Annotated in this window: 184 protein-coding genes and 1 tRNA gene (1 of these 185 running past the window's edge); 68 read left to right on the top strand and 117 right to left on the bottom strand. The window is 36.4% G+C overall.

Annotated elements, in window-relative coordinates; genetic code table 11:
- Window positions 1-258: 258 nt before the first annotated feature.
- Entirely contained in the window at window positions 259-1,188 is a 930-nt protein-coding gene (locus ACXAGJ_RS04875; protein ID WP_474837642.1) for a nicotinic acid mononucleotide adenyltransferase, read from the bottom strand.
- A 124-nt stretch (window positions 1,189-1,312) separates the two neighbouring features.
- Here ACXAGJ_RS04875 and ACXAGJ_RS04870 point away from each other — a divergent pair, with 124 nt between their 5' ends.
- The 5 genes from ACXAGJ_RS04870 to ACXAGJ_RS04850 are packed head-to-tail and all read left to right on the top strand — an operon-like array spanning window position 1,313 to window position 5,206.
- Window positions 1,313-2,308, top strand: coding sequence for an NAD(P)H-dependent glycerol-3-phosphate dehydrogenase (locus ACXAGJ_RS04870; RefSeq protein WP_474837640.1), 996 nt, complete (start codon window positions 1,313-1,315; stop codon window positions 2,306-2,308).
- A gap of 42 nt (window positions 2,309-2,350) precedes the next feature.
- Window positions 2,351-2,806, top strand: a complete 456-nt coding sequence (locus ACXAGJ_RS04865; protein WP_473284250.1) for a nuclear transport factor 2 family protein — start codon at window positions 2,351-2,353, stop codon at window positions 2,804-2,806.
- Window positions 2,807-2,824: 18 nt separating this feature from the next.
- Entirely contained in the window at window positions 2,825-3,676 is an 852-nt protein-coding gene (locus tag ACXAGJ_RS04860; RefSeq protein WP_474837638.1) for a sulfurtransferase, read from the top strand.
- A gap of 30 nt (window positions 3,677-3,706) precedes the next feature.
- Window positions 3,707-4,807 carry a glycoside hydrolase family 3 N-terminal domain-containing protein gene (locus ACXAGJ_RS04855; protein WP_474837636.1) on the top strand — a complete coding sequence of 367 codons (1,101 nt, stop codon included), beginning with the start codon at window positions 3,707-3,709 and terminating at the stop codon, window positions 4,805-4,807.
- 12 nt (window positions 4,808-4,819) lie between these two features.
- Entirely contained in the window at window positions 4,820-5,206 is a 387-nt protein-coding gene (locus ACXAGJ_RS04850; RefSeq protein WP_474837634.1) for a nuclear transport factor 2 family protein, read from the top strand.
- 25 nt (window positions 5,207-5,231) lie between these two features.
- Here ACXAGJ_RS04850 and ACXAGJ_RS04845 read toward each other — a convergent pair whose 3' ends face one another.
- Both ACXAGJ_RS04845 and dprA read right to left on the bottom strand, forming a co-directional pair.
- Window positions 5,232-6,068 carry a tetratricopeptide repeat protein gene (locus tag ACXAGJ_RS04845; protein WP_474837632.1) on the bottom strand — a complete coding sequence of 279 codons (837 nt, stop codon included), beginning with the start codon at window positions 6,066-6,068 and terminating at the stop codon, window positions 5,232-5,234.
- 83 nt (window positions 6,069-6,151) lie between these two features.
- Window positions 6,152-7,255: a DNA-processing protein DprA gene (gene dprA / locus ACXAGJ_RS04840; RefSeq protein WP_474837630.1), complete on the bottom strand. Its 1,104-nt coding sequence runs from the start codon at window positions 7,253-7,255 to the stop codon at window positions 6,152-6,154.
- Between the two features lie 147 nt (window positions 7,256-7,402).
- Between dprA and ACXAGJ_RS04835 the strand changes: the two genes are divergently transcribed.
- From ACXAGJ_RS04835 to ACXAGJ_RS04825, 3 genes are all read left to right on the top strand, one after another.
- The gene (locus ACXAGJ_RS04835) at window positions 7,403-8,416 is read left to right on the top strand and encodes an HU domain-containing protein (RefSeq protein ID WP_474837628.1); all 1,014 of its coding nucleotides are present in this window, start codon (window positions 7,403-7,405) and stop codon (window positions 8,414-8,416) included.
- Between the two features lie 208 nt (window positions 8,417-8,624).
- Window positions 8,625-9,134, top strand: coding sequence for an acyl-CoA thioesterase (locus ACXAGJ_RS04830; RefSeq protein WP_073315956.1), 510 nt, complete (start codon window positions 8,625-8,627; stop codon window positions 9,132-9,134).
- 102 nt (window positions 9,135-9,236) lie between these two features.
- Complete coding sequence (locus ACXAGJ_RS04825) at window positions 9,237-9,404, top strand: hypothetical protein (protein WP_170864585.1); 168 nt, start codon at window positions 9,237-9,239, stop codon at window positions 9,402-9,404.
- A 12-nt stretch (window positions 9,405-9,416) separates the two neighbouring features.
- Here the strand turns inward: ACXAGJ_RS04825 and ACXAGJ_RS04820 are convergent, their stop codons facing one another.
- The 8 genes from ACXAGJ_RS04820 to ACXAGJ_RS04785 form a co-directional block, all read right to left on the bottom strand.
- On the bottom strand, window positions 9,417-10,646 hold the full coding sequence (locus tag ACXAGJ_RS04820; protein ID WP_474837625.1) for a murein hydrolase activator EnvC family protein: 1,230 nt from the start codon (window positions 10,644-10,646) through the stop codon (window positions 9,417-9,419).
- Window positions 10,646-11,416: a lipoprotein insertase outer membrane protein LolB1 gene (gene lolB1, locus ACXAGJ_RS04815; protein ID WP_474837623.1), complete on the bottom strand. Its 771-nt coding sequence runs from the start codon at window positions 11,414-11,416 to the stop codon at window positions 10,646-10,648. The genes ACXAGJ_RS04820 and lolB1 overlap by 1 nt, the downstream gene beginning before the upstream one ends.
- Window positions 11,417-11,422: 6 nt before the next feature.
- Entirely contained in the window at window positions 11,423-12,793 is a 1,371-nt protein-coding gene (locus ACXAGJ_RS04810; RefSeq protein WP_474837621.1) for a tetratricopeptide repeat protein, read from the bottom strand.
- 35 nt (window positions 12,794-12,828) lie between these two features.
- Window positions 12,829-13,845 carry a sugar phosphate nucleotidyltransferase gene (locus ACXAGJ_RS04805; RefSeq protein ID WP_474837619.1) on the bottom strand — a complete coding sequence of 339 codons (1,017 nt, stop codon included), beginning with the start codon at window positions 13,843-13,845 and terminating at the stop codon, window positions 12,829-12,831.
- Between the two features lie 44 nt (window positions 13,846-13,889).
- Window positions 13,890-14,324 carry a dUTP diphosphatase gene (gene dut / locus ACXAGJ_RS04800; protein WP_474837617.1) on the bottom strand — a complete coding sequence of 145 codons (435 nt, stop codon included), beginning with the start codon at window positions 14,322-14,324 and terminating at the stop codon, window positions 13,890-13,892.
- A gap of 37 nt (window positions 14,325-14,361) precedes the next feature.
- On the bottom strand, window positions 14,362-15,816 hold the full coding sequence (locus tag ACXAGJ_RS04795; protein ID WP_474837615.1) for an oligosaccharide flippase family protein: 1,455 nt from the start codon (window positions 15,814-15,816) through the stop codon (window positions 14,362-14,364).
- A 9-nt stretch (window positions 15,817-15,825) separates the two neighbouring features.
- Window positions 15,826-16,206 (bottom strand): hypothetical protein, encoded by a 381-nt coding sequence (locus tag ACXAGJ_RS04790; protein ID WP_474837613.1) that lies wholly within the window; start codon window positions 16,204-16,206, stop codon window positions 15,826-15,828.
- Window positions 16,207-16,413: 207 nt separating this feature from the next.
- Window positions 16,414-18,267 (bottom strand): serine hydrolase, encoded by a 1,854-nt coding sequence (locus ACXAGJ_RS04785; RefSeq protein WP_474837611.1) that lies wholly within the window; start codon window positions 18,265-18,267, stop codon window positions 16,414-16,416.
- A 161-nt stretch (window positions 18,268-18,428) separates the two neighbouring features.
- Here ACXAGJ_RS04785 and ACXAGJ_RS04780 point away from each other — a divergent pair, with 161 nt between their 5' ends.
- On the top strand, window positions 18,429-20,105 hold the full coding sequence (locus tag ACXAGJ_RS04780; protein ID WP_474837609.1) for a histidine kinase: 1,677 nt from the start codon (window positions 18,429-18,431) through the stop codon (window positions 20,103-20,105).
- Between the two features lie 4 nt (window positions 20,106-20,109).
- A complete protein-coding gene (locus ACXAGJ_RS04775; RefSeq protein WP_474837607.1) occupies window positions 20,110-20,808 on the top strand; it encodes a LytR/AlgR family response regulator transcription factor in 699 nt (232 codons plus the stop codon).
- A gap of 84 nt (window positions 20,809-20,892) precedes the next feature.
- Here ACXAGJ_RS04775 and atpG read toward each other — a convergent pair whose 3' ends face one another.
- From atpG to ACXAGJ_RS04710, 13 genes are all read right to left on the bottom strand, one after another.
- Window positions 20,893-21,753, bottom strand: a complete 861-nt coding sequence (atpG, locus tag ACXAGJ_RS04770) for an ATP synthase F1 subunit gamma (RefSeq protein ID WP_474837605.1) — start codon at window positions 21,751-21,753, stop codon at window positions 20,893-20,895.
- Window positions 21,754-21,796: 43 nt separating this feature from the next.
- Window positions 21,797-23,377 (bottom strand): F0F1 ATP synthase subunit alpha, encoded by a 1,581-nt coding sequence (atpA, locus tag ACXAGJ_RS04765; protein ID WP_474837603.1) that lies wholly within the window; start codon window positions 23,375-23,377, stop codon window positions 21,797-21,799.
- A 21-nt stretch (window positions 23,378-23,398) separates the two neighbouring features.
- Complete coding sequence (locus tag ACXAGJ_RS04760) at window positions 23,399-24,871, bottom strand: hypothetical protein (protein WP_474837601.1); 1,473 nt, start codon at window positions 24,869-24,871, stop codon at window positions 23,399-23,401.
- Window positions 24,872-24,882: 11 nt separating this feature from the next.
- Window positions 24,883-25,410 carry an ATP synthase F1 subunit delta gene (gene atpH, locus ACXAGJ_RS04755; RefSeq protein ID WP_474837599.1) on the bottom strand — a complete coding sequence of 176 codons (528 nt, stop codon included), beginning with the start codon at window positions 25,408-25,410 and terminating at the stop codon, window positions 24,883-24,885.
- A gap of 8 nt (window positions 25,411-25,418) precedes the next feature.
- Entirely contained in the window at window positions 25,419-25,919 is a 501-nt protein-coding gene (locus ACXAGJ_RS04750; protein WP_073315971.1) for a F0F1 ATP synthase subunit B, read from the bottom strand.
- 86 nt (window positions 25,920-26,005) lie between these two features.
- On the bottom strand, window positions 26,006-26,197 hold the full coding sequence (gene atpE, locus ACXAGJ_RS04745) for an ATP synthase F0 subunit C (protein ID WP_027394417.1): 192 nt from the start codon (window positions 26,195-26,197) through the stop codon (window positions 26,006-26,008).
- A gap of 33 nt (window positions 26,198-26,230) precedes the next feature.
- Window positions 26,231-27,298 carry a F0F1 ATP synthase subunit A gene (gene atpB, locus ACXAGJ_RS04740; RefSeq protein ID WP_474837594.1) on the bottom strand — a complete coding sequence of 356 codons (1,068 nt, stop codon included), beginning with the start codon at window positions 27,296-27,298 and terminating at the stop codon, window positions 26,231-26,233.
- Window positions 27,299-27,420: 122 nt separating this feature from the next.
- Complete coding sequence (locus tag ACXAGJ_RS04735) at window positions 27,421-27,798, bottom strand: DUF6168 family protein (protein WP_474837592.1); 378 nt, start codon at window positions 27,796-27,798, stop codon at window positions 27,421-27,423.
- A 35-nt stretch (window positions 27,799-27,833) separates the two neighbouring features.
- Window positions 27,834-28,079, bottom strand: coding sequence for an AtpZ/AtpI family protein (locus ACXAGJ_RS04730; RefSeq protein ID WP_073315973.1), 246 nt, complete (start codon window positions 28,077-28,079; stop codon window positions 27,834-27,836).
- Complete coding sequence (locus tag ACXAGJ_RS04725; RefSeq protein ID WP_073315974.1) at window positions 28,033-28,479, bottom strand: bactofilin family protein; 447 nt, start codon at window positions 28,477-28,479, stop codon at window positions 28,033-28,035. Before ACXAGJ_RS04725 ends, ACXAGJ_RS04730 begins: the two co-directional genes overlap by 47 nt.
- Window positions 28,480-28,503: 24 nt before the next feature.
- Window positions 28,504-31,143 (bottom strand): type IX secretion system periplasmic lipoprotein PorW/SprE, encoded by a 2,640-nt coding sequence (porW, locus tag ACXAGJ_RS04720; RefSeq protein ID WP_474837589.1) that lies wholly within the window; start codon window positions 31,141-31,143, stop codon window positions 28,504-28,506.
- A gap of 263 nt (window positions 31,144-31,406) precedes the next feature.
- Window positions 31,407-34,649, bottom strand: a complete 3,243-nt coding sequence (locus ACXAGJ_RS04715; RefSeq protein WP_474837587.1) for a TonB-dependent receptor domain-containing protein — start codon at window positions 34,647-34,649, stop codon at window positions 31,407-31,409.
- An 86-nt stretch (window positions 34,650-34,735) separates the two neighbouring features.
- Complete coding sequence (locus tag ACXAGJ_RS04710) at window positions 34,736-35,902, bottom strand: FecR family protein (protein WP_474837585.1); 1,167 nt, start codon at window positions 35,900-35,902, stop codon at window positions 34,736-34,738.
- Between the two features lie 88 nt (window positions 35,903-35,990).
- Here ACXAGJ_RS04710 and ACXAGJ_RS04705 point away from each other — a divergent pair, with 88 nt between their 5' ends.
- A complete protein-coding gene (locus tag ACXAGJ_RS04705; protein WP_474837583.1) occupies window positions 35,991-36,545 on the top strand; it encodes an RNA polymerase sigma factor in 555 nt (184 codons plus the stop codon).
- A 212-nt stretch (window positions 36,546-36,757) separates the two neighbouring features.
- Complete coding sequence (locus tag ACXAGJ_RS04700) at window positions 36,758-37,216, top strand: hypothetical protein (protein WP_474837581.1); 459 nt, start codon at window positions 36,758-36,760, stop codon at window positions 37,214-37,216.
- 42 nt (window positions 37,217-37,258) lie between these two features.
- Here ACXAGJ_RS04700 and ACXAGJ_RS04695 read toward each other — a convergent pair whose 3' ends face one another.
- Together ACXAGJ_RS04695 and ACXAGJ_RS04690 are read right to left on the bottom strand one after the other, a co-directional pair.
- Entirely contained in the window at window positions 37,259-37,990 is a 732-nt protein-coding gene (locus ACXAGJ_RS04695) for an ABC transporter ATP-binding protein (RefSeq protein ID WP_474837579.1), read from the bottom strand.
- Between the two features lie 4 nt (window positions 37,991-37,994).
- Window positions 37,995-39,467 (bottom strand): DUF5687 family protein, encoded by a 1,473-nt coding sequence (locus ACXAGJ_RS04690; RefSeq protein WP_474837577.1) that lies wholly within the window; start codon window positions 39,465-39,467, stop codon window positions 37,995-37,997.
- Window positions 39,468-39,616: 149 nt separating this feature from the next.
- Between ACXAGJ_RS04690 and ACXAGJ_RS04685 the strand changes: the two genes are divergently transcribed.
- A complete protein-coding gene (locus ACXAGJ_RS04685) occupies window positions 39,617-40,669 on the top strand; it encodes a 2Fe-2S iron-sulfur cluster-binding protein (protein ID WP_474837575.1) in 1,053 nt (350 codons plus the stop codon).
- A gap of 11 nt (window positions 40,670-40,680) precedes the next feature.
- Here ACXAGJ_RS04685 and ACXAGJ_RS04680 read toward each other — a convergent pair whose 3' ends face one another.
- The 3 genes from ACXAGJ_RS04680 to ACXAGJ_RS04670 all read right to left on the bottom strand — a co-directional run bounded on the left by ACXAGJ_RS04680 (window position 40,681) and on the right by ACXAGJ_RS04670 (window position 43,320).
- Window positions 40,681-41,742, bottom strand: coding sequence for a glycosyltransferase family 9 protein (locus tag ACXAGJ_RS04680; protein ID WP_474837573.1), 1,062 nt, complete (start codon window positions 41,740-41,742; stop codon window positions 40,681-40,683).
- Window positions 41,729-42,337: a DUF4254 domain-containing protein gene (locus ACXAGJ_RS04675; protein WP_474837571.1), complete on the bottom strand. Its 609-nt coding sequence runs from the start codon at window positions 42,335-42,337 to the stop codon at window positions 41,729-41,731. Before ACXAGJ_RS04675 ends, ACXAGJ_RS04680 begins: the two co-directional genes overlap by 14 nt.
- A 62-nt stretch (window positions 42,338-42,399) precedes the next feature.
- A complete protein-coding gene (locus tag ACXAGJ_RS04670; protein WP_474837570.1) occupies window positions 42,400-43,320 on the bottom strand; it encodes a DUF6427 family protein in 921 nt (306 codons plus the stop codon).
- Between the two features lie 123 nt (window positions 43,321-43,443).
- Between ACXAGJ_RS04670 and ACXAGJ_RS04665 the strand changes: the two genes are divergently transcribed.
- Window positions 43,444-43,674 (top strand): DUF6341 family protein, encoded by a 231-nt coding sequence (locus ACXAGJ_RS04665; RefSeq protein ID WP_473284183.1) that lies wholly within the window; start codon window positions 43,444-43,446, stop codon window positions 43,672-43,674.
- 81 nt (window positions 43,675-43,755) lie between these two features.
- On the opposite strand, the gene purD is transcribed toward ACXAGJ_RS04665, so the two are convergent.
- From purD to ACXAGJ_RS04530, 27 genes are all read right to left on the bottom strand, one after another.
- Complete coding sequence (gene purD, locus ACXAGJ_RS04660) at window positions 43,756-45,027, bottom strand: phosphoribosylamine--glycine ligase (protein WP_474837569.1); 1,272 nt, start codon at window positions 45,025-45,027, stop codon at window positions 43,756-43,758.
- Window positions 45,028-45,142: 115 nt separating this feature from the next.
- Window positions 45,143-46,492 carry an O-antigen ligase family protein gene (locus tag ACXAGJ_RS04655; RefSeq protein ID WP_474837568.1) on the bottom strand — a complete coding sequence of 450 codons (1,350 nt, stop codon included), beginning with the start codon at window positions 46,490-46,492 and terminating at the stop codon, window positions 45,143-45,145.
- Between the two features lie 50 nt (window positions 46,493-46,542).
- Entirely contained in the window at window positions 46,543-47,889 is a 1,347-nt protein-coding gene (locus tag ACXAGJ_RS04650; RefSeq protein WP_474837567.1) for an undecaprenyl-phosphate glucose phosphotransferase, read from the bottom strand.
- 11 nt (window positions 47,890-47,900) lie between these two features.
- Complete coding sequence (locus tag ACXAGJ_RS04645) at window positions 47,901-48,878, bottom strand: UDP-glucuronic acid decarboxylase family protein (RefSeq protein WP_073315988.1); 978 nt, start codon at window positions 48,876-48,878, stop codon at window positions 47,901-47,903.
- Complete coding sequence (locus tag ACXAGJ_RS04640; RefSeq protein ID WP_474837565.1) at window positions 48,875-50,185, bottom strand: UDP-glucose dehydrogenase family protein; 1,311 nt, start codon at window positions 50,183-50,185, stop codon at window positions 48,875-48,877. The genes ACXAGJ_RS04645 and ACXAGJ_RS04640 overlap by 4 nt, the downstream gene beginning before the upstream one ends.
- Window positions 50,182-50,925: a WecB/TagA/CpsF family glycosyltransferase gene (locus ACXAGJ_RS04635; protein WP_474837563.1), complete on the bottom strand. Its 744-nt coding sequence runs from the start codon at window positions 50,923-50,925 to the stop codon at window positions 50,182-50,184. The genes ACXAGJ_RS04640 and ACXAGJ_RS04635 overlap by 4 nt, the downstream gene beginning before the upstream one ends.
- 1 nt (window position 50,926) lies before the next feature.
- Complete coding sequence (locus ACXAGJ_RS04630) at window positions 50,927-52,081, bottom strand: delta-aminolevulinic acid dehydratase (protein WP_474837561.1); 1,155 nt, start codon at window positions 52,079-52,081, stop codon at window positions 50,927-50,929.
- 50 nt (window positions 52,082-52,131) lie between these two features.
- On the bottom strand, window positions 52,132-54,273 hold the full coding sequence (locus ACXAGJ_RS04625; RefSeq protein ID WP_474837559.1) for a bi-domain-containing oxidoreductase: 2,142 nt from the start codon (window positions 54,271-54,273) through the stop codon (window positions 52,132-52,134).
- Window positions 54,248-55,270: a glycosyltransferase gene (locus ACXAGJ_RS04620; protein ID WP_474837557.1), complete on the bottom strand. Its 1,023-nt coding sequence runs from the start codon at window positions 55,268-55,270 to the stop codon at window positions 54,248-54,250. The genes ACXAGJ_RS04625 and ACXAGJ_RS04620 overlap by 26 nt, the downstream gene beginning before the upstream one ends.
- Window positions 55,263-56,504: an O-antigen ligase family protein gene (locus tag ACXAGJ_RS04615; protein ID WP_474837555.1), complete on the bottom strand. Its 1,242-nt coding sequence runs from the start codon at window positions 56,502-56,504 to the stop codon at window positions 55,263-55,265. The genes ACXAGJ_RS04620 and ACXAGJ_RS04615 overlap by 8 nt, the downstream gene beginning before the upstream one ends.
- Window positions 56,488-57,069 carry an acyltransferase gene (locus ACXAGJ_RS04610; protein ID WP_474837553.1) on the bottom strand — a complete coding sequence of 194 codons (582 nt, stop codon included), beginning with the start codon at window positions 57,067-57,069 and terminating at the stop codon, window positions 56,488-56,490. Before ACXAGJ_RS04610 ends, ACXAGJ_RS04615 begins: the two co-directional genes overlap by 17 nt.
- The gene (locus tag ACXAGJ_RS04605; RefSeq protein ID WP_474837551.1) at window positions 57,047-58,270 is read right to left on the bottom strand and encodes a hypothetical protein; all 1,224 of its coding nucleotides are present in this window, start codon (window positions 58,268-58,270) and stop codon (window positions 57,047-57,049) included. Before ACXAGJ_RS04605 ends, ACXAGJ_RS04610 begins: the two co-directional genes overlap by 23 nt.
- Before the next feature lie 23 nt (window positions 58,271-58,293).
- Window positions 58,294-59,244 (bottom strand): glycosyltransferase, encoded by a 951-nt coding sequence (locus tag ACXAGJ_RS04600; RefSeq protein ID WP_474837549.1) that lies wholly within the window; start codon window positions 59,242-59,244, stop codon window positions 58,294-58,296.
- A 10-nt stretch (window positions 59,245-59,254) separates the two neighbouring features.
- The gene (locus ACXAGJ_RS04595; protein ID WP_474837547.1) at window positions 59,255-60,259 is read right to left on the bottom strand and encodes a polysaccharide pyruvyl transferase family protein; all 1,005 of its coding nucleotides are present in this window, start codon (window positions 60,257-60,259) and stop codon (window positions 59,255-59,257) included.
- A gap of 13 nt (window positions 60,260-60,272) precedes the next feature.
- Window positions 60,273-61,451, bottom strand: coding sequence for a hypothetical protein (locus ACXAGJ_RS04590; RefSeq protein ID WP_474837545.1), 1,179 nt, complete (start codon window positions 61,449-61,451; stop codon window positions 60,273-60,275).
- Window positions 61,439-62,872 (bottom strand): lipopolysaccharide biosynthesis protein, encoded by a 1,434-nt coding sequence (locus ACXAGJ_RS04585; RefSeq protein ID WP_474837543.1) that lies wholly within the window; start codon window positions 62,870-62,872, stop codon window positions 61,439-61,441. Before ACXAGJ_RS04585 ends, ACXAGJ_RS04590 begins: the two co-directional genes overlap by 13 nt.
- Before the next feature lie 199 nt (window positions 62,873-63,071).
- A complete protein-coding gene (gene wecC, locus ACXAGJ_RS04580) occupies window positions 63,072-64,286 on the bottom strand; it encodes a UDP-N-acetyl-D-mannosamine dehydrogenase (RefSeq protein WP_474837541.1) in 1,215 nt (404 codons plus the stop codon).
- Window positions 64,276-65,412: a non-hydrolyzing UDP-N-acetylglucosamine 2-epimerase gene (wecB, locus tag ACXAGJ_RS04575; RefSeq protein ID WP_474837539.1), complete on the bottom strand. Its 1,137-nt coding sequence runs from the start codon at window positions 65,410-65,412 to the stop codon at window positions 64,276-64,278. The genes wecC and wecB overlap by 11 nt, the downstream gene beginning before the upstream one ends.
- Window positions 65,412-66,281: a dTDP-4-dehydrorhamnose reductase gene (rfbD, locus tag ACXAGJ_RS04570; RefSeq protein WP_474837537.1), complete on the bottom strand. Its 870-nt coding sequence runs from the start codon at window positions 66,279-66,281 to the stop codon at window positions 65,412-65,414. Before rfbD ends, wecB begins: the two co-directional genes overlap by 1 nt.
- On the bottom strand, window positions 66,271-66,822 hold the full coding sequence (rfbC, locus tag ACXAGJ_RS04565; RefSeq protein ID WP_474837535.1) for a dTDP-4-dehydrorhamnose 3,5-epimerase: 552 nt from the start codon (window positions 66,820-66,822) through the stop codon (window positions 66,271-66,273). Before rfbC ends, rfbD begins: the two co-directional genes overlap by 11 nt.
- Window positions 66,819-67,682 (bottom strand): glucose-1-phosphate thymidylyltransferase RfbA, encoded by an 864-nt coding sequence (gene rfbA, locus ACXAGJ_RS04560; protein WP_474837533.1) that lies wholly within the window; start codon window positions 67,680-67,682, stop codon window positions 66,819-66,821. Before rfbA ends, rfbC begins: the two co-directional genes overlap by 4 nt.
- Window positions 67,679-68,695 carry a dTDP-glucose 4,6-dehydratase gene (gene rfbB / locus ACXAGJ_RS04555; protein WP_474837531.1) on the bottom strand — a complete coding sequence of 339 codons (1,017 nt, stop codon included), beginning with the start codon at window positions 68,693-68,695 and terminating at the stop codon, window positions 67,679-67,681. The genes rfbA and rfbB overlap by 4 nt, the downstream gene beginning before the upstream one ends.
- Window positions 68,696-68,698: 3 nt before the next feature.
- The gene (locus ACXAGJ_RS04550) at window positions 68,699-69,673 is read right to left on the bottom strand and encodes a type I phosphomannose isomerase catalytic subunit (RefSeq protein ID WP_474837530.1); all 975 of its coding nucleotides are present in this window, start codon (window positions 69,671-69,673) and stop codon (window positions 68,699-68,701) included.
- Between the two features lie 57 nt (window positions 69,674-69,730).
- Window positions 69,731-70,699 (bottom strand): hypothetical protein, encoded by a 969-nt coding sequence (locus ACXAGJ_RS04545; RefSeq protein WP_474837528.1) that lies wholly within the window; start codon window positions 70,697-70,699, stop codon window positions 69,731-69,733.
- A 3-nt stretch (window positions 70,700-70,702) separates the two neighbouring features.
- A complete protein-coding gene (locus ACXAGJ_RS04540; protein ID WP_474837526.1) occupies window positions 70,703-72,397 on the bottom strand; it encodes a DUF6909 family protein in 1,695 nt (564 codons plus the stop codon).
- A 23-nt stretch (window positions 72,398-72,420) separates the two neighbouring features.
- Entirely contained in the window at window positions 72,421-73,920 is a 1,500-nt protein-coding gene (locus ACXAGJ_RS04535) for a GH3 auxin-responsive promoter family protein (RefSeq protein ID WP_474837524.1), read from the bottom strand.
- Between the two features lie 5 nt (window positions 73,921-73,925).
- Entirely contained in the window at window positions 73,926-74,795 is an 870-nt protein-coding gene (locus ACXAGJ_RS04530; protein ID WP_474837522.1) for a M23 family metallopeptidase, read from the bottom strand.
- A 235-nt stretch (window positions 74,796-75,030) separates the two neighbouring features.
- On the opposite strand from ACXAGJ_RS04530, the gene ACXAGJ_RS04525 reads away from it, so the two are divergent.
- A complete protein-coding gene (locus tag ACXAGJ_RS04525; protein ID WP_073316012.1) occupies window positions 75,031-75,219 on the top strand; it encodes a twin-arginine translocase TatA/TatE family subunit in 189 nt (62 codons plus the stop codon).
- Between the two features lie 67 nt (window positions 75,220-75,286).
- Here ACXAGJ_RS04525 and ACXAGJ_RS04520 read toward each other — a convergent pair whose 3' ends face one another.
- The 8 genes from ACXAGJ_RS04520 to ACXAGJ_RS04485 all read right to left on the bottom strand — a co-directional run bounded on the left by ACXAGJ_RS04520 (window position 75,287) and on the right by ACXAGJ_RS04485 (window position 91,523).
- Window positions 75,287-77,413, bottom strand: coding sequence for a Tex family protein (locus tag ACXAGJ_RS04520; protein WP_474837520.1), 2,127 nt, complete (start codon window positions 77,411-77,413; stop codon window positions 75,287-75,289).
- A 41-nt stretch (window positions 77,414-77,454) separates the two neighbouring features.
- Window positions 77,455-79,845: a hypothetical protein gene (locus tag ACXAGJ_RS04515; protein ID WP_474837518.1), complete on the bottom strand. Its 2,391-nt coding sequence runs from the start codon at window positions 79,843-79,845 to the stop codon at window positions 77,455-77,457.
- An 85-nt stretch (window positions 79,846-79,930) separates the two neighbouring features.
- A complete protein-coding gene (locus tag ACXAGJ_RS04510) occupies window positions 79,931-82,381 on the bottom strand; it encodes a hypothetical protein (protein ID WP_474837516.1) in 2,451 nt (816 codons plus the stop codon).
- Between the two features lie 58 nt (window positions 82,382-82,439).
- Window positions 82,440-84,845, bottom strand: a complete 2,406-nt coding sequence (locus tag ACXAGJ_RS04505) for a hypothetical protein (RefSeq protein ID WP_474837514.1) — start codon at window positions 84,843-84,845, stop codon at window positions 82,440-82,442.
- A gap of 59 nt (window positions 84,846-84,904) precedes the next feature.
- Complete coding sequence (locus ACXAGJ_RS04500; protein ID WP_474837512.1) at window positions 84,905-87,331, bottom strand: hypothetical protein; 2,427 nt, start codon at window positions 87,329-87,331, stop codon at window positions 84,905-84,907.
- Window positions 87,332-87,482: 151 nt separating this feature from the next.
- A complete protein-coding gene (locus ACXAGJ_RS04495) occupies window positions 87,483-88,469 on the bottom strand; it encodes a DUF4837 family protein (RefSeq protein ID WP_474837510.1) in 987 nt (328 codons plus the stop codon).
- A gap of 16 nt (window positions 88,470-88,485) precedes the next feature.
- A complete protein-coding gene (locus ACXAGJ_RS04490; protein ID WP_474837508.1) occupies window positions 88,486-90,105 on the bottom strand; it encodes a LysM peptidoglycan-binding domain-containing protein in 1,620 nt (539 codons plus the stop codon).
- Window positions 90,106-90,335: 230 nt separating this feature from the next.
- Window positions 90,336-91,523, bottom strand: a complete 1,188-nt coding sequence (locus ACXAGJ_RS04485; protein ID WP_474837506.1) for a phosphoglycerate kinase — start codon at window positions 91,521-91,523, stop codon at window positions 90,336-90,338.
- A 224-nt stretch (window positions 91,524-91,747) separates the two neighbouring features.
- Between ACXAGJ_RS04485 and ACXAGJ_RS04480 the strand changes: the two genes are divergently transcribed.
- Together ACXAGJ_RS04480 and ACXAGJ_RS04475 are read left to right on the top strand one after the other, a co-directional pair.
- Window positions 91,748-92,902: a DNA polymerase III subunit gene (locus ACXAGJ_RS04480; protein WP_474837504.1), complete on the top strand. Its 1,155-nt coding sequence runs from the start codon at window positions 91,748-91,750 to the stop codon at window positions 92,900-92,902.
- Window positions 92,903-92,964: 62 nt separating this feature from the next.
- Window positions 92,965-93,363: a DoxX family protein gene (locus ACXAGJ_RS04475; protein WP_474837502.1), complete on the top strand. Its 399-nt coding sequence runs from the start codon at window positions 92,965-92,967 to the stop codon at window positions 93,361-93,363.
- A gap of 54 nt (window positions 93,364-93,417) precedes the next feature.
- Here the strand turns inward: ACXAGJ_RS04475 and ACXAGJ_RS04470 are convergent, their stop codons facing one another.
- The 11 genes from ACXAGJ_RS04470 to ACXAGJ_RS04420 form a co-directional block, all read right to left on the bottom strand.
- Window positions 93,418-100,404, bottom strand: a complete 6,987-nt coding sequence (locus ACXAGJ_RS04470; RefSeq protein WP_474837500.1) for a PA domain-containing protein — start codon at window positions 100,402-100,404, stop codon at window positions 93,418-93,420.
- A gap of 169 nt (window positions 100,405-100,573) precedes the next feature.
- Entirely contained in the window at window positions 100,574-101,530 is a 957-nt protein-coding gene (locus tag ACXAGJ_RS04465; RefSeq protein WP_073316023.1) for a PorP/SprF family type IX secretion system membrane protein, read from the bottom strand.
- Window positions 101,531-101,614: 84 nt separating this feature from the next.
- Window positions 101,615-116,722 (bottom strand): T9SS type B sorting domain-containing protein, encoded by a 15,108-nt coding sequence (locus ACXAGJ_RS04460; protein WP_474837498.1) that lies wholly within the window; start codon window positions 116,720-116,722, stop codon window positions 101,615-101,617.
- Window positions 116,723-116,780: 58 nt separating this feature from the next.
- Window positions 116,781-120,668, bottom strand: coding sequence for a PorP/SprF family type IX secretion system membrane protein (locus ACXAGJ_RS04455; protein ID WP_474837496.1), 3,888 nt, complete (start codon window positions 120,666-120,668; stop codon window positions 116,781-116,783).
- 4 nt (window positions 120,669-120,672) lie between these two features.
- Window positions 120,673-122,721, bottom strand: a complete 2,049-nt coding sequence (locus ACXAGJ_RS04450; RefSeq protein WP_474837494.1) for a T9SS type B sorting domain-containing protein — start codon at window positions 122,719-122,721, stop codon at window positions 120,673-120,675.
- 569 nt (window positions 122,722-123,290) lie between these two features.
- Window positions 123,291-123,815, bottom strand: a complete 525-nt coding sequence (locus ACXAGJ_RS04445; RefSeq protein WP_073316027.1) for an OmpH/Skp family outer membrane protein — start codon at window positions 123,813-123,815, stop codon at window positions 123,291-123,293.
- A 229-nt stretch (window positions 123,816-124,044) separates the two neighbouring features.
- Window positions 124,045-124,914 carry a class I SAM-dependent methyltransferase gene (locus ACXAGJ_RS04440; protein ID WP_474837492.1) on the bottom strand — a complete coding sequence of 290 codons (870 nt, stop codon included), beginning with the start codon at window positions 124,912-124,914 and terminating at the stop codon, window positions 124,045-124,047.
- A 104-nt stretch (window positions 124,915-125,018) separates the two neighbouring features.
- On the bottom strand, window positions 125,019-125,498 hold the full coding sequence (locus ACXAGJ_RS04435) for a hypothetical protein (RefSeq protein ID WP_474837490.1): 480 nt from the start codon (window positions 125,496-125,498) through the stop codon (window positions 125,019-125,021).
- Window positions 125,498-127,369 (bottom strand): tRNA uridine-5-carboxymethylaminomethyl(34) synthesis enzyme MnmG, encoded by a 1,872-nt coding sequence (gene mnmG / locus ACXAGJ_RS04430; RefSeq protein ID WP_474837488.1) that lies wholly within the window; start codon window positions 127,367-127,369, stop codon window positions 125,498-125,500. Before mnmG ends, ACXAGJ_RS04435 begins: the two co-directional genes overlap by 1 nt.
- An 81-nt stretch (window positions 127,370-127,450) precedes the next feature.
- Window positions 127,451-127,873 (bottom strand): rRNA maturation RNase YbeY, encoded by a 423-nt coding sequence (gene ybeY / locus ACXAGJ_RS04425; protein WP_474837486.1) that lies wholly within the window; start codon window positions 127,871-127,873, stop codon window positions 127,451-127,453.
- The gene (locus tag ACXAGJ_RS04420) at window positions 127,866-131,237 is read right to left on the bottom strand and encodes a hypothetical protein (protein WP_474837484.1); all 3,372 of its coding nucleotides are present in this window, start codon (window positions 131,235-131,237) and stop codon (window positions 127,866-127,868) included. The genes ybeY and ACXAGJ_RS04420 overlap by 8 nt, the downstream gene beginning before the upstream one ends.
- 101 nt (window positions 131,238-131,338) lie before the next feature.
- Between ACXAGJ_RS04420 and ACXAGJ_RS04415 the strand changes: the two genes are divergently transcribed.
- From ACXAGJ_RS04415 to ACXAGJ_RS04395, 5 genes are all read left to right on the top strand, one after another.
- Window positions 131,339-132,379 (top strand): alkane 1-monooxygenase, encoded by a 1,041-nt coding sequence (locus tag ACXAGJ_RS04415; protein ID WP_474837482.1) that lies wholly within the window; start codon window positions 131,339-131,341, stop codon window positions 132,377-132,379.
- A 126-nt stretch (window positions 132,380-132,505) separates the two neighbouring features.
- Window positions 132,506-134,017 carry a glutamate--tRNA ligase gene (gene gltX, locus ACXAGJ_RS04410; RefSeq protein ID WP_474837480.1) on the top strand — a complete coding sequence of 504 codons (1,512 nt, stop codon included), beginning with the start codon at window positions 132,506-132,508 and terminating at the stop codon, window positions 134,015-134,017.
- Between the two features lie 106 nt (window positions 134,018-134,123).
- Entirely contained in the window at window positions 134,124-134,300 is a 177-nt protein-coding gene (locus tag ACXAGJ_RS04405) for a hypothetical protein (RefSeq protein ID WP_170864591.1), read from the top strand.
- A gap of 65 nt (window positions 134,301-134,365) precedes the next feature.
- Window positions 134,366-135,319: an SPFH domain-containing protein gene (locus tag ACXAGJ_RS04400; RefSeq protein ID WP_073316034.1), complete on the top strand. Its 954-nt coding sequence runs from the start codon at window positions 134,366-134,368 to the stop codon at window positions 135,317-135,319.
- Between the two features lie 284 nt (window positions 135,320-135,603).
- A complete protein-coding gene (locus ACXAGJ_RS04395; RefSeq protein ID WP_474837478.1) occupies window positions 135,604-136,113 on the top strand; it encodes a hypothetical protein in 510 nt (169 codons plus the stop codon).
- A 33-nt stretch (window positions 136,114-136,146) separates the two neighbouring features.
- On the opposite strand, the gene ACXAGJ_RS04390 is transcribed toward ACXAGJ_RS04395, so the two are convergent.
- Complete coding sequence (locus ACXAGJ_RS04390; RefSeq protein ID WP_474837476.1) at window positions 136,147-138,192, bottom strand: glutamine--tRNA ligase/YqeY domain fusion protein; 2,046 nt, start codon at window positions 138,190-138,192, stop codon at window positions 136,147-136,149.
- A gap of 160 nt (window positions 138,193-138,352) precedes the next feature.
- On the opposite strand from ACXAGJ_RS04390, the gene folB reads away from it, so the two are divergent.
- Window positions 138,353-138,709, top strand: coding sequence for a dihydroneopterin aldolase (gene folB, locus ACXAGJ_RS04385; RefSeq protein WP_474838047.1), 357 nt, complete (start codon window positions 138,353-138,355; stop codon window positions 138,707-138,709).
- A 93-nt stretch (window positions 138,710-138,802) separates the two neighbouring features.
- Window positions 138,803-138,873: transfer RNA gene (locus tag ACXAGJ_RS04380), tRNA-Cys, on the top strand.
- 31 nt (window positions 138,874-138,904) lie between these two features.
- Here the strand turns inward: ACXAGJ_RS04380 and ACXAGJ_RS04375 are convergent.
- From ACXAGJ_RS04375 to rnr, 3 genes are read right to left on the bottom strand one after another with little or no spacing between them, the layout of a single operon-like run.
- The gene (locus ACXAGJ_RS04375; protein WP_474837474.1) at window positions 138,905-139,603 is read right to left on the bottom strand and encodes a LysE family translocator; all 699 of its coding nucleotides are present in this window, start codon (window positions 139,601-139,603) and stop codon (window positions 138,905-138,907) included.
- 39 nt (window positions 139,604-139,642) lie between these two features.
- Window positions 139,643-140,317, bottom strand: a complete 675-nt coding sequence (locus tag ACXAGJ_RS04370) for a head GIN domain-containing protein (protein WP_474837472.1) — start codon at window positions 140,315-140,317, stop codon at window positions 139,643-139,645.
- A 43-nt stretch (window positions 140,318-140,360) separates the two neighbouring features.
- Complete coding sequence (rnr, locus tag ACXAGJ_RS04365; protein WP_474837470.1) at window positions 140,361-142,559, bottom strand: ribonuclease R; 2,199 nt, start codon at window positions 142,557-142,559, stop codon at window positions 140,361-140,363.
- Window positions 142,560-142,799: 240 nt separating this feature from the next.
- Between rnr and ACXAGJ_RS04360 the strand changes: the two genes are divergently transcribed.
- From ACXAGJ_RS04360 to ACXAGJ_RS04345, 4 genes are all read left to right on the top strand, one after another.
- On the top strand, window positions 142,800-142,979 hold the full coding sequence (locus ACXAGJ_RS04360) for a hypothetical protein (protein WP_073316041.1): 180 nt from the start codon (window positions 142,800-142,802) through the stop codon (window positions 142,977-142,979).
- Between the two features lie 83 nt (window positions 142,980-143,062).
- Complete coding sequence (locus tag ACXAGJ_RS04355) at window positions 143,063-143,302, top strand: hypothetical protein (RefSeq protein ID WP_073316042.1); 240 nt, start codon at window positions 143,063-143,065, stop codon at window positions 143,300-143,302.
- 570 nt (window positions 143,303-143,872) lie between these two features.
- Window positions 143,873-144,304: a ribose 5-phosphate isomerase B gene (gene rpiB, locus ACXAGJ_RS04350; RefSeq protein ID WP_474837467.1), complete on the top strand. Its 432-nt coding sequence runs from the start codon at window positions 143,873-143,875 to the stop codon at window positions 144,302-144,304.
- A 12-nt stretch (window positions 144,305-144,316) separates the two neighbouring features.
- Window positions 144,317-144,763, top strand: coding sequence for a GNAT family N-acetyltransferase (locus tag ACXAGJ_RS04345; protein ID WP_474837465.1), 447 nt, complete (start codon window positions 144,317-144,319; stop codon window positions 144,761-144,763).
- 3 nt (window positions 144,764-144,766) lie between these two features.
- On the opposite strand, the gene ACXAGJ_RS04340 is transcribed toward ACXAGJ_RS04345, so the two are convergent.
- Both ACXAGJ_RS04340 and ACXAGJ_RS04335 read right to left on the bottom strand, forming a co-directional pair.
- Window positions 144,767-146,173, bottom strand: coding sequence for a DUF5689 domain-containing protein (locus ACXAGJ_RS04340; protein WP_474837463.1), 1,407 nt, complete (start codon window positions 146,171-146,173; stop codon window positions 144,767-144,769).
- A gap of 11 nt (window positions 146,174-146,184) precedes the next feature.
- Window positions 146,185-149,067 (bottom strand): carboxypeptidase-like regulatory domain-containing protein, encoded by a 2,883-nt coding sequence (locus ACXAGJ_RS04335; protein ID WP_474837461.1) that lies wholly within the window; start codon window positions 149,065-149,067, stop codon window positions 146,185-146,187.
- A 138-nt stretch (window positions 149,068-149,205) separates the two neighbouring features.
- Between ACXAGJ_RS04335 and ACXAGJ_RS04330 the strand changes: the two genes are divergently transcribed.
- Window positions 149,206-150,258 carry an endonuclease/exonuclease/phosphatase family protein gene (locus tag ACXAGJ_RS04330; RefSeq protein ID WP_474837459.1) on the top strand — a complete coding sequence of 351 codons (1,053 nt, stop codon included), beginning with the start codon at window positions 149,206-149,208 and terminating at the stop codon, window positions 150,256-150,258.
- A 44-nt stretch (window positions 150,259-150,302) separates the two neighbouring features.
- Here the strand turns inward: ACXAGJ_RS04330 and ACXAGJ_RS04325 are convergent, their stop codons facing one another.
- Both ACXAGJ_RS04325 and ACXAGJ_RS04320 read right to left on the bottom strand, forming a co-directional pair.
- Window positions 150,303-150,557 (bottom strand): hypothetical protein, encoded by a 255-nt coding sequence (locus ACXAGJ_RS04325; RefSeq protein WP_474837457.1) that lies wholly within the window; start codon window positions 150,555-150,557, stop codon window positions 150,303-150,305.
- A 120-nt stretch (window positions 150,558-150,677) separates the two neighbouring features.
- On the bottom strand, window positions 150,678-152,510 hold the full coding sequence (locus ACXAGJ_RS04320; RefSeq protein WP_474837456.1) for a cation:proton antiporter: 1,833 nt from the start codon (window positions 152,508-152,510) through the stop codon (window positions 150,678-150,680).
- A 278-nt stretch (window positions 152,511-152,788) separates the two neighbouring features.
- Here ACXAGJ_RS04320 and ACXAGJ_RS04315 point away from each other — a divergent pair, with 278 nt between their 5' ends.
- From ACXAGJ_RS04315 to ACXAGJ_RS04295, 5 genes are all read left to right on the top strand, one after another.
- The gene (locus ACXAGJ_RS04315; RefSeq protein ID WP_474837454.1) at window positions 152,789-153,649 is read left to right on the top strand and encodes an MBL fold metallo-hydrolase; all 861 of its coding nucleotides are present in this window, start codon (window positions 152,789-152,791) and stop codon (window positions 153,647-153,649) included.
- A 16-nt stretch (window positions 153,650-153,665) separates the two neighbouring features.
- The gene (locus ACXAGJ_RS04310; RefSeq protein WP_474837452.1) at window positions 153,666-155,345 is read left to right on the top strand and encodes a S8 family peptidase; all 1,680 of its coding nucleotides are present in this window, start codon (window positions 153,666-153,668) and stop codon (window positions 155,343-155,345) included.
- Window positions 155,346-155,352: 7 nt separating this feature from the next.
- Window positions 155,353-157,188, top strand: a complete 1,836-nt coding sequence (locus tag ACXAGJ_RS04305) for a M1 family metallopeptidase (RefSeq protein WP_474837450.1) — start codon at window positions 155,353-155,355, stop codon at window positions 157,186-157,188.
- A gap of 100 nt (window positions 157,189-157,288) precedes the next feature.
- Window positions 157,289-157,672: a ribonuclease P protein component gene (rnpA, locus tag ACXAGJ_RS04300; RefSeq protein WP_474837448.1), complete on the top strand. Its 384-nt coding sequence runs from the start codon at window positions 157,289-157,291 to the stop codon at window positions 157,670-157,672.
- 32 nt (window positions 157,673-157,704) lie between these two features.
- Entirely contained in the window at window positions 157,705-159,327 is a 1,623-nt protein-coding gene (locus tag ACXAGJ_RS04295; RefSeq protein WP_474837446.1) for a S41 family peptidase, read from the top strand.
- A gap of 78 nt (window positions 159,328-159,405) precedes the next feature.
- Here ACXAGJ_RS04295 and ACXAGJ_RS04290 read toward each other — a convergent pair whose 3' ends face one another.
- A complete protein-coding gene (locus ACXAGJ_RS04290; RefSeq protein WP_474837444.1) occupies window positions 159,406-164,019 on the bottom strand; it encodes a T9SS type A sorting domain-containing protein in 4,614 nt (1,537 codons plus the stop codon).
- Window positions 164,020-164,308: 289 nt separating this feature from the next.
- On the opposite strand from ACXAGJ_RS04290, the gene ACXAGJ_RS04285 reads away from it, so the two are divergent.
- Window positions 164,309-164,491: a hypothetical protein gene (locus ACXAGJ_RS04285; RefSeq protein ID WP_474837442.1), complete on the top strand. Its 183-nt coding sequence runs from the start codon at window positions 164,309-164,311 to the stop codon at window positions 164,489-164,491.
- A 9-nt stretch (window positions 164,492-164,500) separates the two neighbouring features.
- Here ACXAGJ_RS04285 and ACXAGJ_RS04280 read toward each other — a convergent pair whose 3' ends face one another.
- Window positions 164,501-165,472 carry an endonuclease/exonuclease/phosphatase family protein gene (locus ACXAGJ_RS04280; RefSeq protein WP_474837440.1) on the bottom strand — a complete coding sequence of 324 codons (972 nt, stop codon included), beginning with the start codon at window positions 165,470-165,472 and terminating at the stop codon, window positions 164,501-164,503.
- 121 nt (window positions 165,473-165,593) lie between these two features.
- On the opposite strand from ACXAGJ_RS04280, the gene hflX reads away from it, so the two are divergent.
- Together hflX and ACXAGJ_RS04270 are read left to right on the top strand one after the other, a co-directional pair.
- Window positions 165,594-166,802: a GTPase HflX gene (gene hflX / locus ACXAGJ_RS04275; protein ID WP_474837438.1), complete on the top strand. Its 1,209-nt coding sequence runs from the start codon at window positions 165,594-165,596 to the stop codon at window positions 166,800-166,802.
- 220 nt (window positions 166,803-167,022) lie between these two features.
- Complete coding sequence (locus ACXAGJ_RS04270) at window positions 167,023-168,372, top strand: TlpA family protein disulfide reductase (protein ID WP_474837436.1); 1,350 nt, start codon at window positions 167,023-167,025, stop codon at window positions 168,370-168,372.
- On the opposite strand, the gene ACXAGJ_RS04265 is transcribed toward ACXAGJ_RS04270, so the two are convergent.
- Window positions 168,341-169,372, bottom strand: a complete 1,032-nt coding sequence (locus ACXAGJ_RS04265; protein WP_474837434.1) for a DUF3078 domain-containing protein — start codon at window positions 169,370-169,372, stop codon at window positions 168,341-168,343. The genes ACXAGJ_RS04270 and ACXAGJ_RS04265 overlap by 32 nt on opposite strands.
- A gap of 137 nt (window positions 169,373-169,509) precedes the next feature.
- Here ACXAGJ_RS04265 and ACXAGJ_RS04260 point away from each other — a divergent pair, with 137 nt between their 5' ends.
- Complete coding sequence (locus ACXAGJ_RS04260; protein WP_474837432.1) at window positions 169,510-169,944, top strand: GNAT family N-acetyltransferase; 435 nt, start codon at window positions 169,510-169,512, stop codon at window positions 169,942-169,944.
- A gap of 45 nt (window positions 169,945-169,989) precedes the next feature.
- Here ACXAGJ_RS04260 and ACXAGJ_RS04255 read toward each other — a convergent pair whose 3' ends face one another.
- From ACXAGJ_RS04255 to ACXAGJ_RS04215, 9 genes are all read right to left on the bottom strand, one after another.
- Window positions 169,990-170,937: a DUF3078 domain-containing protein gene (locus ACXAGJ_RS04255; protein ID WP_474837430.1), complete on the bottom strand. Its 948-nt coding sequence runs from the start codon at window positions 170,935-170,937 to the stop codon at window positions 169,990-169,992.
- Between the two features lie 177 nt (window positions 170,938-171,114).
- Entirely contained in the window at window positions 171,115-171,624 is a 510-nt protein-coding gene (locus ACXAGJ_RS04250; RefSeq protein WP_474837428.1) for a DUF2480 family protein, read from the bottom strand.
- The gene (locus ACXAGJ_RS04245) at window positions 171,624-172,061 is read right to left on the bottom strand and encodes a PaaI family thioesterase (RefSeq protein WP_474837426.1); all 438 of its coding nucleotides are present in this window, start codon (window positions 172,059-172,061) and stop codon (window positions 171,624-171,626) included. Before ACXAGJ_RS04245 ends, ACXAGJ_RS04250 begins: the two co-directional genes overlap by 1 nt.
- 34 nt (window positions 172,062-172,095) lie before the next feature.
- Window positions 172,096-172,422 (bottom strand): SUF system Fe-S cluster assembly protein, encoded by a 327-nt coding sequence (locus ACXAGJ_RS04240; RefSeq protein ID WP_073316059.1) that lies wholly within the window; start codon window positions 172,420-172,422, stop codon window positions 172,096-172,098.
- A 45-nt stretch (window positions 172,423-172,467) separates the two neighbouring features.
- Window positions 172,468-172,890, bottom strand: coding sequence for a SufE family protein (locus tag ACXAGJ_RS04235; RefSeq protein ID WP_073316060.1), 423 nt, complete (start codon window positions 172,888-172,890; stop codon window positions 172,468-172,470).
- A gap of 40 nt (window positions 172,891-172,930) precedes the next feature.
- A complete protein-coding gene (locus tag ACXAGJ_RS04230) occupies window positions 172,931-173,641 on the bottom strand; it encodes a DUF4377 domain-containing protein (RefSeq protein ID WP_474837423.1) in 711 nt (236 codons plus the stop codon).
- A gap of 4 nt (window positions 173,642-173,645) precedes the next feature.
- The gene (locus ACXAGJ_RS04225) at window positions 173,646-174,653 is read right to left on the bottom strand and encodes a zinc metalloprotease (RefSeq protein ID WP_474837421.1); all 1,008 of its coding nucleotides are present in this window, start codon (window positions 174,651-174,653) and stop codon (window positions 173,646-173,648) included.
- A gap of 209 nt (window positions 174,654-174,862) precedes the next feature.
- Window positions 174,863-176,008 carry a poly(ethylene terephthalate) hydrolase family protein gene (locus ACXAGJ_RS04220; RefSeq protein WP_474837419.1) on the bottom strand — a complete coding sequence of 382 codons (1,146 nt, stop codon included), beginning with the start codon at window positions 176,006-176,008 and terminating at the stop codon, window positions 174,863-174,865.
- A gap of 292 nt (window positions 176,009-176,300) precedes the next feature.
- Window positions 176,301-177,515, bottom strand: coding sequence for an aminotransferase class V-fold PLP-dependent enzyme (locus tag ACXAGJ_RS04215; protein WP_474838045.1), 1,215 nt, complete (start codon window positions 177,513-177,515; stop codon window positions 176,301-176,303).
- A gap of 78 nt (window positions 177,516-177,593) precedes the next feature.
- Between ACXAGJ_RS04215 and ACXAGJ_RS04210 the strand changes: the two genes are divergently transcribed.
- Entirely contained in the window at window positions 177,594-178,946 is a 1,353-nt protein-coding gene (locus tag ACXAGJ_RS04210) for a serine hydrolase domain-containing protein (protein ID WP_474837417.1), read from the top strand.
- A gap of 56 nt (window positions 178,947-179,002) precedes the next feature.
- Here the strand turns inward: ACXAGJ_RS04210 and sufD are convergent, their stop codons facing one another.
- The 7 genes from sufD to ACXAGJ_RS04175 all read right to left on the bottom strand — a co-directional run bounded on the left by sufD (window position 179,003) and on the right by ACXAGJ_RS04175 (window position 186,108).
- Window positions 179,003-180,316 (bottom strand): Fe-S cluster assembly protein SufD, encoded by a 1,314-nt coding sequence (sufD, locus tag ACXAGJ_RS04205; RefSeq protein WP_473284031.1) that lies wholly within the window; start codon window positions 180,314-180,316, stop codon window positions 179,003-179,005.
- Between the two features lie 4 nt (window positions 180,317-180,320).
- Complete coding sequence (gene sufC / locus ACXAGJ_RS04200; RefSeq protein WP_073316065.1) at window positions 180,321-181,073, bottom strand: Fe-S cluster assembly ATPase SufC; 753 nt, start codon at window positions 181,071-181,073, stop codon at window positions 180,321-180,323.
- A gap of 53 nt (window positions 181,074-181,126) precedes the next feature.
- Entirely contained in the window at window positions 181,127-181,516 is a 390-nt protein-coding gene (locus tag ACXAGJ_RS04195) for a hypothetical protein (RefSeq protein ID WP_474837414.1), read from the bottom strand.
- A 25-nt stretch (window positions 181,517-181,541) separates the two neighbouring features.
- On the bottom strand, window positions 181,542-182,987 hold the full coding sequence (sufB, locus tag ACXAGJ_RS04190) for a Fe-S cluster assembly protein SufB (protein WP_073316067.1): 1,446 nt from the start codon (window positions 182,985-182,987) through the stop codon (window positions 181,542-181,544).
- A gap of 44 nt (window positions 182,988-183,031) precedes the next feature.
- The gene (locus ACXAGJ_RS04185; RefSeq protein WP_474837411.1) at window positions 183,032-183,361 is read right to left on the bottom strand and encodes a HesB/IscA family protein; all 330 of its coding nucleotides are present in this window, start codon (window positions 183,359-183,361) and stop codon (window positions 183,032-183,034) included.
- Between the two features lie 157 nt (window positions 183,362-183,518).
- On the bottom strand, window positions 183,519-184,850 hold the full coding sequence (locus tag ACXAGJ_RS04180; protein WP_474837410.1) for a hypothetical protein: 1,332 nt from the start codon (window positions 184,848-184,850) through the stop codon (window positions 183,519-183,521).
- A 7-nt stretch (window positions 184,851-184,857) separates the two neighbouring features.
- Window positions 184,858-186,108 carry a choice-of-anchor B family protein gene (locus tag ACXAGJ_RS04175; RefSeq protein ID WP_474837408.1) on the bottom strand — a complete coding sequence of 417 codons (1,251 nt, stop codon included), beginning with the start codon at window positions 186,106-186,108 and terminating at the stop codon, window positions 184,858-184,860.
- Between the two features lie 178 nt (window positions 186,109-186,286).
- On the opposite strand from ACXAGJ_RS04175, the gene ACXAGJ_RS04170 reads away from it, so the two are divergent.
- The 3 genes from ACXAGJ_RS04170 (at window position 186,287) to thiL (ending at window position 189,223) form a co-directional block, all read left to right on the top strand.
- The gene (locus ACXAGJ_RS04170) at window positions 186,287-187,531 is read left to right on the top strand and encodes a serine hydrolase domain-containing protein (protein ID WP_474837406.1); all 1,245 of its coding nucleotides are present in this window, start codon (window positions 186,287-186,289) and stop codon (window positions 187,529-187,531) included.
- Between the two features lie 38 nt (window positions 187,532-187,569).
- On the top strand, window positions 187,570-188,088 hold the full coding sequence (locus ACXAGJ_RS04165) for a pre-peptidase C-terminal domain-containing protein (RefSeq protein WP_474837405.1): 519 nt from the start codon (window positions 187,570-187,572) through the stop codon (window positions 188,086-188,088).
- An 82-nt stretch (window positions 188,089-188,170) separates the two neighbouring features.
- A complete protein-coding gene (thiL, locus tag ACXAGJ_RS04160) occupies window positions 188,171-189,223 on the top strand; it encodes a thiamine-phosphate kinase (protein ID WP_474837403.1) in 1,053 nt (350 codons plus the stop codon).
- A gap of 7 nt (window positions 189,224-189,230) precedes the next feature.
- Here the strand turns inward: thiL and ACXAGJ_RS04155 are convergent, their stop codons facing one another.
- On the bottom strand, window positions 189,231-189,503 hold the full coding sequence (locus tag ACXAGJ_RS04155; RefSeq protein ID WP_473284017.1) for a hypothetical protein: 273 nt from the start codon (window positions 189,501-189,503) through the stop codon (window positions 189,231-189,233).
- A gap of 189 nt (window positions 189,504-189,692) precedes the next feature.
- Window positions 189,693-190,487 carry an alpha/beta fold hydrolase gene (locus tag ACXAGJ_RS04150; protein WP_474837401.1) on the bottom strand — a complete coding sequence of 265 codons (795 nt, stop codon included), beginning with the start codon at window positions 190,485-190,487 and terminating at the stop codon, window positions 189,693-189,695.
- A 37-nt stretch (window positions 190,488-190,524) separates the two neighbouring features.
- Between ACXAGJ_RS04150 and brnQ the strand changes: the two genes are divergently transcribed.
- Entirely contained in the window at window positions 190,525-191,805 is a 1,281-nt protein-coding gene (brnQ, locus tag ACXAGJ_RS04145; RefSeq protein WP_474837399.1) for a branched-chain amino acid transport system II carrier protein, read from the top strand.
- A gap of 117 nt (window positions 191,806-191,922) precedes the next feature.
- Window positions 191,923-193,266, top strand: a complete 1,344-nt coding sequence (locus ACXAGJ_RS04140; RefSeq protein WP_474837397.1) for a cytochrome-c peroxidase — start codon at window positions 191,923-191,925, stop codon at window positions 193,264-193,266.
- On the opposite strand, the gene ACXAGJ_RS04135 is transcribed toward ACXAGJ_RS04140, so the two are convergent.
- The 5 genes from ACXAGJ_RS04135 to ACXAGJ_RS04115 form a co-directional block, all read right to left on the bottom strand.
- Window positions 193,263-193,646, bottom strand: a complete 384-nt coding sequence (locus ACXAGJ_RS04135) for a VOC family protein (RefSeq protein WP_073316077.1) — start codon at window positions 193,644-193,646, stop codon at window positions 193,263-193,265. The genes ACXAGJ_RS04140 and ACXAGJ_RS04135 overlap by 4 nt on opposite strands.
- A gap of 72 nt (window positions 193,647-193,718) precedes the next feature.
- Window positions 193,719-195,215, bottom strand: coding sequence for a serine hydrolase domain-containing protein (locus tag ACXAGJ_RS04130; protein ID WP_474837395.1), 1,497 nt, complete (start codon window positions 195,213-195,215; stop codon window positions 193,719-193,721).
- Between the two features lie 197 nt (window positions 195,216-195,412).
- Entirely contained in the window at window positions 195,413-196,708 is a 1,296-nt protein-coding gene (locus ACXAGJ_RS04125) for an aminopeptidase P N-terminal domain-containing protein (protein WP_474837393.1), read from the bottom strand.
- Between the two features lie 114 nt (window positions 196,709-196,822).
- Entirely contained in the window at window positions 196,823-197,521 is a 699-nt protein-coding gene (locus ACXAGJ_RS04120) for a LytR/AlgR family response regulator transcription factor (protein WP_474837391.1), read from the bottom strand.
- A 2-nt stretch (window positions 197,522-197,523) separates the two neighbouring features.
- Window positions 197,524-198,501 carry a sensor histidine kinase gene (locus ACXAGJ_RS04115; RefSeq protein WP_474837389.1) on the bottom strand — a complete coding sequence of 326 codons (978 nt, stop codon included), beginning with the start codon at window positions 198,499-198,501 and terminating at the stop codon, window positions 197,524-197,526.
- Between the two features lie 222 nt (window positions 198,502-198,723).
- Here ACXAGJ_RS04115 and ACXAGJ_RS04110 point away from each other — a divergent pair, with 222 nt between their 5' ends.
- The 4 genes from ACXAGJ_RS04110 (at window position 198,724) to ACXAGJ_RS04095 (ending at window position 204,574) form a co-directional block, all read left to right on the top strand.
- Window positions 198,724-199,584, top strand: a complete 861-nt coding sequence (locus tag ACXAGJ_RS04110) for an ABC transporter ATP-binding protein (protein WP_474837387.1) — start codon at window positions 198,724-198,726, stop codon at window positions 199,582-199,584.
- Window positions 199,585-199,596: 12 nt separating this feature from the next.
- Entirely contained in the window at window positions 199,597-201,144 is a 1,548-nt protein-coding gene (locus ACXAGJ_RS04105) for a hypothetical protein (RefSeq protein ID WP_474837385.1), read from the top strand.
- A gap of 90 nt (window positions 201,145-201,234) precedes the next feature.
- Window positions 201,235-204,087 carry a VPS10 domain-containing protein gene (locus tag ACXAGJ_RS04100; protein ID WP_474837383.1) on the top strand — a complete coding sequence of 951 codons (2,853 nt, stop codon included), beginning with the start codon at window positions 201,235-201,237 and terminating at the stop codon, window positions 204,085-204,087.
- A 136-nt stretch (window positions 204,088-204,223) separates the two neighbouring features.
- Window positions 204,224-204,574 carry a helix-turn-helix domain-containing protein gene (locus ACXAGJ_RS04095; RefSeq protein ID WP_474837381.1) on the top strand — a complete coding sequence of 117 codons (351 nt, stop codon included), beginning with the start codon at window positions 204,224-204,226 and terminating at the stop codon, window positions 204,572-204,574.
- 59 nt (window positions 204,575-204,633) lie between these two features.
- Here ACXAGJ_RS04095 and ACXAGJ_RS04090 read toward each other — a convergent pair whose 3' ends face one another.
- Entirely contained in the window at window positions 204,634-204,840 is a 207-nt protein-coding gene (locus tag ACXAGJ_RS04090) for a class I lanthipeptide (protein WP_073316087.1), read from the bottom strand.
- Between the two features lie 102 nt (window positions 204,841-204,942).
- Window positions 204,943-206,679: a helix-turn-helix domain-containing protein gene (locus ACXAGJ_RS04085; protein ID WP_474837379.1), complete on the bottom strand. Its 1,737-nt coding sequence runs from the start codon at window positions 206,677-206,679 to the stop codon at window positions 204,943-204,945.
- A gap of 206 nt (window positions 206,680-206,885) precedes the next feature.
- On the opposite strand from ACXAGJ_RS04085, the gene ACXAGJ_RS04080 reads away from it, so the two are divergent.
- From ACXAGJ_RS04080 to ACXAGJ_RS04015, 14 genes are all read left to right on the top strand, one after another.
- Complete coding sequence (locus tag ACXAGJ_RS04080; protein ID WP_474837377.1) at window positions 206,886-207,908, top strand: helix-turn-helix domain-containing protein; 1,023 nt, start codon at window positions 206,886-206,888, stop codon at window positions 207,906-207,908.
- 81 nt (window positions 207,909-207,989) lie between these two features.
- Window positions 207,990-209,543 (top strand): fibronectin type III domain-containing protein, encoded by a 1,554-nt coding sequence (locus ACXAGJ_RS04075; RefSeq protein ID WP_474837375.1) that lies wholly within the window; start codon window positions 207,990-207,992, stop codon window positions 209,541-209,543.
- A 141-nt stretch (window positions 209,544-209,684) separates the two neighbouring features.
- Window positions 209,685-211,007 (top strand): tetratricopeptide repeat protein, encoded by a 1,323-nt coding sequence (locus tag ACXAGJ_RS04070; protein WP_474837373.1) that lies wholly within the window; start codon window positions 209,685-209,687, stop codon window positions 211,005-211,007.
- A gap of 122 nt (window positions 211,008-211,129) precedes the next feature.
- Complete coding sequence (locus tag ACXAGJ_RS04065) at window positions 211,130-212,155, top strand: Kelch repeat-containing protein (protein WP_474837371.1); 1,026 nt, start codon at window positions 211,130-211,132, stop codon at window positions 212,153-212,155.
- 16 nt (window positions 212,156-212,171) lie between these two features.
- Entirely contained in the window at window positions 212,172-212,702 is a 531-nt protein-coding gene (locus tag ACXAGJ_RS04060; protein WP_474837369.1) for a M23 family metallopeptidase, read from the top strand.
- A gap of 36 nt (window positions 212,703-212,738) precedes the next feature.
- The gene (locus ACXAGJ_RS04055) at window positions 212,739-213,350 is read left to right on the top strand and encodes an SIMPL domain-containing protein (RefSeq protein ID WP_474837367.1); all 612 of its coding nucleotides are present in this window, start codon (window positions 212,739-212,741) and stop codon (window positions 213,348-213,350) included.
- 12 nt (window positions 213,351-213,362) lie between these two features.
- Window positions 213,363-213,998, top strand: coding sequence for a hypothetical protein (locus ACXAGJ_RS04050; RefSeq protein ID WP_474837365.1), 636 nt, complete (start codon window positions 213,363-213,365; stop codon window positions 213,996-213,998).
- A gap of 111 nt (window positions 213,999-214,109) precedes the next feature.
- Window positions 214,110-214,706, top strand: coding sequence for a hypothetical protein (locus ACXAGJ_RS04045; RefSeq protein WP_474837363.1), 597 nt, complete (start codon window positions 214,110-214,112; stop codon window positions 214,704-214,706).
- A gap of 195 nt (window positions 214,707-214,901) precedes the next feature.
- Window positions 214,902-215,486, top strand: a complete 585-nt coding sequence (locus ACXAGJ_RS04040) for a hypothetical protein (RefSeq protein ID WP_474837361.1) — start codon at window positions 214,902-214,904, stop codon at window positions 215,484-215,486.
- 43 nt (window positions 215,487-215,529) lie between these two features.
- Window positions 215,530-215,922, top strand: coding sequence for a zinc-ribbon domain-containing protein (locus tag ACXAGJ_RS04035; RefSeq protein ID WP_474837359.1), 393 nt, complete (start codon window positions 215,530-215,532; stop codon window positions 215,920-215,922).
- A gap of 12 nt (window positions 215,923-215,934) precedes the next feature.
- Window positions 215,935-216,636, top strand: coding sequence for a hypothetical protein (locus ACXAGJ_RS04030; RefSeq protein ID WP_474837357.1), 702 nt, complete (start codon window positions 215,935-215,937; stop codon window positions 216,634-216,636).
- 60 nt (window positions 216,637-216,696) lie between these two features.
- Window positions 216,697-217,092, top strand: a complete 396-nt coding sequence (locus tag ACXAGJ_RS04025) for a DUF2721 domain-containing protein (protein ID WP_073316099.1) — start codon at window positions 216,697-216,699, stop codon at window positions 217,090-217,092.
- Between the two features lie 45 nt (window positions 217,093-217,137).
- Window positions 217,138-218,589 carry a sensor histidine kinase gene (locus ACXAGJ_RS04020; protein WP_474837355.1) on the top strand — a complete coding sequence of 484 codons (1,452 nt, stop codon included), beginning with the start codon at window positions 217,138-217,140 and terminating at the stop codon, window positions 218,587-218,589.
- Between the two features lie 18 nt (window positions 218,590-218,607).
- Complete coding sequence (locus ACXAGJ_RS04015; protein ID WP_474837353.1) at window positions 218,608-219,018, top strand: response regulator; 411 nt, start codon at window positions 218,608-218,610, stop codon at window positions 219,016-219,018.
- A 49-nt stretch (window positions 219,019-219,067) separates the two neighbouring features.
- Here the strand turns inward: ACXAGJ_RS04015 and pyk are convergent, their stop codons facing one another.
- From pyk to ACXAGJ_RS03990, 5 genes are all read right to left on the bottom strand, one after another.
- On the bottom strand, window positions 219,068-220,495 hold the full coding sequence (gene pyk, locus ACXAGJ_RS04010) for a pyruvate kinase (RefSeq protein ID WP_474837351.1): 1,428 nt from the start codon (window positions 220,493-220,495) through the stop codon (window positions 219,068-219,070).
- Window positions 220,495-220,986 carry an IPExxxVDY family protein gene (locus tag ACXAGJ_RS04005; protein WP_474837349.1) on the bottom strand — a complete coding sequence of 164 codons (492 nt, stop codon included), beginning with the start codon at window positions 220,984-220,986 and terminating at the stop codon, window positions 220,495-220,497. Before ACXAGJ_RS04005 ends, pyk begins: the two co-directional genes overlap by 1 nt.
- A gap of 179 nt (window positions 220,987-221,165) precedes the next feature.
- Window positions 221,166-221,903 (bottom strand): ribonuclease III, encoded by a 738-nt coding sequence (gene rnc / locus ACXAGJ_RS04000; protein WP_073316104.1) that lies wholly within the window; start codon window positions 221,901-221,903, stop codon window positions 221,166-221,168.
- A 4-nt stretch (window positions 221,904-221,907) separates the two neighbouring features.
- Window positions 221,908-223,161 (bottom strand): beta-ketoacyl-ACP synthase II, encoded by a 1,254-nt coding sequence (gene fabF / locus ACXAGJ_RS03995; RefSeq protein WP_073316105.1) that lies wholly within the window; start codon window positions 223,159-223,161, stop codon window positions 221,908-221,910.
- A gap of 17 nt (window positions 223,162-223,178) precedes the next feature.
- The gene (locus ACXAGJ_RS03990) at window positions 223,179-223,412 is read right to left on the bottom strand and encodes an acyl carrier protein (protein ID WP_024768509.1); all 234 of its coding nucleotides are present in this window, start codon (window positions 223,410-223,412) and stop codon (window positions 223,179-223,181) included.
- Window positions 223,413-223,595: 183 nt separating this feature from the next.
- Here ACXAGJ_RS03990 and purN point away from each other — a divergent pair, with 183 nt between their 5' ends.
- From purN to ACXAGJ_RS03965, 5 genes are all read left to right on the top strand, one after another.
- On the top strand, window positions 223,596-224,171 hold the full coding sequence (gene purN, locus ACXAGJ_RS03985) for a phosphoribosylglycinamide formyltransferase (protein ID WP_474837346.1): 576 nt from the start codon (window positions 223,596-223,598) through the stop codon (window positions 224,169-224,171).
- A 62-nt stretch (window positions 224,172-224,233) separates the two neighbouring features.
- Window positions 224,234-224,869, top strand: coding sequence for a ribonuclease H1 domain-containing protein (locus ACXAGJ_RS03980; RefSeq protein WP_474837344.1), 636 nt, complete (start codon window positions 224,234-224,236; stop codon window positions 224,867-224,869).
- Between the two features lie 114 nt (window positions 224,870-224,983).
- Complete coding sequence (locus tag ACXAGJ_RS03975; protein ID WP_474837342.1) at window positions 224,984-225,583, top strand: START domain-containing protein; 600 nt, start codon at window positions 224,984-224,986, stop codon at window positions 225,581-225,583.
- A 79-nt stretch (window positions 225,584-225,662) separates the two neighbouring features.
- Window positions 225,663-226,592, top strand: coding sequence for a PfkB family carbohydrate kinase (locus tag ACXAGJ_RS03970; RefSeq protein WP_473283954.1), 930 nt, complete (start codon window positions 225,663-225,665; stop codon window positions 226,590-226,592).
- A gap of 82 nt (window positions 226,593-226,674) precedes the next feature.
- Window positions 226,675-228,573, top strand: a complete 1,899-nt coding sequence (locus ACXAGJ_RS03965; RefSeq protein WP_073316111.1) for an amidophosphoribosyltransferase — start codon at window positions 226,675-226,677, stop codon at window positions 228,571-228,573.
- 262 nt (window positions 228,574-228,835) lie between these two features.
- On the opposite strand, the gene ACXAGJ_RS03960 is transcribed toward ACXAGJ_RS03965, so the two are convergent.
- Complete coding sequence (locus tag ACXAGJ_RS03960) at window positions 228,836-229,444, bottom strand: superoxide dismutase (RefSeq protein WP_474837339.1); 609 nt, start codon at window positions 229,442-229,444, stop codon at window positions 228,836-228,838.
- A 185-nt stretch (window positions 229,445-229,629) separates the two neighbouring features.
- Between ACXAGJ_RS03960 and ACXAGJ_RS03955 the strand changes: the two genes are divergently transcribed.
- A protein-coding gene (locus tag ACXAGJ_RS03955; protein WP_474837337.1) for a UvrD-helicase domain-containing protein crosses the window boundary here: on the top strand, window positions 229,630-230,686 show its 5' end (the start). It continues 2,096 nt past the right edge of the window; the window shows 1,057 of its 3,153 coding nt (coding positions 1-1,057); the start codon lies at window positions 229,630-229,632; its stop codon lies beyond the right edge, outside the window.

Here is a 230,686-nt window from a genome sequence, read left to right as displayed (position 1 = left end):
ATAAAATTAATTTGTGAATACATTAAAGGTAAAGAACACCTTACCTATTTAATCTCATTTTTACTGAAAATCAGACAAATACTTCCTCATTTTAATAAAAATGAGCCTTGGTCATTCGTGCGCTACATGCATCTTTTTCATGTATTTACGGAGAGTCTTTGGCAAAAAGAAATCGCCCAAACAAGATTTCTCCTGTAGAGCGATTTCCAACTAAATAACCAACCAAAAAGTTTATATTGTTTAGCGCGATCCTTACTTTTATTTTACAAGCTTTCTAAGTTTAAAATCGGCCTTTTTTAATCTCTTCGTTTCGTTTTGTATCTTCTTACCTGTGGTCGAATTTTTGAAAAGTAAATGACCTCTACCTTTAAAATGATATACAGTTCCAGAATTTGGATGATACAATTCTATTTTACTATCATTGATAACGGATAATTCGAAGTATTCATTGCCCAGATAGTCGTAATCAAGTGTTAAAATTTTCCTATAAAAATTATTAGCGATATCATTCACCTCGTAATACCCGGTATAATCGTAATAAATATCATCGATCGGAATCCCTACAGCATCCTGTGAGCTGTTAAAATTATCTCCTGCACCGTAGTACAAAAACTGAAGGTAATTTTCTTCATCAAATTCGTTTAACACCCCATACTCACTGGTGTATACTTTTTCCCAAACCTCATACTCTTGTAAGAAATAGTGAATGTTGTCATAAAACACTCGATCATAATCAAAAGTGCTTCTTTGATGACCTATCAGGTAGTATCGTGTGTTTGACACTCTATCATACAATTCGATCTCATTGTTAGATAATTGGCTCACCACCAACTCGTATCTTCCATCGATATCATGAGTAATATCCACTTCCATACGGAAGGTATCATAATACCCAACATCCAATCCAAATCCACCTCCATTATCTCCTATTCCTACCAAATTGTTATTTGCATAAAACGTACCTCCACGAAAAGAAACTGTAAATGCTTTCTGCAGGAAAGGAATTTCACCATTTCCCTGGGTACGTTCGATATCAACATACCAAATTTCATAATCCCCTAAAAGGTCATACAAACTAATTGTAGGTTCCTCGATAAAAACATCTTCTTCAATCACCACCTCTGCCACACATGATGTAAATAACATTGAACCTAAAATAAGAACCGAAAGTAATTTTAACGTCTTCATAAGCTGTGAATTTTGAATTTCACTAATTCGGAAACCAAAACGTGTGCCAAACTTATATCTATTTGATTATCAATCTTTTATTTTGAATTCTATTTTACTTATTTTTGACCCAACAATCTTATTTATGGAAAGCAGTCCGAAATTTGCAGTTATTGGTGGTGGTAGTTGGGCCACTGCTATTGTAAAAATGTTAACCGAAAATCTAGACGAAATCGGTTGGTATATGCGTAGTGCATATGCTTTGGAGCATTTAAAAAGACAACAACACAACCCGAATTATCTGAGCTCAGTTGAGTTTAAACTAGAACAATTAAAGTTGACCAATGATATTAACGAAGCAGTAGCTTATGCGGATTACGTCATCTTTGCTATTCCTTCTGCTTTTTTGCATAGTGAGCTAGAAAAACTTACTGCCTCGCTAGAAAACAAGGTGATCTTTTCGGCTATCAAAGGTATTGTCCCCGAGACTGGATTGATTGTAGGAGAGCATTTTCATGACATTTATAATATCCCTTTTAATAATATTGGTGTGATTACAGGACCATGTCATGCCGAAGAGGTAGCGCTCGAGCGTCTTTCTTATCTAACTATAGCCAGCAACGACGAAGAAAAAGCTACCATCATGGCCAATCACCTGAGTAGTTATTACATCAAATGTAAAACGAGCGACGATATCATAGGTACCGAGTATGCCGCTGTATTAAAAAACATTTATTCGGTAGCTGCAGGAATTGCACATGGACTAGGTTATGGGGACAATTTTCAGAGTGTTTTGATGAGTAATGCCATTCGTGAGATGAAACGTTTCATTAAAAAAGTCCATAAGATGAAGCGTAATATTAACAATTCGGCTTATCTGGGAGACTTATTGGTGACCGGATATTCTATTTTTTCGCGTAATCGAATGTTTGGGAACATGATTGGTAAAGGATATACCGTAAAAAGCGCACAAATGGAGATGAATATGGTCGCCGAAGGATATTATGCCGCAAAAACCGCCTACGAATTGGATGCCACCAAAAAAACGAGAACCCCTATCATTGATGCAGTTCACGATGTTTTGTATGAAAACAAAAATCCAAAAAAAGTATTTAAGAAATTAGCTGAAAAGCTAGATTAATTATGCTTATCTTCATTGCTCAGCTATTTTAGTCTTTGACCTATGAAGCATCTTATCGAAACTTTTTACACGGCGCTTAATAATCGTGATGCAGATACTATGATTTCCTGTTATCATGATGATGTTGAATTTGAAGATCCCGGATTTGGAAAATTGTATGGGGATCGTGCCAAAGGAATGTGGCAAATGCTCTGCAAGAATGGAACCGATCTGAAGGTAGAATTCTCAAAAGTTGAAGCCGATGAAGAGAAGGGATCCGCACATTGGGAAGCCTGGTATACCTTTAGCAAAACAGGAAGATCAGTTCATAACAGTATTGATGCCCAATTTGAGTTTAAAGATGGGAAAATTATAAAACATACTGATCATTTTAACCTGCACCGATGGGCTTCGCAAGCCATTGGATGGAAAGGGAAACTATTGGGCGGAACAGGGTTTTTTCAGAAAAAACTCATCCAGCAAACCAATCGATTACTGGATAAATTTATGAATTCCTGATACTTTATTAAACACACAATGAATACGTTACAACTCCCCTCCCCACTAGTATCTGTTGATTGGCTAGCAGAACATTTGGATCATAAAGACCTCATCATTCTGGATGCTACCATCAAAAAAGTAGCCAGCGACACTACAGAACTCTACCCGGAAGTTAAAATCAAAAACAGTCGTTTTTTTGATATCAAAAAGACGTTTTCGGATACCACTTCGTATATCCCAAATATGCTCCTATCTCCAGAAAAATTTGCAGATGCTTGCCAACAATTGGGCATCAGTTCTCATCATAAGATTGTAGTATACGATAAAATTGGGATGTATTCCAGCCCAAGAGTGTGGTGGATGTTCAAAATTATGGGGCACTCACAAATAGCGGTTCTTAACGGAGGTCTGCCTGCCTGGCAAGAAAAGGATTTGCCTTGTGATCCCGAAGATATATTACAAAAGGAATTCGCAAGGGGAAATTTTGAAGCCCATTTTAATTCTAAACTCGTGACAGCTTCAAGTGAAGTTTTGGAAGAGATGAATAATGAGCAAACGCTTATTCTTGATGCTCGATCTTCTGGACGATTTAATGCTACCGAACCCGAACCCAGAGCAAGCTTGAAGGGAGGACATATTCCTAATTCGAAGAGCTTACCTTATAAACAGCTTTTGGAAAAAGGCATAATGAAATCCACCCCAGAATTAGAAAAGACTTTTTCAGATTTTAATATTGACAATAAAAAACTGATCTTTACCTGTGGATCCGGGATTACGGCTTGCATCCTTATGATGGCAGCAGAAATGGCTGGATATTCTAATCTATCTGTTTATGATGGATCCTGGAGCGAATGGGGACAACTAGACGGCGTGCCTATTTCAGTTTAATTATCGAATACAATACCTACTTAATTACCTATGAAACATTTTTTTGCGTTTTTCATTTTTTTACTACTAGGATCTTTTGTTAGCACATCCCAAGAAACACAATTTACCTTAGCCGATTTTTATACCGAAAATCCAGATTTAGATAAAGAAGTAGATTCTATTTTCAATTCGCTTTCTGAAAAACAAAAAGTGGCGCAAATGATCATTAGCTGTACCGGAGAATTAGGAAAGTCTGAAACTACTGTAAAAAAATTAGCTCAGGATGATATTATCGGAGGAGTCGTATTCCTAAAAGGAAGTAAAAAAGAACATACTACTACCATAGATGAACTGAACACCATTTCAGAAAAAAACAAAACATTACCTCTTATCTTTAGTATGGATGCAGAACCTAGTCTGTTTGCCAGCAGGATAAAAGGTGCCAAAAAAGTAGGAAAAACTATTGAAATCAAGACCGACACCCAATCGGATTCAGTAGTGGCTATCATTAATAACGAACTGAAAGCAATTGGGGTACATCATAATTTTGCTCCGGTATTGGATATTAGCCCAAACAACGAGGCCATCAAATCCCGTAGTTATGGTAGCAACAAAGATTCTGTAATTAATTTGGCAAATCGCTTTATCAAATGTACTCAAGAGGGTGGTATCATCGCTACAGCCAAACATTTTCCTGGTCATGGATTAGTCAAAGGAGATACGCACAAACAAAGTGTATATATTGATGGCCCATTACAAGAAATCGATAACTACAAGCCTATTATTGCCGATGGAGTATTGTCGATAATGATTGCACATATCACCGTAGTGAATAATGACCTTTTTGGCACCGATGGGCTTCCGTCGAGTTGTTCTCGAAGAATTGTAACCGATCTTCTTAAAGACGGGATGTGCTTTGAGGGCATTGTCGTTTCTGATGCTCTTAATATTATGAAAGCAGTAACCATTCTGGACAATGCCCCGCTTCAAGCTTCAAAAGCTGGATGCGATATGATCCTCATGCCTCAGGATGAAAGAAAGACCATGGATTCAATTCTTGCTGAAATCAAAAAGGATGCTACATACCAACAACAGGTTATGGAATCGGTAAGAAAAATTCTGCGATTAAAAATCTGCGCAGGTATCATTTAAAAACTCACCATCATGTCGACATCACAAGGACTGGCTTTATGGCATCAATTTGTAGAAGAAAGAAATACCGCTGGGCTTGATCAGCTTATAGCTGATGATGCCGTTTTACATTCTCCAGTAGTTTGGACACCTCAAAAAGGTAAGATGATCGTAAGCCTCTACCTTACTGCAGCAGCTACGATTATTGCTACTCCTCATTTTAAGTATGTAAGAGAAGTGATCAATAATGATCATGCTATTTTGGAGTTTGTCACCGAAATCGATGGCATTACTGTAGAAGGAGTAGACATGTTAACTTTTGATGATGAGGGTAAATTAAAAGATATCAAAGTGATGATCCGCCCTCTAAAAGCAATTCAAATCGTGCATCAAAAAATGGGTGAATTTTTGGGAGCTTAAAAAAAACACTGGAATACCTGTCTTTTTAATCCATTGGCTCCAACCCTAAATCTTCAAAGAGAATATCCACATCAAAATTGTTTTCTAATGCTAATTCGTAGAAGTTTTTAGCCTTTTCCTCATTTTGTTCTATCTCATCTCCGGTGGTATACATAACCGCCAATTGTCCGGCTGCTTTACCATGTCCTAGATTTGCTGCTTTTGTATAATGTTGTACTGCCATATTCATGTCTTGAGGTATACTTTCGTATCCTGTGGCATAATATGCACCTAAATTATACAACGCTCGTGTGTTATCATTTTCTGCAGCTTTGGCACACCATTGCAATGCTTTTTCTATATCCGTTTCTATCCCTATTCCATGGGTGTAATAAATACAGAGCTCGAACATCGCATCAGCATTCCCTTTGTTAGCAGATTTTTGATGAGCCAAAAAAGAGTCTTCCAAATTTTCATCAAAGGCATACCCTCTGTATAGCATATACCCTTTTAAGAGGTATACTTCTCCGCTGGAATCTTTCTCCTGAAGCTCTTCTACCAGATCAATAATTTTATCAGGCGCTACCGAAGTAAGATCTGCAAAATAGGCAATTCTAATATACTTGATCCAAGCATCTATTCCGTATCCATTCTGAGCAGCATTCTTGAAGTAAGTCACTGCTTTCTGAGCATCCTGATCAACTCCAATTCCCAAATAATAAATCATTCCTAATTCATACCAACTATCAGCATTACCCGAATCTCCGGATTTGATGAATAGGTCAATCATTACCTCTATCTGGTTAGCATCTAAGATTCCAATCATTAGATCTCCTCGATCAATCTTTTCTTTTATGTCATATGCTTTTTGATGATCCGTCATAGTCTTCACTTTGGAGGTATTACAACTTAACGAAATATCCAATATTAGTATTCTTAATAGTTTATTTATGATGCTCCGAAATTTCATATTACTTCAAATAGTTTGCCTGGTAATGGTTTTACTACTCCTTTTAGTTCCATATTCAACAACATTGAAGCCAATTGAGAGGTAGGAATCTGGCATTCTAGAGCAATAACATCCAGCAGCTCTTTTCCATGTTGATGCAAGTAATTATAAATCTTTTGCTCCTCTCCTTCCAGCTCTACAAACAATTGTTTCTGAACAATAGGTTGTGTCTTTTCTTCGAGTTCCCAATTGAGCATATAAATTAAATCTGCAGCGCTAGTGAGCATATGCGCTTGTTGTGTTTTGATCAACATATTGCAGCCAGTGCTTTGAATATCATTTGTACGACCAGGAACAGCAAACACTTCTCTATTGTAAGAGTTGGCAATATCTGCAGTTACCAAAGAGCCTCCTTTGCCAGCACTTTCTATGACCACAGTGGCTTCGCTTAGCCCAGCAATAATTCGATTGCGGCCTAAAAAATTCTTACGATCAAAAGTATCTGTACTCCAAAAATCGGTAAAAAAGCCTCCATTTTCTTCAATTTGAGCCATGTATTTTTTGTGTGCTTTGGGATAAATTTGATTGAGACCATGCGCCAAACAACCGATGGTCTGTAACCCGTGCTTTACAGCAGCTCGTTGTGCAGTAATATCTACACCATAGGCAAATCCAGAGACAATTACCGGATCTATTGGCGCTAAGCTTTCTATCAATTCTTCGCAAAACTGTACTCCATATCTTGTTACTTTGCGGGTGCCAACGATACTCAACATCTTCTTTTGTTTGATATCGATATTGCCTCGACTAAACAAAACCACTGGACCATCTATACAATGTTTTAATCGATCCGGATATCCTTCCTGATCATACATCACATAATTAATACGTTGATCTTGAATAAACTTCAATTCATTTTCGGCATCCCGTTGATGTTTGGGGTCCTGTAAATTTTTTATTTTCGCTTTTCCGATACCGTCAATTTTTAACAAGTTATCCACTTTTTCTGTGAATATCTCTTCTGGGGTTCCGATTTCTCTAATCAATTTTTTGATAGAACTATCCCCCAGATTGGGTACTTTTTTAAGCGTTAGTAGTGCTAAGAGTTTTTCGTTGGACATCTAATGATTTGTATATCAATGCAAGAAACAAAAAAAATTAAAACTGTTGATAAATTCATTCGTTACAGCGCTCACGATTTTCATTTTTTTATACCTTTGAGTTAACTAACCAATAGCTGTACATGCAGCATTTTTAGAAGGGGGCAAATGAACAACACGGCAAAATACATCAGTGAATTATTATATCGTTACGAATGTGTAATCCTACCTGGTTTTGGAGCATTTTTGACCAGACGAGAGTCTGCTTCAATTCAGGAAACTACTCATTCATTTTACCCTCCTAAAAAGAGCATTTCTTTTAATCGCCAATTGCAGAATAATGATGGGTTATTAGCGAATTATATCGCTGCTGCAGAAGATATATCATATACAGATGCGGTTGCCAAGTTGCAACGCTATGCGTTATCACTTAGAGATAAAATGGCGTTAGGAAAACGTGTTGAACTAGAAGGTATTGGTGCTTTCTTTACTTCTGTAGAAAACACTATACAGTTTGAGCCTACGCAAGATGTAAATTACCTTACTGAAGCTTTTGGTATGCAAAGCTTTGTTTCTCCAAATATAGAAAGAGAAATCCCGATTCAAAGAGAAGTGTATAAAGAAGAGGTAGAAGCTATAGAAGAAACGACTCCTATTGCATTTACCCCCGAGAAAAGACAAGAACGTCCTTATTTACAGTATGCAGCAGTTGCAGCAATTGTTATCGGTCTTGGTGGTTTTTTTGGATTAAAACAAATTAGCAATAATACCATTAGCCATAACAATCAGGAATGGGTAAAAGCGAATCAGGAAATTGAGAATACCATTCAGGAAGCAACGTTCGAGATTTCAAATCCGCTACCTGCCATCAGCTTGAATCTAACTAAAGAAGAGAATAGTACTGAAGAAAGTGCTTCCGATATACCTGCACCCGTTTCTGATGATGTAACTACAGGAAAATTTCATATTGTTGCAGGAGCGTTTAGAATTGCTTCAAATGCAGATAAGAAGGTACAACGACTAAAAGAACAAGGTTTTGATGCCCGTCTTATTGGGGTTAACAAATATGGACTTCACCAGGTAGTATACGCCAGCTACGCGAATAGATTAGATGCCTTAAAAGCGCTTCGAAAAATCAAGAATGAACAAAGTCCTAAGGCTTGGTTATTGGTTCAGAATTAAAATTTCGAAAAACATTCTTTTCAACATAAACTTTGCATCATCATTATTCTGCTAATGACTGTTGCTGTTTGTTTACGAATCTTCTTTTCTAAACCCTAAAAATTTTTCAAAATCTCAAACCTTGTTTAAGTGGTGTAAATCACTTTTGGCCAGCGAAATAGTGTAAGTTCTTTTTACGTCATTATCTTTGCCAAAAATTTTATTGTTTATGGAAGCTCGATATCCTTCAGAATCTTTAACCACACTTACGGACTTAGTTTTACCAGGAGAGACCAATCCTTTGAATAATTTGTTTGGAGGAGAATTACTTGCCCGTATGGACCGCGCAGCTGGAATTGCAGCCGGGAGACACTCTAGAAGAATTGTAGTAACCGCTTCTGTAAACCATGTAGCATTTAATCAAGCCATCCCATTAGGTAGTGTAGTTACTGTAGAAGCAAAAGTATCCAGAGCTTTCACCTCCTCTATGGAAGTGATTATCGATGTATGGGTAGAAGACCGACAAAGTGGTGATCGTACCAAGGTGAACGAAGCTATTTATACCTTTGTAGCAGTAAACGAAACAGGGAGCCCGGTTCCTGTACCTCCCATACAACCACAAACTGATCTGGAAAAGCAACGTTATGAAGCCGCGTTACGTCGCAAGCAATTGAGCTTGGTATTGGCCGGAAAGATGAAACCAGACGATGCTACAGAACTTAAGGCACTATTCATATAGCACCTCATTATTAGATTACTTAAATCTATCTTAAAGTCGAGAAAATAGCATTTCCTTTTGACCATTTTTATCTATCTTGATAAAGACAATAGGAACTTCTACATGAAGAAACAACACAAAATAACCATATCGGTATACATCACTTTGGTTGGGTTTATCCTAATGCTTGCGCTATTTATACGATATCGATATTTTGGAGCCGAAGATGTATACAGTTATCTTTCTCTGGTGTTTACTTCTCTTACTGAAACACTTTCGCCCTCTTGCTAGTTGAGGAAAAGATTACATTCTATAAATCCACTGCTGAGGATTTAATCGCTTAGCATTTTGATAAATCAGAAACTTCATAGTTGTCCTCCCCGTAGTTGGATTCGTTCTAACTTCGCCTATAGACTGTTTTGTGGTAATCTTCTGGCCTTCCTTAACAGAAATATTATGTAGATTATAATAGGCAGTGATATAGTTACCATGTCGAATTTGTACCAATCGACTAGCTCCCTTCAATTTTTGAATGGCTATTACTTCTCCCTCAAAAATTGCTCTGGCGCGTTCACCTGACCTTGTTTCAATCTCCACACCACTACTATTGATTTGAATATTGGGTAAGGTAGGGTGCGGTTGTCGACCATATTTTTTGGTCAATCTCCCTGTGCCTACCGGCCAGGGTAGTTTTCCTTTGTTGGATGTAAAATTATCGGCCAGTACTTTGGCCTCGGCAGTCATGGCAAAAGTGGTAGCTGTACCTTTTTTGGCTACCTTATTCCCAGCTTTTTTGTTGGCGCGAGCAATGGCCTCGCGAATTAATTTTTCAATTTGTTTATCAATCGCACTGGCACGCTCCTGTTTCTTTTTAATTTGCTTTGTGTAAACCCCTTGCTTCTTCTTAATAGAAGCCATGAGCACCTGTTGCTCTTTCTTCTCTTCCTTTAATTTTTGTTGTGCTTCGCGATTCTCACTAATCAAGGTTTCTTTATCCTCTTTTTGCTTAGACAGATTTCGATTTAATTGCTGAAGCTCCATAGTGTTTTTTTCGATACGATCTGCCTGCTCTTTTCGATGTTCATTGTACTGCTTCATGTACTGCAATCGCTTATAGGCTTGCGTAAAATTGGAGGACGACAACAAAAACATAATCCTGCTTTGATGCGACTTACTTTTGTAAGATTTCTTGACCATATTGGCGTAGTCTTCTTTCAGCACCTTTAATTCATTGCGATAGGTATCAATTTTATTCAGATTACTATTGATTTCTCTGGTCAGTAAGTTGGTTTGTTGATTGGTGATCTTAATCAGGTTTTGGCGCGTGCTTATCTGTGCAGAAATCGATTCTACCTCATCCAGAACGGATAATTCTTTTACTTTGTTTTCTTCTCGTAACTGCCTCATTTGTTCAATTTCCTGACGCAAACGTTGCCGTTCTTCTTCAAGTTTCTGTTGTTTGGTGCTTTGGGCATGCATAGGTGCCACGCACAATAGCAATACAACAACACTTATAAATCGCAATACTTTCATTAAATACTGATTTCCTTGGACCCTGATGGTATTTTAAACGGAAAACTTACGCGAGCATTGTAATCCACTGCTCTATATTCTACATCGATGATCGTAGTATTGTCGCCTTCTACTGCTTCGATGATGATTCTTTTGGGGAAATCCTGATTTCCTATCTTTTGATATCCCTGATATTTGATGGATAAATCTCGGTTTTCGGCTGGTTGTTTCAACTTTTGCTCTGCTATCTTAAAATTACCTGGGTCGACAAGAAATAGCCGCTCAAAAAGTACGAAATCCGTTTTAGGTTTTAGTAGATAAGATCCTTCATCTATACTGGTTTTATATTTGTCTTCTCTGAGATTAAATAATGCTTGACCCAATAAGAGTTGTTGTACCTTATCAAAATCTAGATCGGTGCCCAACCATTCGCTTAGCAATTGGAAATCTCCTTCGAAATGAGAGTTTTCGATTTTTTCGTAGTAACTTACTTTATCTGGAGTTATTAGTGCCTTTGCCAAGGTAATTCCCAACATTTTGACACTTACCCATATCACCTTATCTTTTTCGATTCTTAAGGTCGCTGTTGGGCTCACACCACGTTTACCATCGTCGTATTTTACTTTGATTCTGGCATTAAGAGTCTCGAAGTTGAAAGAACGGTTATAATGATTGGCAATCACCTTTTCTGCACTCAATTTTTTTACCTTGGTAGTATTTGCAGTTTTTGTTCCTTTACACGAATACAGAAAGAATAACGAGAAACATAAAAGATAAAATACTTTGTTCATCAACTATTATGATTTTTTCTGAAGCTGAATAGCCTTTTGCATATATTCTGAAGCTTTATTTTCGTCTCCGAGTTTTTGATAAGCTTCACTAATTTGTTTATAAAAATCGGATTCCATCTTCGAATCATCGATAACGTAATCGATTCCGGTAGTCAAAATTTCGATTGCAGCATCTGCCCTTTCTAATTGCAATAATGATACCCCATTCACCAAATAAAAGATCGGTTGTGCCGGATACATTTCTAAAGCTAATTCGCTTCCGCTTTCCGCTTTTTGATACCGCTTTAAATCTAATTGTAGCAGTAATATCCGTTTTAACAATCCAAAGTCATTGGTATTCGCTTTGATTCCTCTTTCGTAGAAATTAAGCGCTTGCTCCTTCTGATCTTTCTTGTAGTAAAAGTGCCCTAACTCTGTAAATACCTTAGCGCCATTACCATCTCCAGAAAGTGCATTCATCACCGTAGTCAACTCACTTTCATATTCTGGATGGGTATTGATAAACTGCAAAAAGTCGCTTACTACCTTATACTTTGCTTCGGTATCTACTTTACCGCTCTTCAGTGTAATTTCCATAGAGCGAATGGCCTCTTTGGTTTGCTTATTTTCTAAATAAAACTTGTACAAAGACAGGTGTACCAAATCTGACTTCGGTACTTTTTTCAAAAGGCGTTTAGCGGTTTCGAATGCTTTTTCCTTTTGATTGTCCTGGCTATACATATAGATCAGATTCAAATAATTCTGCTCTACCTTGGGCTTTTCTTTGATTTGTTGTTCAAGTCTACTAATCTGATTTGAAGGATCGGTAATCTTTAAAGCAATTCGTTTCCTAAGTTGAAGCCGATACGTATCGATCCCATACTCTTCATTCAATTCATCCAGCACCCTAAGCGCATCATCATAGCGTTTTTCGATGTAGTAAAGATTAGCTAACTGCTCTTTGAACATACTATTAAACACCACCAATTTTTCTACAACTTCTACCGACTCTTTATATTTCTGCTCTTTGAAATACACTTCATACAAAAGCTCGAGTACAAATCGATCGTCTGGTTTTTCTTCTAGTACCTTTTTGAAATTGGATTCTGCCTGTTCGTAGAGTTTAAGCTCAAGATAATTTTTGCCTAGTTCGAGATATAAAAAATTAGGCGAAGGATCTAACTCTATACATTTTTCTAAAGCCTTGATTGCTTTATCATAATTAGTGATCGCTTTTTGTTTTAGCGCTTCAAAGAAATTCTCCTGAAATTCGTCAGAAACATTTCCCAGGTCATCAATATTTACTTCTTGCTTGGGCTCAATTTCCTGAGCCAAAACAACAGCGTTGCCCCATCCAAAGGACAAACAAAATAAGCAAATACAGATCCTTTGTTTCATCACAAATCCATCTTAAACTATTAACGCATCACAAATTATTCCAAAACGGAATAATCTCCAATACTAATGGTCGAGAATTTTCCGTCGTAAACTACGTGATTACCAACCATAGCATTGTCTAAGTTAGCATTTTTTATTGTAGTTTTCGTTTGCACCAAGCTATTTTTAATTGTGGTATTCTCTACTGTACAGTCATCCCCTATAGATACGTTTGGTCCAACCGTTGTATTTCTTAAAGTTACATTTTCTCCAATGTAACAAGGTTCAATAATTGTTGCGTTTTCTTGAGTAACCGAATCGCTCACCAGATTTTCTCCATCTTTTTGCAAAAAACCTAGCATTCTAGAATTAGTTTCTACGGTTACATTTTTGTTACCACAGTCCATCCATTCGTCAACTTTTCCGGTAACAAAAACTTTCCCGTCGGCCATCATTCTTTTGATACCGTCGTTTATCTGATATTCTCCTCCATGAATAATGTTGTTGTCTAATACATATTGCAATTCATTTTTTAGTACGCCAACATCCTTAAAATAATAGATTCCTATTACAGCTAAATCTGATACAAATTCTTTAGGTTTTTCTACTAATTCTGTAATATGACTTTGCTCGTTTAGTTTTACTACTCCATAGGCTTCAGGTTGATCCACTTGTTTTACCCAAATAACAGAATCTGCATCTTTATCCAGATTAAAATCTGCGCGAATCAACGTATCTGCATAAGCGATAACTGCTGGCCCTGATAAAGAATCTTTTGCACACATAATTGCATGTCCGGTTCCCAGAGGCTGATCTTGTCTATAAATAGAAGCCTTTGCCCCCAGACTTTCTGCCAACTCTGTTAAACTAGCTACCACATCATCTCCAAAAAAGGCAGGATCTCCCAATACAAAAGCAATCTCCTCGACTGGTTCTCCCAAAACTTTGGCAATGTCGGATACCAATCGATGAACGATAGGTTTTCCTGCAACAGGGATTAAAGGTTTAGGAACAGTTAAGGTATGAGGTCTTAGTCTTGAACCTCTTCCTGCCATAGGTACAATGATCTTCATGTGTTATTGTTTTGTATGATATTGGTTAATTTTTTCTTTTCTTTTTATTTCACTCCTGTGCTTCCAAAGCCTCCTTCTCCTCTAGAGGTTTCAGATAATTCGGTTACTTCTATCCATTCTGCACGTTCGTGTTTCGCAATTACTAACTGAGCAATTCTCTCCCCATTTTCAATGGTAAAATTACCGTGAGATAAGTTGACTAATATCACTCCTATTTCTCCCCTATAATCTGCATCTATAGTTCCTGGGGCATTCAGTACTGTGATTCCTTTTTTTGCCGCCAATCCACTTCTTGGCCTTACTTGCGCCTCATACCCTACTGGCAATTCGATAAACAATCCTGTTTTGATAATAGCTCGATCCAAAGGTGCTAATGTAACAGGCTCTTCTATATTTGCTCTTAGGTCCATTCCTGCAGAAGCAATAGTTTCATAATTAGGAAGATCATGGGTGGATCTATTAATAATTTTGATTTGCATAGATATTGGTAAAATTGCTAATGGCCTTTAGTTGGCCTTACTTTTTTAAAATTTGTTTCAATTCCCTTCTCTCAGAGGCGTACAAAATTACTAAAAACAGTACGAACAACGGGATAGAAATCAAATAATTGCTGTCGAAAATATAAAAGGATACTACCGAAAAACTTATTGATAAAAGAAGATACAATCCAATCTTTCTAAGATTATACGGAATCGGGTAATATTTTCGGCCAAAATACCAGGATAGAGTCATCATCGTTCCGTATGCCGCCAAGGTAGCGATCGCAGAACCGAGATAACTATATTGCGGAATCAAGGCGAAATTAAGAATAAGTGTTACCAACGCTCCTACAATAGAAATGTAGGCTCCAAATTTGGTTCTATCTGTAATTTTATACCAAACCGAAAGATTGTGGTAGATCCCAAGACATAGATTGGCCAACAAAATAATAGGTACTACAATCATTGCTTCCCAATACTCTGGATTTTTGATCATAAATGCTTTCAGGAGATCAGAAAAGGTAATTACCCCTATCAGAATTACACATCCAAAAATTACAAAATACTGTGTGATCTGCGCATAGGTTTTGGGGGCGTTCTTCTCTTTGGCATGACTAAAAAAGAAGGGCTCTATTCCCATCCTGAAAGCGGTTGCAAACAAGGTCATAAACAAGGCCAGTTTATAGCAGGCAGCATAGGCTCCAGAATCAAACAATCCTTCTTTCTCTCCCAATATCCATTCTAACAAGATTTTGTCGAAATGCTCATTGATCGCAAATGCCAATCCCGAGATCAATATCGGGAAACCGTAGCCCAGCATCTTTTTCCATAGTTCTTTATCAAAGCTATACTTGATTTTAAGATAGAAAGGTAACATTAATAGCAAGGTAACTCCACTCGCAATTACATTAGAAAGGAAAATGTACTGCACCTGAAAATCTTCAATGTAAATTTTTTGAAACATTTCAGATTTGAAAGAAAGGTCTTTAAGAAAAATGAGGAAAAACACGTTCAACGTAGCATAAATAACCACGTTAATAATCTTAATGATTGCATAGCGCATAGGCCTTTCCATGGCTCTTAAATGTGCAAAAGGAATAATCACTAAAGCGTCTAATGCCAAAATCCATATCACATATCTCAAAAACTCTGTTTCTACACCAATCAAAGTAGCTATTTGGTCTTGAGCCAAAATGGTAATAAGTACAAAAATGGCTGTAGAAAATACAATGGATATTGCGGAAGTACTTGTAACCTTACTTTTAAATTTATCGAGATTCAGAAATCGAAAAAACGAAGTTTCCATCCCATAAGCCAGTACCACATTAAAAACAATGATCCAGGAAAACAAGATGGTAACCCGACCATAGGCAATGGGACCATCTAAATATTTGGTATGAACAATTACCAAAAGAAAAGACAACATTCTAGGTAGAACCGTTGCCAATCCATAAATAAACGTTTGCTTAAATAATTTCTGAAAGATACTCAATGTGTGGTATTACTTTTTCTCTTGAATATTTTCTATCTTAAAATGACTTTGCACACCGTCTTTGATGTAACTAATTACACACTCGTTACCTTTAAGTTGAAAAGGGATTCTTTCTATTCCTGGTGGTAGTGTATTATTAAATTCTTCTTTTGGATCAGAGCTCATCACCATATCTTTGTTTTCTCCTTTTGGCAAGGTGTATTTCCCTACGTATACCGAGGTTCCTTCTTCTTTACTAAGTGCAATTTTTTTGAACTTAAAATATGCATGTTCTAATTGTATTGTCGAAGCTTCATCAACAGGAATATAAAGCGTCAACCCCCTTTCATCGTCAGTATTCCATCTTTCAAAATACGGGTTTTCAATTTTTACGGGTGCTATCTTATCCATTTTCTGACTGCTTGCACATTGTATACACAACGTGCATATTACTAAAAAAGCAATTGCTATAGCTATCGATTTCGTTAATTTCATGGCTATCATTGATTAAATGTACGTTAATATAGAAAATCAAACGTAAAAAAGAAGAAAAATTTATTTCTTACCCAAAAAACCTCATAAGTTTCCTTATGAGGTCAATTTTATAAATAGGGTTGTCTAAAATTCTTGTTCCGACTTTTGTTCTAACTCCTTGATTTTCAAAGATACTCTTTCTTTGTATTCTTGAGAAGCATTCAATGCTTGAGCCTTTTTGTAGTTTTTAACTGATTTTTGAAACTGCCCATTTACTTCATAGATCTCCCCAAGACTGTCGTATGTATTCCATGAATCTGGATGTTCTTCGCGATTAAACTCTAATACCGCAATCGCCTTTTTCATATTATTTTCCATGTAGAAAATATATCCGAATTCATTAAGAATAGCTTCAAACTCAAGATCTGGAGCTAATTCTTTGATCTTTTTATATTCTTGTTTTGCAGCTGCAATTTCAAGATTCGAAAAGGCATCAATAAGCTGGGTCTTATGGTTTTTTATTTCTTCTTTTTGAATCACCACTTTGTTTTCTTCGGTCTTATTTCTAAAAATCACAATCTCCTTTAATTCAGAGTTCCCATTAGTTACGAATTGTATATCATTGGGATAGTCTTCAATTTTGAATGTATTATTACCTACATAATACATCTGGTTTTTCTTCTTTTGTAACATAAACTCAAACATGGGCGAGCTAATAAACAAGTTACCATCTTCTTCAAAAATCTTATTGACTCCAGGCGCGTGATACAAGAAATCCAGATAGGACCCAACCACCATATTTTTTACATCCTCTGGTATTTCTTTTAATAATTTTTGATCGATAGATTGTTTCCAGTTACATCTCTCTACAATTTCGTTTCTCAAGAAATTCATCACCGGAAATCGATTAGGCTTATCTCCATTGGCAAGGATTGCAAGGCCACTTCCTCCCTGTAGGGTAGCCATAAATTCTCCTCCAACACCCGTATTCGATCCCCCATGAGAGAACCAATCCCGATTTCCTATCCCAAACGACCTATTCCAACCCGCACTCCAGCCCCCTACATCATCTAGCGATAGCACTTTGGTGATTCGTTTTGCCACATTATGGGAGATCACCTTATTGTTTTGATTACGTAGTGCATTTTGCATTTCTATCCCTATAATTGCCAAATCCGAAGGAGTAGACCACATTCCCGATGGAGCCACCTGCGGAGTGATCGGGAGTCCCGTTTTTATAATTTCTCCTTTCATGTTATGTACTTTTGCCACATTGTTCAGGAAACCTTCTTCGTTAGGTTGTTTCATTGTGGTGTTCTTAAGTCCAAGCGGATCAAAAACATATGTTTTTACCAAATCTGCCAATGGTGTGTTCAAATGATCTTCTATGGCCATCTGGATAATCACGTATCCTCCTCCACTGTATTTCCAATGGGTACCCGGTTCAAATAAAAATTCTATCTCCCTATCGTACCTTGGCAACAACTCTCCTTTCAAACTTTGTAAAATGGTAGGGATTTTATCTCCTTCATAAAAATCCGCAAATCCACCCTGACTCGTACCTGCAGTATGAGATAAGAGTTGCAACCAGGTAATATCCTTACTATTTTCAAACGTACTGGATGGTAATTGCCATCGTTTTAAATACTTTGAAATTGGATCATCAAGATTGATATGCCCTTTTTCTTCCAAAATCCCACAAAGTATGCTAATGATCGCTTTGGAAGTAGAGGCAGTAGAAAAAGCTGTGTTCTCGTCAATTTTATCTGTTGCGCCAGACGCTTTGATTCCCCATTGATGCAACCAAATCATCTTGTAATCGTCGAATACAGCAACACTCAATCCGTGAAGTTGATGCTTCTGCATTTTCTGATTGATCTGTTCATTTAACGCTTCTAAATGTTCTGATTGCTTTGATTGACCATAAATTATGTTCCCCATCAAAGCGTAACTAAAAAGGATAATTAGTACCCCCATTTTAATTTTTGTCGTTCTCATATCCATAAAGTATTTGTTCGTATTTTGATTATCTGGACCTAAATTCTTCTTTTATGTACCATTTTAAAAGGTTTTCTTTACCAACTGCTCTATAGTTATTTGAACTGCATTTTTTGACTTTCTTTTTGTCCTATCTTAGCCTTATCAAGATCTCTTTGCTCATGAATCGATTTGGTATATTCAAAATTGTTGTCTTTATCACTAGTATTGCTTGCTTCATCTCTTGCGAAAATGATTTTAAGGTTCAAGCTCCTCAAATAAGATACAAGACAGGAGACACGCTAAATTGGCGATTAAAAAACATTGATGACAATTCTTGGTCATTGCAAAGAGAGAATAGTAAAGATGCTATTTTTTGGGCGAGAACTACTATTCGTATAGATCAACATCCTCAAGAAGATACCCCTCAAGGTTTGCTTATCTATGGCTTTGGTGCTTATGAAGTGTATTGGGACGAAGTTTTGATAGGCAGAAATGGCACCCCAGGCAAGGAACATCTTAAAAAAGGAGAAGTGGATCGATCTTTTATTATTCCTGATTCCCTGGCAAAAAAAGGAGAGCATCTTTTGGCGTTACGCATTTCGCAACGGTATTACCCGGATCAAAAACGTGGTTTTGCTTTTGTATTAAGTAGTTATAAAAACCTTATCCAGTCACCGGTAGTGTTAACAGCCATCACTTATATTTTTGCAGGTGCTTTTTTACTTACAGCCGTTTATTTTTTCATGCTCTATTTTTATAATAAAAGGTTTTTTCCGGTATTGCTATTCAGCATATGCTCCTTTCTGTTTTCGGTACTTATCATCGTAGAGTATATCAAATTTTTCCTGCCAATTCACTACAGCGATTTTTACATTCGGTTAGAAATTATTGGTGTATTGACATTTTTGATCGCTTTTTTGATTCCGGTATATTTCTCGATACAGTTTTCACTTCCCAAAAGAAAGTTGCTGTTATCTGGATATTTCGCACTCTTGCTTTTTATATTTTTCTATTTCAAAGGGCGATACGATCATACCACAGCACTTCTGATTATCTGTATGTGGGTTTTTTCTATAATCATAGTAGGTATTGCAACCTACAAAAAAACAGAAAATGCCATTGTAGTATTAGGTTCATTACTGATCAATATTTTACTGTATTATCTCATCACTTATGATTTTAGTCTTATCATTAGCTTCACCATTTTATTACTAAGTATGTTTTATGTTCTTGCCCAACACATCCGAAAACAACGTGAGGCTTTTGAACATTCTTTGGTAGAAACCTCCAGATTAAAAAATGAATTGTTGAAGAAAAAAATACAGCCTCATTTCTTAATGAACACTCTTACTTCTTTGATAGATTGGGTTGAGGAATCCCCAAGTAAAGGCGTTGATTTTATTGAAGCATTAGCCGAAGAATTCGATCTGCTGAACCAGATTGAAGATAAAAAACTCATCCCTATTGATCAGGAAATACAGCTTTGCAAAAGCTTTCTCAATATCATGAGATACCGAAAGGAAATTATTTATTCCTGGAGCGACGAGGGTATTCATCCAGATCAAAGTATTCCCCCAGCCATACTACATACGTTGGTAGAAAACGGAATCACCCATTGTATACCCGACGAACACAATGAACTTCGTTTCCATCTATATCAAGAATCCTCATCGTCTTATAGAAGCTATATCTTACGAACTATAGCTAACTTACGAAACCCTGAAAAATCCATTGAAGACGGCACCGGAAACACCTATATTAAAGCTCGTCTAACTGAAAGTTATGGCCGAAAATGGGATTTTGAATCTTATAAAACCCCAGAAGGATGGAAAAATATCATAACCATTTATTCTTAAGCTTATGCATATCCTAGTTATTGAAGACGAATCAAGAATTGCAAAGCGTATTATGAGAATGACCAAAGAGTTTTTCCTGAATACGGTATCCGAGATTACGCACATAGAATCATTGGCTAAAGGACTTGAATTTGTAACAGCGCATAAAGTGGATCTTGTTCTTTTGGATCTCAATCTGAATGGGGAAAGTGGTTTTGACCTCCTTAAAGAAGCTGTTTCACAATCCTTTCATACTATCATTATATCCGCCTATAAAGATCAAGCCATACAAGCTTTTGAATTTGGGGTTCTGGATTTTGTACCCAAACCATTTAACAAGGAAAGGTTATATAAAGCTTTTGATCGGGTACTACATAAAGAAGATGCTGCTCAAAAAAACATCAAGTTTCTTGCCGTCAAAAAACGCGGAGAGGTAAAACTCATTGATATTGAATATATTATTTATATCAAAGGGGCCGGGGTATATTCGGAGCTGGTGCTGAATAACAATAGCACCTTCCTTCATGACAAATCTCTTGAGAAATTGGAGCAACTTCTACCGGATATGTTTGTTAGAATTCATAAATCATATATCACCAAAATTGAGGAGATTAAAACCATCAAAATAAGTTCTGGAAGTAAGTATCAGGCAGAACTTAAGAATGGTGAAGTACTTCCTATTGGAAGAACCAAATATAAGACGCTGAAGGAGCTGTTTAAATAAAATTGCCTGAACATCGAAAACAGGCATAAAAAAAGCCTTATAAACGGATGTTTATAAGGCTTTTTTTATGTTGATATTATCCTATTAGCTATTTAACGCTTCTGCTCCACCAACGATCTCTAGAATCTCATTAGTAATTGCAGCTTGTCTAGCTTTATTGTATGATAATTTAAGCGAATCTCTAAGCTCTGTTGCGTTATCTGTAGCTTTGTGCATCGCAGTCATACGTGCACCGTGCTCAGAAGCAAAAGAATCTCTAATTGCCTTGTACAATTGTGTCTTTAATGACTTAGGAATTAGTTGCTCAACGATCTCTTCTTTTGACGGTTCAAAAATGTAATCTACATTAGTAGCCGTTGCATTTTCTACCGGCAGAATTGGTAGAAACTGCTCTGTGGTTACATCTTGAGAAGCTGCATTTCTAAACTTATTGTATACAACAACAATCTTATCATAAGAACCGTTTGTAAACTTCTCCATTAACTCTTCGGCTATTGCAGCCACATTTGCAAAAGTAAGATCGTCAAAAACCTCATTTTTGTTGGCTACTACCGTATGCGTTTTGGAAACCACATCATTTACTTTTTTACCAATAGTATAAAAGTCAACTTGCTTCCCCGCATAATCATTCTCATATAAACCTCTTACAGCCTTAATGATATTAGAATTAAAAGCACCGGCCAAACCACGGTTTGAGGCAACCGCAACAATTAATACTTTGTTTACCTCACGTTGTTCTGCATATGCACTGGCACTATCTCCTTCTAGAGAAGCACTTAAGCTTTGTAAAAGCTCGGTCAGTTTATCTGCATACGGACGCATTGCTGTAATAGCCATCTGTGCCTTATTCAACTTTGCAGCCGATACCATTTTCATGGCACTGGTAATCTGCATGGTCGAAGACACCGATGTAATTCTACTACGTAATTCTTTTAAGTTTGCCATTTTTAATACTTATGAATTCTGAATTTCAGAATTATGAATTTAATTAAGCTTTATACTTTGCTGAGATCTCTTTACAAGCAGACATAAGTACATCCGTAACTTCGTCTGTTAACTTACCTGATTTAAGAGTATCTAGCGCATCTCTATGCTTTGCATTAAGATATTCGATATAATCGCTTTCAAATTCTTTTACTTTATTTACAGGAACATCCTTTAATAAGTTCTTAGAACCTGCATAGATGATCGCAATTTGATCTTCTACGGTATAAGGGTCATTCTGTGCCTGCTTAAGAATTTCTACGTTACGCTTTCCTTTTTCGATTACGTTTAATGTAGCCGCATCAAGGTCAGATCCAAACTTAGCAAATGCTTCTAATTCACGGAACTGTGCCTGATCCAGTTTTAATGTACCTGCTACCTTCTTCATCGACTTGATCTGAGCAGATCCTCCTACACGAGATACTGAAATACCTACGTTAATTGCAGGACGTACACCAGAGTTAAATAAGTCTGATGTTAAGAAAATCTGACCATCAGTAATCGAAATTACGTTGGTAGGAATATACGCAGAAACGTCACCAGCTTGTGTTTCGATAATTGGAAGAGCAGTTAATGAACCACCACCTTTTACTTTATCTTTTAATGAATCTGGCAAGTCATTCATGTCTTTTGCAATGCTATCATCAGCAATCACCTTTGCAGAACGCTCTAATAATCTTGAGTGCAAATAGAAAACGTCTCCAGGATACGCCTCACGTCCTGGTGGACGACGTAATAACAAAGATACCTCACGATATGCTACCGCTTGCTTTGATAAATCATCATAGATGATTAATGCAGGACGACCTGTATCACGGAAGTACTCTCCGATAGCCGCTCCAGCAAAAGGAGCATACACCTGCATCGGTGCAGGATCAGAAGCGTTTGCCGCAACGATAGTTGTATAAGCTAAAGCTCCTTTGTCTTCTAATACTTTAGCAATTCCTGCCACTGTAGAAGCTTTCTGCCCGATAGCTACATATATACAGTATACTGGCTCACCAGCATCATAAAATTCTTTTTGGTTAAGGATCGTATCGATACATACCGTAGTCTTACCAGTCTGACGGTCACCGATTACCAACTCACGCTGCCCTCTTCCGATAGGTACCATGGCATCGATAGACTTGATCCCTGTTTGAAGTGGTTCGTTTACCGGCTGACGGAAAACTACCCCAGGTGCTTTACGCTCTAATGGCATTTCAAAAGTTTCACCTTCGATCGCTCCTTTACCATCAATTGGGTTACCTAGTGTGTCTACAACACGTCCTACGATTCCCTCTCCAACATTAATCGATGCAATACGCTGAGTACGTTTTACTGTTGCACCTTCTTTTACCTCTGTAGAAGAACCTAAAAGTACTACACCAACATTATCCTCTTCAAGGTTAAGTACGATACCTTCTAACCCTGATTCGAACTGCACTAACTCTCCGTACTGTGCATTAGATAATCCATATACACGTGCGATACCATCACCAACTTGTAGTACCGTTCCTACTTCTTCCAATGAAGCTGTTGCCTCAAATCCGGATAATTGTTGTTTTAAAATTGCTGATACTTCAGCAGGATTCACTTCTGCCATAATTACTATTATTTCTCTTGATTACTTACAAGAGTTGTTATAAAAATTAATAAGTTCTTTTATCGTTTCTATTTCTTGAAAACCAGCTTCGTTATATACACCATCTCCATAATCACATCCTCCGAGATATTCTTTTAACTTAGCGATCTTCTTTTCTTCTTTGATCAATGGTCCAAAAGCAAAATCAAATGCTTTTTCCTGACCTTCTACTCTCAGATAATATTTTTTGCTTGGGAACTCTTGATAGATAGTTCCTTTTCCATCTTTGAATACTTCTTGCATAAAAAGTGCACCAGAACCACCGATAGATAAAGCATCTCCTCCTCCGGCAAGCATTCCGTTACTTTTTACTTTTATTCCCTGGTAACAAGTTTCGTTTCCAGCTTTATCAAAAACACAAAAACGAGCTCCTTTTTTTGCAGCCAACACTTTTGTTCTTTTTTTCTCCTTCTCATTCAGGTAAATGATACTCACCTTTTTCCCTACATCACTACCGTCTAAACTTACAATAGTTGCATTTGCCAAAGGATCCGTTGGATCTTTAAGATCTTCAAAAATCATAGTAACCTCTCCTTCAAAACGCTCTCCTTTGTCGTTTATCCCATATCCTAATTGCCCATAGATATTAGCTGAGTTCGCTTTCGCTTCCTCGTAGCTTTTGATCGCTTCTGCTTGAGCTTCTTCATTCACCTTTTCCAAGGTTGCTTTGGCACTATGTCCTAGTTCCAAACCGCGAGTGTGCATGCGACGTACCGCCTCTATAACAAACTCTTTGGTAGCATACTTATCCGTAGCACTATATCTATTTTTAGTATTGTACGTCAATGGACTTGTAAGTAACTGTGATTCTATAGTTACGTTTCCGCTTAAATCCTGAGTTACCACTCCGATCTTGTACGTATCTAAATCACGAATGATCATAGTACTTGCATCTGCAAATCGGTAGGTACCGATCTTTTCTCCTTTTCTGGTGATTTCTTTAAGCTCTGCATCCACAAAAATCCCAATACTCTCTGTAGCAGCATAGGCAGCAGCACTTTCTTTGGCTGCTATTACTAGTCGCTCATATTCTGCCTTACTAGCTCGTTCTCTTTTCTCGCTAAAAAAAGCTGTAATCTTATCATTATTTACGGCACCAGCAGCATCAAAAAATCCAAGTTCTTTCATTAAGAACTCGGCAATAGCTTTCTTCATGTTCAAAGTGAAAGACATGTATTTCATATCTACCTCATTTTCGAACTCGCTATTCTCGTTGGTTAACACCAACCATTCGAAACTTTTTGTTTCGTCTAATTTGTAAGCCTCTCTTTTTGCAGTGATAAACACTTTATCCGTAGATGAATCTGTGAAAATATATTCGCCACCTTTTGATGCAGTTACTCGTATTGGAGTTTCTTTTTTGTCTACTAATACTACATCCTTTTTCACCTTCACCTTTTGTGCGCAAAGGGTAAGACTAAAAGTAAGTAGTACGATGGTTACAATATTTCTCATAGTTATTTGGATTAGTTACTAAGTTCTCTTCTTAGTGCGGTTAATTTGTGCGCGATACTAGCATTATATTGCATATCTCCAACTCTCAAAATAAACCCTCCAATAATACTCTCATCAACAATATTCTCTATAGTTGCCTCATTACCGGTTAACTCCTTTACCTTGTCAAGTACTTTTGCACTTAACGCCTTATCCAAAGGAACCGCAGTAGTCACTTTGGCAACTTGTGTATTGTTTAATTGATCTAAAAGTACAATGTATTGTTTTGCAACATCACCCAATAGGTTTACTCTTTTATTCTGAACCAGAGTTTCGAATAACTTTTGAGTGATCTCTTCTGTACCTTTAAAAATCTCACGTAGAGAAGCTAGTTTTACTTCGCTTTTGATCAATGGACTGTTCAACACCATTCTAAGATCTGCACTTTCATCAATAGTTGCGATGATACTCTGCATATCTTTTTGAATAGCCGAAGTCGCTTTTTTATCCTGAGCGATGCTCAAAACTGCTTTTGCATATCGTATTGCTGCTCTACTCATCTATTTTCTTAGTTTAAAGTAACATCTCCCAACATAGAATCAACTAATTCTAATTGCTTCTTTTTGTCAGATAATTCTTGTCTTACTACTTTTTCTGCAATCTCTACAGAAAGTCCAGCTACTTGATTTTTCAAATCAGCAATTGCTGCTTTCTTTTCACTAGCAATTGTTGCCTGTGCCTGAGCTACAATTTTATCTGCTTCTGCTTGAGCTTCTGCTTTTGCATCAGAGATCATATTTTCTTTAAGCTGCCTAGCTTCTTTCAACATACTATCACGCTCTGCTCTGGCCTCGTTAAGAATACGCTCGTTATCTGCCTGAAGATTTTGCATTTCTTTTCTTGCAGCTTCTGCAGATTCTAAGGCATCTTTGATTCCTTCTTCACGATTGTTAATCGCTTCCATTATTGGTTTCCATGCAAACTTTCTAAGCAATAGCACTAAACCTACAAAAAGTAAAATCTGCCAGAAAAAAAGGCCGAACGAAAAATCATTTATTAACTTCTCCATCAGTAATTATATTATGTTCTTTTATTGTCTAATTTTAAAAATTGTAACAACAGCTGTAACCAACCGTTACAGCTGTTGTTTGTAAATTAAGCTGCGAATAAAGCAGCAAATCCAATACCTTCGATAAGTGCAGCTGCGATAAGCATTGCAGTTTGGATTTTTCCTGAAGCTTCTGGCTGACGAGCAATAGCTTCCATTGCCTGTCCACCGATTCTACCAATACCTAAACCAGCACCGATAACAATCAAACCAGCTCCTACATAATTTAAACCTTCCATAGTAAAGAATTAAAAAAATTAAACAATTATCGTTTAGTGATGTGCCTCCTCATTTGCCATACCGAAGTATAGTGCAGACAACATCGTAAATATATATGCTTGTAATGCTGCTACCAATAATTCTAATATTGATAACGCAAATGCTAAACCAAATGATAATGGACTACCAATCCAACTTTTGAACAAAAACATCATCCCCACAATACTCATTAATACTACGTGACCTGCAGTCATGTTCGCATACAAACGAATCATTAGGGAGAAAGGCTTGATAAATACACCAAGTAATTCAATTGGTGCTAAAACAATTTTCATAAAAGTAGGAACTCCTGGCATCCAGAATATGTGTCCCCAATAATTTTTGTTAGCCGTAAAGTTGGTGATCAAAAACGTAAGCAACGCCAGCCCAAAAGTTACTGCAATATTTCCGGTTACGTTAACACCTAGTGGTGTCATACCTAAAAGATTCAGTATCCAGATAAAGAAAAATATAGTTAACAAAAAGCTCATGTACCTTTTGTATTTCTTTTCACCAATATTAGGAATCGCTATTTCATCTCTAACAAAAATCACTAATGGTTCTAAGAAACGGCCAAGACCTGTTGGAATTCCGTTATTCTTCTTATACGATTTTGCCAATCCTCTAAACATAAAGAACATTAGTAAACTCACAAGAAGCATACTCACTACATTTTTGGTAATCGAAAAGTTTAATGGCTTTGCATTGGTTGCATGGTGATCTTCGTCATAGTTGATCGTACCATCAGCATCCGTTTTATATACTTTTCCGTGATATAACTTGTAGTAGTTACCATCTACTTCGGCAACTGTTTCTCCATGATGAAATTTTGAAGATGAAAACACTTTTAAACCACCATCCCAAAGAATTACTGGAAGTGGAAATCCGTAGTGCTTGTTTGTAGCTTTATCAGAAAACAAGGTAAAATCATGAGAGTCTTGAAGGTGATGATCAATAAACTCTTTTATCTCTGTTTTTAAATCTCCTTTCCCCTCTTTCTCAGTTTCTTTTGCAAATAGATTTGAAGCGGTAAAAACCAGGGTAAAAATCAATAAAATTCTAACTACAGTACGTTTTTGCATTACGCGTAAAATTTCGGTTCCTAAATTTCGGTGCAAATGTACATAAATATGTTAGATTCTTAAACTATTTTGAGCAAATAAGTTTGAGAATATTTTAAGATTTTTAAAGAGCTAATAATCAGCTAATTAAATGATTTCAAAATTCGGGAAACAAAATACACCTCGAGGATGAGGCAAATTACATAAGCTACAAAAAAATCAAGAAAGACATTTTTATCGATATCCATATCGTTTAACTTACTAATCCCAATAAATAATCCTATTTTGACCAAACTACCCCCCATAAAGATAAAACCGATTTGGTCTTTGAATTTATTACTGAACACCAAAATACCTACCACAAACAACAGCGTAAATATTCCATTAAACACATATGAAAAGTTGATGATTTCCAGATTTCGATCTAGAGAAAAAGAGGTGACTATTCCCAAATGAATGAAATAACCTCCTACTACAACCACTAGAAAAATAAATAAGAAACGAAGTAATTCTCGAAGCATTAGTACAATTTAGGAAGGATAACGGATCTGCAGTTTTATTCGTCAGACTTGTTGATTCGATTTAATTGCTTAATCACCAAATATACCGAGGCCGTGACTCCAAAAAGCACAAAGCCCATAGTGAACCACTGCTTTTGAAGTTCATAATGAGCATCAAGCTTTTTTCCGATATATGCACAGATAAATATCGTAGCCCCCATTTGAAAAGCGATTCCGGTGAGGGCCGCATATTTTCTAAGCTGATTTCCCTTGTCCTTGGGTTTGCGGTTGTTTTGAGTCACTGCCAGCAGTTGGTTTGCTTAACGATTTTACACCACCCTTCATAGAACATGAAGCATTAAAGTTTGCACCAGGTTCTACCGCTAACTTACCTACAGATACTTCACCTTCGATATGCGCGGTAGGTTTTAATGATAACGTATTAGAAACCAACAATGTTCCTGAAAACTTACCTTCAAAGTCCGCATCAGAGCACTCTAGTGTACCTTGAATAAAACCAGACTTTCCTACTACAACTTTTCCTGTAGTTTTAAAGGTTCCTTCGATAGTTCCTTCAATTCTAAAACCTCCTTCAGAAACAATATCACCTACGATTTTGGTTCCTTCGGAAATTTTGTTTTGGTTACGTGAGAAATCGGTCATACCGCCCTGATCTCTGCCTTTTTTATTATCTGAAAACATAATTATATAAGGGGAATTAAGTTATTATTCTGTTTCTTCTTCTACAGCATACTCTTGATCATAATCCTGTAGGTTTTTATGAATCTGCATTATTCTATAATTGGCTGATGCAATTGTAAAATAACTATCTTCAATTTTCTTATAATATTTTTTTCTACGATTCCATTTGGTAAGATCTACACCCCTGGTGTCCTCGGTTCTACCGATAGATAACAACTCTGCTAAACCTTCGGCTTCTACTCGATTTCTTCGGGTATGTACTACCACAAACTGTTGATCTTTGGTATACACATCCAAAGACACTTTCATTTTATCGTATTTCAGCTCTTTTAGGATTTGCGCAATAAGTTCTTTTAAAGCTGCTGCCTGATTATCTCCAAATGTTGAGAAAGGATAAATCAATTTGTGATTCTCTTTATCATCTGTTCCAACAGCAAACACATTATTTTCAATCTGTGGTATTGTAACCTGATACATTATCTGAGCTTTCTTCCCTTCAGGACTTTGCGGGTAATTAAGTGCCACAAAATTTAAGGCCAATTTATAAGCTTCAAACCCACGATAACGGCCAATAGCCTGTGCTTTTAACAGCTCAAATTTTGGAAGAAAATCTTCATCGGCTCCAAATTTTGTAATCAGCACATCACTCTCTCGTATCACATCAGCATATCGCTGCTCTTCAAAAATCTTGTACAACTTGTTATACATCGATTCTGGGCTATCCTTATCCTCTAACTCCTGATTTGGATTCTGAAGAATCTTAGCATATCTGGAATCTCCATAATTATTAATAATATCCTGCTTGTAGGCATTAGAATTAGGGATATCTCCTTGAGCCAGGTAAATTTTATACAAATTATACTTTGAAGGAACAATTAAACGCTCTTCGGGATCATTTTGTAACAGGTTTTCAAACTTGTCGATTGACAATTGATATTCCTGAAACTTCTCCTTATAAATTACTCCTAGTTGATAATATGCAAAGTTCCTTTCGGTTTTTAAACTGTCCAAAATCTTAGCGTCAGTAGGAACCTGAGCTATATACGTTAACGGATCAAAAGTGGGATCTGTATCTATAGAATATTCATTTTCTTTTTCTGGAACTTCTGCGGCTACTGCCGAAGGATTAGAAATGCTTGATACTCTCCAATTGTCCTGTAATTCTCTATTTCCAAAGGTGCGTTTAAATGCTGTTTTACCATACGCCACTGTAGTCTGGTTGTAGAAATAAAACTTCCCAGCTTCTCCACCATTGTTGGTTTTTGGACCTATGATACTACTCTGTGGTTGTTGGAATCTACGTTCTGCTGGCAATTGATTTTTATAGTCTTCTAACTCCGCTGCTTCCTGCAATGCAATTGCCTTCGCTTTTAAACTATCGGTATAAGTTTTATAATAAGCCAATCTATCATCATCTGACATTGCAGATACACGTAAAATACTATCATTGGTTTGCGCAATCCCTTCGTACAAAATAACATCATCCAGATTGTCTCTCTTTTTCTTAAGCACACGATATCGCTTAGAATCCACAATCATTCGTTGTAAAGTACTATCGTAATATTTCCCAGAAGCCGCATATCTCTTTCTATCAAAACTTATATCACCTAAGGTATAATAATTCAGAGATTCTAGGTATTTATCTGGTGAGTTGGTTCGCAATGATTTGTTATAATATGCGATCGCCAAATCTATAGAATCCAAGGTCTTGAAATACTCGGCCTTTTGATTATAGATCTTGTCTAAGAAAGGGCGATTTTCACGATTTTCTTCCAGATCCGTAAGCAATTCTAAAAACTCTTCACGGTTTCCTGTTTCGTAGTCAAAGTTTCTTGCTTTTGCCATATAGGCATTAAGCATATATCTGCGTGGTGTTCTTCTGTTCAGATCTATTACCTGATCAAATGCATAGTTGGCACTATCTTTAAAACCTAATTCATTTAATAATTGTCCTTTGATGTAATAATACCTTCCTTTTTCTTCGAACTTTTGGGTGTGAATACTCGCTTTATTGATATATGCCAGTGCCGAGTCTTTTTGTTTTAAATTCACATACGCCTGAGCGATCATTGCAACCGCATCTGCATAGTCCTGTGGCTTCATATACTCTTGCTCAATCATTCGGATCAAATCCTCTATCGCCTTTTCATTATTATCCAGACGTACATTCGTCTTTGCCCTCCATACTTTGGCATGGTTGATCGTATTACTGGTAGGATATTTGTAAAGAATATAATTGAAAGCTTCTAGTGCAGGGATAAACCGTTGCTCAAAATATCTAGCCTTACCTAACAAAAGAAAAGCTTCATCAATCTTTGGATTGCGCTCCTTACCATCGATGAGCATGCTGTGTTTTTGAATGGCTTTTACCGCCTTCTCTTCTGACCGATCAAAATTCTGATTCAACACTTCATTCGGGAGTCGAACATCTTCGCTCACGATCATACGCTCTATTGGCAGTAGTTCCCAAAAATTATCATTGTATGTTTGGATTAATTCTTCCTGGCCCTTATCATAAGCCAATCTACCGTTGTATAAGGTATTGTTCTTTGTAGTAACATCATGCCAAGTTCGGTTTACAAACTTGTCTTTTTTACGAGAACATGCAAACCCAACAATTGCCAAAAGCAATACTAGCCCTATTTGTGAAATTTTTCGTCCCAAACGAGATAATTTATAAGTGTGATAACTAAAAAACTTGCTTTTTAGTGTGTTGTAATATACAAAAATAGTACGCCTGAGGTAAAAATACATTTCTTTCGTTAAAAAACAGGGGGTTAGTACGTTTTTCTGGCTTCTATATCCTATTTATGGTAATTTTCTGATAATTAGGAATGCCTGACACCTCACTTTCAAGATTTTCTCACAAAAAAAGCGAGAAGAAAACTTCTCGCCTTTTAGCAAACAAAAACTGAATTAGTGAAACATTATAGTTTGAAATTTACTCTTGCAAACAGGAATCTACCGGTATACCCAAATTGAGATGTTCTTCTTGAGAATACAAATTGGTCTCCAGCTGTACCTCCTTCTCTATTTTCGTCGGGATAGACATCTAATAAGTTGTTTGCTCCAATGGTGATATTTAAATTGTCCAGAAGTTCTGCCGAGAATGATAGATCGGTCACCACTTTACCTCCGTACACTGCATCATCGCTCACAACAGTACCATCTACTCTAGGGTCTCCATTAAAATCATCTGGATCTGTTACTTCTCCAAAAAACACATTACGTAGTAACACATTATATTTTCCAAAAGACAAAGCGTTACTAAGGCTTATTTTGGTTCTAGGTTGTGCCAGGGTTAAGAAAGCTTCTTCTTGTCCATCAAAAAAGCTACCGCTTTGACCGGCATTCGCGATTCTCTCTGGTACTCGAATTTCTTCGACCTCGGTTTTGGCAAATGTGGCAGAAAGATCATTTTTTAAAGTAGTTTCTTCTCCAAAATTCATTTTATGCGAAACCACGACATCTACTCCTTGCGATTTGGTATCAATGGCATTTACAAAAAATCGTGCACTGGTTGCTCCGGCAGCTTCAAATATCTGAGTTAGTTCAGGATCGCCTCCATTACCAAAACTTCCGCTATATACGATTCGATCATCAATATTGATCAAGTATGCATCTGCCGTAACCGTAAAATTTTGAATTTTGGCAGTAAGCCCTACGCTGTAACTATCCGAAGTTTCTTCTTTTAGTTGGGCAATACCGATCAAATCTGCAGCTCTACTGTTGTTGGTAAATGTTCCTTGTTCAAAAGGCTGATTATCTACAAAAACGGTGCTGGTTCTACTAAAAAACTGTTGATGTAACGAAGGCGCTCTAAATCCTGTACTATTGGCTCCTCTTATCGAGAAGTTTTCGGTGATTTTATATCGGGTAGCTAATTTATAATTAAAGGTATCTCCAAAGTCGGAGAAGTTCTCATACCTACCCGCTAAACTTACTAACCATTGCTCTGTAAAATCGGCTTCCAGATCAATATATCCAGCAATACTATTTCTATATTCGTCAGTTTCGTTATTGGGATCAAAACCTCTAAACACCTGAGATCCGCCACCTAGCACAGCACCAGTAAAATTATTGCGTACCAAATCGGCGTCCGGCGTAGTACCTGTAACCACGTTTCCGTTTACATCATAGCTTACATAAGAAGCTTCTTCGCCAGCAACAATAGCATAGTTTTCTACTTTGTACTCTGCTCCCATTGCCACATTTAATCCACTAAAAATATCCTCGTAGAATCTGCTGATATCCAAGTTAGTGGTATTTTGCATAAAGCTTAATGATCCTGCATCAAAATCTCTGGGTGTAGCTACTCCAAGAGTACCATTACTAGAATTGCTTACTGTAAAATCGAAAGTGTTGGTTCCATAGGTATTAGAAAAGTCGACATTCCAGTTATTTACCACACCTCTGATACCAACCGCTATCGATCTATCTACAATATCGGTACCTATATTAGGTAAGAAACCATTAGGGAAAGCAGGGGTGTTGGCACGTCCATCACCTTGCGCTGGTCTACGATAAAAACCAGATGCTAAACCTTCTCGATAGCTAATTCCTCCAAAACTGTAGAATTCTGCATCTTCGCCCAATGGAATCGCCATATTGGCAAAGAACTTTCCTTCTCTTAATCTTGAAGTACCTACTCTAAATCTAAAATCTGTTCTGGTTAATCCTCTGGCAGCAAGTTCATCTTCGTCTACATCGATATCCAACAATGTTCTAAAGGTTTCTATATCGGCATCATTGGTCACATCCAGTGCAGCAATTTGGTCTCGAGTTGCCTGATCGAGATAGGTAATTCCTTGTGCGGCTGTTTGATAATCTGCTAATGTCATTTCGGCAACATTACCTCCACCTGCTGCAAAAACACGTTCTGCACCATGATATCCTCTAAAAATATCTCCTTGATAATCTCTATTCCTTAATGCAGGAGCTCGGGTTGATAATGACCCGGTAAAATTGATAAATCCACCTTTGTCTCCTATCGGTAATCCATAATTGACATCGACTTTTACCTTTTCTCCATCGCTACCGCCATCAAATTGATTCGAGTTTTTACTAAAATTAGCTCCCGTATTGATCGTAACATCCAATTTGTTGGTTGCTTTCTTCAATACAATATTGATTACCCCAGCAATGGCATCGGATCCGTATTGCGCAGCTGCACCATCTCGTAATACTTCAATTCTTTGGATTGCTGCGGTTGGAATTGCATTCATATCCGTTCCAACACTACCTGCTCCTACCGTTCCGTTTACATTAACCAATGCCGTATTGTGTCGTCTTTTTCCATTAATTAACACCAATACCTGATCAGGACCCAGACCTCTCAAAGATGCCGGATCGATATGGTCAGTACCATCCGAAACCGTTTGTGTCTGCGACGTAAAAGAAGGTGCTACGTAATTAAGTATTTCGTTTACAGTTGTTTGAGGCCCTTGTGTTGCAATTTCAGTAATGTCTATCACATCAATTGGAACGGCCGTTTCAACAGCGGTACGGCTAGGATTTCTAGATCCTACAATCACTACATCATCCAATTGCGCAGATGCATCCTGTAGGGTTACCGAGATGAAGTCTTTTCCTTCGACATTGATTTCTTGGGTTTCAAAACCTAGGTAAGAAATCACCAGTATGTTATTCTCTTCAGGGATATTGATGGTGAAGTTTCCTTCAAAATCAGTTTGTGCCCCTATAGTGGTTCCTTTTACTAAAACATTGGCCCCTGGTAGAGGGCTCCCGTTTGAATCTTTTACATTACCATTGATCTCTCTTTGGATTACTGGTTTTTCTTTAACCAAAGGTGATTTTTTTAAGATCACCTGCTTGCCCATAATGGTATAAGAAATATCGGTTGGATCAAAAAGTAATCCCAATACTCTATCAATGCTTTCTTTATTCACTTTGATAGATGTTTTTTGATCAAGATCAACCTCATCGCTGATGTAAAAGAATTTATACGAAGTTTGATTTTTGATTTCGTCTAATACCTCTACAATAGGAGTTTGTTTAAAATCAAGTTTTATTTTGCCTTGCGAAAAGCCAGAAGTTCCCATTACCTGAAAAATGGAAAAACAGAATAAAACCAGTGTAAGCCTCATTTTTAATACATTCGATTTGTGCGCTAAGTGTGAAAATAGCGTACGATTACCCTTTTTTTTCATAATTTTGAAAAGTTTGGTTAGTACTCAATTAAATAGTAATCAAACCGTAAGGGGAAGTGTGGCAGCACTTCCTTTCTTATTTTTACCTACGGATTGATTGTAATCTTCTTATTTTTTATTTCATATGTAAATGCTATCGTTTCTGAAAATACCTTTAGGATCTGCTCCACATTCTCGATATCAAATTCTCCGGTAAATCGGGTATTATTTAATTTTTGATTGAGACTTATTATTTCTACGTCATACGTTCTTTCGATTCTTTTGTATACCTCGGCAAAAGACTCATTTTGTAATATAATTTTCTTATGCATCCAGGAAGTAAATAATGCGGGATCTACCTTTTTACGTTCTAAAGCCTTGTTGTTTTTACTGAAAATAGCCTGGTAATTTGGAGTAAGCTTCAGTCTTACATCTTGCTGCTCTGGATCACTAATAGCGACGGATCCTTCTACAAGGGTTGTTTTGATTGTAGCATCGTCATCATAAGATGACACATTAAACTGGGTTCCCAATACTTCAACATCTACTTCTCCGGTTCTTACTATAAAAGGTTGTTTGGTATTAGTAACCACGTCAAAAAATCCTTCTCCTTCTAGATATACCAATCTATTTTTATCCTCTGGGTTGAAATGTCTGGGAAATTTAAGTGCACTAGCCGCATTTAACCATACTTTGGTTCCATCGGATAAAGCCAATTGAAACAACTTTCCTTTTGGGATTGAGATTTGAAGATACTCTGTTTTGGTGCTATGGTTTTCGCCTTGAATGACTAATTGATCTTCGTTTTTTTTGACCACAAGATTACCCTCAGCATCTTTAATACTTGCCGTATCATCCAATCCTAAATAACTAATGGTACCATCGGCCTGTACAATCTTGATTTTGTCTGAAGAAGTATCTGCCGCTTGTACCTCTTCTGGTGTAGTGATCTCAAAAGATGAATTACCACTCTTATACGTATATATCCCAAAAATGATCGCTGCGACCGCTGCAGCATATCCAATAACTCTTACAACAGGCTTCAAGGAAATTACTTTGGTTTCTTTTTGCTGTATTCCTTTTACAAAACGCTCAAAAGCACCCTCTACATCTACTTCCAAATGCTCTTTTGCAGCATACGACTCTTTTATTTCCTTCTTAAAAAGCGCTTTGTTTTCCTCATTGGCATTTACCCACCGTTTAAGCCATTCTTTTTCTTCTGAAGAACAATCGCCTTTAAGATATTTTCTAATTATTGTTAAATAATTATCCATTTTATTCCTTTTCTACCTATATGATGCAGAAATCAAAAGAATCCCCTACTTTATTTTAATTTTTTTTAATTTAGTTGACGTTTTAGTCATGAAAAACAGTTCTGCCGACATAGAAAAAGTACTTATTACGGGATTAACCCAGGGGGACGAAAAGAGTTACAGACTTCTTTTTGATCTGTACTACGAGTGGTTATGCAACTACGTTTATAAACTTTCTCATGATAGTATCTTGTCTGAAGATTTAGTTCAAAATGTAATGCTGCGTCTTTGGGAAAAGAGATCTTCTTTAAAAATCTCATCTTCTCTGAAGAATTATCTTTTTCGATCCTGTCATAACGAATTTTTAATGCACCTACGAGCTCAGAAAAAAGAACATGATATTCTGGATGAAATCAAGTGGCAAACGCTGTTTGACATGTATGATGAAAAAGAAGATCAACGAGAAGCCGATTGGAACAAGCTCGAAAAAATGCTGGATCAGCTTCCTCAAAAATGTAAAGAAGTCTTCAAATTAAGTCGATTAGAGCAGAAAAAGCATAAAGAGATTGCTGAGATATTGGGAATATCTACCAAAACCGTAGAATCCCATATTAGCAAAGCCCTTCGGTTTTTAAAAACCAATGTTTCCAGTATCTTCTTCTAGGAAGATGAGTTACTCCAAACATTATTTAACTTCAATTTATGATCCCTGGCAAAAACAACTTCAAGTAGTTTGTTTTCAAATATTTATAATGATTTCAACAAAGAAAAATACTGTTATTTTCATTAGTTGTTCGGCCTTAAAACACTAATGCTTTAGTTTTAATCATTTATCTATTTAAATTCGTAATTGTTCAATCAACAAATTCGTCAGTTATGAAAAAAAGTATTACACTCTTGCTTGTTTTATTTTCTTGTACATTTCTCTATTCTCAAGAAAATGATCGTTGGAAACTTACCTACGCCAACAACGATAAAGGAGAATCTAAAGGAGATATTCAAAACTTAATCGACGCCGTACGAAAAGGAAATAGAATTAGGATCTATTGGTATGGTGCAAGAAAAAATGACAAGACCAAAAAAGTAGAACATTTTGCTGAAGCCAAATTCCTGACCATCATGAGTGACACTTTAGTGTTTGCACAAATCGATCCTATAATCGGGCAAACTCCAAAATACGATGAACAAACCATATCTCTGAAAGAAAATATCGAGTGGACATTGATTGCCGCCAGCAATGGCAAATCCGAATCTATGACCAGAAATGTAGCTACTGGAGAAATACTTGGTCACGATCCCTTCCCATTATCCATTCGTTGGTATGTAGAACAGTAATATTATCCCTAAAGAAAAGAAATGAGGTAGCGAAAAACATAATTATTGATTCGCTTCCTCTACTGTATTTGGAACGGCATTTTTTCCAAAATGCTCTTCTAGCTCTTTTAATGTTTCTGCAGAGGTAACGATATCTTTAACCACGATACCTTTGTCCAACACAACAATGCGTTCGCATACCTCGGTGACATGCATCAAATCATGACTAGAAACTAATACCGTAACATTTGGATCTGCAGATAGCTCTTTAATAATCTGCTTTAAACGTATCTGTGTAGTAGGATCAAGATTAGCAAAAGGTTCATCTAGAATAACTACTTCGGGATTACCGATTAGGGTAGCTACAATCCCTACCTTTTTCTGATTTCCCTTAGAAAGATCTCTTAAGTATTTCTTCTTTCCTAGAATTTCTCCGTGAAAAAAGTCCTCAAATTTTGAAAGTAAGGCATCCACATCTGCTTTGTTCTGGCCACGCAACTCTCCGATAAAATAGAAATACTCCTCGGCGGTCAAGTACCCAATCAAAAAGCTTTCGTCGATAAATGCAGCAGTAATTGATTTCCAATCCTCGCTACTATTGACCTTGATTCCATTGTTTTCGATATATCCAGTTGTGGGTTGTATCAAATCCAACAAAGCACTGAATAAAGTGGTTTTACCCGCTCCATTATTCCCTACCAGCCCGAAGCTTTTTCCTTTTTCAATTTCAAGGTGTTCTATATTTAAAACGGTGTTCCCTGTATAAGTTTTACTAAGGTTATGTACTGCAATCATGTTCTTAATTTTTTTGTTTGTATGCCGATAAGGTTTTATACTTCTCTGTTTTGTAGATTTTTTCGATTTTGCTAAAAACGGCATCTTTAAACGCAAAACCTGCTATCCCTGCTATAGTAACCAATGCATACCCCGCATTTGGACTGTAGGCATAGTGTCCAATGGCGTATAACACCATTGGTAATGCCATTTTGGGTAAGGACAACAATAGCGTTTTGGTATTGAAGGCCTGTTTATCACCAAAAGCTTTTTTGTTACTAGTCAAATCAATAGGGGTTTTTACATAGGCTCCTGCCCATAGCACCACATGAGAATTTACTCCGATATTATAAATTGATGCGACTATAATTGCCAGGTAGACATCCCATCCAAAATATAAATATCCTGAAGCCAAAACGGTAGAAATCAAGGTGGCAATTACCATCAACCACCACTTTGATGACAGGTATTCTTTGTACTTAATATTTTGACTCATCATTAAGGGATAATATGCACTATCCCAACTAGGAACAAACTGCCCAAAACTCAATAAAAATCCTCCGGTAACAAATATGGCTGCAAAGATCTTCCATACTGGTCCATCGTAGGCTTCTACAGCACCTGTAAAGAACAATAATCCATAGAACAAGAATAACACACTTACTAGTACTGTTGATTTTGCACGTTTATTTCTCTTAATCAGTTTGATATCGTTTTTAAGGAAAGTAGCTGTCCTACCAAATCTATTTAACCAATCCAGATTCTCTGTTTTTATATCTTTTGATTTGGTAGCCAAACCTGCATCCAGATATAAGTCTGAAGTAAAGGATCTGAACGATAGGGCAATCAAAACTATTAATGTCGCTACAGGAATCACAACCATCCATCCCAGATCATATAGTCCCTGAAAAAACGGAGCTGTGTATACCGTAACATCAAAATATCCAAAATAATGAAGTCCTCCGAAAATTGCCAAGACTCCACCAATAATAAAAATCAAGTTATCTTTTTTATTCAAAAGGATGTTTAGAAAGTTATTGGCATATACCAAGGCGATTAATCCCAAATGCCATAACAATACATTGGTTACTGGGTGTCCGTTTTTGATCAAAACCAGTGAAAATGGAATAAAAAAGAATGCATGAATCACATTGAAAAATGAGAATACCGTTTTCCCAAAGGCAAAAGAAACTATTTTGTTTTTGTTAAACGGGAGTAATAGCAACGGCTTGATATTAATCACCGGCATTTTTTGCAAAGCGTAACGAAATAGCAAGTCTCCAACCCACCAATAAATCAAAAACCGATTTAAAGTTTCTAAGGGATCGAGCTCCAATTTTTCTTTTACTAATTTGTAGAATGCGATGCCACCAAGGGCAGACATAAGGGCTAACCAACACGCCCAAAATGCCATAAAAATTTTCATGAATAATCCAGAAGACATGGATGCAGATCTCCAAAAGGATTTCCATTGTAAAGAGACAAAATGTTTAACCATTGTTGAAAGGGTTTTTGGAAAGAAGGATATACTTCTTTAATTATTTAGTAACCGCAACTTGAATTTTGTTACAAAATCCATTTAGATAAATTTATCTTAAAAGCCATCTCCTCTTAAACCATTTGTTATTTTTGCGGAAAATTATTGTAATGTCAGATTTTCATCAACTCACTATAAAACAAGTCATCAAAGAGACTCCAAATGCGGTTTCTATTGCTTTTGAAGTGCCTTCTCATCTCGAAGACACCTACTCTTTTGTGCCAGGACAATATCTTACACTCAAAAAAGAGATTGAGGGTAAAGAAGTACGAAGAGCCTATTCTATCTGTAGTTCCTCAAAAAGTAAAGAGCTTAAAGTTGCTATAAAAGCGATAGAAGGTGGTACTTTTTCGGTATTGGCCAATGCCGAACTATCTAAAGATGATGTTTTGGAAGTTCATCCTCCAGAAGGAAATTTTGTGCTGAAAACGAATCCTGCATCAAATAATACTTATGCGGCTTTTGCAGCAGGTAGTGGAATTACTCCTGTGATGAGTATGATCAAATCGGTATTAGAAGAGGAGCCAAATAGTCAATTTGTTTTGGTTTATGGAAATAAAAGCCCTGAGGAAACCATATTTTATAATGAACTATTAGCGCTTCGAGATGCTCATTCTGGTCGTTTCTTTATAGAATTTGTTTTTAGCCAAACCAGAGAAGATAACGCTCATTTTGGAAGAATCGAGAAACCTACAGTTAACTACGTACTTAAGAATAAGTTTAAGGAAACTACCTTCGAAAGTTTTTACCTGTGTGGACCCGAGGAAATGATCAATACCGTAACCAATGTTTTGGAAGAAAACGGAATTGACAAAAATCAAATTCATTTTGAACTTTTTACCAGCAGTTCTGAAACAACTGAAATCGACGCGGATCTAGATGGTAAAACTTCGATCACTGTGATTGTGGACGATGAGGAGTTTACTTTTGTAATGGATCAAAAAAAGACCTTATTAGATGCTGCTCTGGATGAAGATATAGATGCTCCCTACTCTTGCCAGGGAGGAGTTTGTAGTTCATGTGTTTGTAAAATAACTGAAGGTAAAGCTGTGATGGAAAAAAATAGTATCCTTACCGATGGTGAAATTGAAGAAGGATTGGTTTTGGCCTGCCAGGCTCATCCTACTACAGCCTCGATCAAAGTTGACTTTGATGACGTCTAATTAATTTCTATTTATACAAACGAATTCAGTTTTTTTATCACTGTTTTTGGAGGAATAGAATACATCACTTTTTCGTAACCCTCGGGTACTTTATTGCCGTAAATAGAGGTAGGTATCTGGTCATACTTTGCTAAATTGGGTAATATGGCATTTTCTGCTGGTTGTCCAAATGGCATAAAACCAGCAAAAGGATGCGTAACACCCCAAAGGGTAATCGTAGGCACATTATACATAGCCGCTATGTGTGCATTACCGCTATCCATAGACAACATTACATCCAGATTACCAATAAGCTTTAGTTCATCCTCAAATGGTAATTTACCTACTACATTAATCACATTGTTGTATTTGGAAGCAATATTGTTTAATATGTCCTTCTCGCGTTTTCCTCCTCCAAATAAGAAAATCTCGAATTGGTTTTCTCGATCCAAAGTTTCGATAACCTCAACCATTAGCTCCAAAGGGTATGTCTTACTCTCATATTGAGCAAAGGGAGCAATGCCTAGCCATTTTTTAGAAGAATTTAAACTTAGCGCTACGATATTGGGTGACAGCGATATTTTTTGAGGAAAACTATGATCATCAAGATTTATAGGGAAACCTAACTTTCCAAAAACCTCTGCATAACGTTGATGGGTTGTTTTTAAGGGTTTAAACACTTTGTTTTTGGCCCTGGTTAAAGCTTTTTTATCAGCCCTTCCCTTGTCTATTTGTACTACTGGTATCCCACTAAAAGAAAATAGTGTTTTCAATACATTAGAACGAAGAACATTGTGTAAATCGGCAACTGCAGTAATGCCTAATCTACGTAACTCTTTATGCAATCGGGTTAATCCCAAAATCCCCTTATGTTTTCGATCCACTTCTGCGGGATAGACCTCGAGATTGTCAATATCACTAAAAAGAGGTTCGAAGAACTTACGGGTAAGTACAGTAAGCTTAACGTTGGGATATGTAGCTCTAAAGGTTCGTAATACGGGTATAGTCATAGCTATATCTCCCATAGCAGACAACCGTATTACCAAGATGTTTGTTTCAGGAGTATTACGTATGTCTACCTTATTTTTCGCCACGTAATACAGGATTTAGCTCATCGTCATTGTACATTTTCATCTGTTTGTAGACTTTCATGTACTTATCTCCTTGCTCAATATCCTTCAGTAATGTATCTATCGCTGTAGATAAATCTACTTGTTGCTCTAATAAGACGTCTAATTTTTTTCGACAAGCAGCTTTGTGTGCATCAGAGGCATCAGTCCTTACCGTTTCCTCATGCATATGGTATACCTTCAATGCCAATATCGATAAACGATCCACACCCCATGCTGGACTTTCGGTATTGATAGTAGCATCCTCTTTTGGAGTCACCTCATTGTACTTTTCCAAAAAATAACTGTCGATATATTCTACCATATCTGTTCTGTCCTGATTTGAAGCATCGATTTGTCGCTTTAGCTTCAAAGCTGCAACCGGTTCAATTTCAGGATCACGGATGATATCCTCATAATGCCATTGTACAGTATCAATCCAACATTTACGATATAGCAGATGCTCTATAACTTGTGATTTGCCATCATAAGGGTTGCTGAATTCTTGATCTACGCTATCGATAATGTGATATTGATCGATAACTTCCTTAAAAATTTTATTTGCCTTGTCCGTAAACATTGAATCTTTGTATTTCTGAAAATGTGTACAAAGGTATTATAATTTATATTAGAATTATCATCTTAGAACAATAACATCGTAAAAGGAATAAGTAAAAACACCCAAATATTAATTTCTTTGGCTAGCATATTGTAATTCATCTCAAGATACGTAGTCCCCATTATGGCTAAAGGAATACATAAGAAAAACAATTCGGACGTATTTTTGGCAGGAGCAACTGCAGCGATTCCTACAGCTATAACAAGGTATGCAATGATCAATCTGAGTACTGGTTTAATATTCGCTGCTTTTCTACTGAATTTAATAAGATAAAGCGCCAAAAAGAAAAGAATACATATGGATAGCGTGCCTAATGAAAATAACTGATCCTTGACCAAATAATTTTGAAAAGACAAGGAAGCTACATCTAAGTACTCCGAATAGCTATAAAAAGAATCATAAAACAATAGGGTAAAACAATTTGCGAACAAATAAATGGTAAGAATCCCAATTATCGGGATAATCCAATTTCTATAGTTTTTTGAATCAAAATACAGAACACCAACATAGACCAAAACAATAAATGCAATACTCCAAAAATAAGCAAGCGATGCCAGACCGATGCAAAGAGAAGCATTTAAAATCTTGGCTTTAATCTCCTTTTCATTTCGCAACCGAATCACATTTCTAAACCCTACCAAAATAAAACCACTTGCCAACAACAATTTGATATCTGTAAGCGCATGAGGCAATACTCCCGTAAGGAAACCATAAATTAAAATGGTGTATGATCCTTTTTCGGTAATATCGTTTCTTTGAAGAATAAAATTTAGCAACAACATAGGCAAAATATAGAAGGCCAGGCCTATGATCAACAGGAATATCTCTTTGGATTCTAGTACTATTCCCTTTTTGTAATGTGCAATTCCATACAAAAGAAACATGTACAATGCCACTACAACATAATTAATGGGTTTTGATTTGCTAAAAAAACTTGATAACACTACTATTTTTTATATTTTTGCCAGGAATAAGAAACTAATTATTTTTAATAAAGTTGAACGAATTTATAAAAAGTTTTCAGTTCGTTACTGTTTACTTTTTATAAAGCCTATATAAAACACGTTATGAAAGAATTTTTTGAAGCTATTGAATCTCTTTTTGTCAATGTATTGTTTGCACCACTTGATGCTTTAAGAGCCCTTGAATTAGAAAGTTGGACTGCTGCTAATATTATAAACTGGTTGTTCATGCTAATTGGATTTGTCGCTTTTTTCTATTGGATGAAAGAGTTGAAAAAATTTAATGACAACAATGAAGAAAACAGAGACCCTACGGCTCACTCTTTCTTGAATTAAAGATATTATTGTACTTGATATACATAAGAAAAGCGCTTGTAGTTACAAGCGCTTTTCTTATTCAGTACTATTAAGGATTCTTTATAGATCGAACCCAAGATCTTTTCTATAATACATTTTATCAAAGTGTAATTTCTCTATACTTGAGTAAGATTTCTTTAAGGCTTGTTTGAAATCATTATCAAAAGAGGTAATAGCAATTACTCTACCTCCATTGGTTACTACTTTACCATTTTCAATTTTGGTTCCAGCATGAAAAACGATTGAATCATCTATATTTTCTATTCCTGTAATCTCTTTTCCTTTTTCATAAGCCTCTGGATATCCTCCAGAAACTGTCATTACCGTGGTTGCACTTCTATCGTCAATTTGCAGATCAATCTGATCTAAAGATCCTGCTCCTACATGAGAGAGCAATTCTACCAAATCAGTTTGTAATCTTGGAAGGACCACTTCTGTCTCTGGGTCTCCCATTCGCACATTATATTCTATTACCTTTGGATCATCTCCTACTTTAATCAGGCCAATAAAAATAAACCCTTTGTAATCGATGTTTTCTTTAGAAAGTCCCTGAACTGTAGGCTTGATGATTTGTTCTTCTATTTTGCCCATAAACACATCATCCGCAAAAGGTACTGGAGAGATCGCTCCCATTCCTCCGGTATTTAATCCTGTATCTCCTTCACCAATACGTTTGTAATCTTTGGCTGTAGGCAGTGTAACATAGTTCTTCCCATCGGTAAGTACAAAAACACTAAGTTCTATCCCATCCAAGAACTCTTCGATCACAACCGTCTGACTGGCTGCGCCAAATTTTTGATTGGTTAACATATTATCGAGTTCGGATTTGGCTTCTTCCAGATCTTTAAGAATCAAAACTCCTTTTCCTGCTGCCAAACCATCTGCTTTTAATACATATGGAGGAGTTAGGGTTTCCAGAAACTTTTTCCCTTCGTCTACGGTAGCGGCAGTAAAACTCTGATATGCTGCTGTTGGAATATTGTGTCTAAATAAAAACTCTTTGGCGTACTCTTTACTTCCTTCTAATCTAGCGCCTTCTTTTGAAGGTCCAATAACTACAACATTGGCCAATTCAGAATCTTGGGCAAAAAAATCACTTATACCGCGAACCAAAGGGTCTTCTGGACCTACCACAACCATTGTAATTTCCTCTTTGAGCACTAACTCCTTTATGCTTTCGAAATCGGTTACAGCAATAGGAACATTAGTTGCAATTGAATCGGTACCGGCATTTCCGGGAGCAACAAAAAGACGGCTACATCTTTCACTCTTTGCAATTTTATAGGCAAAGGTATGTTCTCTCCCTCCGGATCCAAGTATTAAGATATTCATGATTAGGTAGCTTAAATTTAAAGCTTCAAAAATAGCGTATTACTGCTTTTCGAACTAATTATTTACCATCATTTTTATGATTTAATGGAGATCTTTGGGGTTCACAGAAAAACGGTTAGTTTCGAATAATTCTACTACTTAAAATACTTCTCTTTTTGAGTAATAAGGGAATAATGATTGAGAAGAATACGATTCCGTTAAATCGAACTAGCATCGATTCAAAAAACAACGAAATGAAAAGGATTAAAAAAACAGAAAATTCATTTTTACTACCCCACATTCTAATGGCTAGTAGTACAAAAATGGTAATCAACACACCAAAACCTAATATCCCTGTCTGTAAAAAAGTTTGTAGAAACTGATTGTGCGCATTGTACTTATTTTCATAATTATGAAAATAGTTAAGTTCTTTATATTTCCGCGTCAATACATCGTTGGTATCTCCAATTCCATATCCAAAAATTGGAGCTTCCTTTATCAAATCTAAACTCGCATTCCAGGTTAACAATCTCGACTTTTCAACGGTGGTAGTGGTAATTCCAAAATCATCCGAAATGCCCGTAACATTTTTATAGAAATTGAACACCCTTGGATTATTCAGAAACACAATAACGCCTAAAAAAAACAATAGTGACATCGTATATTTTTTACTCTTATCAGATATATTAAATATCAATAAAAGGCACATGATCAATAGGATAAGATATGCTGCGATAGAAGCTAGCAGAAATAAGTAAAAAAACAATACGAAAACAATAATCACTTGAACTCTAGATTGTAATTTGTTTTTCAAATAATAGCTAAGTACCAATAAAATGTATAAGGAAACATAGCTAGAATTAATTAACTTGGAGAAATCAGTTCTGATAAAGTAACTCCATCCTTTTATAGTCGCATCAAAGAGACTGGAAACCCCTTCAATTGATGCTTCGAAGAAAAATCCACTTCGTTTAATGTATCCTAAAGTTTCATAAATTCCTATGGCAAAATTGATAAAAAAAGAAACCAGAATACCCAGAAGTAAAAAATCGAATAACTTTCTTACCGAAGAAGCATCTTCTTTTACAAAGAGAAAAATTATAGGAAAAAACAACAATGACAGTGACCTTTGCAACAAATTCATTCCATCTTGAATGTTTTCTGTATAGATCATACTAATCGAAATGATAATAAAATAAATAGGAAAGAGCCATAATACCTTACTATCGGAAAAGAAATTTCTATTCGTTCTAAAAATATTGATTAAGCCCAGCAAAATGGATATTACAAAAAAGGGAGTAGGTAAATTGATCCCCAAAGGCAATAGAAAAAATGAGATATATAAACTGTTCCAGAAGATGGTTACGATTAGATCTTCTTCATCTCTGTAAAACATTCTGTTTAATCCATATATGATCTCTTTAAATATCATTTTTACACAACGATCATCGTTAACCTCTACTCGTTTCCTCGATAAGGTACGCAAAGTCTACGATCTTTTAAGTTTTAGGATGTTTATCTTATGCGGAAATGCTATTAATAAGCTTTTTCCTCTCCTTTAATAGCATTAATAACCGTTAAAACCACAATTTTTATGTCTAATAATAATGACCAGTTTTCTACATAAAAGATATCGTATTTTACTCTATTAATAATATCTTTATTGGTTTCTATTTCGCCTCTAAAACCACTCACTTGAGCTAATCCAGTAATACCCGGTTTTACAAAGTGACGTACCATAAATTTATCAACCTTACTGGCAAATTCCTCATTGTGTTTTACCATATGTGGCCTTGGTCCAACTACCGACATATCTCCTTTCAAAACATTTATAAACTGCGGAAGTTCGTCAATACTTGTTCTGCGTATAAACTTTCCGACCCTTGTAACTCTTGAATCGCCTCTAGTAGCCTGATTAGCACTGTTACTTGGTTTCATTGACCTATATTTATAGCAATAAAATTCTCGATAATCCAATCCATTGCGTCTTTGCTTAAAAAAAACAGGTCCTCTGGATTCTAATTGAATTAGCAATGCAATTAAAGGGGTAAGCCAGGAAAGAATTCCAATTAATACTATCAAAGATAGCAGTATATCAAAAGCTCTTTTCGCAAATTTGTTTATAGAATCGTCCAGCGGAATTTCTCTAAAAGAAAGTACAGGAACATATCCGTAATAATTAAAAACTAACTTTTTGGTGAAAATATCTTTATTATCTGGAATAAATTTAAGAATTTTCAAGTTGTTATCTGTAAAGCTTACAAACTCTCGTAATTGCTTATTAGATAATTCTGCAACAGAACAATACACTTCGTCTATTTCATTTTCAAAAATATAGTTAAAGCAGTTTTCAAGATCAAACTCATCGGTCTTGACATCAAACTTTCTATGAAACTTGTAACCGAATTCAGGTCTGCTCCTAAAAATCTCTATAAGTTGATCTGTTTTTTTATTATTTCCAATAACGACTACTCTTCTAATGTTTCCACCAAATACTTTTCTATATCTAGACAACAAATACAGTAGTACAAATTTTGAAAACGTGACGATTACTATAACCGCTAAAAAGTATTTTCCTATTTCTAATCGACTAACTATGGGCTGTTTAAAAAACCCGATGAAAGCATATAGAATGAGACCAAAAATTAAAAATTGGCTTATGATCGACGCTAATATTTGAATTACCTTAGAAAATCGTTTTATATCGTAAAACTTATTCTTTATTGATAGAATAATCCATAATATAGATACATAAATAGAAAATAATAAACTCTGGTTTATATTGGTCTCAAAAAAGGATATGGTAACATTTAGTATGACTAAATCTACTAAACAAAAAAGTGGTTTTATATACCCTGAATATCTGCCTATTTTTGCATTCATCTAAAACTATATCATTTTTTTTGGAAATCTCTGTGCTCACTTCTTTGAAGTTCTTCTTTAGAGAGACTTTTAAAGTATGTTATGGTTTTTTTCATCCCATCATGCCTACTTACTCTTGGTTCCCAACCTAATATTTCTTTTGCTTTTGCAATATCTGGTTGTCTTTGAAGTGGATCATTAATTGGTAACGGTTTATATATTATTTTTTGATCAGTTTCGGTAAGTTTAATTATTTCCTCTGCGAAATCTTTTATAGTTATTTCATCTGGGTTTCCAATATTAACAGGGAAGACATAACTACTAAATAACAATCTATAAATTCCTTCTACCAGGTCATCAACATAACAAAAGGATCTGGTCTGCATCCCATCACCAAAAATAGTTAGGTCCTCACCTCTTAATGATTGACCTATAAATGCTGGCACAACTCTTCCATCATTTAAACGCATCCTTGGCCCATAAGTATTAAATATACGTACGATTCTTGTTTCTACACCATGGTAGGTATGATAGGCCATGGTTATCGATTCTTGAAAACGTTTTGCTTCATCATATACTCCTCTTGGTCCGATTGTATTTACATTTCCATAGTAATCTTCATTTTGAGGGTGTACCAAAGGATCTCCATACACTTCGCTGGTAGATGCAATCAAAATCCGAGCTTTCTTTTCTTTGGCTAAACCTAATAAATTATGAGTCCCTAACGATCCTACTTTTAAAGTCTGAATTGGAATTTTAAGATAATCTATCGGGCTTGCCGGAGAGGCAAAATGAAGAATGTAATCCAATTCTCCAGGGACATGTACAAACTTGGTAACATCATGATGATAAAAATCGAAGTTTTCTAGCTTAAAAAGATGTTCAATATTTTTTAAGTCTCCGGTTATCAAATTATCCATCCCGATAACATAAAACCCTTCATTAATAAATCGATCACATAAGTGCGATCCCAAAAAGCCAGCAGCCCCAGTAATTAAAACTCTTTTCATTTTATATCCTTTCTTCCTATTGAATAGTATGAAAACCCCTCTTTTTCTATATCATGGAGGTCATATAAATTTCTTCCATCAAAAATTACACTATTTTTCAAAAGCTCTCTAATTTTATTAAAATTAGGTGTTCTGAAAATACTCCACTCTGTACAAATCACAAGAGCATCCGCACCCTCTAGTACATCATACATTGAGTTTGCAAACTCAATTTTGTCACCCATTTTACGGGCAACATTATCCATAGCCTCTGGGTCAAAAGCCTTTACTTTTGCGCCATTGGCAAGCAACTCGTTAATCATATCTAATGCAGGTGCTTCCCTAATATCATCAGTTTCGGGTTTAAAAGCCAACCCCCATAAAGCGAAGGTTTTTCCTTTAATATTACTCTCGAAATATGAATTAATCTTAGGTAACAGTGCTAACTTCTGTTTTTTGTTAACCTTTAGTACAGCCTCCAAAATCTTAAAATCATAGTCCTCGTCCTTTCCAGATTTATGAAGTGCCTTTACATCCTTTGGAAAACAGGAACCGCCATAGCCTATACCGGGAAACAAAAATCGTTTTCCGATCCTCGAGTCAGTACCCATACCTATGCGCACCTTGTCAACATCTGCTCCTACTTTTTCGCAGTAATTAGCCACTTCATTCATAAAGGTTATCTTTGCAGCCAAAAAAGAATTTGCCGCATATTTGGTCAATTCGGCAGATTTCTCATCCATTATAATGATTGGGTTACCTGACCTTACAAAAGGTTTATATAATTTCTCCATGAGTTCTGTAGCTCTATCAGAACTAGACCCAATGACTATTCTTTCCGGTTTAAGAAAATCATCAACTGCAAAACCTTCCCTTAAAAATTCAGGATTAGAAACTACATCAAAATCTACCTTCGCATTCTTAGAAATTACCTCATGAACTTTTTCTGCGGTTCCAACCGGAACGGTACTTTTATCGACAATTACTTTATAATCAGTAATTAGTTGTCCTATTTCGTCTGCAACACCCAAAACATACCTCAGATCTGCTGATCCATCTTCATCTTCTGGGGTCGGAAGTGCCAAAAAGATAATATCACCATGATCCAGGCCTTCTTTCAATGAAGTTGTAAACTTCAATCTTTTTGCATTGATATTTCTTTCGAATAATACGTCCAAATGAGGTTCATAAATAGGTACTACACCTTTCCTCATATTCTCAATTTTATTGACGTCGATATCAACACAAATAACTTCGTTTCCAGTTTCAGCCAGACAGGTGCCCGTTACTAAACCTACATAACCCGTTCCTATAACCGATATTTTCATTTACTTCTATATCTTTCTTTAAGTACTAAAAGTACAAATTTCGTATTACCAACTAAATAGCGTTTCCACATTCTTCTTGGTTCTTGAATAAATCTATAAAACCATTCTAATCCAGATTTTTGCATCCAAAGAGGAGCTCTTTTCACTTTACCGGCTACTACATCAAAACTTCCTCCTACTCCCATAATGAAATTTACCTTTGACAAAATTTCTCTGTTCTGATAAAGAAAATTTTCTTTTGTGGGAGAACTAATTGCCACAAAAAGAATATTAGCTCCACTATCCGAGATTTGTTTTGCGATTGTTGTCTCATCTTCCTTATTGAAGTATCCATTGCGATAACCCGCTACAATTTCTGGAGAATACTTTTCAGAATAAATATCAACTACTTTCTTTACAACTTCCTCTTTTGCTCCGAAAAAAAATATTTTATATTGTTTTTCCTCTGCTTTGGAAACCAGATTTTGCATCAGATCAATTCCTGCTACTCTTTCTTTTAGTGGTTTTTTTAAAAATCTTGAAGCCCATACAACCGCTTGTCCATCTGCATTAATTAAATCACTGCTGTTCACACTTTCCCTTAGTTGGAGGTCACTTTGCATTGAAACAATTTTACCAGCGTTTACAACTACGTGATGAATTTGATTTCCTGTTTTGATAGTATCCTCTATCTCAGAAATCGTATCCTGCATAGACAAATTATCAATAACCGTATTAAGAATATATATTCTATTTTCCATGTTACTTTTTATAATAATAAGAGAACGCATAAAACATCCATGCCTGGGCCCATCTTATGTAAGGTATTTTGGAATTAAACAATTTCTTTTTTTGATAATAAAAATACCCCTTACCTGACTGCATATTATTAATAGTCCATTCTAAAACTCTATCCACTAAAGCAATATTCTCTTTGAGAACATCCAACTTACTTAACGTAACTACTAGTTGCGCAGGTGCATGAACATCTATTGGATATATCGAGTCGTTATAGTACTTTGAAATACCTTCTTCTGTAAAAAAAGTTTCCAAATAATACGTAAGTCCTTTGGTGATATGCTCTGAAAATGTATTATCTCCAGACATTTTTTGATAGGTATAAATACACTCCAGATTGTATCCCGTATGAAAATTATCCACCCACTGATGATAAGGCAAAGTACCATATGACCAAGCCCCGTTTTCTTTTTGAAAATTACACGCATATCTCACCGCTTTTTCTGCTTCATTCAACAAAGCTTTGTCCTGTGTATATTCGTATACCTGGCTTAAAAGCTTCGCTCCGAGTAATGAGGCATTGAAAACTTGAGTTTTATCTAATGGCGAATAGGAAAAAGAAAAATTTCCCTGGTCGTCATAGGTTCGATTCAAATCATTTAGAATAAATTTTGATGCATCTATGGCCGTATCCAGATAAACTTGATTCTTGGTAATCTTAAATGCATCAATGAGAGCGCTTGCGATAAAAGTAGTAGCCACCACTGTTGGAGTGCCTTTGGGTTGAAAAAACGCACGAGCTTGCCAATCAAAATTATACCCCCAACAAGCTCCAGAATACCCTGGGCTTTTTAACTCCAATAATTGATCCGAAAGTTTAATTATCTTCTGAAGATATTCTTCTTTAGGCTCCAAATTATAAAGGTTACAGTACCCTGTTACAAAAAGCCCCAATCCCTTTGGGTTATATCCCTTTTCTACGATCGTTACCCCTCTAAGATTAATCGGGTTTCTTTTAAACAGTTGAATCCAGGCAAGTCTAATAAACCTGCTTTTTGAAAACCCAGGAATTGCCTGAAAAACTTTACTGTTCAATCCATCATAAGGATCCCAACCTTTAAAGTTTTCTTTTTCACAATACGATTTTAGCTTTTCAAAACTATCTTTGAATTTATTCATTTCTAAAATTCTATCGAAGCTTTTTAATAATGAAATTTTAATAAAAATTACTATATCTCTTGTGGAAGTCCAGTTGCTATTGAATCTAATATCTTAAATGTAGTAAGCGTAGTTAAATATATCGACTCAAAAGAGATGGGAGCTTCTTGATCAGATGTTAAAGAATTAATGAAGGATTGTACTTCTTGTTTATGTCCTTTACCATCCAATTTTACCTTAATCGTTTTATTGTTTTTGTGAATTGTTCCATTTCTGAAATCATGAATTCGACCTATTTTCCCTCCAGAGAAAACTTCTATCAATTCTTTGGGTAAAGACTTATCCCCATTTCCTAAATACAGAAGGTTACCAATGGATCCATCTTCAAATGAAATGGTAATAGAAATATTGTCTTCGGGAGTTATCTTGTCATTTGAGGATTTTATACAATCAGCATATACTTTTACAGGTTTTGCATCTGTATAAAATTGCATTAGGTCAACAAAATGACACATTTCTCCAATTATTCTACCTCCACCTAAGTTTTTATTTTGCGTCCAGTGATCCTTTGGTATATGCCCAGCATTTACTCTGATATTTATTACCTTAGGTTCTCCGTTGTTTAAAAACTCTTCTTTTATCTTTACAGCAACTGGCGAAAATCTTCGATTAAAACCTACCATCAACTTTGCCTGGCCTGCTGCATATACTTCTTTCACTTCTTCAAGTTCTTCATAGTTCATTGCCAAAGGCTTTTCTACAAAAACATGTTTATTAGCTTTTAAAGCTTTAATCGTATAAGGAGCATGAGAATTATGGGGTGTCGCGATAAATACAGTATTAATTTCTGTATTATCGATAATATCATTTGCCTCAGAAGAGGCATTATTAAAAGAAAATTTTTGAGCAACATTCTTTGCAGTAATACCTTTGGTAGTTACTACAGTGTCTAGAGAAGCTCCATTATTCTTTGCATGTGGAATTAAATAACTTTGAGCAAAACTACCTGCTCCAATAAATCCAGCATTAATTTTTTGAACAGGGCTTGACTTGATATTTACTTTTGTAGTTGATTTCTCTTCGTTATCCGGATAAGACAATAAAATCCCTATATGAGGTTCTTCAACTTTTCCTAATACAATATCATAAGCTTTTTGCGCGTCACTAACATCAAAAGTATGTGTAATTAGGTTCTTTAATTTGACCGTGCCTTGCGAAATTAGGGTGAGAAAGGTTTCCATGTTACGCTGTTCTGTGTAACGCACATATGCGTACGGATAATCATTTCCATCTTCCTCATAACTTGTATCATATCTTCCAGGTCCGTACGAACAGGACATTCTCAGATCTAATTCTTTTCTATAAAAATCAGGATCTCTTGGCACATCCATCTTCACTGCTCCAACCACAATTACTTTCCCTTTTTTTCTACTTATTACTGCAGATAGTTCTATAGGATCATTGGTAGGTGCCGCCGCTGTAATGATAACACTATCAAAACCATGACCGTTTGTAAAATTGTCTATTGCGGTCAACAAATTGGAATCATTTCTTAGCAATGCTTGATCTGCCCCACTATCTTTTGCCAGGTCAATTAGTCCTTTTGATAAATCTGTACCAAATACTTCACATCCATTTGCTTTCAGTAACTGAACGGTTATCTGGCCCAATAATCCCAAACCAATCACGCAAACCTTATCTCCTAATCTTGGTTCTGCCTGTCTTACCCCTTGCAATGCAATTGCTCCTAAAGTCGTAAAGCTTGCTTCTTCAAAACTAACGTTATCAGGTATCTTTGCCACCAAATTTTGAGGAATACTAACTACTTCTGCATGTGACGCATAATCCTGTCCGGCGCATGCAACTCTATCTCCGGGTTTGAACCTGCTGTCGCTGTCCATTGAAGCAGCCACAACTCCCGAAGTGCTATATCCTAATGCCTTTAGTGAATCCAGTTTTGTTTTCACTTTATCAAGAGTAGCTTTGATTCCTTCCTTCTTAATATTTTGAAGTACCTGAGCTACCAGATCTGGTCGCTGTTTGGCTTTACCTATAAGGTTGGCCTTGGCTACTTTTACTGTTCCTCTTTCGGTTCCTGCGCTTATTAACGAGAATTTGTTTTCTACCAAAACCATTTTTTCTGCAATAGAAGGTTTTGGTACATCATCGACGTATAATTCTCCTGTTTTAAAATTCTGTATTACCTGTTTCATCCTTTAATATCTTTACATACATATCAATCAACTGATTGTGATATGTCAAATTTTCTTTTTTGCTTAAAATCTTATCTTTTGAAGTATTCATTACATAGCTTACGCTCTTTGATAAATCTTCAATATCATCATTTTTGAATAAAATAGTTCCTTTTGGCCTTTCACATACGTCGCTTGCAATAGCTGGAATACCTAAATCCATAGCCTCCTGAATAGAGACCCCATAGCCGTCAGACAAATTAGGTCTTAGAAGGAACTTACAATTCTTAACATAATCCACTAGGTTTTCATTAAAAACAACTTCTATGTTTTCGGTCACGTCATACTTTTGCATTAATTCTTCCAAGTACTCCACATCTGAATCTGATTGACTTCCAATCATAAAAAGCATGGTAAATTTATCTTTGTTTTCACTTAAAAACTGAAAGGTCAAAGGTACATTATATATTTCATTTGATAGCTTTTGATTGAACTTCCAAACGCTAAAAAGAAATATTTCTTTAGTACTACTAATTTTCTTGTCAGCAATCACTGTAGGAGGCACATACGCGGGTAAAAATATAGATGACACTCCCTTCTCATTTAAGTAGTCATTCAAGTTCTTTGATACCGAAATAAATGTTGTCTTTCTGGTAACCGCCAGCAAAAGCAATACCAAAGATCTTACAATTTTGTGATACCCTAGTATCCTCTCAGAATGGATGGTAACAAAAACCTTCTCTCTTCTGAATAGTGAAAACAGAGGATAGTATAAGAAGTGGAAGAAAAAAAATTGATGGAAATGAAACAATCCATATCTTTTGGTAAACAGTAGTTTTATATACCAAAAAAGGTTCTTTTTTGTAGCAAGCACATTTTTTTGTTCCTGATAGCCATGATTGTAGATCTGATATGGAATCTTACTTTCATTCAAAAAAGGTTCTATTCTCTTTACATGAACAGATATACCACCTAAAGGTGGTGGATAAGGCCCGAAAATAGCTAGTTCTTTATTCATGAGTTTTTGATAGTAAAAAGCAATAAAAAAATCCTACAAACATTATTCCTTGAGCTCTAAATAAAGTCTCTGTAACTGCAGTAGCTGCAACGATCAAAAAAAAGGAAAACAACACAAAATCTTTTCTTTTAATACCTTGATAAAGCAACATGAACACTATAGAAAGGAAACTTAAAAGCAATGGCAACCCACCCATCAAAAGGGATTCTAAATAAGTATTGTGCACATTATAGGTTCTTTCAAGAAAAATCGAATGTCCTTCTTGCTTATATTTTTGTAATAGTATTTTCTTGTTGGATCCAGTACCGTGCCCAAGAATTGGGTTATCCTTTATTAAATCCAAAGCATCTTGCCACAATAACAGTCTGCCTTGTTCCTCGGCTGTTTTATTTTTAATAAATTCTTTGTTGTTGTACTTATATTCATACTTGTACCCAAGGGTATATAAGACCCGTTCTTTAACGATAGGAATATTCCAAGCTACAATAAGTAAAAATAGGATGGATAACAAATACGTTAAAACCGTTTTGATAATTACTTCTTTAGATTTTGAGCTTAATACTTTTGTGATATAGAGCAGAGAAATCCCTAAAAAAACCACATAACCCATTCTACTTCCTGCTAGTAATACACCGACTATTTGTATCAATAATGTTATCCAGAACAGCCCCTTTTTTTTGAATAATAGATCTTTGTTAAAAACAACTAAGCTTAGAGATAATAGCGTGTACATGGAAACATAGGTAGGATGCTGATCAAAAATTTCCAGAAAATCAAACCTATAAAAAAAATACCAGTTAAAATGTCCGCCAGATAAAGAAAAAACAACTTGCCGATAAACAGCATTGATCAAACATACTACGTATAAAAGTGTTACTGCATGTATAAACACCTTTGAAACTAAATGACGTTGACTCTTTTCTAATGGTTTTATTGTCAAAAAAACCAGAGGAAGAACTAAATATGGAAGATGTCTATTTATAACTTTAAACCCTTCCTTAGGTACTTCGGAGTATGTCAATCCAAGCGCCAATAAAACAAAAAATAAGATTAATAACTGTACACTATTTGGCTTTACAACATTTTTGAAATCAAGGTCCTTAAAATTAATAAGCCAAGTAGCCAACAATGCCATTAACCCAATAGAGGCTGTTGCAATCGAAAACAAGTATCCTATTGCAGCAATAGAACATCCTATTGTAAGCAAATTTCTTCTGTTAAGAGTCAATCCCATATTCTTTATAAATACCTAAAATTTGATCTACCGTGTATTTGCTATCTACATTTGTTAGTACTTCTTGTAAATCTACGGTTGTAAACCTCCTTTTATATTTCTTTGCTGGTATTCCATATGCAATACAATAAGGAGGGATATAATGATTTACTATGGCTCCGCTCGAAACAACTGCTCCCTCGCATATGTATGCATTTGTAAGCATTGTTGTATTAGCTCCAATCCAAACACCATCTTCTAAAACAATTCTTTTGTCTACAACAGCTTTTTCTGGAGCAAAACGAATATGATTGTCTGTATACTCTAAATCGTGATCGCCTCCAAAAATTTTACAAAAAGGTCCAAACATTATGTGATTGCCTATTTCAACAGGAATATATTTGTTGGTTACAAAGTATCCATATGGACCAGAATAAAAATTATCTCCTATCCTAAAAAATTGTGGGTTTCTTAATTCTGAAGCGTATCCAAACTTAAAATTCTTTCCACAAAAATTTAGTTTCCATTTCAGGTACGGCCTATAGATAAATATGTTGTAGCACCTATGTATGAATTGAAGTATCATTGTCGTTTAATTTTAGGTTTAGTGCAGGATCATATAAAGCATTAGATCTATTGATATATATAGCTACAATTACAAAATACAATGCATTTACCGCCGAAGCAAAGAAGTGTCCTCCAAAAAAGGCCAAAAAGAAGTAAGAAAACATGAAAAACATTTGAAATGGCAGTTTATAACGCCCTGCAAAGATAAATTTCATTGTTAACAATAAGTAAATTATCGCTCCTAATAATCCAAAGAAGAAAAACAAATCCAAAAAATCCATTTCAAAAGCCTTTATATTTTGGTTTTGTCCACCCATCAAAAAATTAATAATATTCCAATCGCCAACTGTTCTTGTTATCTCGTTGTAAAATATAATATCTCTTCCAGAGAGCAACATTGTTGTTAATCCTACCCGTTCAGCTTGGCTTGAATAATATTGATAGATGGTTGTTTGAGGAAAAATGATCACGCCAATGATTATTCCTAGGACAATCACAATAAAAAAGTTCCTTAAGAAATTTTTATTAGCTCTAAAATGAAACAGGAATAAAAACACCAAAAAGATATAAATACCTTTGGTTCCTAGAAGGATAGCTCCTAAAATAGACAGTAAAAACAACAATCTTTCTTTTCGTCCCAACACAACAAATCTAACATAAGAGATCGTAACGCCAAGTACATAAAACAAGGTTGCTTCATTTCTTTTAGGAATCAACCCACTAAACCCAAATCTATCTCTAAAAGGGTACGATCTTACGATTTCTAGATCTAGCAAAAGACCTGCAATTGCTATAATAATATTAATGAGAAATAGGATATAAAAACAATAAACCAATTTCAAAAGCAAATCTTCCCTTTTACCAAAAACGTATTCTACTATTGGATAAATGAGTAACGCAAAAATATATTTGTTGAATATTTTGACATTTACTGCAAAATCTCCCATAGTTTGAGCCATTTTGGTTAATAGTGTGAATTGTCCTAGCAGAAAAACAACAAGTATAATAGCCAACCCTATATACAACTCTACAATTCGCTTGTTTGCTATGGATAAGGCAACAGCAATAAAAATAATTTCGAATACAAATCGTGCAAATATAGAAACCGACTGACCAGAACCATGCACATCTAAATATTTGTTGGTCGCATCTGCAATAAAAAACATGATCATTGCAAACAATATCAAATAATATAAACCTTTACTAAGTTTGATATCCAAAATTTAGAATTTAGAATTGTGTACTATTTGGTTCTTCTTTTATCCACATAATTATAAAGGTTGACTACAATAAAACTGGGTAAAAAAGTAACCATATAAAGAGCTAAAGTTGCTAGTTTAAAATGGTTTTTTAAAGATATTTTTAGATTTTTCCTTGATTTCTTCTTATTTACATTTTTCCACAAATACAATTTACCAAGATAGAGATGATATTTACTCTTTTTGAAATTTAAATTGGTATTACCGTGCTTTTTTATTTCAAAAAGCCTATCTCGATCTTCATCAGAGATGGATTCATTGACTAGTGTCCTTTGTCTAATCGCCAGATATTCTGACATAAACTCCTTATTCGACGTAATAGATGTAGAAACTAATCTATAGTGTAACAAAGGTTCTTGTAGACTATTTAAATCTCCGTATTTGAGCATTTTTTTAAACAGCAAATGATCTTCAAAATACTGTTTTATTTTTTCATAGTATCCTCCGCATTTTTGAGCAACATCGGTTCTATAAAAAACAGTAGGATGTGCAATAGGACACATCTGAAGTATATTTTCTCTTATTTGATCTGGACTCATTGTATTTACATAAGAAAATATGAGATCACCCTCTTCTTCCATGTAGGTAATACCACCCCCCAAAGCAACAATGTTAGGATTTTTTTCCATGTAATCAAACTGCTTTTCAAGTCGATTGGGAACACTAAAATCATCTGCATCCATTCTTGCAATGTACTTTCCTTTAGCAACAAATAATCCTGTATTCAGTGCAGCAGAAAGCCCTCCATTTTCTCTCTTTATATAGCGAATCCGGTCATCCTGATATTCTTGAATGATCTTTTCAGAGCTATCCGTTGATCCATCGTTTACGATTATAAATTCAAAATCTTTAAACGTTTGATTCAAAATACTATCGATAGCTTCTCGTAGATGTTTCTCACCGTTATACACCGACATTAGAACAGAAATATCCATAATACCCTCCCTACTTTTTGGATTTCAATTCCTTATAAATAACAATTGCCTCTTCTACATCTTTGGCAAAGTATGAGTCATTTACATTGCTCAACCAGGTTTCATAAAACCTCTTGTTTTTACCATAACTATTGTCAACAATTATCGACGGAATTCCTAATAGTAGAGAAAGAATATGTCCATGAAGTCTCGTAGTTATATTTAGATCATAACTACTCAAAAAATCAATTCCTATATCCACAAAATTATCTCTTTTACGATATGGTAGAAAACCAAAAGTCCTAAAAGAATCCAGACTTTCTTTATCATTGTTAAGAAGAGTTTCGGAAATTCTTCTATTAAGTCCAGTATATTTCTTCTTAATATATTCGAGAACATCCATATTGTATGTGGGCCAATCCTTTACTTCAAAATCCGAAAATTGTTTCTCATCTATCTCAGAAGCTAATTCTTTATCAATACGTTTTAAAATAAGATCTTTAGATTTTGTCGTCTTCACCTTTTTTTCTAATGAAGATGAAAAAGCCATATCCGGCACCATCAAGATTTTACAAGAATTAAAATGCTCATTTAATAATTCATAAGAAAATGAGTCTCTAGCGCAAATAGTGATGTTACCATGATTATTGAATATTTTGGCTGCTTCTACCAGTTTGCTTTTGTCCCCAAATTGAACGGATTGTGGGAAAATAATAATTCTATTTTCTGGGTAATCTTTTATGATTTTTTCTCTGAATTTTTGATGTAAAACCCAAACATCGCCAAAATTACCTCCACCATGTAACAAGATAATAGTGTCTTTATCAATTTTTGGATTTCTATGATATCCCAATGAAGATATAAACAAACAATTATGAGGAATTTGCTTTAAAAAATCATGCTCTCCTCTCCATATTAATTGATCTCCAATATTCCTATGTTCAGGTACATCGAATAGAACATAGTCATTATCTATAAGTTCAAATAGATTATCTTTTATATAATCCTTTAAATCTAAAATGTTATTTATTTCCATACTGAAAATCTATTTATTTTTTTGTGGAATAATACAGTTGTTTAAGTTTTGAAAATGCCTTAGTACTTAAATTCCTCTTTATGCTGGATTTTAAGAACCTTTTTAATGAATAGAAAAAGCTATCTTTTAGAGATTTTTGTAGTGCTTTTTTTAATTCTAAATTGCCTCCTTTTTCCTCGATCGCATCTAAATTTTCATTCACAAAATTTCTCGAAGCATCGTGTTGTAAATTAAATTTACTTAATTGTTTTAAGTCTAAATCGTGATTAAATACTGAGGTTTTATGCAATGCATTATTTACTTTTAGATTAATCATTGTACGTATGCACTTTTCACATTTGCCACAGTTATACTCACTATTAGGATTCTTATAGCAAACTCTAAGGTTTTTCAATGCTACATCGTAATTGGCAATCAATTCTACCTTTTTTACGCGGGTAGCCTCGCATCCATCATGAACAAACTCAAGGGACTCTGTGCTCCATAAATAATCCAACAGTGGATGTGTTCCCCAAGGACCAAACAAATCGTTATAATGCCAAGAAGCTGGAATAAATATTTTTTTAAAATGTCCGGATAACAAATGCCCCATTGATGCCAAAGCATTTCCGTGTCCATATTCACCCCATTTCAGATAAGAGTTAATCAACTCTCTTACATTACTTTCAAGTTCTATTACATTAACATTCAATTCGGCAGCAATGGCTCTAATCCTCGAAGATACTTTGTCTCTTAGCTCCTTGTCCTCCAACTTGATATCCAAACCATGTACAAATATTACATCAGTTATTTCATCTTTATTTTTTAACAAGGTATAAAAAGAATCAACTCCACCCGTAAAAAAAGTACCTATGCGTTTTGCTTTATTTTCTCTTTTTACAATGTTAGTACATTGCAGTTGAATTGGTTTAAAAGTTTTGTCCCAGCTGTTGTATATCTCCTGAATTGTTTGTAGGTTTTTTACAAATTTTTCACTTATCGCATCACTAACCTTAACTTCTTCTACTGTTTCTTTCATATAGGGAAGCAAGGATAATATTACGTTCGTTTCAACATTATCGCTTAACTCTACATCACCAAAAACAACTTCATTATAAATTTCAAACTTTTTACCATTAATGTCAAAGTCTGTTGTTGTTTTTTTATTGGTTAATAAGATTGGACTTTTAATTTCAATTCCTAACTTTTCCATTTCTCTTTTAAAAGTTTATACTGGGTTTTTACAAATTTAGGCATAACGATATAGCTTAAAACAGGGAAAATCATTACCCCAGAAAAAATTTGGACGATCAAAGTAATACGTATGTCATCCAAACTTATATACTTCACCAAAAAATACATTATTATGGATATAATCAAAATTGGTGCAACTATCTTTACTTGTTGTAATATACCAAATTTAAACAGCTTCCCTGGGTGATATGCATTAACGAAAAAAGAAAACACAGAAAATACTATTTGACCTATTGCAACTTGTTCCAAACCGTTGGGTATAGTTAAAATCAAAATCAAAATATTCACAGGTAACTTAAACAAATTGATTTTTAAAAATAGATCTGACCTTTTGTTTGCGTTCAGAATCGCCACGTTGAGCCACAAAATAGGCGAAAGAGATAGTGCAAAACTTAGGTATTCCATTAAAGGAATTATTGGTAACCATTCATCAGAAAGAAACACCTTTACAAAATTTTCTGAAACTCCGGCCAAACCAAATAAGCATGGTATCGAAATTAAGGCAGTAATTTCAAAAACCCTTTTATAAATCTTTATCATTCTTTCCTTGTCATCTTTTACCGAAGAAAGAACTGGAAATGTTACTCCTTGAAGAGTTGATCCTATTATAGAAACCAATTTATTGGTATAGTTTTGCGCCTGAGTAAAATACCCTACCTGAGTTGCATTAAAATATCTACCAATTAATAAAATATAGAGGTTATTTACGGTTCTGGTAATAAATACAGAAAGGGTAAATTTTAATCCAAAAGCTAATAGATCATTTATCGATTGTTTGGATATTAATAACTGAGGGATCCACTTGGAAACAGCAAAAAAGAGAACCGCCATTAATGCAGATCTTGATAGATGCAAGCCTATTAAAGACCAATACGAAAAATCATTGTTTACCATATAAATGGCTACTCCCAAACTAATAATGCTCACTACAATTTTTATAATTGTAATAGATTTAAAGTTTAAATCGATGATCATTTTTGTTTGAGGCACTATCCACAAAGAATCCAATATTATTGTTATAAACAATACTTTTGAAAGTAATTCCAGCTTGGGTTCTGTATAGAAATCGGCGATTAAGGAAGAACAAAAAAACAGCACCAGGTACAGAAAAACCGCAATAATTATGTTTAAATAAAAAACAGTAGAAAAATCCTCTTTGGTAGAATTCTTCGATTTTTGAATCAATCCACTACTAAATCCCGAATCAATAAATATTTGAGTAAAAATAGTGAATACACTAAGCATACCTATTAATCCAAAATCTGAAGGTGTAAGAATATTGGCTAAATAAATATAGACTATAAATGGGAAAAGTTGATTGACACATTTGTCAATAAACACCCAAGCAAATCCCTTTATAGCTTTCTTTTTAAGACTCATAAAATTAACGGAATCTAATTACTGCTCTTTAAAAAATACCTGCAAATTCCTACTTCCGAAAGCACGGTTCACACAGGTATCAAAATTCATGAAAAGCTAGAGATTAGGGAATTTATCTTTTTTAAAGTTCTTCTGTAGGTCAGTTGCATCTTATAATATAGTATTGTATTGTTCTTTTAAAAGATAAGCCTAAAGCTTCTTATTTCCTCACTCCACAAAAATCCAGTACTACCTTATCGTCTGCAATATTCAAGCCTTTGAACTCATCATGCGCAACCAAAAACACTATTATATCTGCTTTTTCTACTGCTTCTTGATAGTCTGTTAACTTAAATATGTTATGGGATTCAATATTTGGCTCTACTATATAGTACTCTTCGTTATTGGCATTTTGCAGTACTTTTTGAGCAATATATTTTGCCGGAGATTCTCTTAAGTCATCAATATTTGGTTTAAAAGCAAGGCCCATTAAAGCAATTCTTGGCTTTTTACCATTTTTTAGTTCAAATTCAAGTTTTGCATTTTTAACCTTCTCGGCACACCAAAATGATTTGTAATTATTGATCTCTCTTGCTTTTCCTATAATTTGAGATTCCATTGGGTAATCTGCTACTATAAAATAAGGATCTACCGCGATACAATGACCTCCTACTCCACAACCAGGTTGTAAGATATTCACTCTTGGGTGCTTATTAGCCAATTGTATCAATTCCCAGACATTGATGTCTGCTTTATCACAGATTAGAGATAATTCATTGGCAAATGCAATTTGAACATCTCTAGAAGAGTTTTCTACCAGTTTACACATCTCTGCAGTTCTAGCATTTGTTTTGTGCAAATCCCCTTTAATAAACTGGCGATAAAAATCAGCAGCTTTATCCGTAGATTTCTGATCAATCCCTCCTATTACTCTATCATTATGCACAAGCTCATACATCACATTACCCGGAAGAACTCGTTCTGGGCAGTATGCTACGTATAATTTATCTTTTAACTCTGGACGTTCACCATAAATTAGATCCAGCATTTTTTCGGTAGTTCCAATAGGAGAAGTAGATTCTATGATATATAAATCCCCTTCTTTTAACAACGGAATAATTCCTTTGGTTGCTGATTCTACAAAAGAAATATCAGGCTCATTTTTACCCTTGAAAGGTGTTGGAACCACGATGAGATAAGTGTCGGCTTCTACAGGAGTAACAGAGGCTTTTAAATACCCTCCTTTTACAGCGTTTTCTACTGCTTGATCCAATTCAGGTTCGATAATATGGATCTTTCCATTATTTACAGTTTCTACAACTTTTGGATTGATATCAACCCCATGAACATATGTTTTATTTTGAGCAATTAATGCGGCTGTTGGGAGTCCAATATATCCCAACCCGATCATTACTACCCCTGGCTTAGTGTCCATAATCAGTACTTTTTATGTATTCAACAATTCGCTGGCAGGCTTTTCCATCTCCATATGGATTGTGAAGTTTACTCATGCTTTCGTAGGATTTGCTATCCTTTAAAAGCCTCTGAGCTTCAGCAACTATTTTCTCTTTATCTGTTCCTACCAAAATTACTGTGCCTGCTTCAACTGCTTCAGGCCTTTCTGTTGTGTTTCTCATTACCAATACAGGTTTCCCTAAACTTGGAGCTTCTTCTTGAACACCACCACTATCTGTAATAATTAGATACGATTGATTCATTAACCATACAAAAGCTGGATATGATTGTGGTGCTATTAATTGAATGTTTTCGACCGTATCCAGAAGCTGATAAACCGGTTTCTGGACATTAGGGTTCAAATGCACTGGATAGATAATTTGAGTGTCAGGATTCAATAGTGCAATTTCCTTTAAAGCCTCGCAAATTCTTATAAATCCTTCTCCGTGGTTTTCTCGTCGGTGTCCTGTAACTAAAATTAGCTTCTTTTGATTGTCAATGATTTTCTTAAGCTCGTTAACTTCGTTATCCTCAAAATCATTGGAGTTTACTTTTTCTACACTGAACTTTAAGGCATCTATAACTGTATTTCCTGTTATCAGTATCGTATCTTCTGACTTATTTTCATTAATCAGATTTTGTTTCGAAGTTTCGGTTGGAGAAAAGTGAATGTCTGAGATTACTCCAGTTACGGATCTATTCATTTCTTCTGGAAATGGAGATTGCATATTAAATGTTCGTAAACCCGCTTCTACATGACAAACTTTTGCTCCGGAATAAAAAGCTGCAATACTCGAAGCCATAGTCGTCGTGGTATCGCCATGCACAAATACAAAGTCAGGACTGAAATTCTCCAAAACATCTTTCATCCCAGTGATAATATCAGAAGTAAGTGTGTACAGGTTTTGATTTGGTTTCATAAGATTCAAATCAAAATCAGGAACAATATCAAAAAATGCTAAAACCTGGTCTAGCATTTCTCTGTGTTGGGCAGTAATACAAACCCTTGTGTCAAAAATATCTTTATGTTTTTGGAATTCTTTTACTAAAGGAGCCATTTTGATTGCTTCAGGCCTTGTTCCAAAAACGATTAAGTTTTTTTTCATTAGTTAATCGAATGTAAATTTCTTAACGAATCTTTCCAGTGCAAAATGGTATTTTTCAAAACTTTAATGGTTTTCTCTTTGCTTAAAACACCATATTTTGGTCTGACTGCAAAAGTAGGGTAATTATCTGTTTTTTCTAGTTTTATCTCACTAAGTTTTCCTGAAGCTCTTAAAATCTCTTTTGCAAAATCATGCCATGTAGCTTCACCGAGATTACTGTAATGATAAAGACCGTAATCTGAGGAATTTGAAGACACTATTTCAAGAATAAATTTGGCTAAATCATGAGCATTTGTAGGAGTTCCTGTTTCTGAGGCAGTAATAGTAAGTTGCTTTTCTGTTCTAGATTTTTTCAAGATTGTTTTGAAAAAATTATGCCCATACTTTGAATATAGCCATGAAGTTCGAATGATAAAATATTTATCCAGTATCTTCAGAATTTGTTTTTCACCTTCAAGCTTGGATTTTCCATATTCGTTGATTGGATTAGGAAGGTCCTCTTCGGTATATGGTGTCTCTTTTTTTCCATCAAAAACATAATCGGTAGAAATATGAATCAACGTCGCATCATTTTTTTTACAAGCTTCGGCTATATTTTTGACACCAATAGCATTTACCATAAATGCTTTCTTTGACTCTTTTTCTGCAAGCTCAACATTGGTGTAGGCGGCGCAGTTAATCACTATATCATAAGAAACTTTATCAAAGTAATCCTCTATTTCTTTTGTATTGCTAATATCTAGTTCTTCGGAACTAGTGAAATCAAAGTGGAAATCAGGATACTGATCTTTTATATCAAACAAGCACTGTGCCAGTTGGCTTTTGGATCCTGTTATTAAAACGTTCTTTCTTTCTGAATTATAATTCATTTAATAGCTTCTTAAAAGAAGGTAGTTCTTTGTCCTTGTCGGATAAAATAATTTCACTCTTATCCCATTTCCAATCGATACCGAGATCTGCATCATCAAATCTTATGCCTGACTCTGATTCTTTATGATAATAGTTATCACATTTGTATGAGAAAATAGAACTTTCACTTAAGGTTAAAAAACCATGTGCAAAACCTCTGGGAATATACAATTGATAATTATTTTTTTCATTTAATATCACTGAAAAGGACTGCTTAAAGGTCTTCGAATCTTTTCTAAGATCTACCACAACATCTAACACTTCTCCTCTAACTACTCTCACCAACTTGGCTTGGGCAAAATCTCCTTTTTGAAAATGAAGCCCTCTTAGAACTCCTTTTGTCGAAAAGGATTGATTATCTTGAATAAAATCGACATCAACTCCTGTTTTCTCGACAAATTCTTGTTGATTAAAACTCTCAAAAAAATAACCTCTATTATCCTTATAAACTCCTGGTTCGACAATAAAACACCCTTCTAAAAAAGTAGGTTTTACATTCATCTCTGATCTAATTGTAGTAAGTACTTGCCATATCCACTTTTTATAAGTGGTTGTGCTAAATTATGTAGTTGTTCTTTGGAAATAAATCCTTTTTTATAAGCCATTTCTTCTATGGCTCCAATTTTTAATCCTTGTCTTTCTTCTATGACTTGTACAAATTGAGAAGCTTGCATTAATGATTGAAATGTGCCGGTGTCCAGCCATGCAGTTCCTTTGTCCAATATGCTTACTTTTAATTTCCCCTTCTTTAAGTACGCATTATTAACATCGGTTATTTCCAATTCTCCTCTTGCACTCGGTGTAATTGCTTTTGCGATTTCTACTACCTCATTGTCGTAGAAATATATTCCAGGTACTACGTAATTTGATTTTGGTTGCTTTGGTTTTTCTTCAATAGAAATTGCGTGACCGCTTTTGTCAAACTCTACTACACCATAGCGTTCTGGATCTTGTACATGATAAGCGTAAATAATTCCTCCATCAGGATTATTATTGCTCTCTAAAAGATCTTCAAGGCCAGACCCATAGAAAATATTATCTCCCAAGATTAGGGCTGCCTTATCCTCACCAATAAAATCTTCTCCTATGATAAACGCTTCGGCTAATCCGTTGGGTTGTTCTTGTGAGGCGTATTCAAATCTACATCCGTATTGCGTTCCATTACCTAATAATTTTTCAAAAAGAGGCAAATCTTCAGGTGTAGAAATGATTAAAATTTCCTGAATACCAGCACTCATCAATGTAGAAAGTGGATAATATATCATCGGTTTGTCATACACTGGCATTAATTGTTTACTAACTGCTAGTGTAAGCGGATGCAATCTTGTTCCAGAACCTCCTGCTAGTATTATTCCTTTCATTTGCTATACTTATTAATATACCATCTTATTGTTTTCTGAATACCGGACTCAAAGTTTTCTTCTGCTTTCCAACCTAATTTGCTTTCAATTTTGGTAGCGTCAATTGCATATCTGAAATCATGTCCTGGGCGATCTTTTACAAATGTAATTAGTTCTTGATAAGATGTTGAATTCTTTCTAGGTCTTAACTCATCAAGTACCTTACATATTGTTTTGGCAATATATAAGTTATTTCTTTCATTTTTACCTCCAATATTATAGGTTTCTCCACTTTTTCCGTTAAAAAAAGCAAGTTCAATACCTTTGCAATGATCTAATACGTATAGCCAATCCCTAATATTCTTACCCTCACCGTAAATCGGAATTGGACGTTCAGCAAGTGCATTTCTTATAATTGTAGGGATCAATTTTTCATCATGTTGTTTAGGTCCATAATTATTTGAGCAATTGGTCGTAACGACATTCATCCCATAAGTATGAAAATAACTTCTTACGATAAAGTCAGAAGAAGCTTTTGAAGCGCTATACGGACTATTGGGCGCATAGGGTGTAGATTCTTCAAAAAGACCTGTGTCACCTAGACTTCCATATACCTCATCGGTAGAAATATGATGAAAACGGCTTCCTGTATACTCTTTTTTGTAGGTATTGGGAGATTTCATCCAGTAATTCCTGGCTACATCAAGAAGAACAAATGTACCAAAGACATTTGTGTTAATAAATTCATCCGGACTTACGATAGAATTATCGACATGGGATTCTGCAGCAAAATGTATTACTCCTTTGACATCATATCGCTCAAAAACATCTTGTATCAGCTCTCTGTCGCATATGTCTCCTTTTATGAATGTGTAATTTTTTGCTTCTGCAACTTCAGAAAGGTTTTCTACCGTTCCTGCATAGGTAAGTTTATCTACATTAACTACATGGAAGTCGGGATACATCTTTATCAAATAAGGAATAAAATTAGATCCTATAAACCCGGCTCCACCAGTAATTAAAATGTTTTTCATAATTTATTTAATATAAACTTCTAATAATTTCATATCAGAATGATCACTTTCTAACTGAATATTCTTAATCATGGAAGGGATTAAAATAGTTTCTCCCATGGATATAGGAATATCACTATTCTCGGAAACTATCTTACCCTGTCCTTCTACACAAAGGAAAACGACAAAAGAATCTATATCATTATACACTCTGCTAAAACTTTTATCGACTTGAATAAAATTAGTTGTAAAATATTGATTAGAGATCATTTCATTGGGTTGATTTGGCCCTTCTTTATATCTAATCTTTGAACTGTTCTTATTCTCGTAAGCAAGAGCTTCCAAAGCTAGTTCTGTATGTAATTCCCTTCTGTTTCCTTGATCATCAACTCGATCCCAATCATAAACCCGATAGGTAATGTCTGAAGTCTGTTGTATTTCTGCTATCATCGTCCCCTTACCAATGGCATGAATAATACCAGCAGTAATAATATAACTATCTCCTTTTGTAATATGTTCAATGTTCAACAAATCAACTAATCGATTCTCTTTCAGGTACTGTTGATATTCTTCTTGATTTGTGGCCTTGTTGAAATCTACAATTAGCTTTGCATCATCATCTGCCTGAATTACATACCACATTTCTGTCTTCCCAAAAGAATTATGACGTTCTTTTGCCAAACGATCATCTGGATGTAACTGAATTGACAGATCATCGTGTGCATCTATAAATTTGATCAACAAAGGAAACTGATCACCAAACGACTCATATACTTTATTCCCTAATAAACTACCTTTATGTTTTTTTATTAGATGATCTAATTTTTCACCTTCAAAAATGCCGTTAGATACAATAGAAATGTTCTCTCCAACGGTAGAAATTTCCCAACTTTCTCCAATATTTCCAGCTGTATCTGGTTTGTTGAGAATTGTTCTTAATTTATCTCCCCCCCATATTTTGTCTTTCAGAATAGGATAAAATTTGAATGGATATAACATGATAATAGGTTTTACATGGTTACTTTCAATTTTTTAAGGGGTAATTACATAAAGACTCTATTCTTGGTTTACAAAATTAACTACGGATTTAAATAAGAAACTAAAGAAATATATACCAATTGCTATTCCTACAAAAATTACTGGAATAACAAATAGCATTCTTTTTGACAGTTGTTTTTGTTTTGAAATAATACCAGTATCTTTAACAACAGAGTAAATTTCCTTATTTAATTCTAGTGATCTTTCTTGAAATCGAACCGTAGTCAACAATTCTTCTTTTCGTTTTATTAATGATGCAATAGTTGGTGTTTCTGCCTCCGAAGCAAATACAATTTTACCTTCGTTCTCATTAGGATTCTTGCTCAAATTATCCAGGTAATCATTAATAAAAGCTAACGTTTTTCTGTTTTGTTCAACTTCTCCCTTAAGTTGTTGGAGTTCTAAACTAACAATCTTTTTGAAATACTCATTAGATTTTAGGTGCTTCAGAATTGCGGCAACTATTTTTGTATTCTCTGGATTTGAGTTTTTAAAGATTAATGTAAGCTTATGTTCTTTATAGAAATTACGATATTTTCTTTCTCTAAGAAGGTTATCGTCATAATCCTCAGTAAAAGATTCTTTATCCTGTATTTGAGTTAATATTTCTTCTGAACGAATTACAGGTTGCAGAGTAATCTTATCTACATTTTTTACCAATTCCAGATCTAAACCAAATTTCAAAACATAATTATCATCTCTGAAGTTGTCCTGTAGATCTTCAACAAAATCGTATAAATACTCTACTGATTTATACTTTGGCTCTATAATCACTTCTTGAACAAAACTGTTTTTTTTGTCTTGAAATTGGTCCATAAAATAACCCAGTCCTCCCCCAAGTACACCTAATATGAGAAAAAGAATTATTTTTTTCTTAATGAATAAAACTGCATCAACAAATAAACTTAATACTTTTCTAAAAAACTCTTTGATCATTGCAAAAAGTTGCATTAAATCCATTTCTTCGTTTTGATTGGCTTGACTCATTTTTTATCGTTCGTTAAATATTTGTTCTATAATTTTTTCGGTGATTAGATAAGTAGGTTTTACCCCTGTGGTACCTAATCCTCCTGAAGCCAATGTACTTCCTGTCTCTAGTGGGTTATCAGAAGCATAATAAGCATATCTTACTTTCACTTTTGGACTAATACTACTTCGTAATCGAGAAGCAGATTGAATGGCTTTTTGATAATGTGCTCCTTCCATTTCCAAACCAATCACATTCCAAGTAGAATCGTGGAAAAACTTCAGAATATCTCTGTTCTGTAGTGAAGTACCCAAAACAGTGATCATTGCGCCATCATAGATATCAATCCCATGACCTTCTAAATCTTTTTTGTTCAGCTGATTTTTGAATGGATAATTATCGGCTGTACCTTCAAAAACATGAGCAGAAGGGATCATGATATCTCCTTTTCCTCCTTCAAGAATACCAGCTTTCCCCATAATTGAAATCGATTTCACATTCATTCGAATTTTGTTCCCATCGAGATTAGCATAGGGTTTTAATAATTCGTCCATAGTCTCATACGCCTGTTCTCCAAACGCATAATCCATAACTATAATTACCGGTTTTTCTTTGTCCTCTTTGTTGACTATAAGATCTCCATACGCTCCATCTCCATACTTTGCCGTATCAAAAACTTGTACATTGATATTGGCACCACTTTGATCATCGATAAAAGTCATTCCTTTTTGTAAGGCCAACTTCTCTACTCTTTTTCTAAGTTTATCGTTGGAATCATCGCTCAACGACTCATAAATATCAAAGGTACTCTTGTTCTTTAGTTCAGTTTTTAAGGCCAAAGGTGCATAAAGCGTATTCATTACACTATGCATGTTGGCACTAATAATGTGTATTGGACGATTAAACAGATCTAGTTCTTCTAGTTTACTTTTGATAGTATTGGCCCAGATCTCTCCGTGAATATGGTGTCCTAAACGTTCTCTAAGTACAGGACTAAAAGTTACGATTCTTTTCTTATCCTCTACATACTCTTCGATAGCAAGTTTCCCTAACCAATAAATGATATGTAGAAAACGTTCTTTATTCTCTGGACAGGAAAAACTATCATAAATAGAATTGGCTTCTTCAAAAGTTCTACCTAGAATATTTGCAGTATGCGTTAATGCTACTTCCTTTTGAGCCTTGGTCAATTCTTTCTTAGACAGAACTGCATTTTCTAGTTTTTGCCAATCTCTGGTTACATTACCCTCTTCGTTAATCACCACACGATTCATGATCTTATGCGACTCGATAAACAAAAAGGTAAGATGTGTCAGGATATCATAGATTTCAGATCGACCACGAGTGATCTCAATATTCATTTGCTCTTCGTCGATACGATAGCAATTTCTTCTTCTCTTTGGAGGGACAATAACTTTGAAATGAGAGTTTTTATACCCTTCGTCACTGGTAAGATTGATGTAGCGACACTCTTCTATCCCTATTGGTAATCGATCGATCACATATAGTAATCCGTTGAGCTCTACTTTTTCTTCGGCTACAGATCCATAAATCTCCGGTCGCAAGGTGAGTAGTGCTTCTCTCAAGGTGTCTCCGGACACTCCCATTGGTTTGTAAAAACCCCTGTTAAACAAATGACGCATAGTAATATACATGCGTTCTATTGCACTAGAGCTTTCTTGTGCTCTTGTTCTTCCTTGTAATATTAAGTTTGCCATATGTTTTTCGCAACAAATATAGTCTATTTGTCAATCATAACAGAAAGGGCATCTGCAATATTTCTGTCATTCGACAATCTCGGAAGTTTATTTTGCCCCCCTAACTTTCCTATCGATTTCATATAGTTTTTAAATCCTTCGTTAGGAACCACCGTAATTTTTAGGGTTTTCAGGATTTTTCCTTCTATCAAATCGTGGTAGTAGGTGTTTTGATTTCTAAGAGATTTATCTATTGCCTGTGCAAGTGCATTTATATCCTTTGGAGGCTCTTTGAACTCAATAAACCATTCGTGATAGGGTAATTCGTTGTCTTCAGGATTAACCTGTGGTGCTACTGTAAAGTCATTGATCATGGCACCTACTTCTTCAACGCCTTCTCTCAACGCCTGATCCACTTCTTTACCAATCACATGTTCTCCAAAGGCCGAGATAAAATGTTTAATCCTACCCGATACGACAACTCGATAAGGGCTAGTATTGGTAAACATCACCGTATCCCCGATATTATATGCCCACAATCCTGCACTTGTAGAAACCAACATCACATAGTTTACTCCCGTTTCAACTTCGCCAATAGTTAACCTCCTAGGGTTTTCATCAAAAAACTCATCTGCTTTTACAAACTCATAAAACATTCCAGAATCCAATTGCAAAAGCATACCTTTTTCATCCTGACGATCCTGAAACGCAAAAAATCCTTCAGAGGCAGGGTATAATTCGATCCCTGCGACTTTTCTTCCTATCAAATTTTCAAAGGTTTTACGATAAGGCTCAAAGTTTACTCCTCCGTAGATGAACAATTCAAAACCTTTAAAAAGCTCACCAATAGTTTTGTTGGTTCGTTGCTGTAGTCTTTCAAAATACATCTGTACCCAAGGTGGTATTCCACTAATGATACTCATGTTTTGATCTATAGTCTCCTCTACGATGGCTTCTACCTTTTGCTCCCAATCTTCAATACAGTTGGTTTCCCAACTCGGCATTCTGTTTTTCTGAAGATACTGTGGGACGTAGTGTGCAACGATACCTGAAAGTCGTCCTAATTTTACTCCGTTTTTTTCGCTGAGTTCTGGACTTCCCTGCAGAAAGATCATTTTACCATCTACAAAGCTCGCATTTCCGCTTTCTTCAATATAACACAAAATTGCATTTCGCGCAGCATTGATATGTGTTGGCATCGAGGCTTTGGTTAGTGGAATATATTTGGCTCCACTTGTTGTGCCCGAAGTCTTTGCAAAATATAGCGGTTTTCCTGGCCACAAAATATCGGATTCACCTTCTACTACACGATCCACATAGGGTCGTAATGCTTCATAATCGCGAATCGGAACTTGTTCTGCAAAATCGGCATAGGTTTTAATATTTTTGAAACTATGATCCCGACCAAAAGCAGTATTTTGAGCTGTTTTCAACAAATCCCGAAATACACGTTCCTGCGTACCTACCGGATCCGAAGCCCACTTATTAATTTTTTTACGAATACGTTTTGCGAAAATCTTAGCGCCTAATGCTTTTAACGACATAGTTATTATTCAAAATCGACAAAGTTTGTAGGATCTGTTGGGTATCCATCTCTCCACAATTCAAAATGTAAATGAGGTCCTGTAGAAAGTTCTCCTGTAGAACCTGCTGTTGCAATCACTTCTCCTGCTTTGACCTGTTCTCCTTGTTGTTTGGTCAACGAAGCATTGTGTTTATATACGGTAAGCAGATTATTAGCGTGTTTCAGAATAATAACATACCCTGTTTCTGCAGTCCATTCTGAGAAGATTACCGTACCCGCAGAAGCCGCTTGTATTGGAGTATCTTTGGGAACAGCCACATCCACTCCATAATGCTTTTGAGTGACATCATATCCAGAAGTTATATTTCCTTTTACAGGAGAAAACAAGGAAAAATCAGAATTTGATTTTTCATTTTCGAACAAGCTGTATTTGTCTTCTTTGGACACTTCTTCACGAAGTCTCATATCCTGATCCGAAGGACTTAAGTCTATTTCTTCCAGATTTACCTTTTGAGACTGTACTGCAGAATCCAAATCAAATTCTACCGTTTTTACATCCCCGGTAAGCACCTTTCTAATAGAGTTGTAATATTGCTGATTCACAACTATTCTTGACTCCAACGAATCCGTTGTTGCCACCAAACGAGTGGCTTTAAGATTTAACGAAGTAGACGAATATCCCGGAATATATTCTCTTAAAGGAGTAAAAGCAATCAAAAATGTAGTTCCCGACACCAGGAGAATCCCGGTAATGGTCACCATAACAAAAACATTAAGCCTGTTCAGCTTAAAAGATATGCGCTCTTCAAAAGTATCTTCATTAAGAATTACCAAGCGATACTTGTTAAGTAGCTTCTTTGTAATTCGTTTTTGTTCCTTTTTCTTTTTTGCCATAAGTGAAAAGCAAATATACATATTCTACGAATACCAAAAATACAACGTTTAAAGGGATATTTATAGTCTACACACACCATTAATTTTATGCTAAAATTGATTTTTTTAAGATCATGATCATTTGTAGGTTTTTATAAAGTGATATATGAATCTTTAAGATCGTTCGTTAAAGATTATATAAATGATGACGGATTCATCATTTCTTGCTAACTTTGTATTCTAATTTATTAAGATCATGATGACATCAAGTATATTTTTAGGAATGATTGGTCCCTGGCAAATCGCTTTAATTGTAGTGATTGTGTTGTTATTATTTGGAGGAAAGAAAATTCCAGAATTGATGAGAGGATTAGGAAGTGGAATTAAAGAATTTAAGGACGCTTCAAAAGAAGATGAGGACCCTAAAATTGATGAGAAAAATTAATTTTTAAGTCAATATATAAATAAAGCCCGGTATCTACCGGGCTTTATTTATTTGTATACTTTTCTAATTAATCGATAAGCGATAATTGTATTCTTTTACGCTGCAAATCGATATCCATAACAGTTACCATCAAGTGCTGATTTAATTGTACGACACTATTGACATCGCTTATATATTCGTTTGCCAGCTTTGAGATGTGAATCAAACCACTTTCTTTGATTCCTATATCTACAAAACAGCCAAAGTTGGTAATATTGTTTACGATACCGGGCAGTTTCATTCCACTTTTGAGGTCTTCTATCGTTTTTACATTGGGATCAAACTCAAACACGGCCGCTTTCTTTCTTGGGTCTACTCCAGGTTTTTCTAGTTCTTTTACAATATCATTAAGTGTTGGCAAGCCTACCTCATCAGTGATGTAATTTTGCAACTTGATCTTGGCGATAGCGGGTTTGTTTCCAATCAATTCTGTGAGTGGTACACCTACCTCCTTTGCCATTTTTGACACTAACTGATATCGCTCTGGGTGCACCGCAGAATTATCAAGTGGGTGTGTAGGACTGGTAATTCTAAGAAATGCGGCAGCTTGTTCGAATGCTTTACCTCCTAATCTGGGTACTTTTTTTAATTCTTCTCTGGATTGCAGTGCTCCATTTTCTGAACGATAGGATACGATGTTTTCAGCCAATTTTTCTCCAATTCCTGAAACATAACTTAGTAAAGGAACACTCGCTGTATTTACATTAATCCCAACACTGTTTACACAACTCATCACTACAGTATCCAACTCATTTTTTAGTTTGGTTTGGTCTACATCGTGTTGATATTGCCCTACACCAATAGCTTTGGGATCGATCTTTACCAATTCTGCCAAAGGATCGGCCAAACGCCTACCTATGGATACTGCTCCTCGAACAGTAACATCATAATTTGGAAATTCTGCTCGGGCAATTTTTGATGCCGAATATACCGACGCTCCACTTTCGTTAACCATAAACACCTGCATCGATTGATCAAAAGGTATCTTTTTGATAAACGCTTCGGTTTCTCGAGCCGCAGTACCATTACCAATACCTATCGCTTCTACCTTGTAGGCATTTGCCAACGATTTTATTTTCTTAATCCCTCCCGTGACATCTCGTTGCGGTGGGTGCGGGTATATGTTTTCATTGTGTAATAAATCACCCTGCTCGTCAAGACAAACCACCTTACAACCTGACTTAAATCCAGGATCAATCGCCAAGATCCTTTTTTGACCCAAGGGTGAGGCCAACAATAATTGCTTTAGGTTTTGAGCAAACACTTTGATCGCATTATCATCTGCTTTTTCTTTGGCTTGATTAAGCACTTCAGTAGAGATTGCTGGAGTCAACAGTCTCTTATACGCATCAGAAATGGCAAGAAACATTTGGTCGGTGCATGCTTCGACATTGGTTTTGATCATCACACCGTCAATGATATCTAAGGCATCATCTTCGGGTACTTCGATTTTTACGCGAACCACGTTCTCATTTTCTGCTCGCAAAATAGCCAACAATCGGTGCGAGGGGCATTTGTGTAGCGGTTCTTGCCAATCAAAATACTGCTGATATTTTTGTGCTTCCTGATCTTCTTTTTTGGTTTTGATTACGGTCGACTTTATACTTGCTTTTCTTTGATAAAGTCTACGCAATCTATTCCTTACTTTTTCATCTTCATTAATCCATTCTGCAATAATATCTCTTGCACCTTGCAGGGCTTCTTCTTCGGTAGTAATGGTATCGTTAAGATATTTGGAAGCAACAAAAAGAAGTTCCTCTTCCTTTTGTTGCAAGATTACTTTTGCCAAAGGTTCTAGTCCTTGTTCTTTGGCGACAGTAGCTTTGGTTTTCCGCTTTTTCTTATAAGGCAGATACAAATCTTCTACTTGTGTAAGAGTGTCGGCCGTTTGAATTTTTTTCTCAAGTTCTGGAGTTAGTGCACCCTGTTCTTTGATCGTACTCAGTACGCTTTCTTTTCTTTTTTCTAAAGCTTCGAAAGCCGTTTTATATTTTACAATCTCACCAATGGCTACCTCATCCAAATCACCTGTCATTTCTTTACGATATCTAGAAATAAAAGGAACAGTAGCACCTTCATCCAAAAGTTTGACCGTATTGGTAATTTGCTTTTCGGAAACGGGAATATGTTTAGCGATATAAGAAACTGTGTTCATCAATTGTGTTTTTTTGAATCGCTAAATATATTACAAAATGTCTAATTCGGATTTATGTTTTTTAAGATATGCTGTTTCGAGATTAAACTTCCGTCTGAAGCCATTCCTTCTACAAAAAACTGAATGTTCTCTAGTCCAGTGTCTGGAATTTTAAATCTTCCGGTTCCCGATGTGTCAAATTGCAGATTAGGTTGCCAATGTATAGCGCCATAATCAACAAAGAGCGGATCCAAATAATTTGAATACCCAGGATTATAATATTCTTTTGTAGGCTCAAAACCTCTTTTCGCCACATAGTATGAAGATACTTTATCCACTCCTTCCGGTTTTTTAAAATACTCTAAAGGTTCTCTTCTGGTATATATGCGTATGGATCCTGCTAATCCTCTTCCTCCTACGCCATATCCAATTTGATCCATATAAATTCTTTCTACATCTATCAAATTGTATCCCCATAAAATTCCAAAGTCTTCATAAGGAATATCATCGATAAACAGAATAGGCGAAACTGGTCCTCTTACACTTACTGGTCTTCGTGCTCTTATGAATACGTTTGATGGGTTATCACGAAATACAATAAACTTTTTTGTGGATTCGATATAATCCAAAACACTAAAATGCATGAATACCAACTCTTTTGTAATTTCTACAGAATTCTGCAGAAAGTACTTTGGAATTCGGCTTCGTTCCCGAATGTGCTTTTTTGTTTTTCCCTGGATCACAACCTCTTCAAGAAGTTCTACCTCATCACTAAAAAACTCTTGCGGGATTTGGATATTGGGTAATCCTAATTCTTCTGTATTCATACTCAAAGAAACGCTTTGAGAAAATGATTTTTTAAACCGATTGGATTGTAATTGTAAATACATACCATTCTTAACAAAACTTCCGTCTGGCATGACTGCTGCTACTCTGATTTTTTCATTTTTTTCAGGGAAAAAGTTATCAATTTGAAAGCTATTATCTTCCTTCAAATCGATAATCCTGGACCCGCTGTTTTTGGTAGGAAAGATATACGCTTGACGAATATCCTCTTTTACATTTTGAAATTTTCCTACCACCTTAAATCCTTGATTGAATTCATATTGTGGTATGGAGTTATAGTTAAATATATTATTCCAGGTGTATTTGCTCCAACCCTGCGTGATTAACAACAAATCCAAATCATATCTTTTTTTTCTATCCACTTGGTGAAAGTAGTATTTGGGATTCTCCACATATCCTTTTAAATAAGGTTTTAACCATAATGCAGATCGAATATCATCTTCCGGATTATAGGATTTGGTATTTGTAGGCAATACTGAAACGCTCATATCAAAATTAAGTTTAGGGTCTGTATAAGTTGATATGGCAATAGTTAATGAATCATTTTCTCGGGATTCGACAACCAGATTAAATTTATCATTATACTCCTGAGCTTTTATTTCATTATAAACCAATCGTTCCAATATTGGCGTGTTGTCCTGAAAAAGCGTAATAGTATTGACTCCTGCATATAGTTTAGCACGATCTATTGCTACTTCTTTTTTGGTTTGATTGGGCATAAATTTCACCTTCACTTTTTTCGATTGATGATTTTGTCGAATCATTAATTCATAATCTTTCTTTACGATTTCTTTAAGTGTATTGGGATTTGTATTGAATTCTATTGCCAAATATTCTTCAAAAAGATTATTTAGGGTCATTGCTATCCCTTTGCTCTTTGCCTTAGGAAGCAATGTTTCTATTGCTCGTTTATTAAATGCTATTCGTGCCCTATATCGAACACCTTGCCTAGGTGTTATACAAAACTTACCTATTCCAAATGCATTAGAACTAAATGTGGTGATCGTCACACCTTGGTCATCAACAATACTACCCTCTGTGAAAGCCACACTTCTTCCAGTTGTATTGATCAATTTAAAACCAACGGTATTTTTAGTATCTGCCACCAAATGCCCCCCTTCAGGAAGCAGCTGAAAGTCGTATTGTATCTTTTTTGTTACCTCATCTTTCGCAACTCCATTAATAATATTGATCCTTTTGGTATAAGATTCGTCTTCCAGGAAATTATTCATCCAATTGGTAGAAACCCTTAAATAATAAGTTCCACTTGCCAATGTCGAATCCACTTTTATATTGCCTTTCATACTTCCTTCGTATCCCAAAAAAAGACCATCGTACACTTCCTTTCCTCGTTCATCAAATAGTTCTACATTGAAGTTTGTGGTATTAAAAGAAGGACGTTGGCTTTGTTGGTCATAAGCGTACCCTTTAAACCAAATTTCTTCACCAGCAAGGTAAGTGTCTTTATTAAGATGCAGGTAGAGCGTTTCTCTGGGAAACTCAAAATAAGAAGCATTGGCTTGCTCTGGAGTAATCTTTACCTCATTTTGAGCAAGTATAGTACTTGAAAGAAAAAGTAAAACAAAAAGGCGTAAAAGATGATTCATATATAGTGAGTATTAAAGTTAGTTACCAATTATTATCTCGTGTTCAAATATTTTGAAGCATTCAAACACGATATTCTTATTAAGTTTAGTTCCCCTTTGCTTTATTTACAATCTGGGTTTTAGAAATTAAAGTGCCATCTCCCAGCATTCCCTCGATGTGTAAGGTTATTTCATCAAGGCCTGTATTTGGGATTTTGAATATGGCTAGTCCATTTTCGTCAAATGCTAACTTGGGGTGCCAAGAAATCGTTCCATAATTCACAAAAAACGGATCGGTATAGGTAATGTATCCGGGATTATAAAACTCCTTTACGGGTTCAAACCCTTTTTTAAATTCGTATTCTAGATAATCCTGATTTGGTGTTCGTGTTCGAAGTAATGGGAATCGTCTTGAGTAAATACGTATCGAACCTCCTCGTCCTCCTCTAGAACCAATACCATAGTTCGTTCTATCCATATAAATTCTATCAACATCTTGCGTTCTATAATCCCATAGGATACCATAATCTGATAATAAAACATCATCCAAAAAAACAGCCACAGGTTTGGGTTGATCTTCCTCCTCGGGATCAGGAAGTGCTAGTTGTCCACTGCCACTAGTAGAACCTATCGAACTAACAACAGCACCACCAACAGGAAGTATTGATATATCGGTTGGACTTTGATTGAACACTCTAAACTTTCCCGTAGATCTGATATAGTCTAATATCGAAAAGTACTGCTCGGCTTTCTCTAAAGTTATTTTTGTCGAATTCAACTGAAAATACTTGGGAATGCTTATTCGACTTGTTTTCTTTAGCTCCTTTTGGCTACTCCCTTTTAACTGTACTGCCTCCAATTCTTGGATATTGTCGGTAAAATTATACGGTACTACTACCTTGTTCTGTATTCTTTGTTCAGATTGTCTTTCTGAAATTGGAGATATGTTGACAAAAGGTCGATTGATTCTTTCGGATTGTACCTGAAGATAAGCTCCGGATTTTTTAAAACTTCCCTTAGCCATTATCCCAGAAATTTTAAGTTTCTCTCCTTTTTGTGGGAAAAAATGCTCTACCTCAAAAGTGTTGTCTTGATTTACCTCGACCAATTTGGCTCCGTTATTAATCGATGGGTAAAAATATACTTTATCGACCTTGATCTTTTTCTTGTTTTGAATCTTGCCCGTAATCTTAAAGCCTTGATTGAAATTATAGCGAACTTCAGGGGTATGCTTAAAAATATGCTCCCAGGTAAACTTACTCCACCCTTGAGAGATTAGTAGCAAATCCAGATCATATATTTTGTCACGATCAATATTGGTAAAATAATACTTCGCATTTTCTATATACCCCTTAAGGTAGGGCTGCAATAGCATTGCCGACCGTATATTATCTTGATGTGTATACGCTTTGGTTTCTGATGGTAATACAGAAACACTGAGATCATAGGCAATAGTTTTATTGGGTGCTTGCACTGCAATCGATACAGAATCCGAAGAAGTAGTATTTCTCAGGATTGTAATCTCATCTTCTGTGGTTTCAACAGGATTAAAGATCAATCGCTCCAAAACAGGTGTATTCTCTTTGAAAAGGGTTATGGTGTTCATTCCTGCATACAGATCAGAACGTGGAATAGAAATCGTTTTCTTTAGTTCTTTTGACTTAAAATATATTTTCATCTTTTTTGAAAGATGGTTCTTCCGGATGAGCACCATATAGTCACTAAATACCAATTCCTTTATGGTTGCTTCATTGGTATTAAATTGCATAACCACCTCATCTTCCATAAGGTTATTTATACTCAAGCTAACGCCTTTATCATTAATCTTAGGGAATTCCGCTTCAACTTCATCACCATTTTTAAGTTGTATCAAAGCCCGATATTGCTTTCCAGATACTGGGGTTATATTGAATTTACCCAATCCTAAAGTGTTCGAAGAAAAAGTAGTTACTTCATTACCCAATTCATCCTGTACTACACCTTGATCAAACCCAACGCCATACCCTTGATCATTAATTAATTTGAAACCAATGGTGTTGAAGGTATTCGCAACCACGTGTCCTCCTTCTGGAAGCAACTGAAAATCATAGTTTTCTATTTTCCTTGAAGTTTGTGCAGGAAGTTCATCTTTGATGATTTGTATCTTTTGGGTGTACGTCTCATCTTCTATAAAGTTGTGCATCCAATGGGTAGCAGCTCTTATAAAATACGTACCACTACTCCAGCTGTTATCTACCAGAATATTCCCTTGAAAACTGCCATTATTACCCATAAATACCCCATCATACACTTCATTACCTTGTTCATCAAAAATTTCAACTTCAAAATTAGTGGTATTTAACGAAGGTAAATTGTTTTGGCGATCATAGGCATAGCCTTTGAACCAGATTTCTTCTCCAGTGATATAGATGCTTTTGTTCACATGAAGATATAGGGTTTCTCTGGGGATATTAAAATAAGACGCATTGGCTTCTACTACATTGGTGTCTTTTTCTTGTGAAAAAACAGGGAATGCAGAGAGCAATAAGGTTAATAACCCAAATAGATGGTTTTTCATATGTTTTCTATGAATTAGATGTAGTTAGTTACTTAGATTATAAATGTTGCTTACAGAATTATTTTATTTTGTGTGTTTTAGAAATCAGACTCCCGTCACTCATCATTCCCTCTAGGTGCAAGGTTACATTCTCTAAGCCTGTATTTGGGATCTTAAACACAGCCGTGCCTGTATTATCAAAATGCAATCTAGGTTGCCAGTGTATGGCTCCATAATTCACAAAAAATGGATCTTTATAATTGGTATATCCAGGATTATAAAACTCTTTGGTGGGCTCAAAACCTTTGGTAAACTCATATTCTAGATAGCTCTTATCTCCATCATGAGTTCGCACTAATGGATATCTTCGAGTATACAACCTTATCGTTCTTCCTGCTCCCCTTGCGCCTGCGCCGTACCCAATAGTATCAGTGTATATTCTATCAATATCTGCGGTTCTTAAATCCCACAAAATCGCTAGGTCCGGAAGCAGAAAATCATCCAAATAAACATTTACACCTGTTCCAATTCCAATAGGTGGTGCCTCACCAACTGGCAAACTTACAGTAGTTCCACTTCTAGGAAGAATACGTATAAATGCCGCATTGTCTCTTTGCACATTAAATTTTCCTGTGGACTGAATGTAATCTAATATCGAATAATACCGCTCTGCTTTCTCTAGCGTAATCTTCTTAGAATTCAACTCAAAATACTTAGGGATCTGTATCCTACTCGTCCTTTCCAATTCCTTTTCACCACTTCCTTTTAGTTCTACAGTCTCCAATTGTTGTACATCACTTAAAAAGTTATAAGGTACTACTACCTTATTTTGGATCTTTTGGGTGTACTGTTTGTCTGCTACTGGAAAAGTATTGAAAAATGGTCGGTGTATCCGATTGGATTGCACCTGCAGATATACTCCTGATTTTTTAAAGTCTCCTTTGGTTTTAATGCCGGAGATTCTTAATTTCTCTCCTTTTTGTGGGAAAAAATTATCAACCTCAAAGGTATTATCTTGATTTACCTCAACAAGTTTTGCCCCATTATTGATCGTTGGATATAGATATACATTATCCACTTCTTCTCTTTTCTTTTCCTGGATCTTACCCGTAATCCTAAAGCCTTGATTAAAGTTATATTTAACCTCTGGACTTTTCTTAAAAATGTTTTCCCATTTGTATTTACTCCATCCTTGGGTAATTAATAATAAATCCAGATCATATATCTTATCTCGGTCAACATTGGTAAAATAGCGCTTCTCGTTTTCTATAAAACCTTTTATATACGATCTTAGCAACATTGCAGAATGGATGTTGTCTGTATGGGCGTAGGCTTTGGTCTCTGATGGTAATACCGAAACACTAAGATCATACGCATGGTCCCAATTGGGTACCGTAACTTCTACCATCAAAGAATCCTTTGCCGTGTTGTATGAACTTACCTTGATCACATCTTCTTGTATAGTGATGGGGTTAAATACCAGACGTTCCAAAACGGGAGTGTCTTCTTTAAACAGGGTAATTATATTTATTCCTGCATATAGATCTGAACGCCTTATCGATAGTCTCTTTTTCAACTCTTTTGACTTAAAGCGAACTTTTATCTTTTTAGAGAGATGATCATTTCTGATGAGTATGGTATAATCATCTTTTAATAATTCCTTTATAGTAGCAGTATTCGTATTGAACTCTATGGCGAGTTCCTCATCAATTAAATTATTAATGCTTATACTAACTCCTTTGTTTTCAATTTGCGGAAATTTACCTTCAATTTCGCTTCCATCTTTAAGTTTGATCGACGCTCGATAGGTCTTACCCAACACAGGTGTAATATTAAACTTACCTAAACCTAATGTATTTGATGAAAAGGTAGTCACTTCGTTACCCAACTCATCCTGAATCACACCTCGATCAAAAGCTACACCATATCCCTGATCATTAATCAATTTGAAGCCAATAGTGTTGAACGTGTTAGCTACCACATGTCCTCCTTCTGGAAGTAACTGAAAATCATATTGTACATTTTCTGAAGTTACTACTTCTGGTAGCTCGTCCCTGATAATACGTATCTTTTTGGTGTACGTCTCATCCTCAGCAAAATTATGCATCCAATGGGTAGAGGTTCTCATAAAATATGTACCACTACTCCAGGTAGAATCTACTTTTATATTCCCCTGAAAACTACCATTGTTGCCCATAAAAACACCGTCATAGACTTCGTTGCCTTGTTCATCAAAAATCTCGACTTCAAAATTGGTGGTATTGATAGAAGGAAGGTTATTTTGCCGATCATAGGCATATCCTTTAAACCAAATCTCTTCGCCAGTAACATAGGTACTCTTGTTAACATGAAGATATAAGGTTTCTCGGGGAACTTCAAAATAAGAAGCATTGGCTTCTTCTACAGTAACAATATCTCCGTCTTGTGCAAAAACGGGGAGTGAAATAAACAGTAAGGCCAAAAATTGAAACAGATGGTTTTTCATATGTTTTCTATGAATTAGATGTAGTTAGTTACTTAGCTTAGAACTACTTTATTGTTTGATTACTTTACCTTTTGTGTTTTAGAAACTAAGCTCCCATCACTCATCATTCCTTCGATGTGTAAGGTTACGTTTTCTAATCCCGTATTCGGGATTTTAAACACAGCGGTACCTGTCTTATCAAAACGTAATCTAGGCTGCCAATATATGGCTCCATAATTCACAAAAAACGGATCTTTATAATTGGTATATCCGGGATTATAAAACTCTTTGGTAGGCTCAAAACCTTTGGTAAATTCATATTCCAGATACTCCTTATCCTTATTATCACCTCTTACCAACGGATATCTTCTAGTATATATCCTAATCGATCCAGCACCTCCAGCTCTGGCGCCTCCACCATAACTAACTCTATCCATATAAATTCGATCTACATCGGCGGTTCTTAAATCCCATAGAATACTTAATTCTGAGAGTAAAATTTCATCCAAATAAACTGCTACCCCTGTTCCTTCTGACAATTGATCCAATATTTCTTCAGTAGGATCTTGCCCAACAGGAAGGTTATATTCTGGAGCCCACGGAGGTAAAATACGTACAAAAGATGCATTATCTCGTAGTACTTTGAACTTTCGTGTGGACTGAATGTAGTCCAAAACAGAATAATATTGTTCTGCTTTTTCGAGTGTAATTTTCTTAGAATTCAACTCAAAGAACTTTGGGATTTGAATACTGCTCGTTCTCCCGAATTCTTCCTCAGCTTCTCCTTCTAATTCTACAGTCTCTAGCTCTTGTACATCACTCAAAAAGTTATAGGGTACTACTACCTTATTTTGAATCTTTTGGGTATACGGTCTATCCGCTACAGGAAATGTATTCAAGAATGGTCGATGTATTCGGTTGGATTGTACTTGCAGGTATAGTCCCGACTTATTAAAATCTCCTTGAGCTGCTATCCCAGAGATTCGTAATTTCTCTCCTTTTTGTGGGAAAAAGTTGTCGATCTCAAACGTATTATCTTGATTTACCTGTACAAGCTTTGCTCCGTTGTTGATGGTTGGATATAGATATACTTTATCTACCGCTTCTCTTTTTTTGTCCTGGATCTTACCTGTAATTCTGAAGCCTTGATTAAAGTCATACTTAACCTCTGGGTTGGTATTGAAGATGTTTTCCCATTTGAACTTGCTCCATCCTTGAGTGATCAGTAACAAATCCAAATCGTAAATGTTATCTCGATCAATATTGGTAAAATAGCGCTTTTCATCCTCTATAAATCCTTTGATATATGGTCGTAACAAAATTGCCGAATGGATATTATCTGAATGCGAATAGGCTTTGGTTTCTGTGGGGAGTACGGATACACTTAGATCATATGCACTATCCCAATTGGATAATGCTACAGCAATTGATAAAGAATCCTTTGTCGCGCCATAAGCACTTACTTTAATCCCATCATCTTGTATATTTATTGGATTAAATACCAGACGCTCCAAAACAGGCATGTCTTCTTTGAAAAGGGTCAATATATTCATTCCTGCATATAGGTCTGACCGCTTTATGGATAATTTCTTTTTTAACTCTTTTCCTCTAAAACGGACTTTTACCTTTTTGGAAAGATGATCATTTCTGATGAGTATCGTATAATCGTCTTTTAGCAACTCTTTTATCGTATTGGTATTGGTATTAAGCTCTATCGCTAACTCATCTTCGATCAGATTATTGATACTTATACTAATTCCCTTTCTTTCAATTTGTGGAAATTTACCTTCAATTTCGCTGCCATCATTGAGTTTGATCAATGCACGATAAGTCTTGCCTAATGTAGGTGTAATATTGAATTTACCTAATCCCAATTCATTAGAAGAAAATGTAGTCACCTCATTGCCCAGCTCATCCTGAATCACACCTCGATCAAAAGCTACACCATATCCCTGATCATTAATCAATTTGAAGCCAATAGTGTTGAACGTGTTAGCTACCACATGTCCTCCTTCTGGAAGTAACTGAAAATCATATTGTACATTTTCTGAAGTTACTACTTCTGGTAGCTCGTCCCTGATAATACGTATCTTTTTGGTGTACGTCTCATCCTCAGCAAAATTATGCATCCAATGAGTAGAGGTTCTCATAAAATAGGTTCCACTACTCCAAGTAGAGTCCACTTTTATATTTCCTTGAAAGCTACCATTGTTGCCCATAAACACCCCATCGTAGACTTCGTTTCCCTGTTCATCAAAAATTTCAACTTCAAAATTGGTAGAATTGATCGAAGGGAGATTGTTTTGTCGATCATAAGCATATCCCTTAAACCAAATCTCTTCTCCAGTGACATAAGCGCTTTTATTAACATGAAGATATAAGGTCTCTCGAGGAACTTCAAAATAAGAAGCGTTGGCTTCTTCTACAGTAACAATATCTCCGTCTTGTGCAAAAACGGGAAGTGAAATAAACAGTAAGGCCAGAAATCTAAATAGATGGTTTTTCATAAGCTTTGTGAATTATTGAGTTGATTACTAGACAAAAACACCCCATTACGAATATTCTAAAAATACTCAATAAATGGGGTGAATTCTGTTTATAAATTCACAAATATTATACCGATCTTAAGTGATTTAAGTTAATTTTTTGCCAATACTTCTAATTAAATGTTATGGTTTTCATAATTGCCTCTAATTCAAACATATTATCTCGTTTGTTTACTGAAGGGGCAAATACAAAACCTTCAAGCACTAGTAGTCTATTATTTGGCTTATCTTCTATAGCGTAGTTTACAAAAGGACCCGCCATAAATCTATTCTTGACTTCCCAGGTTCCTTTGGTTTCGAAAGCAAACCTTCCATCAAGATTTGTTTCGTACAAATACGGAGCATACGCTTGTTCTGTAACAAATTTTCCTACCTCTTCAGTTGGAATTTTTACAGCACCGATAGAATCTCTCATCTTTACAATACTCGCTACCGTATTCGAATCTTTACTGATGGTATTCATAGGTAGCTCGTATATCATCAAATTCATGCTACCGTGTTGAATATCTTTACGAATCCAGAAAAAATCCTCTTCTTCTACTGCAATACGATACGCACTGGGTATATCGAGATTGATTCCTAATTTTTCGGGTAATTGAGGTATCTTTTCTAGTGATTTTCTAATTCTTGTTTGTTTTTCTTTAGTTTCGACCAGTTTGAATTTGGCGACGATGGTTTCATAGTTTTTGATCAATTCATTTGCCACATCTTCTTCTGTTTTTCCTGAAATGACATATCCTACCTGTGGGGTAGCAAACTTATTAGTAAGTACTTGAAAATTGTTTTCTCCTCCTTTATTGATTTGTAAAAACGTTCTATTCTTTCGAGCTAGTCCAGAAAAGGCTGTTTTTGGCATTTGACGCATCGAAAACAAAGGCTCTTCCTGCGGAAGTCCAGGAACTTCGGCTCCAAAATATTTACGTATGGTATCCCCTAGTTTTCCTTTCCATAAATCATTATCAATAACGACCGAAAGCTCGTTGATCTTTCCAACAGAGTGGGCCATCGCTCCTTGAGAAGACTTCTTTTTTTCAGTTTTGGTTTCTGTGCATGCAAGTAAACACAGCGCACCAATAATGGTGAGTGCTATTTTTTTCATAAGATATTGTTTGCGGTTATGACTTCGAAAGCTTCAGTTTCATACCTGGCTTTATACCACTACCGCTAATATCGTTCCAATTTTTAAGATTTTCGACGCTTATCCCCTTAAATTTTTGCGAAATACTCCATAAGGTGTCTCCAGACTTGACAACGTAAGTCTCAATATTGGGGTCAATAGGCTTACTTTTTATGGGTGTCTTCTTTTTTACGGGAGCGTCTACAACAGGTCTTCTTGGATAGATAGTAAGTCGTTGTCCTATTCTTAAATTATTGCTTCGTAAACCATTCCAACGCTTAATCTGGCTTACTCGTACACCATATTTTCTTGCTATTCTCCCTAGATAATCTCCACTTCGAACACGATATCTGATTCTATCATTAGCTTCAAAATATTTTGGTAACGGTTTTTCGCGCTTATCAAATTCTGCCTTAGCTCTTGCGTAAATTGTATCCTCATTGGCTACGAAGGCTCCCACCTCATTCAAAGGTAATCGAAGGACATAGTCCTCATCCTTGATGTATGGAATGATATCTAGCTTGTAAGAAGGGTTTAAGAATTGTAATTCTTCAACATCGATATTCATGTATTCTGAAACCTGATCCAAAGTGATCATTTGTTTTACCTTGATCGTATCGGTTTCAAAATATCCAAACTCTGGTCTTTTGGGTTTGAAACCATGCTTGTCGGCATACTCAAAAATGTACATCGTAGCTAGAAATGCTGGTAAATACCCTGCAGTTTCTCGAGGTAGGTTGTGTCGTATATTCCAATAATTGGTATATCCTCCACTACGTCTTATGGCTTTGGTTACATTCCCCGGACCAGAATTATAAGAAGCCAAAGCCAAATCCCAGTCTCCAAATATTTCATACAGCTTTGCCAAATACTTACACGCCGCTTTGGTAGCCATGATGGGATCCATACGCTCATCTACATAAGAGCTTACTTCTAATCCATACATTTTTCCTGTTCCGTACATAAACTGCCATAATCCTGTAGCTCCAACCCTAGATTTTGCTCTAGGCTTCAGCGCAGACTCTACAATGGCCAAGTATTTAATCTCTAAAGGAATATTTTGGTTATCTAGCTCTTGCTCAAAAAGAGGGAAGTAAAAATGACTTAGTGCCATAAGTCGCTCCAGATGCTCATGTCTATTTTTGAGGTATCTTTTGATCACACTTTCCAGAGAAGGATTGTATTCTACGTTAAAAGGTGTACGTGCATTAAGTTCTGCCAATCGGGCCTTTAGTGTATCTGTGGGTAAGTCTACATATTCTACCGGTTCGTATTCGAGTTCGGTTACCGATTTATAAATGCTATCAAATAAACTAGAATTGTATAGTTCTTGTTTCCAAAGAGAATCCAGTCGTGATAACTTTGGGTGATCCTTTGCGGCATAAATTACGGTATCCTTAACACTGGTAGAAGTAACCGTTGTTGTCTGTAATTCGATTCCCGTTTTGATAATCTTGGTGGTATCTATGACCGTTACTGTATCTTGTTGAAGACCCACATTTTTTTCCAGTACAATTTCCTTGGTGTTCTCTGGATCGGTTTCAGGTGTAGGTTCCTGAGCCGAAACTGTAGTTAGTATTGCCAAAAAACAAAAAAATAATGCATACTTATTTTTCATTCCAATCATCTTACGATACGGTTTAATTCTTTTTACAACTATTTAGGGAATTCTGGGGTAAAAAGCATTGTTGTCAACATGTTATCAACAATACATCAGCGAAAATCGCATTTTTTTTCTAAAATCCAAAAGATCAAGACGTTAAAAACATTAAAAAACCGGTTCAAATGACCGGTTTTATCCTAATTCTTACAAAAAATATTGATTTTCCTACTAAAATCTGCTATTCATTAGTTTTCTATTGCTGCAATTCCAGGAAGTGTTTTTCCTTCTAAACTTTCCAGCATTGCTCCTCCACCGGTAGATACATAACTTACTTTATCTCCAAAACCAAACTGTTTTACCGCTGCTACTGAGTCTCCTCCGCCTACTAGCGAAAACGCACCATTTTGTGTAGCCTCGGCAATCGAGTGTCCAAGTGCTATGGTTCCTTTGGCAAAACTTTCCATTTCAAAAACACCTAATGGACCATTCCAAAGAATGGTTTTTGATTGCAAAATAACGTCATGGAAATTCGTCAACGTTTCTGGACCTGCATCCAATCCTTGCCATCCTTCTTTTATAGCATCTACCTTCATTATTTCGGTGTTGGCATTGTTATCAAAAGCATCCGCTCCCAGAACATCTACAGGCAAATGTATCTGAACTCCTTTTTCTGCAGCCTTCTTTAAAATTTCTAGTGCCAATTCTTGTTTATCATCTTCGCAGATCGAATCTCCGATCTGTCCACCTTGTGCCTTTATAAAAGTATAGGTCATTCCACCACCAACGATCAAATGGTCTACCTTATCCAAAATGTTTTCGATAATGGTAATTTTTGAGGACACTTTTGATCCTCCTAACACTGCAGTAACTGGTTTCTCTCCGCTACTTAAGACCTTATCAATACTTTCGATCTCTTTGGCCAATAAACTTCCAAAACATTTCTGATCAGGAAAAAATTGAGCTACAACCGTTGTAGAAGCATGAGCTCTGTGCGCAGTTCCAAAGGCATCGTTTACATAAATATCTCCTAGTTTTGATAATTGCTCGGCAAAAGCTTCATCTCCTGCTGTCTCACTAGGGTGGAATCGTAAGTTTTCTAATAACAATACCTCTCCTGGGTTGAGTGCTTCTACAGCATCTTCGGCTTCCTGACCAACACAATTTGCTACAAACTTTACCTGCACACCCAATACTTCAGATACCTTTGCTACAATATGACGTAACGAAAACTCATCCTGAACCCCTTTTGGTCGTCCTAAATGCGACATCAAAACCGCACTACCTCCATCTTCAAGAACTTTGATAATGGTTGGCTTGGCTGCCTGAATTCTTGTATCATCGGTTACCTCGAATTCTTCATTCAACGGCACATTAAAATCAACTCGTATTAGGGCTTTTTTATTTTCGAAATTATAGTCACTGATTGTCTTCATTTTACTGGTATTGAATTGAGCAAACGAAAATAATTTTATTTCATTAAAAACCTCTGAATTATCAAGAAAAAAATCTACGAAAACGATAGTAAATTTTAAGTTTTATTGATTTTTTACAAAAACTGCTTTTTTGATGGAAAAATGATATTCCATAAACTTATCACAATCCTAATTAATAGTGCTTCATTTTATGGGGTACCTCATACTTCTTTTTATATTTGCCTATGCTTTTTTCCGAAATTCTAGGACTGCAACATATCAAAAGTTATCTCACTACAAGTGCAGATCGACAACGTATCCCGCATGCACAACTTTTTGTAGGTCCTAATGGAAGCGGTACACTCCCAATGGCAATTGCCTATGCGCAATACATTTTATGCCAAAATAAAAACGGAGAAAACACAGAAGGCAATCACGCCTGTAATATCAAATTTGATCATCTGGCACATCCGGATTTACATTTTGTATATCCCGTAGCTATCAATGATAAGGTAAAAAAGCATCCTACATCAGATCAGTTTGCTGAGGAATGGAGAACATTCGTTAAGGAGAACCCATACGGAAGTATATTTGATTGGTATCTCTCTTTAGGAATCGAAAACAAGCAAGGACAAATTGGGGTTGATGAAGCCTTAGAAATTGTAAAAAAGCTCTCGCTCAAAAGTTATGAAGGTGGTTACAAGGTGATGTTAATCTGGATGGCGGACAAAATGAATATTGCGGCTTCCAACAAGTTGTTGAAACTTATTGAAGAACCGCCAGAGAAAACCATATTCATTTTGATTACCGAGGATCAGGAACAGCTTATCCAAACGATCAGATCCAGATGTCAGGTTTTACATTTCCCTCCGTTGGGCGAGCAAGTGATTCAAGAGGCGCTTCAAAAAAAAGAAAATCTATCCGATACTCAAGCTTTGAAAATTGCCCATCAAGCCAATGGTGATTACAGCAAGGCCTTACATTTGTTACACCACGATGGTGGTGATGAACAGTTCGAAGAATGGTTTATACAGTGGGTACGAACAGCCTTTAGGGCCAAGGGCAACAAATCTGCTGTAAATGATTTGATCACCTGGAGTGAATCTATCGCTAAAACTGGTAGAGAAACCCAAAAACGTTTTCTGAACTATTGTCTTGATTTCTTCAGACAAGCCCTCTTACTCAATTACGGAGCCGAACAATTGGTGTTTTTAGAGCCTCAGACCAGTGGATTTCAACTCGAAAAATTTGCGCCTTTTATACACGGAGCAAACATCATGGATATTTGTAATGAATTGCAGGATGCTGCGTATCATATCGAACGTAATGGGAATGCAAAGATCATACTCACCGATCTCTCAATTAAACTTACACGATTGCTGCATCGCAAAAGTGTTTAAGTCCATTATTTTATCTTCTTAAATCTTACCTCTATATTTGAGCTTCACAAAATCGCTCAACTATGGATAATTTTATGACGCATATCGTCTCAATTACTATTCTACTATTTCTTTTAATCACTTTTTTACAATCCGGGATTGACAAACTAGTAGATTGGAAAGGAAATCTTTCTTGGTTAAAAGAACATTTTGCAGCTACTTTTATGGGTAAAATGGTACCGCTTTTATTATTGATTGTTTTGGTAATAGAGGTTGTAACTGCTGTGTGCAGTATCAATGGTATTTACCATCTCATTATGGAAGGCAACACCTATTTTGGTACGCTTGCTATGTTTTTGGGGTGTATTACACTCTTACTCCTTCTTTTTGGTCAGCGTGTGGCCAAAGATTATCAGGGAGCGCTCACTATTACCTGTTATTTTATTGTCGCTATTTTCGGATTATATGTAATCACACCATAAAAAAAGGAGCATCCGTAAATGATGCTCCTTTTTTGCTTCTTATCAGTTGACTCACTATTCTTTAATGAGTTTTACAATCACTTCTCTACGGTTCGGAGTTTTGATTTTTGCAAAATAGATTCCATTGCGCAATCCAGCGATGCTATATGAGTTTTGATTGGTTTTCATCACCAGTTTCCCCATTACATCATAGATCAATACTTCTTCTACTTCCGTATTTAATCGCACCCTATCTTTTGAAGGATTAGGAAATGCTACAATCTCTTTATCTATAGTAGCTACTTCGCTTTCTACTCTGAAATAATAGATTTTTTCGTTGTTCCCAGAACGTGTGATAAAGTTAACCACTACTCGATACTCTCCTGCTTCAGTAAAAGTATTGCTCGTTCCGTTTCCTATGTCAAACCAATCTGAAGTACATACAGAGTCTGAGGTTGGGCAGTTATCTTCTAATTCGATATCACAAGTAATCTCATCCAACTTCTGCCATACTATTGAAAGTACATTGAGTAAAGGAAGATCTACTACTTCTCCTTGTTCGTCCTGTATGGTAACTACCGGATAACTTTGACCAGTAATGGCACAAACTAAAATCTCTTCGGCATAAGTAACAATTGGATTTTTATCTTCTTCAACAATAGTTACTGTTGCAGTTTGTACACTACACCCTCCATTATCCGAAACTACTATTTGATGGTCTCCAGCTGCTACCTGGGTAAAGACGTAATTGTTGTCCTCTACAATAATTGGAGCCTCATCATCCAAAGCAATACTGAACGGCCCGTTTCCTGCGATAATATTAACCAGGATTTCTCCATTTTCTCCTGGGTTGGTAGGATTGGTGCCTTCAACAACAATATTCACTTCTTCATATTCTTCAACTAGCACAGTCCCTACGGAAACCTCACACCCACCTGCACTTAGGATGCTTCCTTCGTACTCACCAGGCACTACAGCAAATATTCCTGATGTATTACTCGCTTCTGAAGGATCGGGAGTTCCATTAATTCCCGCTAGCGAGTAAATCACATCTGTGTTTGGTGTATTACTGTCCAATGCTATACGAACTTCATAAACCGGTGTTGGTGCACCACTATCCGAAGCACATGCTGAATTAGCGATTAGCGTTCCTCTAAGATCAGTTCCTTCTGAAATTTCTATCGGAAGAATAACTCTGCAACCATTAGCATCACTTACAAAAACGGTAGTAATACCAGCTGGTAAATTTGTATAACTGAATTTATCGATTACAAAATCAGCATCGTTATTAGTGATATTTGTCAAATATGGTGGCGTTCCCCCTGAAATGGCAATAGTAAATTCCCCATCACTATTTCCTGAACAGGTCTCAGGGATTATATTGATCACATTTGCTACAATTGGTGTGGGCTCAGGAATCACAACACTAATTACTTGACTACAACCATTGGCATCTTGCGCTAGCACTTCATAATTACCTGCAATTAATCCTTCAAAAGTATGAGCGTTTAACACTCCATCCGATTCATCACTAAAAAATAGACCTGGATTTGAAGCCAAGGCATACGAATATGGAGGTGTCCCTCCTGTTACTTGTACTCTTATGCTTCCATCATTATCTCCTACACATAAAATTGAAGTTGTTATATCCGCTGCTCCAATAAATTCTTGAGGTTGTGTGATCACAAAAGGAATAGTAGACGGATTAACTCCATCGCTAGCCACCGTGTAATTATAATTTCCTGCAGCCAAATCTCTAAACTCACTATTGGATTGTGGTCCAACAGTAATGGTGCTTCCAAAGAAGTTAGTTCCAGTAAGTGTATATTGATAATTTCCTGTACCTCCTGTTACATCAGCACTTACCACAGCAGTGCTTTCCGCATAACAATTGATAAAGGCGGACCCAAGATCCAAATTCACCTCAAGATTATCAATTACAGGCTCTTGTAAAGTTACTGGAAATTCTACACGGCACGAATTACTATCATCGATGCTAACTACATAATCTCCAGGATCCAAATCAACAAATAAATTGGAGGTAGCAGTAATTGACCCAATGCCATCACCGGTTAATGTATAGAAATAAGGCGGTGTTCCTCCCGCTGTATCTATCTCAATTTGCCCTCCGGTTTGCGCGGTTGGATCAGTTACTGTAAAACTGGCTGTTATGGGTTGTGGTTCTGAAACTACTACGTTTGCAGCAACGTTACAAAATGGTGCTTCGGTAGCAGTTATTTCCACGGTATACACTCCGGCCAACAAATTAGTAACAACAACAGGCCCTGCATTGGTATTTCCTGTTCCTGAAATGGTGGTAACATTGGTTACATTATAGTCATATGATCCTGTATATCCCGAAACTTCAATTGTAATTGAGCCATCACTATCTCCAAAACAAGTAATGTCTGAAGCGACCAATGCCTGTATTTCAATACTGTCAAAAGGATCAATTGAATACGATGGTGTATCAAAATTACATCCTGTCGCCAAATCTGTAATCCTAAACGTATACGATCCTACATTCGATAATGTAAACACAGCAGTTGTTTCTATTCCCGCAGTCGCTCCGTTATCACCAGTGCCCTGGGCAACGGTTTGACTTGTAACAGCTCCATTAAGCTCCTCAAAAAGAAAGGGGCCTACACCTTCGGTTATAGAAACAATTACCGTTTCTGGGTTATTACATGAGATTTGCCCTGCGTTTATTGCAGTAGCATCTCTTTCAACCGTAGGATTAGCAATCGGAGACGTAGCATCAAAAGTAAAGTCTTTATTTAGTGTACAAGAATTATCAGATCTTTGGGCTGTAAATGTATAGTTCACTCCACCATCCAAAACGAAAACTCCAGTACTCGCGTCTCCAGAAATAGGAGCTGGTGTAACAGAATACAGATACGCTGGTCCTGCTGGTGCAGCAGAAACAGTTACTCTAACATCCTGCGTAAAACAATCTGTATCAATAATAGCTGCACTAATATCATCAATTTCTTGTAATGGATTAACGGTGATAGCAAAAGATGTTGTACAATCACTTGTCCCTTGATTTCGTAAATACAACGTATAATTACCTGCAGTACTCACAGGAATATCAAAAGGATCTGCTGCAACTGTGGTAAATCCTCCTGTTGGACTAAAGCTCCATTCGTAGCTTCCTGAACCTCCAGAAATGGCATTAACGTTAATAATTGCATCTTCGGTTCCTGGACTACAACTTAATTCACGTATTACGGATACCGTTGCATTTATTGGTGAAGGTACTGTTACCGTTTGCACAGCCGACGTAACAGCACATATAGGATCTCCTGACGGATCGGATGTATTGTTATGCAATACTTCGATATAATAAGATCCCCCGGCAACATTGTTAAATGTTATATTTCTCTCTGTACTGGTTAGTTTTTCTATTTCTGCATCTGCAGAAGAATCTACCAATCGATAGGTATACGTTCTTCCTGCAACTGCTGGAGATACCTGAATACTGATCTCACCGGTATCTGTTGCACAAGCGGCATTGACGGTCTCTACGTTATCGACGTTTATCGCGCCATAAGGAACGATACCCGTAATATTGGCTTCAATAATACAAGGAGGGGTTCCTGCAGGAACATTAGTATCTGATACAAAGAAAGTATATGTAGCACTTGGATCAGCAGAAACAGGAATTTCAAACACATTATTAGTTTGGAAATTGTCTGTACCATCATCATACAAATAGTCTCCCGCTCCCGAAGTTACATTTACCTGAACTAAAGCCCCTGTATCACATGTTTCCGGAGCTATTAACACGGCCTCAGCTGTAAAGTTTGGTGCGCTATTAATGGTTACTGTTTCGGTAAACACACAATCTGACGCTGGAAGATTAGTAACTACCTCAACGGTATAAGTTCCTGGCGCAAGACCAGTTTGTGTGTAGATTCCATTATTAGCATCACTATTGAGAACAACAATTGGTGAGCTCAAATTCCCTCCAGAAATAGTGTATTGATATTCTGGTAAACCGCCAATTACTTCTATGTTGATTCTTCCAAAACCATCACCATTGGCATCATTGATACAAGTAGGATCTGTAGTTGTAATCTCTACTGTTGGATTAATTTCAGGAACATTGATGGTTGCTGTATACTCGCATCCTGGGAATGTGGTATCTACGGCATACACAGTAATGTCTCCTCCACCCCCAGCAGGAATAGGGAATACTATTGTATTGCTATACGGACCACCAGAATTCAAACTAAACTCAAAATTTAAAGGCGCATTGGTTACCTCAACGCTTCCAGCATTGCCACACTCTATAGGCTGCATAGTGAGTTCAGGCTGATAATCGGTTTTGGATACACTAAAATAAAATGGGTTGAAGCAACCACCAGCAAACTCTGCCAGGATTCTATAATCTCCTGCTTCAGAAACTGTATAATTTGGTGTATTCCCTCCTGGTTCCTCTACCCAATTTGTGTCCGTACAGTCTCCGGATAACAAAGAACAAGGATTATTTGCATCTGATACACATGCACCACTTGGTGTTAATCGTTGCCAGGAGATGGATACTAAATTAAGCGTTGGATCAAAATTAGTTTCTAATAGAAAGTCCTGGTCTCCACATAATAGAATTTGTGGAATTTCTATACCACTACAATTTTCAGAAATGACACTGGTTCCGTTTACATAATCCAAAATCGGATTAGCAATGGCTCTAAAACTTGAAACATTAAATTCTTCTGTAAGCGCTGCACAGGTTCCATCAGCTGGATTTGTATCTTCTTTAATTACGGTATACGTTCCTTCTTGAGCATTGGTAAGGTCAAGAATATTGGCATTAGCTCCTGTTTGAACTATTGGCGATATAATTCCCGGCCCTGACCATGTATATTGATCGTAGCCTAATCCGGCTACTAACTGTAAATTACCTGTACATGTAGTAACATCAGTACTACAAGCAGGGATGTTTAGCAAAAAGCTTGTTGGCTCTACATTTACTTCTCCACAAACATCCATCTGGACACTACTTGGAGTTCCAGTTACCGAAATCCCAGACAATTCTCCCACATACGAAGAGATTGCAGAACTTTGGATATTCTCTGAGCAAGTATCTCGAAGAGATGCACAATCACTTACCAATTGAGTTCTGTATCGAATAAAGATAGGAGCATCTGATGTCTCGACAATCCCTGCAGGAATAGAAAAATCTATTTTACCGGGTATCGATTGATCATACACCACGCCTGCTGGTAAGGTCGCGTCTACTACATTTACCAAGTCCATATTTGCAGGGATTTGTGCAGAAACGACTATTGTACCATCCAATAAATTTTCATTTCCGGTATTTTTTATCTCTAACTCATAAAACAACTCATCACCCAACTCTAATGTGGATCCAGTGATGTCTGTTGTGCCATCTGTTGCGCTTATTCCCCTTTTAAGTACTCTTAGCTCCGGTTCGATAATTTCTGTCGCAAAAGCCGTTAGAAACACTCTGTAGCTCTCTCGATCTGTACTTAGTCTAAAACTTACTTCTTCCTGATCATTCCCAATTAATGTGTTCCCAGGATTCGGTAAATCTAAAATATCGATATCAAACCCAAGGGTATTTTGAGAGTTTGGGTTTCTACTGGTGACAAAGGCACCATTGTTTGTAATTGAACTATTAAAAAAATTTGAAGTAGGATTATTTCCGCTAACCTCTCCTAATGGCACATATATGTTTGAAGTGTTTAAAATACTTACGCTATCTCCATCCAAACCTTGATCTCCTTCAAGAGAAGAAATTCCAAACTTGGCTTCAATTGGTAATGGTACAGGAAGTGAAGGCACCCCTGTATAGGTAAAATCTACATCTGGATTGCTACTTACAATCTGTACGAAACCATCGTTGGTACTAATAAACTTTGGTGTTGCTTGTGGATCTTCATACACTATAACAAGTGTCCATCCCCCTACAGCTCCAGAAACTCCAGAAGTTTGACCAATTGTAGCATTCATATTAGCAATAGTAAATGTACCATTGGTGTTATTTTGATCAATAAGATTCGTAATATCTGCGTAACACACATACGGCACATCGTCTTGCGCAACGTTAGAAGGATTCGTAGGTGTATTTCGATATCCGTCGTAAATTACAGAAGTAGCGGTAACATCTGCATAGGAACCTCCTGGTACTTTTACTTTGATTTTTCTGAAATCTGCATCCCCAACTTTTCTTGCATCCACCAGTGGTAAATCAGTTAGTTGCTCGTTACCTGTAGTAGTATTTACCACATTGGCCAAAGTAGCACTAACCGTATTTAAAACCATTTCTGCAATAATAAGATCTCCGTCTTGCTGGCTAAGTCCTACAGTGGGAATGGTAATTGCAGCATCCCCTCCTGCCGGGGCTACAGTTCCACTTTGGTTATTTACTATAATAACGGCAATTGCTCCTGCATTTTGGGCATTGATGACCTTTTGTGTAAAAGAACAACTTCCGCGTCGTATTACAGCAATATTTCCTGTTAATTCGGCTCCATTTACTAATGCGGTGCATCCATCTTCAGTGGTATCGGTATTATCATCTACCAATACTAAATTAGCAGTAATTCCGGGATTTGCTGGAATTTCGACATTTCCAGGAGAAAATTCATTATTGACTACTGCATAATTGCCTGCAAGGGTAGTGTTGTTGATGCTAAATGTCAATTCGGTTTGCGGAATTCTTTCAAGGTAATACGTAGCAGACCAATACAGTCCCGCATAGGCAATGGTAGTACAGCTTGGGTTTGGTGTTACCAGGTCTGCACTACTAGAACTAAATGTAGATGCATCACCATCGATATCGATATAAGCCGAAATGCTATTTCCATTGTTTAAATTTCCATTGTAAGCTGCATTTGGGTCATACACTATATTATCTGTAAAACTATCCTCTAATCCAACGATAGAATTTCCTATCATGGTAAGATCTCCTTGGACTTGATTCAGTTTTACCCTTTCTGCAAGAGGAACAATCTCTTGAGCATAACTCTTTAGGCCATTAAAAATTAATAGTATTCCTAATACCAATAATTTAAAGTGTAATGGTTTTTTCATTCATTTATAGGTTAGTTAATAAAATTAATTTAGGTGTTGTTTCTATAAGTGTCTGTTTTCGAAAAACATTACCCTAAAAAGTGAGAAAAATTTTGAATGGACAAATTAGCAATGTTTCGGCGTAAAAAAACCACCCAAATTGGGTGGTTTTTGCCTGTATATATTTTCTTTAGTAAGTACATCCACATTTACTCTGCCTACAACCAAAGTCAAGTCCTAATGTAATCAAATGTGATCCAGCTGCTGTGGTTGGCTGTAATACTTCATTTACATTTACCTGATATCCATAGGCTACATAAAAATTCGCTTTTTTGATTCCTATCATAGGAGAAACTGATAAGGGTTTAAAATCCTGATCTACCAGAGATCTAACACTAATTCCTGCCCAATAATAGTCTCCTCGATGTAGTTTACGAACCTTCAGGTTCAGATCGGTTGTAGAACGTCCATCTCCTGCAAAATTCTGATACAATACCGAAGGTTCTATTTCTATATCACTAAAACGATGATAGAACGTATATCCGGTATAGATGTAATAATTCTGGATGGTAGAAGGTTCTGTTGGATTAAAGTCGTCTATTTCCTTTTGTAATAAGTTTACCGCATTGGCACTCAAAAAGAATCGTCCTAAACGATATAACAATGCGATATCGAAATTAGAATCATTCACGCTGATATCTGCCAATCCAGGAATTACCGGATTGTCGGGATCACCATTATTAAACTCTGAAGTATCAATACCAAACTGGGTAAACTTATAGCTTATACCAAAAGATAGGTATTGATTATTATATTCACTCAGTGTTAAATGGTGCGCAAATGACAACTGAATACCTCTTTGGGTAGTAAAACCATTCTGGTCATTAAACAGAATAGCACCTACTCCAGAACGATCCGATATCCTACCATCTATCGAAAGGGATTGTGTTCCCGGAGAGTCTTCAATACTTACCCATTGTTCGAAACCAGAAGCTCTGATCTGCCAACAATCTCCGATTCCCGCATATGCCGAGGATATCAAGTAAGGGTTATCTGCGATATATTGATTCTGCACAGGAGCAAAAAACTCTTGAGCAAAGGTGCAATAGCTTGCAAACAGACTTAATATTACAATATACTTCTTCATCTACTATTTTTAATTACTGACCACTGACTTTTCGGTCGTTTGGCTATATCCACTTTGTTTTATAACTCACTTCTAATCTATATATTATCTATACAAGGTGAAGTGACCGGTAAACTCTCTATTGTCTATATCATTAAGGATAATCGTATACCAGTAATCTCCCGAAGGAAGTTCTTTACCTTGGTACGTTCCTTTCCATCCTTGCTGATCTCCTCTATACTCTGCCAACATTCTACCGTATCTATCGAATATGGTTACTTCCATATTTTCGAAGAAGAATGGATCATCGGCATTTGGAGTTATCTGTCTTGGATACCAGAACCTTTCTTCGGTTGTCGCGTTTGGATCATCCGGAGTAAAGTAGTTTGGTATACGGATATTGATATAGGTTAAGAACTGCGTTACAATCACCTCACAACCGCTTGAGTCTACTACACGTATGATGTAGTCTCCTGTCTCACGGATTGCAAAAATGTTGTCTTCCAACTCTATTTCATTTCCGTCGAAGGTCACAAAATATGTATACGGTGGCACACCATCTGTCACAATAATCTCATACTCGTTAGGGTCCTGAGGATTATTGGTCATTTGTGCTACTGGCACAGACAATGGAACGTACTCTTCGATAATAATCGTTCCAACATCTTCTGGACATCCTCCTGCATGTAACATAGTACCTTGATATTCTCCTGGCGCCACTTCAAACTCACCGGTTAAGTTACTGTTTGGTGCAGGGTCTGCTGTACCATTAATACCAGTAAGGGTAAAGATGATATCTGTGTTCACCGAGTTTGGAGATAATTCAAAGTCGATGAAATATCTTGGTCCTGTAGTAATATTTGCCGGATTGTTTGGATCTCTTACCGGGCACTCTAATCTAGGTACAAGTTCTGCTTCAAGCAGTACACCTGGATCAATAGTAATCGGTAGACTAATACGACAGTTATTAGCATCTCTAATGAATACTTCGGTAACTCCTGCAGGTAAATCCGTATATGTAAACAGATCTACAACAAAGTCACCATCATTATTCGTGATATTCGTCTCATACGGAGGTGTACCTCCTGTGATTTCTATCGTGAATGCACCATCATTATCTCCGAAACATGTTTCTGGCATATTGAAGGTCTCTGTAGCCATCAACGTATTTGGTTCTAAGATTTCTCTGGTAAATGTCACATCACAACCATTAGCATCCTGAGCCAACACTAGGTAAATACCTGGCGCTAAGTTCTCGAATGTGTGCTCGTTAGGAATACCATCTGAAGCATCGTTAAAGAATGTTCCAGGCATAGAGTCTATCGCAAACGAGTATGGTGGTGTACCTCCTGCAGCAACAATTCTAATCGTACCATCATCTTCTCCGTTACAAGTTACATTCGTAAAGAATGCCTCTGGTTCGAATAATGGAGGGTTATCTATGGTAAATGGACGAGTCAACGTACAGCTATTATCACTTACAGATCTCGCCGTGTACTCATAGTTACCTGGTGGCAGATCTCTAAACTCTGTTGTAGACTGAGGTCCTAAAATTGTTGCTGTATCAAGATTTTCTAAGATAAACTCATAATCTCCTATACCACCACCCAGATCAGTAATATTAATGATCGCTGTAGCTTCATCACGACAGTTGATCATGGCTGCACTAAGATCCAATTGGAAAGTAATCGGATTGATCGGTACAACTGGTACTGGGTCAGATTGTGGTGATCTACATCCATTACCATCTATTACATAGAACACATACTCACCTTGAGGAAGGTTAAATATGTTAGACGTTGTTGGTGCAGACTCCACTGGATTAAGAGGATCTGTTACATTAATCTGAACAAACTGAGGCGTACCAACCGCATTAGTAGCACTTAGTGTTACTGTAGCAGTATTATCACTACATGTTACTGGGTCGATATCTACAATATCAATTAGTACTTGTGGTACATCGTTGATCACAGCTGTAGTTTGTGCAGTACATCCTAATTGGTCATATACCGTAATAGTATACGTATCAGGACCTAGGTTCTCGAATCTGTTTACTGTTTGTTGTACACTTTCTGGTCCTCCAGTTGGTGTAATCGTATAACGTAACGGTGTATCGGTAGCAGTTGCAATTACCGTAATTACTCCATCCGTTTCTCCGAAACAGCTAATACTACTATCAGGGATAGGCGTAATGGCCACATCGTCTGCTGGTGGTGTTACTGTTATCGTATCATCATCTGTACATGTAAATGTTCCATTATCATCTACAGCAGTTACTGTAAAGGTGAACACCCCTGCAGTATTGGTAGCCTGAGCAATTGATAATCCCTCAAACAATCCTGTGGTATTCACATCTCCAGTTTCTACAAGTGTGTAGGTTACATTTCCTCTTGCTCCACTTACGCTTGTCTGGAATGAGATATCACTGGCAGGATCACAACTTTCCTGATCGTTTATTGGTACTAATGTAATCTCGAACGGAGTCGAAGGTCCTTCTATTGTTATAATATTAGAGCTTCCTGTACATAAAGGCGCATTACGCTCTATGATATCTACTCTATAGTTACCTACCCCTAATCCAGCTGGTGGTGGTGGGATTACAAATGTATCCGCTGTTGCAGGATCTACATCTGTATTTAGATCTACTGTACTGGTGAATACAGTAACTTCTGGTGTTACACCCACATCAACGATTGTATACCCAAAGGCTCCTACATATTGCGAAACTGCAATCTGGATAGAACCATCTGCATCTCCGAAGCACGTTTCTGGTGTTTGTTGTGTAGCAACAATCTCAACCAGATCAAATGGATCGATTGTGTAATCTACCTCAACGAAACATCCTGTGGTTTGATCTGTAATTCTGAACACATATAATCCTACATCAGTAAGCGTAAAGTTAACATTCGTAGCATTGGTCTCTACAGCTGGTGTTCCTGGGTTGTCTGCGGTTCCCGCAGGCACATTATTTTGTGGTGCTACTGCAACTGGGCCATTGATTACTTCAAAGTCGAATGGACCTGCTCCATCAGTAACACTTACTGTTACTTCTTCTCCCGCAGGACAAGTAATAGCTGTAACTTGTGTTACGGTAGGATCTTCCATGATTGGTAGATCAATAGTTTCTTGAATCACCATCGGTACAGTTTCACAACCATTACTGTCGGTTACTTCTATATCATAAGTACCATCTTCGGTAGCAGTAAATTCATACTGTACTCCTACAGCTACTGCATCAGCATCTGTAATGTTAGTATCGGTTACTGCAACAGCAGATGGTGTTGTATATGTAATACTATACGGTGGTGTACCATTCTCGATAGTTACTGTAACTGTTGGGAAGTTTTCTGTCGTTCCTGTACAGGTATAGTTTCCAACATTAGCAACAGCAGTCACCTGAGTTGCGTTTGGTATCACAAAAGCAACTAAACCAGCACATCCACTAGCCGAAGTTACCTCTACTAGATACTCACCTGCTGTAGGATGTGGTGCAGGAAGCGCATCAAAAGATAAACCTGTAAATGTTGGGTTATCTATTTGCGGTGCACCTATTGCTGCTCCGGTAATGGCAAGAGTTCCTCCATTATTTTCATACAATTGGTAAGAATATGGGCCGTCTCCATCAGTTCCTGCCTGTAAAGTGATCACAACACTTCCATCGCTATCGCCAATACAAGACACTCCAACTGGCGAAGCAGCTGCAGGTACTGGATCAACCGGTATAGGTAAAGAAACTGCTGTGTTTACAGAACATCCAGAACCAGTAGCCGGTGGTGTATTACTATCAACTACAGTTACCGTATATGATCCTGCAGTAACAGGCGTAAATACGTTTGCTCCTGCACCATTTTGTACGATTGGTGCGATTGGTGTTCCACTACTATCCGTACCGCTTAAAGTAAACGTAAAGTTAGTAGGGTTCGCAGCAAAATCAGAACCTCCTGTTACCGTTGCTGTGATCTCTCCTCCAACATCTGTTCTACATTGTGGATCACCAGTAAATGTTGCAGTAATAGTCAATTCTGGTACAATGGTAATGGTTTCATCTGCAGAGACACAACCATTTTCGTCATATACTCTTACGGTATATGTTCCAGGAGTGGTCACTGTAAAGTCGTGAGTAGTTCCATTTACATTACCCGGTACTGCTCCGCTTCCTGCAGGCCCAATTTCAAAAGTAAGTGCATTGGTAGCCGGTGCCACAACAGGCACATTACTAGTACCTACTACTCGTATGGTATAGTTGTCATCAAATACACAAGCATCTGTCCAGGTTACTGAGTCTACCGTTGGATCTGCCGTTCTAAACACTGTTTCATTAATAGAAGCCGGAGTTGATGTACATGAATTATTATCAATTACACTGATAACATATGTAGTTCCTGCAACCACTGCAGGTAACAAAAATGTTTCTGTGGTATTTGCAGTAGTCGTTTCAAATAAGAATGGTGCTAAACCATCATCATCTGCTCTAAACGTATATGGTCCTGTTCCTCCAGTTACAGATACGGTTACTCTTGCATCTTCATTACAATTTGCATTGATATTCTCGTCGATTACCAATGTTAATGGGTCTGGTTGTGTAACAACAACTGGATCTGTTACAGTATCACAGAAAGGTGCGTCTAGCGCCTCGATCTCTACAACATAGGTTCCTGCTGGTACACTATTTGCAAGTCCACCAATACGCACAGGATTTGTAAACCCTGCTGCAATGTTACCTGTAGTTTCCGGTAGGGTTGTTACCGTATTTCTTACAATAAAGTTAAACTCTCCTGTATAATTTAATACTGTTAAATCCAATTCTCCTGTAGAAGCTCCATTACAATCTACCGGAGTAGCCTCTACTACACTAGCCTCGATAAAGTCAAATGGATCAACGGTATAAGTAGGCGAATCAACCGGACAAGCTCCATTAGCGTCTGTATCCGTAATCGTAAACTGATAGGTTCCTACTGTAGGCAAAACAAAAGTTGCTACGGTTTGTACTCCTGGAGCAGCTGTATCACCTGTTCCTGCCACAATACCATTTTGAGCTGGTACGGCGCCACTTGTTTCCACAAAATTGAATGGTCCTACACCTCCGGTAATGGTTACAGTAACTGTTTCTCCATTATCACAAGAGATTTCTCCATTGTTAGTAGCTGAAGTATCTCTGGCTACTGTTGGATCTGTAATTACAGGGAAAGGAGCTATAGTCTCCGTAGGTTGCGCTGTAGGACAATTGTTGCTATCAAATATGGTAAATACATAGTCTCCTGGTATCACTGCAACAATCTGAATACCTGCTGTAACAGCATCAGTATCTAAAGTAGCAGGATCTACAGGTGAAGCTACAACTGGATTACCATCCACTGTATATGAAATAGAATATGTTGATCCCGTTCCTCCAGAAATATTATCAATCGTAATCACTGGTAAGCTTTCAGTTCCTGCCGGACAACTATAATTTGTAGATGTAATTGTAGATGAAACTGCACTTGGATCATTAATGATATAGTCATCTGTATCAAAACAGAATACATTTAATGCTCCATTTGGCTTCGTAACTCTTACTTCAACTGTATATGTTCCATCATCCAAGTTAGAGAATACAGGACTTGTTTGATAAGGTGTTGGTACTACTGCTGGTGTAGCAGAAGTACTAGCTGTAATTCTATATTCATAAATTACCGTTGGATCCGAATCTGTAGACGCTGGTGTGATTTCAGCCGTAACTACACCATCGGTATCACCAATACATGTAACTGTAGTAGTTGCTGGAACTAATACCGGCTCTGTTGGAGCTTCTATACTCACTGGAGCTGTAAATGTACATCCTGCACCTCTACCTGCATCCGTTACTTCAACAATATAACTACCTGGAGCTACATTGGTATAAACTCCTGTGGCATCTCCAGAGGTGTTAGCTGTTGGGGTTCCTCCCGAATCTTGTAATTCGTAAGTGAGAACACCTATAGCTGCTCCAGAAGTAATGGTAGTAGTAATCGTTCCTGTTGCAGTCGCACAATCAGGAGCTACTGTAAATTCAGCACTAATTTGTAATGGTCCATACACATCAACTGGAGTTGTCACTGTACAGCCGGTTTCATCAGTAACCGCAATTGTATAGGTTCCTGGTGTAGAAACCGTAAACTCATGATTATTATTATCTATACTTCCAACAACACCTGTACCGCCATCCAATTGGTAAGTCAATGTACCTGTTCCTGAAGCTTCAATTCGAATTACATTACTATTATCATACGCACAATCATCTACAAAGGCCGCAGAAATAATATTTGGTAGTGGATTCACAACCACGTCAACCGGAACTGGGCCGAAAATACATCCGTTATTATCAATTACAAAGATGAATACTCTTCTGGCCGTATTCCCTAAGTCAATAACATTGCTAGTTAATGGGAAATCAGCTAACACCGCTGGTGTTGTAATTGGATTACCCAAACCATCGTCTTCAATAAGAGCATATTGATATCCATCCGCAGTTGGAGGAATACCAAATTGAGTTCCTCCAGAAGTAGCCATAATTACCTGGGCATTTGTACCACAACTATTGGCTGGTGTCTGATTCGTAGCCGTCGAAGTTAATGGATCCGGAAGATCAATGGTAAAGTCATATCTTGTTGGACACTGCGTACCATCTACTTCTCGTACAGTTACATAATACTGTCCTGGTGGTATATTATTGATTGTTACTGGAACATTTGGTATTGCAGGACTTGGTGTTGTATTATCTGATCCTGCAAATGCCGCTCCTAGACTAACATTTGTAAATGCGTTAAACACCTCCCAAGATATTTCAGTCACAGTAGGATCATATCCATTAACTTCAAATGAAACGCTTCCATCATCCAATGCTGGTGTTTCGTTACAAGTTACATCTGTAACCACATCATTCACAATATTTGGCTCAGAAGGAGGAAGTTCAGCAGGTACTATTTCCTGATACAAACATCCAGTTGCATTATCTCTTACTTCTAAGGTATAAGTCCTGTTAAAATCCAAACCGGTGTATGTATGATCTCTAATAGGAGTATTGGCATCAACCAAAGTTGGCCCTCCTACACTGTCGTCAAGTGGGACAAAATCCCCAAGACCTGGAGAAGGTTCTCCAACAATACGAATATCGAATCCTGGTGGTGGATTTGCCGGTGGAGTGATACCAGAACCTCCCTGAACATCTATCTCAAAAGTAACTCCTCCTGGACAAGTAGCTGAAACGGTTATATTTTGAACTAAATCGTTAGGCGGAGAGAAAATATCAAAGGGTCCAAAAGGTGCATTATCGGTACAACCATTAGCATCTGTTACAAAGATGAAATATTGTCCAAAATCCAGACCTTCAAAACGAACTGTTGTCCCTGTCGTTGTTGGGTTTGGTGTTGAAGCTGCTGTTGTAGCCGGAACTAATGGTCTAACAGCAAAATTAGCTGCAGTTACCAAAGTATAAGTGTAATTAGCTGTTCCTCCAGCTATCTCAAGATCAATAGCTCCTAAATCAGTTATTGTTCCGGATCCACCACAAGTTACAGGTGTTTCTGTTCTACTTACCTCTGTGATTAATGGCGGTTGCGTTACATCAACACTTCCCGGGTACAAACATCCTCTACTACTTCTAACCGTATAATTATACGTAGATGTATTTGTAGTTGGATCTGCATCTCCTGCATCTCCAGCCAAATTAGGGAATGAAATCTGTGTTCCTGTAATCGTTACAAATCCTGCTCCGTCAAAATCGATTTCATACGGGGTTTCTGTACCAGTCACTGTAATCGTAACTGTACCTGTGTCTCCAGCACAAAGTAGATTCACATCAGGATCTGTTATCGTTGGTGCAACCGGATCTGTTACTGTAAAAGGACTGGTGGTAAAAGTACACCCTCTTGCATCGGTTACTCTAAATGTATATGTTCCTGCCCCAGAAGTAGCTGTAAAATTAGCAAATGGTGTAGTAGCTCCTGTTAAATGATTTGTAAAAGCTGCTGCGTTAAACGAAACATCTATATCATACGGAGAATATCCATCATTCACAACAAATGAAAACTCTGCATCTACTGGGTTTCCTAAAGCATCACAAGTAATATCTGAAACCGGAGTTGCAATTAATTCTACAGGTTCTTCTACCGTAGGAACGTTGATCGATGTTGGACATCCGTTACTATCAAAAATGTTAATTATATAATCTCCGGGAGCTGTCAAATTAGGAGAGGTTGTAAATGTTGTTAAGGCCCCAATATTGGTGTCTGGAATAACAACAATACCTCCTAAAGTTACATTGTAAGTATAAGGTGGAGTACCACTGTCGGTACCATCTATATCTACAGTGAAATTAATTGCTCCATCATCCAAACAGAAATCAGAACTAGCAGCATCTAGAGCTGCTGCAAGCTGCGGTAATTGATTTATATCAAATGTTTGTGCCGCCGAATCACAGCTGTTACTATCTGTAACAATGATTTCATATCCTGTACCATTTGGTACATTCAAATAAGGATCGGTAACTGGTCTACTAGGTCCAACTGGTGTTCCACCAGAATCGTTCAATACATAAGTATATCCTGTACCACTACCTCCTCTTGGATTACTAATCGTTACTGTATTTGTATTGGTAGCACAATCCTGAATTACTGGATCAATATCGAAGTCAACTACATCAGGTTGGTCAATTGTTACTGTAGCTGTAGCATCACAAAGCGTAGCTTCATCTGTAACCGTAATGGTGTAAGTACCTGCTGGCAATACATCACCTGTGGTGATTGTAGCTGTAGTTTGACCAGTAGCTGTAATCGGTGTAATCGCAGGAGTTCCACCTGTAATTTCATATTCATATGTCGCTGTTGCAGGAATATCGATACCTGATACTGTAAATGACAACTCTGCATCACTATCTCCATTACAAGTCGGCTCATTTACCGGTGTTGCATTCACCAATATTTGATCTATATCTTCAATAACAAAGTTTTCGCTATACTCACAACCATCGTCAGTTCTTACCAAGAACGTGTATGTTCCCGGAGCTAAGCCTGGGAATACATTAGATGCTTGCGGTCCTACTGCAATAGGCGCTGTAATTTCATATTCTACAATACTACCCCCTCCGGTTATCACTGGATTGATCACTGAAATATCAGAAGTCAGTGCAGGACATTGAACTGCAGTAGCACTAAAGTCGATATCCGTCACTTCGGTAACTGGATCAATGGTGATATTTGTTGTTACCGGACAAGTTTCTGGAGAACCTTGATTCGCAACATATACGGTATACACTCCATCTGTTGTAATTGGTATATCTACAGGGAATGCTCCAATGTTAGTATATCCAGCAGATGGGTCTAAAGTAAATGCCCAACTTCCTGAACCTCCTGTAACTCCAGTGATACGAATGATCGCGTCCATAGGAGCAACACAACTTAAATCTCTTTGTATAATGATTGTAGGAACAATCGGATCTGGATCAGTAAGTGTTGTTGTGAAATCAAACGTACACGCTGGAGTACCTCCCGAACCATCGGTAATAGTAACTGTATGTGGATCCGGAGTATTATCAACATTGTTAAATGTTACTGTTGTATCTCCTGTAGGTCCAATTTGCGTAGTTGCGTCTCCATTAAGTATATAAGTGAATGGTCCCTGACCTGCAGTAACCTCAACTACTATCGATCCATCAGTCTCTCCTGGACATGAAGGGTTAGTAGGTGTTAAGGTGGCAGTAACAGCATTAAACGGTGTCACGGTTACTGTATTTGAGAATGCCGTACAACCTGCATCATCAACAACTCCTACTACGTAATCTCCTGGTACCAATATTGCACTTGTAAATGGAGAAGTAATATTACCTCCTCCTGCAATAGGTGCTCCTAAAGAACCTGCTGCATATAAATCGAATTGTGTATATGTTCCACTTCCATCTGCAGCCGTAAATTCTATAGTAGCTTCAGGATTGTTACAATCTATATCTTGGGTTAATGTCGCTGTTATCGTTAACTCTGGATTAATCGTAAAGTTTTCTACCGCAGTTACACAGTTGGTCGTTGTATTGGTTACCGTAACTGTATATGCACCTGGGATTAATCCAGGGATTTCAAACGTATTTGCCGGAGCCGATACTGGAGGTGTAGTTGCTAAAAATGTAACTGCAACATTATTTGCCGTAACTGGCCCCGTTAAGGTATACTCAAATGGCCCTAAAGCTGGTGGCGCTGGAGATGTACTTGACGTAATTGTAATCCACTGTGTCGCAGGATCTGTATCCACACATGCATCTCCTCCCGCTACCGCGGCAATCGTTGGTGGTACAAACTGATCTACTACACGTACTTCTGAGATTTCACAAGCATCGGTAGAGTTTCCGTCTCTTACAAATACGGTGTAATCACCAGCTGCAAGACCCGTAAATGAATTATTCGTATTTGGATATGCAAATCCAGTTACCGGTAAACCGGTTCCGTTATCTACTAATTGGAATTGGTAGGTTCCGCTACCTCCGTTGGCTGTAGCAGTTATAGTACCTGTATCAGCACCACAATTTGATGGTGTTGAAGATGTAGAAAGTGTTAGGGCATTAGCTGGCTCCGTCACTACTACGGTTGTTGATGCTGTACAACCCGATGGAATTGATGTATCAGTTACGTTAATGGTGTATGTACCTGCTAAAACTGGTCCACTAAATATTGGAGTTGCATCAACTCCTGATCCCGCAGGAACCGCTGTAGGTCCTGTCACTGTATAATCAAAAGATGTACTATTGGTAACCGTGAAAGAGAACTCTCCATCAGCAAATCCAACACAACTTACAGGTTCAGTTTCTACCGCACTTACCATAACCTCTGGTAACGGATCTACTCTATAATCTTCGCTATAATCACATGCATTATCTCCTCTTGTAGCAGTGAATGTATATGTTGTTCCTCTGTTTAATACAAATCCTGAAGTTGCATCTCCAGATACTGGAGCTGGTACTACATTAAATGTGTACGCAGGTCCCGCTGGAACAGCTACTGGAGTTACTAAAATTGTCTGTGCAGTACAATCCGTCGCTCCCTCAGTAAAGTTGATGTCTGTTACAGGTTCTAGCGGTGCTACATTAGCAGGGAAATCTACTGTACACGTTCCTGTACCTTGATTTCGAATGTATACCGTATAATTTCCTGCAGCACTTACTGGAATATCAAAAGGATCTGATGTAATGTTCGCAAATCCAGAAGTAGGATTAAAACTCCACTCAAAAGTAGAAGATCCACCTGATAATCCGGAAATTGTAATGATCGCAGTATCGTTTGGCGCCGGATTACAACTTAACTCTCTAGTAACTGCTACCGTAGCGTTGATATCTACTGGACTAGCAATTGCAAAGTCGGTACCATCTACAGGACAAATAGGTCCTGCCGTTGGATCGGTTGTATTGTTATGGAATACTCGAACTCTATAGGATGTTAAATCTGGTACATTGACAAATGTAATATCTCTAGATGTAGATACAATCTCCTGTACTACAGTATATATAGGACTTACAGGGTCCATATCTGTAGTATTCAATAACTGATACGTGTATTCTCTTCCGGCCACTTCTGGAGATACCTCTACTCTAACCTGTCCACCGTCTCCCGGACATGGTGGTTGTGTTACAGTTACATTATCCAGAACAATCGGTTCGTAAGGAGAGATCCCTGTAATACTTGCCTCAATAATACACGCAGGAGTTCCTGCTGGTAAACTCGTATCACTAACAAAGAATGTGTAGGTTGTTGAAGGGTCTGCAGGTCTTGGAATTTCAAATTGATTACTTGGTCCAAAAGAACCAGTACCATCGTCAAATTCATAACTACCGGATCCTGATGTTACCACAACCTCTACAATTGCCCCATTATCACAAGTCTCTGGAGCAACCAATACCACATTCGCCGTAAACGGAGTAGCTGGATCAATCGTTACTGTTTGTGTCTCGATACACTCAGGGTCTGGTCTGTTCGAGATTACCTCTACAGTATAAGTTCCTGGGTTCAAGTTATTTTGTGTGTAGTTACCGTTATTAGCACTACTATTTGGAATAATAATTGGCGAAGTAAGTCCACCTCCAGAAATGGTATATTGATACTCTGGAGAACCTCCTGTTACCTGAATTTGAATACTACCTGTACCTGTCCCGTTATCGTCATTGGTACATGATGGGTTCGATCCTGTTATGTTAAACGTAGGGTTAATTTCAGGAACGTTGATTGTTGCTGTATACTCACAACCAGGGAACGTAGTATCAATACCGTACACAGTAATGTCTCCTCCTGCACCAGGTGCAATTGGGAATACTGTTGTATTGCTATATGGTCCTCCTGATGTTAAACTAAACTCGAAATTTGTAGGAGCATTAGTTACACTTACACTACCTGGGTTACCACACTCTATCGGTTGCATCGATAAGGTAGGTTGGAAATCATTCTTAAATACACTAAAGAAGAATGGAATAAAACATCCACCATCAAACTCTGCAAGGATTCGATAATCTCCAGCATCAGAAACAGTAAAGTTAGGTGTATTTCCTCCTGGCTCTTCCACCCAGTTTGCATCGGTACATGCACCTGATAATAACGAACATGGATCGTTTGAATCTAGTACACAAGAACCACTTGGGGTTAAACGTTGCCATGAGATGGATTGTAAGTTTAAAGATGGATCAAAGTCTGTTTCTAACAAGAAATCCTGATCACCACATAATAAGATTTGTGGAAGTTGTAATCCACTACAGTTTGCAGTAATTACACTTGTACCGTTCACATAATCCAGAACTGGGTTTTCTATGGTTCTAAAATCTTCTACCTCAAACTCTTCAGTAAGCGTCATACAAGTACCATCGGATGGATCTGTATCTTCCTTGATTACGGTATACGTACCTGATTGTGGATTAGTAGGTGTAAAAATATTTGCATTTGGTCCTGTTTGTACAACTGGTGGAGCAATTCCTGGTCCAGACCAAGTATATCTATCATATCCACCACCCGCAACCAACTGCAAGTTGTTATTACAAAACGTTACATCAAAATTACATGATGGTACATTTACCAAGAAGTTAGTGGCTTCTCCATCAGTATTACCACAGGCTCCAATCACACTACTACTGTTATTGGTTGCAGTAACCCCTGATATAGCTCCTGTAAAGGTAGCCAAAGCTGAGTTTTGAATCACATCAGAACATGCATCTCTTAACTCTTCACAACTGTTCACCAGCTGCACTCTAAATCGTATAAAAATGGGGGCATCATTTTCTTCAACGATACTAGCAGGAATATCAAAGTCGATGATTCCTGGCACAGAGTCATCAAAAGTAACTCCAGCAGGTAAGGTAGATGTTTGTATACTTACCAAATTTACATTGGCAGGAAGCACATCACGAATAGAAACTGTACCATCTACCAAATCTTCGTTACCTACGTTTTCGATCTCTAAATCATAAAACAGTTCATCACCAAGCTCTACCGTAGCATTGGTGATTTCGGTAGTACCGTCGGTATCAAAAACTCTCTTGATGATACGCAATTCGGGTTCTATAATTTCTATAGAAAATGTATTTAAGAATACCCGATAGGTATCCTGGTCGGTAGATAATCGGAAAGTTGCATCGGTTTGATCATTTCCGATTAATTGGTTACCTGTATTGTCCAGATCAAAGAGGTCAATATCAAATCCTAAAGTATTTTCTGAATTAGGATTACGACCTGTTAGGTACTGATGATTAAAAGTAATCGAACTATTAAAAAAATTGATCGTTGGATTAATATCGAAATTGTTAGCTGGAGCGGTATTATCTTCTCCTAGCGGCACAAAGTTGGCTGGTGTATTGGTATCTTCAATTAATAACTGATCTCCATTAGGTCTAAAGGTCGTAGCACCTAGACTACGGTCACCTTCAAGAGCAGCCACACCATAACGTACTTCTACAGGTAGTGGTGCTGGTAAAGAGGTAAATCCTGTATAGGTAAAATCTACATCAGGATCACTATTTCGTATTTGTACGAACCCGTCGTTAGTGCTTATAAACTTACTACTTTCGAGCGGATCTTCGTAAATGACCACGAGTACCCATCCTCCGGAAGCTCCAGAAGCTCCTGAGGTTCTACCGATAGTAGCGTTCATGTTAGCCACCGTATAAGTACCATTCGTGTTGTTTTGATCTATTAAACTCGTTACATTGGCGTAACATACGTAAGGCACATCATCTGTTGCATTGTTTGTTGGATTTGTTGGTGTATTTCTATATCCATCATAAATTACATTTTGAGCAGTAACATCAACATATGTTCCTCCCGGTACTCTAAACCTTATATTTCTAAAATCAGCATCGCCTACCTTTCTAGCATCTGCCAAAGGTAATCCTGTTAATAATTCATCACCAGTAGTAGTATCTATTGTGCCACCTAACGTAGCATTAACTGTACTACTTGCCATTTGTGTAATTAATGCTTCTCCTGATGCCTGATCCATCATAACCGCAGGGATAGTAATTGAGGCATCTCCTCCTCCCATAGCAAACGGAGCTCCTCCATTATTATTTACGATAATAACCGCAACAGCTCCTGCGTTTTGAGCATTAACCACTTTCTGAGCAAAACCGCAAAACCCTCTTCGTATTACTGCGATATTCCCATTTATTGCTGCCGAATTTTGTAATGGAGCATCACAACCATCTGTAAACCCAGAAGCATCTATTGCTAACACCAAATTTCCATTTACTCCTGGATTTGGAGGTGGGACATTACCCGGAGAAAAGCCATTATCCACAACATCATAATCACCTGCCAAACCGGTATTGTTTACCGTCAGTGTACTCCTAGTTATAGGAATCCTCTCTAGATAATACGTAGCACTCCAATACAGACCCGCATACACAATTTCTGTACATTCTGGCCTTGGAGTATTAATATCTGCACTACTCGAGCTAAATGTCGTTGGATCACCATCGATATCGATATAATCAGATATACTACTACCATTATTGAAATTACCATTGTATGCGGCATTAGGATCATAGGTAACATTGTCATCGTCACTATCAACCAAACCAACAATGGCGTTACCATTCATGATTAGGTTACCGTTAATCCTGTTTTGCGTCTCCCTTGTAGAAAGGGGGATGATTTCCTGCGCATATAAAGTGCTTATGTTACTGGCGATCATCAACAACATCACCAAAACTATTTTGAGGGCTATTTTGGTTTTCATAAGCTGAGTATTTAGTGTTTTATTTTGGGTCATTATGGTGTTTACGTTGGGTATTCATTTACTGTATTTTCAAGATGTATAAGTCTCCACTGAACGATCCTTCTACATTCGAGAATAAACTCTGTTTCGCACTATCCAGATCATCAAATCGTTTCAGATACACATAGATATAGTTATCTTTCGGGTTTCTGAAAAACTGTGGCTCAAGTCCTTGTGATCTCAATTTCTCCATACCTCTTTCGAAATAGTTCTCTCTCTTAAAAATATTGGTAATCAAATAATATCCATTTTCAATATTATGTCCTCCGATATAAGATAGACTCTCGGTCAATACCGTATCATCTTTTACTGTATCGGTGATCAATCTCGTCTCTTGTAGCAGTTTCTTGTACGATGCTACTCTACTCTTCGCAATATGCAGGATCCACATATCTCCATAGTATCTATTATCAATACTGTTTAGATATTTCTCGGCCGCCTCATCCTTATCTTCGTAGTATTCGATTGCTACGTACTGGAATTGATTTTCTGGGTTTAAGATGATCTTAGAATTATTAAATCCTAGATCACTTAAGGTCTCCGTAAACTTTTGTGCGTATGTTCCTCCCTTGAATACATTACCAATCAGATAATATCCTTCTGGATATCCTGGGATATACTTAGTTGCATATTGTGCTTCAGGTCGAGTTGCATCAGCAAACTTGATGAACCTGTTATTTGCTGAAAGTCTCTTAGAACTTGTAGGGTCTGAATCTTTAGCTTCTTCAGCATCGTCGTTCATACTTACTAATGATTCAAGTAACTTATTAAATCCTCGTTTATCTACATTCAAACTCGTTGTTAATAATGAGTCTCGTCGAGCGAATAGCTTACTAGAGATACGTGTATTGTCATCAAGTTCTTTCTTAATTTCATCAAGACCTTCTTCATTTTCTTGAGTAGCAGCGGCAGCGGCGGCAGCCTCTTGTCTTTTTCTCTCCTCTTCAGCAGCAGCAGCGGCAGCGGCAGCTTCTGCTTCTTGACGTAATCGCTCTTCTTCTGCCAATCTCGCAGCTTCTGCCTCTTTCTCGGCAATCTTAGCATTAAGCTCTCCCACCAGACCATCTACATCTGCCTGTGGTAAGATATCGCTTCCTTGTACGATACCTAATTGCGATCTTAAAGCATCTAGGTCACCATTAGCGATAACAGATCTTGTTTGATCGATTAACTCTTGAACTCTACGTGCCTCTTCAGCTTGACGTTGCTCTTCTGCTAATCGAGCAGCTTCCGCAGCTTCCTGACGTAATCTTTCTTCTTCTGCCAGTCTCGCAGCTTCTGCCTCTTTCTCGGCAATCTTAGCATTAAGCTCTCCTACCAGACCATCTACATCTGCTTGTGGTAAAATTGTGCTACCCTGTACAACATCTAACTGTGATCTCAAGGCATTTAAATCACCCTCATTAAGTATCGTTCTTGTTTGATCAATTAATTCTCTAATACTTCGTTGTTGTTCTGCCAACTGGGCCGCTTCAGCCTCTTTCTCGGCAATCTTGGCATTAAGCTCTGCAACAAGACCATCTACATCTGCCTGTGGTAAAATTGTGCTACCCTGTACAACATCTAACTGTGATCTCAAGGCATTTAAATCTCCATCATTGAGTATCGTTCTTGTTTGATCGATTAATTCTCTGATACTTCGTTGTTGTTCTGCCAACTGGGCCGCTTCAGCTTCTTTCTCGGCAATCTTAGCATTAAGCTCTCCGACAAGACCATCTACATCTGCCTGTGGTAAAATTGTACTACCCTGTACAACATCTAACTGTGATCTCAAGGCATTTAAATCACCCTCATTAAGTATCGTTCTTGTTTGATCAATTAATTCTCTGATATTACGTGCTTCTTCTGCCTGACGTTGCTCTTCTGCAACACGCGCAGCATCTGCAGCCTCCTGACGTAATCTTTCTTCTTCGGCAGCGGCAGTAGCCTCGGCTTCCTTCTCTGCAATCTTGGCATTAAGCTCTCCTACCAGGCCATCTAAATCTGCCTGAGGTAAGATACCGCTTGCTTGTACTATTCCTAACTGAGATCTAAGAGCTTCTAAGTCTCCTTCGCTAATCACTGATCTTGTTTGTGCAATCAATTCCTGAATATCATCAGCTTGTTTCTCAGCAATCTTTGCATCGATATCCGCCAATAATCTTTCTTTTTCAGGATCAGGAATAAACTGATTCGATCTTACTAGGTCTGCCTGACTTCTCAACGCATCAGAATCACCATCAGAGATCACTTGACTAGTTGTTCTTTCTAATTCTCTTAGACTTCTTGCCGCTTCTTCTTTACGTTGCTCTTCGGCAGCAATACGGGCAGCTTCTTGCTCTTGTTCTACTCTTTGTTGTTCTGCAAGTCTAGCTTCTTCTGCGGCTTGTTGTTTTGCAGCTTCGGCTTCTCTTGCAGCTTCTTCTTGAGCAACACGAGCGTCTTCGGCAGCCTGTTGTTCAGCAGCCTCGGCTTCTCTTGCAGCTTCTTCCTGTGCAATACGGGCCTCTTCTGCAGCCTGCTCTTTGGCGGCTTCTGCCTCTCTTGCCGCTTCTTCTGCAGCTATTCTTTGCTCTTCAGATTCTTCAACGGTAACTTCTTTTTCTATTGCTTTCTGAGAAGCTAACCCTTGCTCTTCATCTCCTTGTTCGTCTAATTCTCTTTCAAGCGCTCTTTGTGCAGCCAGACGTTCTTCTTCAGCTTGTTTGTTAAGTAACTTTACTTCTTCTTCTCGTTGTAACTCTAGTTCTCTTGCTGCTTTTGCTTCTTTTTCTTTGGCTTCAGCAATAGATCGTTCAAGCTCACTCATTGCTCGTTGCTCATTACTTTGAGTGGTTCCCTGTTCATCCTGAAGTTCTCTAATAATCTTATTCTGTTCAAGAATTTCTTTCTTCAATCTTCTGATTTCAGAGTCTCTCTCTTCATATGCTTTTTGAGTACTAGACTTAGGTCCACCTCTTCGTCGTCTTGGTTTTTCTTTCTGGAAATTATAGGCTAATCCTACCTCATGAGTAGAACCAAAGTTGCTGGTGTCTCCAAGGCCCATCTCGTAGGTATATCCCACAGATACATTTTCTGTGATATTACCACCAATACCCAAAGAGGCACCATAAAAACTATTGTAACCGGCCTGTGCCCAACCTAATTCCGGAAACTCTACGATCACGTTTCCACCATATCGCAAACTTGAATCGCTTTCGGCCTCGTCGGCACTGGTTAACATATTTGCATATGCCATACCTCGTATCGTCTTATCGGACCTCCTCTGTAAGCTAGTTGTGTACATTACATGGCCTGTAAATGCCATGTTATCCGTTAATAATTCGCTACCACTCAGGTTATATGCTGCAAGATTGGATACCGAAACCCCTACATCAAACTCTGCATAATTGAAGTTAACCCCAGGGGATAACGTAAATACCGAACTGTTTTCAAAATTTAATATCGTTGGATCACTTACTTCTACTCCATTATTCAAAACGATACTAGTGGCAGAATCGATATTCGATTTCAGACCACTTTGCGAGAACGCCAGGTTTAACCCAAACGTAAAATTCATATCTCTGTCGAACTCCAAGTTGTACGCAAAATTGGCAATACCTCCAAAATATCTGTAAATCCCTTCATTTTGCTGATGCAGACCTATACCAACTCCTGTTTTCTCATCAAAATTGGCGGTGTAATTGATTAAATATGTTTGTGGATTATCATTGAAACCTGCCCATTGTGTTTTGTTATAGGCATTGATTGATTTTTTGTTTTCACGAACTAAAGAAAAGGTGGGGTTGAAGTAAAAACGGTTATATTTAACCAAGTTATGGGTAGGTATGTCCGTAGGAAGCACCCCAAAAACTGTAGCGTCTTCTTCTTGCCCTCTAACCATGTTAAGAGAAAAACATATTATTAATACAAGTAATTTTCTGACCATAAAATTATCTCATTACCGTTATCGAACCTTTTCTGACGACGGAGTTGTTTTTAGTTATTATGTAATAATATATCGGATTTTGACCCGACGATTTAGAATTCTCAAAAGGCCAGTTATTTTGATAACTAACCCCTGAAAAATCAACTTGACCATTGATATCATAAATTGTTACTTCTACATCTGCCTGATTGAACAAAGAGTCTGGCAAAAACCAATTATCATTGATATTATCACCGTTTGGTGTAATAATATTTGGAATTATCTCAGTTACCCCTTGTGAGCCTATGGTTACAGGATCCAATCGAACCTCGCAAATGGCAGAAGTTACTGTCACTCCGTATTCGCCTTGTTCGGTCACTACCAGCGTATTATTGGTTTCTCCATCGATCGGCACATCTTCTCCATCTACCACGGTAAACCACTGATAGGTATATCCTGGATCAGATGGCACAGACAAGGTTACCGAACCTCCTTCTGTAAGCACCAAAGGATCTGCGGTGATCACCGTACCTGGCGGTATTGGTGCTACCGTTAAATCATTTGAAGGAACATCTGTAAACTCTCCCGTTCTTAATGAAGCAAAAAGTGTATATACATCTCCAATATCTGAGCTTGATACAGTTATCGATGTAGTGGTATCACCTGTTGGGATTCCGTTTCGACGCCATTCATAATCAAAAAACCCTAATTGTTCTTCGGTAAGTGGTACTTCTAGCCCATCTACTGTCGTTTGACCTATGATTTCTTTGAGTTCTAGCACAAAAGAATCAGAGTCACAGACGTTTTCTCCTTGTGGCCCAATCACCACGGTAAAACCGGTTGGCGCTAATATGTTTGATTCTGAAAATAAGAAACTATTACAAGCATCTAAAGCATCAATTTCTACTCTGTACAAACCGACAAATTGAGCTTCTAGAGAGGTTGTTCCACCAGACAAAACCCCTTGACTTTGTGGATTGGTTTCTACAAACCATCTGAAGGTACTCCCATCTGGAGCATCTGTCATGATTTCCAGATTGATTATTTGCGTTGGTAAAAGAATTAAATTTTCTGGCAAAGGTTGTGTAATCGAAGAACCCTCATTAACTACTGTTACTGAATTAGTAGGAATTGTACAATCCTCACTTAAAATAACTGTTAGCGTATAATCTCCTGCAAATTCATTGGTAGGTAAGGTTATCGTTGGTCCTACTTCTCCTTCGATCGCAACTCCATCTTTAAACCACTGATAGGTAAATCTGGTGTCTTGAAGACTAGACTGTAGTACTTTGGTATCGTTTGGACAAAATGCAAAATCACCCATTGGATCAGCATTTTCTATAAACGCTGTAGACACATCTATTAAAGATACGTCTACTCGGTTGGTTTCTTCGAATGTAAAAAAGTTTTGACAGTTGCCCAGCGGGATCCTGGCAAAATAGGTGCCGACCTCGGTGACGACCAGATTTGGTGTTGTTTCACCTACAATGAGCGATCCGTTCCTAAACCACTCCCACTCAAAAGAATCGGCAGGAACAGCGTTGCCGTCCAGATCTTCCAGTCGAATTGTTAATGTTTTGGAAAAGGAGCTTACGTTACATAAAATAACATCTTGCCGCTCGTTTAAAAACAAATCAATATCGTTTCTAAAAAAATGAAACGCAGTTGGATCGGACAAAGTACTAAAAATCGGAGGATCCGTGGTTGTACGTACTCTTAACCTGTAATTGTCGCTATTGGCATCCTCGGGAATCGGAAAATTCTCAAAACGAATCTCGGATTCTGAAGCCGAACCATTATTTGGGCCTGGTGCTGTATCAAGTATGGTAATCGCATTTGGGTCGTCAAAACTACCATTGGGATCAGAAAGTTCTAAGATGAACTCATTATTAGAAGGAAGTGCATCCCCAGGAGAGAGTGTTGCAATGACGGTAAAGGAGTTGAAAAAGCTATCGGCACAAGCCGCAAAATCTTGAAGTTCAGGAGCCCCAATAGTTCTTTGCGACCAAAGTTCATTGCTATTAATGAACGATAGCGCACAGACGAGCATTATGAGGTTAAGTTTACTTTTCATGATATCACACTTTTAAAGGGGTGGATATGCAAATTATCAACGAAGCGATTTGGGGCGCTTGTTAATAATATTGTTAATATATTTTTTACCAAGTCATAAAATTATAAATTAAATATTTATATCAAACGAAAATTTTAATTTTTTTTGTAATAATTTTCTGACTTATTTTTTCAAGTCCTATTGGACTCATTCATAAGATACATCCTTATAATTGAATAATATACATAATTTTTTGTTAATCAAGCAATTGTAATACGTTAAAAAAACCAAATATGGGTTCGAAAAAGACTAAAATCTCCCTGAAAATCAGCATCAAATTCGCTGAAAATCATAGAAAATCATTAAAAAAAGCTGGATTTTATCAACATTTTAAACGTTAAATAAATTCAGAAAAAGGCAACTTTTTTCGATAAAGTGTAAAATAGTAAAGTTAAAATCTCCCCCATTTTGTTACCAAAAAAGCGTTAAAAAACGATCGTTTATTAACATTTTTCTTCTGCAAAATGGACATAAAAAAACTCCATCAATACGTGTTGATGGAGTCTATATAACGTATAAAAAATTATACTTTATTCTTCTGTTTTAACTTCTTCCCCGTTCAATTCTTTTAGAATTTTTTCGGTAATATCTAATTCTTCCTTTCCATACAGAATATTACTTACTTCGGTATCTCCATAGATATAGGTATATCCATTTTTCTTACCGTAGTCTTTGATAAAATTCTTCACTTTATTGATAATTGAATCGATTTCTTTCTGGCTTCCTTGCTGAATCTCTTGCATTCTTGATTGTTGTTCTCTTTGAAGCTCTTGTTGCTTTACAACCAATTCTTGCTGTTTCTTTTCTCTATTAGATTTAGACATTTGGTTGGCGATATTCTGGAATCCCTGTACCTCTATCTGAAATTGTTTAGCTTTTGCTTCAAGTTCGGCTCTAACTTCATTATTTCGTTTTGTCCATTTTTCTTGAGCAGTTTTCATTTCTTTAAAATCAGAAACTACTTTTGTATTATTTACGTAAGCTGTTTTTTCTACCTGTTGATTGCATGATCCCAAAATAAAAGCAACGCTTGCAATCCATAAAAATTTTCTCATGTTTCAAAAAATTAGTTCTGGGCAAAAATATCAAAGTTCAACTCATAAAATTGATTATTCAGTTTAAAAAAACAATATATAAGTAAAAACAATACTTATTTAACCTATCATTTATAAATCCTATTAAAACCCACTTAAAATAAGCCGATTTAAGCCACTTTTTTAAAAAAGCAATGTAGTTTTATTAGAAACGGTCAAATATTAGATAAAAAACATCTCAAAATAGGAATTATGAATTTTTGAGCACATAAATATGGGACGAATACTCTTTTGAACGTATTGCTTTTATATTAGAACGAAATCCAATCCAAAAAGCACTCAAAAAATTCATTTTACTTGTTTTATATTTTTCGGACAATAGTGACACATAATATGCATCAAAATGCATGGGTAAGGTCTGTGTCAAATTCAATCCTTGTTCTGCAAATAACTTTTGAATTGCATTTTTTGAGAAATGCCACAAATGTCTAGGAACATCAAAAGCAGCCCAAAAAGATTTGTAGTGTGTAGCATCATAAGATTTAAAATTAGGAACAGCTACAAGAACATACCCTCCTGGTTTTAGTAATCGTTTTATTTCTTGTATTTGGTGTTGTAAATCGGGAACATGTTCTAGTACATGCCAAAGCGTAATTATATCAAAAGAGTGATCTTCAAAATCATCAGTGTTTGTGTCTAGTAAAACCTCTTTTTGTTGGGCTAATTGTTTTGCCTGTTCGTTTGGCTCGATTCCAGACACTGTCCAACCTTCTTTTTTTGCTTTTGATAAAAAATCGCCAGTACCCGCTCCAATATCCAAAATAGTTCCCGATCCATTGTTCAGCTTAGTAATCAATCCAACTTTTTTATGTAATGCATAAGACTTTACCAAATGATAGATTTTCTCAAAAAGAGATCTTTTATGATCGGTATGAGAAATATAATCTTCACTCTCATAGTATTTTCCTAAATTCTCTTCTTTAGGTTTTGGAGTAGTCACCAACATATCGTAGTTCGTATCAGAAATCAAATGAAAAGTTTCTCCAGAAACTGTATGATCTTTACAGCTCACAAAAATGGGTTGTTCTTCTTTTTGTTTTTTCTTTTCCAAAACATTCACAATTTAGTACTGGTATTTTGTTTTACATTAAACACAACTCTCATGACAAAACGCAAAAAAAGTATCTACTATTGGATACTTTTTATTTTGTGTTCCACGTGGAACTATTCTTTGGTGGTGTCGTGAATTTTTACCTCCAACAATTTACTTAACTCTTCTGCCTTTTGTAATGCTTCTTTATAATTCTCCGTCTTAAAAAGAGAAACATATTTATTTCCCGTAAAAAAACGAACTACTAATTTTTCATGTCGTTCTTTAGTTCCAATTGCACTTACCGCTCCCCACTCATTATTCACAGAAAATGATCCAGAGAAAATTGAAATATAATCCGGAAAATCTAACTCCAATTTTGAACTAAAAATTACAACGCCATAGATTGAATACAATTTTCTATTCTGAAAATTCTCTGTAATCTTATAAGAAACGGAAAAACCAAACAATAGTAAACTCCCAACCAAAAAAAGAACTCTGCTTACTAACGGCTCTGTATTTTGAAACGCATAAAAAATGGCAAAACACAAAATTAAAGCAGAAAGTATTTTTCCTTTTAGCGCTCTATCTTGTTTGCAAATTACACTTTTCATTATCTCCCCATATAAACTAATAGCACAGAAATGTCACTTGGTGATACTCCACTTATTCGAGATGCCTGAGAAACCGTTGCCGGTTTTATCTTTGACATTTTCTCTTTGGCTTCATAAGACAAAGATTTCAGTTTGGAGTAATCGAAATTTTCCGGAATTTTAATATCCTCTAATCGATTCAATTTATCCGCATTATTTTTCTCCTTTTCAATATACCCTGAGTATTTTACTTGAATTTCTGTTTGCTCCAAGACTTCTTTATCCAAATTTTGATCCTTGATGTATTCCTGAACTTTTTTGAACTTTTGGATATCTTCTAATGTAATTTGAGGTCTAGCAAATAATTTAAACATCTTTCCACTCTGTTTTACTGGAGCAGAATTTTTTGATTCTAAAACCGGATTTGCCTCTTCTGGGGTTACACTTGTATCTTTGAAGAATTGAACAAAGTCTGATGATTTTTTTTCCTTTTGTTCCATTCTTCGCATTCGTTCTTCAGAAGCTAAACCAATCTCAAAAGATTTTGGTGTTAATCTAAAATCAGCATTATCTTGTCTTAGCAAAGTTCTATACTCTGCTCTTGATGTAAACATTCGATATGGCTCTTCTGTACCCTTAGTGATTAGATCATCAATCAACACCCCAATATAAGCTTCACTTCTTTTCAAAATGAAAGCATCCTTTTCCTGAACTTTTAAAGCAGCATTTATTCCCGCCATCAAACCTTGAGATGCTGCTTCTTCATATCCCGTAGTTCCATTAATCTGTCCAGCAAAAAACAAACCAGAAACTAATTTCGTTTCTAATGTGTGTGATAACTGTGTAGGTGGAAAATAATCATACTCGATAGCATATCCCGGTCGAAAAAATCTTACGTTTTCAAAACCAGCTACAGAACGTAAGGCTTTAAATTGTACATCTTCTGGTAACGAAGTAGAAAAGCCGTTTACATACATCTCTACAGTATTCCATCCCTCCGGTTCCACAAAAATCTGATGTCTGTCTTTTTCAGAAAAGCGATTAATTTTATCTTCTATCGATGGACAATATCTAGGCCCTATACTTTTGATTCTTCCATTAAACATTGGAGAACGATCAAAACCTTCCTTCAACAAATCATGAACCAACGGAGAAGTGTATGTCATAAAACAAGATCGTTGTTCGGAGAGCGGTTTTGTTTTATCACTGTAACTAAATTTCTCCGGCAAATCGTCTCCAGGTTGCTCTACCATTTTTGAATAATCCAAAGATCTTCCATCCACCCTTGGAGGTGTTCCTGTTTTCATTCTACCAGCATCAAAACCTAAATCAATCAATTCTTCAGTAATTCCTGTAGCCGCTCTTTCACCTGCTCGACCTCCTCCAAATTGCTTTTCTCCTATATGAATTAAACCATTCAAAAAAGTACCATTGGTTAAAACGACTGTCTTCGCTTTTACCTCAATTCCCAAAGATGTTTTTACTCCTTTGATCTCTCCATTTTCGATCAACAGACCACTAACCATTTCCTGATAAAAATCTAAATTCTCAGTCTGTTCTAAAAGCAATCTCCATTCTTCTGCAAATCGCATTCGGTCACTTTGAACTCTTGGACTCCACATCGCAGGACCTTTTGATTTGTTCAACATTTTGAACTGAATCGCCGTTCGATCACTCACGATTCCACTATACCCTCCGAGCGCATCAATCTCTCGAACGATCTGTCCTTTTGCAATTCCTCCCATAGCAGGATTGCAACTCATCTGCGCAATGTTTTGCAAATTCATTGTAATCAACAATGTTTTACAACCCAAATTAGCGGCTGACGCCGCTGCTTCACTTCCCGCATGTCCGCCTCCCACAACCACAACATCATACTCTGTATCAAACATAATTTTATCTCATTGTTCCACGTGGAACGTTAATCATTTTCTTGAAAAATTTGTTCCACGTGGAACAAATTTATATTACATCTAAGGATGTTCCACGTGGAACATCCTTAGTTTTTCATCTTCTTTTTGTCTCATAAGAGAAGCTTCTTTCTCCGTCTTATCCTTAAAACCACAAAAATGCAACAGTCCGTGAACCATTACTCTTCTTAATTCTTCTTCTACCGACACATCATAGTTTCTTGCATTATCCACAACCCTCTCATGCGAGATAAAAATATCTCCATTTAATAAGTTTCCAACTGTGTCATCAAAACTTATGATATCCGTATAAGTGTCATGATCCAGAAACTTTTTGTTAATCTCAAGCAGGTATTCGTCATCACAAAAAATATAACTTATTTCTCCTATATTTTTATCTTCAGAACGAGCAACCACATTTAACCAATCCATTAATTTAGGTTCGTTTAAATGCTCTATGCTTATCTCGTAATAAAAGTTAATCATTTTCTTTCTTGAAATACTCTTGTACCTTTTTCTTGTAATTTTGCCGCAAAGGTAATACTTGTCTGTTTAATATCTCTGTAGTATTGAAATATTGTTTAGCATTTTCTAGTTGGATCCTACCTGTATTTTCATACAATCTTTGATTTGTCTCGCTTTCTCTTTTCTCCTCTTCACCTTGCTCAAAGGTTGCATCCTTAAGTTTCAACAACTCATGTTTCAAGTTCAACATTCTGCTTAAGGTTCTTTCATTAAAACCTTTCTCCAACAACTCCTGTTCTACCTGTTCCATTCTACGCAACAACTCGCTTCCTTCTCCATTTCCTTTACCTAACTTCTCTATTCGATCAGACAATGCATTTCTTAATTCCTGTTGCTTCTTATATATTTCGTATAGTTCCCCACTCAAATCTTCCTGTAGTTTATCCTGCTGACCTTCTCCATTCTGCTGTTCTCCATCACTATTCTTATTGCCTCTTTCTCCTTCTTTTCCTTTTCCTTGTTCTCCTTCTTTTTGCTCCCCTTGGTTTCCTTCATTCTGCTGGCCTTCCTGTTCACCATTCTTTTTATCTCCTTTCTTCATACCCTTCTGCATTTGTTCGTTCAACTCTCCTTGCTGCTTAATAATATCAGGAAGTTGGAATTCGTTTTGACCACTTTGTCCTTTACCTGCTGCAGACATACTATTCTGCATTTGATCCAAGGTTCTACTTAATAAATACGCCAAATCATTGGAACCAGTAATCGTGTACTGCTGGTTTGCTGTACCTTGTACGATTTGATTTTCAGCTAAACGTTCTAAAGATTTATCGATATTAAATTCTATATCTGTTAACTTTTGAGTAACGTTTTCTGTAATCTGCGGAGTTCTTAATGCAAGAGAATATAAACTATCATCTATGTGAATAAAATTCTCCCTCAACACACTTTGCTTTCTTAACTTTGTTGAATAGATTGGATTGTCTCTATCTATACCTTTAAAGTCCTTCATTAAGTCTTCCTGTCCTAAAGAAAAGTCAACCAGATTGTCCAATATTTGTCTCAGCATTTCCATGTCCTCCATTTGCTGTTCACCACCTGCCATGTTCATCTGCATCTTCATATTGTTACTCATCTGCTTCATCTTTTGAGCAGCGCTTTTTTGATTTTTCTTCGCCTCATTATTCTTCTTATTCTCCAAATTTTCCTTAGCTTCATTCTGATCCTTTTCTATATCCTGTTCATCTTTCTTGTCCATTTTCAGGTCCATAGGTTTCTTCAAATCCTCATTAGCTTTTCTTAATTCTTCCAATTCTTTTTGAACATCCTTGAATTCATCATTCAATTTTTGCTGTTCTTCTTTAGTGTTTTCTTTCTCGCCTTTCTCTGATAACTGCTCTTGTTTATCCGACAATTCCGATAGCTTTTCCACCATCTTTTCATGCTTCTCTGTTACATAATATCTCTTTGTTAACTCTAATAATTGCTCAAGATTTTTCTTCAAATTCTTATTTTCCTTACCAAGCTCATCCAGTTTTTTGGTTAACTCTTCCTTCTGGATTTTGTCAGATAGCTTCTCTATTTCCTCCAATAACTTTTGATTCTTCCTCAATCGTTCTTCATTCCTTTCCAACCTTTCTTTCAAAGCGTCTTTAAATGGTTCTTCTTTTTCCTTATTGAATTCTTCCAAATTATCTTTTAACTGTTTTGAAAACTCCTGCATCATCTTTTCCTGTTGCTTCTGTCTCTTTAGAAAATCTTCCAATTTTCTCTTATCATTAAAATTTAATTCTTTCTTTTCTTTCTGAAGTTTACTTATACCCTTTAACTCTTCTTCTTGCTTTTTGAATTTATCCAAAGATTTATTTAATCCTGAAATCGCTTCATTCTGCTTCTGTAATAATTCTTCCTCCTTTTCTATATCTGTCAATTTCCGGAAATCAAAAACCTGACTTTTTGAGCTTTTGTAATTATGTATTATATCATTATCGAAAACTTCAAAATAGAACTCATAGTTAGCCCCATCTTCTAACTGCAGATCTCCGGGAAAAGCATAAATGAATTCGTCAAAAACCAAACCTCTTATGGGAAGATTGACTGTTTTTCTATCGTCCGATTCTTCTATATTATAATACACTAAACGCAAACTACTCAATCCATAATCATCGCTTATCCTTCCAGAAAAATACATCGTTCTATTGTCCAAAGTATCTTTTTCTGATCTTAAATTAAGCTCTGGATATTGATCTTTCACCACATTCAAAGTAAATGATAGATTGTCATAATTTTTTACATTGTCATTAGAGGTTGTTATCTCATAATCCATATTGGAGAAAATCTTCATTTCATGATCAAACTCATTTTCATCTCCATTAAGAGGAATAATACTATCCTTGGTTTTAATATCCACCTTATCTGTATTTCTAGTAAACACCATCCACTTCACTTTGGTTCCTTCTGGGATAGTCGCATTACCAGAACTTTTCAAACTTTCATCCGTCTTCTTAGTATACCCTGGATAATCTAAAAACATCGTAAAATCCAAAAGTGCAGGGATAGGAACTACATTTAAAGTATATGAATTCGTGCTAATATTATTAGCACTTATCACAAAATCAATCGATTCCTTGGGTTGCACAAAAACATATTCAAACTCTCCTACGCCCGTATTCTTCATAAAATACACCTCATCATTATAGGTCAACGTAGCAGTCTCAGGTACAATTTCACCACTAGTTCTAACCTTGAGTATATAATCCTTATGTTCGAAAGCATTCAATTCATCATTAACAATAAAAAAGCTAAACGGAGCTGGTGGCTCGTAAGCCACATTGTAATTTACAACCCGATCGTAGCTATCAGAAATCCAACTTATTCTATTGATAGCCAGTAGAACTAAAAATATAGTTGTAGGAATTGCTGCATATTTAAGGAACTTAATATTTCCTTTAAAATTGATCGCCAAAGAAAATGGAACCGGACGTAGTTCTTTTGATCTTTGATCTATACTTGCAAGCAATAGTGAAGATTCCTCATTGCTATCCTTAAGTTGTAAAAGATTCAATAACTTATCATCTACTTCAGGAAAATGATTTCCTATAATCGTGGAAGCATCTTTATAATCGATTCCTTTTGTTAAGCGAAATAACTTAGCTACAGGTATCAAAATAAACTTAACAAACAGACCAAACTCTACCGCTACAAATAACCAAAACAGAATTGTTCGACCTACCGGACTTAACCAAAGAAAGTATTCTATCATCATCGTTAAAAAGAAATACAACACTCCTATTGCAAAGAAAAGAATCACTCCTTTTATCAAATCATTGATGTAATACTTCTTTACAAATCCCTCTAACTTATCCTTTATAATATCAAAATTCTCCATAAAACCTTTGTTCTTGTACCTGTAACTTTTAAAACTACAACTTTATTTTTAATAGAATTGTTATATTTATGATAATTCAACCCATTAGCTCCTAATAACTTATGAAAGATCTAAAATATATCACCGCTTACACCATTCCTCTGATGGCTATTATTGGTCTTTTGTTACAAGGATATTTTACCTATTCAACTCTCGTTTATGCCTTTGGTTTCATACCTCTTTTAGAGTTATTCACAACTGCCTCTACCCGTAATGATGATCAACCACAAAAGGAAGAAAAATCCAAAAACAAACTTTTTGATTGGATGCTCTATCTTAATTTACCCATAGTTTACGGAATCCTATTTGCTACGCTTTACATATGCCATAATGCTACTCTTGAAACCTATGAAATTGTTGGTATCATACTTTCTACTGGAATCGTTCTAGGTACGAACGGTATCAATGTCGGTCATGAATTAGGCCATAGATTCACCAAAGAACGCTTTATAGGAAAAGCACTTCTGCTACCTTCATTGTATATGCATTTCTATATTGAGCATAATTTCGGTCATCATCTTAAAGTAGCAACCAAAGAAGATCCTGCTACGGCTAAATATAATCAACCTGTTTACTTCTTTTGGCTCTCTTCTACCATAGGACAATATATAAGCGCATGGCGTATACAGCTCAATTTACTGAAACAAAAGAATCAATCTTTTCTATCTACAAAAAACGATATGCTTTGGTACCTTCTTATACAAGCATCATACCTCTCACTAGCGTATATGTTATTTAATTTTCAATCCTTGAAAATTGCCTTCTTTAGTGGGATTGTTGGTTTTTTGCTTCTTGAAACTATCAATTATATCGAACACTATGGATTAAGACGCAACAAAACTTCTTCTGGCAGATATGAAAGAGTAAGAGAAATTCATTCCTGGAATTCTAATCACTCTCTTGGACGAATTATGCTCTATGAATTAACCCGACACAGCGATCATCACCTTCGTGCCTCCAAAAAATATCAATTACTGGATCATCATGATCAAAGTCCACAACTACCTTTTGGCTATCCTACCTCTATGGTTCTTTCTTTATTACCTCCAATTTGGTTTATGATTATGAACAAACGAGTTCCACGTGAAATGAAAACCTCATGAATTCATAATCAAATCAATACACATATCCTTCAAAAAACTCTTTATTTCACTAATGAAGATTGTATCTTTGTGCATGATTATTTTATGATAAAACAACTATCATAAAGCGCATAAAATTACACGATCATGACAAAACAAGTTAGGGTACGATTTGCTCCCAGTCCCACCGGTCCCTTACACATTGGTGGAGTAAGAACCGCTTTATTTAATTATTTATTTGCTAAAAAAAACAACGGTACATTTATCTTACGTATTGAAGATACCGATCAAAATAGATATGTACCAGGAGCAGAACAATACATTAAAGACGCCCTAAACTGGTGTAATATTCCTTATGATGAAGGTCCTGATCAGGAAGGTTCATTTGGTCCCTATCGTCAAAGTGAAAGAAAAGATCTTTATAAACAATATGCAGATCGTCTTCTAGAAAACGGAAATGCCTATTACGCATTTGATACGCCCGATAGTCTTGATCAGTTAAGAAAAGAACACGAAGCTAATAAAAAAACCTTTATTTACAATTGGCATAATAGAAACGAACTTGATAATTCATTGAGCTTATCTTCAGAAGAAGTTGCCAACAAATTAGCATCTGGAGTACCGTACGTCATAAGATTTAAATCTCCCAAAGACGAAATCTTACAACTTAAAGATGAAATAAGAGGAGATATCAAAATAGATACTAACACCTTGGATGATAAAATTTTATTCAAAAGTGATGGAATGCCTACCTATCATCTTGCTAACATCGTAGATGATCATTTGATGGAGATTACCCATGTGATTAGAGGTGAAGAATGGTTGCCATCATTAGCGCTTCACTTTATGTTATATCAGGCATTAGAATGGGAAGCTCCTGTTTTTGCTCATCTACCTTTAATTCTAAAACCAGTTGGTAAAGGAAAACTAAGCAAAAGAGATGGTGACAAATTAGGATTTCCTGTATTCCCATTACAATGGACCGATCCCAAAACCAACGATCTTTCTGCCGGATATCGTGAAGATGGTTATCTTCCTGAAGCCGTAGTAAACATGCTTGCCTTTTTGGGTTGGAATCCTGGAACCGAGCAAGAACTTTTCTCCCTAGATGAATTGATTCAACAATTTGATCTTTCGAGAGTGAACAAAGCTGGAGCTAAATTTGATCCAGAAAAAACAAAATGGTTTCAACAACAACACTTACAAAGACTAGATAATTCTGAACTGACCAGTGCATTTAAAACCATACTGGAGCATAAAAAGATTACAACCGAAAACAATATCGAAACTGTAATTGAAGCAGTAAAAGAAAGAGCGGTATTTGTAAATGATCTCTGGGAACTGTCCTCCTACTTCTTTATACCACCTACTCAATACGATGAAAAAGCTACAAAAAAAGCATGGAAAGAAGATACGGCTGATCTTATGCACGAGCTAACTCGGATACTTAGCGATATTGATGACTTTACTAAGGACAATGTTTCCCAAATCGTAAAAGCATGGATTACCGGAAAGGAAATAGGTTTCGGAAAAATAATGATGCCCTTACGAATAGCTCTGGTTGGATCATTGCAAGGAGCAGATCTATTTTTGATCGCTTCTGTAATTGGTAAAAAACAAACCATTTACAGAATTGAAAGTGCTATAGAGCAGCTTTAATCTTGTTTGTTTTGCAATACTATTTTTATTGTTCCACATCGAACATATGTAACGTTTTCTAAAAAACCGACACATATATAATACTAGAATCAACAAAAATATAGCAATGGCAAAAACATTTAGAGTACTAAAACTATCCAATGTATGGTCGACCGAAAAGCTAAGGAAAGAGGTTGAAGATACCCTTAATCGTGTTTCAAAAGATGGTTGGGAAATAGTTTCAGTAGCATTTGGTTCGAGTAATGCACAGATTGCTACTGCTATGATTACCATTTCAAAATAGTGTATTGCAATACATTTATTTTGTACATTCATTTACATAACTATTAACTTTAATCTGAAAAAACAATGGGTATATTATTAATTCCGGTACTAATTTTTGGTTTTATTGTTTTGTTCTCCTCATTCTTTGTGGTGAAACAACAAACCTCTGCCGTGGTAGAACGTTTTGGAAAGTTTTTGAGCTTCCGCAATTCAGGACTCCAAATGAAAATTCCAATAGTCGATCGTATCGCTGGTAGAATCAATTTGAGAATACAACAGCTTGATGTAATCGTTGAAACCAAGACAAAAGATGATGTATTTGTACGTCTAAAAATCTCTGTCCAGTTTCAAGTGATCAAAGAGAAAGTATATGATGCTTTCTATAAACTAGAAAACCCGCATGATCAAATTACCTCATACGTTTTTGATGTTGTACGTGCCGAAGTTCCTAAAATGAAACTTGACGATGTCTTTGAAAGAAAAGATGACATTGCTATTGCCGTAAAAGCAGAATTAAATGAAGCAATGATCAATTACGGATATGACATTATAAAAACGTTAGTAACCGATATTGATCCAGATCTACAAGTTAAAGAAGCAATGAACCGTATTAATGCTGCGGAACGTGAAAAGATTGCTGCAGAATATGAAGCCGAAGCTGAACGAATTAAAATTGTAGCAAAAGCACGTGCTGAAGCCGAAAGTAAACGATTACAAGGACAAGGTATCGCCGATCAGCGTAGAGAAATTGCAAGAGGACTGGAAGAAAGTGTAGATGTGCTTAACAATGTTGGTATCAATTCTCAAGAAGCTTCAGCTCTAATTGTAGTTACTCAACATTATGATACTTTACAATCTATAGGAGAAGAAACCAATAGTAATTTAATATTACTTCCAAATTCTCCTCAAGCAGGAAGTGATATGCTAAACAACATGATTGCTTCTTTTACTGCTTCCAATCAAATTGGTGAAGAAATGAAAAGACAAAATGCAGCTAAAGGAATTACCAGAAAGAAAAAACCTGGAACCGAAGAATAACATTTTTTTGTCTTAAAAAACAACCCGACTTATGTTTGTAAGTCGGGTTTTTTATTTTTTTGTTGCAAACTTATGAAAACGGGCTTATTTTTGTTAAAAAATCAATTACAGCGTTTTTAGCACAGTTTTTGATTTCCCTATATAGATTTACATGCTATTATTTTTTTAATCGTTTAAAAAGCTTTATTTAACGTTATTTTTAATAAGAAAAAATGATAAATACTGTAAATTTATAAATAAAACTTATAGTCGTAAACTTAACAATTTTTATAAAACGTAGTCCCATGAAAAATTACTTTTTACTGTTACTTTTGGTCACAGGGAGTGTTTTTTCGCAAAACGCAAACACTCTTAAAAAAACTGCACTAAGAGATGCTAAAGCAACATCAAAAGCATCCATTGATAGAAATTTAAGTCAAATGCTTAAATATACTCATCCAAATATTTTTGAAGCTTTTGGACAAGAACAATTGATGGAGACCATGAATGATAATTTCAGAACTATGGATGCTCAAAATATTAAAGTTAAAAAATCCAAAATCGAAGAAGTTGCAGAACTTAAAAAAGAAGGAAAAGAATATCGATGTCTGATAAAGAATACTGTAGAAATGGACTTTAGTGGTAGATCCGTAGTGATAAAAGGTTCTTTATTTGGATTTTATGATTCCAAAAAATCGCAATGGTATTTTGTAGAGTCTAATAAATTACTGGATGATCCTGATACTCAGAAACTGTTTCCAAATTTTAAAACAGATATAGAGATACCTCTTGATGAGCACATCGCAGAAAACTAATAAAAAAGCCCTCTATTTGAGGGCTTTTCTTTTTTAACTTATATCATATTTTTTGGCTATTTCTTTGGCTTCAGCTTGAAGTAATTCGTTACCATCCTCCATTCCTTTCTGAATAAATGCTATCGCCAATTCATCAGGCTCTATATTCTTCGTTTCTAGCACTATACCCAACGCAATTGTAGTAGATATGCGGGTTCCTACCTTTTTTGCCGCTGTGTTATACAGTGGAATCAACTCCTCAATTTCAATTTTTTTTGCTGCCTCAATGATCTTATTTTTTAGCACCGTTCTTTTCTCTTCCGGCAAATTGGTGTACTTCTTCCCTGCTCTTTTTACCTCTTCTATAGCAGGAACCTCTCTCTGCTGATTTTGAGCTGGTTTATTGTTATTATTTTGCGATTGTACAGGCTTTGCCTTTGCCCAGGTATCTCTCAATCCAACAGTCTTATTAAATACCAAAAGATCATCAGAACTATCAGGATCAACATTAAAATATCCTAGCCTCTGAAATTGAAATTGTTCTAGTGGTTGCACTTCTTTTAAACTAGGCTCTACATACCCTGTTATGATCTTAAGGGACTCTGGATTAAGGAACTCCATAAAGTCTTTATCCTTATGTCCTGCAGGTGCTTCATCATTAAATAATCGATCATATACTCTTATTTCTGCGGGTACCGCATGTGCCATAGATACCCAATGTAAAGTTCCCTTCACATTACGTTTAGACGCTTCTGTACCACTACCTGATTTGCTTTCTGGATCATATGTACAATGGATTTCGATGATGTTTCCTTCATCATCTTTTACCACACTTTCTCCCTTAATGATATATGCATTTTTTAAACGAACCTCTTTACCTAAAGTAAGTCTGAAAAACTTTCGACTAGCTTCTTCTTTGAAATCCTCTTTTTCTATATATAACTCTCTAGAAAATGGAACTTTTCTAGATCCTGCACTATCATCTTCAGGGTTATTTTCGGCTTCTAACCACTCCTCTTGTCCTTCAGGATAATTCGTGATTACCAATTTTACCGGATTCACAACCGCCATTACCCTTGGCGCTATTTTATTAAGATCTTCTCTAACACAAAATTCTAACAAAGAAACATCGATAACATTTTCTCGCTTGGCCACTCCTACTGTTTCTACAAATTTACGTATCGAAGCTGGAGTATATCCACGTCTTCTAAGGCCAGAAATCGTTGGCATTCTTGGATCATCCCATCCTTTTACAATACCCTCTTCTACCAGTTTAAGGAGCTTACGCTTACTCATAATGGTATAACTCAAATTAAGCCTGGCAAACTCACGTTGTTTTGGTCTTATATGCTCACTATACACCTGATCCAAAAACCAGTCATATAATTTTCTATGAGGTTTAAACTCCAGTGAACATAAGGAATGAGATATATTCTCTATGTAATCACTTTCTCCATGTGTCCAATCGTACATAGGATAAATACACCACTCATCACCTGTTCTGTGATGTGATTTTTTAAGGATACGATACATTAATGGATCCCTCATTAACATGTTTGGATCCGCCATGTCAATTTTGGCACGAACTACATGTGCTCCTTCATCAAATTCTCCATTTTTCATTCGTTCAAAAAGATCCAAATTTTCAACTACAGACCGGTCTCTATAAGGACTATTTGTTCCTGGTTCTGTAGTGGTGCCTTTTTGCTGTGCAATAGCTTCTGCAGTTTGAGAATCCACGTATGCCTTATCCTCTTTAATTAACTGTACTGTCCAGTCATACAACTGTTGAAAATAATCTGAAGAATAGCACTCTCTATCCCATGTATACCCCAACCAGGTAATATCTTCTTTAATTGCATCTACGTATTCCTGCTCTTCTTTTGCCGGATTAGTGTCGTCAAACCTAAGATTGACAGGAGCATTATATTTTAACCCCAAACCAAAACTTATTCCTATAGCTTTGGTATGTCCTATATGCAGATATCCATTAGGTTCTGGAGGAAAACGAAAACGCAAATTGCTGGTGTTCATTCCATTTTCAAGATCCTCTTCTATAATATGCTCTATAAAATTGAGCGATTTTTTCTCTTCAGTCATTACAAAGTAAATAAACCACAAAACTACAAATTCTTATGTTGCTTCACTACATCAAAAAACCTTTAATTACATTATTTTAAATATGATCATATCCATGCGATAACCAGAATTTTTGACTCGAATATTAATAAAGATTCCTTTACCTTTGTCAAAAACTTCTGTGGGAATAATTAAACTGAAAAACATCAAGATATATGCCTATCATGGATGTCTTGTTGAAGAAAAAAAAATAGGATCCGACTACAGAGTTGATCTTAAAATTAAAGCAGATTTAACTCAATCTGCAGCGTCAGACCGTTTGGCGGATACCGTAGATTATGTACATTTAAATCATATTGTAAAAGAAGAAATGGCTATACGATCTAAGCTCTTAGAACATGCCGCAGAACGAATATTAGTTAGAATACTCAAAGAATTACCCCTGGTTGAAAAAGCAACAGTAGATGTTTCAAAAATTAATCCACCCATTGGAGGAAATGTTGAAATGGTTACTATAACCCGAAGTAAAAATCGTTAACTTTGTACTTTCGTTATATTGGAATGCAGTTTTAATGCAATTTCTTACTAAGAAATAATAAATTTTTTTACATTTGCCTTCCAACCAAAAACTGGTGTCGTGGCCGAGTGGCTAGGCAGTGGTCTGCAACACCATCTACAGCGGTTCGAATCCGCTCGACACCTCAAAAATCCTGTACATTTTGTACGGGATTTTTTAGTTAAAAGCAGGAGCTTCTGGAGTTATTTTTTCTATTTCATTCTGTATTCTCTCCTCCATTGTATCTGGTAAAACTCCTTTTAGTATCAAAAACACCCCAAAAACAACCATCAGTATACTAATTATCCTCTTGGTCATATATGTTCTTTTTGGAGTCAACTTTCTTTTTAAGCGTTTGGCCAATAACATTTTAAACACATCAATAAACAAATACGTACCTAGAACAATACCGAAGAAATACAATATTCTATTGGTATTCATATCCAATTGTGGTCCAATAACAATGATAATACTTAGCCAGAAACCCAATACTCCAATATTAATAAAATTGAGCAAAAACCCTTTTACAAAGAGCATCAAGTAATTCTGTTTATTGATTATTTCTACCGAAGTATCTCGAAGTTTATTGTAGTTTTTGCGTTCCTGGATAAAAGAAATTACTCCATAAGTTGCCAACAACATCCCACCAAAAATAAATAACGCAGGATCATCTTTAATTTTTTCAAGAATTTGATTGGTACTAAAATATGCGATAAGAATAAAGACAATATCAGCAAAAATTACACCCAGATCCAAAGCTAACGCAGCTCGAAAACCTTTAATAGCTGCTGTTTCTAAAAGCACAAAAAAAACAGGCCCAATCAAAAAGGCTAATAAAAATCCTAATGGTATTGCGGCCTGAGCATCTTGAAGCATATGATAAGTGTGTCTATACTACAAAGGTAAAAAAACTACTTAGTTAACTTCTATGATTTTACCTCCCAATAATTTTTGGGTATCCATTTCTGTAGGATTTCCAAAAATCCTTATAGTACCTCCGGCATTAGTATTGGCTTTGATGTACTTTCTGGCAAATACTTCGGCAGTTCCTCCGGCACTTACTCTTACCTGTACTTCGTTACTTTCGAGCTCACTAGCATAATATTGCCCACCAGAGTTAATAACGATTTCCTGTTCTTTTGCTTCACCTTCGAGATCAATTTCTCCACCTGTTACCGCCTTTCCATACACAAAATTGGCATCTACTTTCCCGATGACCTTTCCTCCTTCTTGCGCTCGGATATCTAAATCTCTTGATTTGATAACGTCCTGGGCGATAATCCTGGCACCTTCGTTGGCATCAATCTTTTCAATTTGTTTATAATACACGGTTACTTTGGTGTTGTTATTATCCCAAATATTATCTACAAACATTCGTATTTTCAACAGATCATCTTTCAGAATCACGTCTACTTCACGTCTTTTTATTCCGGTTATTTCAACCTTATTTTCATCACTCTGCACTAAGGTTACACTAATTTTATCAAATACCTTTAGTTCATTAAAATCTCCAATGTTTTTGGTCACTACATCCTGAGCATTTATCGAGAGTAATGGTAACCATACCCATAAAAAAAGAATCTTTTTCATATCAAAAATATTTTAAGATTTGTGTGTTATTATATATAGAATTCTATTCTACCTCTTCTTTACTTCCGATAAGTGTAAAATCCAGATGCCTTTTGACCAAATCAGCACTTTTTACTTTCACATAAACTTCATCTCCTAGTTGGTAGACTTTCTTTGAAGTCTGCCCTACCACAGCATATTCGTCCTGATCGAATACGTAATGATCATCATTCATATCGCGTAATCTGATCATTCCTTCGCATTTATTGCTAATAATTTCAACATAAATACCCCACTCGGTTACTCCGGAAATTACACCCAAAAAATGCTCGTCTTCATGATCTTTCATGAATTTGATCTGCATGTATTTAATAGAATCTCTTTCTGCATTTGCAGCAAGGTTTTCCATACTACTGCTGTGATTACACTTTTCTTCGTATTCTTCTTCAGCAACAGATTTTCCACTATCCAGATAATGTTCCAGCAAACGATGTGCCATAACATCAGGATATCTTCTAATCGGTGATGTAAAATGCGAATAATAGTCAAATGCTAATCCATAATGCCCAATATTATGGGTAGTATATTCCGCTTTACTCATACTTCTAATAGCAAGCGTATCTACAAGGTTTTGTTCTTTTCTACCTTGCACATCCTTTAATAAACCATTTAAAGATTTTGTGGTAGTTTTTCGGTCTCTTAAATCTAATTTATATCCAAATCGTCCGATGATGTTTTGTAGTGCTGCTAGCTTTTCGTCGTCGGGTTCGTCATGTACTCTATACACAAAGGTTTTCTTTGGATTTTGTTTTCCGATGAATTCTGCGACTTTTTTATTAGCAAGTAACATAAACTCCTCGATTAACTTATTAGCGTCCTTAGAAGTCTTAAAAAAGACTCCTGTAGGTTCGTTATCGTTGTTTAAAGAGAATCTAACTTCTACCTTATCAAAAGAAATGGCTCCATGTTTCATTCGTTTGGAGCGCATGATTTTGGCCAACTCATCTAATTTAAGAATCGCTTCTTTTATCTTATCATCCGCGGTATAGCTTTTCCCGGTAAGTGAAATTTCCTCGGGAATACCACTTTCTTTGGTCTCTATGATATGTTGCGCTTCCTCGTAAGCAAAACGTGCATCAGAGTAGATGACTGTTCTACCAAACCATTGATTTTTGATTTCTGCCTTATCATTCAATTCAAAAACTGCAGAAAATGTATATTTTTCTTCATGAGGTCTTAAAGAGCATGCATTATTAGATAAAATCTCTGGTAACATCGGTACTACTCTGTCTACCAAGTATACAGAAGTTGCTCTTTCGTAGGCTTCATCATCAAGAATTGATCCTGGCTTTACGTAGTGTGATACATCTGCAATATGGATACCAATTTCGTAATTTCCATTCTCCAGAATTTCAAAAGATAAAGCATCATCAAAATCCTTAGCATCTTTGGGATCTATCGTGAACGTTAAGATATTTCTCATATCTCTTCGTTTCTTGATTTCAGATTCCTGAATACTCGTATCTAATTGATTCGCAAATTCTTCGACTTCCTCTGGAAATTCATAAGGTAGTCCATATTGAGCTAAAATTGCATGGATTTCGGTATGGTGTTCTCCTGGTTTACCCAGAACTTTTACTACTTTACCAAAAGGTGATTCTGCATTATCGGGCCAATCTTCTAACTTTACCAATACCTTATCTCCATGCTCAGACTTTCCTATTTTATTCTTCGGTACAAAAATATCGGTATACATTTTACCATCCTGAACATTTACAAAACCATAATTTTTTTGAAGCTCGATAACTCCTACAAACTCATTTCTTTTGCGGTTAATGATTCTAGTAATTTCTCCTTCACTTTTCCCTCTTCTCTTTCTACGGTACACATATACCTCTACTTCGTCTCCGTCTAATGCTTTGTTTAAATTATTATTTGGAATAAAAATATCGTCTTCAAGATCCTCTACTACTACATATCCAGTTCCTTTTGTCGTGATCTCTAATCTACCAGTAAATGTATTTATATTAGGAATGATCTTAAACTTACCTCGTTCTACTTCTTCAATTTGTTTCTTTGCTGCTAATTGAGCTAACTTCTTGATAATCTGATTTCTGCTACTGGCATCATTAACACCAAATTTAGCAGCTATTTGTTTGTAATTAAAAGTTTTATGAGGTTCTGATTTAAGTATTTTGAGTATTCCTTGGGTGATATTCTCTATTTTGGGAGACTTTTTTCTTCTTCTACTCTTTCTTTTCATTAATGTCAATTATGTTATATCTGATAAAAGTACTGTTTATTGTTAAGGATCTATAATTTTAAGTTTAAACTTTTTATTAATCATTGCATTCTCTTTATGTTTAACCTTAAAAAAATGTATTATCTGTAAATCAGTAGTTTATATTTATATTTTCTAAACAATTTCCTGCTTTTATCTTAAAAATTACTTAATTTTATTTTACTATACTAAACAGTCATAGATTGCTGTTTCTATATAACGATGGCTAAAATCAAAAAAGTACATAAAGTAATATTCCTTTTCGTTCTAATATTCCTGTTAGGAGTGTATTCTTTCAGTTTATATATCAGTAATACCCTCGATAAAAAGAATGAAACGATCAACGAATCAGAGATAAATGGCTCAGCACGATTTGGGGAAGAAACTCTAGAGACCGATTAAAGGTCAGTAGTTTATCTCATTTTATCACTACTTTATTGATCCCTTTTTCTTATTTCGTATATTTAGCTATTGATTTTCTTTTAATGAAAGACTTTGTTATTGTAAAAACCTTTACTTACCCCTATGAATACGCTATATTGAAACTTCTTCTAGATAGAGAAGGCATATCGTATTTCTTCGAGAATGAAACAATGATTGGCGTTTTTCCTTTTTACTCCAACGCTCTGGGAGGAATCAATCTCAAAGTTCATCAAAGAGACAAAGAAAGAGTACTACAAATCATAGACGATTTAAATACCAATTCACATCTACGAATTGTATAAGGACATTCTTTATTTCCAATTTTTAAATTCAAAGATACTTTTCAACATATATTTAATATATCTTTTTTCTTTTTTTGAAATTTAAAATTAATAATGATACTTATGATGTAGTGTGAATAGCGGTATAACTTTTCGAAGTTTTTTTTGCTTTTTTAGTTTCTTGAAATTTTCAGAAACATATAAACAAGATATCAATATGATAATTGCTTGAAAATGTAACAGAAATAAAAAATAATCAACAGTTGTTAATAGTATATTCACAGATATAATATTTAATAGTTTTTCAAAAAAACGGGAGTTCATAACATTAATTTAATGTTTGAAAACTCAACCAAAAAAAATGAATTTATTGTTTTGAAAATTGCAGACACCTCTTGTATTCTAATAAAAAATCAAACAAGCAAAAAAATGTTATAAATTTTAGGAACCATTTATTCACATACAATGTTAACACAAGGTTATGAGTTATTAACATTGAGGTAATATTTACGTAATTATTTGACTTTTTGAAGGTTACTTTTTTGGATTAAATTATCTTTGTAGTGTAACTCAAACAGACATCAAAAACAAATGAAAATAGCTATAGGAAACGACCACGCAGGAACAGAATATAAGTTTACAATAGTAGAATATCTTAACTCTCAAGGAATTGAAGTAATTAATCATGGTACGAATGAAGAATCTAGTGTAGATTATCCAGATTTTGTGCATCCTGTAGCAAAAGATGTGGATAGTGAGAATGCAGATTTCGGAATTTTAATTTGTGGTAGTGGTAATGGTGTTGCGATGACTGCTAACAAATACAAAAATATTCGGGCTGGTCTTTGTTGGACAAAAGAAATAACAGAACTTACCAGACAACATAATAATGCAAACATTATATGTATCCCTGCAAGATTTACTTCTGCACCACAAGCTTTAGAAATGGTAAAAACATTTTTAAACACTGCTTTTGAAGGAGGTAGACACTTAAATCGGGTAAACAAAATACCGATGTGCTAATACTACGGATTTATGAGCCTAAAATTTACGGTAAAAAGCTTTGATGAGTTTACAGCGTCAGAGCTTTACAAAATTTTGCGCTTACGCGCAGAAGTTTTTGTTGTTGAACAGGATTGTGTATATCAAGATATCGACAATAAAGACCAAAAAGCACTGCATGTAATTGGCTATAAAGATGATGAAGTAGTCGCTTATACTAGAATATTTAAAGCAGGCGATTATTTTGAGCATGCAAGTATTGGCAGAGTAGTGGTTGCCGAAAAAGAAAGGCAATACGGATATGGTCATGATCTCATCAAAGAAAGCATTGCTGCCGTCGAGAATCATTTTAAAACAACGACCATCAAAATTTCTGCACAAACCTATTTACAAAGATTTTACGAATCTCATGGGTTTGTTATGGTAGGAGAGGAGTACCTCGAGGATGGTATCCCCCATATTGGAATGATACTAGAGTAAAAGTTAGTTACCGGTTATTTTGATGTTATCAATGTGATAGCGTGTGGTCACTTTTGGATCACCGCCCAAATATCTAAATCCTACTCTTACTGTACCTTCTACACAATCCAAACCGATAGCGCCAGAGGGGAAAAGGTCTCCAAAAGCATTTAATGGTCCGCGTGGTACGGTTACGTCTAATTTAGACCAGTTGGCAGTCGAGATATCATCGACAAAATCAGTACTGATAAACACCTCTAGGATATTACCGTTATCAAACCCAGCTTGGACATCAAAGTTCAAAACTTCCGAATTGGTAGTGCTTAAGTCAATTTCAGGAGTAATCAACCAAACTTCATATAGACCTTCATTTGATCTAAACCCTGTGATTTGAGCATATTTATTATTGGCAAACTCTCCTATTTTGTACTTCAACTTCCCTTGAGTTTGATTGATATTTAGCCAACCTTCTTTTCCTAAATCAGAGGTTTTGAAATCAGTAAAATCCTGTTCAAAAATAAGCTGATCTCCTTCTTGTTCTTGAACACATTCAAACACTTGAGGATCACAACGTTCTTCGGTATCAAATAAAAGCCCATTAGGATCATTGAGTACAAGATTATATCGATTTCCAAGAAAGTTCTTGGTAAGAATTCCTTGAAAGCTACCCCTACTTTGAGGCAGTTTTAAGCCTTTAAAATCAGAAAAAGTACTAGTGCTTAAAACGGTGTTTCTTTGGGTTTCACAATCTTCTATGATTCGTTCTCCATCAAATAGGTCATTAGGTTCTGAAGCAAAAGAAAAGACATTATCATTTTGTACAAAGTTTTTGTGGAATTGAAGATTATTGATCTTGATAAAAAGATGGAGATACTGATCAGAAAAATCTGAGATACTTAGTTCTAAAGGGATAATTTCTCCTATTTCTGGACCTCTTATTATTGTGTGTTCAATTTGAAATGAGGGTATTGGGGCAATCGTATTTCCATCGAGAACTCCTAATGTAGGAACCCCATTTTCTATACCTATAGACAAACCATTCAGAGGGATAAATACTTTTCTTCCAAAATCGTAGAAGGTAAACAGAGGGTTAACATCTACCAATACTCTAATCCCTGCCGTAGGATTATCCTTTTTGTTTTGAATGATAACTTCTTTAAAAAAATTGCCAGCACGGTCACTTGAAATTACATATCCGCTGATAAAATTATCGGTATCCTCAAAGATCAATTTCGCATTTTCTCCTTCTTTTTCTAGTTCCTGACCAAGCATGCCTAATAAGGATTGTATATCAATAGAAGTGCCTACAATTTCTGGTTCGAGAGTGGATATGGATGGGGTGTCAAAATTTTGTTCTGGAGTGCAGTAGAAAAGAATTGATGTTAACAGTATATAACAAATTGATTTGCTGGTTTTTGGTGTGAATGTCATTTGATCGGTGTTTAAAATCGTACATAAAAATTAAGGTAGTATGAGGTGCTGAAGCCATAAAAGTATTTTGGTCCAAAAATGGGCGTATCCCTTCTGGATTCTTCTAGTGCTAGTCTATAATTGGCATTTCTGGTTTGTTCAAAACCACCGGTTCTGTATTTCTGGTCAAGGATGTTAGTAATGGAAGCAAAAAAACCTAAAGTATAGTTGTTGATTCTCCATGATTTTCCGCCAATAGCATTTACAAGAAAGTAATCTTCTAATTGTTCCTGCTGTAACAAGGATTGGGCTACATTTTGATCGATATCATTAAAAGGTAAACCATCACGATCTTGATAAAAATTAGAGGTTCTTGCAAATGGACTCACATTGATAAAGGCGTTAGAAAAATAGTTAACAGTGGTTCCAAACCACCAGAAATCAGGATCACGGTATTCGAATCCTAACTGAGCCACGTTTTGAGGACCTACAGGCAAATAATATCCCTTGATATAGGATTTACCGAAAGAACGAATACCTTGCACCTCTGCAAAAACATCACTAGTACTGGCTAGTGCCAGTTCTGGGTTGTTATTGTATCTAAATTCTCCAATCGCTGCTGCTGATTTGAGTTTTAAGGTTGGGGTAATCTGAAATTCAATACCTAGTTCACCTCCATAGTAAAGCTTATCGATATTGGTTACAATCTCTTGTACAAAACCAGCTTCTGATCCTGAAATAGCTTGAGTATAAAAAAAAGAAATATCTGTAGCGTCTTCTATTTTGGTATAATAACCGCTCAAACGTGCTTTGATGTGTTTGGAACGGAATAAATAGCTGGCATCTACGGTTTGAATGATTTCATTTGGTTGTTCTGTTCCGGTAAGCTCAGAAACGGTCATGTTATTTTGTCTTGGATTAACAAAAACATTTTGAAGGGTAGGGGCTTTACTAAAATATCCTGCATTGACCTGAAAAGTCTGCAGCCCATTGATTCGTAACGTAGATCCTGCTTTTATGCCATAATTTAGAAATTGCTGAGCACTACTTTTTCCAAAGGATTGATCGCCGGGAAAATAACCATTTTCATACAACCCGTCTCTTTGAAAGGAAGATTGAGATATCTTACCACCGATAAAAAAATCAATGGTATTAAATTGAAAAGATGTTTGTAAAAACCCATCTAGAGTAGCTGCTTCTAGTATATAGTTGTAATCATATCTATCACCTTCGGATACTATTCTATTTGGGTTGCGTAGATCACTTTGCGCTTGATTAAGCTGTGTGTCGTGGTCTAAGGAAGAAAAGGATATAGCAAAGAGATCAACATCCAAAAAACCATTACCCCCTAATAAATCGCTTACTTCTGCAAAGTTTTCACTAGACAAGGAGCGATAAGACATGGAAGCATTTAAATTGATATGTTTGGATATCTCACTACTTACAATCACATTACCCACCAACTGAGTATCATCGGTACGATCTTCATATACGATATAAGTGGCATTATTTCCTAAGGCTGCGTTGTTAAGGTTTGTAGCCACAATAGAGTCCCAATCGATTTGGCCATTGTTGATTAGGTTTTCTCGAGCTAAAAAAGCATTCTGAAAATCTAGGTGAGTTGGGTTAGGGTTACCAAGAAAAAAACTAGGTAAGTTACTTTGATGAACAGGGTTGGTTTGTGTACTTCTTCCTCCTCCTGTAAATAGCTGTTGTCCACTTGAAGTTATAAAAAGATCTCCTCCCGTGTTATCAATACGACTGTTTCCTACCTCTCCGGTTTGATATGCTAAATTGGTATTGATTAGAGTATTTTCTGAAAGCTGCCAATAATGATTTAGCATAAAAATAGGTTCTTCTATTCTTCGTTGTCGAGCATTTCTTATTTTACCATTTTGATATCCCCAATTCGGATTGTAATTAGGTCCTTTGAGACGAGCTACTTCCTCAGTAATCGCAGTGGATCGGCCTCTTTGATTGGGTGTGTAGAACCCTGTAAAATTAAGACTGTGTTTCTCATTTATTTTTTTCTCTACCGAAGTAAAAAAGGAGTGTGCATTGTATCCTGTACCTTCAAAAATTCCTTCCTCACCAAATCTTTTAGAAAACGATAATGAATATGCCCATCCGTTTTGTGAAACACCAGAATTATAGGTTGCCATTACCCTTCCCTCGTAGGTTCTGTTTGAAGCGGCATAGGAGACTCTTCCTCCTTTTCTGTACTGAGAAGCCCTCATAATGATATTTGATGTCCCTTGAAGGTCACCAAAAGAATAGCTGTTTTCTGAAACCCCCATAGAAAATTCCTGGTTGCGTTGTACATCATTTAACCCTCCCCAATTGCTCCATTGTGGTCTCCCATTGTAGATTTTGTTGAAAGAAATTCCGTTAATCAAAAGTTGACTATTTTCATTATTTATGCCTCTTGGTCGAAAAAAAGCAGCGCTAAAATCATATGCTGCGGCATTCAGAAAGATGTCTTTTCTAGCTTGTAGGAGCGCTGGAATATTAAAGGAAACATCGTTCTCTTCTGCCAGTTCCAGGTCACTGATTTCGATAGTAGCAATTTGTTGATCCTCATCACTAAAATCATAATCTAACCGGAGGATTTTAAGATCAAGTGTTTGGGCTTCATTAATCACAACAGGAAATCGTTTCGAAAGGTATCCACGTTTTGAAATGACAAGAATCTGCTCTCCAAGAGGAAGTGGCTCATTATTAAAGCTAAAGCTACCAAAAGTATTGGTTCGACAAGAGATATCGGTTTTTTCAATTGAAACCAAAGCATCAACAATATTTTCATTGCTAAAAGTGTCAATAACTCTACCTTTTATATTAGTTTCCTGAGCATTTAAGAAGGAAACACAAAACTCAAATACCAGAGTGAGTTTTAATATAGATGTTCGATTTATCATGTCCTTTACCTAATTCTTTTTGGTTATAAAAAATTATGAGTAGGACGACGTTGTGAGAGGCAATATTAAATTACACCAGTTTCAAAATCTGAAACTCAGAACATTAATATTTGCGTGAACGATTAAACGATTTGTATTATGGTTGTGATCATAAGAGTGTTGATGATCTTTTTGTCCTTTATCCCTGTGATACTTCTCTCACAGCAAAAGAAAACCTATAACATTCAGACTATCGCTTTTTATAATTTAGAAAACCTTTTTGATACCATAGATGATCCCTTGACATTTGATAACGATAGAACTCCAAAAGGCCGATATCATTGGACAGATAAATTGTATAAAGAGAAATTACGAAACATGGCACTGGTGATTTCGAAAATTGGAAAAGAACAAACAGGAAGTGCTCCGGCTATACTAGGAGTTGCAGAAATAGAAAACAGGAAGGTATTAGAAGATCTGATTAAAGAACCTATCCTTATTCAAAATAAATATGGGATTATACACGAGGACTCTCCAGATCGCAGAGGAATAGACGTGGGTTTATTGTATCAAAAAGACCGGTTCAAACCAAAACATTTTAAAACCTATGAATTATACCTTTATGATGAGGTAACACAAAAAAGAGTATATACAAGAGATCAACTGGTAGTAAGCGGGTATTTGGATGGTGATTTGATTCATTGTATTGTCAACCATTGGCCATCAAGAAGAGGAGGCGAGACAAGAAGCGCTTATAAAAGGAAAAAAGCAGCGAAACTGAATAAAAGAATAATAGATTCTATTTTTGTTTTAGATCCTTACTCAAAAATAATTACGTTGGGAGATTTTAATGATGATCCTGATAGCTCAAGCTTAAAAAAAGTATTGGGAGCGACCTCTAAACGAATGGATACAGATTTAAAAGAGTTATATAATCCTTTGGCCAAGATGAAGAATAAAGGTATTGGTACGCATGCATGGAACGATAGTTGGACGATTTTTGACCAAATCATAGTGTCGAAGGAGTTATTACAAGAAGATTACAGTTCTTACAGGTTTTATAAGGTAGGAATATTCAGTGAAGCATTTTTAATAACTACCACTGGGAGGTATAAAGGATATCCTTTCCGAAGTTTTAGTGGTCAAAACTATGTAGGAGGCTATAGTGATCACTTACCGGTATACATGTATTTGATTAAAGAAAAAAGGTGACTCTATTTGGAGTCACCTTCGTAAGATTTAGTTAGCTAGGCCGATTATTGACCGATTGTTATTCCAGCATTACAAGTGGCATCAGCAAATGCCTCAAAAGTTGTTCCTTCCGGAAGTGTCTCAGTACTAGACTGTCCTAGTGCATTTACGGTTACTGTACCATCACCGTTGTCACAGATAGAAGTTGCGATACCAAAAATTTCACACTCTCTACAGTTTCCTCCTCCATCATCATCACTTCCACAAGAGGTCATAACTAGGGCGAATGCACATACGGCAGATAACATAAGTTTTTTCATAGTATTTGGGTGTTTAATGTAAATTTATGAGCCCAAATATAGAAGTTATACGCTTATTAACAAAAAATTAAGACAAAAAAGTGTGTTTTATCGATTAAAAATGTTTTTCAGCGATGTTTTTCAGACCTCTTCAATATCAAAAGGTTTACCGATATAAGCTAAATAGCTGTCTTCCTGTATCTGATCTATTTCTCTGCTGTAGGAAGAAATAATACGAAGATTTTTAGTACTATTTTTTATAAACAGAGGAATAATATCTGCATCTTCTTTGGTAATCTCAATAAGCGTTTTGTAATGCTTTTTGTCCTTAATTTTTATTTCTTGAATACTAGGATACTTTTCGGCAAGCGCAATAAGTTTGTAGTAATCATCGGTATGAGAAAACAAACCTTCTTGTGGATTATTGTTGGGGTTATTCATCTCGTCGGAAGTGATTAATCGAAACGAACCGTTCTCTCCAAATTGATCCTTGAACTTGTTAATTGCGTATTTATTGATGTCATTATTGGCGGTGAGTGCCATAAGATATCCAACATCATTTAGTTCAATATTATCTTTTAATTGCTCACCATAGATATTTGCTTCAATAGCATCTAATCCTAAGTCTTTGGCTTTTGTAATATTATCTCTATTACTATCTACAAGTACAACATGTTTGTTATTATTTTTGATGTATAGAGCAATAAGCCTTGAAATTTTGGAGGCGCCAATGATTAAAATTCCTTCAGACTTATTTAAAAAGACACCTACTAATTTGGCTACATATCGTGCAGTGGTGGCGTTTAGCAATACTGTGCCCAGTACTATCATAAATACCAATGGAGTGATATATTCTGCTCCAGGCACTCCTTCTTTGTACAACTTTAGCCCAAATAAGGAAGCGATTCCTGCTGCTACAATTCCTCTGGGTCCTACCCAACTTATAAAGAGCTTTTCATTGGTTTTTAGACCGGATTTCGAAGAACTAAGAAAAACCCCAAGAGGTCGAACGATAAATACAACAACGGCAAAAAGCAATCCCGCTTTCCAATTATATACCAATTGTAAGTCTTCAAGGTTAATATTTGCCGCCAAAAGAATAAAAAGAATCGAAATTAGAAGAACGCTCAGAGATTCTTTGAAATATAAAATTTCATCCAGATAAGGTAAGTTAATATTCCCCAAAACCATACCCATTACCACAACAGATAATAGACCGGATTCGTGAGCAAAAATATCAGAGAGCACAAATACTCCAAGTACTGTGGCAAGCGTTACGACATTCAATAAATAGTGTGGAACAATTTTTCTTTTCAGTGAAAAAGCAAGACCATAGGCAAACGTAAAACCAAAGGTAAAACCTACCAGAACAATTTTACTAAATTCGACAAGTGCGGTAAAAGTAAACTCTTCACCCCCACCAACACGTATAAACTCAAAAACCAAAACGGCCACCAAAGCCCCAATAGGATCGATAAGGATACCTTCCCATTTGAGTACTGCCGATACATCTTTTTTGAGTGGTATATTTCTTAAGATCGGTGTGATTACTGTTGGCCCTGTAACGATAATTAATGACGAAAAAAGAAAAGAAATAGGCCAGCTTAGGTCAAAAATAAAATGGGCCGCCAAGCCAGCTCCAAAAAAGGTAACCACTACCGCTAGGGTAATAAGTTTAATGATCACCGGACCTACATTCAAAATTTCACTACGCCTTAGCGTTAATCCACCTTCAAATAGAATGATACTAATGGCCAGAGAAACAAAATAAAACAAACTTTCACCAGGAAAAAGCCCTTCGGTTCCGTTCCAGATAGGTTGAATGAGTTTTGTGCCATCACCTGTGTATAATGTGGCAAGAGGACCCACCAGGAGACCTATTAGGATTAGAGGTAAGATTGCGGGAATTTTAAATTTCCAGGCCACCCATTGTGCCAAAATTCCCAATATAATGATTCCTGCAAGTGCTAACATGAGTAATTTATAGATTCAATTTTGTGTAGAAATATCGTAATTTTTTTAAATATAGTTGAAATAAAGGGGATTTTACGAAACAAAAGATGACTTTATTTTATGGTATTATATACCCAATCAATAGAGCGTTTGGATAGGAAATCGCCGCGGTAGAAATGTGGATTCATAAATGATTTGTAGTTTTTGACGCTATATCTAATGAAATATTGTTAAAAAGTCTAAAAAATAAATCCTCATCCTTGCCATTTTTTCTATTTTGCAAAGATTTTTATTGATACATGAACTTATATCCTATCAAAGCTGGAAATTTTAAACTAGATGGAGGCGCAATGTTTGGCGTCGTCCCTAAGGTGCTTTGGAATAAAACAAATCCAGCAGATGCTAACAATCTCATTGATATTGCAGCAAGATGCTTGCTTATCGAAGATGGAGAACGATTAACTCTTATCGATTCTGGGATGGGAGACAAACAATCAGAGAAATTCTTCGGGTATTACTCGCCCTGGGGAGATGATGATTTGGATAAATCCCTCAAAGAAAAAGGATTTCATAGAGATGATATTACCGACGTTTTTATTACCCATTTACATTTTGACCATTGTGGCGGAGTGGTACAGTGGAATAAAGACCGTACGGGATACGAATTAGCATTTAAGAATGCTAAAGTATGGAGCAACAAAGAACATTGGGATTGGGCAGTACAACCTAATGCCAGAGAGAAAGCGTCGTTCTTAAAAGAAAATATTTTACCTATTGAGGAAAGTGGGCATCTTAACTTCGTTTCGAGAACAGCAACTGCTTTTCAAAAACAAACAGAATTAGGTTTTGGCGTACTATTTGCTGATGGTCATACAGAAAAACAAATGATTCCACATATTACACACAAGGATAAGACCATAGTTTTTATGGCCGACTTGCTGCCTACAGTGGGTCATATTCCTTTGCCCTATGTCATGGGATATGATACCAGGCCTTTGTTAACCTTGGATGAAAAAAAGTTGTTTTTAGAAACAGCTGCAGACAACGGATGGTATTTGTTTTTGGAACACGATGCGCATAACGAAATAATAACAGTAAAACACACAGAAAAAGGCGTTCGACTTAATGAGGTTTTTAGCTGTGAAGATATATTTAATTAAAAAAATAAAATTGAAAATGAAATTTTCCACAAATACGATTTTTTCAGTGGTAACCTCTTCTTTAATCTTAGTTGGATGTGGAGGTGCCCCAACCATAGTTTCTACACCAATAGAGAATATTGATGCAGTTCCTTTAAAACATGATCAACTTACAGAAAAAGAGCTGAAGAATTGGAATTCTTATGACTTAGTGACGGATACTATACCGGGTATGAGTGTTCTTAAGGCGTACGATGAATTGCTAAAAGGTAAAAAAGGACAAACGGTAGTAGTAGGAGTTATAGATAGTGGTGTTGACATTGAGCACGAAGACCTTGAAGGTGTGGTATGGAAAAATCCTAATGAGATTGCAGGAAATGGAAAAGATGACGATAACAATGGATATGTAGATGATGTCTACGGGTGGAACTTCTTAGGGGATTCGAATGATGAAAATCTGGAATACGTAAGAATTATCAAAAAATTAAAACCAAAGTACGAGGGTAAGAACCTTTCTTCGGTTTCCGATAATGAAAAAGAAGAGTACCAACAGTATATAGAAGCCAAGGCCGAATTTGAAAAAGAGTATCAAGAGGCTTCTCAAAACAAAATGCAGTATGAGCAAATCTTGCAGCAGTCAAAAATATCTCACAAAGCCATTGCAGCTGCAATAGGTAAAGAGGATTATTCAAGCGAAGAATTGCTAAAGGTGGAAGCAAAAACACCAGAAATGCAACAGCACGTTGCTTTTCTATCTCAGATGTTCGGATTTTTGGATCCGGGAGATACCATTCCTGATTTTATCGAGAACTTAACTGAAGGTGTTGAGCATTTTACCAATCAGTTAAACTATAACCTTAATCCAGAATTTGACGGAAGATCTGTAGTGGGAGATGATGTTGATAATTTTGACGATAGAGATTATGGAAACAATAAGGTAATGGGACCTAATGCAGATAAAAAAGGAATCAAGCATGGAACTCACGTTGCGGGAATTATTGCTGCTGAAAGAAATAATGGTAAAGGAATGAACGGTGTTGCCAAAAATGTTGAAATCATGGCAATCCGTGCTGTACCCGATGGTGATGAGTATGATAAGGATATTGCTCTAGCAATAAGATATGCGGTAGATAACGGAGCAAAAGTGATCAACACTAGTTTTGGTAAATATTACAGTACACACCCAGAATGGGTATGGGATGCTATAAAATATGCGGCTTCAAAAGATGTGCTGATTGTAAACGCGGCAGGAAATGAAGGTATAGATCTGGATGAAAAACCAGTATATCCAAATGATCAGGTTGCCAATTCTGAAGAAATAGCGGATAACTTTATCACTATCGGTGCATTAAATTATGAGTACGGATCTAATTTGGTTGCCAATTTTTCTAACTACGGAAAAAACAACGTAGACGCTTTTGCTCCTGGAGTAAAAATTTGGGCTACAACTCCAAATAACAAATACGAATATCTTCAGGGAACTTCGATGGCTGCTCCTGCAGTTGCTGGGGTGGCAGCTTTGATCAGGTCTTATTATCCTAAGTTGAAGGCAGCTCAAGTAAAAAACATCCTTATGGATAGTGGATTAAACACAACGACTTCAGTGATCCTTGGTGGTGAGCAGACAAATTCTAAGCCGTTTTCAGATATTTCAAAATCTGGAAAAATGGTAAATTTATACAATGCATTAATCCTTGCGGATAAAATGTCTAAATAAAAGTATTATGATGATGCGTAAAAATGTAATTCTAATTTTTCTTTTTGTTGCGTGTGGAGCATGGGCACAAAACAATGGCTCATATTGGCAGCAACATGTAGCGTACAAGATGAATGTGGATATGAATGTTGAAAACTATCAATATTCTGGAACACAGGAATTAACGTATACGAATAACTCTCCAGATACGTTAAGGCAGGTATTTTATCATTTATATTTCAATGCATTTCAACCTGGTAGTGAAATGGATGTTCGTTCTCGCAATCTTCCGGATCCAGATCCAAGAGTGGGCGACAGAATTAGTAAATTACGTCCAGAAGAAATAGGATACATTAAAGTTTCTAGTTTAAACCAGAATGGGCAATCTACAAAATATGAGGTTGCCGGTACAGTTTTGGAAGTAGACCTGAATAAACCAATTCTTCCTGGAGAAAAGACAACATTTGTGATGGAGTTTACTGGGCAAGTACCAGCTCAGATTCGACGTTCGGGACGAAATAATAAAGAAGGTGTAGCACTGTCTATGACCCAGTGGTATCCAAAGATGGCCGAATATGATTTTGAAGGTTGGCATACACACCCTTACATCGCAAGAGAGTTTCATGGAGTATGGGGAGATTTTGACGTTACAATTTCTATTGATAAGACCTATGTATTAGGGGGTTCGGGATACCTTCAGAACCCTAATGAGGTAGGACATGGATATGAAGAGCCTGGAACCAAAGTAAAAGTGAAAGGGAAAAAAATAGCATGGCATTTTGTGGCGCCAAATGTTCATGATTTCACTTGGGCTGCAGATCCAGAATACATTCATGATTCGGTACAAATACCCGAAGGACCGAAACTTCACTTTTTGTATAAAAACAATAAGGACATTGTTGACAATTGGAAAGATCTACAACCAAAGTCTGTAGATTTGATGAATTATTTCAGTGAGCATATTGGCAAGTATCCATATGATCAATATTCGATCATACAAGGAGGAGATGGAGGTATGGAGTATGCGATGTGTACGTTAATAACCGGAGAAAGAAAGTTTGGAAGTTTAGTTGGTGTAACCGCTCATGAAATGGCTCATGCATGGTTTCAACATATTTTGGCAACCAATGAATCTAAACACGAATGGATGGACGAAGGGTTTACCACCTATATTTCTACTTTGGCCATGAATGAGGTGATGAAACAAAACAATCCTAATTCATTGAAAGGGTTATATCAAGGGTATATGCAATTAGCACTTTCGGGAATAGAACAACCACAAACGACGCAGGCAGATCGCTATGCACATAACTCGGCGTATGGAGCATCTGCTTATGCCAAAGGAGCTGTTTTCTTATCGCAATTGGGGTATATCATAGGAGAGGATAACTTGAAAAAAACCATTAAAAGATACTATGATGAGTGGAAGTTTAAACACCCAACTCCAAATGATTTTAAGAGAGTTGCAGAAAAAGTTTCTGGGATTCAATTAGATTGGTATTTAAATGATTGGACACAAACAACAAATACTATAGACTACGGTATTAAAGAAGTAACAGAAGATAATGGTAAAACTTTAATCACTTTGGAGCGTGTGGGGCAAATGCCAATGCCAACAGATTTGTATATAGAATATGGAGACGGATCAATAGAGTCATTTTATATGCCTATAAGAATGATGAGAGGACAAAAAGGAAATCCGATCGGTTCCATGCCGAGAACAGTAATGCCGGATTGGCCTTGGACAAATCCAACGTATACCATTACGATCGAAAAACCGATGTCAGAAATAAAATCAGTAAAATTGGATATTACCAAGCTTATGGCCGATGTAAATCCAAGTAACAATACCTACATGAACTAATACGTTTAGTTCTTAAGATAATTTTCCGGCTATAAAACGTTATTTATGGCCGGATTTTTTATAATTTCTAGTGATCAAATGTGATGGTTGTTTTAATATGATGAGTGAGTCCTTCGGAAAAAAAGAAAAATTAAAGAGTAAAAAGGAAATAGAATTGCTATTTGCCGAGGGGAAATCTATGGCCAAATATCCGGTAAGATTAGTTTTTAAAAAGGCTTCTTTTGAAGAAGATACATCTTTTAAAGTTGGTACATCCGTAAGTAAGCGTTATTTCAAAAAAGCGGTGGATCGCAATAGGATAAAGCGATTAATGCGAGAAAGTTATAGAAAAAATAAGTATATTGTAGCCAACACTACTCATCAATTCACTTTTATGTTTTTATATACTGGTAAAGAAATGCCAGAATATGATTTGATTGAATCAAAAATAAAAGGAATATTACTAAAATTTGTTAAGCAAGAAATAGAACTAAAATCGAAGTAATACATCGTTGGATGTGCTTTAAATATATGCTCATGAAAAAGAGAATTTTCTATCCCGCTATTGCTGTTGTGATTCTGTTATCAACAGTAAGTTTTAAATCTGATTTTTTTGAAATCGCAAAGCAAATCGAAATTTTTACAACCATGTTTAAGGAGTTAAACATGAATTATGTAGATGAGACCAATCCTGCAGAGCTCATGGATACCGCTATAAAAGCGATGCTGGATGATTTGGATCCCTATACCAAATATTGGAATGAGCAAGATGTAGAAGCTTCCAAAATCCGTAATGCGGGTGAGTACACAGGTATTGGAGCATCGGTAAAAACGATTAAGGACAAAATTATCATCATGGAGCCTTATAAAGGATATCCTGCCGATAAAGCGGGCCTTAAGGCTGGAGATGAAATCATTCAGATCGGAGATGTCAAGGTTTCCGATTTCAAAGATGATGCAGGAGAACTATTGAAAGGTGCTAGCGGGACCACAGTAGATATTACCTACAAAAGACAAGGAAAAGTAAATACAACAGTGCTTACCCGTGAAGAAATTGAGGTAGATGCAGTACCTTTTTATACTTTGTTGGAAGATAACACAGCATATATTGTATTGTCGAAGTTTAATAGCAAAGCTTCTTCAGAAACCAAAGATGCTTTGGAAGAACTAAAGGCGGAAGGCGCGAACAAGGTGATCTTGGACCTAAGAGGAAATCCCGGGGGATTATTAAGCGAAGCCATCAATGTAACTAACATTTTTGTGCCAAAAGGAGAGCTAATTACTACGACTAAGTCGATCGTAAAAAAGTACAATAAAGAGTACTCTACAAAAAGAACTCCTATAGATACCGAAATTCCATTGGTAGTATTGGTAAATGGAAGAAGCGCTTCGGCTAGTGAGATCGTAGCAGGTAGTATTCAGGATTTAGATAGAGGAGTGGTAATAGGAGCAAGAAGTTTTGGGAAGGGATTGGTACAACGCCCTAAAAAACTTACTTACGGAACGCAATTGAAAATTACCATTTCTAGATACTACACACCAAGCGGAAGATGTATACAAGCACTAGATTATTGGAATCGTGATCAAGATAATAAAGCAGTTCGTATCGATGAGAAGGATTTTAAAGCCTTTAAAACCAAAAACGGAAGAACGGTGTATGATGGTGGAGGAATAGCACCAGATATCGAATTAGAGACCTCTAAATTCAGTAAAATAACTACTGCATTGCTAAGGTCTGATGCAATCTTCAGTTATGGAACCAAATATTACTATTCTCACCAATTACAAAAACCTGGTGATTTCAAATTTACCGACAAGGACTACGAAGATTTTAAGAAGTTTGTAAAGGATAGTGATTTTAAGTTTGAAACAGAAACAGAGAAGTCTCTTGAGGAAGCTTTAAAAGTGGCCAAAAGAGAAAAGCTAGACCAAGATATTTCATCAAGCTATGATGCCTTGATTGCAGCTATAAACACTTCAAAAGAAAAGGGACTGGATACCCACAAGAAAGAAATTATGAATTTACTTACTGATGAGATTATTAAGCGCTATTTCTATAGAGAGGGATTGTACAATTACTATGTTTCTCACAATCCAGAGATCGCAAAGAGTAAGGAGATCCTAAACGACAAAAGCAAATATGACGAAATATTAAAGTAATCCTCGATGAGGTTTATCACAATGAAAAAGAGCCGGGTTATTCGCCCGGCTCTTTCGTGTTTAACAGTTAGTATATTACTATTGCTTAATTATCTTTTGCGTGTTGCTAAAGCTGCCTTTTACATCAGCTACCTTAACCACATAAAATCCTTTTGGGTAACGATCCATATCCAGAGATAATTTAGACTCTCCGGCATTAAGTCGAATCGTTTGAAGGTATACGGTTTTTCCAGTTACATCAGTAATCGAAATGTTCACATCACTTTCTAAGAAAGTATTGAAACTAACTGACAGTTGGTCAACAACCGGATTTGGTGTCAACGCGATTTCTAAGTCTTCAGCTTCAAAATCTTCATTCATTAATTCACTTTCTAATGCCGTTGGATTTTCAGCCAAAGTTACGTTTTGCTTATTTACCAAACGCTCTCCGTTTTCTAAGCATACGATAGCGTCAAGATCATATCCATCAGCAAACCAAGGGAACAAGTACTTATCACTAATATCGACAACCTTGATGTATTTTGCAGAAGCTAAATTACCAGTTGCCAAATCAAATTCTCCGTCTTGGCAGGTAGTCCCCAAAGAAACGAACTCTACTCCGTCTTGAGAAGCAAATACCTCTGCAGATTCTGGGAAATAACGACAAGGTATATTATCAAAGAAACCAGTAGATTCAAAAACTGCAAATTCGTTGGTATCTGCATTGTCAAAGATTTCATTGTTAAGTTCGATGGTGATTGATCCACCAAAACCTAAACTTACAAAGTTAAGATACCTTCTTTCTCTAGGGTATCCTAGAGCGCGTTTAGGCTGACTTCTTAATCTTGGAATTCTTCTCCCATCTCTTCTTCTTCCTTGTTCGAAAGCCACAACAGATCCCCCTACACATTCGTTATCCACAAATTCTGGCTCTAATAAGAACCTTGCAGATACTGGGAAGTGATCAGAGGTCGTAAAGGCATAGTCGTTATCGTAAACTTCATAATGCACTGTTACTGAGTTTTCGATGTAAGCATCATCAAGCTCATTGGTAATGGCAATATGATCGATCATATTTTCTCTAAATACGAAAGAACGCAATCCAGCTTCACTTAAGGCTGAAGAAACAATAGTGTAATTTTCTGTATCATCAACGTATTCCTGGAAACTTGATACCGTAGAAGGAATATCAGCAACGGTTTCATCTACATCATCATTATAATCTCCTAGAAGTATTACTTTATTGTTGGCAAAATTCACATCAAGAGAGTCTTTGAGTACCTCTACATCATAACGACGCATATCATATCTCCCTTGAGCATCATTACCACTGTTGGCTCTTGCATGCAGTGCAATAAGATCTATGCGCTCTGTAACTCCGTTAATAGTAACATCGGCTGTCATTAAGAACGGTAGTCTACCACTTGCAAAGAAACGTGAGGTATCGTTAGGATAGTCTGCTATTGCTGAATCATCTCCACCATTGTATAGTGGGTGAATGGAGGTAAACATAGCTCTAGTATTTACTACAGATACCGTTTCGGTATTATAGATAAACCCGACTTTCTGGAAAGGAGGAGATCCACCAGGGTTGGATGTAGCATCCGAAAGGATGTAGTCGTATCCTGGTAATTGTGCCACCAATTCGGCAAAAAGAGCATCGTCTGCAATTTCTTCTACCGCAAAAACATCTGCATTTAATCGTCTCAATACAGTAGCCGTACTATCTCTTTGGATGGCATCAGACATTGGGTTTTGTCCTACAGGTGAGTTGTTTTCGTCTCCAAACCACTCGATATTCCATGCAACCACATCAAAGGTATCCTCTTTTGGGAAACCAACAGTATCACCAGGAGGAATAAACTCTAACGCACATGGGATATCTGCTTCTTGTCTTGGTAGCAGTTGGAAAAATTCTCTAAAACGACCTACGACACCAGTAATCTCTGGACAAGTTACAGGTTGTACTTTTCCTACGATAGATTCTACATCATTCTCTATTCTAAGCTCTCCAGAACCGCTAGCATCTGTAAGGGTAAAATTGGAATTACCGAATAAAAGATCGCCAGGGTTAGGGAAGGTAGTGTTTACCACTTTTACCAATTCTCCTGGGTGATTTCCAAGTTCAGCCAAAGTAACCTCTTGTGCAACGATTGGGTTTTGCGGAGCTCCATTGTTGATCACCTCAACTACTCCACTGATTTGCACCTGATCATTGAATGCTGCTCTTAGCCCGGTTAAGGTAATAGAGTCTCCTACTTTTAAGGCAATGTTAGCATGCACCAATTCGTCAAAAACAGCAATACCCCCAGTAGCATCCTGTACAAATGCAGGGCCATTAAAGCTGTCGGTAACCGTTAATACTCCACTAATAGTTACAGGAGTTCCCTCTGCAGTAGCTCTGGCTTCTGCAATAGAAATTGGTTCTCCCGGAGTTACTACAACTCCATCATTATCTGTACCTGGTGTTGGAGCTTTGGCAACATAACCTTCAGTATTTCTTGCACCACCTTGTCCGTTGGGTGTTCTTTGTAAAGACTCTGCGTCTTTGTTTCCGTTAACATCCTCGTTAAGCTGAGGTTGACCAGCATTTAATAAAACTAATAATTCTGCATCATCAGCATCGTTGGTGTCATACACAACGGCATCGATAATGTTTTCTGTAACTATAGCAGTTCCATTTGGGAAACTAGTAGCATCTCCAAAATAAAGTACTACAGCATCAGCCCCATTTTGGAAAGAGTTTCCAGGCACTACTAAGTTTACGTTTGCTACATCAGCATTACCAATTACAAAATACCCTTCGGCATTTGTAGAAAATCCATCCAAATCAAAAGCATTATAACTGGTGTTATTGCTTCCGTTATAGTTTACCAAAACAAAACCATCAAGCGGCGTGTTTCCTGCACCACCATCATATAATTCTACAAACTCTAAAGCATCAGAACCTTGTGTATCTGCATCAATTTCATTGATGATCAGGTTAACAACCTCGGTAGCGTTGGTGTTGGCGCTTCCAGGAGTAGGTATAGCTTGTGTATAGGTTGACGTATTTCTTAATCCTCCAGATCCGTTAGGGAAACGTTGTAATGAGTGGAAATCCTTATCTCCATTACCATCTTCATTAATTTGTGGCTCACCAGCATTCAAAAGAACTAAAAGCTCGGCATCATCCCCATCATTGGTATCATATACAATAGCATCGATCAAGTTGTCTGTGGTCACAGCAGTTCCGTTTGGAAAACTAGCCGCATCGGTTTTATAAAGTGCCACCGCATCTGCTCCATTTTGTAAACCATTTCCAGGAAAAGTAACAGAAACGTTTGCTACATCTGGATTACCGATTACAAAATACCCATTGGCATTTGTGGTTAATCCTGCAAGATCGTAAGTTGCATAGCTTTGATTGTTGGATCCATTGTAGAACACTAGAATATGACCATCTAATGAAATGTTTCCTAGACCACCATCATATAATTCCACAAATTCTAAAGTGTCAGAACCCTCGGTATCCGCATCGATTTCATTAATTACGATTACTGGATCGTTTCCTCCACCATCTTCGATTACTACATTTTCTCGATTAGGTGTATTTACAGCTTCTCCCGGCTCAGCTTCTACAGTTGGAAAACTAGGCAATCCACTCCCGTCAAAATCATTTCTAGTCCAATCGGTTGCCGCATCGGTATCCTGACCATTAGGAAATCTTGAAGCTCCACCTACGGTAAATGAAATCCCATCAAATGATTGTAGTAAGGTTACAGAAGCATAATTAAGGTCAGAAGCACCTCCATCATTTACTCCAATGTCATCGGTGATTTCTTCCCAAGGAGTAATATCAAAAATACCATCGTCATTAGTATCCAAATCTTGCCCCAGAGTACCAGTAAAGTTTTTTACCAAAAGAATAGCAAGTGTTCCATTTTCAAAAACATTGCTTCCAAAAGGAGTAGTAAAGTATCCATTGATATCGGTAGTTCCTAATTGAATTACTTCGTCTAAGGTCCCCAGACCATTGCTATCACCTTCGATTTCAAGAATCCAATATTCACTTAGATCTGTTTCTATACCTGCTAGGATTTCTACAAACTCGTCGGTATCAGAACTAGTGTGATTCAATACAAACTCATTGATTACAGGAACAACAACTGGTGTTCCAAAAGTTTGATTGGTGTTTACAGCTCCATAGGTATTTGCTGTAGTCGCTTCCCAAACAAAATCAGACGCCATCGTTCCTGAACCTGAAAGCTGTAATGAAGCCCCGACTTGCGTACTACTAGATTCTGAAACTCCTATATCAGTACTTGTCTGTCCAGAAGCAGGACCATCGGTAGCCGTAAGAGCGCCTTCGTAGCTTAGGAATTGAATAACGATATTCGCGTTGTCTACCAAAGCAATTCCATCTGGCGCTCCATTTTGAAGCCCATTGGTAGGTAGTATTTCTACAACGGTTCCAAAACCATTCTGTTGATCAGCTATTGTTCCCGAAAGCGCAATAGTGTTGTAAGCCGTTCCATTGGATCCATTGTATAGTACCAAAGACCAACCGGTAAGATCTGTTCCGGCAGCACCTGCAATTTCGATAGCCTCGTCTACATCGGTGCTGGCATTATCATAGTGTATTTCATTAATAAATACGGATTGTGCAATTCCATGGTGTGCCCCCAAAATAAATGACATAACCAATGGAATTAAAAGTAATTTTAATTTCATGACAATTAACTGTTTGTGTGATTTTTTGCGTAGCGCAAGGTATAGCATTAGAACCATTCCATCACCCTAGTTAGGTTAAAAAAACATTAACAAATTATGGTTTTCGCCTATAAACCCAGTATTCATCAAGGGTTTGATAATTGACCTGTTGATAACTATTTATTGATACGCAACGGTTTAGGGTAAAATACCCCGCATAAAATGGGATATAGTACTCTTTTGTATTGATTTTCAATAGGTTAAATTTACAACTCAGTAAAAGGGAATTAACAAATCAAGAAAATGTAAGATGAAAGCAGTAAAGGGAATTATAATGGGTATAGGAATGATGATTGGCGCTGGGTTTTTTGCCTCCTGCGAACAACCAGACGGAGTTAATGAGTTTATTAACACCAATGAAGAAACCAGTAAAACAGAAAGCACAACTTCTATAGTTTTACAAAAAGAACAAGACACCCTTGCTTTAAAATAGGGGGAAGAATTAGTTTATTTTTAGTTGGATGTACACTGGAAAATGATCGCTATATCCTCCCATGTATTTTCTTCCGATATAGGTTCTAAAGGGATTTCCTTTATAACGCCCTTTGTAGATTTTTAGAAAATCCTTATCAAAGATAGCGGCATTAGAAAAACTGTGTTTTCCTTTTTCATACCTATGGAAATTATGACTGAAAATGATTTGGTCGAACAAGTTCCATTGACTGCGATAGTTCAAACTACCTTGATAACGGGTTAGTAAACGTTCCATAGGATTAAACAAATCCTCTTGCACCAAATGTTCTTTTATACTTTCGCTGTAAGGGTCGTCGTTGAAATCCCCCATGATGATGATTTTTGCTTCAGGATCTTCTGCTGTTATTTCTGAGATTATTTCTCGGTTTTTGTCTGCGGCAGCTACACGTTTGTAAGATGTAAGTGCTGCTCCATCCCTTCTCGAGGGCCAATGATTGACCAAGACGTGAATTTTTTCATTGTTCAAAAGGCCGGTGACTTTGAGAATATCTCGAGTATAATCCCGTTCTCCGTTTTGATTATTCACCATAAGGGGAATAGGTTCAGAATCCAGAACTTCAAAATAGTCTTTTAGATATAGAAAGGCGACATCGATTCCTCGCTCATCTGGGGAGTTGTAATGTACAATGCCATAGTTTTTATTCTTGAGGTGTTTGGTTTGTATCAAATCTTCGAGAACTTTTTTATTCTCGACCTCTGCCACACCCACCAAAACTGGTGGCCTTCTGGTTTTTGAAAACCCTATATTAGAAATTACATTTCCGAGCTTAAAAATTTTCTTTTCGTATCGTTTGCGGTTCCAGCCTTTTTCAGAATCTGGCAAAAAATCCTCATCCAATGTATTGGGATCGTCTGTTACATCAAAGAGATTTTCTAAGTTATAAAAAGCAACAGTATAGTGATTCGTTTCTTTTTTTTGAAAGTAGTTTTTTCTACTCATAGTGCTTATTTTTTAACAAACTGATAAAGACTTAGGACTCCACGTATATAAAAGTCGTATTTTTGTAGCCTTATCAAAAGCACAATATAATAAATAAAGAGAAAGAGATCATTTTTAGTAAATGTTAGAACGTAAGGAAATTGCATACGAGAAAACGGTTTTAATAGGAATTGTTACCAAAAATCAGGATGAGGACAAGCTCAATGAGTTTTTAGATGAACTGGAGTTTCTTACCTATACTGCCGGAGGAGAAGTGGTAAAAAGATTTACCCAGAAAATGGATATTCCTAATTCTAAAACCTTTATCGGGACAGGAAAGATGGATGAGGTAAAAGCCTATGTAGAAGAAAATGAAATTGGGACTGTAGTTTTTGATGACGAATTAACCCCAGCGCAATTGCGAAATATTGAGCGTATCCTAAAAGCAAAGATTATTGACAGAACCAATCTGATTCTGGACATTTTTGCACAACGTGCTCAAACCAGCTATGCGCGTACGCAGGTAGAACTTGCACAATATCAGTATTTGTTACCAAGACTTACCGGTTTATGGACGCACTTAGAGCGACAACGAGGAGGTATTGGTATGCGTGGTCCTGGGGAAACCGAGATTGAAACAGACCGTCGTATCGTAAGAGATCGTATTTCTTTGTTAAAAAAGAAACTACAAACCATAGATAAGCAAATGGCTACCCAAAGAGGGAATCGAGGGAAACTAGTGCGTGTTGCTTTGGTAGGATATACCAATGTAGGAAAGTCTACCCTGATGAATGTAGTTGCCAAAAGTGAGGTGTTTGCAGAAAATAAATTGTTTGCTACTCTGGACACTATAGTACGAAAAGTAGTGATTGGCAACCTTCCATTTTTGTTGAGTGATACGGTTGGATTTATAAGAAAATTACCTACCCAGTTAGTAGAGAGTTTTAAAAGCACCTTGGATGAGGTACGTGAGGCAGACCTATTATTGCATGTTGTAGACATTTCTCACCCACAGTTTGAAGATCATATAGAATCGGTAAATAAGATTCTCGGAGAAATTGATTGTACAGAAAAACCCACTATCATGGTGTTTAACAAGATCGATGCATATGAGTATGAAACGATTGCTAGTGACGATCTTACTACTGAAAGAACCAAAGCTCATTACACCTTGGATGAGTGGAAACAAACGTGGATGAATAAAATAGGGGATAATGCGCTATTTATTTCTGCGATTCATAAAGGGAATATTGACGAGTTCAGAAAACGAGTATATAAGGAAGTAAGAGATATTCATGTTACCCGATTTCCGTATAATAATTTTTTGTATCCTGAGATTGTTGAGGAGTAAAACTATACTAACTTCAAAATAGCTTCACCCTTATTCATTAGGAAGACCTTAAATTTTCCAAAAAGGTACATGCTTGTATTAAAATTTAGCCATTTTTGGGTAATAAAACTGCATCATAGGACATAAATTTAAAATACATAAGGAAGTTTGGTTCGAATATTTAGCTGAATTATGACAAAATTGCCATTACATTTACCATAATACTTTTTAATTATTTTCTATGAAAATCAAAGTGTTTTTTTCAATAGTGGTTGTGCTATCATTAGTTTTTTCTTGTACACAACCTGTAAAGGAATTGCAAACGTCAAACTTATTGACTGTCGATTTGCAAAAACACTCTGAGCAGGGACCATTTACATCGATGTTATGGCATCTTCGGATGGTAGATAGCATCCCTAAAGGGTTAAAAGGCATTCCAGACCTGGATAGTGTTTCGGTACAGCATTTTAGAGCTACAAACTCCAAAAGGTTAGCTGATCTGTTACAAAAAAAGGTAATAGATTCTCAAACGTTGGCTACTTTAAATTATAAAATGTATGCGGTGTCTGCCATTGATAAAAACGAGCAGATATTTATACTAGATATGAATAGAAATATGGATTTTTCGGATGATACTGTTCATCGCTTAGATATTTCTATTCGAGATAAAACAGAGAAAGATCAAAAGCTTAGAGATTCGTTTCCACAATACACAATACCATTTAATAATTTTGTTGATGGCAAGGTGTCCAAACAAGATCTGAGAGTTCGATTTGTTCCTATTAAGGATTTTGTTGGATTTTTAGAACCCACACCAGAAAAAAATCTGTATACTAAACTTTTGATTGCAGCATATAAAACACAACATTGGACAGGGGATATTGATATAAAGGATAAGGATAGTGTTTTGTATAAAGTAGCTATGGTAGATCATTGGAACAGTTACCAGTATATATTTAGAGAAAAGGACAAACCTTTTTATTCACGAAGAAATAGAGATGACGAATATGAGGAGTTTACCATTGGAGATACGATACAATTAGGTAATACTATTATTAAAATTGATAGTGTACGAGAGGATCTTAATCAATTGTACTTAACAAAATTAGACATTGCAGAACTACCACATGGATACAAAAAAGGACATACCATACGTAACTATGCGTTCACCGATTTTTATGGAGAACAAAAAACCATACACGGATTATTAAGAGGTAAACAATATTTGTTGATCGATTTTTGGGGTACCTGGTGTGTGCCTTGTTTAAAGCTAACTCCCGATTTAAAGCAGTTACAAGAAGAACATCCTGAAGTTGCTATACTGAGCGTTGATTTTGATACTGAAAAAGCACCAGGACTTGATTATGTAAAAGAAAAACAGATGGACTGGACCCACTGGTATGTGCCTAAAATTAGAAAAGATAGTGTGTTACACAAAAAAATAGTTAGCAAATTGAAAATAGATCGGTATCCTACCTTTTTATTGATAGACAAGCAATATAATATTGTGTATCGGGGTATTGCAAAAACAGGATTAGAAAATATTAAAGAGATACTATCTAAAACTCATAATTCAACCCTAATCCAATAACCTCTCTGATCTGAAAAGCACTAGTGGCGTTATCATCATAGATCGCTTGAAAAGCAAAACTACCGGTGATATACTTATTTACCACTAGGTTCAGATTGAGGGTATAATCAATATCAATATTGGCAGGATCTTCGATATAGTTCGAGTAGAGATTTAGCAAGTTTTCCATAGTAACATTTTTGAATAACTTAAATTTGGCATAGGCTGCCAAAGACCCCCCAAATTCGAACCTGGAACTCTCTCCAGCGTCCACACCAAAATAATCCCCATCTTCATAATCTGGACCACTGGTAAATTGATCATCCACAAAAATCATACGAACGGTAACCGGAGCGATGTTGAGGTTAAGATCGTCACTTTTTTTCCACAGCAAACCGGGACCGATCTGTATAAAAGCAGGGGAGAAAAAGTGAGTCTCTTCGGTACGGATCGTTTCATCGGTATCTGGGTCTTTGCTAAATCGATATCCTTTGGCAAACTGCGATCGAAAGTTGACAAAGAGCGAGTAATTCCAAAACCCTTCTCCAATACGCTGACCAATACGGGAATTGAACTCTATTCGGTCATTGGTTTTGCGAGCAAAGTTCTCTCCTCTCAAAAAAGTGAGTCCGTAATCTGCCAAAATCTTATTATCCCAGGTAAAACTCTTTTTCTTGTAGTTAAATTCATAGTTTAGCACCGTATTTCCGGCAACATTAGAGGTTCCACCACCTTGCCAATCAAAATTAAATGCCGATTGGTTAAACAGTAAAGAGAATTTTGCTTTGGTTTTCCAGCCTACCTGTTCTGGTGGTTTGGTTTTTTTTGGTTTGATCTCCTTTAGTTTTTGTTCTAAAACTATAATATTGAGTGTATTGGGAGTGTTTTTAAGTAAGCTGTCTAAGGACCGTTTTAGCTCTACCTGAATAGAATCCAGATATACTTTTTTTTCTCCCTCTTCTTGAGCTGCAGATTCTATGGTGTAAAAGACAAGAAAAAAAACTACCAAAAATCGGTTCATATATTCCTTTGTTGCAGGGTAGAAAGGCAAATATACAGGATGCCGTTGGCTTTTTCAAACCTTTATCCCATGGTAATCAATAAAATATAAAGAGAATTCGATTATATTCGTTGGGATAAATGAAAAGTATGTCAAAGATGTTAGATATAAAATTGGTAAAAGCCAAAATCGAAGACAAGGATTTTTTGTTTGATTTGCGAAAACAAACCATGGTCGAACATCTAGAAAAATCAGGGTTGTTTTTATCTGATGAAGAGCATAGAAATAGGGTGGACAAAAGCTTTGAAAATTCTTTTGTGGTTTTGTACCAGGAGCATCAAGCAGGCCTAGTAAAGTATGAAGAAAATGAAGCAACGTTGGAAATCCTTCAAATACAAATACTGCCAGAGTTTCAAAATAAAGGAATAGGAAAGCAAGTGTTGCAATACTTGTTTGAAAAAGAAAAGATCATACAGTTGAAAGTGCTAAAAGATAATCCTGCAAAAAACCTCTATGCAAGATTGGGTTTTATGACCGTGGGAGAGGATGAGCACGAGTATCATATGGAAAGAACATCAAAAAACCCGATTTGATCAAATCAAACCGGGTGGTATTGTAAAAGAATCTGTTAGGAGCTATTAGAAAGAATAGCTTAAACCGATATTCCAGAAAGATTGTAAATCGTTATCTGTTGTCTCAAGAGTTGGTAAAACAGCAGGAGGAGGTATCGCTGCTTCGGCTTGTGCCAAAGCAAAATTAAATGCCTCTTGTTTGTTGCTTCTTAAACCAAAATCAAATCCTACTCCAATAGCTTTCCATAAAGTATATGAGAACGAGTTGGTCCATGTCCAGTTAGAGTAATCAGCATCTTCATAACTTAAGAAAGCGGATAAATTGGTTTTGAAATTGATAGCTCCAATTTTACGGGTGTAATCTGCAACAACTTTGGCACCCAAAGAAGATTCGTATTGTGTAGCGCCATCACTAAACACAAAATTGTAGTTAAGAGGGTGTACTACGACAACTAAATCTTTGATTGGTGTCCAGGTAGCACCTACACCAAGATCCAAATATCCAGGATTATTAAAGTTATTAAGAAGTGTGGTTCTATATTCACCCAATGTAGATACAGCAAGGGTTTCAGTTAATTTGTATCCAAACAAAGAAGTTACTGTAAACACATCTACTGCTTCTCTAAACTCATCGCTATCTGTAGGGTCGTCTTCATTATCCAGTTTTACCCAAGAGAGATTGATATTAGCACTGTTTCTCCAGAAATATTTTTCTTGAATAAGGTTAGCATATGGATTGATCGTAATACCGATATTTCCTGAAGAGTTATTAGGAATTCCTTGAGCAAACCAATTGTTGAATTGCGAAATGCTTCCACCAATGGTACCAAAAGCTCCTATTCTCCATCCTGGCATAGCGTCCAATTGCGCCTGAATTGCATTTACTCTTCCCTGAATCGCGGCAATAGAGTCTTTTTTCTTAGCTTGTTCTGCTTTTAGTTCTTCTGCCGTCTGCGCAGATAATGAACTAATTCCGAAAAATACGGCAGTAACTAAAATAAACTTTTTAATCATTGTAAATAGGTTTAAGTTTTGATTTTTCATGATAATTGTGGTTAATATCTAATGCAAGATAAACCAAAAAGAGATCTAATCTGGGGCAAATATATTTTATGAAACGTTTTTTGTTTCGGATGTATGAAGTCTAGAAGCGGTTTTTCGACAAAAAACCTAATTAACCGATAAAGTGAGTTACTTACGCTTGTATAGAGGTACCGAAGAGCAAGCTTCGCCGTACATTACGCTCTTTGCAACCGGTTGTAGTTTTTGTATTAGTGCAATATAGGCACCTTCTGGAACGGGCTTATTAGCGCAGCCTTTAATGATGAGAAATTTATCTTGATATGGGCTAAGATCAAGTTCAGCAATGATGTCGTTATAAAGAATAGTTTCCAGAGTTTCCAGAGAACCTACAGCTACTTTTTTTGCATAAGGAACCAAAGAACTGGTTAATAAAAGATAGGCCCAACCGGGTATGATAGCATCTGTAGAGCAGGTTAAAGCGATGTATTGGTCTTTGTGCTGACTCCAATCGTAATCGGCTACTTGTTTTCTGAAATCTTGCTCTCTGAGCAATAAACCTTCAAACAACCAGTCTTTGATATCAAAAAGGACTCGTTTCCCTTCTGGATAAAAATCCTCAAGATCTACTGTAACCAGTTTTTGGTTATTCGCAACTCTATTTACAATTTCTTCAGCCATTATTGATATCCTATTTTTTCAGACAGTTCTATTTTACTTTTCGCAAAATTACCGGTGCCAAATGCTATTTCTTTTCCATCTTCATTGTACAAAACAGATTCTGCTACAAACAGATTTCTGGATTTAAATTTCACTTTACCCACAGCTTTCAAGATTCCTTTGCTGGCAGGTCGAGTGATATTGATATTAAACGATGTGGTGAGTACAAAAGCATCTTCTACTATCGAATTTACAGCAAAAAAGGCAGCATCATCCAGTAATTTAAAATACACCGAGCCGTGTATAGCGCCCAAAGCATGAAAATACTTTTCGTTTATATCTAGTCCTATTTCAGCAATCCCATCGCCAATTTTTGCTGTAGTAGTATCAAATATCTTGGTGTTGACATTTGACTCCAAATACATCCTTTCTAATTTGCGATAGTGTTCTTTATTCATGGATTACGATTAGGAATTTAAATGGGTGCTATTATTATAGCATTCCCAACTCGAGCTTTGCTTCTTCACTCATTAAATCCTGTGACCAGGGCGGATCAAAAGTAAGTTCCATTTCTACATCGTTCACCGCATCCAAAGACTTTACTTTTTCCTGTACTTCCTGAGGTAAAGATTCTGCAACAGGGCAATTAGGAGAAGTAAGCGTCATAAGGATTTTTACATCATAATCCTCATTAACAAATACATCATAAATCAATCCCAGTTCATAGATGTCTACAGGAATTTCAGGATCGTAAATTGTTTTAAGAACTCTTACAATCTTTTCTCCCAGTTCATTTGTATTTATAACCGTTTCACTCATAGCTTTCTTTTAAGTCGATTTTGAAAGGATATACCTAACAAAAAATTAATTCAATTGGGTTTGGTAGGCGATAGCGTACATTTTTAGTTGCTTGATCATACTTACCAGTCCATTGGCTCGTGTAGGAGACAAATGTTCTTTTAACCCAATCTCGTCGATAAAGTCTGTATCCGCATCTATAATATCTTTGGGATGTTGTCCAGAAAATGCACGCACAAGAATTGCAATAATCCCTTTGGTAATAATAGCATCACTATCTGCAGTGAAGTTTATTTTATCATCTTCCATTTCGGCATGAACCCATACCTTACTTTGGCACCCTTTTATGATATTATCTTCGGTTTTATACTTTTCATTAATTAACGGAAGCGATTTTCCCAATTCGATCATATACTCATAACGCTGCATCCAATCATCAAACATACTAAACTCATCAACAATTTCTTCCTGAATTTCTTTTATCGTCATTATACGCAAATTTTCAACAAAAGTACAACAAGATTCGTTGCTATTCAATACTTTCTGCTAATGATAAGATAGTATTAACTAATGGTTTGATCTCTTCTGGGGGATTGCCATGATCAAAACTCTTTGAAGTATACGTTTGTGAAGTAGTTATAATTTTTAAGGTAGCATGCAAAGCAGCATCAGTTGTTCTTTTGTCTGTTGGTGCTACAAGCTTATCCAAGGTGTTCAGATCTATAGTTTTAACCGTAGTGCTTAAGGTTTTCCAATCATTACTTGAACACGCTTTTGAATCCAATTGCGTTGTTCTTCTGTCTTTTGTTCTTTGTATAAATTCTTTATCAATAATTACTTTGAAATAAGCGCCCCGCGTACTGGCTTCGTAAACAATTTTAGACAGGTTTTCCTGAGAGGCAGGAGTTGAAGAGATGGTATGTTGACCCAAAGGTTGGTTTTTTTCTTTTGAAAGCACCTTAACCAAAGTGTATTGCAAAGAAGAGCCATCAGCCGGAGGGTTTTCAATTTCGGAAACTACCACCTCAAGCATATAATTATAGCCTTGTTCATAATCAAATCCTTTGATGTGATCATAAAAATAGGTCCACTCGTCGTTTACATTTTCTTTAATCAAAAGGCATTGTTGAGGTGCTACTCCTTCACAATCTACAAGGTGATTGGAAACATACAGATTTTGAGTGTCTTTGCAGGACATGAATAGGAATGTGAAACCAAAGTATATAATTAATCTTCTCATTTTCTTATGGGTTTTGAACAAAGCTGGCTCTTGGTCCGTCATTGGCAAAAACTGCTCTCATTCTTTCTTTTTGACCTTTTGTAAACATGTGCATACAGGCATCGTCAACATAATCCATATAATTCATGGTCATATCATTCGAGTTACATCGAATAGTAGGGTATGTGGGGCATGCAAAATTAGGCCCATCAGATAGAGGAGTATCGGCTACAAAATCATCCTGACTACAATCTCCATCACCCCAAATATGGCGTAAATTTAACCAATGTCCAACTTCATGGGTGGTAGTACGCCCTTTGTTGAAAGGATCGGTAACAAACCCGGTGGTACCAAAAAATTGCGGAGAAACGACAATACCATCGGTTGTTAAGTTATCTCCAGGAAACTGAGCATATCCCAAAATACCTCCACCAATAGTACACACCCAGATGTTTAATTTTTTATCGGGTGAAACAACATCTGATCCACCATTAGCAGTAAACTTCACTTGGTCGTCTATACCCCATTCTTCTCGGGCAGAAGATACTCGAATAATGCTGTCTAGCTTAAAATGAATATTAATATCAGCTGCAAGATTCGAAAACTCCTCTGGGATTTGGTTGATGTCAGTATTGGATTTCGAAAAGTCCTGATTTAACACGGTGATCTGAGAAAGAATTTGATCATTACAGATATTCTCTTCTGGTTTGTTATATACCACATGCACGACTACAGGTATGGTTATCGTATCTAGTGTTTTGAACAAGCCACTTTTCCGAAGCTCGATAAAAGCCTGGCACTGCTTTTCTATAGTGTCCATTCTGGAAGTTAAACCGGGATTGGTAGTAATATGATTCCGCAGTACTTGCATAGTGCCACACCTTGTATTCATTTGGGTACTGGCAAGGGAAGAAGAAATTTTTGTGTTTTCCGCATCCATACATTGTGGATCAGTATCCTCTTTTTTTTCTCTTGGGCATCCTAGAAACAATAGTATTGCTGCAAAGAAGCCAATCATCATTAGCTTTTTCATGGTTAAGAGTATTGTGATTAAGTAACGAAAAAATCAGTGTTTTGTTTTCGGTATTAACAGAAACAAAACAATATTTAACAATCTGAATTACAATTTGTTAATACGAAGTCGGTTCTTATGTAATTTACTAAATTATGAAGTGAAATCCAATAAAAAAGAGGGAGACAAACTCCCTCATTCTTACGTACGAAAATATATATTTGATGAAATTACCTTTGAATAACGACCTTCTTGGTAATGCTCATTTCACCAACATATATTTTTGCCAAATAGTGACCAGGATGTAAATGAGATACATTGACTTGATTAGTGCTTGAAGAATGTACAAGTCTCCCAGTCTGATTAAAAAACTCAACTTTACTCAACTTTTTGTTGTTTAATATTTTGATATTTAGAAGTTTATTGGTTGGATTTGGAAATGTTTGTAGCTCCACCATTTCTGGCTCATAAATTACCTGTGGATTATCGCAAGTATCCTCTGAAGTGATATCAGAAGAAGTGGCTAGGTCCAGCAGAAATGATTGTTGTGCACCAGAATCCCCTTTTAATTTATAAGCTAACCACGAATTCAAAAACTGAAAAGTGATTGCTTGTTGCTGATCTCTTGTGATTTGGATATTTCCTGAAGAACTGTTTTCTCCAAAATCACAGAAAAAATTACTGTTAGCGTAGTAACAGTGGGCTCCTCCTGTGATATTTATCAAATATTTGCAGTCAGACCCAAGGCTATTGTAGATCGGAACATGATGCTCCTCGGGTGGAGTCACCCCATCTTCGGTTCCCGAAAAAACAATGGCATCTTCTGAAACATTGGAAGCAGGGGTTAAGGTGTCAAATCGAAGTAAAGCTGGCGCAAAAGTGACCAATGTCTCTACCTCTACCAAAGAAGCTGCTACTGTAGCAGCTCCACCACCCATAGAATGACCAATAAGTGCTGTTTTGTCGGCTACGATGCCGGATAAAACAGAGCCAGAATTGTTGTTTTCTGCTTGGATCGCTCCTACTATGAAAGCTAAATCCTTGGAGTACGCATCGTGATTGGCAAAAAAGGACCCTTCGGTATTTACGAAAACTACTATATACCCTTTGGGAACAAGCGTATCGTAAAAGTTTTGATAAGCGTCGGATCCCATTACAAAACCATGACCAAGGACAATCACAGGAAAGGGTCCTTGGGTCCGATTGGTTTTGTTTTCTCGTGTGATTTTAGGATAATAAATACGTGTGTTTACCCTTCGATTTCTTCTACTTGCATCTCTGAAAGTTTTAGAGCTAGAACTTACGTCGTAGTCTTGGGCAACGCCACTACAGACCACAAAAAGCATTGATAAAATACTTAGCAGTACTTTTTTCATAATATATTTATTTTTGGTTAATGTTGTTGGTTAAAGGTATTTTTAAAATTAGATTTTTGCAAGTTTAATCTAATTTTTTTTAACATTTAATCTAGATATTTAGTCATTATTGACTTATTTGTAAGATGCTGAAATATAGTTTGTTATTTCGTAATTTTAACAGTATTGCTGGGATGAGCGCAGATTTTTATTCTAAGATTTACACAAAAAATAAAGAATAAAATATCAGCAAAAAATAATTTATAAAAAGCGGAATTTTCCCCGAAAAATATCTAAGAATTAAGAATAATTTTTAAGAAAGCATGGTTTTAGCTTTTTGAACAGCTGCTACCAAATTATCAATTTCTTCTTTGGTGTTATAAAATGAAAAAGAAGCTCTTACTGTACCAGGAATTTTATAGAAATCCATAATAGGTTGTGCACAATGATGACCGGTTCGCACGGCAATGCCTAACTTGTCTACAATAGTACCTATGTCGTAAGGGTGGATGTTTTCGATATTAAAGGAAATAACAGAGGTTTTATTTTTGGAAGTACCATAAATCTTAAGTCCTTCAATTTCCAAAAGCTTTTGAGTTCCATATTCCAGTAGATCATTTTCGTAGGCAGCTATATTATCAAAACCGATACCATTCATATAATCAAGGGCTACTCCAAATGCAATACCCCCACAGATATTGGGTGTACCTGCTTCGAATTTGTGAGGCAAACCGGCATAAGTGGTCTTTTCAAAAGTAACCTGATCGATCATTTCACCACCACCTTGATAAGGAGGTAACTTTTCTAACCATTCTTCTTTTCCGTATAGCATACCCACTCCGGTAGGGCCACAAAGCTTATGTGCCGAGGCTACATAAAAATCTACATCCAATTCTTGTACATCGGGCTTGATATGCGGGCAGGATTGTGCTCCATCGATAAGTACGGCAGCACCTACTTTATGCGCTTTTTCTATAATTTCCTCTATCGGATTAATGGTTCCTAAAGCATTCGAAATATGATTAGTAAAAACGAGCTTGGTTCGTTCGGTAAGTAATTCATCATATACACTCATCACCAACTCTCCCTCTTCGTTCATTGGGATAACCTTTAGAATAGAACCTGTTCGTTCGCATAACATTTGCCAGGGTACAATATTGGAATGATGTTCTAAGGCCGAAACAATAATCTCATCTCCTTTGGTTAAAAGATTGGTAAACCCTGTAGCAATAATATTGATGCTATGTGTAGTACCAGAGGTCAAGATGATTTCGTAAGAATGCTTGGCATTAAAATGTTGTTGTACTTTTTTACGTGCTATTTCGTACGCATCTGTAGCCTCTTGAGACAAGGTATGTACTCCACGATGAATATTGGCATTATAAGAGCTATAATAATCTACTATAGCATCAATAACAACTTGAGGAGTCTGCGAGGTAGCAGCATTATCAAAATATACAAGAGGTTTCCCGTTTACAGATCTCTTCAAAATAGGAAAATCTTCTCTTACTTTTTGTACATCAAACATTGCAATTTCTTTCTGCAAAAATAAGAAGTATTTCTAATAAGGATTGTTTATTTTTAGAATGGTTTAATGTTTTTTCTTATGAGGCGATTAATAAAGCGTATAGGGTTTGTCTTGCTGTTTTTAATTATTGTGATTTGTATTGCCGGAGTGGTTAATTACCCTAAGCTTACGATCCTAACGGGATATTCTGCAAAGCATATGAATTCTTCTGTTTTTATTGGAGAAAGATCGGTAGAATTTACCGATACCAAGGACAATAATTTTGCGCCGGTACATCTTGCTGATGACGAGGTGAATTTTGAACAAAAAATGTCTATCGCATCGGTATTTGGTCTACAAGAAAGAAAGGCAGTGTATCGCAAAGGCGTAGGGAGTGTCCTGATCAATGATGATTTTGATGAAAATGCCCCCGTTTTGACTCCCAATAGAAGCAAAGCGGATACAGGCTTGTCTTACCCTTATGGTGACTTACCACAGAAAGATACTGTTTTTGCTAATCTGGATTACCCAAAAATAAAAGAAGCTGTACACTCGATATTTGATAGCAATGATGAATATGTGAAAAAAACAAGAGCTGTTTTGGTGATCTATAAAGATCAGATCGTTGCAGAAAAATACATAGAAGGTTTGGATCAAACCTCTAAACTACCCGGTTGGTCGATGACCAAAAGTATTTTGGCCACAGCCTATGGTGTATTACAAAAACAGGGAGAGATATCTATCCATGATAAAGCACCTGTTGAGGAATGGCAAAATGATGAAAGAAAAGAAATTACTATCGATGATTTGTTGCAAATGAATTGTGGGTTAGAATGGGAAGAAGATTATGGTTCTATTTCTGATGCGACAAAGATGTTATATCTGGATACCGATATGACCAAAGCGCAAATTGATAAGGAAGCTATTGCCAAACCTGGTGAATATTGGTACTACTCTTCTGGAGTATCCAATCTGTTGTCCGGAATTTTACGCAAAAAAATGAACAGCTATCAGGAGTATTTGGATTTCCCATATCGGGAGTTTATCGACAAAATTGGGATGAACTCTATGCTTATTGAAACCGATATTTCTGGTAATTATGTTGGATCTTCTTATGCCTGGGCAACTGCCAGAGACTGGGGGAAGTTTGGACTGCTATATCTGCATAAAGGAAACTGGAACGGAACACAAATTTTTAATCCAGAGTGGGTGGATTATGTAACTACTCCAACACCAACTTCTGAAGGAGATTATGGAGCCCATTTTTGGCTAAATGCGGGAGGTTTTTATCCCGATGCACCCAAAGATATGTTTTCAGCAAATGGATACCAGGGACAGCGCGTATTTATAATTCCGTCCAAGGAATTGGTAATTGTGCGATTTGGACTTATTGGTGATGCAGGAGTAGATTTCAATACGTTCTTGCAGGAAGTTACCGAAGCTGTACAATAAAAAAACCAGGCCGTTAAGAACCTGGTTTTTGTATCGTGTTTTTAAATACGTTCTATCTATAGATCAAAACCAATATTTACACCAAGTTTATTGGCGATTAATTTGTTGATTCTGGTTTTGAGTTGAGGTATTTTTACGCTTTCTAATACATTGTTGGCAAAAGCATACATCAATAATGCTTTGGCTTCTTTCTCTCCAATTCCTCTAGCTCTCATGTAGAATAATGCATTTTCATCCAACTGACCAATAGTACAACCGTGAGAACATTTTACATCATCAGCAAAAATCTCAAGCTGAGGTTTTGAGTTGATCGTAGCTTTATCGCTTAACAAGATGTTATTGTTAGACTGGAAAGCATTGGTTTTTTGAGCAATTTTATCAACGATTATCTTACCGTTAAATACTCCAGTAGCTTTTTCGTCAAAAATACCTTTGTAGTCCTGATGACTCTCGCAATTAGGTTCGGTGTGATGTACCAACGTATTGTGATCTACATGCTGCTTACCTTCTATAATCGTCACTCCATTAAGAATAGAGTCGATCCCTTCACCTTTCTGATAAAAATTGAGGTTATTTCTGGTTAAATTTCCTCCAAAAGCAAAAGTATGTACCGAAGCTACACTTTGAGCCTGCTGCTCTATAAAAGTATTATCGATTAACGAAGCATGTTCGTTGTCATTCTGTATTTTGTAGTAATCAACAATTCCTCGTTTGTCGACAAAAATTTCGGTTACCGAATTGGTCAATACCGGATTATCAGTCAAACTTTGATGACGCTCAATGATTTGTACATGAGAATTTTCTTCTACAACGATTAAATTACGAGGTTGTAACATTTGAGCAGATTCTTTACCTGTTGAGAGGTGAATAATCTGTATAGGCTTATCTGCAAGTTTGTTTTTCGGAATATAGATATACGCTCCTTCTTTAGAAAATGCAGTATTTAAAGAAGTAAGTCCGTCCTGACGTGCTATTTTATTAAAATAGTTATCAATTACCGGCTTATACTTGTCATGCGACAAAGCAGAAGACATCAAACAAACGTCAATTTTATCGTGAGTAGTCTCTGATAGGTGAGACGAATACTTACCATCGATAAAAACGATTTTGTAGGTATCTAGATCGTAAAGAAAATATTTCTTTATGTCTTTAAATTCTAAAGCATTTTCTTCCTTAGGAAAAATACTGTAGTCATGTTTCAAAACAGCATTCAAGGAAGTGTATTTCCAAGCCTCTTCTTTCTTTGTAGGAAACCCTTTTTCTTCAAAAACCTTTATGGCCTGGCTTCGGATATCATGAATTGGCGCATCGACATTCACAGTGTTTTCAAAAGCCAAAAAAGAGGATACTAATTTATCTTTTAATCCCATGGTCTTATGCGTTTATCTCTTCTTTAATCCAATCGTATCCTTTTTCTTCTAATTCTAGAGCAAGTTCTTTTGTTCCTGATTTTACGATTTTCCCATCGTATAATACGTGAACATAATCTGGAACGATATGATCCAACAATCTTTGATAGTGTGTAATCACGACAATAGCATTGTCTTCACTTTTTAGTCTGTTTACACCATTAGCTACAATACGTAAGGCATCGATATCTAATCCAGAATCAGTTTCATCCAGAATGGCTAATTTTGGTTCCATCATTGCCATTTGGAAAATCTCATTTCTCTTTTTCTCACCTCCAGAAAACCCTTCATTCAAAGATCTAGATAAGAATTTACGATCGATTTCTAACAACTCAGATTTCTCTCTGATTTTTTTGAGCATGTCTTTGGCTGGCATCTCTTCAAGACCTTGTGCCTTGCGAGTTTCATTGATTGCCGTTTTCATAAAGTTAGTTACCGTAACTCCTGGAATCTCTACGGGATACTGAAAAGACATAAACACTCCTTTGTGAGCACGCTCTTCTGGAGCTAGCTCTTCGATATCTTCACCTTCCAAAAGAATTTCTCCTTTGGTAACTTCATAATCTTCCTTACCGGCAACGATATTGGCAAGTGTACTTTTTCCGGCACCATTAGGTCCCATTACTGCATGAATTTCTCCGGCATTAACCTTTAAATTAAGACCTTTTAAAATTTCCTTTCCTTCAACACTAGCGTGTAAATCCTTTATTTCTAACATTGCTTATAATTCTTTAATCTATAAAGAGATGTATTATTCTGTTTGTTTTCTATTTAATTTCCTTCAGAGGTGTTTTGCGTTTCAGAAGCCTTAATTTTTGTAGGCAATTCTGATGTTGGCGCACTTACACCTACAATTTCTTTTATTTCTACAACCTCTCCCCAACCTTGATTGGGATTGGATTTTATAACTCCTTTGATTACCACAGGAACCATATCATATTCTTCTCTTTGCAGAGGCTTTATTTTTTCTGCTAATTCTAAAGCCGCTTCGTCGATCACCACACCATAAATAAAATCATTCCCTTTAATTACTGCGGCATCTTCAATTAGAATAAACTCTCCCCTAATCAAAGTAACTTCGCCATTTTGATTTTCGGAGTTGTTTTTTTTACAGGAAGAAATAATGAGCAGTACGGCAATGAGTAAAGTTGATGGTTTCATTGAGGTCGTTTAGATGATTTTACATTTATCCTACAGAACCTTCAAGAGAAATCTCAAGAAGTTTTTGAGCTTCAACAGCAAATTCCATCGGAAGTTTGTTCAATACTTCTTTACTAAATCCATTTACGATAAGGGCTATCGCTTTTTCGGTATCGATACCTCTTTGGTTACAGTAAAAAATTTGATCTTCTCCAATCTTGCTAGTTGTAGCTTCATGTTCTATTTGAGCAGTTTTATTTTTTGCTTCTATATAAGGAAACGTATGAGCACCACATTCATTGCCCATCAGTAAAGAATCACATTGTGAAAAATTACGGGCATTTTCAGCTCTACTATTAATTTGAACCAGTCCTCTATAACTGTTCTGCGATTTTCCAGCAGAAATTCCTTTTGAAATGATAGTACTTTTGGTATTCTTACCCAAATGAATCATTTTGGTCCCTGTATCGGCTTGCTGAAAATTGTTAGTCACAGCAATAGAGTAAAACTCACCTACAGAATAATCTCCCTTAAGTACACAAGAAGGATATTTCCAGGTTACCGCCGATCCAGTTTCTACCTGAGTCCATGAGATTTTAGCATTAGTCTCGCAAAGTCCTCTTTTGGTAACGAAGTTGAATACTCCTCCTTTACCTTCGGCATTACCAGGATACCAGTTTTGTACCGTAGAATATTTGATCTCGGCATCATCCAAAGCGATAAGTTCTACTACAGCCGCATGCAATTGATTTTCATCACGCATAGGAGCAGTACAACCCTCTAGGTAACTTACATAACTACCTTCGTCAGCAATAACCAGTGTTCTTTCAAACTGTCCGGTTCCTGCTTGATTTATTCGGAAATAGGTAGACAATTCCATTGGGCATCGAACTCCCTTTGGAATGTAACAAAAAGAACCATCACTAAACACTGCAGAATTTAATGCAGCGTAAAAGTTATCTTTTTGCGGTACTACACTACCGATATATTTCTTTACTAATTCTGGATGTTCTTGAATGGCTTCAGAAATAGAACAGAATATAATTCCCTTTTCGGCAAGGGTTTCTTTGAAGGTAGTCGCAACAGAAACAGAGTCCATCACAATATCCACCGCAACTCCTGCTAATTTCTTTTGCTCTTCTAGAGAAATCCCTAGTTTTTCAAAAGTTTCCAATAACTCTGGATCTACCTCATCAATACTATTGTATTTTGGTTTTTTATTGGGTGCAGAGTAATAAGAGATATTCTGAAAATCAGGTTTCTCGTAGTTTACGTTTGCCCATTCTGGTTCTTCCATCTGTTCCCAGATTCTAAAAGCTTCCAGTCGCCATTCTGTCATCCATTCGGGCTCTTCTTTTTTCTTTGAAATTGCTCGAACAATATCTTCATTCAAACCAACAGGGAATGTATCAGATTCTATATCTGTATAGAATCCGTACTCGTATTCCTTGGTTTCTAATTCTTTCTTTAAGTCGTCTTCAGTATATGCCATCTTCTTGATCCTAAATTTGATTCAGGACTTTTTTCATGTCCAAATTAAAGAGAAAAACTCTCTCCACAGCCACAAGTTCTTGTTGCATTGGGGTTATTAAATACAAAGCCAGTTCCGTTTAAACCACCAGAATATTCCAAAGTGGTTCCTACAAGGTAGAGAAAGCTCTTTTTATCTACGATGATTTTTACACCGTTGTCTTCAAAAACTTTATCTCCATCTTGCTGCGATTTGTCAAACTTCAGATCATAAGACAAACCAGAGCAACCACCACTTTTTACACCTACTCGGATATAATCGGTAGTGACATTGTACCCGTCTTCGCTCATCAATTGGATGACTTTATTTTTTGCTATGTCTGATACCTTAATCATCTTTTTATAAATAGATTAATTCTAAATGAGTTGCAAATATACTACATAAGTGCATTTTATTCATAAAACCTAACATTTATCTAACATATATCTATATTGATAAAATCTATTCATTTGGTTTTAGATAGATTATAAGATGTCTTAGTTCTTATTGACCTTACTTTATTTTGATCATCATCAAGTCTAGAAGCCCTTTGTTTTCAGCCTCATCAAGATCATTACTGTTTGTTTCTCCAACTGCCAAAAGGTGACCTGTTGAGGTTTCAATAACATCATACGAAAAATCGAAACCGGCACCACCAAAGTTCTTTTGCCATTGCAAGTTTCCGGAATTGTCTATTTTGATCACCCAAAAATCGTTATCTCCATGGTTAGCACTAAGATCGCCACTGCTACTTTTTGATGCACCCGAAATAACAAATCCACCATCAAAGGTGGTATCAATAGATCTTGCAACATCAAACTGTAATCCTCCAAAGGATTTTTTCCAGATTAAGTTTCCGTCATCATGTATTTTGATCACCCAAAAATCAGAATCTCCATGGTTATCCGTTACATCACCATCATTACTTATGGTTTGACCTACTACAACATAAGAATTGTCGGCAGCAAGAACAGCTTCGTATGCAATATCAATTCCGCTACCGCCATATGTTTTCTGCCATACCATTTCTCCCGAAGCATTTATTTTTACGATCCAAAAATCATAACTTCCGTTATGGCTGGTGATATCAAAATCGGTGCTCTCTGTAGCACCAAACATAACAAAACCTCCATCCGCAGACTGAAGCACACTGTAACTTCTATCATTATTGGTGCCGCCAAAAAAGTTACGCCACTCTAATTCTCCCTGGGCATTTATTTTTTGACCCCAAAACTCTCCTACACCATGTTTGGTCAAGCCTCCTTCTCCTCCAGAAGCCGTAATGTCCAAAAATCCAGCACTAAAATATCCGCCATCCTGGGTTTGAATTATAGCATAACTATGATCATGCCCTGCAAAACCATAGCTTTTTTCCCATTCGATATTACCACTGCTATCCAATTTTACAAACCAATTGTCATGAAAGCCTTCATTGTTACTGGCATCACCATCACTGCTCATACTGTATCCGGTGATAAGAAAACCATTATCCCGGGTTTGAATGACTTCCTGACCCTGATCATCACCACTTCCTCCAATAGTCTTGTTCCATTGTAACGTACCTTCGGCATCTAATTTTAATAACCAATAGTCGTTTACGTTCAAGGTTTTGTCGGTAATATCCCCATCTGTACTTTTGGTAAACCCAAAAACTGCATATCCTCCATCAGAAGTTTCAATAACAGAGCGTGCAGACTCCTCGTCGGATCCACCAAAGGTTTTTATCCAATCAATTTCTCCCTGGAAATTAATGACATCAGAATTGTCGTTATCATCATCATTCGAGCAACTACACAATAGTATGCCTAAAAGAGCCACCAGGCTAATTTTTATATTTCTTTTCATATACGCGTTATTGTTCTTTGACCAAAAGGAATCCAGAATTGATATCACTGATTACTATATTTCCACTAGCAAAAAAAGGATAAACGTTCCAGGCTCCACTAAAATTTGCACTGTTTGCCGTTGGGAAGGAATCGAAAAACCCTATTTCGGTTAGGTTTCCGCTGGCAATATCGGTAAGGTCAATTACTCGTAATCCGGCTTGATAGTTTGCCATATAAAATTTATTGTCTTTTACATATCCATTATGATCAATAGCTCTAGTTGGGCCAGTATAAGTCATGTGGAAAGCAGGATTGTCTAAATCCTGAAAATCGAATATAATGGTTCGAGTATTAAACCCTGCATTGGTTTCGTCTAATTCATCCCCTAGAAGAAAATATCGCATATCTTCGGTAAACCAACCTTGATGAGTATACCCTACCTGGGAATAGCTGATTTTGGAAATATTAACAGGGTTGTTTTTGTCTGTAATATCAGCAATTACAATCTCTACCTGATTGCTTCCAATTAATATTTCTCTGCCTTGATAATCAAGGTCCGGACCATTATAAGTTACTACCTGTGCATCATGAGAATAGGGATCCGTACCTACCGAGGTAAACCCACCTTCTCCCACAGGGTTTTGAGGGTCCTGGATATTTACAAAAATAGGACCTCCGCCAAAAATCAATGCGGTTCCGGTGGCGTTTCTTGCTCCAACCGGATAGGCATAGCCCGAATCCTCATTGATGACAATATTATGAGCACTACCAAATTCTGTAAATCGGGTATCGGCAGTAAAATTTTGCGGAGGGTTGGTTATACTTCTAAGTCGAGTAAGATCAAAAACCTGCATACCGTGACCTTGGGCTTCACTTACTATAAAGGCGTGATTTTGATATACTTTTACATCTCTCCAGTTGCTACTAACCGTTGCCGTTGGTAATTTTCCTAGATATATTGGATTCTCGGGGGTAGAGATGTCTATAAATGCGGTACCATTATCCAATCCAATAATAGCATATTCTTTTCCGTCTTGAGGGTCCGTCCAACCCCAGCTATCGTTTCCTCTTGCTGCTTCCATGACTCCCAGATTAATTGAGGAAACCAAATCAAGACCATTACAAGGGTAAAAACCTGCAGCAGTACCATTAATACATTCGTTGGAAGCATCAGGGTCCGGACCTGGATCCACAGGAGCACCTGCATCGTCATCTCCGCTACAACTCAAAATGAGTAAAAGAAGGAGACAGCCGATGACACTATTTAACTTTTTCATGAGACTATCATTTTACTAAAGATACCAAACTTTTTTCATTTCATTTAAATATCTGAAAAACAAATATTTATGAATTTGTAATTGAATTTTTTGCTGGAAATTTTTCAAAAGAGGGTAACAATATTTTTACCTATCTGATATAGAGATGTAAAACAAAAAACCACTAAAAATTTTAAGTATGGAAACTTCAATTTTAAGGAAAACGTTGATTACATCTATTAAGAGTACACTTAGTTTATTGATCTATGTACTTGTCTTTAGCGCATGCGAAAAAGATGATCCACAGCAGTTTTGTGATCCTGCACCCAAGTTTGATATTGATGCATTTGTAGAAGGACTACAAGAAAGATTAAATAATGAAGACAACCCGAATGTGGGTTATCAATTGGTAATTAATAAAGATGGAAACTTATATCATGTCGAAGCAGAAGGGTTTGCCATTCATGAAAATGATAGCGACGGACCTGTAGCCATGTCAGTGGATACACGAATGAATGTAGCTTCTGTTTCAAAATTTATAGGCACTGTTGCACTACTAAAAGCGATGGAGGAGCATAATGTAAGCCTGGAGTTTAACGTAGTTAATTATCTTCCAGAAACCTGGAAATCACAGGTACATTCTACACATTCTGATGTAGATTCTGATGCGTATTTGACATTTCGCAAATTGTTACAAATGAATACGGCCATCAATTTTCCTGGGGATAATCCTTTTCCTGGTATTATGCCTACCGAAGCTCAAATGTTAGCTGGGTTAGCCGCTACTCCTGCGATGAACCGTATCGGAGAGTATCAAAACGGGAACTTTACGTTGATTAGAGTATTGATCGGTCAAATCGTTTATGAACTTGATGAGACTGCCAATGAGTATTCAACCGCATGTACGGATAAGTATTTTGAATATGTCAAAGAAAACATCTTTGATCCTTTAAATATCAACCCTCCATCGTCTGCAAACGAAGTAGAGAGTTATTATGATGGGATTTATCCTTGGGGGTATCAATGGCCATTCAACCCTGATTTTCAAAATGCTTCTGATGGTACTTTGGGTTGGAAACATAGTAGCAATCCGTACCGTAATGGAGGATCTGGTGGATTGTTATTGTCTTCGATGGATCTGGCAAAAATCTTGGCCTTTTTTAAACACGATCAAAGCGAAACCATTATTTCTAAGAAACAAAGAGAAAGTATTCTGAATTCGGAGTTAGGATTGACTGAATCCATAGATGGAACCTATGGCAAGTATCTTTCAAAAGGAGGATTAAGAGGTGCAGATGATTGTTGTAGTAGAGCATTGCGATCACGTATTATGATTTTTCCAAATGGCGTAGAAGCTGTGTTATTAACCAATGGTAACAATACCACCTTGGGAAGTATGTTGAGAGACAGCTATGATAATGCCTGGAAATCTAACTGTCAATAAAAGGAAGAATAAAGTATAAAAAACAAAATAGTAAAGTCATGAAAAATCAAATTTTAAAAATCATTTTAATCATTGCAGGAATAACTTTTGCGAGCTGTTCAAATGACGATGATGCAACCCCGGAAATAGTAGGAGTAACTTCTTTTGAAATAGAAGGACAATGGAATTGTGAACTAGGTGAAAATTGTGAAGATATTTATCAGTTTGAATTCGAAAAAGATTCTAAAATATCAATTAGTATAGAAGATGTAACAGGAATGTCGGTAGTATCTCTTGATTTATCTGCAGAATTTGGACAGTTTGGAGGACCCAATTTATTAAATGAAGGAAGTCTTACTTATTATGGATGTACAGGTCAGGATGAAGACGTTTCCATAACAAACATAACTGTTTCAGAAGCTGGTACATACAATCTGTCTGTCGCAAGAGATTGGGGATTAAGTGCTGGAGTTGAAGGTACTTATACCTTAGCGATAATTTCAGATACTCCATTTACAGAAGGTGTAGCTCCTGTAGAGGATATCGATGCACAGAACTATGAAAGAGAATGTTTATAAATTCAAATTGTAAATATTAAAAATCCCGATTTTTCGGGATTTTTTTATGAGATAGAACCACAATGTTGGCTACCTTTGCAGCATGATAGAAGATAAAAATAGCGCTAGAACTCCTTTGTCTGAACTGGGTGAATTTGGTTTAATAGATCATCTCACAAAGAATTTTGAGATCAAACAACCTACAACAGATGTTGGTATAGGAGATGATGCAGCAATTTTGGACTTTGGAGATCAAAAATGTGTGATCAGTACAGATTTGCTAATTGAAGGAGTACACTTTGACCTTTCTTACGTTCCTTTAAAGCATCTGGGATATAAATCGGTGATGGTTAACCTTTCAGACATTTATGCAATGAATGCTACTGCAAGTCAGATCACGGTATCCATAGCTGTATCTAATAGATTTCCGCTAGAAGCATTGGAAGAATTATATGCAGGTATTCAAACAGCAGCCAATTTGTATAACGTAGATGTGGTTGGTGGAGATACCACTTCTTCTACTTCAGGATTAATCATAAGCATTACTGCTTTGGGATATGCCAAGCAAGAAGAAATTACCTACAGAAGTGGAGCAAAAAACAATGACCTTTTGGTCGTATCTGGAGATTTGGGTGCTGCGTATATGGGGCTTCAAGTCTTGGAAAGAGAAAAACAGGTTTTTAATGTAAACCCAAATGCACAACCAGACTTGGATCAATATACCTACTTAATCGAAAGACAACTTAAACCTGAGGCTCGTAAAGATATTCCGGAATTGCTTAAAGCACTAGAAGTACAACCAACAAGTATGATCGATATTAGTGATGGTTTGTCTTCGGAAACGATACACTTGTGTACAAAATCTAAAGTAGGAGTACATCTTTACGAAGAAAAAATACCTTTGGACCCGGCAGTAATCTCAATTTGCGAAGAGTTTAATTTAAACAGTACTACAGTAGCCCTCAACGGTGGTGAGGACTATGAATTGTTATTCACGATAAAACAAGAGGATTATCCAAAAATAAAAGCAAATCCCAATTTAACGGTGATCGGGCACATGACTGATAAGAATGACGGAATGGGATTAGTCACTCGAGCCAATGAGAAAATAGAGTTACAAGCTCAAGGGTGGAATCCTATTAAAAAAGAAGAGTAGAATTATACTATGATGCTGCTTGAAAAGGAGTAGTTTTTGTTTCTTTTCTGGCCGCTTTTTTCGCATGCACTTGTTCTAGAGCATTATTAATCTCTTTTAATTTGGGGGTTAACACTTCCAAACGACCTCTGCTATTTGTTGTTGCTTGCTCTCCACAATGCGAACAAGTATATTCTTTTATATGATGGGTAACATGTTTAGAAAGAACGTAGTCATGACCAAATAGGGAACAATAGATTTTGGAAAAGGAGAACGTAGAACTAGGGGTAGACTTTTTCATATTTTCTAGGGGTTATAAGTGCATAGAAGGGCGTTATGGGTTCATTATCAATACAATAATAATATTTTTTTTGACATAAACTAAATTTTGTAAGAAAAAATTGTCTTCAGATGTTGTTTTTTAACTAAAAAAAGCCAAAAAATAGGTTTTTTGGCTAAAAAAAATGTATTTCATCTGATAATTTTGTGACTAAGCCGTTACTTGTATAGGGTTCTGTAGATGATTTTGTAAAGCAGTCATAAACTCCTTTTGGTTTTCAATATAGGTCATATGCCCACCGTCAAATGAAATGAGATGTACATTAGCATAATTGGCTTCTTTACTATTTTGAGAAAATGATAAAACAGGATCTTTTTCTCCAGCAAAAATTACTTTAGGTCCATTAAATTCTTTAAGGACATTAGATCGATCTTTTCTGATTTTCATGCCTTCTAATGCCGAAATAATTCCTTGCAATGATGTTTTAGATGCTTGTTCTTTTATTCGTTTGATCTGTGGTTCGTAAGCAATCCTATTTTTTTCAGCAAAAAGATTAGCGATTGCCATGCTGGTATAGGCGTTAGGATTTTTTTTAACGATATCGATGGCACGGGTTCTGCTGATTTTACGTTCTTCACTGTCTGGATAAGATGTAGAGTTAAGCAGTACTAATGACATTGCCTTTTTAGGAAAAAGCTCTACCAAAGCAAGCGAAACATATCCTCCCATAGAATGTCCGATTAGGGTAGGATCAGTTATTTTTAATTCTTCTAATACTGTATTAACGGCTAATGCCATTTCTTCCATGGTATGAATATATCCTAAAGATTCGGTATTTCCATGACCCAATAAGTCAATTGCAATACAATGATAGGAGTTTTCGAGTACGGCAATAGTTTCTTCCCACATGGTTATATTCTCTAGAAATCCATGCAAAAAAACAATCGGTCTCCCTTTTCCGGTGCTCTTATAATTTATTTTGATCCCTTTGTACGTCAAAGTCATTTTGAAATTTTATTTTTAGGCACATAAACCTAATTAAATGCGATTTAATAAAGAAACTTTCGTTGCAGGATTTGCTCTTTTTTCTATGTTTTTTGGTGCGGGGAATCTAATGCTACCCCCACTGTTGGGACTTAAAGCTGGAGAATCCTGGTCGATGGTTACTTTGGGTTTTGTTATTTCTGCAGTGCTTATCCCTATATTAGGGATCGTAGCTCATGCTCGATTACAAGGAACAATGTTGGATTTTGCCAAAAGGGTTTCTCCGGGATTTAGTCTTGTATATTGTGTATTGGTGTATTTGATTTCGATTACCTTACCTTCTCCAAGAACGGCATCGGTAACTCACGAGATGGCTATTCAACCATTTTTTGGCACTAGCGCTTGGCTAACCAGCGGAATTTATTTCGCATTGGTACTCCTATTTGTACTCAATCGATCAAAAATATTAAGCCTACTGGGGAAATTCTTATCTCCTATATTATTTATTGTAATACTATCTATTGTAGCACTAGGTGTTTTTGGAACTTTGGATCCAACTCTGAATCCTTCAACTTTTGAGACACCAGTGGTTACAGGATTATTAGAAGGCTATCAAACTTTTGATGCTATTGGTGCGGTAGTTGTTGGTGGAGTGATTATTATTTCACTCAAAATCAAAGGAGAGGAAAATTTTGAAAGGATACGCAGTCTAATCATTAGTTCAGGAATTGTTGCTGGTTTTGGCCTCTTTATCATTTATGCAGGGATGATCTATAATGGAGCTCTTTTTGGTGCTGAAGTGGATCCAAACATTTCCCGAATCGGTTTGCTTTCCGAATTAAGTTTAAAAACCTTGGGTAATATTGGTAGATCCTGCTTAAGTGTTTTGGTTGGTTTGGCTTGTTTTACAACTGCTGTTGGTATTGTTACGGGTACAGCCGATTTTATGAAAGGCATTCTGGGAGAATCCCAAAAAGCATATGTAATCACCGCTATTGTAGGATGTATTCTGGGAGTGGTAATGGGGCAGTTTGATGTGCATTATATTATTGATGTTGCAGTACCTGCTTTGATGCTTATCTATCCAATTACTATTGTGTTAATTCTGCTTAATGCCATACCCGACAATTTCACTTCAGATCTCACTTTCAAAATAGTGGTTATTGTTACCATCATTTTTAGTATTCCTGATCTTTTGGCGTCCATAGGTATGGGAGAATCTGTACAACCTTTATTAGAGGCGCTTCCCCTTGGAAAGTATAGCCTAGCCTGGTTGCTTCCAGCTGTTGTTACCTGGATTATAATCAATCTATTTTCATTAGTAAAAAGAAAGTCATAACATAATTGTTTTTAAGGGTAATTTCCCCTTTTTCGGTTATTCGTTTTTTAGTACATTCGCGGCTAGGAAAACAACCACAATTCAATAAACAAACCTTTAAAAGCATAGATTTATCTTATGAAAAGACTATTTCTAGCTGCAAGTCTATTATGCCTAATAGTTTCTTGCGGTAATGACGACAATTATGTACCTATCGAATCCAGTTTAGATGATCAATTAAAAACATTGCTTACCGAAGCTTCAGAGGGAAAAGGGCTTTCGTATTTCATGTTTCCAGAAAGTGATGATTACACCAACATCCCGCAGGATCCCAAAAATCCGATTACCAAAGCCAAAGTTGATTTAGGAAAACTATTATTACATGAAACTGCTTTAGGAAGAAACCCTAAAATAGAAGAAATGAGAGGGACCTATTCTTGCGCATCTTGCCATCAGGTTGGAGCTGGGTTTAGCGCGGGGATACGACAAGGAATTGGAGAATGCGGAGTAGGTTTTGGTATTCACGGAGAAGAAAGAACTATTAACCAAAATGTACCTGTAGATTCTGTAGACATCCAACCACTTCGATCTCCAACCATATTAAATGTAGCCTACCAGGATGTGATGCTTTGGAATGGACAATTTGGAGGTACAGGAACCAATCAGGGAACTGAAGCCAATTGGGAAAATATTCAGGAAAACTTTCTGGGATTTCAGGGAGTCGAAGTACAAGCGATCAAAGGACAAGGTGTTCATCGATTATTAGTAGACGAGAACTTTGTAAATGAAACAGGATACAAAGCAATGTTTGATGCAGCTTTTGGTGATGTTGCCGAAGGGGACCGGTATACTACCTTGAACGCAGCTTTGGCTATGGCAGCTTACGAAAGAACGTTATTGGCGAATCAAGCACCTTGGCAGGAATGGCTGAAAGGACAAAGCGATGCAATGACTGATGCTGAGAAAAGGGGAGCCATTGCTTTTTTTGGTAACGGAAAATGTTATGAATGTCATACAGGTCCTGCATTAAACGATAAAGGATTTCATGCCTTTGGAATGGGCGACTTTGATAATTCGAATACCGCCATTGTTTTGGATGAAAATGGATTTCAAAATGTAAAAAAAGGAAGAGGAGGATTCACCAAAAATCCAGATGATGATTATAAGTTTAAAACACCAACGTTATACAATATTGCAGATAACGGATTTTATGGTCATGGATCTACTTTTACTTCGGTAAAAGAGGTGATTCGCTACAAAAACGATGGGGTGCCACAATCCAATGAAGTTCCTGCAGAGAATCTGGCAACACAATTTGGAGCAACAGATTTAACTAATCAGGAGATTGATGATCTTACCGTTTTTATCGAAAGCAGTTTACGAGATCCCAATTTAACTCGTTATGTTCCGGAAACCATAAATTCAGGATTATGCTTTCCTAATAACGATGAGCAATCGAGATCAGATTTAGGATGTAATTAATACAATGTGGCGATCCACCAGGTATTTCCAAAAGGGTCTTTAAAGCCGGCGCCTCTTGCTCCGCTATCCTCATCCATGGGTTGCATAAGCGAGACGGCTCCGGAATCTAAGGCGTTGTAGTAGGTTTGATCGGTATCGCGAACATACACATACATGGATCCAGGTTGAGCAGGATAGTCTGCTGAAGCTTCTGAAAGAAGAATAGTGCTGTCACCGATTTTAATCTCAGAATGTTGGATACGGTGTTGCGCATCAGTGCTTCTGATCATTTCTTGAGCATTGAATATTTTACGAATGAAATCAATAAAATCTTCGGCTTTTTTGACCACCAGATAGGGCATAGCCTGTTGGTGACCTGCTGTAATCTTCATTCGTTGCATAAGATAAAAGAGAGTTTTGTATTGGTAACGAATGAATAGGATAAAATATTCTACTCGAAGTCAAAAATGGTATCAGTTTTGCAAATTTTCGATCCAATCGTAAATTTTTTTAGCAACTGGACCTGCTCCCCTATCATAGTTAGACATTACGGTAACTATATATCCATTATCTAAGAATATATCCAGTTGAGAATTAAGCCCAGGAAATCCACCACCATGACCTACTACTTTTCCCGTATTGCTGGATGTAAGAGTAAAACCATATCCATACCCTGCTTTTGCATGATCCGTCCAAAGCAATTCTAATGAAGATTTTGAAACTAACTTCTCATTCTTTAGCGCCAAGGCAAAAAGATGCAAATCTTTAACTGTAGAAAAACCACCACCAGCTGGACCGCCTTTGATTACATGTTTGTAGATGTTGTTTTCCCAACCCAGAGGATTTTTTGAACTAGGAATGTATCCTATAGCCAAATTTTCTACCGGTTGATCCATTTCAAAAGCATCAGAATTGATCATTTTTGCGGGTTTATAAATATTTTCTCTGACGTATTCAAAATAATCCTGACCTGTGGATTTTTCGATAATTACGCCTAAAAGTAACATACCAGTATTACTGTATTTATACTTTTCCCCGGGCGGAAAGGCAAGAGTGTTGTCTTTGACCAAAGGTTTAAAATCGTCTAAAGATCTAAACAACTCACGAGATGAATTACGATAAGTTTTATTAAAGTAACTACCTAATCCACTAGTATGAGATAATAGGTGATGAACTGTAATTTTATCCGTAATTTCTTTTGGGAGCCAATCCCGGTCTATATAATTGCTTATAACATCGTCTAGAGCTATTTTGTTCTTTTCAACAAGCTGCATAATAGCAATAGCAGTAAACATTTTGTTCATAGAACCAAGATTGAACTTAGTGTTTAAAGTGTTCGCTGCATGAAATCTTTTTGAGGCTTCACCATATGCTTTTTCAAATAGAACCTTATCCTTTTTGGCTACTAATACGGCTCCTGAGAAAAAATCATTTTTAGATAGCTTACTAAGTAGTGCTGAGGTTTTTTCTATGAGTTCTGTCTCAGAAATTGTTGGCTCTAGAATGTCTGAAGGAGCATCTACAGAAGAAAACCATAAACTATCTAGCACATAGTCTGTTTTATTAGTAAAGCTTAAGCTAAAAGCGTACCAAAAATCAAAATTGTTACCTTTTACAATGATTACTATTTTATCTGAAATAGAGGGGGTATAGGTTCTTGTACTATGGAAATTAACCCCTCCTGTTTTTCTCACATTATCTAATAGGTATCCTTGAAAATCTTCCAAAGAAAACTTTTTAAGGATTTCTTTATCATCATGTTTTGATACAAATTGACCTATCCTATCCGCATCGTTTGCATTAAAAACATCAATGAGTTCCTTTACTACTTGACCTAGTTTTCCATCTGGAAAACTAGTGGTATCCGTAAAATCTATATTGTTGGCCTGTTGTGCATTGCATACCAATGGAAACAGTAACAGTGTAGTTATTACCTTCAGTTCGGTAATTACATCTTTTAATTTTAGCATGAGTTTAAATTTTGATATACTATTTTTTGATAAGGTGAACCAAGAACATATCTAATTCCTTGGGGTTTTTAAACGTGATGTTTTACTCGCAATTGGAGAAGAAAAAAGCTATGTTAGTTAAAAAAATAGTATGTCAAAAATTATTCCATAAAATCTGAAAATCAATAGGTTAAAGTTAAAATAACATTCTGTTAACTCTATGATTTATTCATAAGTTCTTCAATTTCTTCTGCTTCTATCGGTATGTTGGCCATCAGATTAAAAGGGGCTCCCTTTTCTTGAATCACTACATCATCTTCTAGTCGAATTCCAAACCCTTCATCAGGAATATAAATCCCGGGCTCTACAGTAAATACCATGTTGGCTTGCATGGGTTCAGTTAAGATTCCGTAATCATGCGTATCCAAACCGATATGATGAGAAGTTCCATGCATGAAGTATTTTTTGTAAGCTGGCCAATCTGGATCCTCATTTTGCACATCTGCTTTATCCAATAGACCTAGACCTAATAATTCTGAAGTCATTAGTTTACCTACCTCAACATGATAGTCTGCCCAAATAGTACCAGGTACTAGCATTTTGGTAGCTTCGTTTTTTACTCGTAAAACAGCGTCGTATACCTCACGTTGTCTTTTGGTATACGTTCCAGACACAGGAATGGTTCTGGAGAGGTCACTAGAGTAATTCGCATACTCTGCGGCAACATCCATCAAGATAAGATCACCTGCTTTACACTGTTGGTTATTTTCTATATAATGAAGAACATTGGCATTAGGTCCACTTGCAATAATTGGAGTATAAGCAAACCCTTTGGATCTATTATTAATGAATTCGTGTAAAAGCTCGGCTTCAATATTATACTCCCATACATCAGGCTTCACAAAATCTAATAGCCTTCTAAATCCTTTTTCGGTGATATTACATGCAATTTGCATCAAATCCAATTCTATTTGATCTTTTACCGAACGTAGTCGTTGTAAGATAGGGTTGCTTTTTGCAACCGAGTGTGCAGGATATTTGTTTTTCCACCACTTAGTAAATCGATCTTCTCTTGTTTCAGTTTCTACATGAGATCGGTAATGCTCATTGGTATTTACATATACAGTATCGCATTGGGTCATGATTTCGAAAAAGACTTTTTCAAGATCCGAAAGCCAGTATACGGTTTTAATACCTGAGACTTCGAATGCCTTTTCTTTGGTTAATTTTTCACCCTCCCAAATGGCAATCAATTCGCTGGTTTCTTTCAGAAACAATACCTCTCGATGTTTTTCTTTTGGAGCATCAGGAAAAAGTAATAAAACACTTTCTTCTTGATCTACACCGCTGAGATAAAAAATATCTCGGTGTTGTTCAAAAGGCATCATACTATCTGCACTAATTGGGTAGATATCATTGCTATTAAATACAGCTATGCTATTAGGTTTCATCTGTGCAGTAAAATTCTTTCTGTTCTTGATGAATAGGTTTTTGTCTATAGGATGATATTTCATGAGTTGCTATTTTGAAATGTGTTTTCAAAAATAGTGTTATTATAGATTCTAATAAAAAAGGAACCCAAACAATTTTGAGTTCCTGATATAAGTTAACTTCATAAACCCAAAGTTTTATGAATAATCGATTTTGTCAATCACATTTTTTCGATATGATTTACCAATGGGTAGTTTACTGTCATTTTGTAACACAAATTGATTTCCATCGATAAATTTGAGCTGATCAAAATTGACCACAAAAGACTTATGAATTCTCAAAAAAGATGGTGGCAGTTTTGCCATAAAATCTGTAAGTGTTTGGGGAGTAAGAATCATTTGATCCGTATAAATTTTTATATAATTACCATAGGCTTCGATATAAGAAATATCATCGGTATTTAGTTTAATGATCTTTTTATCACTTTTTACAAAAACGGTTTTCGAAGTATCTTTTTCTTCTTTTATTACAGTTTTTTCAGCTTCTTGTTTGGGTTTAACCTTATAAATGGCTTGTAAAAATCGTTCTAATGAAAAAGGTTTTAATAAGTAATCCGTGACAGAGAGTTCAAATCCCATCACTGCATGTTCTGGGTATGCAGTGGTGATAATTACAGCTGGTTTTTGTTGTAAAGTTTTAAGCAGACTTAACCCTGATAATTTGGGCATATTAATATCGAGAAACAGAATATCCGGAGATTCTTTTTGTAAAACTTCCATAACTTCAAAAGCATTCTTGCAAGAGGCAATAAGCTCAAGATTTGGAATCTCTTGAATATAATTTTCTAAAATCTGCCTTGCGATGGGTTCATCATCTGCTATGATACATTTCATCATGATCAAAACTGTAAAGTTAATTGCACGTCAAAAACTTCTTTATTGGTAGTAATTTCTAGCTGATGTTTGTCAGCATAAATCAAATCTAACCGTTTTTTGGCATTTTGTAAACCAATGCCACTTTTTCCTGTTTCCAAATTTTCTTTATTCGCAAGATTATCGGTGTACGTATTACTGCATGTAAACTTCATTTCGGTTTCTGAAACCGATAAAGTAATATGAACATTGCTTTCAGAATTTGTGGAAGCATCCAAATGCTTAAAAGCATTTTCTACAAACACGATCAAAAGCATAGGGGCAACTTGCTTAGAAAAAACATCACCACTTCTATCAAACTGAATTTTTGTACTACTTTCTAATCTTATTTTCTCTAAAGAAATGTAGTTTTCCAGATACTGTATTTCCTTTTCTAGAGGAACAAAAGTTTCTTGTGTGTCATAAAGACTATAGCGCAAAAGATCAGATAGTGTGAGCATCAAACCTGGTAATTTTTCAGATTTTACTACAGATAATCCGTACAGGTTGTTTAAGGTATTGAATAAAAAATGAGGATTAAGCTGAGCTTTAAGTAACTTTAGTTCCGCATCTTTTTCTTGTTGTCTTCTATAAAAGCTATCTCTTGCAAGTTTGATTGTCGAAGAGAAAGACAATGCCAAAATCATAACCCCTACAAAATTAAGCCACATCTTCCATTCAAACTCTTGATCGTTAACAATTCCCATAATGTAAACAAGAATGGTGTTCCATATCATGAGATGTACAAAAAATAAAGCAATACATTTCTTTAGGTTTTTTTGTAGATACGGAAGAATATAAAGATTGTTGATATATACCGGAGGTGACAATAGTACCACTACAAACAATGCCGCTAACCATCTATTATCCGCTTGTATAGTAGCTAATAGAATAATAAAGAGCAGTAACCAAATAAAAAGGTTCTGCACAATTTTGTTATCGATCCAGGAATCTAGTTTTGACATGTAGACGAAATAAAACCTAAAAATAAGAGATGGTATTCAAAAACGTACTTTTTAATGACAAAAGACTTCTTTTTGGGTTCAACTCATACGATTTTCATGATAAGAGGGTAATAAAAAGGTTCATCATTTTTGTCAATACACTTGTCATTATTTATTGAATTTATGTAGGCCAACGTAGATTTTTGGCAACAGAATATTCTTTAACCGTAAAAGCAAATAAAGATGAAGCTAGAAATCAATAATGTCTCAAAACGATATACCAGAAAAAAATATGGAATACAGAATTTTTCATTAACAGTAGAAAAAGGAATTTTGGGTCTATTAGGACCCAATGGTGCTGGAAAATCTACATTGATGAAAATGATCGCTACCGTAAACAAGCCTACCGAAGGAATCATTCTGCTGAATAAAAATAATATTGTAAAGGATGCCAACTATATGCGGGGACAATTAGGTTTTTTACCCCAGGATTTTGGAGTCTACCCTAACTTGAATGCTTTTGAGTTTTTACAATACATAGCAGCTATCAAAGGAGTTGGGGGAAGTGGGCTGAAAGACAGAATCGAAAAGCTGTTAGAAGGACTGAACTTAATCGATGCGGCATCAAAACCAATAGGTAGTTATTCTGGAGGGATGAAACAACGAGTAGGAATCGCACAGACACTGCTCAATAATCCCAAAATCATCATTTTTGATGAACCCACTGTAGGTTTGGATCCCGAAGAACGGGTTCGATTTAGAAATCTTATTTCAGACTTAGCGAGTCAGAGTATTGTAATATTATCTTCTCATATCGTATCAGATATTGATATGATTGCCGATACGGTTGCCATCATGAAAAATGGAACTTTGATCACCCAAGGAAATAGACAGGATATTATAGATCATGTAGAAGGCAAAGTATTCGAAATCAAAATTGAAGATGAAGCTGTATCAGAATTTAAGAATCGGGTAACCACATTAAGTACTGCACGCTATAAGGGCAAGACTACTATTCGGTATATCTCAGATAAACTAATGAGCAATGCAAGACCTCAAAAAGCAACTCTAGAAGATGCTTATTTATACCTAACCAAAAACTAATCCTTTGTACTCATGAGATCCTTTTTGACCATTATAAAGTTAGATTATCTAACACGTATCCGAAGTTATTCTTTCTTAATTACACTTTGTGCAACTTTGGCTATTTCATACACCTTTGTTCCAGAACCCAATGCCAGTTATTCTACCATTAGGATAGGGGATTATGTTGGCAACTATAATTCGGCATGGTTTGGATATGTAACCGCGATGATGAGTAGTGTGTTTTTGTCTTTGATTGGCTTTTATTTGGTAAACAATAGTATCCAAAAGGACATCAAAACTAAAGTAGGTCAAATTCTTGCCACTACAAGAATTAAAAACTTCAGTTATTTATTGTCTAGAGTCTTTAGCAATTTTTTGGTGCTAATTACCATCGTATGCATCACTTTTTTGATGAGTATTCTTCTTTTTGTTTTATACAACGATGGGTTTGATTTTGAGATCTTGCAGTTTGTTAAACCTTATGTAATTATTGCACTACCAGCTATTTTTTGGATTTCGGTGTTGGCAGTATTGTTTGAGGTGATAATAGGCAGATATACTGTGATTCAAAATATACTCTTTTTTGTACTCTTTTCTTTTTTGTTGCTGTTTTCATCTCAAGACAAAATGAAATATAATTTAGATGTTTTTGGAAACAAAATAGTGATGAATGCCATGGAAGAAAGTGTTCATAAGCTCTTGCCTGCTCATAAGACGTCTAAGATGACCATTGGATATGTTTTGGGGAATACTACCAAAGCAAAGAAATTTAACTTTGAAGGAATTGATTTCCCTTCTTCTTTTATCGCGAGTCGTTTGGGATGGGTTTTTTTCGGAGTTCTTCTCATTGCTATAACTACCCCTTTCTTTCATAGATTCAATACCAAAGAAAGAACATCATCCACAAAAACAAAGCAACATATCGTATCGAGTTTTGGATCTAGGGAGGTTATCCTATCTCAATTGCCAAAGCCTCAAATAGATCAAAGTATACTGCCATTGATTAAAACAGAACTATTTTTATTAATACGAAAAGGAAATAAGTGGCTGTGGATGGTCAATGCAATAGGCATGATCTTATTGGCGTTTTTAAATATTGATGTTGCCCATCAAATAGTGTTACCCATTTTATGGTTTTTGCAGGTACACAGGTTGTCAGATCTTACTACAAAAGAACTGGAAAATGATGTGTTTTACTTTACATTTTCAGCATTTAGACCTTTGCGTAGAATTTTGATTTCGCAGATAATCGCAGGAGTGATATTAATGATAGGTTTGGCATTTCCTCTACTGTTTCTTTATGGATGTCTTCTGGATATTAATGGGTTGATGTCTATTTTGTTGGGTGCTATTTTTATCGTATTTCTAGCCATGTTTTTAGGAATTTTTACGCAAAGCAAGAAGTTGTTCGAGGTATTGTTTTTCTTCATTACTTATGCGAATATCAACAAGATTCCGGTTTTTGATTATTTCGGTGGGATTTCTCCAGATACAACTCAAATTCTATACGTATCTGCTTTAATCTTAGGTTTAGGTACTATGAGTTTTCTCAAAAGAAGAAGTGACCTCAGAAAGTAAAGACATATTTGTGAAGTAGTTAAACAATAACTAAAAATTTTGAGATTGTTTTAACAATATCTACTTTCAGGCCACTAAATGATGGTCAAAATGAAAACACAAACACTCACCTTAGCTTACTTTATTTTTTCTTGTTCTCTTTTTGCACAACAACCAGTAACCAGTGCTGAAGATATGATCAGCGGATTGTCGCAGAAAAAGGAAATGGAAGCTACCTCTATAGTCAAAAATGTTCCTTTTACAAACATTGGCCCTTCTGTAATGAGCGGAAGAGTAGTAGATGTAGATGTTAATCCAGAAAACACTTCAGAATTTTATGTGGCTTATGCCTCTGGGGGATTATGGTATACTGCAAATAATGGTACCACTTTTACTCCGGTGATGGACGGTGCAGAGACGATTAACATTGGTGATATTGCCATAGATTGGAAAAACGGAACAATCTGGGTAGGAACCGGAGAAAACAATGCATCGCGATCTTCGTATGCAGGAATAGGAATTTTGAAATCTACAGATAAAGGAAAGACTTGGAAAAATGTAGGTTTGTCAGATTCTCACCATATAGGTCGGATTGTGATTAATCCAAATAATCCTGAGGAAGTAGTCATTGGGATAACGGGCCATTTGTACTCTACAAATCAAGAACGAGGAATTTATAAAACCACCGATGGGGGTGCGACATGGAAACAAACCCTATTTATCAATGATCAAACGGGAATCATTGATGTAGAGTATGCCCCTAATAGCTTTAATACGATGTATGCCACTGCTTGGGATAAAGACAGGAAGGCATGGAATTTTAGAGGAAACGGAACAGGATCCGGTATTTATAAAAGTACGGATGCTGGGGAAACCTGGAACAAAATCTCATTAGAAAATAGTGGGTTTCCTACTGGCGATGGAGTGGGAAGAATTGGGGTTGCCGTTTTTGATGAAAATACGGTCTATGTGGTACATGACAATCAGTTTAGAAGAAAGAAAAATCAAACAAAAAGCAAGACAGAGAGGTTAACCAAAGAAGATTTCAAAACAATGTCTAAAGACGATTTTTTGAAAATCGATAACAAAAAATTGAATATTTTCCTGAAAACCAATGGATTTCAGGAAAAATACAGAGCAGATAATGTAAAGCAAATGGTACGAAGCGGTAACGCTCAGCCCAAAGACTTGGCCAAATATCTGGAAGACGCAAATTCGATGTTGTTTGACACCCCAGTAGTTGGTGCCGAAGTATATCGAAGTGATGACGGTGGGAAATCATGGAAAAAAACACATACTGATTATCTGGATGATATTTACTTTAGTTATGGATATTACTTCGGACAAATTCAAGTAAACCCAAAAAACAAAGAGCATATTTATATTAGTGGTGTTCCCATTCTGAAATCAAAAGATGGAGGTAAAACATTTTCTAGTATACAAGGAAAAAACGTACATGCCGATCATCACGCTTTATGGATTGACCCTAACAATCCTAATCACCTAATTAATGGTAATGATGGTGGGATTAATATCTCCTATGATGATGGTAAACATTGGATCAAGGCTAATCAGCCCAATGTAGGACAATTTTATGCTATTAATATCGATCACGAAACACCGTATAATGTGTACGGAGGTCTTCAGGATAATGGCGTTTGGGTAGGTCCTAATGATGCCGAAGAAAGTTCAGAATGGCACCAAAGCGGTCATTATAATTGGGAGAGTATTTTAGGAGGAGATGGGATGCAGGTACAGATCGATAAGAGAGATGCCAATATTGTATACACCGGTTTTCAATTCGGTAATTATTTTAGATTAGATCGAGCTAATCAACAACAAACCTATATCCAACCAAAGCACGAACTTGGAGAGTCTCCGTATCGCTTTAATTGGCAAACACCAATTCTACTTTCTTCTCATAATCAGGATATTTTATATCTGGGAGGGAATAAATTAATGAGATCCATGAATCAGGGAGATGATTGGACAGCGATTTCAGGAGATTTAACGCAAGGAGGCAAAAAAGGGAATATAGCGTATGGCACCATTACCACCATTTCAGAATCTCCATTTCAGTTTGGATTGATTTATACAGGTAGTGATGATGGATTGATTCAAGTTACCAAAAATTCTGGAGGAAATTGGAGCAATGTATCTAGTTCACTCCCAAAAGATCTTTGGGTATCGAGAGTGGTAGCCTCTGCTCACAAAAAAGAACGGGTATATGTAACCTTAAACGGATATAGAAACGATGATTTTACACCTTACGTATTTGTAAGTGAAAACTATGGAGCTACCTGGCAAAATATAGGACAAAAAATCCCATTATCTTCTGTAAATGTTATTCAGGAAGATCCTAAAAATGAGAATGTACTGTATCTGGGTACAGACAACGGAGCTTACGTTTCTCTGGATAGAGGTAAATCATGGCAAGTATTCTCAAAAGGATTACCCAATGTAGCCATTCACGATTTAGTAATTCAACCGGAGGAAAGTGATTTGTTGCTAGGAACCCATGGAAGAAGTATCTACAAAACGGATATTGGTGCGTTACAAGCATTCAATGATGAAGTAAAAAATAAATCATTACACATTTTTGATATTCAAGACATCACCTGGTCAGAACAATGGGGTGTTTCCTGGAGCAAGTGGCTGGAGGCTAGACAACCCTCAGCGACGATTGAGTTTTATACCGCACAAGGAGCCAATGTATCTGTACAAATAATGACTCTAGAAGGTAGTGTATTACAAGAGTTTTCAGCTAAGGCAGAAAAAGGATTTAATCAAGTCGAATACGATGTTACGATGACAGAAAAGGGTAAAGGCTTACTAGAAAAAGAATTTCCTGACGAAGAAGTGGCAAAGAGAAAAAATGGAGCTTACTATTTACCGGTAGGAAAGTATTATGCTCAAATTTCTATAGGAAAAGAGACAGAAAAGAAGATTTTTGAAATCAAATAATGATGGACTGCGTTTTGTGATGAAACGTTTGTCATAGTTTTTGGAACAATGTTTATATACAACAATTAGCGATCACAATACTTTTACGAAGTAATGGAATTCTTATGGAATAAGAATATCGAAAAGTTGTAATCGTATGTATATAGAAAACCCTCATTTTGAAAATTTTGTTCGGCTTATAAAAACCGAAAAAATACATTTGGACCCTTTGTTGAACTTGGATGTGGTAGCAGAAAAGCTGGAGATAAGCGCAAATTATTTGTCACAAATTATCAATAAAAATACAGGCAGAACATTTTGTGACATCATAGGTAAGCTTAGAGTAGAAGAAATAAAAAAGATGCTCGATAACACACAATATGATAAGTATACTTTATTATCTATTGGTCTGGAAGCTGGTTTTAACTCTAAATCCGTGTTTTACCGTACTTTCAAAAAGCACACCAGGATGACACCTACAGAATACAAAGAAAAATTCGTTTCGTAAAAAATATAAAACCCTTCAATATCATATTGAAGGGTTTTTAAAACATCAAGAAGTCTAATTTAAAATCCAATTACTGTAGGAGATGTACAATCAGCACGACGTGTTTCACATCTGTCAGCCATAGAATTAAAGATAATATCATCTCCTCCTTTACAATTAGGTTCCCTACTTTTTTTCCCTCCTTTGAGATTATACATATTGCTCTCGCTTAACTTAGCAACACTAAGTTTTTTCAATTCCAGTTTTTTGCCCTTTACTTTTTTCATCTGTCCTTAGTTTATTAAATGTTTTCCGGTTTTAAAAATAGGGTAAAAAAAGTAAAAAGACTCAAAATGAGGAGATTATTAGTCGAAATTCACGGAATTTCGTTAATGTTCTTGCGTATCTAACTCATGTAATTTCTTAATAAAGTACGAAGTTTTGATGCCGGTGGTCTTTTTGAAGGCCGAAGAAAAAGACTCAGCGGTATTAAATCCCATTTCTTCTGCAATACCCTGAATCGTATAGTTTTTTAACACCTTATCGGTTTTTAATCGATCTACAGCATAGGCAATTCTAAGATCATTGATATAGTTGGCAAAGTTCTTTTCTTTATAATGATTAATAATTTTAGAAAGGTATTTGGTATTGGTCTTGTTGTCTTTTGCCAAAGAAGTAATACTGATGTTTTTTTTCAGGAAAAGCTGCTTTTTTTCAAAGGCTTCGAGTTTTTTCAAAATATCTAAAACAATCTCTTCAGGTACACCAATATCGGCTTTTGTGGTTTTTTCTACAGTAGATGAGCTATTGTTTTTTGTAATGAGCTGCTCAAATTTTGATTGATACTCTTTTTTCTTTTTGTAGAGTTTGTAAAAGAAAATCGTTACGATTAAGGTAACTATTGCAAGAAAGACAACTAGAAGATATAGGTTTTTGTTGGTGCCTTTTAGCTCATCAATAAGCTTCTCTTTCTCTTTTAATAATATAGGAGTATCAAACTCCTTAAAAAGTCGTGAAGATACAAATGAAGCCTCGCTATTGGTAATACTATCAAAAGAAATGAGTTTATTGATGTAATCCAATTGCATTTCTTTTTGATTTTTATCTTTAAAAAATTGAATTAAGAATTCGTAACTCTCTCTTACTTCGAGTGGTGCTTTTTTCTCTTTTTGAAAAACAGAATCCACAACCAAGAATTGTTTTTTTGCTTCGTTAAGATCCTTCTGTATACGTTTCAATTTACCCAAGTAAAATGAACCCAAAATATAGAATTTTTTGTTTTCTGCATTTTGTTGATCTAGCATACTAATCCCTTCGAGAATACTTTTTTCTGAGGTTTTGTAGTTCCTTTTAAAGAAATCAGTAATACCCTTATTGATCATTATTTTACCATAAAACCTATGATAATGATATTCGGAGTTTTGAAGTTTTTCAAGTGCTTTTTCGTTGGTTATCGATGCAGAATCTAACTTATTATTGTATCGATAAGATTCTGCCAGTGCAATAGAAGATTTTAAATATCGGGTAGTATCAATATTTTTTCTTGTGCTATTACGGATAAAATTTTCTCTGAATAAAGGTAGTGCCTCATCATGCTTTCCAATCTCCGTTTTTATACGAGCAATATTATGTCTGGTAATATATAGGTATTCTTGATTTTGTACCTGTTCTGCAATAGGTAGTATTTTTAAATAGTTGTCAAGAGCAGCAACAATATCCCCTTTTTTCAAGAAATACCCTCCCTTGAAAGAGTAGGCTTCAATAGGATAGGTTTTATCTCCAGAACCAGCACTCAATAGTATCGAACGATCTAATAACTTTAATTTTTCTGATTCTTCTTTGGCATAATAAGAAAGCAAGCAATAGGCCTTAGCCATCTCTATCTTATTGTTTTCGCTAACGGCTTTTTTCAGATGGCTGTTTAGGTAAATCGTCGAGGTTAAAGTATCTGGCCAGGTTTTGATATACGTACGGTATAATTCTTTGTAATCTAACCCTTTTAAAGAATCAGGAATCTCAAATTCTTTTTCCTGAGCAATAAGAGACTGAATGCTCAAAAATAAGAAAGCTAATATGACCTTAGGACAAAAGGAAATAACAAGAGAGTATACTTCTTTTATTTTCAAAAGCAACAGGGAATTTAATAGGTTTACGCGCTTTAAAGATACTATTTTATGTAGTGAGATAAAAACAAAGTAAAAATCACAAAAGTAGCTAATAATCAATGGTTTAGAGTTGTTTTTAAACTTCGAAATTCTCGGAATTTCGAGAGATATAGTTTGTTTTACAGCATATTCTGAAGGTATATTTGATCAGGACAAAAAACAAAAAAATGGACATTCAGAAGCGATCTTGTCACACAAGTTCTTTGAACCCAATTCGAAAAAGACAAAGAACTGATCTTATAAAAAAAGAGGAATATCGTCAATCTTTTAGATCTCCTTCAACTCATTATTTAGAAGAAGTATTTACTGGATTTGATCGTAATTATCTACAAAAAGCACCGCTGCAAACTATCTCGGTATTAAGTTATTTTGCTACTTCCCTGTTCGATAAAAATAGTGTTCATGATGTGTTATGGGATATTGTAGAAAACTGTATAGCCCACTTACATCTCGAGGACTGTGTGATCTATATGCTTGATAAAGACAAAGAGTATCTTATTCAGAAAGCGGCCTATGGCAATAAGAACAATGGTGAAAAGAAGATCGTTAGCCCTATCAAAATTAAGGTTGGAGAGGGTATCGTTGGTCATGTTGCAAAAACTGGAGCATATCAAAGAATAGAAGACTTATCCACTCACTCTTCGTATATAGTAGATGATGCCAGAAGGAAGTCAGAGTTAGCCGTTCCTATTTATATTGGAGGCATGGTAATGGGGGTATTGGATTCTGAACATTCCAAAGAAGACTTTTTTAAAGAAAATCATGTGTTTTTGTTTCGATTAATTGCCAAACTTACAGAGCAAAAACTAAAACAAATTTGCAATAATAGTAGTACCTGCAATATCACCGATGACAATGTATATTTCAAAGAACTCGAATTATTGATGAGAGAATCCAAAATATATAGGGACCCTAATTTGGGGCTTACCAGTGTGGCGCATCAACTTAAGATTAGCAGTAATTATTTATCCCAATTGGTCAATAAATTAACAGGAAAAAACTTTGCCGATTATATCAATAGCTTCAGAGTAGAAGATGCCAAATTGAAACTCACTAATATGGATTTTACAAATTATACTATAGTTGGTATTGGTTTGGAGTCTGGTTTCAATTCGAAATCTACTTTTTATAGTGCCTTCAAGAAAATGGTAGGCATCTCTCCTAGTATTTATCGTAAAACGGCCGCCTGAAAGTGTCCAGATTCTTTGAAATTCAAACTTTCTGGATAGTGATTCTTAGCTACCGGAGTACTTTTCGAGAAAACAAACAAGATGAACAAAGTATATTTTGCAATCCTTTTGATATCGTTAGCGATATCAGGATGCTCAGATGACGACGATGAGGTACTACAAATTGAAAATCAAAATCCCGGCGATTTTACGGTTACAGTAACAGAAACAACAAATTCCAGTAGTTTGTTAACCTGGGATCCAGCTATTGATCCAAACGGAGATACAGTTACCTATTCGGTATTTTTGAATGGAAATGAGATTCAATCACAATTAGAAGCGACACAATTCTTGCTAGACAATCTTACCGAGCAAACCATGTACACAGGAATGATAGTGGCCAGTGATGGAAACAATGGTTCTTCTGAAAGCGAGTTTAATTTTACCACTTTAGGATCATCAAACGAAGTGATGGTGGCCTGGCAAAAATCATTGGGAGGAAGCTTTGATGATGAGGCCTATGCCATCTTACAAACTACGGATATGGGATATATTGTGGCTGGAGTAACCGAATCTGAAGATGGGGATGTAACTGAGAACAATGGAGGAAAAGACGGCTGGATCGTGAAATTGGATGCCGAAGGAAATATACAATGGGAAACAAGCTTAGGAGGAACTGCAAACGAAACCATTCATGATATTCAACAAACCGCAGATGGAGGTTACATTGTAGGAGCATTTTCAACCTCAAGCGACGGTGATGTGGTTGGAAACAACGGAATGCGTGATTTTTGGATTGTAAAACTAGATGCTTCAGGAAACATCGTTTGGAGAACTGGAGCAGGTGGAGGAGAAGACGATATTTTGGAAGCGATCATAGAAACTTCAGACGGTGCAATTGTGGCCGTAGGGTTTACGAGCTCCGACACGTTTGATGTATCAGGACAATCTGATGCCTGGGTCGTAAAACTAGATGAGAACGGTGAGTTGTTATGGGAAACCAATCTGGGCGATGCGCAACGAGATGTAGCAATGTCAGTAGTAGAAACCGCTGATCTTGGATATGCTTTTACGGGATCTACAGAGACAGTGGCAGACAAGAGGGATGTGTGGGTCGTAAAACTAGATCAGGATGGTCTTGTTGAATGGGATAGAAAATACGGAGGATCAGAGAATGATACCGCCAATTCTATACAACAAACACCAGATGGAGGGTATATCATTGGAGGTGCATCACAGTCTGAAAATGGAAATGTTTTGGAGAATAAAGGAGGATCTGATGCTTTTATCATAAAAACTGATGAAGTAGGAAATATTGTTTGGACAAAATCATACGGCGGTTCAAACTCAGATTGGATTACGGATATAAAACAAACCAATAATGGAGGATACATTGCCATAGGAAGCTCGAGTTCTGATGATTTTGATGTAGAAAACAACAATGGAGCCGCAGATTTCTGGATTTTGCGATTGCAAGCCAATGGAGATATGGTATGGCAGCAAAACCTGGGAGGACAGGGAGACGATTATGCATTTTCCATTCAAGAGACAAGTGACGGAGGTTTTATAGCGGCCGGAACGTGGTATACGAATATTATGGGTAATGGAGAAGGTACTACAGGAGATTTTAACTACTGGATTATTAAGTTAGAATAATATTTTACCCCTATTCCTATAATTTTGCGTAATGATGAGGTTTTTTGTCCGTATGCTTTTCATTACTCGCGGGTCCTCATTTGCTAACCTAAACGAAAGTAATGAGGATCCTTTTTTTATCAAACATACACATCACAAAATATGAACTCTTTCTATGTATTAATGATTAGTTTTTTATCGATCACATTCTGTTTTTGGGATTATGATACTATCGAAATGGAAAGACAGCAGTTTCCTAGTGTGATAGAATTAATCTCTGGGAACTTTCTACGGCACTCGCCAGAATTTTATGATTGGAGAATACAGGATCGAGAAGAAAAATTAAAAAAACATCCTGATTCCCTTGACCTATACGACGATCTGGCTGTAGCCTATTCCAAAACAGGGGATGACAACAAAGCCATCCAGATCATCCTGAAAAAAGACAGCATTTCTCCCCAAAATTATAAGACCTATGCAAACCTGGGAACTTTTTATATTCACAATGGACAATTAGAAAAAGGTATCGAATACATTGATAAAGCGATACAGATCAATCCCAATGCACATTTTGGGAGAGAGATTTATCAGAAATACCTGGCTACATATGTAATAAGTAAGATGAAAGATGGAAAGGTTCCTTTGCCCTTATCCACAACATTTAGAAAGTGTTTGCCCTGCCCACCTCGAGGAGAACAGGATAATTTTCATTCTTTTTTATTACAGATCTATCGCAAAAAACAAGATGAGCAATCCTCATCGATAAAGAAGTTACCCGATGAAGAAATAAAACGTGCGGTAAAAGGGATTATGGGAATGATGAGGTTTGGAAACCACGACTCTCCTATTCTTCTTGAAGCACTTGCGGATCTACTAGCAGGTTCTGGTTGGGCAGAAGGAGCTAGGCAATTGGCAGCTAGAGCTTATCTCAAGGCATCGTACCATCCTAGTGTTTCTGAAGTAAAATATCTTTATGACAAAAAAGTAGGGTATTTGCTCTACCATCAATTTACGGATCGAAAAGGAAAACGGTTTACATTGGAAGATCTCGAGAAATCACTAAAAAATGAGATCGACAAAGGAACATCGTTTTACCAAAATATCAGAAACGATGAGATACGATGGATACAAAATGGACAAGATCCTGATGTTGAATTTGCCAAAAAATATTATCGAGAGCCTATTCTGGATAAAACCATTCAGAAAACTTCAGTAAAAGGCTATGAGATCGAAAAGACATATAAAGGCATTGTTGATTATCGACCAGAAAACACCTCTGACAGAGTGTTTATAGAAATGCCCAATAATTCATCGGGAAGACCAATAGATACTTCCCAAGTAAAAGAGAAAAAAGTCGTTGATCAAGCATCATCAAATCCAGATGGAGATGATAGAAATACGATCATCTATAAAATACTATTCCCTTGCTTCGGGATATTGTTTGTGCTTTTAGTTTTGATATACAAAAGAAAAACCAAGTCATAGATACTTTCTTTTTGAACAGAATACCCATACAAAGTATCCGAATTTTTTGAAATTCAAACTTTTCGGATACCCAAAGTAGCCACCCTGATTAGTTTAGCATTAAAATTCTAAAAACCAGGATTATGGATGCTAAATATAGGATACCTTTTGTATGTAACATGCTGTTATTGCTAGTAGTGATTGGCGGATGCGAGATGAACGAGGAGCTTACTGTCGATGAGATTAACCAGACTACTTCAGAGAAAATGGCACCTGCAGGAGCAATTAGTTTTTCGGATATAGTAGTGAACGAAGCGACACCTTATGGAGGGAGAGCGGCACACGCTTCCGTAGTTTTTGATCATAAAATGTGGGTAGTTGCAGGTATTCAAAATCAGCAATATTATAATGATGTATGGTGTAGCAAGAACGGAAAGACATGGGAGCAGATCAGTGAGACGTCTAAATTTACAGAACGTTTCGGTCATGCGATGACGGTAGGTCATAAGAGAATGTGGCTAGTAGGAGGTACACAAGGGACTAACTTTTTTAATGATGTTTGGCATAGTGAAAATGGAAAAGAATGGGAACAAGCCATAGAAAATGGACCTTTTACCGCACGAAGACATCACTCCTTTACCAACCTAAATGGTAGAATGTTCTTAATAGGTGGTTTGACCACTGGAGCCAATGCTTTGGCAGATGTTTGGGTAACAAGTGATGGTGTGAATTGGAATTTGGCCACTAATTTCGCACCATTTGGAAGAAGATATGGGCATCAAACGGTAGTTTTCAGGAGTACTATCTGGGTGATAGGAGGAATTGATCAAAACGGGAACTATCTCAATGATGTGTGGTATTCTGCAAATGGATTTCAATGGAATCTAGCTACACCAAATGCACAGTTTGATCCAAGAAGGAATCATGCGGTTACTGTCAATGAAAAAGGCATGTGGTTAACTGCTGGGATAGGTCCAAATCATGATTATTTTGACGACATCTGGTTTAGTGAAGATGGGATTGCGTGGGAGTTTGTACACGTTAAAAAGAATTTCGAACCTCGTGGCTATCATACTTCTGTATTTTTTGATGATAGACTATGGGTAATTAATGGTTTTAGCCTGGAGGGACCCGCAACTTATTTTCAAGATGTTTGGGGATATCAATAAGACAATACACGCAGTTATGAAATGGGTGGGGTTTGTAATCTTGGTTTTGATAGGGGTCTCATGCTCCGATGATGATCAGTTGTTGGATCCTAGTCCTCCGGTACTTTCGGTAACTCCTGTAGCATTTGATCAGATTACTTCGTTTATAGCTTTTGGAGATGTGCTAACTCCAACTCAGCTCAACCCAGCTATCGAGTACTTTTCTGATCAGGCAGATGCCCAGATAAGATCAGCTTCAAGCGGAGTTGTGGTGGATATTAGAATGAATACAAATGTTGATGATGTTGAGGTATGGATGCGACCTATATCAGATTCTAAATGGCTTATTATTTATGATCATATTATTGATCCCGAAGTTAGTATTGGAGATCAGGTAAATGTAGGACAACCTTTAGGAAGTATAGGTGTTGGTGGTAGAACAGAACTTCAAATTAATGACGATCAAAATATAGCACATTGTCCTTTAGCATTCGGAACATCTGATTTTGTGCAAGAACATATCGATTTTTCCGAAGAATGGTGTATTGCAGAAACAGTAGTGCCGTAGATCAAACAGCAAAAGAAAAATTTAAAACAAAAAACTATGAAATCTATTAAAATGACAATATTGGTCCTTATTTTATGTCAAAGCTTAGTGCAAGCACAAGAGACGAATTCGATTACAGTAATTGGAGAGACCGATACCAAAAGTGAAATCGAGAGGTATATTGTAAATGTCGAGTTTAGTGAAGTTATAGGAGATACCTATAGAAATATTAAAGCAAAAACAGCAAATGAAATAGTCAAGGAGTTTGCCGCAGCATTAAGTAAAGTAAATATTGATTTTAGTCGTTTTGAAGAGGATGAAACATATCGCATGTCTTATGGTTATTTCTCCTCCAGGCTTTATTTTTATAAGACTACTTCCAAAGAAGAAGTAGAGCGAATCTTAACTCAAAGAATGGAAGGGGCTACTAATATAAAGGTCGACATTATTGCTAAAGAATTGACCCATGAACAAATTGGGAAATTGAATAAGGAGGCGGTCGATAACGCCAGAAATACGGCCACTCAAATTGCTAATAACATAGGAAGAACGGTAGGGAAAATTATTCAAATTGAAACTCCGCAAAGTAACAAACACAAATATTACAGCGCCGCAGAGGCAAAGGTACCTTCAAAATATTATGTAAAAGTGGTGTTCGCTCTAGAATAAAAACCCAAAAAAATGAAATTACTTCAGTTTAAGTTGTCTTGTCTTGTGATATGCCTCATAGGGGTAGTAGATTGTAGTGACCATAAGAAAGAAGACGCAATAGAATCTTCTCCTACGGTACAGAAAGAATCCGTTCAACTTCAAAATCAAGATACCTTCAAATTGGGATATACCTATTGGTGGCCCCAATCAGGTCCTTTTTTAGGGTATTGTGGAGAACCCTATAGTTTGGTGTTTTTGGGTACGGTGGTAGCACTTCAGAAAGAGCGGATTAAGGAGCATTATGTGGCACAAAAAGGAATGATTAAAGTAGATAGTGTTCTTTTTTCAAAAACACTTCAGAAAAATAGTTATCAGAATCAAAAGCTGATAAGTACAGATGCCTTTTACCAGGCAAATATTGAAGAAGGAGATCACATATTGGTGTGTTGTTATGCCTACGAAGGTAATTATGTACACCCCGGTGGTAAGTCGATATTAAAAATAGAAGGAATACATGATCCCAAAGTAAAATCACTGATAATATATATACAATCTGGTCAGGACCCGCGGTCCATTAAGGGTGATATCAACCTATGGGAAGAAGCACAATTGGGGTATGATCTCAGGCAAATTATCAGCTGTAAAGAAGAGATGGATTCTTATTAGAAACGAATAGTATCCAAAGTGTCCGAATTTTTTGACTATCAACTATTTCGGACGTTTGCGGGGAGTTCACCACTTAAGTTTGCTACAAGATTTTTAAATAACATTAAAATTATGAAAGCGATGAAAAATGTAATTAAGTATGCGGCAATAATGGTACTATCTGTATTTATCTTCTCATGTGAAGGGGAAGACGGTGCTATTGGCCCACAAGGCGAACCAGGAATACAAGGGGAACAAGGCCCTCAGGGACAACAAGGAGAACAGGGTGAGCAAGGCGAACAAGGCGAAACGGGAACGGCAAATGTGATTTACTCAGAGTGGATTGCAAGAAGTTATGAAAATACAGGAGATTTGGCAACTGATACCAATGAGCAAATTTTGGCCACCCTTGGCATAGGCGATTTTGATCTTGCTCAAGATGTATTACTGGTATATGGTAGACGTGGAGTGAATATTCTGACTTCAGAAGTAAATGCATTGCCTTATATTTTTGTTGCCGACAATGAATATTATGGCTTTGAGGTAGCTAATTTTCTCACGGGTTCAACGATTAGAATTCGAGTGACAACCTTAGATGGTAGCGCTAGTACATTTACTTATTTTGATGATTTTAGATATGTCATCATCCCAGGTGGTGTTGCCAGATCTTCTATAGATTATAGTGCAATGTCTTACGAAGAAATTGTAAAGCTTTTTAACGTCAAATAATTAGCCTAACCCCTTTGATTTAAGAAATTCCCCGGGATATCATCTCGGGGTTTTTGTTTTACAATAAATATGGAAGAATGGCAAAAACACATAAGCGTCCGGATTTTTTGACTATCAAACATTTCGGACATTGAAAACTGCAGCTGTACATAAGTTTGCTACATGATGTTACAAACTTTAAAAATAGTAAATGCAATGAAAAATGTAATTAAGTACACAGCCATCCTTTTTGTATCGGTATTGATTTTCTCTTGCGAGGGAGAAGATGGCGCTGTAGGGCCACAAGGTGAACAAGGAATACAAGGAGAACAAGGACCACAGGGTGATCAAGGAGAACAGGGAGAAACCGGAACCGCAAATGTGATTTATTCAGATTGGATTCCAAATGGGTTTGCCACGGGAGGAGGTCTCAATCAAAAGATTTTCACTTTGGCGAGCCAACAAGAAATTACTGATATGGGTGTAAACCTAGACACTAGTGTGGTTATGGTATATGCCAGAGGAGAAGGTGTGTTAGCTGCAATAGGGTTAGAAGTAGTGCCTTTGCCTTATGAAAACCGATCAGAGAATCAATTATATACATATAGTTTAAATGATGGTCGAATAAGAGCTTTGGGCGTTGTGATTGGTGGTGGAGATAATGATTTCGATTTTTTTGAAGACTATCGATATGTGATTATCCCTGGAGGACAGGTGGCAGGACAAGCGGGAGCAAAATCAGCAATAGATTATAAGAGTATGTCTTATAAAGAAGTTGCAGCACTTTTTGATATTAAATAAATGAATTGGTTTTAAGATTCCCCGCATGTAAAAACAGTGAACTTTGGAGACAAAGTTTGCTGTTTGGGGTTATGAAAAACAAAAGAGAAATAAGCGCATTATGATCATCTACGGTAGCAAAGCAGTTTATATATCCTCAAAACAGTCTACAACTTCTATTTGTCCAAGTTGCGGAACCCAAGGGTCATTAAAATTATTCGTGTTCAGAAGGCATGTTCACATATTTTGGATTCCTATGTTTCCGATTGGTAAAAAAGGAATGTCACAGTGTCAACATTGCAAAAATGTTCTGCACACCAAAGAGATGCCAGTGTCCGTAAGAAAGGAGTATGATGTTTTGAAAAATAAAGCCAAAGGTCCAATTTGGCAATTTACAGGGTTAGGGATGCTTATAGTTATGATAATTTGGGCATTCATCTCTACTCATAATTTTTAAATCAAGGAACAAATGAAAAGAATAGCATATAGTTTACTGTTCGTACTACTACAGTTTTCTTGTGGTAGTGATGATGATTCATCAAATGAATTAAGAGTTACCTATGATCAAAGTGTGATCGAAAATACATTCCGCCAAGAAGGGCAGACCAATCCCCCAACAGTAAATTGGATGGGAGACACAGGTACCTTTTCGGCCACAACTCTAACCTCTCCCGAAGACGATGATCTGATAGGAAGAGTGATTTTTATAGATAAAACAACAGGAGTTATTACCTGGGATAATAGAGTTCCGTTGGGAGAAAAAGAAATTGTTATCACTGCTGTAAATACTGTGGAGACAGCGACTACGAGAATTACATTCAGAAACACGTTTAAGAGTGGTTTTTTTATAGGGGGATTCAATACCGATACATCAGATGAGCCTGATTTTTCAGCAATAATTAACGATACTCAATTGGTATTGTCTGAAGGTGGAAATGCAGAATTAATTGCCACAGACGGATCGGATTTTGAAGGTGTTGGAACCTGGACCGCCGATGGTTCTATAGTAACAGTTAATTTTTCTACCAATGAAACTCCTCCAAAAGAAATTGTGATGGTAGGATACATGTATGCCTCTGATGGAGGATTTAGTGGTCGATGGGGAACCGGATTGAATCAAGACAATACTGTGGAAAACGTGATGGGAATATTTGGCTTTGAGAATGACTGATATGTTTTTGAGTGATCTCTAGTGAATTTGAAGTACCTTAGTGTCAAAAATCATCTGGTTATGACACTAAACATGAGCATCCCGGCACTTTTGTTTCCTGCAATATCCTTAACTATGCTGGCATATAATGCAAGGTATTTGGCCATAGCTGCACTGATAAGACAATTGCATAGTGAGTATTTAAGTACGCAATCCAAAAATACAGTCTTGCAAATTAAGAACTTAAGAAAACGGCTTTGGTTAATTAGAAACATGCAGGCGATAGCTATTATTAGTTTTCTAACAAGTGTAATCACCATGTTTTTGCTGTATGTAGAAAAAAATGAGTGGGCCAATGTTGTATTTAGTATGAGCTTACTTTGTTTGATGATTTCACTTTTTTTGTCCTTTGTAGAGGTTCAAATTTCCACCAAAGCCTTGTCAATCCGATTGGATCGAATAGAAGAAAATAAGTAAGAAATCGTTATCTTGTAAGTACTAATTGCTATCAAGAATTTCTTAATGCTTCAAAATGAACTTTTTAACAATGTTATTCAAGACCTTAATGCGGGGTATTGGGAGTTATATGTAGATCCCGATCGTGAAATTTGGTCAGAAAAGTTCTATACAAACATTGGTTTTCAAAGAGCCGAAGTAGAAGAGAATGTCGATTATTTCCTTAGCCATTTAATTCATAAAGAAGATATCGATCTCTTTCGAGATAACTTTCTCAATTATAGAAAAAATAGCATAGATTTTAAGCAGCATATTAAGATTATAACCAAAGACGGAAGTTATAAGTTGTTTAGATGTGCTACGAATGAAGAACTACCTGTAAATATCAAATCCGAGGTGCTACTGATTTTCTTCATTGAAATAAAACTGGAACCTGAACAGGATATTTCGAAAGATAATTTCTACTACAAAGAAACGGCCCAGATGACCGCCACAGGGAGTTGGTATGTAGATTTTCATAATAGAAAGAGCTATTGGGATTTTGAAACAAGACGTATACTAGAATATCCCGATGATTATATTCCTTCTTTAAAAGATTCTGCCAGTTATTATACCGAAGATTGTAGACAACAAGCTGCAGATCTGTTCTTTAATTGTGCGATGGCGGGAACACCTTTTAATACCGAAATTAAGATGGTCACAGCCAATGGCCGTATTTTTTGGGTAAAGGCAATTGGCAAACCTGTTTATAATGAGAGTAAAGAAATTATTGGTATTCGAGGGGTTTTTCAGGATATCGATGAGGTAAAGAGTAAAGAATTGAGATTGGAGCGATCTTTGGAGATTATTGCTTCACAAAATTCTAGGCTTTTTAATTTTGCCCATATCGTATCCCATAATTTAAGATCCCACACCAGTAATTTGTCATTACTCGTTCAATTGATTGAGGATGTAGAAAATCCGGACGAGAAAATAGAATTGATTAATGAAATCAAGGAAATTTCCTCTAGTCTAAATAGTACCATAGAACACCTTAATGAGATTGTTGCAATCCATACCAACAAAGACCAGGAAAAGAAAATAGTTAAGTTTCAGGATGCGTTAAACATTGTGACCAATGGCATTGGTCAAATGATCTCTTTAAGCAATACTCAGATTATTACCGATTTTACCAGACTCAATGAGATAAGCTATATACCTGCTTACCTTGAGAGCATATTGTTAAATCTAATAACAAATGCCATAAAGTATAAACACCTTGACCGAGATCCTATTATTGCCATAAAAGCATATGAAGAAGAGGGTTCGAAATATTTAAAAGTATCAGATAATGGTAGAGGTATCGATATGAAACTTTTCAAGGATAAAATATTCGGGATGTACAAAACCTTTCATTACAATAAGGATGCTGTTGGTATAGGCTTGTTCTTAACCAAAAATCAAATAGAATCGTTAAATGGAAGTATATCTGTAGAAAGCGAAGTAGATAAAGGAACTACATTTTTGATCGAATTTTAAAACTAACACCCCATTACTATGAGCCAAATAGGATTAGCTTGTATTATAGATGACGATAACATGTACGTTAATCTGGTAAAACGGATTGTCGAAGCTAAAAAGCTGTGTAAGAATCTTATGATATTTCAAAACGGGATGGAAGCTCTGGAGTATTTTGAAGCTTTGCTCAACAATCTCGAGAAGAAGTGTATTCCTGAAATTATTTTCCTGGATCTCAATATGCCAATTATGGACGGATGGGAATTCCTGGATAATTTTACTCAGATAGAAAACAAATTAGGAAAAACCATTACTTTATACATTGTGAGCTCATCTATAAATCCTGTGGATATTGAAAGAGCCAAACAATCGAATACGGTGAAAGATTATTTGATCAAACCGGTAACAATACATGATCTTGAAGCTATTTTTTTGAATCCGGCATCATAAAAAAAGGCCTCATAAAAGAGGCCTAGCTATTTTGTGAAAATTGTATTTTTTAGATCTGAGATACTCTCAACGTATTTACCATTCCTTTTGCGGTAATAGGCATAGCTGCCAGATTGATTAGCATATCTCCAGATTGCACAAATCCGCGTTCTTCAGCCATTTTATTGATATCTTCTACGGTCTCATCTGTACTTACAAATTTATCATAGAAAAAGGCTTTTACTCCCCAAAGTAAACTTAATTGAGATAGAATTCGCTTATTACTAGTAAACACCAAAATATGCGCATCAGGTCTCCAGGCAGAGATCTGAAAAGCAGTATATCCACTATTGGTCAATGTACAAATCGCTTTTGCTTCAATCTCGTTGGCCATTGTCGCAGCATGATAACAAATGGATTTGGTAATAAATCTATTGGTTCTGATATGAGGTGGTTTTTGAGGTACGGTAATTAACTCTGATTTTTCTACACTTTTAATCACCTTAGACATAGTTTCTATAACCTGAACAGGATACTTCCCAACCGAGGTTTCACCAGATAACATCACTGCATCTGCTCCATCCATTACCGAGTTGGCGACATCGTTCACCTCTGCCCTTGTAGGAGTAAGGCTATCAATCATCGTTTCCATCATTTGGGTGGCAATAATTACGGGTATTCTTGCGGTCTTCGCCTTCAAAACCAGTTTTTTCTGAATTAAAGGAACTTCTTGAGCAGGAATCTCTACACCAAGATCTCCTCTGGCTACCATAAGACCATCACAATAGGCTACGATTTTATCTATATTTTCTACACCCTCGGGTTTCTCTATTTTGGCAACGATTGGGATCTTATGTTCGCTATGTTCCTTTATTAAGTCCTGAAGTTCCATCAAGTCCTGTGCATGTCTTACAAAAGATAAAGCAATCCAGTCTACTTCTTGCTGGCAAGCAAAAATGGCATCTTTGATGTCTTTTTCTGTTAGGGCTGGTAAAGAAATATTAGTATTAGGTAGATTAACTCCTTTTTTGGATTTTAAAGGTCCTCCTTGAATAACTTTGGCAGTAACAGTATCCTTACTATTAGAAGAAACCACTTCAAAAATAAGTTTCCCGTCGTCCAATAAGATTCGTTCTCCTTTTTTTACATCCCTCGGGAAATTCTCGTAATTCATAAAAACCTTTTCCGAAGTACCTTCAAAAGGTTTTCCTGTTACAAAATTTATAGTATCTCCTTTATTTACTATGATATCCCCCTTCATAACACCAACCCTCAATTTAGGGCCTTGTAAATCTGCTAATATTGATGGGGTATAGTTATGCGTGTCACTAAGTTCACGGATGATTTTTATTTTTTCTTTTACATCATCATAGTTGGCATGCGAAAAATTGATCCTGAATACATTTACACCAGCATCAAGCATTTTCTTAAGAATTTGCTTTGTGCTAGTCGCAGGACCAAGGGTAGCAACTATTTTGGTTCTTTTACGTTTTGGCATTACTCAAATATTAAGTTGTTTTTTGATTTAAGTTCTTTATGTTCTACCTGATATGCGGTAACAATTTGTGATATACCTAGCATATCTGATAGCATGGGTTTACTCAAAAATGTAGTCGCCTCTGTTTCTATTTTTAGAAAATAATCTACATTTTTTAATTCTGGTATTAAATACTTCGTTACATAGGTCTCTTCAGCAGTCTCAAAAAGTCCTGTATTGGCAGGGTTTTTTGAGACTATATTTGTTCGGAATTGATTTGCAAACAAATGATATGTATTGTATTTAAAATGATCTTCATATTGATAAATAGGAAAACTGGCTATCAGATTGTCATATTCAAAATTGACATCTTCTTCTTTTCTGAATAACTGTAACCCCAAATGCTTATTTAATAAAAATGCTAAACGATATGAAGCTAATGAACAGTGAATGGCAATCAGTTCATACTCATCGTCGGTAATTGCATCCAATACTAACCGCTGAACAGCCACTTTTATTTACTTTTTTTATCAGAATTAACGCGAAATATACAAATAATTTTAAGCAGGAACTTTAATTAAATCTAAAGTTATTATACGAAAACGATTGAGTTAGTATCTTTTATAAAAAAATCTGTTTTTGATTAGGAATCGTTCATAATAAACGACTTAAAAGTATGGTATTGTTACATTTATCTTGGGCTTATTTTACTTTGTAATGCAAAATATGCTCTTTTTGAAGCTTTTTCTTCAGCTTTCTTTTTTGAAGTGGCCCGTGCTTTGGCCACTACTTTTTCATCGATCCACAATTTGACTGCAAAATGCTTCATCTCATCACGACCTGTGTCTTCGTAGATTTCGTAATTGAAGGCATTTTTTTCTTTTTGACACCATTCTATCAGCAAGCTTTTGTAGCTGATTACCTGCCCTTCGAGGCTTTCAATATCTACATAAGGATCTATAACGGCTTCTTTGATAAATCGTTCACAATACAAAAACCCTCTATCCAGGTAAATGGCACCAATAAGCGCTTCAAAAAGATTTCCGTGTATATTGATTCCGAACTGTGTTTTAGGGATATTGGTTCTTACCAGCTCAATGAGTTTTAGGTCTTTCCCTAATTCGTTTAAGTGTTTTCTACTTACCACTTTTGCTCTCATTTTGGTAAGATATCCCTCGTTTCCTTCGGGAACTTCTTTAAAAAGATGTGCAGCGATCACACTGCTCAACATTGCATCACCCAAGAATTCCAGCCTTTCGTAGTTGATGGCATTCCCCTGTTTATCTTTTAGATTTAGAGATCTATGGGTGAAAGCCTTTTCGTAAGGCTCAATATTTTTGGGCTTGAATCCAAGTATCTTTTGGATTCTAACAAAAAAATTCCCGTTCTTTTCAGATCGGGAACTTAATATGTTTCGAATAACATTCATCCTATTATTCGTCTAATTTCTTAAATAACACACATGCATTATGACCTCCGAAGCCAAATGTATTGCTCATTGCATACGTAATGTCACGTTTTTGCGACTTGTTCAAGGTCAAGTTCAAACTTGGGTCTATGTTCTCATCTACTGTAGAATGATTGATGGTAGGAGGTACAATACTATTTTTCATAGCAAGTATAGAGGCAATAGCTTCTATAGCACCTGCAGCACCTAGTAGATGACCTGTCATAGATTTTGTTGAGTTGATATTGATGTTTGATGCATGTTCTCCAAATACCTTAGTAATTGCTTTTAACTCTGCTACATCTCCTAATGGAGTTGATGTACCATGCGTATTTATAGCATCTACTTCTTCTGGAGAGACACCAGCATCTCTCAAACAATTTAGCATTACACGCTCTACTCCAATTCCGTCAGGATGAGGAGCGGTCATGTGATAAGCATCACTAGACATTCCACCTCCTACGATTTCGGCATAGATTTTTGCACCTCGTGCTTTGGCGTGTTCGTATTCTTCAAGAATTAAAGCTCCAGCTCCTTCGCCAAGAACAAAACCATCTCTGGTAGCGTCGAATGGCCTTGAAGCAGTTTCAGGACTTTCGTTTCTTGTTGATAACGCATGCATTGCATTAAAACCACCCATACCAGCAATGGTAACTGCAGCTTCACTTCCTCCAGTAACAATAATATCACAATGTCCTAAACGAATATAGTTTAAGGCATCGATCATTGCGTTTGCGGACGAAGCACAGGCAGAAACTGTGGTATAGTTAGGTCCCATAAAACCATTTCGAATAGAAATATGACCGGGAGCAATGTCGGCGATCATTTTAGGAATAAAGAAAGGATTAAAACGGGGAGTTCCGTTTCCATTGGCATAGCCAATTACTTCTTCCTGAAAAGTCTCTAAACCTCCAATTCCGGCACCCCAAATTACACCAACTCTAAATTTGTCAACCTTTTCCAGATCAATAGCAGCATCTTTGATAGCTTCTTCAGAAGAAACTATAGCATACTGCGCAAATTTATCCAGTTTGCGAACTTGTTTTCTGTCAAAAAAATCTGTGGGATTGTAGTCCTTGACTTCGCAAGCAAATTTAGTCTTGAAATTTTCGGTGTCGAAATAAGTAATAGGGGCGCAACCGCTTTTCCCGTTTACTAACCCCTCCCAATATGATTCAATATTGTTACCGATTGGTGTCAATGCACCAAGTCCAGTGACTACAACTCGCTTAAGACTCATACTCTGTTGTGAAGTTATTACTTTGCGTCTTCGATATAAGATATTGCTTGTCCAACGGTAGCAATATTTTCTGCTTGATCATCTGGGATTTGAATATCGAATTCTTTTTCGAATTCCATAATCAATTCTACAGTGTCTAGCGAATCTGCGCCTAGGTCGTTTGTGAAGCTAGCTTCATTAACTACCTCATTTTCGTCTACACCTAATTTGTCAACGATTATCGCTTTTACTCTTGATGCAATGTCTGACATAATGTTTAATTTTAATTTTTAATTTAGGAGGCAAAAATAAAAAACTTTATTTTAAAACCCCATAATCCCGTAAAAATGTATTTGCCTTTTTATCAAATATAGGGAAACTATTAGGTTTTGCCGCCTATTATGTGAATAATAATTGTTTTTTTTGTGCTTTATTAATCAACAACTTTAGGACTTATGAAGCGTATTATAATTTTTGCTTCGGGCTCTGGTACCAATGCCGAAAACATCATCAAATATTTTCAAAAGTTAAAAACTGCCGAGGTCACACATGTGTTCTCTAACAACCAGCGTGCCAAAGTTTTACGTAGAGCTCACGACCTAAAAGTAAAGGCTTTGCACTTTGATAGAGCCTCGTTTTATGATACCAACGAAGTACTCAATATTTTAAAAGATGCGCAACCAGATCTCATCGTACTAGCAGGATTTCTATGGATTTTCCCAAAGAAGATTATCGACGTATTTCCGGATCAGGTGATCAATATTCATCCAGCGTTGCTTCCAAAATATGGAGGAAAAGGAATGTATGGTCACCATGTACATGAAGCAGTAGTAAGAAATCAAGAAAAGGAAAGCGGAATTACCATTCATTATGTAAACGAGCACTACGATGAAGGCGCTATTATCTTTCAGGCAAAAACAGCGATCAAAGAAGAAGACACTCCAGAAGATGTAGCGAATGCTATTCATCAATTAGAATATAAACATTTCCCTGTCGTTATAGAAAAGGTGTTAGGTCTGAATGAAGAATAACTGTTTCTTCAGAACAAATAGTAGATCATATTATATAGTACAAATCAATTTTTTGGATACAAATGGCTAAAAAGGAAAAGTTTTATGTGGTTTGGGAAGGTCATCGCCCTGGGATTTATACCAAATGGGATGATTGTAAAGCCGCTGTAAAAGGATATGCCAATGCAAAATATAAATCTTTTGAGTCATTCGATGTTGCAAAAAAGGCATACAACGGAGACTATGAAGATTATAAAGGTAAAAGCAAGCCTAAAAAAACCTTATCTCCGCAGGAGCTTGCAAAAATAGGAGAACCCAATCTATATTCTATCGCAGTAGACGCCGCCTCAAGTGGTAATCCAGGAAAAATGGAATACAGAGGAGTGGATACGCAAACCGAAAAACAACTTTTTCATCAAGGACCTTTTCAACAAGGCACTAATAATATAGGTGAGTTTCTGGCTCTTGTTCACGGACTGGCGTATCTAAAAAAGAAAAATAGCGACCGTATTATCTATTCAGACTCTAAAATTGCCATCGGTTGGGTCAAACAAAAAACATGTAAAACCAAATTGAAACGAACACCCAAAAATGCAGAAATGTTTGATTTGGTGGATCGCGCTATACAATGGCTTAAAGAAAATAGTTACACTACCAAAATTGTAAAATGGGAAACTAAAGCATGGGGTGAAATCCCGGCTGATTTTGGAAGAAAGTAGCTAGCAACCAAAGATTTAACGCATTTTAACAGATTAAATTCGTAATTCACAGTAGTATTCTACTACTAAATGGCTGTATCATATTCTGAAAAACCAAATCAAAAGCCATTTAGGATGAAAAAAGTATACTACCTTCTCCTGTTTTTATTGCCTTTTTTAACCTCTGCCCAGGACGCGTGGAAACTCGCCAAGAAAGACAAAAACATTCAAATCTGGACTAGAAATTTTGAAAACAGTAAATACAAAGAATTCAAGGCTGTTACCAGGGTAAATGTATCCATTGAAGCAGTGGTAAAGGAATTATTAGATGCCCCTATGTATACCGCAAATTGTGAAGAAGGAGTAAGTCATCTCGTAAAAGTTAATCAGAATAACGAACATATCTTTTATGCAAGAAATGAGTTTCCTTGGCCAATCAAAGACAGAGATGTAGTATCAAAAATACGTGTGGAGCGAATCGCACCAAACAAAGTTAAACTTTCTATTAACGCTGCTCCTAACGAAATACCTACCCTTAAAAGCACGCTTAGAATACAGGATTTAATTGGCTATTGGCTTTTGGAAGAGGATCAAAATGGGGTAAAAGTTACGCAACAACTGTATATCAACCCAGAAGGAACATTGCCTCCATTCATCACAAACTCGCTACTGGTAACCGGGCCATTCAGAACCTTTATGGAGCTTAGAGACAAGCTTCAAAATATGGATTCTTAACGCAGAACTAAGAAGACTCCTTTTTTAGGTATCCCTTGAAAAGGAAAGTGTATATTTGCAAAAAAATTATAAGCTATTTATGAGCAAATTGTTAATTGTAGGTTCTGTTGCTTTTGATGCTATAGAAACCCCATTCGGAAAAACTGATAAAATTTTAGGAGGAGCGGCACCTTATATTGCTTTGTCAGCCTCTAATTTTAATATCCCGTCGGCGATTGTTTCCGTGGTTGGAGAGGATTTTCCTCAGGATTACTTCAAAACATTAGAAGAGAGAAATATTGATACTTCAGCGATAGAAATTGTAAAAGGAGGGAAAACTTTTTTCTGGAGCGGGAAATATCACAACGATCTAAACTCTAGAGATACCTTAGAAACACAACTAAATGTACTTGCAGATTTCCAACCTGTAGTTCCTGATAATTATAAGGATGCAGAGATTGTAGTGCTTGGAAATTTGAATCCATCTGTACAGCTTAGTGTTCTGGAGCAATTTTCGGTAAAACCAAAGTTAGCTATTCTGGACACCATGAACTTCTGGATGGAAGATGCTTTTATTGAAGGTTTACGTGAAGTTATATCCAGAGTAGATGTTATTACCATAAACGATGAAGAAGCTCGACAATTAAGTGGAGAGTATTCTTTGGTAAAAGCAGCAAGAGTAATTGAAAAAATGGGACCTGCCTATGTAGTGATCAAAAAGGGAGAGCATGGAGCATTGTTGTTTCATAAAGATCAAATTTTCTTTGCGCCAGCGCTTCCATTAGAAGAAGTTTTTGATCCAACGGGAGCGGGAGATACTTTTGCAGGAGGTTTTGCAGGGTATTTGACCAAAACCGGAGATATTTCTTTTGAGAACATGAAGAATGCGATCATTCATGCTTCGAACTTGGCCTCGTTTTGTGTGGAGAAATTTGGTACAGAACGTATGGAAAATTTGAATAGAGAAGAAGTTCAGCAAAGATTGCAGCAATTTAAAGAATTAACACAATTTGAAATAGAATTGTCTTAAATACAAAGCCCCAAATTATAAGGATTTAGTCCTAAGTAATTATGGTTTACTCAACACAACAACTTAGAATTTTTGGAATACAATGAGTGATGCATTAAAACACGAATGTGGGATAGCATTTATCCGATTACTAAAACCATTAGAATATTACAAAGAAAAGTATGGTAGTGCTTTTTACGGCGTTAACAAAATGTACTTGATGATGGAGAAGCAGCATAACCGAGGCCAGGATGGAGCCGGTTTTGCCAGTGTCAAACTAGACACTCCTCCAGGAGAAAGATACATTAGCCGTGTTCGCTCCAGTAAACCACAACCCATTCAGGATATTTTTTCGCAAATAAACGAAAGGATTAACCGAGAGCTAGAAGAACATCCGGAATATACCGATGATGTTCAATTGCAAAAAAAGAACGTACCTTATATAGGAGAAGTTTTGTTGGGACATGTGCGCTACGGAACTTTTGGTAAAAATAGTGTAGAAAGTGTTCACCCTTTCTTACGCCAAAACAATTGGATGCATCGCAATCTTATAGTTGCTGGTAATTTTAATATGACCAATAATGATGTTCTTTTCAAAAACCTGGTTCGACTAGGTCAGCATCCAAAGGATAAAGTGGATACAATTACCGTAATGGAAAAGATTGGTCATTTTTTGGATTCAGAGGTGGCCAAGTTATATAAGAAATTGAAGAAGGAAGGATTTAATAAAATTGATGCGTCTCCTCAAATTGTAGAGCGACTCAATATTGCAAAGATCCTTAAGAAATCTTCGAGAGACTGGGATGGTGGATACGCTATGGCTGGAATGCTTGGTCATGGAGACGCCTTCGTGCTTAGAGATCCTGCAGGAATTAGGCCGGCATACTATTATAAAGATGAAGAAGTTGTAGTGGTAGCTTCAGAAAGACCAGTAATCCAAACTGTATTTAATGTTCCTTTTGACCAGGTTGTAGAATTGGATCCTGGAAATGCAATTATCGTTAAGAAAAATGGCGATACTTCGGTAAAGGAAATCATCGAACCTTTGGAGCGTAAAGCTTGTTCATTCGAAAGGATTTATTTTTCAAGAGGAAGTGATGCCGAGATCTATGAAGAGCGAAAGAAACTCGGAAAATTGATCATGCCGCAGGTTTTGGAAGAAATTAACCATGATACGGTAAATACCGTTTTTTCATTTATTCCAAATACTGCAGAAACTTCATTTTACGGGATGGTCGAGGCTGCTCAGGATGAGTTGAACAAACAAAAAAATGAAACCATTCTTGCCGAAAAAGAAACACTAACCGATGATCGGTTGGCCGAAATTCTGTCGCACCGTTTACGAACTGAGAAAATCGCGATCAAGGATGCTAAGCTTCGTACCTTTATTACAGAAGATAGTAGTAGAGATGATCTGGTTGCCCACGTATACGATGTAACCTATGGAGTAGTAAAATCTGATGACAATCTGGTGATAATTGATGACAGTATTGTAAGAGGAACTACATTAAAGAAGAGTATCATTAAAATGATGGATAGATTAGGACCAAAGAAAATATTGATTGTTTCTTCGGCACCACAAATTCGTTATCCTGATTGTTACGGAATTGATATGGCAAGATTGGAAGGGTTAATTGCTTTTCAGGCATCTTTAGCACTTTTGAAGGAGAACGGGAATTATGATCTTGTAGAAAAAGTATACGATAAGTGTAAAGCGCAAGAACATCTTGAAGATTCAGAAGTTCAAAATTTCGTAAAGGAAATATATGCCGGATTTACAGATCAGGAGATTAGCGATAAGATAGCAGAATTATTAAGTGATGCCACGGTAAACGCCGAAGTAAGGATCATATATCAGACAGTAGATAATCTGCATGTAGCTTGCCCTAAGAACCTTGGGGACTGGTATTTTACCGGAGATTACCCCACAGCAGGAGGAAACAGGGTGGTAAACAAAGCGTTCATAAACTTTTATGAAGGCAAAAACGAAAGAGCATATTAAAATTTGAAAAAAGATCGTTGTTAAAAATGGTTAAATTGTGTAGTTCAACAAGTATTTTGACCTTTCATCTAAAACATTTTTTCACAATGAATTTCCGTCTTATATTAGCAGAGCCATAGCATAAGTAGGTTAAGTTCATGGTAGATTTGGGGCAAAAAAAGGTGGATCTTCCACCTTTTTTTATTTTTAGGAAAACTCACAAAAATAAAACATAAAAAAACCACGTACAATACGTGGTTTTCTTCTTTAAAGTAATATGCTGTTATTTGCCTTGGGCATATCTGCTTGATACTTCGTTCCAGTCGATAACATTAAAAAATGCAGAAACGTAATCTGGACGACGATTTTGATAATTTAGGTAGTAAGCATGTTCCCAAACATCAAGTGCCAAAATAGGAGTGCCTGAGCAGCCAACACCTGGCATCAACGGATTATCTTGATTAGGTGTAGAGCAAACTTCTACTTTACCACCTTCATGAACACATAGCCATGCCCATCCAGAACCAAATCGAGTACCAGCAGCCTTAGAAAATGCATCTTTAAATGCTTCAAAAGAACCAAAGGCGTCGTTGATTGCATCTGCCAAATCACCAGAAGGCTTTCCTCCTCCGTTTGGAGACATGATTTCCCAGAATAAGTTATGATTGTAATAACCACCACCATTGTTTCTAACAGCAGTGTTAGACATATCTAAATTGATTAAGATATTATCAATGGTTTTACCTTCTAGGTCAGTCCCTTCGATAGCCGCGTTTAGTTTACTGGTATATCCTGCATGGTGTTTGTCATGATGGATTTCCATGGTGCGTGCATCTATATGGGGTTCTAACGCATCAAAGGCGTAGTTTAATTTTGGTAATTCGAATGACATATGTTATTATTTTGATTAATAAAATGTGAAAATGACACCAAATTTAACAATTAGCACGATGAATAAAAATTAATATTTGTTATAAAATAATTAAAAGCATAACTAGGTTTCCTCTGCAAAACTTTTGATATTTGACTTGATCAGCACAAGAAATTTCGTCGTATTCATATTTTAACAAAAAACAATTGAATTCTCATACTGCTTTTACCGTCTATAATGCAGCCGCAGGTGCAGGAAAAACCTATACTCTGGTAAAAGCGTATTTAATTACGCTTTTAAAAGGGGAATTTAAAGATGGCTACAAGAATATTTTGGCAATTACTTTTACCAATAAGGCCGTAGCCGAAATGAAAATAAGAGTTCTTGAAAATCTAATTGCCATTAGCCGGCCGGTTACACCAGCCAAATATCAAGATTTAGTCAATGATCTTGTCATTGAAACTGGTATCGATCAAGAAAAGCTAAAGAAAAAGGCAGATCGTATCTTAAAAAGTATTCTTCATAATTATGCAGCTTTTGATATTGTAACTATAGATACGTTTACACATCGCGTAATTAGAACCTTTGCTTATGATTTGGGTATCCCACTCAATTTTGAGATCGAAATGGATACAGAAATGTTAATTGACGAGGCAGTAGATGCATTGATTTCGAAGATTGGGGTAGATCAAGAGTTAACGAAGCTCATTATCGACTTTGCAATGGGCAAGCTAGATGAGGACAAAAGTTGGGATGTTAGTATAGAATTACGAAAAGTAGCAAAGTTATTATTTAGTGAGAATGACAGAAAACATCTCGCTGCTTTTGCAGATAAAAAAACGAAAGATTTTGAAGTTTTAAAACAAGAGTTGATACAAAGAATTGACCAAATCGAGAATGATGTGAGTTCTAAAGCTCTTGGGGTTCTAAATACAATTGACCATTCAGGTTTAGGGTTTGAAGACTTCACCAGAAAATCTGTACCCACTCATTTTCAGAAGATAGCTAACAAAGAAAAACCTATTGACTTTAAGGCAGCCTGGAAACAGGATATCTACAATGCTTCTTTTTATGGTGCCAAACTAGAAAGCAGTAAAAAAGAAAGTATCGATGCTATTCGGCCAGAAATAGAAGCTGTTTTTGTCGAAACTAAAAAGCAGTTACAGCAGATCCATTTATTTCAGAATGTAATCAAGAATTTAACTCCGTTATCGGTGCTTAATGCAATTCATAAAGAGTTGATGGACATTAAGAAGGAGCGAA

Source organism: Aquimarina sp. AWH4_224 (genome assembly GCF_056160245.1).
This window is presented reverse-complemented; position numbering and strand designations above follow the sequence as displayed.

Excerpts from the sequence above, each read along its gene's own strand:
- ACXAGJ_RS04875 (WP_474837642.1), bottom strand. The coding sequence starts at position 1,188 with ATGAAGACGTTAAAATTACTTTCGGTTCTTATTTTAGGTTCAATGTTA.
- ACXAGJ_RS04870 (WP_474837640.1), top strand. The coding sequence starts at position 1,313 with ATGGAAAGCAGTCCGAAATTTGCAGTTATTGGTGGTGGTAGTTGGGCC.
- ACXAGJ_RS04865 (WP_473284250.1), top strand. The coding sequence starts at position 2,351 with ATGAAGCATCTTATCGAAACTTTTTACACGGCGCTTAATAATCGTGAT.
- ACXAGJ_RS04860 (WP_474837638.1), top strand. The coding sequence starts at position 2,825 with ATGAATACGTTACAACTCCCCTCCCCACTAGTATCTGTTGATTGGCTA.
- ACXAGJ_RS04855 (WP_474837636.1), top strand. The coding sequence starts at position 3,707 with ATGAAACATTTTTTTGCGTTTTTCATTTTTTTACTACTAGGATCTTTT.
- ACXAGJ_RS04850 (WP_474837634.1), top strand. The coding sequence starts at position 4,820 with ATGTCGACATCACAAGGACTGGCTTTATGGCATCAATTTGTAGAAGAA.
- ACXAGJ_RS04845 (WP_474837632.1), bottom strand. The coding sequence starts at position 6,068 with ATGACGGATCATCAAAAAGCATATGACATAAAAGAAAAGATTGATCGA.
- dprA (WP_474837630.1), bottom strand. The coding sequence starts at position 7,255 with ATGTCCAACGAAAAACTCTTAGCACTACTAACGCTTAAAAAAGTACCC.
- ACXAGJ_RS04835 (WP_474837628.1), top strand. The coding sequence starts at position 7,403 with ATGAACAACACGGCAAAATACATCAGTGAATTATTATATCGTTACGAA.
- ACXAGJ_RS04830 (WP_073315956.1), top strand. The coding sequence starts at position 8,625 with ATGGAAGCTCGATATCCTTCAGAATCTTTAACCACACTTACGGACTTA.
- ACXAGJ_RS04825 (WP_170864585.1), top strand. The coding sequence starts at position 9,237 with ATGAAGAAACAACACAAAATAACCATATCGGTATACATCACTTTGGTT.
- ACXAGJ_RS04820 (WP_474837625.1), bottom strand. The coding sequence starts at position 10,646 with ATGAAAGTATTGCGATTTATAAGTGTTGTTGTATTGCTATTGTGCGTG.
- lolB1 (WP_474837623.1), bottom strand. The coding sequence starts at position 11,416 with ATGAACAAAGTATTTTATCTTTTATGTTTCTCGTTATTCTTTCTGTAT.
- ACXAGJ_RS04810 (WP_474837621.1), bottom strand. The coding sequence starts at position 12,793 with ATGAAACAAAGGATCTGTATTTGCTTATTTTGTTTGTCCTTTGGATGG.
- ACXAGJ_RS04805 (WP_474837619.1), bottom strand. The coding sequence starts at position 13,845 with ATGAAGATCATTGTACCTATGGCAGGAAGAGGTTCAAGACTAAGACCT.
- dut (WP_474837617.1), bottom strand. The coding sequence starts at position 14,324 with ATGCAAATCAAAATTATTAATAGATCCACCCATGATCTTCCTAATTAT.
- ACXAGJ_RS04790 (WP_474837613.1), bottom strand. The coding sequence starts at position 16,206 with ATGGATAAGATAGCACCCGTAAAAATTGAAAACCCGTATTTTGAAAGA.
- ACXAGJ_RS04785 (WP_474837611.1), bottom strand. The coding sequence starts at position 18,267 with ATGAGAACGACAAAAATTAAAATGGGGGTACTAATTATCCTTTTTAGT.
- ACXAGJ_RS04780 (WP_474837609.1), top strand. The coding sequence starts at position 18,429 with ATGAATCGATTTGGTATATTCAAAATTGTTGTCTTTATCACTAGTATT.
- ACXAGJ_RS04775 (WP_474837607.1), top strand. The coding sequence starts at position 20,110 with ATGCATATCCTAGTTATTGAAGACGAATCAAGAATTGCAAAGCGTATT.
- atpG (WP_474837605.1), bottom strand. The coding sequence starts at position 21,753 with ATGGCAAACTTAAAAGAATTACGTAGTAGAATTACATCGGTGTCTTCG.
- atpA (WP_474837603.1), bottom strand. The coding sequence starts at position 23,377 with ATGGCAGAAGTGAATCCTGCTGAAGTATCAGCAATTTTAAAACAACAA.
- ACXAGJ_RS04760 (WP_474837601.1), bottom strand. The coding sequence starts at position 24,871 with ATGAGAAATATTGTAACCATCGTACTACTTACTTTTAGTCTTACCCTT.
- atpH (WP_474837599.1), bottom strand. The coding sequence starts at position 25,410 with ATGAGTAGAGCAGCAATACGATATGCAAAAGCAGTTTTGAGCATCGCT.
- ACXAGJ_RS04750 (WP_073315971.1), bottom strand. The coding sequence starts at position 25,919 with ATGGAGAAGTTAATAAATGATTTTTCGTTCGGCCTTTTTTTCTGGCAG.
- atpE (WP_027394417.1), bottom strand. The coding sequence starts at position 26,197 with ATGGAAGGTTTAAATTATGTAGGAGCTGGTTTGATTGTTATCGGTGCT.
- atpB (WP_474837594.1), bottom strand. The coding sequence starts at position 27,298 with ATGCAAAAACGTACTGTAGTTAGAATTTTATTGATTTTTACCCTGGTT.
- ACXAGJ_RS04735 (WP_474837592.1), bottom strand. The coding sequence starts at position 27,798 with ATGCTTCGAGAATTACTTCGTTTCTTATTTATTTTTCTAGTGGTTGTA.
- ACXAGJ_RS04725 (WP_073315974.1), bottom strand. The coding sequence starts at position 28,479 with ATGTTTTCAGATAATAAAAAAGGCAGAGATCAGGGCGGTATGACCGAT.
- ACXAGJ_RS04715 (WP_474837587.1), bottom strand. The coding sequence starts at position 34,649 with ATGAAAAAAAAGGGTAATCGTACGCTATTTTCACACTTAGCGCACAAA.
- ACXAGJ_RS04710 (WP_474837585.1), bottom strand. The coding sequence starts at position 35,902 with ATGGATAATTATTTAACAATAATTAGAAAATATCTTAAAGGCGATTGT.
- ACXAGJ_RS04705 (WP_474837583.1), top strand. The coding sequence starts at position 35,991 with ATGAAAAACAGTTCTGCCGACATAGAAAAAGTACTTATTACGGGATTA.
- ACXAGJ_RS04700 (WP_474837581.1), top strand. The coding sequence starts at position 36,758 with ATGAAAAAAAGTATTACACTCTTGCTTGTTTTATTTTCTTGTACATTT.
- ACXAGJ_RS04695 (WP_474837579.1), bottom strand. The coding sequence starts at position 37,990 with ATGATTGCAGTACATAACCTTAGTAAAACTTATACAGGGAACACCGTT.
- ACXAGJ_RS04690 (WP_474837577.1), bottom strand. The coding sequence starts at position 39,467 with ATGGTTAAACATTTTGTCTCTTTACAATGGAAATCCTTTTGGAGATCT.
- ACXAGJ_RS04685 (WP_474837575.1), top strand. The coding sequence starts at position 39,617 with ATGTCAGATTTTCATCAACTCACTATAAAACAAGTCATCAAAGAGACT.
- ACXAGJ_RS04675 (WP_474837571.1), bottom strand. The coding sequence starts at position 42,337 with ATGTTTACGGACAAGGCAAATAAAATTTTTAAGGAAGTTATCGATCAA.
- ACXAGJ_RS04665 (WP_473284183.1), top strand. The coding sequence starts at position 43,444 with ATGAAAGAATTTTTTGAAGCTATTGAATCTCTTTTTGTCAATGTATTG.
- purD (WP_474837569.1), bottom strand. The coding sequence starts at position 45,027 with ATGAATATCTTAATACTTGGATCCGGAGGGAGAGAACATACCTTTGCC.
- ACXAGJ_RS04650 (WP_474837567.1), bottom strand. The coding sequence starts at position 47,889 with ATGAATGCAAAAATAGGCAGATATTCAGGGTATATAAAACCACTTTTT.
- ACXAGJ_RS04645 (WP_073315988.1), bottom strand. The coding sequence starts at position 48,878 with ATGAAAAGAGTTTTAATTACTGGGGCTGCTGGCTTTTTGGGATCGCAC.
- ACXAGJ_RS04640 (WP_474837565.1), bottom strand. The coding sequence starts at position 50,185 with ATGAAAATATCGGTTATAGGAACGGGTTATGTAGGTTTAGTAACGGGC.
- ACXAGJ_RS04635 (WP_474837563.1), bottom strand. The coding sequence starts at position 50,925 with ATGGAAAATAGAATATATATTCTTAATACGGTTATTGATAATTTGTCT.
- ACXAGJ_RS04630 (WP_474837561.1), bottom strand. The coding sequence starts at position 52,081 with ATGAATAAATTCAAAGATAGTTTTGAAAAGCTAAAATCGTATTGTGAA.
- ACXAGJ_RS04625 (WP_474837559.1), bottom strand. The coding sequence starts at position 54,273 with ATGAAACAGGTAATACAGAATTTTAAAACAGGAGAATTATACGTCGAT.
- ACXAGJ_RS04620 (WP_474837557.1), bottom strand. The coding sequence starts at position 55,270 with ATGAATAAAGAACTAGCTATTTTCGGGCCTTATCCACCACCTTTAGGT.
- ACXAGJ_RS04615 (WP_474837555.1), bottom strand. The coding sequence starts at position 56,504 with ATGGGATTGACTCTTAACAGAAGAAATTTGCTTACAATAGGATGTTCT.
- ACXAGJ_RS04610 (WP_474837553.1), bottom strand. The coding sequence starts at position 57,069 with ATGATACTTCAATTCATACATAGGTGCTACAACATATTTATCTATAGG.
- ACXAGJ_RS04600 (WP_474837549.1), bottom strand. The coding sequence starts at position 59,244 with ATGGATATTTCTGTTCTAATGTCGGTGTATAACGGTGAGAAACATCTA.
- ACXAGJ_RS04595 (WP_474837547.1), bottom strand. The coding sequence starts at position 60,259 with ATGGAAATAAATAACATTTTAGATTTAAAGGATTATATAAAAGATAAT.
- ACXAGJ_RS04590 (WP_474837545.1), bottom strand. The coding sequence starts at position 61,451 with ATGGAAAAGTTAGGAATTGAAATTAAAAGTCCAATCTTATTAACCAAT.
- ACXAGJ_RS04585 (WP_474837543.1), bottom strand. The coding sequence starts at position 62,872 with ATGAGTCTTAAAAAGAAAGCTATAAAGGGATTTGCTTGGGTGTTTATT.
- wecC (WP_474837541.1), bottom strand. The coding sequence starts at position 64,286 with ATGGACACTAAGCCAGGGGTAGTAATGATCGGGTTGGGATATATTGGA.
- wecB (WP_474837539.1), bottom strand. The coding sequence starts at position 65,412 with ATGAAAAAAAACTTAATCGTTTTTGGAACAAGGCCTGAAGCAATCAAA.
- rfbD (WP_474837537.1), bottom strand. The coding sequence starts at position 66,281 with ATGAATTATAATTCAGAAAGAAAGAACGTTTTAATAACAGGATCCAAA.
- rfbC (WP_474837535.1), bottom strand. The coding sequence starts at position 66,822 with ATGAATGTAAAACCTACTTTTTTAGAAGGGTGTTTTATTGTCGAACCA.
- rfbA (WP_474837533.1), bottom strand. The coding sequence starts at position 67,682 with ATGAAAGGAATAATACTAGCAGGAGGTTCTGGAACAAGATTGCATCCG.
- rfbB (WP_474837531.1), bottom strand. The coding sequence starts at position 68,695 with ATGAAAAACATTTTAATTACTGGTGGAGCCGGGTTTATAGGATCTAAT.
- ACXAGJ_RS04550 (WP_474837530.1), bottom strand. The coding sequence starts at position 69,673 with ATGTTATATCCATTCAAATTTTATCCTATTCTGAAAGACAAAATATGG.
- ACXAGJ_RS04545 (WP_474837528.1), bottom strand. The coding sequence starts at position 70,699 with ATGAGTCAAGCCAATCAAAACGAAGAAATGGATTTAATGCAACTTTTT.
- ACXAGJ_RS04540 (WP_474837526.1), bottom strand. The coding sequence starts at position 72,397 with ATGGCAAACTTAATATTACAAGGAAGAACAAGAGCACAAGAAAGCTCT.
- ACXAGJ_RS04535 (WP_474837524.1), bottom strand. The coding sequence starts at position 73,920 with ATGTCGTTAAAAGCATTAGGCGCTAAGATTTTCGCAAAACGTATTCGT.
- ACXAGJ_RS04530 (WP_474837522.1), bottom strand. The coding sequence starts at position 74,795 with ATGGCAAAAAAGAAAAAGGAACAAAAACGAATTACAAAGAAGCTACTT.
- ACXAGJ_RS04525 (WP_073316012.1), top strand. The coding sequence starts at position 75,031 with ATGATGACATCAAGTATATTTTTAGGAATGATTGGTCCCTGGCAAATC.
- ACXAGJ_RS04520 (WP_474837520.1), bottom strand. The coding sequence starts at position 77,413 with ATGAACACAGTTTCTTATATCGCTAAACATATTCCCGTTTCCGAAAAG.
- ACXAGJ_RS04515 (WP_474837518.1), bottom strand. The coding sequence starts at position 79,845 with ATGAATCATCTTTTACGCCTTTTTGTTTTACTTTTTCTTTCAAGTACT.
- ACXAGJ_RS04510 (WP_474837516.1), bottom strand. The coding sequence starts at position 82,381 with ATGAAAAACCATCTATTTGGGTTATTAACCTTATTGCTCTCTGCATTC.
- ACXAGJ_RS04505 (WP_474837514.1), bottom strand. The coding sequence starts at position 84,845 with ATGAAAAACCATCTGTTTCAATTTTTGGCCTTACTGTTTATTTCACTC.
- ACXAGJ_RS04500 (WP_474837512.1), bottom strand. The coding sequence starts at position 87,331 with ATGAAAAACCATCTATTTAGATTTCTGGCCTTACTGTTTATTTCACTT.
- ACXAGJ_RS04495 (WP_474837510.1), bottom strand. The coding sequence starts at position 88,469 with ATGAAAAAAATAGCACTCACCATTATTGGTGCGCTGTGTTTACTTGCA.
- ACXAGJ_RS04490 (WP_474837508.1), bottom strand. The coding sequence starts at position 90,105 with ATGAAAAATAAGTATGCATTATTTTTTTGTTTTTTGGCAATACTAACT.
- ACXAGJ_RS04485 (WP_474837506.1), bottom strand. The coding sequence starts at position 91,523 with ATGAAGACAATCAGTGACTATAATTTCGAAAATAAAAAAGCCCTAATA.
- ACXAGJ_RS04480 (WP_474837504.1), top strand. The coding sequence starts at position 91,748 with ATGCTTTTTTCCGAAATTCTAGGACTGCAACATATCAAAAGTTATCTC.
- ACXAGJ_RS04475 (WP_474837502.1), top strand. The coding sequence starts at position 92,965 with ATGGATAATTTTATGACGCATATCGTCTCAATTACTATTCTACTATTT.
- ACXAGJ_RS04470 (WP_474837500.1), bottom strand. The coding sequence starts at position 100,404 with ATGAAAAAACCATTACACTTTAAATTATTGGTATTAGGAATACTATTA.
- ACXAGJ_RS04465 (WP_073316023.1), bottom strand. The coding sequence starts at position 101,530 with ATGAAGAAGTATATTGTAATATTAAGTCTGTTTGCAAGCTATTGCACC.
- ACXAGJ_RS04460 (WP_474837498.1), bottom strand. The coding sequence starts at position 116,722 with ATGAAAACCAAAATAGCCCTCAAAATAGTTTTGGTGATGTTGTTGATG.
- ACXAGJ_RS04455 (WP_474837496.1), bottom strand. The coding sequence starts at position 120,668 with ATGGTCAGAAAATTACTTGTATTAATAATATGTTTTTCTCTTAACATG.
- ACXAGJ_RS04450 (WP_474837494.1), bottom strand. The coding sequence starts at position 122,721 with ATGAAAAGTAAACTTAACCTCATAATGCTCGTCTGTGCGCTATCGTTC.
- ACXAGJ_RS04445 (WP_073316027.1), bottom strand. The coding sequence starts at position 123,815 with ATGAGAAAATTTTTATGGATTGCAAGCGTTGCTTTTATTTTGGGATCA.
- ACXAGJ_RS04435 (WP_474837490.1), bottom strand. The coding sequence starts at position 125,498 with ATGAAAAGTGTAATTTGCAAACAAGATAGAGCGCTAAAAGGAAAAATA.
- mnmG (WP_474837488.1), bottom strand. The coding sequence starts at position 127,369 with ATGTTTGATACAGAGTATGATGTTGTGGTTGTGGGAGGCGGACATGCG.
- ybeY (WP_474837486.1), bottom strand. The coding sequence starts at position 127,873 with ATGATTAACTTTTATTACGAGATAAGCATAGAGCATTTAAACGAACCT.
- ACXAGJ_RS04420 (WP_474837484.1), bottom strand. The coding sequence starts at position 131,237 with ATGGAGAATTTTGATATTATAAAGGATAAGTTAGAGGGATTTGTAAAG.
- ACXAGJ_RS04415 (WP_474837482.1), top strand. The coding sequence starts at position 131,339 with ATGAAAGATCTAAAATATATCACCGCTTACACCATTCCTCTGATGGCT.
- gltX (WP_474837480.1), top strand. The coding sequence starts at position 132,506 with ATGACAAAACAAGTTAGGGTACGATTTGCTCCCAGTCCCACCGGTCCC.
- ACXAGJ_RS04405 (WP_170864591.1), top strand. The coding sequence starts at position 134,124 with ATGGCAAAAACATTTAGAGTACTAAAACTATCCAATGTATGGTCGACC.
- ACXAGJ_RS04400 (WP_073316034.1), top strand. The coding sequence starts at position 134,366 with ATGGGTATATTATTAATTCCGGTACTAATTTTTGGTTTTATTGTTTTG.
- ACXAGJ_RS04395 (WP_474837478.1), top strand. The coding sequence starts at position 135,604 with ATGAAAAATTACTTTTTACTGTTACTTTTGGTCACAGGGAGTGTTTTT.
- ACXAGJ_RS04390 (WP_474837476.1), bottom strand. The coding sequence starts at position 138,192 with ATGACTGAAGAGAAAAAATCGCTCAATTTTATAGAGCATATTATAGAA.
- ACXAGJ_RS04375 (WP_474837474.1), bottom strand. The coding sequence starts at position 139,603 with ATGCTTCAAGATGCTCAGGCCGCAATACCATTAGGATTTTTATTAGCC.
- ACXAGJ_RS04370 (WP_474837472.1), bottom strand. The coding sequence starts at position 140,317 with ATGAAAAAGATTCTTTTTTTATGGGTATGGTTACCATTACTCTCGATA.
- rnr (WP_474837470.1), bottom strand. The coding sequence starts at position 142,559 with ATGAAAAGAAAGAGTAGAAGAAGAAAAAAGTCTCCCAAAATAGAGAAT.
- ACXAGJ_RS04360 (WP_073316041.1), top strand. The coding sequence starts at position 142,800 with ATGGCTAAAATCAAAAAAGTACATAAAGTAATATTCCTTTTCGTTCTA.
- ACXAGJ_RS04355 (WP_073316042.1), top strand. The coding sequence starts at position 143,063 with ATGAAAGACTTTGTTATTGTAAAAACCTTTACTTACCCCTATGAATAC.
- rpiB (WP_474837467.1), top strand. The coding sequence starts at position 143,873 with ATGAAAATAGCTATAGGAAACGACCACGCAGGAACAGAATATAAGTTT.
- ACXAGJ_RS04345 (WP_474837465.1), top strand. The coding sequence starts at position 144,317 with ATGAGCCTAAAATTTACGGTAAAAAGCTTTGATGAGTTTACAGCGTCA.
- ACXAGJ_RS04340 (WP_474837463.1), bottom strand. The coding sequence starts at position 146,173 with ATGACATTCACACCAAAAACCAGCAAATCAATTTGTTATATACTGTTA.
- ACXAGJ_RS04335 (WP_474837461.1), bottom strand. The coding sequence starts at position 149,067 with ATGATAAATCGAACATCTATATTAAAACTCACTCTGGTATTTGAGTTT.
- ACXAGJ_RS04330 (WP_474837459.1), top strand. The coding sequence starts at position 149,206 with ATGGTTGTGATCATAAGAGTGTTGATGATCTTTTTGTCCTTTATCCCT.
- ACXAGJ_RS04325 (WP_474837457.1), bottom strand. The coding sequence starts at position 150,557 with ATGAAAAAACTTATGTTATCTGCCGTATGTGCATTCGCCCTAGTTATG.
- ACXAGJ_RS04320 (WP_474837456.1), bottom strand. The coding sequence starts at position 152,510 with ATGTTAGCACTTGCAGGAATCATTATATTGGGAATTTTGGCACAATGG.
- ACXAGJ_RS04315 (WP_474837454.1), top strand. The coding sequence starts at position 152,789 with ATGAACTTATATCCTATCAAAGCTGGAAATTTTAAACTAGATGGAGGC.
- ACXAGJ_RS04310 (WP_474837452.1), top strand. The coding sequence starts at position 153,666 with ATGAAATTTTCCACAAATACGATTTTTTCAGTGGTAACCTCTTCTTTA.
- ACXAGJ_RS04305 (WP_474837450.1), top strand. The coding sequence starts at position 155,353 with ATGATGATGCGTAAAAATGTAATTCTAATTTTTCTTTTTGTTGCGTGT.
- rnpA (WP_474837448.1), top strand. The coding sequence starts at position 157,289 with ATGAGTGAGTCCTTCGGAAAAAAAGAAAAATTAAAGAGTAAAAAGGAA.
- ACXAGJ_RS04295 (WP_474837446.1), top strand. The coding sequence starts at position 157,705 with ATGAAAAAGAGAATTTTCTATCCCGCTATTGCTGTTGTGATTCTGTTA.
- ACXAGJ_RS04290 (WP_474837444.1), bottom strand. The coding sequence starts at position 164,019 with ATGAAATTAAAATTACTTTTAATTCCATTGGTTATGTCATTTATTTTG.
- ACXAGJ_RS04285 (WP_474837442.1), top strand. The coding sequence starts at position 164,309 with ATGAAAGCAGTAAAGGGAATTATAATGGGTATAGGAATGATGATTGGC.
- ACXAGJ_RS04280 (WP_474837440.1), bottom strand. The coding sequence starts at position 165,472 with ATGAGTAGAAAAAACTACTTTCAAAAAAAAGAAACGAATCACTATACT.
- hflX (WP_474837438.1), top strand. The coding sequence starts at position 165,594 with ATGTTAGAACGTAAGGAAATTGCATACGAGAAAACGGTTTTAATAGGA.
- ACXAGJ_RS04270 (WP_474837436.1), top strand. The coding sequence starts at position 167,023 with ATGAAAATCAAAGTGTTTTTTTCAATAGTGGTTGTGCTATCATTAGTT.
- ACXAGJ_RS04265 (WP_474837434.1), bottom strand. The coding sequence starts at position 169,372 with ATGAACCGATTTTTGGTAGTTTTTTTTCTTGTCTTTTACACCATAGAA.
- ACXAGJ_RS04260 (WP_474837432.1), top strand. The coding sequence starts at position 169,510 with ATGTTAGATATAAAATTGGTAAAAGCCAAAATCGAAGACAAGGATTTT.
- ACXAGJ_RS04255 (WP_474837430.1), bottom strand. The coding sequence starts at position 170,937 with ATGATTAAAAAGTTTATTTTAGTTACTGCCGTATTTTTCGGAATTAGT.
- ACXAGJ_RS04250 (WP_474837428.1), bottom strand. The coding sequence starts at position 171,624 with ATGGCTGAAGAAATTGTAAATAGAGTTGCGAATAACCAAAAACTGGTT.
- ACXAGJ_RS04245 (WP_474837426.1), bottom strand. The coding sequence starts at position 172,061 with ATGAATAAAGAACACTATCGCAAATTAGAAAGGATGTATTTGGAGTCA.
- ACXAGJ_RS04240 (WP_073316059.1), bottom strand. The coding sequence starts at position 172,422 with ATGAGTGAAACGGTTATAAATACAAATGAACTGGGAGAAAAGATTGTA.
- ACXAGJ_RS04235 (WP_073316060.1), bottom strand. The coding sequence starts at position 172,890 with ATGACGATAAAAGAAATTCAGGAAGAAATTGTTGATGAGTTTAGTATG.
- ACXAGJ_RS04230 (WP_474837423.1), bottom strand. The coding sequence starts at position 173,641 with ATGAGAAGATTAATTATATACTTTGGTTTCACATTCCTATTCATGTCC.
- ACXAGJ_RS04225 (WP_474837421.1), bottom strand. The coding sequence starts at position 174,653 with ATGAAAAAGCTAATGATGATTGGCTTCTTTGCAGCAATACTATTGTTT.
- ACXAGJ_RS04220 (WP_474837419.1), bottom strand. The coding sequence starts at position 176,008 with ATGAAAAAAGTACTGCTAAGTATTTTATCAATGCTTTTTGTGGTCTGT.
- ACXAGJ_RS04215 (WP_474838045.1), bottom strand. The coding sequence starts at position 177,515 with ATGTTTGATGTACAAAAAGTAAGAGAAGATTTTCCTATTTTGAAGAGA.
- ACXAGJ_RS04210 (WP_474837417.1), top strand. The coding sequence starts at position 177,594 with ATGAGGCGATTAATAAAGCGTATAGGGTTTGTCTTGCTGTTTTTAATT.
- sufD (WP_473284031.1), bottom strand. The coding sequence starts at position 180,316 with ATGGGATTAAAAGATAAATTAGTATCCTCTTTTTTGGCTTTTGAAAAC.
- sufC (WP_073316065.1), bottom strand. The coding sequence starts at position 181,073 with ATGTTAGAAATAAAGGATTTACACGCTAGTGTTGAAGGAAAGGAAATT.
- ACXAGJ_RS04195 (WP_474837414.1), bottom strand. The coding sequence starts at position 181,516 with ATGAAACCATCAACTTTACTCATTGCCGTACTGCTCATTATTTCTTCC.
- sufB (WP_073316067.1), bottom strand. The coding sequence starts at position 182,987 with ATGGCATATACTGAAGACGACTTAAAGAAAGAATTAGAAACCAAGGAA.
- ACXAGJ_RS04185 (WP_474837411.1), bottom strand. The coding sequence starts at position 183,361 with ATGATTAAGGTATCAGACATAGCAAAAAATAAAGTCATCCAATTGATG.
- ACXAGJ_RS04180 (WP_474837410.1), bottom strand. The coding sequence starts at position 184,850 with ATGAAAAGAAATATAAAAATTAGCCTGGTGGCTCTTTTAGGCATACTA.
- ACXAGJ_RS04175 (WP_474837408.1), bottom strand. The coding sequence starts at position 186,108 with ATGAAAAAGTTAAATAGTGTCATCGGCTGTCTCCTTCTTTTACTCATT.
- ACXAGJ_RS04170 (WP_474837406.1), top strand. The coding sequence starts at position 186,287 with ATGGAAACTTCAATTTTAAGGAAAACGTTGATTACATCTATTAAGAGT.
- ACXAGJ_RS04165 (WP_474837405.1), top strand. The coding sequence starts at position 187,570 with ATGAAAAATCAAATTTTAAAAATCATTTTAATCATTGCAGGAATAACT.
- thiL (WP_474837403.1), top strand. The coding sequence starts at position 188,171 with ATGATAGAAGATAAAAATAGCGCTAGAACTCCTTTGTCTGAACTGGGT.
- ACXAGJ_RS04155 (WP_473284017.1), bottom strand. The coding sequence starts at position 189,503 with ATGAAAAAGTCTACCCCTAGTTCTACGTTCTCCTTTTCCAAAATCTAT.
- ACXAGJ_RS04150 (WP_474837401.1), bottom strand. The coding sequence starts at position 190,487 with ATGACTTTGACGTACAAAGGGATCAAAATAAATTATAAGAGCACCGGA.
- brnQ (WP_474837399.1), top strand. The coding sequence starts at position 190,525 with ATGCGATTTAATAAAGAAACTTTCGTTGCAGGATTTGCTCTTTTTTCT.
- ACXAGJ_RS04140 (WP_474837397.1), top strand. The coding sequence starts at position 191,923 with ATGAAAAGACTATTTCTAGCTGCAAGTCTATTATGCCTAATAGTTTCT.
- ACXAGJ_RS04135 (WP_073316077.1), bottom strand. The coding sequence starts at position 193,646 with ATGCAACGAATGAAGATTACAGCAGGTCACCAACAGGCTATGCCCTAT.
- ACXAGJ_RS04130 (WP_474837395.1), bottom strand. The coding sequence starts at position 195,215 with ATGCTAAAATTAAAAGATGTAATTACCGAACTGAAGGTAATAACTACA.
- ACXAGJ_RS04125 (WP_474837393.1), bottom strand. The coding sequence starts at position 196,708 with ATGAAATATCATCCTATAGACAAAAACCTATTCATCAAGAACAGAAAG.
- ACXAGJ_RS04120 (WP_474837391.1), bottom strand. The coding sequence starts at position 197,521 with ATGATGAAATGTATCATAGCAGATGATGAACCCATCGCAAGGCAGATT.
- ACXAGJ_RS04115 (WP_474837389.1), bottom strand. The coding sequence starts at position 198,501 with ATGTCAAAACTAGATTCCTGGATCGATAACAAAATTGTGCAGAACCTT.
- ACXAGJ_RS04110 (WP_474837387.1), top strand. The coding sequence starts at position 198,724 with ATGAAGCTAGAAATCAATAATGTCTCAAAACGATATACCAGAAAAAAA.
- ACXAGJ_RS04105 (WP_474837385.1), top strand. The coding sequence starts at position 199,597 with ATGAGATCCTTTTTGACCATTATAAAGTTAGATTATCTAACACGTATC.
- ACXAGJ_RS04100 (WP_474837383.1), top strand. The coding sequence starts at position 201,235 with ATGAAAACACAAACACTCACCTTAGCTTACTTTATTTTTTCTTGTTCT.
- ACXAGJ_RS04095 (WP_474837381.1), top strand. The coding sequence starts at position 204,224 with ATGTATATAGAAAACCCTCATTTTGAAAATTTTGTTCGGCTTATAAAA.
- ACXAGJ_RS04090 (WP_073316087.1), bottom strand. The coding sequence starts at position 204,840 with ATGAAAAAAGTAAAGGGCAAAAAACTGGAATTGAAAAAACTTAGTGTT.
- ACXAGJ_RS04080 (WP_474837377.1), top strand. The coding sequence starts at position 206,886 with ATGGACATTCAGAAGCGATCTTGTCACACAAGTTCTTTGAACCCAATT.
- ACXAGJ_RS04075 (WP_474837375.1), top strand. The coding sequence starts at position 207,990 with ATGAACAAAGTATATTTTGCAATCCTTTTGATATCGTTAGCGATATCA.
- ACXAGJ_RS04070 (WP_474837373.1), top strand. The coding sequence starts at position 209,685 with ATGAACTCTTTCTATGTATTAATGATTAGTTTTTTATCGATCACATTC.
- ACXAGJ_RS04065 (WP_474837371.1), top strand. The coding sequence starts at position 211,130 with ATGGATGCTAAATATAGGATACCTTTTGTATGTAACATGCTGTTATTG.
- ACXAGJ_RS04060 (WP_474837369.1), top strand. The coding sequence starts at position 212,172 with ATGAAATGGGTGGGGTTTGTAATCTTGGTTTTGATAGGGGTCTCATGC.
- ACXAGJ_RS04055 (WP_474837367.1), top strand. The coding sequence starts at position 212,739 with ATGAAATCTATTAAAATGACAATATTGGTCCTTATTTTATGTCAAAGC.
- ACXAGJ_RS04050 (WP_474837365.1), top strand. The coding sequence starts at position 213,363 with ATGAAATTACTTCAGTTTAAGTTGTCTTGTCTTGTGATATGCCTCATA.
- ACXAGJ_RS04045 (WP_474837363.1), top strand. The coding sequence starts at position 214,110 with ATGAAAGCGATGAAAAATGTAATTAAGTATGCGGCAATAATGGTACTA.
- ACXAGJ_RS04040 (WP_474837361.1), top strand. The coding sequence starts at position 214,902 with ATGAAAAATGTAATTAAGTACACAGCCATCCTTTTTGTATCGGTATTG.
- ACXAGJ_RS04030 (WP_474837357.1), top strand. The coding sequence starts at position 215,935 with ATGAAAAGAATAGCATATAGTTTACTGTTCGTACTACTACAGTTTTCT.
- ACXAGJ_RS04025 (WP_073316099.1), top strand. The coding sequence starts at position 216,697 with ATGACACTAAACATGAGCATCCCGGCACTTTTGTTTCCTGCAATATCC.
- ACXAGJ_RS04020 (WP_474837355.1), top strand. The coding sequence starts at position 217,138 with ATGCTTCAAAATGAACTTTTTAACAATGTTATTCAAGACCTTAATGCG.
- ACXAGJ_RS04015 (WP_474837353.1), top strand. The coding sequence starts at position 218,608 with ATGAGCCAAATAGGATTAGCTTGTATTATAGATGACGATAACATGTAC.
- pyk (WP_474837351.1), bottom strand. The coding sequence starts at position 220,495 with ATGCCAAAACGTAAAAGAACCAAAATAGTTGCTACCCTTGGTCCTGCG.
- rnc (WP_073316104.1), bottom strand. The coding sequence starts at position 221,903 with ATGAATGTTATTCGAAACATATTAAGTTCCCGATCTGAAAAGAACGGG.
- fabF (WP_073316105.1), bottom strand. The coding sequence starts at position 223,161 with ATGAGTCTTAAGCGAGTTGTAGTCACTGGACTTGGTGCATTGACACCA.
- ACXAGJ_RS03990 (WP_024768509.1), bottom strand. The coding sequence starts at position 223,412 with ATGTCAGACATTGCATCAAGAGTAAAAGCGATAATCGTTGACAAATTA.
- purN (WP_474837346.1), top strand. The coding sequence starts at position 223,596 with ATGAAGCGTATTATAATTTTTGCTTCGGGCTCTGGTACCAATGCCGAA.
- ACXAGJ_RS03980 (WP_474837344.1), top strand. The coding sequence starts at position 224,234 with ATGGCTAAAAAGGAAAAGTTTTATGTGGTTTGGGAAGGTCATCGCCCT.
- ACXAGJ_RS03975 (WP_474837342.1), top strand. The coding sequence starts at position 224,984 with ATGAAAAAAGTATACTACCTTCTCCTGTTTTTATTGCCTTTTTTAACC.
- ACXAGJ_RS03970 (WP_473283954.1), top strand. The coding sequence starts at position 225,663 with ATGAGCAAATTGTTAATTGTAGGTTCTGTTGCTTTTGATGCTATAGAA.
- ACXAGJ_RS03965 (WP_073316111.1), top strand. The coding sequence starts at position 226,675 with ATGAGTGATGCATTAAAACACGAATGTGGGATAGCATTTATCCGATTA.
- ACXAGJ_RS03960 (WP_474837339.1), bottom strand. The coding sequence starts at position 229,444 with ATGTCATTCGAATTACCAAAATTAAACTACGCCTTTGATGCGTTAGAA.